The 230,686-nt window shown below is 35.9% G+C and carries 190 protein-coding genes, 10 tRNA genes, 1 other RNA gene, 1 pseudogene and 1 riboswitch (2 of these 203 cut by a window edge); of the genes and pseudogenes, 90 read left to right on the top strand and 112 right to left on the bottom strand.

Going from position 1 to position 230,686, the window contains the following annotated elements:
• Positions 1-2,641, top strand: the 3' portion of a protein-coding gene (locus tag FW780_RS10395) for a gluzincin family metallopeptidase (RefSeq protein WP_241676882.1). 182 nt of this gene lie to the left of the window's left edge; 2,641 of the gene's 2,823 nt are visible here — the last part of the coding sequence; its start codon lies off the left edge, out of view; the stop codon is at positions 2,639-2,641.
• A 177-nt stretch (positions 2,642-2,818) separates the two neighbouring features.
• Here FW780_RS10395 and FW780_RS10400 read toward each other — a convergent pair whose 3' ends face one another.
• Positions 2,819-3,628 (bottom strand): T9SS type A sorting domain-containing protein, encoded by an 810-nt coding sequence (locus FW780_RS10400; RefSeq protein ID WP_149833516.1) that lies wholly within the window; start codon positions 3,626-3,628, stop codon positions 2,819-2,821.
• Between the two features lie 160 nt (positions 3,629-3,788).
• Entirely contained in the window at positions 3,789-4,658 is an 870-nt protein-coding gene (locus FW780_RS10405; RefSeq protein WP_149833517.1) for a T9SS type A sorting domain-containing protein, read from the bottom strand.
• Positions 4,659-4,813: 155 nt separating this feature from the next.
• Here FW780_RS10405 and FW780_RS10410 point away from each other — a divergent pair, with 155 nt between their 5' ends.
• The gene (locus tag FW780_RS10410; protein WP_149833518.1) at positions 4,814-8,041 is read left to right on the top strand and encodes a hypothetical protein; all 3,228 of its coding nucleotides are present in this window, start codon (positions 4,814-4,816) and stop codon (positions 8,039-8,041) included.
• A gap of 77 nt (positions 8,042-8,118) precedes the next feature.
• Here the strand turns inward: FW780_RS10410 and FW780_RS10415 are convergent, their stop codons facing one another.
• On the bottom strand, positions 8,119-10,089 hold the full coding sequence (locus FW780_RS10415) for a T9SS type A sorting domain-containing protein (protein WP_149833519.1): 1,971 nt from the start codon (positions 10,087-10,089) through the stop codon (positions 8,119-8,121).
• A 200-nt stretch (positions 10,090-10,289) separates the two neighbouring features.
• Between FW780_RS10415 and dusB the strand changes: the two genes are divergently transcribed.
• On the top strand, positions 10,290-11,285 hold the full coding sequence (dusB, locus tag FW780_RS10420) for a tRNA dihydrouridine synthase DusB (protein WP_047386370.1): 996 nt from the start codon (positions 10,290-10,292) through the stop codon (positions 11,283-11,285).
• 50 nt (positions 11,286-11,335) lie between these two features.
• Here the strand turns inward: dusB and deoC are convergent, their stop codons facing one another.
• The 5 genes from deoC to FW780_RS10445 form a co-directional block, all read right to left on the bottom strand.
• Positions 11,336-12,079 (bottom strand): deoxyribose-phosphate aldolase, encoded by a 744-nt coding sequence (deoC, locus tag FW780_RS10425; protein ID WP_149833520.1) that lies wholly within the window; start codon positions 12,077-12,079, stop codon positions 11,336-11,338.
• 4 nt (positions 12,080-12,083) lie between these two features.
• The gene (locus FW780_RS10430) at positions 12,084-12,554 is read right to left on the bottom strand and encodes an Lrp/AsnC ligand binding domain-containing protein (protein WP_047379047.1); all 471 of its coding nucleotides are present in this window, start codon (positions 12,552-12,554) and stop codon (positions 12,084-12,086) included.
• 27 nt (positions 12,555-12,581) lie between these two features.
• Positions 12,582-13,517, bottom strand: a complete 936-nt coding sequence (locus tag FW780_RS10435) for an endonuclease/exonuclease/phosphatase family protein (RefSeq protein WP_149833521.1) — start codon at positions 13,515-13,517, stop codon at positions 12,582-12,584.
• Between the two features lie 379 nt (positions 13,518-13,896).
• Positions 13,897-14,568 (bottom strand): tRNA (guanosine(37)-N1)-methyltransferase TrmD, encoded by a 672-nt coding sequence (gene trmD, locus FW780_RS10440; protein WP_047379050.1) that lies wholly within the window; start codon positions 14,566-14,568, stop codon positions 13,897-13,899.
• Positions 14,565-15,827: an NAD(P)/FAD-dependent oxidoreductase gene (locus tag FW780_RS10445; RefSeq protein ID WP_149833522.1), complete on the bottom strand. Its 1,263-nt coding sequence runs from the start codon at positions 15,825-15,827 to the stop codon at positions 14,565-14,567. Before FW780_RS10445 ends, trmD begins: the two co-directional genes overlap by 4 nt.
• Before the next feature lie 66 nt (positions 15,828-15,893).
• Between FW780_RS10445 and FW780_RS10450 the strand changes: the two genes are divergently transcribed.
• On the top strand, positions 15,894-16,757 hold the full coding sequence (locus tag FW780_RS10450) for a glycoside hydrolase family 25 protein (RefSeq protein ID WP_149833523.1): 864 nt from the start codon (positions 15,894-15,896) through the stop codon (positions 16,755-16,757).
• 83 nt (positions 16,758-16,840) lie between these two features.
• On the opposite strand, the gene FW780_RS10455 is transcribed toward FW780_RS10450, so the two are convergent.
• Both FW780_RS10455 and FW780_RS10460 read right to left on the bottom strand, forming a co-directional pair.
• Positions 16,841-18,496: an alpha/beta fold hydrolase gene (locus FW780_RS10455; RefSeq protein WP_149833524.1), complete on the bottom strand. Its 1,656-nt coding sequence runs from the start codon at positions 18,494-18,496 to the stop codon at positions 16,841-16,843.
• A gap of 143 nt (positions 18,497-18,639) precedes the next feature.
• Positions 18,640-19,152, bottom strand: coding sequence for a 5' nucleotidase, NT5C type (locus FW780_RS10460; protein ID WP_149833525.1), 513 nt, complete (start codon positions 19,150-19,152; stop codon positions 18,640-18,642).
• Positions 19,153-19,364: 212 nt separating this feature from the next.
• Here FW780_RS10460 and FW780_RS10465 point away from each other — a divergent pair, with 212 nt between their 5' ends.
• On the top strand, positions 19,365-21,260 hold the full coding sequence (locus FW780_RS10465; protein ID WP_149833526.1) for an ABC-F family ATP-binding cassette domain-containing protein: 1,896 nt from the start codon (positions 19,365-19,367) through the stop codon (positions 21,258-21,260).
• Positions 21,261-21,423: 163 nt separating this feature from the next.
• Here the strand turns inward: FW780_RS10465 and FW780_RS10470 are convergent, their stop codons facing one another.
• Complete coding sequence (locus FW780_RS10470) at positions 21,424-22,479, bottom strand: Gfo/Idh/MocA family oxidoreductase (protein ID WP_149833527.1); 1,056 nt, start codon at positions 22,477-22,479, stop codon at positions 21,424-21,426.
• Between the two features lie 182 nt (positions 22,480-22,661).
• Here FW780_RS10470 and FW780_RS10475 point away from each other — a divergent pair, with 182 nt between their 5' ends.
• From FW780_RS10475 to FW780_RS10485, 3 genes are all read left to right on the top strand, one after another.
• Positions 22,662-24,947: a TonB-dependent siderophore receptor gene (locus FW780_RS10475; RefSeq protein WP_149833528.1), complete on the top strand. Its 2,286-nt coding sequence runs from the start codon at positions 22,662-22,664 to the stop codon at positions 24,945-24,947.
• Between the two features lie 95 nt (positions 24,948-25,042).
• Positions 25,043-25,558 (top strand): hypothetical protein, encoded by a 516-nt coding sequence (locus FW780_RS10480; RefSeq protein WP_149833529.1) that lies wholly within the window; start codon positions 25,043-25,045, stop codon positions 25,556-25,558.
• A gap of 255 nt (positions 25,559-25,813) precedes the next feature.
• Entirely contained in the window at positions 25,814-26,404 is a 591-nt protein-coding gene (locus FW780_RS10485) for an outer membrane beta-barrel protein (RefSeq protein WP_047379061.1), read from the top strand.
• Between the two features lie 98 nt (positions 26,405-26,502).
• On the opposite strand, the gene FW780_RS10490 is transcribed toward FW780_RS10485, so the two are convergent.
• Positions 26,503-27,138, bottom strand: a complete 636-nt coding sequence (locus FW780_RS10490) for a peroxiredoxin (RefSeq protein WP_149833530.1) — start codon at positions 27,136-27,138, stop codon at positions 26,503-26,505.
• Positions 27,139-27,233: 95 nt separating this feature from the next.
• On the opposite strand from FW780_RS10490, the gene FW780_RS10495 reads away from it, so the two are divergent.
• Positions 27,234-28,121, top strand: a complete 888-nt coding sequence (locus FW780_RS10495) for a mechanosensitive ion channel family protein (RefSeq protein ID WP_149833531.1) — start codon at positions 27,234-27,236, stop codon at positions 28,119-28,121.
• Between the two features lie 278 nt (positions 28,122-28,399).
• On the opposite strand, the gene sucC is transcribed toward FW780_RS10495, so the two are convergent.
• The 6 genes from sucC to FW780_RS10520 form a co-directional block, all read right to left on the bottom strand.
• A complete protein-coding gene (gene sucC / locus FW780_RS10500; protein WP_045500844.1) occupies positions 28,400-29,590 on the bottom strand; it encodes an ADP-forming succinate--CoA ligase subunit beta in 1,191 nt (396 codons plus the stop codon).
• 131 nt (positions 29,591-29,721) lie between these two features.
• On the bottom strand, positions 29,722-30,999 hold the full coding sequence (locus FW780_RS10505; RefSeq protein ID WP_149833532.1) for a chloride channel protein: 1,278 nt from the start codon (positions 30,997-30,999) through the stop codon (positions 29,722-29,724).
• A 2-nt stretch (positions 31,000-31,001) separates the two neighbouring features.
• The gene (locus FW780_RS10510) at positions 31,002-31,388 is read right to left on the bottom strand and encodes a DUF423 domain-containing protein (protein ID WP_047096689.1); all 387 of its coding nucleotides are present in this window, start codon (positions 31,386-31,388) and stop codon (positions 31,002-31,004) included.
• 1 nt (position 31,389) lies between these two features.
• Positions 31,390-32,460, bottom strand: a complete 1,071-nt coding sequence (locus FW780_RS10515; protein WP_149833533.1) for a hypothetical protein — start codon at positions 32,458-32,460, stop codon at positions 31,390-31,392.
• Positions 32,460-32,627 (bottom strand): hypothetical protein, encoded by a 168-nt coding sequence (locus FW780_RS22390; protein ID WP_165828264.1) that lies wholly within the window; start codon positions 32,625-32,627, stop codon positions 32,460-32,462. The genes FW780_RS10515 and FW780_RS22390 overlap by 1 nt, the downstream gene beginning before the upstream one ends.
• Positions 32,627-33,955, bottom strand: a complete 1,329-nt coding sequence (locus FW780_RS10520; protein WP_149833534.1) for a hydroxymethylglutaryl-CoA reductase, degradative — start codon at positions 33,953-33,955, stop codon at positions 32,627-32,629. Before FW780_RS10520 ends, FW780_RS22390 begins: the two co-directional genes overlap by 1 nt.
• A 156-nt stretch (positions 33,956-34,111) precedes the next feature.
• On the opposite strand from FW780_RS10520, the gene FW780_RS10525 reads away from it, so the two are divergent.
• Positions 34,112-35,371 (top strand): putative DNA modification/repair radical SAM protein, encoded by a 1,260-nt coding sequence (locus FW780_RS10525; protein ID WP_149833535.1) that lies wholly within the window; start codon positions 34,112-34,114, stop codon positions 35,369-35,371.
• 158 nt (positions 35,372-35,529) lie between these two features.
• Complete coding sequence (locus tag FW780_RS10530) at positions 35,530-36,288, top strand: TIGR03915 family putative DNA repair protein (RefSeq protein ID WP_149833536.1); 759 nt, start codon at positions 35,530-35,532, stop codon at positions 36,286-36,288.
• 322 nt (positions 36,289-36,610) lie between these two features.
• Here the strand turns inward: FW780_RS10530 and FW780_RS10535 are convergent, their stop codons facing one another.
• Entirely contained in the window at positions 36,611-37,411 is an 801-nt protein-coding gene (locus FW780_RS10535) for a DNA alkylation repair protein (RefSeq protein WP_149833537.1), read from the bottom strand.
• A 94-nt stretch (positions 37,412-37,505) separates the two neighbouring features.
• Here FW780_RS10535 and FW780_RS10540 point away from each other — a divergent pair, with 94 nt between their 5' ends.
• From FW780_RS10540 to gap, 4 genes are all read left to right on the top strand, one after another.
• A complete protein-coding gene (locus tag FW780_RS10540; RefSeq protein WP_149833538.1) occupies positions 37,506-37,847 on the top strand; it encodes a winged helix-turn-helix transcriptional regulator in 342 nt (113 codons plus the stop codon).
• Positions 37,848-37,930: 83 nt separating this feature from the next.
• Entirely contained in the window at positions 37,931-38,809 is an 879-nt protein-coding gene (locus FW780_RS10545) for a DUF4846 domain-containing protein (protein ID WP_149833539.1), read from the top strand.
• Positions 38,810-38,892: 83 nt separating this feature from the next.
• A complete protein-coding gene (pfkA, locus tag FW780_RS10550; RefSeq protein ID WP_149833540.1) occupies positions 38,893-39,879 on the top strand; it encodes a 6-phosphofructokinase in 987 nt (328 codons plus the stop codon).
• A 33-nt stretch (positions 39,880-39,912) separates the two neighbouring features.
• Positions 39,913-40,917: a type I glyceraldehyde-3-phosphate dehydrogenase gene (gap, locus tag FW780_RS10555; protein WP_047386314.1), complete on the top strand. Its 1,005-nt coding sequence runs from the start codon at positions 39,913-39,915 to the stop codon at positions 40,915-40,917.
• A 65-nt stretch (positions 40,918-40,982) separates the two neighbouring features.
• On the opposite strand, the gene FW780_RS10560 is transcribed toward gap, so the two are convergent.
• The gene (locus FW780_RS10560) at positions 40,983-41,942 is read right to left on the bottom strand and encodes a hypothetical protein (RefSeq protein WP_149833541.1); all 960 of its coding nucleotides are present in this window, start codon (positions 41,940-41,942) and stop codon (positions 40,983-40,985) included.
• A 142-nt stretch (positions 41,943-42,084) separates the two neighbouring features.
• Between FW780_RS10560 and FW780_RS10565 the strand changes: the two genes are divergently transcribed.
• The 3 genes from FW780_RS10565 (at position 42,085) to recA (ending at position 45,397) form a co-directional block, all read left to right on the top strand.
• Entirely contained in the window at positions 42,085-42,882 is a 798-nt protein-coding gene (locus FW780_RS10565; protein ID WP_149833542.1) for a response regulator transcription factor, read from the top strand.
• A 78-nt stretch (positions 42,883-42,960) separates the two neighbouring features.
• Entirely contained in the window at positions 42,961-44,145 is a 1,185-nt protein-coding gene (locus FW780_RS10570; RefSeq protein ID WP_167510674.1) for an oxygenase MpaB family protein, read from the top strand.
• Positions 44,146-44,395: 250 nt separating this feature from the next.
• Complete coding sequence (recA, locus tag FW780_RS10575) at positions 44,396-45,397, top strand: recombinase RecA (RefSeq protein WP_105681476.1); 1,002 nt, start codon at positions 44,396-44,398, stop codon at positions 45,395-45,397.
• 378 nt (positions 45,398-45,775) lie between these two features.
• Here recA and FW780_RS10580 read toward each other — a convergent pair whose 3' ends face one another.
• Together FW780_RS10580 and FW780_RS10585 are read right to left on the bottom strand one after the other, a co-directional pair.
• Positions 45,776-47,209 carry a hypothetical protein gene (locus FW780_RS10580; protein ID WP_149833544.1) on the bottom strand — a complete coding sequence of 478 codons (1,434 nt, stop codon included), beginning with the start codon at positions 47,207-47,209 and terminating at the stop codon, positions 45,776-45,778.
• Between the two features lie 151 nt (positions 47,210-47,360).
• Complete coding sequence (locus FW780_RS10585; protein ID WP_149833545.1) at positions 47,361-50,261, bottom strand: alpha/beta hydrolase family protein; 2,901 nt, start codon at positions 50,259-50,261, stop codon at positions 47,361-47,363.
• A gap of 153 nt (positions 50,262-50,414) precedes the next feature.
• On the opposite strand from FW780_RS10585, the gene htpG reads away from it, so the two are divergent.
• Both htpG and FW780_RS10595 read left to right on the top strand, forming a co-directional pair.
• On the top strand, positions 50,415-52,307 hold the full coding sequence (htpG, locus tag FW780_RS10590) for a molecular chaperone HtpG (protein ID WP_149833847.1): 1,893 nt from the start codon (positions 50,415-50,417) through the stop codon (positions 52,305-52,307).
• Positions 52,308-52,716: 409 nt separating this feature from the next.
• Positions 52,717-53,109: a helix-turn-helix transcriptional regulator gene (locus FW780_RS10595; RefSeq protein WP_149833546.1), complete on the top strand. Its 393-nt coding sequence runs from the start codon at positions 52,717-52,719 to the stop codon at positions 53,107-53,109.
• 195 nt (positions 53,110-53,304) lie between these two features.
• Here FW780_RS10595 and FW780_RS10600 read toward each other — a convergent pair whose 3' ends face one another.
• Positions 53,305-53,601: an MGMT family protein gene (locus FW780_RS10600; protein ID WP_149833547.1), complete on the bottom strand. Its 297-nt coding sequence runs from the start codon at positions 53,599-53,601 to the stop codon at positions 53,305-53,307.
• Positions 53,602-53,688: 87 nt separating this feature from the next.
• Between FW780_RS10600 and FW780_RS22395 the strand changes: the two genes are divergently transcribed.
• Complete coding sequence (locus FW780_RS22395) at positions 53,689-53,835, top strand: hypothetical protein (protein WP_167510675.1); 147 nt, start codon at positions 53,689-53,691, stop codon at positions 53,833-53,835.
• 442 nt (positions 53,836-54,277) lie between these two features.
• Here FW780_RS22395 and FW780_RS10605 read toward each other — a convergent pair whose 3' ends face one another.
• The 5 genes from FW780_RS10605 to FW780_RS10625 all read right to left on the bottom strand — a co-directional run bounded on the left by FW780_RS10605 (position 54,278) and on the right by FW780_RS10625 (position 58,528).
• Positions 54,278-55,252: a deoxyhypusine synthase family protein gene (locus FW780_RS10605; RefSeq protein ID WP_047097747.1), complete on the bottom strand. Its 975-nt coding sequence runs from the start codon at positions 55,250-55,252 to the stop codon at positions 54,278-54,280.
• A gap of 442 nt (positions 55,253-55,694) precedes the next feature.
• Positions 55,695-56,075 (bottom strand): GreA/GreB family elongation factor, encoded by a 381-nt coding sequence (locus FW780_RS10610; RefSeq protein WP_149833548.1) that lies wholly within the window; start codon positions 56,073-56,075, stop codon positions 55,695-55,697.
• A gap of 300 nt (positions 56,076-56,375) precedes the next feature.
• Entirely contained in the window at positions 56,376-57,020 is a 645-nt protein-coding gene (locus FW780_RS10615) for a hypothetical protein (protein ID WP_149833549.1), read from the bottom strand.
• Positions 57,021-57,067: 47 nt separating this feature from the next.
• On the bottom strand, positions 57,068-57,460 hold the full coding sequence (gene arfB, locus FW780_RS10620) for an alternative ribosome rescue aminoacyl-tRNA hydrolase ArfB (RefSeq protein ID WP_149833550.1): 393 nt from the start codon (positions 57,458-57,460) through the stop codon (positions 57,068-57,070).
• Positions 57,461-57,499: 39 nt separating this feature from the next.
• Positions 57,500-58,528, bottom strand: a complete 1,029-nt coding sequence (locus FW780_RS10625) for an AMP-binding protein (RefSeq protein ID WP_149833551.1) — start codon at positions 58,526-58,528, stop codon at positions 57,500-57,502.
• Between the two features lie 99 nt (positions 58,529-58,627).
• Here FW780_RS10625 and FW780_RS10630 point away from each other — a divergent pair.
• Positions 58,628-58,698, top strand: a tRNA-Gln gene (locus FW780_RS10630).
• A 156-nt stretch (positions 58,699-58,854) separates the two neighbouring features.
• Positions 58,855-58,925, top strand: a tRNA-Gln gene (locus tag FW780_RS10635).
• A 336-nt stretch (positions 58,926-59,261) separates the two neighbouring features.
• Here FW780_RS10635 and FW780_RS10640 read toward each other — a convergent pair.
• The 7 genes from FW780_RS10640 to FW780_RS10670 all read right to left on the bottom strand — a co-directional run bounded on the left by FW780_RS10640 (position 59,262) and on the right by FW780_RS10670 (position 67,731).
• Positions 59,262-59,489, bottom strand: a complete 228-nt coding sequence (locus FW780_RS10640; RefSeq protein ID WP_149833552.1) for a hypothetical protein — start codon at positions 59,487-59,489, stop codon at positions 59,262-59,264.
• 391 nt (positions 59,490-59,880) lie between these two features.
• Positions 59,881-60,513 carry an HdeD family acid-resistance protein gene (locus FW780_RS10645; protein ID WP_149833553.1) on the bottom strand — a complete coding sequence of 211 codons (633 nt, stop codon included), beginning with the start codon at positions 60,511-60,513 and terminating at the stop codon, positions 59,881-59,883.
• Between the two features lie 320 nt (positions 60,514-60,833).
• Positions 60,834-62,252 carry an amino acid permease gene (locus FW780_RS10650; RefSeq protein WP_149833554.1) on the bottom strand — a complete coding sequence of 473 codons (1,419 nt, stop codon included), beginning with the start codon at positions 62,250-62,252 and terminating at the stop codon, positions 60,834-60,836.
• Positions 62,253-62,453: 201 nt separating this feature from the next.
• A complete protein-coding gene (locus FW780_RS10655; RefSeq protein ID WP_149833555.1) occupies positions 62,454-63,398 on the bottom strand; it encodes a hypothetical protein in 945 nt (314 codons plus the stop codon).
• Between the two features lie 174 nt (positions 63,399-63,572).
• Positions 63,573-64,187: a response regulator transcription factor gene (locus FW780_RS10660; RefSeq protein WP_149833556.1), complete on the bottom strand. Its 615-nt coding sequence runs from the start codon at positions 64,185-64,187 to the stop codon at positions 63,573-63,575.
• On the bottom strand, positions 64,184-67,153 hold the full coding sequence (locus tag FW780_RS10665; protein WP_149833557.1) for a sensor histidine kinase: 2,970 nt from the start codon (positions 67,151-67,153) through the stop codon (positions 64,184-64,186). The genes FW780_RS10660 and FW780_RS10665 overlap by 4 nt, the downstream gene beginning before the upstream one ends.
• Positions 67,154-67,437: 284 nt before the next feature.
• Entirely contained in the window at positions 67,438-67,731 is a 294-nt protein-coding gene (locus FW780_RS10670; RefSeq protein WP_149833558.1) for a helix-turn-helix domain-containing protein, read from the bottom strand.
• A gap of 184 nt (positions 67,732-67,915) precedes the next feature.
• On the opposite strand from FW780_RS10670, the gene ccoN reads away from it, so the two are divergent.
• From ccoN to FW780_RS10695, 5 genes are all read left to right on the top strand, one after another.
• A complete protein-coding gene (gene ccoN, locus FW780_RS10675) occupies positions 67,916-70,195 on the top strand; it encodes a cytochrome-c oxidase, cbb3-type subunit I (protein WP_149833559.1) in 2,280 nt (759 codons plus the stop codon).
• A gap of 19 nt (positions 70,196-70,214) precedes the next feature.
• Complete coding sequence (locus tag FW780_RS10680; protein WP_149833560.1) at positions 70,215-71,102, top strand: cbb3-type cytochrome c oxidase N-terminal domain-containing protein; 888 nt, start codon at positions 70,215-70,217, stop codon at positions 71,100-71,102.
• A gap of 292 nt (positions 71,103-71,394) precedes the next feature.
• Complete coding sequence (locus FW780_RS10685; protein ID WP_149833561.1) at positions 71,395-76,422, top strand: translocation/assembly module TamB domain-containing protein; 5,028 nt, start codon at positions 71,395-71,397, stop codon at positions 76,420-76,422.
• Positions 76,422-78,749 (top strand): translocation and assembly module lipoprotein TamL, encoded by a 2,328-nt coding sequence (tamL, locus tag FW780_RS10690; protein WP_149833562.1) that lies wholly within the window; start codon positions 76,422-76,424, stop codon positions 78,747-78,749. The genes FW780_RS10685 and tamL overlap by 1 nt, the downstream gene beginning before the upstream one ends.
• A 1-nt stretch (position 78,750) precedes the next feature.
• Complete coding sequence (locus FW780_RS10695) at positions 78,751-79,701, top strand: YihY/virulence factor BrkB family protein (RefSeq protein WP_149833563.1); 951 nt, start codon at positions 78,751-78,753, stop codon at positions 79,699-79,701.
• Positions 79,702-79,757: 56 nt separating this feature from the next.
• Here FW780_RS10695 and argS read toward each other — a convergent pair whose 3' ends face one another.
• From argS to FW780_RS10735, 8 genes are all read right to left on the bottom strand, one after another.
• Positions 79,758-81,518 (bottom strand): arginine--tRNA ligase, encoded by a 1,761-nt coding sequence (argS, locus tag FW780_RS10700; RefSeq protein WP_149833564.1) that lies wholly within the window; start codon positions 81,516-81,518, stop codon positions 79,758-79,760.
• Between the two features lie 135 nt (positions 81,519-81,653).
• Positions 81,654-83,081 (bottom strand): SusD/RagB family nutrient-binding outer membrane lipoprotein, encoded by a 1,428-nt coding sequence (locus FW780_RS10705; protein WP_149833565.1) that lies wholly within the window; start codon positions 83,079-83,081, stop codon positions 81,654-81,656.
• A gap of 25 nt (positions 83,082-83,106) precedes the next feature.
• Positions 83,107-86,091 (bottom strand): SusC/RagA family TonB-linked outer membrane protein, encoded by a 2,985-nt coding sequence (locus tag FW780_RS10710; protein ID WP_149833566.1) that lies wholly within the window; start codon positions 86,089-86,091, stop codon positions 83,107-83,109.
• A 353-nt stretch (positions 86,092-86,444) separates the two neighbouring features.
• Positions 86,445-86,891, bottom strand: a complete 447-nt coding sequence (locus FW780_RS10715; protein WP_149833567.1) for a lipocalin-like domain-containing protein — start codon at positions 86,889-86,891, stop codon at positions 86,445-86,447.
• A 56-nt stretch (positions 86,892-86,947) separates the two neighbouring features.
• Positions 86,948-88,408 (bottom strand): SusD/RagB family nutrient-binding outer membrane lipoprotein, encoded by a 1,461-nt coding sequence (locus FW780_RS10720; RefSeq protein ID WP_149833568.1) that lies wholly within the window; start codon positions 88,406-88,408, stop codon positions 86,948-86,950.
• A gap of 3 nt (positions 88,409-88,411) precedes the next feature.
• Entirely contained in the window at positions 88,412-91,369 is a 2,958-nt protein-coding gene (locus FW780_RS10725; RefSeq protein WP_149833569.1) for a SusC/RagA family TonB-linked outer membrane protein, read from the bottom strand.
• Positions 91,370-91,776: 407 nt separating this feature from the next.
• Complete coding sequence (locus FW780_RS10730; protein WP_149833570.1) at positions 91,777-93,390, bottom strand: SusD/RagB family nutrient-binding outer membrane lipoprotein; 1,614 nt, start codon at positions 93,388-93,390, stop codon at positions 91,777-91,779.
• Between the two features lie 24 nt (positions 93,391-93,414).
• Positions 93,415-96,420 carry a SusC/RagA family TonB-linked outer membrane protein gene (locus tag FW780_RS10735; protein WP_149833571.1) on the bottom strand — a complete coding sequence of 1,002 codons (3,006 nt, stop codon included), beginning with the start codon at positions 96,418-96,420 and terminating at the stop codon, positions 93,415-93,417.
• A 295-nt stretch (positions 96,421-96,715) separates the two neighbouring features.
• On the opposite strand from FW780_RS10735, the gene FW780_RS10740 reads away from it, so the two are divergent.
• The gene (locus FW780_RS10740; RefSeq protein ID WP_149833572.1) at positions 96,716-97,300 is read left to right on the top strand and encodes a ribonuclease HII; all 585 of its coding nucleotides are present in this window, start codon (positions 96,716-96,718) and stop codon (positions 97,298-97,300) included.
• Positions 97,301-97,432: 132 nt separating this feature from the next.
• Here FW780_RS10740 and yidC read toward each other — a convergent pair whose 3' ends face one another.
• From yidC to FW780_RS10755, 3 genes are all read right to left on the bottom strand, one after another.
• Positions 97,433-99,232, bottom strand: coding sequence for a membrane protein insertase YidC (gene yidC, locus FW780_RS10745; protein WP_149833573.1), 1,800 nt, complete (start codon positions 99,230-99,232; stop codon positions 97,433-97,435).
• A 178-nt stretch (positions 99,233-99,410) separates the two neighbouring features.
• Positions 99,411-101,018, bottom strand: coding sequence for a CTP synthase (locus FW780_RS10750; RefSeq protein ID WP_149833574.1), 1,608 nt, complete (start codon positions 101,016-101,018; stop codon positions 99,411-99,413).
• 302 nt (positions 101,019-101,320) lie between these two features.
• Positions 101,321-101,890, bottom strand: coding sequence for a YceI family protein (locus FW780_RS10755; RefSeq protein WP_149833575.1), 570 nt, complete (start codon positions 101,888-101,890; stop codon positions 101,321-101,323).
• 137 nt (positions 101,891-102,027) lie between these two features.
• On the opposite strand from FW780_RS10755, the gene radA reads away from it, so the two are divergent.
• Both radA and FW780_RS10765 read left to right on the top strand, forming a co-directional pair.
• A complete protein-coding gene (gene radA / locus FW780_RS10760; RefSeq protein ID WP_047379126.1) occupies positions 102,028-103,377 on the top strand; it encodes a DNA repair protein RadA in 1,350 nt (449 codons plus the stop codon).
• 146 nt (positions 103,378-103,523) lie between these two features.
• Positions 103,524-104,117, top strand: coding sequence for an acyl carrier protein phosphodiesterase (locus FW780_RS10765; RefSeq protein ID WP_149833576.1), 594 nt, complete (start codon positions 103,524-103,526; stop codon positions 104,115-104,117).
• Between the two features lie 5 nt (positions 104,118-104,122).
• On the opposite strand, the gene FW780_RS10770 is transcribed toward FW780_RS10765, so the two are convergent.
• Both FW780_RS10770 and FW780_RS10775 read right to left on the bottom strand, forming a co-directional pair.
• The gene (locus tag FW780_RS10770) at positions 104,123-104,638 is read right to left on the bottom strand and encodes a DUF6702 family protein (protein ID WP_149833577.1); all 516 of its coding nucleotides are present in this window, start codon (positions 104,636-104,638) and stop codon (positions 104,123-104,125) included.
• A gap of 81 nt (positions 104,639-104,719) precedes the next feature.
• Positions 104,720-107,938 (bottom strand): S8/S53 family peptidase, encoded by a 3,219-nt coding sequence (locus tag FW780_RS10775; RefSeq protein ID WP_149833578.1) that lies wholly within the window; start codon positions 107,936-107,938, stop codon positions 104,720-104,722.
• Between the two features lie 150 nt (positions 107,939-108,088).
• Here FW780_RS10775 and FW780_RS10780 point away from each other — a divergent pair, with 150 nt between their 5' ends.
• The 4 genes from FW780_RS10780 (at position 108,089) to FW780_RS22720 (ending at position 111,942) form a co-directional block, all read left to right on the top strand.
• Positions 108,089-108,667 carry a HupE/UreJ family protein gene (locus FW780_RS10780; RefSeq protein WP_047435205.1) on the top strand — a complete coding sequence of 193 codons (579 nt, stop codon included), beginning with the start codon at positions 108,089-108,091 and terminating at the stop codon, positions 108,665-108,667.
• Between the two features lie 67 nt (positions 108,668-108,734).
• Entirely contained in the window at positions 108,735-111,122 is a 2,388-nt protein-coding gene (locus FW780_RS10785; protein WP_149833579.1) for a M1 family metallopeptidase, read from the top strand.
• 286 nt (positions 111,123-111,408) lie between these two features.
• A complete protein-coding gene (locus FW780_RS22400) occupies positions 111,409-111,546 on the top strand; it encodes a hypothetical protein (RefSeq protein WP_167510676.1) in 138 nt (45 codons plus the stop codon).
• A 261-nt stretch (positions 111,547-111,807) separates the two neighbouring features.
• Positions 111,808-111,942, top strand: a complete 135-nt coding sequence (locus tag FW780_RS22720; protein WP_262714032.1) for a hypothetical protein — start codon at positions 111,808-111,810, stop codon at positions 111,940-111,942.
• 51 nt (positions 111,943-111,993) lie between these two features.
• Here FW780_RS22720 and FW780_RS10790 read toward each other — a convergent pair whose 3' ends face one another.
• Together FW780_RS10790 and FW780_RS10795 are read right to left on the bottom strand one after the other, a co-directional pair.
• Entirely contained in the window at positions 111,994-112,692 is a 699-nt protein-coding gene (locus FW780_RS10790; RefSeq protein WP_149833580.1) for a LytR/AlgR family response regulator transcription factor, read from the bottom strand.
• A complete protein-coding gene (locus tag FW780_RS10795) occupies positions 112,685-113,653 on the bottom strand; it encodes a sensor histidine kinase (protein WP_241676884.1) in 969 nt (322 codons plus the stop codon). The genes FW780_RS10790 and FW780_RS10795 overlap by 8 nt, the downstream gene beginning before the upstream one ends.
• A gap of 382 nt (positions 113,654-114,035) precedes the next feature.
• Between FW780_RS10795 and FW780_RS10800 the strand changes: the two genes are divergently transcribed.
• From FW780_RS10800 to FW780_RS10935, 28 genes and pseudogenes are all read left to right on the top strand, one after another.
• Positions 114,036-114,641 carry a DUF2490 domain-containing protein gene (locus FW780_RS10800; RefSeq protein ID WP_241676885.1) on the top strand — a complete coding sequence of 202 codons (606 nt, stop codon included), beginning with the start codon at positions 114,036-114,038 and terminating at the stop codon, positions 114,639-114,641.
• A gap of 26 nt (positions 114,642-114,667) precedes the next feature.
• On the top strand, positions 114,668-115,954 hold the full coding sequence (locus tag FW780_RS10805; RefSeq protein WP_149833582.1) for a CitMHS family transporter: 1,287 nt from the start codon (positions 114,668-114,670) through the stop codon (positions 115,952-115,954).
• A 34-nt stretch (positions 115,955-115,988) separates the two neighbouring features.
• A complete protein-coding gene (locus tag FW780_RS10810) occupies positions 115,989-117,200 on the top strand; it encodes a cation:dicarboxylate symporter family transporter (RefSeq protein WP_241676886.1) in 1,212 nt (403 codons plus the stop codon).
• On the top strand, positions 117,187-117,987 hold the full coding sequence (locus FW780_RS10815) for a TerC family protein (protein ID WP_149833583.1): 801 nt from the start codon (positions 117,187-117,189) through the stop codon (positions 117,985-117,987). Before FW780_RS10810 ends, FW780_RS10815 begins: the two co-directional genes overlap by 14 nt.
• A gap of 115 nt (positions 117,988-118,102) precedes the next feature.
• Positions 118,103-118,381 carry a co-chaperone GroES gene (locus FW780_RS10820; RefSeq protein WP_034696138.1) on the top strand — a complete coding sequence of 93 codons (279 nt, stop codon included), beginning with the start codon at positions 118,103-118,105 and terminating at the stop codon, positions 118,379-118,381.
• 95 nt (positions 118,382-118,476) lie between these two features.
• On the top strand, positions 118,477-120,102 hold the full coding sequence (gene groL / locus FW780_RS10825) for a chaperonin GroEL (protein ID WP_149833584.1): 1,626 nt from the start codon (positions 118,477-118,479) through the stop codon (positions 120,100-120,102).
• 275 nt (positions 120,103-120,377) lie between these two features.
• The gene (locus tag FW780_RS10830; protein WP_149833585.1) at positions 120,378-122,447 is read left to right on the top strand and encodes a YCF48-related protein; all 2,070 of its coding nucleotides are present in this window, start codon (positions 120,378-120,380) and stop codon (positions 122,445-122,447) included.
• A 42-nt stretch (positions 122,448-122,489) separates the two neighbouring features.
• Positions 122,490-122,690: pseudogene (gene groEL / locus FW780_RS10835) on the top strand (chaperonin GroEL); the annotation flags it as partial.
• A 169-nt stretch (positions 122,691-122,859) separates the two neighbouring features.
• Positions 122,860-123,090, top strand: coding sequence for a hypothetical protein (locus tag FW780_RS10840; protein ID WP_149833586.1), 231 nt, complete (start codon positions 122,860-122,862; stop codon positions 123,088-123,090).
• Positions 123,091-123,316: 226 nt separating this feature from the next.
• Complete coding sequence (locus FW780_RS10845; protein ID WP_149833587.1) at positions 123,317-124,081, top strand: hypothetical protein; 765 nt, start codon at positions 123,317-123,319, stop codon at positions 124,079-124,081.
• Between the two features lie 215 nt (positions 124,082-124,296).
• Complete coding sequence (locus FW780_RS10850; protein ID WP_149833588.1) at positions 124,297-124,842, top strand: hypothetical protein; 546 nt, start codon at positions 124,297-124,299, stop codon at positions 124,840-124,842.
• Positions 124,843-124,910: 68 nt separating this feature from the next.
• Complete coding sequence (locus FW780_RS10855; RefSeq protein WP_149833589.1) at positions 124,911-126,086, top strand: Kelch repeat-containing protein; 1,176 nt, start codon at positions 124,911-124,913, stop codon at positions 126,084-126,086.
• A 108-nt stretch (positions 126,087-126,194) separates the two neighbouring features.
• Positions 126,195-126,674 (top strand): ecotin family protein, encoded by a 480-nt coding sequence (locus FW780_RS10860; protein ID WP_149833590.1) that lies wholly within the window; start codon positions 126,195-126,197, stop codon positions 126,672-126,674.
• A 19-nt stretch (positions 126,675-126,693) separates the two neighbouring features.
• Entirely contained in the window at positions 126,694-127,788 is a 1,095-nt protein-coding gene (locus tag FW780_RS10865) for a hypothetical protein (protein WP_149833591.1), read from the top strand.
• Positions 127,789-127,858: 70 nt separating this feature from the next.
• The gene (locus FW780_RS10870) at positions 127,859-128,518 is read left to right on the top strand and encodes a DUF2461 domain-containing protein (protein WP_149833592.1); all 660 of its coding nucleotides are present in this window, start codon (positions 127,859-127,861) and stop codon (positions 128,516-128,518) included.
• 151 nt (positions 128,519-128,669) lie between these two features.
• Entirely contained in the window at positions 128,670-129,458 is a 789-nt protein-coding gene (locus FW780_RS10875) for a hypothetical protein (protein ID WP_149833593.1), read from the top strand.
• A 190-nt stretch (positions 129,459-129,648) separates the two neighbouring features.
• The gene (locus tag FW780_RS10880; protein ID WP_149833594.1) at positions 129,649-130,617 is read left to right on the top strand and encodes a hypothetical protein; all 969 of its coding nucleotides are present in this window, start codon (positions 129,649-129,651) and stop codon (positions 130,615-130,617) included.
• Positions 130,618-130,700: 83 nt separating this feature from the next.
• A complete protein-coding gene (locus tag FW780_RS10885; protein ID WP_167510677.1) occupies positions 130,701-131,309 on the top strand; it encodes a hypothetical protein in 609 nt (202 codons plus the stop codon).
• A gap of 78 nt (positions 131,310-131,387) precedes the next feature.
• Complete coding sequence (locus FW780_RS10890) at positions 131,388-131,927, top strand: dihydrofolate reductase family protein (protein ID WP_149833596.1); 540 nt, start codon at positions 131,388-131,390, stop codon at positions 131,925-131,927.
• A 48-nt stretch (positions 131,928-131,975) separates the two neighbouring features.
• The gene (locus tag FW780_RS10895) at positions 131,976-132,497 is read left to right on the top strand and encodes a hypothetical protein (protein WP_149833597.1); all 522 of its coding nucleotides are present in this window, start codon (positions 131,976-131,978) and stop codon (positions 132,495-132,497) included.
• On the top strand, positions 132,475-132,990 hold the full coding sequence (locus FW780_RS10900; protein ID WP_149833598.1) for a hypothetical protein: 516 nt from the start codon (positions 132,475-132,477) through the stop codon (positions 132,988-132,990). The genes FW780_RS10895 and FW780_RS10900 overlap by 23 nt, the downstream gene beginning before the upstream one ends.
• An 83-nt stretch (positions 132,991-133,073) precedes the next feature.
• Positions 133,074-133,310 carry a hypothetical protein gene (locus tag FW780_RS10905; protein ID WP_149833599.1) on the top strand — a complete coding sequence of 79 codons (237 nt, stop codon included), beginning with the start codon at positions 133,074-133,076 and terminating at the stop codon, positions 133,308-133,310.
• A gap of 141 nt (positions 133,311-133,451) precedes the next feature.
• Positions 133,452-133,835, top strand: coding sequence for a 5-carboxymethyl-2-hydroxymuconate Delta-isomerase (locus tag FW780_RS10910; protein ID WP_149833600.1), 384 nt, complete (start codon positions 133,452-133,454; stop codon positions 133,833-133,835).
• Between the two features lie 32 nt (positions 133,836-133,867).
• The gene (locus FW780_RS10915; protein ID WP_149833601.1) at positions 133,868-134,371 is read left to right on the top strand and encodes a DinB family protein; all 504 of its coding nucleotides are present in this window, start codon (positions 133,868-133,870) and stop codon (positions 134,369-134,371) included.
• Positions 134,372-134,772: 401 nt separating this feature from the next.
• Positions 134,773-135,549 carry an alpha/beta fold hydrolase gene (locus FW780_RS10920; RefSeq protein ID WP_149833602.1) on the top strand — a complete coding sequence of 259 codons (777 nt, stop codon included), beginning with the start codon at positions 134,773-134,775 and terminating at the stop codon, positions 135,547-135,549.
• Between the two features lie 10 nt (positions 135,550-135,559).
• The gene (locus tag FW780_RS10925) at positions 135,560-135,913 is read left to right on the top strand and encodes a DUF2200 domain-containing protein (RefSeq protein WP_149833850.1); all 354 of its coding nucleotides are present in this window, start codon (positions 135,560-135,562) and stop codon (positions 135,911-135,913) included.
• 145 nt (positions 135,914-136,058) lie between these two features.
• A riboswitch (FMN riboswitch) is annotated at positions 136,059-136,184 on the top strand.
• Between the two features lie 92 nt (positions 136,185-136,276).
• Complete coding sequence (gene ribB / locus FW780_RS10930) at positions 136,277-136,924, top strand: 3,4-dihydroxy-2-butanone-4-phosphate synthase (protein WP_149833603.1); 648 nt, start codon at positions 136,277-136,279, stop codon at positions 136,922-136,924.
• Between the two features lie 136 nt (positions 136,925-137,060).
• Entirely contained in the window at positions 137,061-138,059 is a 999-nt protein-coding gene (locus FW780_RS10935; RefSeq protein ID WP_149833604.1) for a T9SS type A sorting domain-containing protein, read from the top strand.
• Positions 138,060-138,124: 65 nt separating this feature from the next.
• Here the strand turns inward: FW780_RS10935 and FW780_RS10940 are convergent, their stop codons facing one another.
• Positions 138,125-140,209 carry a TonB-dependent receptor domain-containing protein gene (locus tag FW780_RS10940; protein ID WP_149833605.1) on the bottom strand — a complete coding sequence of 695 codons (2,085 nt, stop codon included), beginning with the start codon at positions 140,207-140,209 and terminating at the stop codon, positions 138,125-138,127.
• 166 nt (positions 140,210-140,375) lie between these two features.
• Here FW780_RS10940 and FW780_RS10945 point away from each other — a divergent pair, with 166 nt between their 5' ends.
• Positions 140,376-141,128 (top strand): DUF3575 domain-containing protein, encoded by a 753-nt coding sequence (locus tag FW780_RS10945; protein WP_241676887.1) that lies wholly within the window; start codon positions 140,376-140,378, stop codon positions 141,126-141,128.
• Positions 141,129-141,232: 104 nt separating this feature from the next.
• Entirely contained in the window at positions 141,233-142,525 is a 1,293-nt protein-coding gene (locus FW780_RS10950) for an MFS transporter (protein ID WP_149833607.1), read from the top strand.
• 60 nt (positions 142,526-142,585) lie between these two features.
• On the opposite strand, the gene FW780_RS10955 is transcribed toward FW780_RS10950, so the two are convergent.
• Positions 142,586-142,801: a hypothetical protein gene (locus FW780_RS10955; RefSeq protein ID WP_034696179.1), complete on the bottom strand. Its 216-nt coding sequence runs from the start codon at positions 142,799-142,801 to the stop codon at positions 142,586-142,588.
• 285 nt (positions 142,802-143,086) lie between these two features.
• Between FW780_RS10955 and FW780_RS10960 the strand changes: the two genes are divergently transcribed.
• The 5 genes from FW780_RS10960 to FW780_RS10980 all read left to right on the top strand — a co-directional run bounded on the left by FW780_RS10960 (position 143,087) and on the right by FW780_RS10980 (position 146,408).
• Entirely contained in the window at positions 143,087-143,695 is a 609-nt protein-coding gene (locus FW780_RS10960; protein ID WP_228460126.1) for a DUF4919 domain-containing protein, read from the top strand.
• A gap of 194 nt (positions 143,696-143,889) precedes the next feature.
• Entirely contained in the window at positions 143,890-144,741 is an 852-nt protein-coding gene (locus FW780_RS10965; RefSeq protein ID WP_149833609.1) for an alpha/beta fold hydrolase, read from the top strand.
• Positions 144,741-145,211 (top strand): RNA polymerase sigma factor, encoded by a 471-nt coding sequence (locus tag FW780_RS10970; RefSeq protein ID WP_149833610.1) that lies wholly within the window; start codon positions 144,741-144,743, stop codon positions 145,209-145,211. The genes FW780_RS10965 and FW780_RS10970 overlap by 1 nt, the downstream gene beginning before the upstream one ends.
• A complete protein-coding gene (locus FW780_RS10975) occupies positions 145,201-145,794 on the top strand; it encodes a hypothetical protein (protein ID WP_149833611.1) in 594 nt (197 codons plus the stop codon). The genes FW780_RS10970 and FW780_RS10975 overlap by 11 nt, the downstream gene beginning before the upstream one ends.
• Positions 145,791-146,408, top strand: coding sequence for a class I SAM-dependent methyltransferase (locus FW780_RS10980; protein ID WP_149833612.1), 618 nt, complete (start codon positions 145,791-145,793; stop codon positions 146,406-146,408). Before FW780_RS10975 ends, FW780_RS10980 begins: the two co-directional genes overlap by 4 nt.
• A 94-nt stretch (positions 146,409-146,502) precedes the next feature.
• On the opposite strand, the gene FW780_RS10985 is transcribed toward FW780_RS10980, so the two are convergent.
• From FW780_RS10985 to truA, 4 genes are all read right to left on the bottom strand, one after another.
• Entirely contained in the window at positions 146,503-148,260 is a 1,758-nt protein-coding gene (locus FW780_RS10985; RefSeq protein WP_149833613.1) for an ABC transporter ATP-binding protein, read from the bottom strand.
• 131 nt (positions 148,261-148,391) lie between these two features.
• On the bottom strand, positions 148,392-149,162 hold the full coding sequence (locus tag FW780_RS10990; RefSeq protein WP_149833614.1) for an alpha/beta hydrolase: 771 nt from the start codon (positions 149,160-149,162) through the stop codon (positions 148,392-148,394).
• A gap of 86 nt (positions 149,163-149,248) precedes the next feature.
• Complete coding sequence (locus tag FW780_RS10995) at positions 149,249-149,836, bottom strand: Crp/Fnr family transcriptional regulator (protein WP_149833615.1); 588 nt, start codon at positions 149,834-149,836, stop codon at positions 149,249-149,251.
• A gap of 55 nt (positions 149,837-149,891) precedes the next feature.
• Complete coding sequence (gene truA / locus FW780_RS11000) at positions 149,892-150,644, bottom strand: tRNA pseudouridine(38-40) synthase TruA (protein ID WP_241676888.1); 753 nt, start codon at positions 150,642-150,644, stop codon at positions 149,892-149,894.
• An 88-nt stretch (positions 150,645-150,732) separates the two neighbouring features.
• On the opposite strand from truA, the gene lpxK reads away from it, so the two are divergent.
• The 6 genes from lpxK (at position 150,733) to FW780_RS11030 (ending at position 156,536) form a co-directional block, all read left to right on the top strand.
• Complete coding sequence (gene lpxK / locus FW780_RS11005) at positions 150,733-151,758, top strand: tetraacyldisaccharide 4'-kinase (protein WP_149833617.1); 1,026 nt, start codon at positions 150,733-150,735, stop codon at positions 151,756-151,758.
• Positions 151,742-152,557 carry a purine-nucleoside phosphorylase gene (locus FW780_RS11010; RefSeq protein WP_149833618.1) on the top strand — a complete coding sequence of 272 codons (816 nt, stop codon included), beginning with the start codon at positions 151,742-151,744 and terminating at the stop codon, positions 152,555-152,557. Before lpxK ends, FW780_RS11010 begins: the two co-directional genes overlap by 17 nt.
• A 117-nt stretch (positions 152,558-152,674) precedes the next feature.
• The gene (locus FW780_RS11015) at positions 152,675-153,190 is read left to right on the top strand and encodes a TlpA family protein disulfide reductase (protein WP_149833619.1); all 516 of its coding nucleotides are present in this window, start codon (positions 152,675-152,677) and stop codon (positions 153,188-153,190) included.
• Between the two features lie 89 nt (positions 153,191-153,279).
• Positions 153,280-153,732, top strand: a complete 453-nt coding sequence (locus tag FW780_RS11020; RefSeq protein ID WP_149833620.1) for a GNAT family N-acetyltransferase — start codon at positions 153,280-153,282, stop codon at positions 153,730-153,732.
• A gap of 189 nt (positions 153,733-153,921) precedes the next feature.
• Positions 153,922-155,019: a DNA polymerase IV gene (dinB, locus tag FW780_RS11025; RefSeq protein ID WP_149833621.1), complete on the top strand. Its 1,098-nt coding sequence runs from the start codon at positions 153,922-153,924 to the stop codon at positions 155,017-155,019.
• A gap of 44 nt (positions 155,020-155,063) precedes the next feature.
• On the top strand, positions 155,064-156,536 hold the full coding sequence (locus tag FW780_RS11030; RefSeq protein ID WP_149833622.1) for an alpha-amylase: 1,473 nt from the start codon (positions 155,064-155,066) through the stop codon (positions 156,534-156,536).
• A 76-nt stretch (positions 156,537-156,612) separates the two neighbouring features.
• On the opposite strand, the gene FW780_RS22405 is transcribed toward FW780_RS11030, so the two are convergent.
• The 3 genes from FW780_RS22405 to FW780_RS11040 form a co-directional block, all read right to left on the bottom strand.
• A complete protein-coding gene (locus FW780_RS22405; RefSeq protein ID WP_167510678.1) occupies positions 156,613-156,780 on the bottom strand; it encodes a hypothetical protein in 168 nt (55 codons plus the stop codon).
• 251 nt (positions 156,781-157,031) lie between these two features.
• A complete protein-coding gene (locus FW780_RS11035) occupies positions 157,032-158,375 on the bottom strand; it encodes a carboxylesterase family protein (RefSeq protein WP_241676889.1) in 1,344 nt (447 codons plus the stop codon).
• Between the two features lie 127 nt (positions 158,376-158,502).
• Positions 158,503-159,405, bottom strand: coding sequence for a helix-turn-helix domain-containing protein (locus tag FW780_RS11040; RefSeq protein WP_149833623.1), 903 nt, complete (start codon positions 159,403-159,405; stop codon positions 158,503-158,505).
• A gap of 131 nt (positions 159,406-159,536) precedes the next feature.
• Here FW780_RS11040 and FW780_RS11045 point away from each other — a divergent pair, with 131 nt between their 5' ends.
• Positions 159,537-159,941: a cupin domain-containing protein gene (locus FW780_RS11045; RefSeq protein WP_149833624.1), complete on the top strand. Its 405-nt coding sequence runs from the start codon at positions 159,537-159,539 to the stop codon at positions 159,939-159,941.
• Between the two features lie 23 nt (positions 159,942-159,964).
• Complete coding sequence (locus FW780_RS11050) at positions 159,965-161,017, top strand: NAD(P)-dependent alcohol dehydrogenase (protein ID WP_149833625.1); 1,053 nt, start codon at positions 159,965-159,967, stop codon at positions 161,015-161,017.
• A 53-nt stretch (positions 161,018-161,070) separates the two neighbouring features.
• Here FW780_RS11050 and FW780_RS11055 read toward each other — a convergent pair whose 3' ends face one another.
• The gene (locus FW780_RS11055) at positions 161,071-161,499 is read right to left on the bottom strand and encodes a winged helix-turn-helix transcriptional regulator (protein ID WP_149833626.1); all 429 of its coding nucleotides are present in this window, start codon (positions 161,497-161,499) and stop codon (positions 161,071-161,073) included.
• An 83-nt stretch (positions 161,500-161,582) separates the two neighbouring features.
• Between FW780_RS11055 and FW780_RS11060 the strand changes: the two genes are divergently transcribed.
• A complete protein-coding gene (locus tag FW780_RS11060; protein WP_149833627.1) occupies positions 161,583-162,461 on the top strand; it encodes an NAD(P)H-binding protein in 879 nt (292 codons plus the stop codon).
• A gap of 84 nt (positions 162,462-162,545) precedes the next feature.
• Here FW780_RS11060 and FW780_RS11065 read toward each other — a convergent pair whose 3' ends face one another.
• The 43 genes from FW780_RS11065 to rpsU form a co-directional block, all read right to left on the bottom strand.
• Entirely contained in the window at positions 162,546-163,829 is a 1,284-nt protein-coding gene (locus FW780_RS11065; protein ID WP_149833628.1) for an alkaline phosphatase family protein, read from the bottom strand.
• A gap of 109 nt (positions 163,830-163,938) precedes the next feature.
• The gene (locus tag FW780_RS11070) at positions 163,939-164,784 is read right to left on the bottom strand and encodes a GNAT family N-acetyltransferase (RefSeq protein ID WP_149833629.1); all 846 of its coding nucleotides are present in this window, start codon (positions 164,782-164,784) and stop codon (positions 163,939-163,941) included.
• Between the two features lie 31 nt (positions 164,785-164,815).
• On the bottom strand, positions 164,816-165,415 hold the full coding sequence (locus FW780_RS11075) for a GrpB family protein (RefSeq protein ID WP_149833630.1): 600 nt from the start codon (positions 165,413-165,415) through the stop codon (positions 164,816-164,818).
• Positions 165,416-165,565: 150 nt separating this feature from the next.
• On the bottom strand, positions 165,566-166,348 hold the full coding sequence (locus FW780_RS11080) for a T9SS type A sorting domain-containing protein (RefSeq protein ID WP_149833631.1): 783 nt from the start codon (positions 166,346-166,348) through the stop codon (positions 165,566-165,568).
• Positions 166,349-166,352: 4 nt separating this feature from the next.
• A complete protein-coding gene (locus FW780_RS11085; protein ID WP_149833632.1) occupies positions 166,353-166,877 on the bottom strand; it encodes an ankyrin repeat domain-containing protein in 525 nt (174 codons plus the stop codon).
• Positions 166,874-167,419: a YceI family protein gene (locus tag FW780_RS11090; protein ID WP_149833633.1), complete on the bottom strand. Its 546-nt coding sequence runs from the start codon at positions 167,417-167,419 to the stop codon at positions 166,874-166,876. The genes FW780_RS11085 and FW780_RS11090 overlap by 4 nt, the downstream gene beginning before the upstream one ends.
• 11 nt (positions 167,420-167,430) lie before the next feature.
• Positions 167,431-167,778, bottom strand: coding sequence for a hypothetical protein (locus FW780_RS11095; RefSeq protein WP_241676890.1), 348 nt, complete (start codon positions 167,776-167,778; stop codon positions 167,431-167,433).
• 1 nt (position 167,779) lies between these two features.
• On the bottom strand, positions 167,780-168,622 hold the full coding sequence (locus FW780_RS11100; RefSeq protein WP_149833635.1) for a DUF5777 family beta-barrel protein: 843 nt from the start codon (positions 168,620-168,622) through the stop codon (positions 167,780-167,782).
• 125 nt (positions 168,623-168,747) lie between these two features.
• Positions 168,748-169,398 carry a Crp/Fnr family transcriptional regulator gene (locus tag FW780_RS11105; protein WP_149833636.1) on the bottom strand — a complete coding sequence of 217 codons (651 nt, stop codon included), beginning with the start codon at positions 169,396-169,398 and terminating at the stop codon, positions 168,748-168,750.
• 186 nt (positions 169,399-169,584) lie between these two features.
• A complete protein-coding gene (locus FW780_RS11110) occupies positions 169,585-169,890 on the bottom strand; it encodes a DUF3467 domain-containing protein (protein ID WP_002976436.1) in 306 nt (101 codons plus the stop codon).
• Positions 169,891-169,977: 87 nt separating this feature from the next.
• Entirely contained in the window at positions 169,978-174,243 is a 4,266-nt protein-coding gene (rpoC, locus tag FW780_RS11115; RefSeq protein ID WP_149833637.1) for a DNA-directed RNA polymerase subunit beta', read from the bottom strand.
• Positions 174,244-174,323: 80 nt separating this feature from the next.
• The gene (gene rpoB / locus FW780_RS11120; RefSeq protein ID WP_149833638.1) at positions 174,324-178,145 is read right to left on the bottom strand and encodes a DNA-directed RNA polymerase subunit beta; all 3,822 of its coding nucleotides are present in this window, start codon (positions 178,143-178,145) and stop codon (positions 174,324-174,326) included.
• A gap of 442 nt (positions 178,146-178,587) precedes the next feature.
• Positions 178,588-181,185 carry a T9SS type A sorting domain-containing protein gene (locus FW780_RS11125; protein ID WP_149833639.1) on the bottom strand — a complete coding sequence of 866 codons (2,598 nt, stop codon included), beginning with the start codon at positions 181,183-181,185 and terminating at the stop codon, positions 178,588-178,590.
• Positions 181,186-181,214: 29 nt separating this feature from the next.
• A complete protein-coding gene (locus FW780_RS11130) occupies positions 181,215-182,351 on the bottom strand; it encodes a hypothetical protein (protein ID WP_149833640.1) in 1,137 nt (378 codons plus the stop codon).
• A 131-nt stretch (positions 182,352-182,482) separates the two neighbouring features.
• On the bottom strand, positions 182,483-182,974 hold the full coding sequence (locus tag FW780_RS11135) for a hypothetical protein (protein WP_149833641.1): 492 nt from the start codon (positions 182,972-182,974) through the stop codon (positions 182,483-182,485).
• Between the two features lie 274 nt (positions 182,975-183,248).
• Entirely contained in the window at positions 183,249-183,614 is a 366-nt protein-coding gene (rplL, locus tag FW780_RS11140) for a 50S ribosomal protein L7/L12 (RefSeq protein WP_007845452.1), read from the bottom strand.
• Positions 183,615-183,660: 46 nt separating this feature from the next.
• The gene (gene rplJ / locus FW780_RS11145) at positions 183,661-184,248 is read right to left on the bottom strand and encodes a 50S ribosomal protein L10 (RefSeq protein ID WP_149833642.1); all 588 of its coding nucleotides are present in this window, start codon (positions 184,246-184,248) and stop codon (positions 183,661-183,663) included.
• Positions 184,249-184,265: 17 nt separating this feature from the next.
• Positions 184,266-184,958, bottom strand: coding sequence for a 50S ribosomal protein L1 (gene rplA / locus FW780_RS11150; protein ID WP_047099699.1), 693 nt, complete (start codon positions 184,956-184,958; stop codon positions 184,266-184,268).
• An 11-nt stretch (positions 184,959-184,969) separates the two neighbouring features.
• Positions 184,970-185,413, bottom strand: coding sequence for a 50S ribosomal protein L11 (gene rplK, locus FW780_RS11155; protein WP_149833643.1), 444 nt, complete (start codon positions 185,411-185,413; stop codon positions 184,970-184,972).
• A 360-nt stretch (positions 185,414-185,773) separates the two neighbouring features.
• Positions 185,774-187,402, bottom strand: coding sequence for a T9SS type A sorting domain-containing protein (locus FW780_RS11160; RefSeq protein ID WP_149833644.1), 1,629 nt, complete (start codon positions 187,400-187,402; stop codon positions 185,774-185,776).
• A 143-nt stretch (positions 187,403-187,545) separates the two neighbouring features.
• Positions 187,546-189,105 (bottom strand): tetratricopeptide repeat protein, encoded by a 1,560-nt coding sequence (locus FW780_RS11165; protein ID WP_149833645.1) that lies wholly within the window; start codon positions 189,103-189,105, stop codon positions 187,546-187,548.
• 168 nt (positions 189,106-189,273) lie between these two features.
• The gene (locus tag FW780_RS11170; protein WP_149833646.1) at positions 189,274-189,942 is read right to left on the bottom strand and encodes a hypothetical protein; all 669 of its coding nucleotides are present in this window, start codon (positions 189,940-189,942) and stop codon (positions 189,274-189,276) included.
• Between the two features lie 7 nt (positions 189,943-189,949).
• Entirely contained in the window at positions 189,950-190,597 is a 648-nt protein-coding gene (locus FW780_RS11175; protein ID WP_149833647.1) for a hypothetical protein, read from the bottom strand.
• Positions 190,598-190,609: 12 nt separating this feature from the next.
• Positions 190,610-191,230 (bottom strand): hypothetical protein, encoded by a 621-nt coding sequence (locus FW780_RS11180; RefSeq protein WP_149833648.1) that lies wholly within the window; start codon positions 191,228-191,230, stop codon positions 190,610-190,612.
• 434 nt (positions 191,231-191,664) lie between these two features.
• Positions 191,665-192,207, bottom strand: coding sequence for a transcription termination/antitermination protein NusG (nusG, locus tag FW780_RS11185; RefSeq protein ID WP_047379257.1), 543 nt, complete (start codon positions 192,205-192,207; stop codon positions 191,665-191,667).
• Positions 192,208-192,226: 19 nt separating this feature from the next.
• On the bottom strand, positions 192,227-192,433 hold the full coding sequence (gene secE, locus FW780_RS11190; protein ID WP_045501119.1) for a preprotein translocase subunit SecE: 207 nt from the start codon (positions 192,431-192,433) through the stop codon (positions 192,227-192,229).
• Positions 192,434-192,445: 12 nt separating this feature from the next.
• Positions 192,446-192,516 (bottom strand) — tRNA-Trp (locus FW780_RS11195).
• A gap of 54 nt (positions 192,517-192,570) precedes the next feature.
• Positions 192,571-193,782 carry an elongation factor Tu gene (tuf, locus tag FW780_RS11200; protein WP_034687396.1) on the bottom strand — a complete coding sequence of 404 codons (1,212 nt, stop codon included), beginning with the start codon at positions 193,780-193,782 and terminating at the stop codon, positions 192,571-192,573.
• 253 nt (positions 193,783-194,035) lie between these two features.
• The gene (locus FW780_RS11205; protein ID WP_149833649.1) at positions 194,036-197,134 is read right to left on the bottom strand and encodes an efflux RND transporter permease subunit; all 3,099 of its coding nucleotides are present in this window, start codon (positions 197,132-197,134) and stop codon (positions 194,036-194,038) included.
• Positions 197,135-197,203: 69 nt separating this feature from the next.
• Complete coding sequence (locus FW780_RS11210) at positions 197,204-198,289, bottom strand: efflux RND transporter periplasmic adaptor subunit (protein ID WP_149833650.1); 1,086 nt, start codon at positions 198,287-198,289, stop codon at positions 197,204-197,206.
• Between the two features lie 4 nt (positions 198,290-198,293).
• On the bottom strand, positions 198,294-199,535 hold the full coding sequence (locus FW780_RS11215) for a TolC family protein (protein ID WP_149833651.1): 1,242 nt from the start codon (positions 199,533-199,535) through the stop codon (positions 198,294-198,296).
• Positions 199,536-199,755: 220 nt separating this feature from the next.
• Positions 199,756-201,120, bottom strand: coding sequence for a sensor histidine kinase (locus FW780_RS11220; RefSeq protein ID WP_149833652.1), 1,365 nt, complete (start codon positions 201,118-201,120; stop codon positions 199,756-199,758).
• Entirely contained in the window at positions 201,121-201,801 is a 681-nt protein-coding gene (locus tag FW780_RS11225) for a response regulator transcription factor (RefSeq protein ID WP_047379264.1), read from the bottom strand.
• 251 nt (positions 201,802-202,052) lie between these two features.
• Positions 202,053-202,124 (bottom strand) — tRNA-Thr (locus FW780_RS11230).
• Between the two features lie 40 nt (positions 202,125-202,164).
• Positions 202,165-202,237: transfer RNA gene (locus FW780_RS11235), tRNA-Gly, on the bottom strand.
• Positions 202,238-202,323: 86 nt separating this feature from the next.
• Positions 202,324-202,404, bottom strand: a tRNA-Tyr gene (locus tag FW780_RS11240).
• A gap of 20 nt (positions 202,405-202,424) precedes the next feature.
• Positions 202,425-202,498: transfer RNA gene (locus FW780_RS11245), tRNA-Thr, on the bottom strand.
• A gap of 91 nt (positions 202,499-202,589) precedes the next feature.
• A tRNA-Gly gene (locus FW780_RS11250) sits at positions 202,590-202,662 on the bottom strand.
• A gap of 88 nt (positions 202,663-202,750) precedes the next feature.
• A tRNA-Tyr gene (locus FW780_RS11255) sits at positions 202,751-202,831 on the bottom strand.
• A gap of 18 nt (positions 202,832-202,849) precedes the next feature.
• Positions 202,850-202,923 (bottom strand) — tRNA-Thr (locus FW780_RS11260).
• 109 nt (positions 202,924-203,032) lie between these two features.
• Positions 203,033-203,323, bottom strand: a complete 291-nt coding sequence (locus FW780_RS11265) for an HPF/RaiA family ribosome-associated protein (RefSeq protein WP_047379265.1) — start codon at positions 203,321-203,323, stop codon at positions 203,033-203,035.
• Positions 203,320-204,207, bottom strand: coding sequence for a tyrosine-type recombinase/integrase (locus FW780_RS11270; protein ID WP_149833852.1), 888 nt, complete (start codon positions 204,205-204,207; stop codon positions 203,320-203,322). The genes FW780_RS11265 and FW780_RS11270 overlap by 4 nt, the downstream gene beginning before the upstream one ends.
• A gap of 78 nt (positions 204,208-204,285) precedes the next feature.
• Entirely contained in the window at positions 204,286-204,483 is a 198-nt protein-coding gene (rpsU, locus tag FW780_RS11275; RefSeq protein ID WP_047379266.1) for a 30S ribosomal protein S21, read from the bottom strand.
• A 267-nt stretch (positions 204,484-204,750) separates the two neighbouring features.
• Between rpsU and ssrA the strand changes: the two genes are divergently transcribed.
• The 7 genes from ssrA (at position 204,751) to pyk (ending at position 210,319) form a co-directional block, all read left to right on the top strand.
• Positions 204,751-205,149, top strand: a transfer-messenger RNA (tmRNA) gene (ssrA, locus tag FW780_RS11280).
• Positions 205,150-205,313: 164 nt separating this feature from the next.
• Positions 205,314-205,745 carry a hypothetical protein gene (locus tag FW780_RS11285; protein ID WP_149833653.1) on the top strand — a complete coding sequence of 144 codons (432 nt, stop codon included), beginning with the start codon at positions 205,314-205,316 and terminating at the stop codon, positions 205,743-205,745.
• 392 nt (positions 205,746-206,137) lie between these two features.
• The gene (locus FW780_RS11290; protein ID WP_002976354.1) at positions 206,138-206,377 is read left to right on the top strand and encodes an acyl carrier protein; all 240 of its coding nucleotides are present in this window, start codon (positions 206,138-206,140) and stop codon (positions 206,375-206,377) included.
• Between the two features lie 34 nt (positions 206,378-206,411).
• Positions 206,412-207,656, top strand: coding sequence for a beta-ketoacyl-ACP synthase II (fabF, locus tag FW780_RS11295; protein WP_047425151.1), 1,245 nt, complete (start codon positions 206,412-206,414; stop codon positions 207,654-207,656).
• Positions 207,657-207,665: 9 nt separating this feature from the next.
• Complete coding sequence (gene rnc / locus FW780_RS11300; RefSeq protein WP_149833654.1) at positions 207,666-208,430, top strand: ribonuclease III; 765 nt, start codon at positions 207,666-207,668, stop codon at positions 208,428-208,430.
• A complete protein-coding gene (locus FW780_RS11305; RefSeq protein ID WP_149833655.1) occupies positions 208,408-208,881 on the top strand; it encodes an IPExxxVDY family protein in 474 nt (157 codons plus the stop codon). The genes rnc and FW780_RS11305 overlap by 23 nt, the downstream gene beginning before the upstream one ends.
• Positions 208,874-210,319, top strand: a complete 1,446-nt coding sequence (gene pyk / locus FW780_RS11310) for a pyruvate kinase (protein WP_149833656.1) — start codon at positions 208,874-208,876, stop codon at positions 210,317-210,319. The genes FW780_RS11305 and pyk overlap by 8 nt, the downstream gene beginning before the upstream one ends.
• A 158-nt stretch (positions 210,320-210,477) precedes the next feature.
• Here the strand turns inward: pyk and FW780_RS11315 are convergent, their stop codons facing one another.
• From FW780_RS11315 to hutI, 3 genes are all read right to left on the bottom strand, one after another.
• Positions 210,478-211,770: an aldehyde dehydrogenase family protein gene (locus tag FW780_RS11315; protein WP_149833657.1), complete on the bottom strand. Its 1,293-nt coding sequence runs from the start codon at positions 211,768-211,770 to the stop codon at positions 210,478-210,480.
• A 137-nt stretch (positions 211,771-211,907) separates the two neighbouring features.
• Positions 211,908-212,828 (bottom strand): formimidoylglutamase, encoded by a 921-nt coding sequence (gene hutG / locus FW780_RS11320; RefSeq protein ID WP_149833658.1) that lies wholly within the window; start codon positions 212,826-212,828, stop codon positions 211,908-211,910.
• Positions 212,829-212,911: 83 nt separating this feature from the next.
• The gene (gene hutI, locus FW780_RS11325) at positions 212,912-214,135 is read right to left on the bottom strand and encodes an imidazolonepropionase (protein ID WP_149833659.1); all 1,224 of its coding nucleotides are present in this window, start codon (positions 214,133-214,135) and stop codon (positions 212,912-212,914) included.
• Positions 214,136-214,394: 259 nt separating this feature from the next.
• Here hutI and ruvB point away from each other — a divergent pair, with 259 nt between their 5' ends.
• Genes ruvB through coaE form a run of 4 tightly spaced genes read left to right on the top strand, consistent with a single transcriptional unit; the run spans position 214,395 to position 217,590 of the window.
• Positions 214,395-215,417 (top strand): Holliday junction branch migration DNA helicase RuvB, encoded by a 1,023-nt coding sequence (ruvB, locus tag FW780_RS11330; RefSeq protein WP_149833660.1) that lies wholly within the window; start codon positions 214,395-214,397, stop codon positions 215,415-215,417.
• 42 nt (positions 215,418-215,459) lie between these two features.
• On the top strand, positions 215,460-216,071 hold the full coding sequence (locus FW780_RS11335; RefSeq protein WP_149833661.1) for an FMN-binding negative transcriptional regulator: 612 nt from the start codon (positions 215,460-215,462) through the stop codon (positions 216,069-216,071).
• A 13-nt stretch (positions 216,072-216,084) separates the two neighbouring features.
• Positions 216,085-216,951 carry an MBL fold metallo-hydrolase gene (locus tag FW780_RS11340; RefSeq protein ID WP_149833662.1) on the top strand — a complete coding sequence of 289 codons (867 nt, stop codon included), beginning with the start codon at positions 216,085-216,087 and terminating at the stop codon, positions 216,949-216,951.
• A 9-nt stretch (positions 216,952-216,960) separates the two neighbouring features.
• Positions 216,961-217,590, top strand: a complete 630-nt coding sequence (coaE, locus tag FW780_RS11345; protein ID WP_149833663.1) for a dephospho-CoA kinase — start codon at positions 216,961-216,963, stop codon at positions 217,588-217,590.
• A gap of 61 nt (positions 217,591-217,651) precedes the next feature.
• Here the strand turns inward: coaE and FW780_RS11350 are convergent, their stop codons facing one another.
• The 6 genes from FW780_RS11350 to rlmD form a co-directional block, all read right to left on the bottom strand.
• Positions 217,652-220,084 carry a fibronectin type III domain-containing protein gene (locus FW780_RS11350; RefSeq protein WP_149833664.1) on the bottom strand — a complete coding sequence of 811 codons (2,433 nt, stop codon included), beginning with the start codon at positions 220,082-220,084 and terminating at the stop codon, positions 217,652-217,654.
• A gap of 476 nt (positions 220,085-220,560) precedes the next feature.
• Positions 220,561-224,991 (bottom strand): GEVED domain-containing protein, encoded by a 4,431-nt coding sequence (locus FW780_RS11355; protein WP_149833665.1) that lies wholly within the window; start codon positions 224,989-224,991, stop codon positions 220,561-220,563.
• Positions 224,992-225,158: 167 nt separating this feature from the next.
• A complete protein-coding gene (locus tag FW780_RS11360; protein WP_149833666.1) occupies positions 225,159-228,191 on the bottom strand; it encodes a reprolysin-like metallopeptidase in 3,033 nt (1,010 codons plus the stop codon).
• 180 nt (positions 228,192-228,371) lie between these two features.
• Complete coding sequence (locus tag FW780_RS11365) at positions 228,372-229,037, bottom strand: DUF6048 family protein (RefSeq protein WP_149833667.1); 666 nt, start codon at positions 229,035-229,037, stop codon at positions 228,372-228,374.
• On the bottom strand, positions 229,003-229,479 hold the full coding sequence (locus tag FW780_RS11370; RefSeq protein ID WP_149833668.1) for a DUF6452 family protein: 477 nt from the start codon (positions 229,477-229,479) through the stop codon (positions 229,003-229,005). Before FW780_RS11370 ends, FW780_RS11365 begins: the two co-directional genes overlap by 35 nt.
• A gap of 31 nt (positions 229,480-229,510) precedes the next feature.
• Positions 229,511-230,686, bottom strand: the 3' portion of a protein-coding gene (rlmD, locus tag FW780_RS11375; protein WP_149833669.1) for a 23S rRNA (uracil(1939)-C(5))-methyltransferase RlmD. The gene runs 237 nt beyond the window's last position; only the last 1,176 of its 1,413 coding nucleotides appear in the window; its start codon lies off the right edge, out of view; the stop codon is at positions 229,511-229,513.

The raw sequence follows: 230,686 nt of genomic DNA on the forward strand, positions 1-230,686 counted from the left end.
GGTTTCCGCCTACAACAGACGCGGAACATCTTTAGTCTACAGAAAACTGGAAGACAGAAATACTGATTTGCATTTTGCAAAGGGAGATCAACTGGGAAAACTTCTTGAACTGAATGTTAAGAATTCTGAAAATGAAGTCATTCCTGTCAATACACTTTCAGATGAAAATCTTTTTATTCCTCTGAAAAATGTATTAAAGCCTGGCGAAAGTGTCACTTTACAATTGCAATACCGGATGCAGCTTCCCGATAAAACCTTTACGGGATATGGGACATCCGCTCAGAATACAGTATTAAAATATTTCTTTATTGTTCCGGATCATTTTGATCCGGACAATATTTCCAAAAGAAACTACCACGATATTGAAGAACCTGTAAGTTTCAATACTTTCTGGACTGTAAACTTTGATATTCCTGTAAATAATTTTGTGGAAGGTAATCTCCCGCAAGTTCAGATGAACTCATTCAAAGGATATCTAGATTCGGATCCTGAGTTTTTAATTTCGCCAACAGGCTATCCATCAATAAAAACCAATGTTGACGAAGCCGAAACCGAAATTAAGTTTGGGTATAACCTGAAACCGGAAGAAAAACAAAATCTCGAGTTTTATCTTCCTTTACAGTTAAAGTTCCTGAAAGAAAGAATAGGTATTCTTCCAAAAAGTATTTTTATCTCAGATAAATTCAGAGCTAAGGAAGACTTTTTCGGAAATAATGATATTACTTTCTGGAAATTCAGATTTCAGTTATTTACCAATGCTGAAAAGACGGATCTGGATTATTTTGGAATTATTGCCAAGAAAATTCTTGATGAAAACGTTATTGCTGATAAAGAAAAAGACCACTGGTTCAAAAATGGTTTAAAATCTTACCTGGAAATTCAGTATCTGAAAAAATTCTATGCTGACACAAAACTTTTAGGAACCCTTCCTGAAACCAGAATATTTGGCATTAAACCTTTAAAATTTTTCCATGCATCCAAAGTAAAACTTCTGGATCGTTACGGACTTTCCTATCAGTATATCATGCTGCAAAATCTTGATCAGAAGATTGATGAGCATTTCCCTGTTTTGAGCAACTTCAACGACATGGCTGTCAGCAGCTTTGAAACCGGAAGTCTTTTTAATTATTCAGCGGATAAAATGGGGTATGACAACTTCAATGATATTCTAAAAGATTATATTTCTCAGAATACCGGAAAAAAAATTAATCCTGAAAATTTTCTGACTTCTCTTTCTGAAAAAAATAAATCAACAGCCTATCTTTCAAACTTTCTGAAACAGAAAAACAGAGTTGATTTTAAGCTAAAAAACATAAAAAAAGGCAACGATTCCTTAGAAATAAAGATCACAAAAAATACAGACATTTCTATTCCTGTAAAACTGGAAACAGAAACCAAAGAAGGAGAAAAAAAGGCATATTGGATAGACACTGAAGAAAATGAGCGCATTACCAATCTGTCACTTCCCGCTTCGGACAACATCTATAAAGTTACATTAAATAGCGGTTATACCTTCCCGGAATCTAATTACAGAGATAACTTCCTGTATGCAAAGGGAATATTTTCCAATGCAAAAAAAATAAAACTTAAATTAATAAAAGACATTCCGAATCCGGAATACAACGAAATTTATATCACCCCAAGAGTACGTTTCAACAATACATATGATAAATTTCTTTTGGGAGTTAACTTAAAAAATCAATCTTTATTTGATCAGAAATTCCTGTATTCAGTTACACCAACCTACAGTACCGGGACAGGAAAACTGACAGGTTCGGGTGCTGTTTCCTACTCTATTCTTCCTGCAGAAAGTATTATCAGAAGCTTAACCTTTGGAGTTTCCGGTTCTTATTTCCATTACGATTATGGATTAGCCTACAGAAAGAGTTCAATAGCTTCCTCTATTAATTTCAGAAAAAATCCCAGAAGTACGGTAAGCAGAAGCATCGGGGTTTCCTATAATTATTTTGAAAGAGATCTGAGCCCTAAAATGATTGCCAATAACGACTACAGCAAATACAACGTCTGGAGTGTTGGGTATGGTTATAGCGACAGCCAGATGATCCACGAAAAAAGTTTTAGTCTGAGTACACAGGGGATGGAGGATTTTAATAAAATAACAGCTGAAGGTTTTTACAGATGGGAATTTGCCCCTAAACAAAAGCTAAGTTTACGTTTATTTGCCGGATATTTCTTAAGAAACAATACCCGAAATAACCTTTTCGACTATGGAATTTCAAGGGTTTCTAACTATTCCTTCTCTTATAATCTTTTGGGAGAAAGTGCCAGCAGCGGTCTCCTTTCACAACAGTTTATATTAGCGGATGGTGGTTTTAAATCATTCCTGCCGGGAACGGTAAACCAATGGATCACTTCAGCCAATGTAGATTCAAGTGTATGGAAGATTTTCCACGTGTATGCTGATGCCGGGGTTTATAAAAACAAAGATCTTCCTGCAAAATTCATATGGGACACTGGAGTTAAGGTGAGAATTATCCCTGATTTCCTGGAAGTCTATTTTCCTATACAGTCTTCTTTAGGATTTGAGCCTTCATTTAAAGATTATGGAAAGCGTATCAGATATACATTAATCCTTAATCTTGGTTCCATTATTAATGCCGCAAGAAGAGGCTGGTATTAAAATACCTGAAAAAGATAGTTTCAAAGTCAAATAATTTGGCTTTGTCATTCTGACGAAGGAAGAATCTTATTAATAGCCGGGCTTATGAGATTCTTCACTACATTTGTGAACTGCGTTCACAGACTTTCAGTCTGTGTTCAGAATGACATTTAACAAAGAAGCTGTTTTTTATTAAAACTAATCTTTTATGATTTTCTGTGAGATCGGGATATTGTTGATTGTTCCGGTAACGATATAAGTCCCTTTCGGAAGCTCAGCAATATCAAGAGTTGAAGCTAGTTTCGTAGGTGATTTTTTGACAACCTGCCTGAAAGTATCATAGATTTTTACATCTTTCACTTCTGTTCCGAAGACAATTTTACTGTCCTTTATAAAAGGATTTTGTACAAAACCTGATTTCACGCTGCCTTCCAGGGAAAAATCAGCGCTGTTATCATTGCTGCCTACTAATGTTCTTTTTATCGCTGTGGTTGTAGTGGGAGAAGGAGCTGGCCCATCTCCTTTAAACTGATCTGCATTTGATCCATATCCAACAAAATCCAGAACATTAGAAGCAGATGGTCCGGTAACCTGTACTATATTTCCGGCTAAAGCAACTTTTCCTGACACACTGGAAATTCTCAGTCCGGAAGATTTGTTGGGAGTTCCATCAAAACTGGTAATAGTAGTGGCAATAAAATCCGGTGTTGGTAAATTCTCAACTCCTCCTTCAATTGCTGACTCCTGAATTAAATAGGTTTCTTCAGGACCTAAAGTAAGATCCGGTAACGTATGATATTCGGTAAAAGCACCTATGGCCGGAGCATATTGTATACTGGCCCCTGTAAGAGAAACCAAAGTAGTTCCTATATTTTTAAGGACTATATAGTTATTCTTCAATACAGCGCCTGAATTTGCATTTCCACCGTAGATCTCATTGATTACAATCTGGGCGTTTGAAAAAGCAGTTAATGAGATAAGTCCGACAAGAGTAAAGATTTTTTTCATCGTAATAATTTTTAGAAATGGATTTGTAATAAAAACATCAAAAACAATACCACCAAATTAAGAAATAAACAATATACAAAAATCTAAAAATCAGTAAATAATCGTATAAAAAAAACAGCCGCTTCAATGAAACGGCTGTTTGTATTTTTATCTTAAGAGATTAGTCTTTAAGAACCTTTTGAGAAAGTGGCTGGTTGTTTACTGTACCTGTTACAATATAATTACCTTTTGCCAGTTCAGCAACATTGACAGTTCCGTTTTGTTGTACTGAAGCTTCTTTTACAAGCTGCCCAAACATGTTGAAAACTTTTACATCTTTTACATCAGAACCGAAAACAATCTCATTGTTTTTAACAAAAGAATTCTTTACGAAGTTCCCTGATTTTACATTTTTAGTATCAATAACAGCTAAAGAAGCCGTAGACGAAGTAACAATTAAAGAAATGTCATCTATTCTCCAGTTGGCAGTACCAAGAGATGGAGTTCCTGTACCCGGGCTGTCACTTCCATAGATTCTTAAAGTAACAGGAGCTGATTCTGCACCTACTAAATTAACACCTGCAAAAGTGATGTTATTTAAAGTCCAGGTACTATTATTGTTAACATTTACAGTACCTATTGCAGTAGCATAATTATCAATGCTGGAATATACGGTAATCTTTCCAGGTCCGGTAGAAGTACCTCTGGATCCAAAACTTAAAGAATTCAAAGTTACTTTATTACCAGCAACAGGAGTTACTGTTACACTAAAATAAGTACTTGTAGCTGTAGAAAGGACTTCTTTGTAAGCTGCAGCTCCAAAATTACTAGACCCGCTTGCTCCTGTATAACCAGAAGACACAGATGAAGTGGTAATTAAAGTAGTTGTACCATTATTATTTCCCTGAGCTGCCCCGAATGCTACACTTGAAATGTTCGCATTTGTACCAGAAATAGGATTTACAGAAGTACAATCCCATACGTAAGTTGTTTGTGCTAAAGCAAATGCGCTCGCTACAACTGTAGCGAAAAGAGAATAAAGTTTTTTCATGATTTAATTCTTTTGTTGTTAATAATTTTCTTTCCGTAACAAAACTACATGCTAATTTCTTTTTTGGGACAATAAAGAGGTTAAGTTTTTGTTAATTATAGTTGACCTCTTAATGTTAACATTTTTTAATTATTTTTACGAATTATTTTTAAAAGTTGCGGAATTTTATTATCCTATTCGTTTTATTCTTCTTAGGCATATTTTCAGGAAATGCTCAGGTATTTTCGTGGAAAAATCCCAACGTCCCTGAAGACAGCATTAAAAGGGATAGTATTCTCGCTGCAAGACTGGAGCAGGATATCTTTGCAAAAGACACTCTGGATTTCATAAGAACCCATAATAAGATCATTATTGACGAAGCTGTACTGGCAAAAAACGATAAAAAAAGATTTTTAGGAGAGCTTAATTCAAAGGGGTCCATTATCCGTGGGATTACTTTTGGTAATAACCAGGGACAATCTGTACAAAGTTCTATGGATCTCCAGATTTCTGGGCGATTATCAAAAGATGTTACGATTTTAGCCAGTATTTCTGATCATAATCTACCTATTCAGGCTGATGGTTATACCCAGACTTTAGAGGAGTTTGACAAAATCTACATGCAGCTTAATATTAAGGAAAAGTCTATTCTCAGAGCCGGACACCTTGATCTTGTAGAGTCTAAAAATTATTTTGCGAAATACCAGAGAAGAAGTATGGGGCTTCAGTTCCAAACAGAATTCGGGAAGGAAAACAAAACATTCGTAGATATCTCTGCCGGTGTTGCACGAAGTGAATTCCACAGAATCCGTTTTCAGGGGGTTGAAGGCAACCAGGGACCTTACCGTCTTACCGGTAAGAACGGTGAACAGTTTATCACGCTGATCTCAGGTTCTGAACAGGTTTTCATTGATGGTATCTTAATGAAACGAGGAGAAAACCAGGATTATATTATCAATTACAATACGGGTGAGGTTACTTTTACCAGTTTCCGTCCTATTTTCCAGCAGAATTTCATTACGATTTCTTATAACTACGCCAACAGAAATTATTCAAGATATTTATTTACAGGAAAGCTTGAGCATCAGAGAGAAAAATTCAAAGTGGGCCTAAACTGGTTCATGGAAAATGATAACAAAAACGCACCTCTTTCTTTAAATCTTTCCAAGGAAGATGAACAAATCCTTGCTGAAGCAGGAAATGATCCTAATCTGATGTACGCACCATCAGGAGTTGTTACCGAATATGATGTCAATAAAATTTTATACAAATTAAGTCCTGCCGGAAATTTTTATGAATATTCTAACGATTCAAGCCTAACACTTTATCAGGTTTCTTTTACGTATTTCGGGGTTAATCTGGGAGATTATAAAATAGCACAGACCACCAATAACGGGCGTGTTTTTGAATATGTAGGCCCTAACGCCGGAGACTACAGAGCGGTAAGAAAACTTCCTTCTCCACAGAAATCACAGGTATACTCCCTGAACTCTGAATATTTATTGAATGAAGGAAAAATAGGAGCTGATATTTCCCTGAGTAATTATGATGTCAATTTGTTTTCATCAAAGGATTCTGATCAGAATATGGGCTATGCGTGGCGTATTTTCGGGAATAAAAGCTTTACTAAGAATACATGGAAAGGAACTCCTAGTTTTGAGTACCAGTATATAGACAGGCAGTTTCATATTCTTGACCGTATCAATGATGTAGAATTCTCCAGAGATTTCAACCTTACCCAGGAATTTAACAAGAAGACCCAAAACAGATTTATTTTCAGTTTCCTGAACAAATGGAACAATAAGTCTACCTTAAATTACCGTATCAATTATTTGAATGAACAGGATTCTTACAAAGGTCTTAAAAACGATCTGGATTTCGGATGGATCACTGGAAAACTCTTTACCAAAGGGAATTTATCTTATTTGAGTACCAACGCTACTCTTCAGGATACTAAATTTATCCGTGGAGGAATTTCAACAGAATTTACCGGTAAAAAAGGAAGCTGGGCCATTGGTGGAAGCATGGAACACAATGAGAAAAAGTACAACGACACTCAGCTTATGGATGTCACTAGCTTCAGCTGGAAAGAAATCTTTTTGCAAAAGAAGATCGGTGACAGTACAAGAACCAAGCTATTGGCCAAAGTATACATGAGGGATAATGACTCTGTACGTGACAACAGGCTTCAGAATATGAATAATATTTTAGGGTTCATGGCCGAAAGTCAGATCATCAAAACGGAAAGAACTACGTTAAATGCTTTAATCCACTACAGAAAATTTTTCTACTCAGGTGCGGAAGGTGACGTTACCCGAAATAATGATTTTGTAGTTGGAAATATTCTGTACAATCAACAGCTTTTCAGAAACGGGATGCGCCTTCAGGCATTCTATGAACTTGGAAACGGACAGGAAGCACAGAGAGAATTCCAGTACATTAAAGTAACAGATGGACAAGGTGTTTATAAATGGACAGATTATAACGGAGACGGCATACAGCAGCTTGATGAATTTGAAATTGCAGAGTATTCTGATCTTGCCCAGTACATTCGTGTGTATACCAATTCTGTAAGATATATTCCTTCCAATAAAAATAAATTGCAGTTGGCCTTATTTGTGAATCCGGCCATTGTTTTCAACTCAGAAAACGGATTTTTAAAGCGTTGGAATTTCAATATTTCATTGAATTCCCAAAACTCATTCTATAAAAAGGATAAAGTTCTTGTGCTGAATCCTTTTGAAAAAAACAGCGATCAGATCCTTAAAAATCAAAATATACTTGCTTCCGTACAATTCAATCCTACTGACAAATCAGGATGGAACGGTAATTACAGATTCATCACAAATGATAATCTTATCAATGCCAATTTCAGTAATGAAGAGCGTGAGCAAACCTCTCATTTCCTGAATATCGGATACTGGTTCAATAAAGAATTCAGAGTCGATTGGGAAAATTCCGTTCATGACATTCAAAACTCCTCACAATTGTTTGCAACAAGGGATTACCGTCTTAATAATTTTGAAACAAAGCCTAAGGCCACTTATAAATTTACAGATGCCATACAGGCTGAACTGTCCTCCGCTTTCCGTCAAAAACAAAGACTGGATGGTGAAGAACTTCTCAAAGCTTTTGATGTTACAGGAACTATCCAATGGGAACGCAGAAAAACGTCGATCCGCGGAAACTTCTCATTCATCAGCAACAATTTTACCGGAAACAATTTCAGTATTGTAGGAAACCAGATGCTTGACGGTCTGAAACCGGGAAAAAATCAGGTATGGAGTGTATTTATTCAGCAGGCGATCAACTCTTTTATCCAGCTGAATCTTAATTACGAAGGAAGAAACTCTGGTGACCGTACCATTCATATCGGAAGTATGCAGGTAAAGGCAAGTTTCTAAGTTGAACAGTTTCTTTTTTACCATAAAAAAAATCCCCAATAGTGATATCGGGGATTTGTATTGGTTATTAGTTAATTTTATTTTTTAATAATTTTAAGTGATTGTGAACCTCTTTCGGTATTCACTTTTAAGATATAAATTCCTGCTGGCGCACGTCTCATATCTACAGAACCTTTTTCTGCGTTGATTGTTTCACTAAGGATTCTTTGTCCAGAAACATTATAAACTTCAACATCTTTGATTCTGCTGTCATTATTGATGTAAAGGTAATCTACAACCGGGTTAGGATAGAAATTGACGGTATTCTTTTTCACTGCTTCATTTACGGCTAATACCGTTGCTGTAAATTCAAAACTTCCGAGATCCGGTGTTACAGCATTTCTTGTAGTACCATCAGCATCCAATGTCACTTCAACAACCGGAGTTCCTTTGTTATCAAGAGCTGCATTTCCGGTACCGGATACATGGAAATCCGTTGCTGATACAAATACCGGCAGAACATTCAAAGAATTTACATTGCCTCCAAATCCTGTCTGGATATCAGCAAGGGTAGCTTTTGCAACTCCTCCGATATACCCAAGATTAGTTCCGGAAGAATAAAAATTATTATAATTAATGGTAGAAAAAACCGTACTTGCTGCACCGGCATAAATAGCATATCTATCTCCTGCCTGCGTCTGGGTATTCACAAAAAGATTATTTCTCACATCAATACCTCCTGCACCTGTTACTCCACTTGTAATATTTAAAGCAGACGGCCTTCCGGCAACAGTCTGGCTTACATCCATCACCACTGTATTATAATAAAGCTTATATCCTCCTCCTGCAGTAATGATCACTCCGTTTCCGTTGTCATTTACACCTCCGGTTGTTGCATATCCATAACCAGCTACACCGCTTACAATATTGTTTGCTACTAAGGTATTGGAAGTAAGATTTGTTGTCGCCAGGTAAATCCCCTGCGCACCATATCCGGATACATTGGTATTTTTGATTCCGGTGATTTTATTATTTGTGATGGTCATTCCGTTTGTTAATGTTCCTCCTGCATAAATTCCCGCAAACAGAGACCCCGTTCCACTGGAATTGAAATTGGAAATAGTATTTCCTCTTACAATAATATTAGCTGCTGCAGAAGCACCCGTATTACCGGAAGTAACAGTGATTCCGGAAGCACCACCGGCACCGGTCCCTGTATAACCAAGATTGGTAATGGTATTTGAAATAATTGAAGAATTTACCGTTGCTGTTGCAAACCAGATTCCTCTTTTTATTTCTGCATTGGTAGTTTCAAAATTTCCAAGAGTATTGTTACTCACAGTGACCCCATCTGCCCCTTGTACATAAACTCCTCCAAGACGATTGGCATCTGCTCCTGAAGCACTTATATCATTACCGGTAACCAATGTATTATTTCCATTACCAGCTGCAGTAGCTGCAAATAAATAAATGCCCATATAAGCTTTCTTCACAGCATTATTCTGAATGGTAACATTATTAAAGAAACCTCCTGTAGGAGTTGTAGCTCCGTCATACATTACCAAAGCTGAGGAATTATTCATTCCGTTGATAATATTAAGGTTCTTAACCATAATATTAGTATTGGCTGCTGCTGCAGAAGCCGCAATAAATGTAAGGACCTGCGGTGCTGTGACAGAAGTATTGGTAAGGGTAAGATCTCTTGTAGTTCCTGAAGCAGCATTACTTCCATCTAAAGTAATATTACTGCCCTGTATTCTCACTAAAGGCGCACTGGCAACATCTCCCGAAATAGTAGCCGTAACTCCCACTGCCGGTTTAATTGCAACGGATGTGTAGCTCGTTGCTCCACCACTGGCATTCAGGCTGGCGGTTGCCGTTTCGGTTGTACTAGCTGTGATACTTATTGCAATTGCTCCCTGATGTGTTCCCGCATTAATAGCGTCAAATGCTCCCTTTAACGTAGTATAGGTTCCTGTAGCTGTACCTGCCGTAGCAGACACATTCACTTGTGAATAAAAATTTGATGCAGCAAAGCCTGCCATCAAGCAAAATAGAATTTTTCTCATATTATTAATTTTTTTGTTAGTATTAAATATAAAAAATATTTCTCAATATAATATCAAAAACATTGAAAATCAAATATGTAAATACAATAAAAATTAAACAAAATATCATAAAATCCCATAAATAGGCGATAATATATAAAACACAAAATATATCACAACCAGTAAAATATTGTTTTTTCAGAATTTCGTAAATTTGCACCATGATAAAAATAGGCAACATAGAACTGCCGGAATTTCCACTTTTGCTGGCTCCGATGGAAGACGTAAGTGATCCTCCGTTCAGACGTTTGTGTAAAATGCATGGTGCAGACTTAATGTATTCAGAATTTATTTCTTCTGAAGGGTTGATTCGTGACGCTATCAAAAGCCGTAAAAAGCTTGATATCTTCGATTATGAAAGACCAGTGGGTATACAGATCTTTGGTGGAGACGAAGAAGCAATGGCTATGTCTGCAAGAATTGTGGAAACAGTAAATCCGGATCTGGTAGATATCAATTTTGGATGTCCTGTAAAAAAAGTTGTCTGTAAGGGAGCCGGAGCAGGTGTTTTGAAAGATATTGACCTGATGGTTCGCCTTACAAAAGCTGTTGTAAGTTCAACTCATCTGCCTGTAACAGTAAAAACCCGTTTAGGGTGGGACAGCCACACTATCAATATTGATGAAGTAGCAGAACGCCTACAGGAAACAGGAATTAAAGCGCTTACGATACATGCCAGAACGCGCGCCCAAATGTACAAGGGTGAAGCAGACTGGGAACATATTTCCAGAATCAAACAAAATCCTAATATTGAAATTCCAATCTTTGGAAACGGAGATATTGATTCCGCTGAAAAAGCATTGGCCTATAAACAAAAGTATGCATGTGACGGTATTATGATCGGGCGTGCTGCTATTGGTTATCCATGGATATTTAACGAAATTAAGCATTTCTTTAAAACAGGAGAGCATTTGCCTGCCCCTACAATATCAGACCGGTTATTGGCAGTTCGCCAGCATGCGGAATGGAGCGTTGAATGGAAAGGAGAAAGATTAGGTTTAGTGGAAATGAGACAGCATTACAGTAATTATTTCAGAGGAATTCCTCACTTCAAGGACTTCAGAAAAAAATTCCTGGAAGTTTTCACATTGGAAGAAATGAACAGCTTAATTCAGGAAACCCAACAATTCTACGAAGAATATCAGGCACAGGTATAAATAAAAAACCATCAGTTTTGCTGATGGTTTTTTTTATTTTGAACCTTAGATTAATATCCTTCTGATGGGGATTCATTTTTTATAAGCGCTAAAGCTGAAGAGGTACCTATTCTTTTCACACCCATATTGATCATTTTCTCAGCATCTTCAGGGGTTCTTACACCACCTGCTGCTTTTACAGGAAGTTTTCCTGCATTGTTGAGCATAATTGTTATTCCTTCAAAGGTTGCCCCGTTAGGTTTTCCCTCAGGGGTTTTATAGAATCCTGTTGAAGACTTAACAAAAATTTTGGGCCAATCATTTTCAGAGAAGTTCTCTTCTGCCCAGGTAGAAATGCTTTTGGTAAGATCTGCAATTTGTTCATCTGTCAAAGCAGCAATTTCAATAATCCATTTTGCTATTTTATGATGCTCAAGAGACAATCTTGTACATTGTACAAATTCATTTTTTACCAGTTCTGTATTTCCTTGTAGATACGCTGTATAATTAATAACGAAATCCAATTCATCAGCACCATCTTCTATTGCTTTTGAGGCTTCGGCAAGCTTCTCATCAACAGAATATGTTCCTTCATGAAAACCTATCACAGTTCCTACTGCAACATTTGAATTTCTTTCCTGAATATATTTCCTAATCTCAGCTACATAATCCGGGCGAATCATTACTGCAAAAATGCCATTCTCAATAGCTTCCTGTGCAAGTTCTTTATCTTTTTGAAGGGTTTCTTCATGGGAAATACCTGATTGTTCTGGTGTTTTCAGGTAGGTTGAATCCAAATATTGGGCTATGTTCATATCGTTATACTTTCAATTGTCTGTAAATACCTTGTTCCAGAGATATAAAAGTCTCTGTTCTTGTTACTCCTTTCAGCTTCTGAAGCTTGTTAAGAATCTGCATTAAGTGATCATTATCTTTACAAAGAACTTTCAGGAATATGGTATAATTCCCTGTTGTATAATGGGCTTCCACTACTTCGTTAATATCATGCAAAGATTTTACCACTTCTGGATAATGGCTTGGTTGATCCAGAAACACACCAATGTAGGAAATCACTTTATATCCTATTTTTTTAGGATTAAGAAATGATATTGAATTTTCAATAACTCCTGCATGTTCGAGTTTTTTGATTCTTTGATGCACTGCAGTTGTGGAAATTCCAACATTTTTTGAAATGTGGGCCAAAGAAGTTTTAGCATTATCCATCAACATGTAGATGATTTCTTTGTCAATAGAATCTAAATGATAGCTTGTGTTGCTCGAATTTTTCATTTTCTACTTTTTTATTATTTATGTTTTTTACTGTAAACTTTTAAATTTTACAAAAACCGGAAAGTGATCACTATATCCTCCTAAATACCTTGTACCAGCATAAGTTCGGAAAGGCCGTCCTTCAAAATTCCTGGTTCTGCTGCGGATTTTTTCAGAATTGAATATATGGGCATCCTGAAAAGCCAGCGTCTTATTATCAAGCAAAGATCTTGACATAATGATCTGATCATACAGCAATCCAGATTTATAATGAAAAGTAGAATAATTTCTTGTAGAAAACAATTGCTGAAAAGGGTTCACTAAAACCTTCTCATGGTCATTGTTATAGAGAATCTGTACTAAATTTTCATCATCCGGGTTTTCGTTAAAATCACCACACAGTATGACATGCTCTTTTTCAGCATCTACGATTTTCATAATCCGTTCCCGGACTTCATTCAATATAAAGGCTCTTTTAGGTTTATTAATATCTTTTTCTCGCTTAGAGGGAAGATGGGCGATAAAGACATTAATAATTTCCCCTTTATATCTAATTTTTGAAAAAAGTACGTCCCTGGTTGTGTCGTAATTTCCTGTGTTTTTATTTACTATTTCAAAAAAGAAAGTAATGGTTTCTGAATCTATCACCTCTACTTTATTTTTGTCATACAACATGGCTACATCCACTTTTCTTTCGTCCATAGAATTGTAATGTACAATTCCATATTGCGAATCAAAGGGTTCCATCTCCACAAGATCTTCCAGTACTTTCCTTCCGGAAACTTCAGACAATCCTATCACAAATGGCATTACACCATTATCCTCCTTCATTAACTGAAATACATGGGAGATTTTGAAAAGCTTATTATTATATCTTTTTTCATCCCAATTCCTTAATCCTGACCGCGTAGGATCTAATTTGTGGACAGGTTTCGGATCGGGTAAAAATAAATTTTCAACATTATAAAAAGAGAACAATTCCATCTACACTAATTTCTATACTTTTAATTTATTATGTTCTTTTTTCTTAAGATGTAAATTTATTATTATTTTTCAAATTCCTTTGATTCAACTCAAGAAAACCGAATCAATATCCTATAAAAAACGATTCAAATATAATAAAAAATATCAACGAAATCAGCTATAGTAAATTAATTTTTCAATTATCCGAGGATTTTAACACATTAATCAAAATTGAGACAATACATAAAAATCAGAATAATAGAAATAAATTTTTAATTTAAAATTAGAAATATTAATATTTTTCGCACTTATTCAATTTACAACAAATATTATTCCATTTGCCTTCATAACAAATGGAATTCAAAGAAGTAAAAATTAAACAAGTTTCAATAATATTTGGCTACAATAAATCGGGGCGTTTTTCTCTGGTGATTCTTACTGCTTCATCATGGCGCCATTCTTCAATTTTTCCTGAGTTTCCACTTAGTAAAATTTTAGGTACATCTAATCCTTTATAACTTTCAGGTCTTGTATAAATTGGCGGCGAAAGAAGATCATCCTGAAAACTATCCGTTAAGGCACTCTGTTCATCATTCAAAACTCCCGGAAGCAATCTTATGACTGAGTCTGCAAGAACGCAGGCTGCCAGTTCTCCTCCTGTAAGCACATAATCTCCTATTGAAATTTCTTTTGTGATATGAAGATCCCTTACTCTTTGGTCTATTCCTTTATAGTGACCGCAAAGAAAGATCAGATTTTCTTTTATGGAAAGTGAATTGGCAATTTTCTGATTTAAAGTAACGCCATCCGGTGTCAGATAGATTACTTCATCATAGTTTCTCTGCGACTTAAGTTCTGATATACATTTATCCAGCGGCTCAATCATCATCACCATTCCTGCTCCGCCTCCGTAAGGCTCGTCATCAATCTGTCTGTGCTTATTAATCGCCCAGTCTCTCAGTTGATGAAAATGTACTTCTGCCAGCCCTTTATCCATCGCTCTTTTCAAAATAGAAGTTTTGAACGGACTTTCCATCAATTCCGGAAGTACGCTTATTATGTCAATTCTCATTGTAATGTTCCGTTTTTCTTAGTAGGTATAATAATTAATCTTAAAGAAGAATCTTTGTTGATATAGCTCCACATCCAGTTGAAGAATATGGCCAGCTTATTTCTAACGCTCAAAATTAGCATTAAATGGAGAAACATCCAGAAATACCACGCCAGAAATCCCTGGAATTTTATAAATGGTAGATCAACAACAGCTCTGTGCTTCCCTATGGTTGCCAATGAACCTTTATCATCATACTCATATTCCACCCAATCGTTCTGACTTTTCTTTAAAAGATTTTTACCTAAATTTTTTGCCTGATTAATGGCTACGTTGGCTACCTGCGGGTGCCCCTGTGGATATTTTGGAGTTTCCATATAAGCAATATCCCCGATGGCATAAATATTATCGTAACCCTGTATTTTATTATATCGATCTACGATATATCTGTTTCTTACTAATTTGTCTTCCGGAAAGCCTCCTACCACATTTCCGGTAACTCCGGCTGCCCAGATTACATTATTGGAAGGTATTTCTTTTCCGCTTTTAAGGTGTACTTTATCTCCGTCATAGTCTGTTACTACTTCTCCACTCATAAAAGTTACTCCAAGATCTTTGAGGTATTTTTCAGATTTTTCCTGTGCTTCACTGCTCATTACTGCAAGTGGCTTTTCTGTAGAACTTACCAGAATAATCTTCAGATGGTCAAAGTTCATGTAGGGATAGTCTCTTGGAAGAATGTCTTTTTTCATTTCGGCAAAAGCACCTGCCAGTTCTACTCCGGTAGGTCCGCTCCCTACGATAACGATATTCCAGTTTCCGTCATCGCTTCGGCTTTTTTCAATAATCAGTTTTTCAAAGGTCATCAGCACATGATTTCTTATGCTGATGGCTTCCTGAGTATTTTTCATTCCGAAAGCTTTTCCTTCTAAATCTTTATTCCCGAAAAAATTAGTTTTACAGCCCGTTGCAATGATAAGTTTATCATAAGTAAATTCTGCTTCATCGGTAATTACTTTATTGCTGGCATAGTCTATTTCTTTTACCTCTGTCATACGGAACTGTGTGTTTCTGGACTGCTGGAAAATCTTTCTGAAAGGGAAAGAGATATTGGATGGTTCTATCCTGCCTGAGGCTACCTGATAAAAAAGCGGCTGAAACATATGATGATTCACCCGATCCAGAACAATAACCTTTTTGTTCTTGTTATTCAATGTTTTTGCAAGCTGCAGCCCCGCAAATCCTCCTCCTATAATGATGATTTTTTCGCGTGTTTCCATAATACACAAATTTACTGATTTTATTTTAGCATTTAGCAGTGAAAAAAGTTAGTTTTGCAAAACTTTATGACACCAAAAAAGTACACCAAAAAAACTGCCAAACAGATCCATAAAACAAGACGGAAGAACTATTTTTTCCGCAGAAAGGTAATATTGGCTATTTTAATTGTAGCTCTTATCGGAACCGGCTTTTATTTAAAGCAATCCATCAGCTATTATTATGCACTGTACTTTAACAAATTTACTCACAAGAAACTCCACAACAGCGAAAGGGAAGCCGCAAGAATTCAGAGAATTTTAACAAACAACCTTGATAAGACCTATGGTTTTGATGTTTCCCATTATCAGAACAGGGAAGATATCAAATGGGACAGCCTCAGCATTGGTAATAAAACTATTCCGCTGGAGTTCGTCGTTATGCGCGCTACAATGGGAAACCGAAGTGCCGACAAGCATTTTGAGGATTTCTGGGAAATGGCTAAAAAACATAATCTTATCCGTGGGGCATACCATTTTTACAGAGCTGATGAAGACCCTGTCATTCAGGCCAATAATTTTTTAGCAAATGTAAAGCTTGAGAGTGGAGATCTTCCTCCGATTCTCGATATTGAAAAAATACCAAAGCGTAAAACGAATAAAAAACTGATTGAAGATCTGAAAGTCTGGTGCAGAATTGTAGAGGAAGCATATGGCGAAAAACCTATCATTTACACTTATTATCATTATTATAAAGATTTTCTGAAAGGTGAATTTGAAGGTTATCCTTTATGGCTGGCCAATTACAATGATGTACCTTCTCCTTCCCCTGATGATCAGTGGGATTTCTGGCAGTTTACGGAAAACGGAATTGTTCACGGCATCAATGCCAAAGTTGATCTTGATGTTTACAACGGTAATTCCTGGTCGTTAAAAAGACTGACTCTGGATTAATAAGAATGGAAGATAGAAGCAAAAAGATGGAAGTATACATTCCGGCTGATATAACTTCTTGCCTCCATCTTTCCGCCTTTAACTTAATTGTTTTTTCCTAAAAAACTCAGAATATCTGTGTTGAGTTGATCTGCATTTTCAAAAGGAATCATATGGGTGGCATTGCTATAAATTTTGAGTTCTGCATTGGGAATTTCTTTGGCAATAAGCTCGGTATGTTCTGGTTTAATAACATCTTTATCTCCGGCAATCACCAATACCCTGCTTCCAATTTTATTTAAATCTTTTCTGGTGATATGAGGCTGTGTCAGCATGATTTTCAGAAGTCTTTGTTCATTAAACTTTTTAGGATCCTTCAGTTCTTTCATGACCAGCATTTGATTTTCAAAATGATCGGTAAGCCTGTTGTCTACTCCATCAGGAAAGGCATTTGCTCCAATGGTTATCAATTTATTAAGTCTTTCCGGATATTTCAGGGCAAATTCAAAACCTGTATTCCCGCCGTCACTCCAGCCTGCAATGCTTACTTTATTTAATTTTAACTGATCCATAAGTGCTTTTACATCCTCAGCAAACATTTTATAAGTAAAATCTTTTTTTGAAGAATCTATACTTTTTCCTTGCCCTCTGGTATCTATTGCAATTACTTTGTATTGTTTTGATAAAACGGGAATCTGCTGATAGAAATCTTTTATACTTCCGGAATTTCCATGAAGCAGAATCAATGGTTCTCCTTCACCATAGATCTCATAATAAAGATTTGTATCCTGAAGTTTGAGATATTTCCCGACAGCTGCATTCTGCCCATACAGTGTCTGCTCCGATTCCTGAATATATTTTGATACATCAGGCATCAGTGCTTCAGTGCTGTCATCTGCCAGCCCGCTTTCGTTTTCGGGGTTATTATCGCCGTTTTTATCCATTTTCACATCAATATTAATCGCTGGTGCAGCAAGGGTCATTTTCTGCCAGTCTCCATAAAATTCTCTTATAAATCCTGTTCTGAACAAAGCAGCACTTATTCTAATTCTGCCATCAAAATCTTTTAAAAACTGTATTCCGATAAAAAATTTTCCCTGAACCCAAATATTACGATCGTTGACATCCAGCGTATAGGTTCCGTCTTTGATCATATTTTCAGTAAGTTCTACAGTAATTTCTTCTTCAAGAATATTTTTATCCGGGAAACCATTTTTTTCACTGTAAATACTGTATCTCATTAAAACCGGCTGAGTAGAAACATAACTGGCTATATTCAGATTGATATTTTTAATTTTAGATCTTTTCTTAGCATTGAACTCTAAAGCGGTTTCTCCCAGAAAACTTTTTTTATCAAATTCCGGATTCACAGAATACGTAACGCTTTTTGTTTTTGTATTTACCCCCCAGTTTTTATCAACAAGCTTTTTAGGTTTAATGGTAATCTCCTGAATATTTTTAGTTTTCTCTGTTAAAATTATTTTTTGCTGATCATGTTTTTTAAAATTCTGTATCGTCTCCTGATAAAAATTGTATCCCGGTACTTCTATTTTAATCTTTTGCTGTGGCTCAGCATTGGAAAGGTCAATTGAAAATTTTCCTTTTTCATCAGATATAGTCCCGGTTGAATTTTTCTCAATCCCGATTTTCACATAAGGAATCGGCTGATTTTCATTTTTAGAAATAACAGTTCCGGAAATAACCTGCGCATGGAAGGCTGAAGCTGCCAAAAGGAAGAATAAAGTATGATGTATTTTCATGTTAAAAGTTTGGCACAAACTTATTTATTTTCAACAATCTGCTGTCACAATTCTTTATTAAAATTATCCTTCTTATAGTTAAAGTTCTTTTAAAAATTTTATTGTTTTTAAAAGAACTCTACAAAACATTTAAATTCCCTGCTTTAAAGGATATTCATAACTTCTTCCCATGAATGAACTCTTTCGTAAGTCTCGTTTTCTATCAGTTCATTATGGGGCTGGGTAAATATCAGTCTTTGCCCGGAAAAATGATCTAAATTTTTAGGATAATCATCAATCATCACATCTCCGGAAACTACTTTCTTACTTCCACAAAGAACAATCTGCTCCCAGGTGATGAATGGGAAATGCTCTGCCAGCCAATCGTATTTTTCTCTTAAGCTGTTGGGAAATTCCATGCCTGCCGATACAATATACAGATCGTATTTATTATTCAGGTATTCCATTGCTTCACGGCTTCCTTTCATTACAGGCAGCGTTCTGAAAAACCCTATTTCATTAACGTGTTTTTTTCCATTCGGAAAGGATTCTATTTCTGGCTTACCTGCTAAATCACTGATTTCAATTTCTCTTCCTGTATCTCTTTTTTCAAATTGTACCAGCTGATGATATACATCCGCCATTACCCCATCCATATCGACAATTACTTTTTTCATTACTTCAATCAGATTTTTGTATTATTTATTATTAAAAAAATGTATTCACTATGTTCTATCAAATTTACTGAATAGTTTTTTCAGCCCGCCTGCAAACTCTATTAAAAAATTATAAATATTCATTTTTATAAAAGAGGTTCGGGAAAATTTTAGGTTACATTTTCGTATTTTTGCGGTTCAGTTCAAAATTAAAATCAAACCATTAATTTCCAATGAATTACGTTTCTGCAGAAAATCTTACCAAATCTTACGGCATCAAAGTTTTATTTGAAAACATTACTTTTCACATCAATGAAGGGGATAAAATTGCTATTGTTGCCAAAAACGGAAGTGGAAAATCTACCCTTCTGAAAATATTAATGGGTAAAGAAATTGCAGACAGCGGAACTGCGATCATCAATAAAGATATTCAGGTTGTATTATTTGACCAGGAAATTGATTATGATCCTAAACTCAGCATTGAAGAATTTATGATGGCGCTGGATTCAGAACCTATTCTTGCGCTTAAAAATTATCATAAATCTCTTCATTCTACAGATAATGATTTTATTGAAAAAGCATTGGCCGATATGGAGGCTCATAAGGCATGGGATCTTGAAAATGAAATGAAACAGATTCTTTCCCAGCTTAAGATCACTGATCTGGAAGCCAAGATGGGAACACTTTCCGGAGGACAGATCAAGCGTGTAGCACTGGCTAAACTTTTAACGGAAACAAGAGCTGAACACAGACATACACTGCTTATCATGGATGAGCCTACCAACCATTTGGATGTGGATATGGTAGAATGGCTTGAAAATTATCTGAATAAGGCAAAAATCACATTATTACTTGTAACCCACGACCGATATTTCCTTGACAGTGTTTGTGACATTATCTGGGAAATGGAAGATAGAAACCTGTATGTTCATAACGGTTCATATGCTACTTATCTTGAGAATAAAATGATTCGTGAGGAGAATCTAAATGCTACTATTGATAAGGCTAATAACCTTTACAGAAAGGAGCTGGAATGGATGCGCAGACAGCCGAAAGCCAGAACCACAAAATCAAAAAGCAGAATTGATGCTTTCTACGAAACTGAAAAGGTTGCCAAAACCGATACAAGAAAGGATGGACTGGAACTGGATTTTGAAATGAAACGTCTGGGAAATAAAATTCTTGAACTTAAACATATTGATAAAAGTTTTGGAGCAAAAGTTCTTTTAAAAGACTTCAGCTACCAGTTTCAACGTGGTGAGAAAGTAGGAATCATCGGGAAAAACGGGGCAGGAAAATCTACCCTTCTTAATATTATCCAGGGTTTGGAAAAAGCAGACAAGGGTGAAATTGAAACCGGAGAAACGATATCTTTCGGTTATTTCGCTCAGAAAGGGCTTACTTATAAAGAGGATGAACGTGTGATTGACTTTATTAAGGAGATTGCAGAATTTTATCCTTTAGCGAATGGAAGAAGTCTGTCAGCATCGCAATTCTTAAGACTGTTCTTATTTGATGATCAGACTCAGTACTCTCCTATCTCCAAACTTTCAGGCGGGGAAAAGAGAAGGCTTCACCTAATGTATATTTTGTATCAGAATCCTAATTTCCTGATTTTTGATGAGCCTACGAATGACCTGGATCTTCCTACATTAACGGTTCTTGAAAACTTTCTTCAGCAATTTCAGGGATCTTTGATTATTGTTTCCCACGACAGGTATTTCATGGACAGAATTGTAGATCATGTGCTGGCTTTTGAGGGAGACGGAAAAATCAGAAATTTTGTAGGAAATTTCTCAGAATACAGAGAAGCAAGAAGTCGTGAAGAAGCACTGGAAAAAAATACCACTGTAAAACCTGAACCTGCTAAAGAAGTAGCTGTTGTAACAGAAACCGCTCCAGCTTCTGCCTCTAAAAAAAGAAAATTAACTTTTAAGGAACAAAAAGAGCTGGAAACAATAGAAAAAGAAATGCCTGAACTGGAAGATCAGCGTTCCAAAATTCTAGACCAACTCAACAATGAAGCAGATTACGAAAAGATAGCCAAACTCTCTTCCGAACTGGAAACGGTTTCAGAAAAACTGGAAAACCATGAGATGAGATGGCTGGAGCTTCAGGAAATCCTTTAATAGTTATGAATTAAAAATTATGAATTATAAATGAATCAGAGGGTTTGAGGGTTTGAGTGTAAACGAGTTGGAAATTTCTAATCACGACTGTTATCAACCTTGAACTTTAGACCTTGACCCTTAAATTCATTCATAATTCATAATTTATAATTGAATAATCCTTTTATAATTGAATAATTCTTTCTTCTTTTGCACTTTCCAGAGAAGCATCAATGATTTTCATATTCTGAATGACTTCTCTACCCGGAGATGGTAAAGCATATCCAAACACAATGTGTTCATAGATCTGCTGGTAATAATCCATATAATTTCCGGCTTCACTTGATGTCAGAGTTCTTTCTGTTTCTGATTGATCATTCAGGAAGTTCAAAATTCCGTCTGCTTCTTTCAATGGCTGGGTCCATTCTTTACCATATACAGGAATAGCCCCTGCTACCAATTCATTTTCCTGATTATCTGTTCTTTCCTGTAAAAAAGTACCTCTGTCACCGTGAATCGTATAGGCATAATGACCTTCTTTACTGAAAACCGATGTTTTTAGTCTTACTCTCAGATCATTTTTATAGAATAGCAGGATCTCAAAATAATCATTCGCAAATTCTTTTCCCTTCATAGAAAATACATCTGCAAAAAGTTTTTCAGGATATCCAAAATACTGTACCGCCTGATCTACAAGATGCGCTCCCAGATCATGAAGTGTTCCTGAACCCGCCTGATCCGGACTTTCTTTATGCTGTTTTCCACTGGGAGTGGTACGGAATCTGTCAAAACGAATTTCGGCCTCTTTAATATTTCCTATTTTTTTATCATTTAAAATCTTTTGAACCTGCAAGAAGTCACGGTCGAATCTTCTGTTTTGATATACACTTAAAAACAATCCTTTTTCTTCAGCCAACTGTACCAGCTCTTCTGCTTCGGAAACATTTACAGTAAAGGGTTTTTCTACAATAATATTTTTTCCGGCTTCCAGTGCTTTTTTTGCATATTCATAATGCGTCTGGACAGGAGTATTGATGATCACCAGCTCTACATCTGCATGCTGAAGCATTTCTTCTACAGAACGGTAAATGGTTGCTTCCGGATACTTTTCTTTTGACTCTTCTTTACTTCTTTCTACCACCGCAGAAATAAAAAATCCCGGATGTTCCTTTAAAAAGGGAGCATGGAATACTTTTCCGCTCATTCCAAAGGCGCAAAGCCCTGCTTTTACCAATTGCATATTATAATTTTTAACAAATATATTCATAAAAAATTCTCTATTCCCCAGTCTAAAGGAGCTATAGAAATAATCCATCTCATCAACCGTAACAAATATGATTTAAATCATAAATTTATTTTTATCTATTCTAAACAAATACTTACATTTGCGCCTTATTTAAAACTGTTCTACATAAAAATAAAATGAAAAGACAACTACTTTCTTTAGGTCTTCTATTTATTGCTGTTTCAGCGAGTTCACAGATGAAAAATGCTGAAGCAGACACCATCAGAACTCAGACCATTGAGGATATTAATCTTCACAAAACAGGAAATCCTAACCAAGCGAGACCATTATCGACAAAATCAAACCTGACGGTAATGGAAAATCCACAGCCTATTGCTATTGTTACCCATGAAATCATTGAGCAGCAGCAGGCAAAACAGCTAAGTGATGTTCTTCAGAATGTAAATGGATTGTATCTTACTTCATCCAGAGGAAATTCTCAGGATAGCTTTGGTGGACGTGGTTTCATTTTAGGAAATGATAACATTTTTAAGAATGGTTCAAGAATAAACAGTGGTGTTTTCCCTGAAGTAAGTGGTCTTGAAAGAGTAGAAGTTTTAAAGGGAGCGAATGCTATGCTTTTTGGTAATACAGCAGCAGGTGGTGTTATCAATATGATTACAAAAAAACCTAAATTCAATTTTGGTGGAAGCGTAGGACTAAACGGCGGAAGCTGGAATTCTTATAAACCAACAGTTGATATTTATGGACCTTTATCCAAAAATGTTGCATTCAGAATCAATGGAGCCTATGAGCATGCTGAAAGTTTCAGAGATGTTGTAGAATCAGAAAAATATTACTTCAATCCTTCATTCTTATTTAATTTAAGTGATAAGTCTCAATTAATTGTTGAGGCAGATTATCTTAAAAATAATTTCACTCCGGATTTCGGAATCGGATCTATTACTGAAAAAGACCAAAGCTACAGATTGAATGACGCGGTTTCCAGAAACACGTTCTTCGGAACTGACTGGCAATATCAAAATGTACAGCAAGCTTCTACGAACGTAACCTTTAATCATCAGTTTAACGAAAGATGGTCTTTGAACGCTACTGCTTCTTACCAAAACTATACTAAGGATTATTTTTCTTCTGAAAGAGTACAATGGATATATGAAACTAAAGATGCCACTGTAGATCCTAACAGATTATCATGGAAAAGACCTTTCGGTAGAACTTATAACGAACAAAATTACACTTCTGCACAAGTAAATATCAATGGTGAATTCAATACAGGAAAAATCAACCATAAAGTTTTAATTGGTTCAGATGCTGATTATAGCCAGGCGGATGCTTATGCTTATAATATTACAGCTCCTAAAAATCTTCTATACTTAGATGATCCTTCAACATGGGGAAGTATTGATATGCCGAATTCTACTCTTAGTACAAAAAACAGAATCAATACAAGAAGAATCGGGATCTATGCACAGGATTTTATCAGCTTAACAAAGCAGCTAAAAGTAATTGCAGGATTAAGATGGTCTTATATAGAAAATATGCCTACGCTGACAACTCGTTTTACATTAAATGATAAAATTGAAGTAGCCAATTCTTCAACGTCTGACAATGCATTTTCTCCAAAAGTAGGTTTGGTTTATGCTCCGAATGAAAACCTTTCGGTGTTTGCAACTTATACAAATTCGTTTGCTTCAAATGCAGGATATACTTCAGATCAATTTGGTACGGTAAATACCAATCAGCCTGTTACAGATGTTCAGAATCAGTTAACTACTTTATCCAGACAAAGCATAAAGCCTTCAACCGTTGATCAATACGAAATTGGTATTAAAAAGAATTTCTGGAACAATGCTTTAGCTGTTAACTTAACGGCTTACCAGATCATGTACAACAATTATTATCAAACCTATTGGTTCGCTTCTTCTCAGAACGGAGCGCCGGTAAATTCAACAGATACCAATCTTAAAGAATTTGCAGGAAATATGAGAAGCCGTGGTGTGGAATTGGACATTACAGGAAATCCAACAGAAAACTTATCCATCATCGGAGGTTTTTCTTACAACAATTCCGTTTACATTGATACTCCTGAAAAGGGATATGTTGAGAACCAAAGACTGGTAAGAACACCTGCTACAACAGCCAATGCTTCTGTTTTCTATAAATTTACAAACTATGTAAAAGGTTTAAAAATCGGAGCCGGAGTTTACTACATCGGAGACAGAATCGCTGGTTGGAATGATTCAAAATCTACCAATACAAGCAGAAATAACGTGAGCAGAATGTTTGATCTGAAAGATTATACCACTGTTTCTGTATCTGTAGGCTACGAATGGAATAAATTCTCAATCCAAGGAAAAGTGGGGAACCTGTTTGATGTCGTAAACTACAATGTTCATGAAAATTATTCAGTGAATCCTATCACCCCGAGAAACTACTATTTCACATTGACATACAGACTCTAGAATTCTTTTTATAATAATTCTTTCATTAAAAGTGGAAATTGCATTTTTGCAGTTTCCACTTTTGAAATTTTAAAACAAAAACAAAACAATAAGATATGGATAAGATTAAAGACACTAGAAGTTTCATGAGAATTACACACCGTTATCTGGGGTATTTCCTTGCCGGAATTATGGCCGTGTATTCTTTAAGTGGAATCCTTCTGGTGTACAGAGACACCGATTTTCTGAAGAATGAAAAGAAATATGAAAAAAACATCGCTGCCAATCTTTCAGAGAAAGAACTGAAAAAAGAGCTGAAGATGAAAGGCCTTGAAGTGGAAAAAACAGAAGGAAGTGTTCTTTATTTTAAACAGGGAACTTACGACAGCGCAACCGGAAAAGCAAAGTACACTAAGAAAGAATTACCTTTCGTATTAGATAAAATGGTTTCTCTTCACAAATCGCAGTCTAAAGATGCTATATCGCCTCTAAGTGTATTCTTTGGAGTTTCTCTTTTCTTTTTTGTGATTTCCAGCTTCTGGATGTTTAATCCTAAAACAAAGGCTTTCAAACGCGGAATCAAGTTTACGATTGCAGGATTGATTATCTCTTTGATTCTTTTATTTATTTAATAATCAGGGAGCTGAACAAAAGAAAAAAAGACCTTGGGGTTATTACTCTTTTTTATCATTTCCTTTTTAAAACCCTACTTTTATTTTCTTTATGATTATGAAATCCGCAGTGAATATGTTAAAAAACTGATTTATATCTTCCTGACAATGTTAACGTTTATTTAGAAAAATTACCTAAAATTAAGAGTATGGCACATTTATTGTTTTTTCTATAACTCGTGAATAATAAACATTTAATTATTAAAATAATAAATTATGAAAAAACTTATTTTAACAGGGATATTAGCCGTAGCAGGTTTAACAGCAACCGCAAACGCTCAGATTCAGAAAGGTAATTGGATGGTAGGGGGTAACCTTGCAGGGGCAAATTTTGGTTTAAATGAAGGAGCAGGATACGACTTTGCAATTCAGCCAAAAGGAGCATATTTCATTGAAGATAATATTGCAGTTGGGGGATATGTGGATTTAGGCTTCAAAGGAGCTAAAGATGCACCCACTACTTTTACATATAATGTAGGAGCATTAGGGCGTTATTACCTTAACCCGGGAGAACAGGGAGTAAACAACCTGCTTCACCACGGAAGATGGTTCTTTGAAGGTAACGTAGGTGTTGGAGGGATGTCAATCTCTAAAGGAGGTTCTTCTTCTAACGGTCTTAACTTCGGATTCGGACCTGGTTATTCTTACTTCATCACTCCAAACATCGGATTGGAAGGTTTAGTGAAATATGATGCAAATGCAGGATTCGGAAGCGGTGGATATACTAACAAAATTACTTTTGGTTTAGGATTCCAGATTTATCTTCCAACGTCTAAAGCAAAACAAATCATCAACGACGTTAAGTAATCACTGAAATACTTATAAAAAAATGAAAGCGCCCCGGAATTTTATTCCGGGGCGCTTTTCGTACAAATTAAAACTAAACTATAAAAAATCAAATAAAATCATGTATTGGGTTGTGGCGTGTATCGTAAATAAGGTTTTATTTCCGTCACTCCTTTTGGAAATATCTTCCGTGCTTCTTCTGTGGAAATCGTTGGCGGAACAATGACATCTTCTCCGTTTTCCCAATTAACCGGAGTTGCTACGCGATAATTATCCACCAGCTGTAAAGAATCCAGCACTCTAAGGATCTCGTCAAAATTCCTTCCTGTAGAGGCCGGATAGGTAATAATCAGTCTTACTTTTTTGGAAGGATCAATAATCAAAAGAGAACGTACGGTAGCCGTCACCGAAGCATTAGGATGAATAAAATCATATAGTTCGGAAACCTTTCTGTCTTTATCAGCAATAATAGGAAACCGTACATTCGTATTCTGAGTTTCATTAATGTCTTTCACCCAGTTTTGATGATCCTCTACTCCATCTACACTTAAAGCAATTACTTTTGTCCCTCTGGCATCAAATTCAGATTGCAATTTTGCAGTGTATCCCAACTCTGTAGTGCATACCGGGGTATAATCTGCAGGATGCGAAAACAGAATCCCCCAGGAATCTCCCAGATAGTTATAGAAATTGATATCACCTACCGATGACTCTGCCTGAAAATTGGGTGCTGTATCTCCTAGTTTAATTGACATAATACGTTGCTTTTGTAGTCTACAAATTTAGTAGACTTTTTGGAACTGGCAAATTTTTTGATGAAAATTTATATCTTTAATTAAAATTTTTATTCATGGAGAAGACCGGACTCAGGTATGTAGATCTTGTTTATAAAGTATTGGAAAACTGGTATGTGACATTTGCTGAGCTTACCCCCAAACTTATTGTCGGAATTTTAGTATTTACATTTTTCCTGATTACCAGTAAATATTTAAGTCAGGCCGCCGTAAAACTGTTCCACAAATTCTTTCCGAAGAGCCAAAAAGAGAGTTCATTAGTTACTTTAATCAGTGTATTCAGATTCCTGATTATGCTGATGGGAACTTTTATTGCCCTTGAAATAATGGGCTTCAGCGGTTTTCTCTGGAAGTTCATAGGAAGTTTAGGAGTTGCTGGGGTTATTGCCGGGGTTGCTCTGAAAGATCTCGTATCCAGTATTTTCTCCGGAATGCTGATTGGAATTGACAAAGCTTATAAAGTGGGCGATTATATTACCATTGGAGCTCATTCGGGAACGGTACAGGAAATCGGGTTTTTAACGACTAAAATCCTTACGGATGACGGGAAGAAGGCTTATATTCCTAATCAGGTTGTTTTTAATGCCCCGTTTTATAATATTACCGCTTCTCCACAGCGCAGGATTATTTTAAATTTTGAAATTCCTGCAGATGAAGATATCAGTATAGCACAGAAAGGAATTCTGGATGTGATTAAAAACCTTGACAATGTGGATAAACTAGACACTATAGAGGTCATCTTTACAGACCTGAAACAAGGTGCATTTAATCTTCAGGTGAAGTTCTGGATAAAAGTAGGCGCTAACCTGGCTCAGGTAAGAAGTAAGGCTTATTTAGGGATTAAAGAGCGTTTTGATGTGGATAAAGTTCAGTTGGTAACACCTACGAGCATCAGCATTACAAGTGGAGAGAATATTTTACCTGAAAGCCATCAGGATAAGTAAGGAATATTCAAATAAAAAAAAGACCATTTCAACTTTTGAACTGGTCTTTTTTAATATTATTAAAGTTGAACGTCGCAAAGGCGCAATTCTACCACACTAGATTTTAGAATTTTAAGGAGCACCTTATATTTCACCCTGATTTTGCAGGCTGTACAGCTCTATAAAAATCTGTTATCTGTAGAAAAATTATAATGATAAAAAAATTTTCATCTTTAGACTTAGAAACAAAAAACCGCTCCAAAAAGGAACGGTTTTTTTATTTATCTGAAAATTTTAGATTATGCTAAAACTTCTTTTACTTTGTTTGCAGCTTCTTCTAAAGTAATTGCAGAGTGTACCGGAAGACCAGACTCGTCAATTAATTTTTTAGCTTCTACAGCGTTAGTTCCCTGTAATCTTACGATCAATGGAACCGGAAGGCTACCCATCGCTTTGTAAGCATCTACAACTCCCTGAGCAACTCTGTCACATCTTACGATACCTCCGAAGATGTTGATCAAAATAGCTTTTACGTTTGGATCTCTTAAGATGATTCCGAAAGCAGTCTGTACTCTCTGAGCATCAGCAGTACCTCCTACGTCAAGGAAGTTAGCAGGGTTACCACCTGATAATTTGATGATATCCATAGTTGCCATTGCAAGACCAGCTCCGTTTACCATACAAGCAACGTTACCATCTAATTTTACGAAGTTAAGACCAGCTTCACCAGCTTCTACATCCATTGGATCTTCTTCTCTTGTATCTCTAAGTTCAGCTAAGTCTTTGTGACGGAACAATGAGTTGTCATCTAAAGTTACTTTAGCATCTACAGCGATAATCTTGTTATCAGAAGTTTTTAATACCGGGTTGATTTCAAAAAGAGAAGCATCAATTCCTGTATACGCGTTGTAAAGAGATGAAATAAATTTCACAAATTCTTTGAATGCATTTCCTTCAAGACCTAGGTTGAAAGCAATTTTTCTAGCCTGGAATCCTTGAAGACCAATAGCAGGGTCAATAAGTTCGTTGTGGATCAAATGAGGAGTTACTTCTGCAACATGCTCAATATCCATACCACCTTCAGTAGAATATACGATTGTATTTTTTCCTTCAGCTCTATCTAAAAGAATAGAAACATAAAATTCTTTAGTTTCAGATTCTCCCGGATAATAAACATCTTCTGCAATCAAAACAGAGTGTACTTTTTTACCTTCAGCAGAAGTTTGAGGAGTTACCAACTGCATTCCGATGATATTCTGAGCGTTTTCTTTAAGTTTATCCATGTTCGGAGAAAACTTAACACCCCCACCTTTACCACGACCACCTGCGTGAATCTGTGCTTTTACAACCCAAGCCTGCGCTCCGGTTTCAGCAGTCAATTTTTCAGCAGCTGCTACAGCTTCATCTACGTTGTTTGCAACGAAACCACGTTGGATAGCTACTCCATACTTTGATAAAATCTCTTTTGATTGATACTCGTGAAGATTCATATTATTTTTATTATTTTATTTTACTATTTAAAGGTTGACAAATTTACTAAAAAGACACGGAAGTTCAAGTTTATTGACTTAAAAATTAAAGTCTGATTGACTTGATTTTTAACATGTCATTCAAATTTCCTTTATTCTTCCACTAATTTCTCAGATTGTGATCCGATGAACGGAATTCTCGGAGCCAGAAAATATCCTGTAAGACTCGCGAATAATATGGGAACAAAATAGGTAAAGCCAGTAAGTGTTCCTAAGATAATGGTAGTACTCATCGGCGTTCTTGTCACACAGGCATTAATCGCTGCCATACAGCTTACAATGGCTAACGTAGTATCTACAACTGGAAATAAATTATGGATAATAAGTCCTAATGTTGTTCCTACAAAGAACAGGGGAATAATAAATCCTCCTCGCCATCCTGAAGTTACCGTAATGGCAATCGCAAGGATTTTAAAAACCAGAATCAGGATTAAAAAATTCAGTCCGAAATTACCCCCAATTAGCTGATTGATCTCATTATGTCCAAAGTATCTTGTAATTGGGAAATTATAGGCAATGATTCCTAAAATAATCCCTCCAACCAATGTTTTAATATATATCGGAAACGCTCTGTATTCAAAAACTTTTTTGAAAAATTTGACTACAAAAATGAAAATCCACCCAAAAAGTGTCCCTACAATTCCGAACAGCGTAGCATATAGAAAATCATATACTCCTGTATAATGATACGCTTTCAAATCCCAGGTTGCTCCAATTCCCAAATGGATAATCAAAGCAAACATCAGATAACTGAAACAGCTTGCTACCAATGCAGGAATAATGGCTTTATAATATTCTACAGCGTGTTTATGATGCAAAATTTCCAAAGAAAAAAGACTACCTCCAAGTGGCGCACCAAATAATGCGGTAAAACCTGAAGCCATCCCGGCAATGCTCAAAGAACGCAGTTCTTCACCTTTCAGTCTGAAAATTTTCCCAAGCCAGGTTCCCGTAGAACCAGTTACCTGTACCAAAGGAGCCTCCGGTCCCAAACTTCCTCCTGAAGCTACACAAAACAACGATGAAAGAATCATCGAAGGGTTATTCTTCGGTTCCAGTTTTCCCTTGTTGAATCTGATATTATTAACGATCAAATGAATTTCTCCCGGATCACCAATAAAATGAATCACTAACCCAGCCAGCAATCCACAGATTGCCATCGTAGGAATCACCTGCCAGCCTTGAAATTCGGCCAGAAACTCTGTAAAATGTTCCAGAACGATCCAATATCCTCCGGCAATAATACCGCCTACAAGACCTGTAACAGCCCACATAAAAAAAGTACGGCTGAACACAAACGGATTGAATCTGATAGGTTGATCCAAAAGATTGAATGTTCTGATTAACCGTCTTCTTCTGTTAATCTTCATTCCTAAATTCTGTTTTTAGCAAAATAAAAGATAAGCATTCCCCAGCTTAAGATCATCATCAAACCTCCAAGCGGAGTGATAGGTCCTAAGAATTTCAGATTCATGCCTAAATAATCCTGCATACTCAGGAAATAGATGCTCACTGAGAATAACAATGTTCCGGCAATCATTAAAATGGAAGTCCATTTTTCAGCAGATGTTTCAAATTTTAAGATATACCCAATAATCAGCAGGAAAAAAGCTGCATACATCTGATATCTTACTCCTGTTTCAAAACTTTCCAGTCTTTCCACAGCTAATATTTTCTTTAAAGCGTGCGCTCCGAATGCACCCAGGATTACAGATACCATTCCGTAAACCGCTCCAAAAACTAAAGTAATTGTTTTCATTTTATAACTCTTCTAATTCTAGGGTTAAATATTTCTTTGTTTTATAATCCTGCCATGTTCCAATGATTTTCCTGCCCTGCAGATCTGCTTCCACCAAGGCTTTGAAAATCCACTGGTTGGTTTCTTCGCTATAATAATCGTTTTCTATGATGGAGATATGATTACCTTTTATCTTTCCGTTCCACTCAATCAGCTTTTTATTTTTATCATACCAGTATTTTGCAGAGAAAGAACCATCATCATATACCTGACTGATCAAAACAGTAATGGAATACTTTCCATCAATCTTTCCCTTATACAATTTATTATTAAGACTGGTTATATCTGCTTTTTCAGAACCGGAAATTAGATTTTTTGCATATGGACTCCAATATTTTTCCAGCTCTTTATAAGAAAACTCTATCTCATGACTTCCCAGATCATCCAGCGCTCTCATAGCATGATTAGAACATCTACCTGCTACAAAAGTAAGTTTGTCTTTTCCGAAAAAATATTTGATACCGTTCAAAGTATACTCCGTGAAACAATCTTCATACAGAGCAATCTGATCCTGAGTTTCTTCTGAAGGATTTTTTTCGGATTTCAGTTTGACAAGAAAATCAGAAATTCTTTTTTTTACTCTTTTCCGAATGATACCTTCCATTGTTTTTATCGAACCTGATTGGAATAAATCTTCAGCATTGATAAAATTTCCTGTTCTCAGATCGAAATTTTCCCAGATTGAAAAACCTTCCGGATAAGCACCTGAAGCTTCGCCATCCATTGCAATACTCAGAATATCCTTAGGAGTTTCAATCTTATCCCAACTATAAAAATAAAGATAGTTTGAGTAGGAATTTGTTGCTGTAGAAGCTAATTTAAAAGGATTCCCAACAGATCCGGGAATATATTCCAGCTGATCTACCTGCAAAAATGTATTGATTTTATTTTCTACCTGAGGATTTTCAGAATAAGAAACAACCGGAAAAACAGTATCTTCAGTTTTTGGCTGAAGATTACTTATTTTCACTTTTTGCTGTTGTGAAAAACTTAAACCGGAAATCAGTAAGAAAAATACAATACTTTTTTTCACTATTTCGATTTTAGATACATTAAAATAAACTTGGCAACCAATGTAGAGATTCCCAGTATGATAAACATATTGGCAAATCTCTTGGAACTTCTGAAACCTTCATTATTGGTTTTCTTTAAAAAGAATCCAAAAAGAAGGAATACAATGGGCAAAATGATCTGTAACATTAGTTTCCTCTCATTCTGTTAAATTCATTGATCACCTCATGGTGACTCACCGTTTTATCTTTGAAATACGTTACAAAGTGCTGCTTTTCTTCTTCGGTAGCTCCCAACTGGTTCAGAATATTCAATAAGTGCATTTTCATATGTCCTTTCTGAATTCCCGTAGTTACCAGAGAACGCAATGCACCGAAGTTCTGTGCAAGACCTGAAACTGCCAGAATGCTCATCAGTTCCTGTGCAGAAGGTTTTCCCAAAAGTGCTAACGAGAATTTTACCAAAGGATGAAGATTCGTAAGCCCACCTACAACTCCTACAGAAATTGGAAGATCAATCCAGAATCTGAAGACACCATTGTCTGTTGTGCAATGTGTTAAAGATCTGTATTGTCCGTCTCTTGCAGCATAAGCATGCGCGCAGGCTTCTGTGGCTCTGAAGTCATTTCCGGTAGCAATTACAACTGCATCTACTCCGTTCATCACTCCTTTATTATGAGTGGTTGCGCGGTAAGGTTCAATTTCAGCAATATTAACTGCCTGTTTGAATTTATAGGCAAACTCTTCAGGAGAAATCCCACTGTCATCTTTTAAATCTTCCATTTTACAGGAAACCTCAGCTCTTACGATACAATCAGGTGTAAAATTGGAAAGAATATTCATAACGATCTGTAATGAATTTTTCTCTTCCTGAGTAAAATCTTCGCTGGTAGCTACCTCCTGTCTCAAAGTTTTCCCAAACTGCTCAAGACATGAGTTGATAAAGTTTGCCCCCATCGAATCTACCGTATCAAAGCTTGCTTTCAACTGGTAATAATTGGGCATTTCTGCGGTCTTATCCACCAGACTGATATTTAAAATACCGCCACCACGTTTTCTCATGTTGGACGTAATATCTTCTGTCGATTCAAATAATTTTTTCTTTAAACTGAAATTAAAGAAATGTAATAATTTGTGAGGTTCTACATTAAAAATAAAATGAGTGTGCCCCAGTTTTTCAGTGTTGATAATGGTTGTTTTAAAACCTCCTTTATCGATCCAGAATTTGGCTGCTTTGGAAGCGGCAGCAACTACTGAACTTTCTTCAACAGCCATTGGAAGTGCCAACAGTTTTCCATCGATCAAAAAGTTCGGAGCAATTCCGTAAGGCATATAGAAATTGGAGATGGTATTTTCAGAAAACTCTTCATGAAGCTTCTGAAGATCTGCATCATCGTTCCAGTATTGTTTTAATATATTTTGATATTCCTGATTTCCTTCAAGATATTCGTTTACGAGCCATTCGATTTTCCCCTGCTTTGGAAGCTTGGAAAAACCTTCGATTGGTTTATGATTCATGATATAAACTTTAATGAGCCGTAAATATAATGATTTTGAGACTCTTTTTTGTTGATAACTTCTATGAAAAAAGATTGACTTTTATCAATTTTGGAACTAAATTTGAACAAAATTAAAATATAATTTAGATACAAAAAGTATCAAAAATTTAAAAATATGAATTTTGACCGTCTTAAAGAAAAGCTTGAAATCCTTGCTGATGCAGCGAAATATGATGTTTCCTGTTCTTCCAGCGGTGGCTCCAGAAAAAATAAAAAAGGAGCTTTAGGAGACAGTTCCGCTAGTGGAATCTGTCATACTTATACCGAAGACGGAAGATGTGTTTCTTTACTTAAAATTCTACTGACCAATCATTGTATTTACGATTGTGCTTACTGTGTTTCCAGAAGTTCAAATGATATTAAAAGAGCCGCTTTTACAGTGGAGGAAGTAGTAGATCTTACCATTAATTTTTATCGCAGAAACTATATTGAAGGGTTATTTCTGAGTTCAGGAATTTTCAAAAATGCAGACATAACGATGGAAAGATTGGTAAGAGTTGCTAAAAAACTGCGTCTGGAAGAGAATTTTAACGGTTATATTCATCTGAAGTCTATTCCTGGAGCAAGTGATGATCTGATGCAGGAAGCTGCTTTATATGCCGACCGTTTATCCGTAAACATCGAAATCCCCACAGAAAGCGGACTGAAATTACTGGCTCCTGAAAAAAACAGACAGGATATGATCAGCCCGATGCGGTATATTCAGAAAGGGATCAGCCAATATCAGGATGAAAAGAAAGTTTTAAAGAAAGTTCCCAAATTTGCTCCCGCAGGACAGTCTACACAAATGATTGTAGGTGCAACCAATGAAAACGACCTTCAGATCATCAAAGTTGCTGATCATTTCTATAAAAACTTTAACCTGAAAAGGGTTTATTATTCAGGATATGTTCCGGTTCTGGAAGATCAGCGGTTGCCTTCTTTAACAACTGAAGTTCCTATGCTTCGGGAAAACCGATTATATCAGTCGGATTGGCTGATGAGATTTTATGGTTTTAAAGCCGAAGAAATTTTAGACCCGAATGTCCCTTTCCTCGATCTGGAAGTAGATCCGAAATTAAGCTGGGCATTACGAAATCTTGATCAATTTCCGATTAATCTTCAGACTGCCGATTATCAAATCATCTTAAGAATTCCCGGAATTGGGGTAAAAACAGCTCAAAAAATTATTAGTGCAAGGCGTTTTCAGGTTTTAACAATGGATCATTTAAAAAAATTGGGAGCAGCAGTAAACCGGGCAAAATATTTTATTGATTTTAATGCAGGAAACGCTTATTTGAAATATTTAACTGATAAAAACTTCAGAAAGTTGTTGGTAGGTGGTAGCTCATCCAAGTTTCACAATCAATTCTCACAACAACTAACATTGTTTTAAACACAAACTACACAAATATTTTCACGAATGGCCACAAATTTATAATACAACATTGTTGTCATTCTGACGAACGAAAAATCTCTTCAGTAACCAGATTCTTTACTTCATTTTATCGTTCAGAATGAAAAGCCAACTAAATTTAATTTTAAGCTCAACACATGACAACCCTACTCTACGACGACAGTTTCGACGGACTTTTCACCGCAGTATTTGAAGTTTTTGAATATCGTTATAAAGACGTGGAAATTGTCAGCAGGGAAAGGTTTCATCAGGAAAATATTTTTGCAGAGATTCATGAAGTCATCACTCAAATAGAAAAATCTGAGCGAGTTCTCAACAAATTGGAACAGAATATCGGAAAACAGGGCGTTTATAAGCTTTTAAAAGTTTTCTTATCCGAAGATCCTAATCTTGAAAACCTCATTTTATCTGCGGTAAGGCAGTCTGTAAAACATCCGAAAGAAAATATCCTTGAAAATTTTGCAGATCCTGATATTCTTCAAATTTCAAAAATTGGGAAATCAGTAGATAGGGAAAGACACAGAATGACTGCTTTTGTCCGCTTTGAAAAAATACAGGATGGCGTTTTTTTTGCCAAAATAGATCCCGACTTCAATGTTCTTCCGTTGATCAGAAAACATTTTAATGACCGATATCAGGATCAAAAATGGATGATCTATGATCTGAGAAGGAACTATGGACTTCTCTATGACCTGGAAAGCTGTGACTTTTTCTACCCTGATGAAAAACTGAATTTCAGCCAGTATCAACAGAAATTCCATGATGAAGAGAAAAATTACCAAACTCTTTGGCAGCGTTATTTTACTAAAACGAATATAGTTGAACGGAAAAACCTGAAACTTCATGTTCAGCACGTTCCGAAAAGATATTGGAAGTATCTGACTGAAAAATGGTAGCCTGAAATTCATATTGTGGATAACTTTTTATTTTGGCAAAAAAAGATATAATTTCAAACTCTTTTTTGAAACAGATTACACAACCTATTCATTTCATGATAGATACAATTCACATTATTTAAAAACTCATATTGTGGATAACTTTTATAAGTTAACATTCCGTTAACATAAGAAGTCTTTCAAAATAATTTTCCTTTTAAAAGCTGAGCAAAATAAGGCATTACTAAAAAGACAAGAAACATAAAAGGGTATATAAATACATGGAAATCCGTTATTTATATGATAATAATGGATTTCCACTTTTAAAATTTGTGGATAACTTTTACTTTTTAATGGTTCTCAATGCTTTTTTGACGATATACTGAGTTTCTTTTGTTGGACTTTCCCGAAGCCATTCGTCACAGATTTCCACCACAAATTCGGGTTGTGATTTGCTCGCATCATTGAGCCAGTTGCCTACACTATCCTGTACATACCGGGATGAATCTGACCGTAAAGGTTCTAAGATTTCCAATCCTAGTCCCGGATTTTGTTTTAAAGCATCAATATGTTCACACCAAACCCCTCTTGGTCTCGTAGATTCACTGGCAAAACGCCTCACATTTTCATTGTCATGATGAGTCCATTCTGATAAAATGGATACACTTTCGACAAGATTTTTTGAAATATCCGGACGTACAGTCATCCAGCAGATTTCCCTTACTCCAAAATGAGTATCAGAAGCAAACGACTGGATTTTGTTTAGCTTTTCTTTGAATATCAAATTATTGTTTCTTCCAATCGTATAAGCAGCCCAGCAACGCACCAAATCTGCCGGATGGGTCGATAACTTCAGAAGAAATTCTTCATCTTTGTTGTTTGTTGCCAGATTAAGTAAACCAATTCCAATGGTTTCATTGACAGTATTAACAGTTTCTTTTTTCAGCTTACCTATATTTTCTAGTATGGGCTTCAGGTATTCTGAACGATTATTCTGCTGAAGAAGGTTTTCCAACAACAGCTTTTGATCTACCGCCAGCCATTCTGTAAGATTCGCAGTTTCAATTTCACCTTTGTTCAGCTGTTCTAAGATATCCAATGGAATATCTTTTATAGAACGGGCTCCTTTTCGTTTTTCTACCATACTATTTAATGATTATCTTTACAAAAGTCTGAAAGTAAGCAGACAAAAACAATACCGCGTATTTTTCTCCCCTGGGGATAAAAAAGTCAATTTTATGGAAATAAAGGAAAGAGCTGAAGAAAATAAAATCTGTCCGTTGGAAGTTGCAGTCAATACCATCAGTGGGAAATGGAAAATTCCTATTGTGTGGCAGATTAATGAAGGAAAAAAACGTCCTAGTGAGTTTTTGCGTGGCATTGCAAAAGTTGACCGAAGAGTTCTGAATCAACAACTGACTGAAATGGTGGAAGACGGTATTTTAACAAAGCAATCTTTTAATGAACTTCCTCCAAGGGTTGAATACACTTTGACAGAACTTGGTGAAAAGCTGGTGAAGATTCTTTGGCAGCTGAATGATTGGGGTAAATTACTGATTCCTGAAAAAGAAAAAGTGTAAAGCAGAAGTTAAATATTGCAGATTTTCAGAACTTTATTTGCTGGTACGTGAAAAAAAATGATATTTGTGTTCACTAAAAACGCATGAAAAAAATTATAGCGGGAGTCACGGCACTTTTAATTATCGCAAGTTGTACAAAAGAAAAATTATCAGACCGTCTATTGGCTGAGCCTGATCATAACGAGCATTTAATTTCAGAAAATTCTTTAAAAATTCAAAAGGATAAAAACACTATCCGGGAAAGATTTTCTCCTCCTGAAGGTTATGAATGGATTGAAGAAAAGCCTGATTCTTTTGGATATTTTATTGAACATTTTAAGCTGAAGCCTTATGGCAGTCAGATTCTGAAATATGATGGTATTCCTATTTCTACCCAACATCTTCATGAGGCCGTTTTTGATATTGATACCGGAAATAAAGATTTGCAGCAATGTGCTGATGCGGCAATCCGTATGAGGGCTGAATATCTTTATCAAGCGAAAAAATTTGACGAGATCAAATTTCATTTTACCAGTGGTGATCTTCTCAGCTGGAATGATTATAAAAACGGAACGAGAGCTTTTGTTAGTGGAAATTCGGTAAGTTTTAGAAAAACAGCTGCTTTTGATGATTCTTATCAGAGTTTCAGGGATTATCTGGATCTTATTTTTAATTATGCCGGAACTATCTCATTACATAAAGAAACAAAACCGGTAACAAAAAATTCTGCCCTGAAAACCGGAGATATCCTGATCACACCGGGCAGCCCGGGACATATCGTTTTTATTTCAGGTGTCTGCCAGAATAAGGAAGGGAAAAGATTGTTTTTATTGAGTGAAGGGTTTACGCCGGCACAGTCCATACATGTACTCTCCAATCCTTTTAACCCCTATTTTACACCATGGTACGATCTGGATATCAATGCAGCGGAAACGAAAACTGCACGATATTTTTTTAAACCTACAAACTTCAGAAGCTTTTAATAATTTATATTCAAAACTATTGGAAAGTTACTACGATAATCTGAACTTGTTTTTGTAAATTTGTGTTCGAAATTTTTTACTTGATGAAAGAGAGTGCTGTAAAAAAGATTGCAGTTCTTACTTCAGGAGGTGACTCTCCGGGTATGAATGCGGCATTAAGAGCGGTAGTAAGAACCGCCAATTATTATAATATCGAATGCTACGGAGTGAGAGAAGGCTACAATGGTCTTATCAACAATGATTTCCTGAAAATGGGAGCCCGTTCCGTAAAAAATATAATCAACCAGGGTGGAACAATTCTAAAGTCTGCCAGATCCGCTGAATTCAGAACAAAAGAAGGCCGTCAGAAAGCGTATGACAATTGTATAAAGCTTGGAATAGACGGATTGGTTTGTATTGGTGGGGACGGAACTTTCACCGGTGCAAAAATCTTTAATGAAGAATTCGGAATCAGAGTAATCGGTATCCCGGGAACGATCGACAATGATATTTTCGGAACAGATAACACCATTGGATACGACACTGCTTTGAATACTGCAATGGATGCCATTGATAAAATCCGTGATACTGCAACTTCTCACAACAGAGTTTTCTTTGTGGAGGTGATGGGTCGTGATGCTGGTTTTATCGCATTAAACAGTGGATTGGCAACTGGAGCTTTAGATATTCTAATTCCTGAGAAAAAAGATAGTATTGATGAGCTTTTCGCGAAATTCAGAGATGCTGAAAAAACAGGAAAGGCATCAAGCATTGTGGTGGTTGCAGAAGGTGAAAAACTTGCCAATGTGTATGAACTTGCCGAAAAAACAAAACAGACATTCCCTGATTACGACATTCGTGTAGCCATTTTGGGACACATGCAGAGAGGAGGTTCTCCAAGCTGTGCAGACAGAGTTTTGGCAAGCAGATTAGGCTATGGTGCTGTAACAGGATTAATGGAAGGGCAAACCAATGTAATGGCCGGAATGCGTTCTAATGATCTTACGTATACGCCTATTGAAGAAGCCATTAAAAAACATAACGAAATCAATGAAGATCTTTTATTGATTTCAAAAATTTTAGCAATCTAATTATTTTTATAAATCTAATAAAAACAAACTATTATGTCAACAATTAAAGTAGGTATCAACGGTTTTGGTAGAATTGGACGTCTTGTTTTCAGAGCAATGACTGAAAGAGACAACATTGAAGTTGTAGGAATCAATGACCTTATTAATGCAGAATACATGGCTTACATGTTAAAATATGACTCTGTACACGGTATTTTCCCAGGTGAGGTTTCTGTAGAAGGAAATGATCTTGTAGTAAACGGGAAAAGAATCAGAGTAACTGCTGAAAGAGATCCTAACAACTTGAAGTGGAATGAAATTGGTGCTGACTATATCGTAGAATCTACAGGTCTTTTCTTATCTAAAGATACTGCTCAGGCTCACATCAATGCTGGTGCAAAAAAAGTAATCCTTTCTGCTCCTTCTAAAGATGATACTCCAATGTTCGTAATGGGTGTAAACCACAAGGAACTTACTGATGATATCAAAATCTTATCAAACGCTTCTTGTACTACAAACTGTTTAGCTCCTTTAGCTAAAGTAATCCACGATAACTTTGGAATCGTTGAAGGTTTAATGACAACTGTACACGCTACAACAGCTACTCAGAAAACTGTTGACGGTCCTTCAGTGAAAGACTGGAGAGGTGGTAGAGCTGCTCTAAACAACATCATCCCTTCTTCTACAGGTGCTGCTAAAGCAGTAGGAAAAGTAATCCCTTCTTTGAACGGAAAATTAACAGGTATGTCTTTCAGAGTACCAACTGTTGACGTTTCTGTAGTAGATTTAACAGTGAGAATTGAAAAAGCTGCTTCTTATGAAGACATCTGTTCAGTAATCAAAGCTGCTTCTGAAGGTGAATTGAAAGGTATCCTAGGATATACTGAAGATGCAGTAGTATCTCAGGACTTTGTAGGAGATAAGAGAACTTCTATCTTCGACAAAGATGCTGGTATCATGCTTTCTCCAAACTTCGTGAAACTTGTTTCTTGGTATGACAACGAAATGGGTTACTCTAACAAGTTAGTTGATATGCTTGTACACGCTGCTTCTTTATAATAAGCGATAAGCAATGAGTAATATAAAACCTTCCCGATGGGAAGGTTTTTTTATAAAAGCTAAAATTATTTTTTCAATAAACTTGTTAATGTATTATAGCTTTCAATAAAGTTAAGCCCAATAGAGAAATATGGTTTCCCATGATTCACGCCATTAATTGTCCATCCTCCTCCGAAACTTACCGTATTGTAAAATGTAGATAAAGATAGCCCGGCACCAATTGTTGTATTTTCATTGTTCTGGAAAACATGTAACATAGGTCCAAAACTTGGAGATAGAAAATGTCCCCAGAAGTAGCTTGATCTACGTGGCTGAAATCTAAAAACATAGCCAATACTTGCAGCTGGCGAAAACTCTGTAAATCCTTTTTCTGCAATTTTAACAAAACTAAACCCACCAGTTGGATTTTGCTTCCAACCAAAATCATCGTAAACTAAAACCATCGTAAATCCAATATTATTCTTGGCTTTATTAGTTATATGTAAAATTATTTTGTCTTCGTCTGATATTTCTTCCCAAGCCAAATTAATCTCTCCAGAATATGATTCTCCATTAGTTTTATTAACATTTACAGTATAAAGATATTTCACATCTTTTGAATTTTGAACATTCCCATTTTTCATAAAATCAGCATTCTCAACTTTTTCTTCAACAACAGTAAAACCAAAAACATTTAATGGCTTAATTGTTTTATCTTTCCTTTGAATATATGCAAGAACTTGTAGATTACATCCACTACTTCCTAATACGTCAATAAATTTTCTATCAAAGTCAATGTGTATCTGTGACCCCTTCTTAATATAATCAAGCCCTGCAGCTAGCATAAATTTATAAGTGGTATTAGATCCATTAGTTTTTGGTAATCGCTCAGTTATTGTTGTAAAATTTATAGGATCATAAATATTATCAGAAAATTTGTTTTTAGAAAGTTTAGCCTCTTGAATTTTTTGCAATTCATCTATTGTTGTCTGTGCACTTAACATAATAGTAAAGAGCAGAAAAAGTAATAAAATTTTTGTTTTCATGGTTATTTATTTTTCAGATTAAAGTTTTTTTGAAATGGTCATTAGTTTTTATTTAAAGCTACAATACTTACCTACCACACGAAATACCACAAAAGGGTGATTTTTTAACATAATTTTATTATTTTTAAGAAAACATTAACCAATGGAGAAAAAACATCTGACGCATGCAAAAAAACCGCATCCCCTCACCAAAGTATGGAATGACTATCCTGAAATTTTACAAAATGACAACAGAATATTGCCCGTTCCCGCCATTGAACACCTTATCGGAGAAATCTTCGCGCCTGGAAAGTTCTATTATTATGTTATTAATTTCACAGACAGTACCATCTGCAATCACCATGAAGACATTCTGAAAATACATGGACTCCATAAATATCCTGAACATCTGAAAGAAATTATAGACCTCATCCACCCCGATGATATTGATTTTGTCATGGAGGCAGAAAGAATGTCCATAGAAAAAATAAAGGAAATTAACGGCTTTGATTATCAACAGGAGCTGAAAACCAGCTATTGTTTCAGAATGAGAACGTCAAAAGGTAATTATGAATTATTCCATCATCAGGCCCTACACACTTATAAGGATGAAAACGGCAGGCTTTTGCAGGCCGTTAATATCCACACCAATATTGAACATATCACCCATCAAAACTCTTATATTGTATTAGTCAGTGGAACTAACGGACGGGAAGATTTTCATCAGATGCAGTGGATGGAACATGGCAAGCCTCACGAATCTAACCCAGTCATTTTCACCAAAAGAGAAGTCGAGATTATCAACTGTATTGCAAAAGGTTATTCCACAGGAGAAATATCCGACTTGCTGAATATTTCAGAAGAAACTGTACGTACTCACAGAAAAAATATTTTAAGAAAATCAGATTGCAGAAACAGTTCCGAACTCATAAAAAAAACTTTTGAATGGGGTTATCTATAGATCTTTATCCTAAGCCTGACAAATCTCACCAAAATACTTCAGCATAAAACTTGTACTTTTATAGGTAAAGGAATGAACATGATACAACCACGATTTAAAAACGCCCCTCATTTCAGAGATTTTTGGGAAAGTGGAAACGGAAAACTGCTTATTGAATTTTCCGGTGCAGAAGTGAATTTTGAAAAATTTGAAACATTCGCTCCTTTTTTTCATCATGTGGATGAGGTCGGTGACGAGGTGGTAAAAGATGTTTATTTTACTAAAAAATTTCATGAAGCATCCAGAGAAATTGAGCAGTATATCAGAAATGGAGTTTCGGAAACAGATTCGGTTCCTGAAAGTGTAAAAAAACTTTTCACTCAAACTCAAAGAGTTCCAGAATGGCTTGATTGCAATTTACTGAAAAGCGGTGCTGAACTCTGCATGAGAAGTAACCTGGATTCCCTGATCTCGTTAAGGGACTATTGCCTGATTGGCGGTTACGACTACGCTTACCTCAACAAGCCCCTTATTGTCACAGAAGCATTAAAAAAGGGTGCGGTAAAACGTCTTTCGGAAACATTAGATTTTTGGGTTAATGCAACCCGATACAATGCGCTGGAAGTTCATGCAAAGGGTTATGAATTTGCTATCAAAACCCGTCTGATCCATTCTTATGCCAGACTTTCCATAAAAAAACATTATCAAGACTGGGATACTAAAAACTGGGGTGAGCCCATCAATTCATGGGATATGATGGCAACATACATCGGTTTTAGCCTTGTCTTTCTTCACAGCCTTCAAAAATTGGGAAATAGTTTTTCTATTGAGGAAGAACAGGGAATTTTTCACTTGTGGAAATATGTAGGCTATCTTTTAGGCATTCCGGAACAGCTTCTCCCCGACAATAAAAAACAGGCTACCGAATATTTTTATTTATGGACTTCTGTTCAGCCTCCTTCCGATAAAGATTCTGTTCTTCTTGCCCATTCTCTGCTGAATGAATCTTTAGAAAATCCTATTTTAAAATTTGAGTTTCAAAGGAAAAATTTAAAGTACCTCCATGTCTGCTGTACCTGGTTTCTGCTGGATGATGAAGTTTGCAAAAGACTGCAGATTCCGGAAGTTCCCAACAAAAATTTGTTTCCAAAATCAAAGATACTTTTCAATAAGATTTATGACAGAATCGTAAGTCGCGATGCCAGAATAAAAAGAGGAAATAAGGATCAGATGAAAGTGCTGGAAGATTATCTGAATATTACTAAAATTTCAAATTTTCATTAGAAAGATTGGTTGGAAGGTGCAAAGGCACAATCTATATAAAAAGCTTGAGTCTTAGCGATTTTAAACAAAAATGAAACATTTTATATAGCAAAAAAATATTTTAAAAAATTTCATACCCATCTGTCTCGTTATGAATGAAATCAAGAGCAAAATTTTATCATTTTTTAACTCTAAAAACAGCTTTCAGGGATAAATAATATTAGTTTTTGATATTTAAATTATGTATTTTTGAGAAATTATTTTAATAGCGATGAGTAACATTGATGATAAGAAAAAAGCACTCGCATTAGTGCTTGACAAATTAGATAAAACATACGGAAAGGGAACAGTAATGACTTTAGGTGATGAATCTATAGACAATACAATAGAGGTAATTCCTTCCGGTTCTTTAGGATTAGATATCGCATTAGGTATAGGCGGATATCCAAAAGGAAGAATCATTGAAATATACGGTCCTGAATCTTCAGGTAAAACAACATTGACCCTTCACGCTATTGCTGAAGCTCAAAAAGCTGGTGGTATTGCTGCATTTATTGATGCAGAGCATGCTTTCGACAGAACTTATGCTGCGAAACTGGGAATTGATTTGGAGAACCTTATCATTTCTCAGCCGGATAACGGAGAACAGGCTTTAGAAATTGCAGATAACCTTATCCGTTCAGGAGCTATTGATATCGTTGTGATTGACTCTGTTGCTGCTCTTACACCAAAAGCTGAGATCGAAGGCGAAATGGGAGATTCTAAAATGGGTCTTCATGCAAGATTGATGTCTCAGGCATTAAGAAAGCTTACCGCTACTATTTCAAGAACGAAATGTACTGTAATCTTTATCAACCAGTTAAGAGAAAAAATCGGGGTAATGTTCGGGAATCCTGAAACGACTACCGGAGGTAACGCTCTTAAGTTTTATGCTTCTGTAAGAATTGATATCAGAAAAGCCAGCGCACCTATCAAACAAGGTGACGAAGCTATCGGTAGCCGTGTGAAAGTGAAGATTGTGAAAAACAAAGTAGCACCTCCTTTCAAACAGGCAGAATTCGATATCATGTATGGAGAAGGAGTTTCTAAAGTAGGTGAAATTCTTGATACAGCAGTTGATATGGGAATTGTGAAGAAAAGCGGTTCTTGGTTCAGTTATGAAGAGTCTAAATTAGGCCAGGGGCGTGATGCTGTAAAAGATGTTTTAAAAGATAACCCTGAACTTTCCGAGGAATTGGAAAACAAGATCAAGGAAGAAATGAAAAACAAATAATTTTTCAGAAAAATATAAAAAAGGCAGTCTTAGGGATTGCCTTTTTTGTTTTTTAAGTTTACATTCTTTTTTAAATGCACTATTTTATTTATAAGTTGTATGATTTTAGAGGAATTTAAAGCTTTTTTAACGCAAAGTTTTTATCTATAAACTGTACTATTTTTAAGAGAGCAAAGCAGTGAATCAACTTCATTGATTCTTTCTAAGCAAACGTATTACTATCACAAAGCTTTATCAGGAACAAAGTCGCAATCTTTGCCTCCTTAAAATCAACTTTCAAATCACATAATTCTCTGCGTTTAAATAATACTTCTATTAAACAAAAAGAGATTGACCTATTGGCCAACCTCTTTTTTAAGCTTTTATATTTTTTTAAAACTATTCGGTAATTTTACCTTGAAGCTGCAACGCTCCCGTCACTTTCATTCCTTTTACCGGAGTTTCAAATCTCATGTTTTCCTTATTAACAAAAGCATCGATCGTGAAGAAATCTTCATTTTCTTCATTCGTAATTAGTTTTAACTTCATGATATATCCTTTAACACTTCCGTCATCAAGTAATTCTGTTTCTTTAAAGTCTACAACCTGAGCGATAAAATCGAAACATGCATAGTTTGGAAGATCCTGGCTTGGTGCATAGGTTGTGAAATCTTCACTCATTTTGGTACCATCTGGCAAATCGGTGTTCGTATGAACATCAAGGATGAAAACAATTCCGCTGATATTTACCTTCAGATGAGGCTGAGTCATGTAAGTATTTCTATTTTCTGCATAATCTGTAGCAAAGAACCAAACCCCAAAAGTTTCTCTTGCCGGACCCGCTACGATTGCCTGCAGATTCAATGCATTTTCCCACTCTCTGATTGACCTTGTTTCAAAATCTAAGGTATAATTTGTTTTTACCTCCGGAATTATTGTGCTAAGTTCGTCTGTAACAATGGTTTTAAATCTTACATCTTCAAATTCTGTTTTGCTTTTACCTTCACCAGCCGAATCAGCAACCGTAGACTGCATTAAAACAGTGGTAAGATATTGACCGTAATCTTTAGTCTGGAAATTTTCATGACCAAAAACCCCGCTCCAGGTATTCACAAGATTATGAATATTTGATTTTCTTATGATAATTCCTGCTTCATTAGTAGTTTCAGGAGCTGCAATTCCTTCTGCATTCGGAAAATAATCTTTGCCATCCACCAGCTGATGATTCATGATCTCATTATTTTCTTCGTGAGAAAACTCTGCAAAACCTTTATATGTGACATTTTGGTTTTCAAAAATATAAGGAAGTCCTGTTTTTGCCTTATCAGCTCCTTCAAAATGATAAGAAAGTGAAATTGCTTTAAACTCTTCTTCTTTTGTCGCCGGATTATGATTATCATTATTATCAAACTGAGAGTGATATAAAATCATATAAGACTTAATCTTACCTTCCTGCAGCTCTTTTTCAAACTTTTCTTCCATTTGCGCAATCGCCTGTTGTGGAGCAAGCGCATAAGCATCTTCTGTTACCATATATGCAAAGCCTTCTACCTCACCATTTTCCTTTTCAAAAGCAGAAATAGGTGTATACTCACCTCTTAGCTGAAGGGCTATAGAATACACTATATAATCGTTATAAACCCTGATTTTTTCGTACTCACCATTTACTTTCGGCTCTTCTATTTGTGGCGACGGAATTTCCGGTATTGTTTCTACAACTTCTTCCACCACTTCGTCTACTACTTTTTCCTCCGGCATTTCCATTTCCTGAACCAAAGTACTTACATTTTCCTGATTGTTATTTTTCTTCTTGAAAAAATCAAAGATTCCCATACTGTTATTTATAATTGGCGGTAAATATAATAAAAGTGCTGAACAGGCCCATCATAAAAAAAATGCCATTGTGTCAGTTTATATTTTGTGATATATTTTCCTGAGGAAAATAAAAAAACTCGGCGGAGCCTTTGGCTCCGCCGAGTTTTTATCAATTAGGTTTATCATCTGTTAATTCAAAGCCCCAATCTTTTCCTTTTTGGGTGGCTGGAATACCTTTCGTCATCCAGACCGGAGCTTTAGCTCCTTTCAGATAATAATCAAAAAACTGCTGTTCGCGGATTTGAATATCTTTTCTGTTCTGACGTTTTACAAGATTATGATCATCGCCATTGTAGTTCAGAAGCCATACCGGTTTTCCAAGACGGCGTAATGCGGTAAACATTTCAATTCCCTGATACCATGGCACTGCCCCATCTTTATCATTACTCATGATAACTACCGGAGTTTGTACTTTATCAATGGTAAAAAGCGGTGAATTTTTAATATAAAGATCCGGTGCTTCCCATAGATTTTTACCTAATCTGCTTTGAGATTTCTCATACTGGAACTGTCTGTTCATTCCTGAAGTCCATCGGATTCCTCCATATGCGGACGTCATGTTTACAACAGGAGCGCCACTCCACGCAGCGGCATACATATTGGTATGAGCAATAAGATACGCTACCTGATAACCACCCCAGCTTTGTCCCTGGATTCCAATTTTAGCACCATCTACCCAGGAATTTTGTTTTAATTTTTCAACTCCGGAATTAATGTATTCCATTGCAGATTCTCCGGGAAAACCGTCTGTGTAAGAAATATCAGGTGTAAAAACCAGATATCCGTTGCTCACAAAATAAGAAATATTCAATCTTGAAGGTGTTGGGGCCGGTGCTACATAACGGTTTAGATTATCTGAAAGTTTTTCATAGAAATAGACAATCATAGGATATTTTTTATTCGGATCAAAATCTTCCGGTTTGTACAAAACTCCTGTAGAGGCATGTCCTTTTGGTGTTGTCCAGTTTACCAATTCGTCAGTACCCCAATTATAATGGTTTTGCTGTGGATTGGTATCGCTCAGCTTTTGCAGTTCTGAGAAATTGGATGTTGCAAAAATATTCGGAGAATCAGTGTACGATTCTTTTACTACAATATATTCTTCTGCATTTTTTGCTTTTTGAATACTTCTGTATCCCCATACATTTTCCATTTGAATTTTTACCGGATCAGAATTTGACTGAATAGAAGTTTTAAAAATTCCATTCGCTTTCGATGTATTATCAAATGCTGATAAATAAATGACAGATTTTCGGTTTAAGCTTTTAATATCTTTATCTAAGTCATAGGTGTCAAATGTTATTTTATTCTTACGCCCAAATCCGTTAGTAATATTTCTTGGCTTTTTTGAACCGTTCAGGAAAAACTCCCAAAGGTCGAAACGGTCTTTGATAATCACAGATTCATCATTATTCGTCCAGGATGCGATACCATAAGAACTCGGAAAATCAGGCATATCAAACTCTTCATCCACAAAGGAAACAGGTAATCCGCTGCTCAATGGAAGTGTTTGCTTGGTTTTCACATTATAACTCAGCCATTTCCCTTCTTCTCTGTCAAAGATCACAACAAATTTCCCAAGAGGAGATACAGCAACCGAGCCGTTCAGATTCTGAATAATTTCTGTTCTCTCACCTGTTTTATTATCAATCAGGAAATATGTTTTCTTTGTTGCGCCCTCCCATTGCGAAGAAATACGATTGTTTAAACTTGTAATACCAAGCGCAAATTCAGCGTCTCCTTCGTTTACCAAGCGTAATGTATCCAGGTCTTCACCATCAATATTTCTAAAGAAATCCGGTTTTTCTGTCTGCATTACTGCAGCATAAGACTTTTTCAGATCATTCTTTAATTCTTTTAGCTGTACCGTTTGCAGATAATCGTCTTTATAATTCCAGATGTCTACAACGGCATGGTCATTCGCAATCATCGCGGTATCTTTCGCGATAGGTTTTGGTGCTACACCGAAATACAACTGCTTTCCATTTTTGCTGAATAAAGGTAAACGGTTTTCAGAAACCACCCAATTCTTTCTCATCTGTGCATTTTCATTGGTAACCGTCTCTTTTTTATTTCCTTTAAAATTAAAGTAATACAACTGATACAATTTCACCAGATCATTTTGTGCAGAAGAAGTTCCTACATATGCCAGCTGATTCCCCTCTTCATCAAAAGACAATTGTGAAAAATCGCCTTCCATTTCTGAAATTTTATTTACAGTTCCCTTTTGCAGATCTACAACCTGTACGGTTTGAAGGGCATATTTTTTAGGCTTTGATTTATCGTTATCTTTTTTATCCTCAGATTTTTCATCTCCAGAATCCTTTTCCTCTTTTTTATCTTTTTTTGACTTTTCTTCAGGCTTCTTCGTCACAAAAGCAAGTTGCTTTCCATTTTTACTGAACTCATAGCGGATTACATTATCATACGTTGTAGTTTTGCCATCCAAAAGATTTCGCACAATCAGCTGCAAAGGTTTTACATTTTTATCTTCCTCTTTGTTTTCATCTCCATCTTCTTTATCAGAAGCATCATCCGAAGATTTATCTTTTGTATTTTCCAGAAGATATGCTACGTAAGAACCAGCTTTTTCAGGAACTTTAAAAGATTTCACATTCGGAATTTTTTCTGTCTTATTATTTAAAAAATCAACAATTGCAAGACTGTCTTTCGTTAATTTATTTTTTTTAAGCTTTTTATCTTTTACCGCTTTTATGTCTTTATACTGCGGACGGATTTGAAAAACTGCAAATCTGGAATCATTTGTAAAATCCAGTTTTGTCCCTCTTGCAAACTTTTGTGATGTCTTATTTTTTACGGAATATAAAGAAAGGTTAGAATTTCCTTCCTGAGCATCCACAGAATAGGCAATCCACTTTCCGTCATTAGATATTTTTCTCGTGCCGATATTTTGCCAACTGTCATAAACAGAATGGTCTAAAGGCTTTTTCTGCCCATATACCCAGCAGGTCATTATGAGCAGAATAAAAACTGTACATTTCAACTTCATTTTAAAAAAAATTTTAATAATTAAAAGTAAGATATTTCTTCGATAAATCCATAGGATAAGATTGTTTCGCGTTGAAAAAATGCCATTCTGTCACTTTCTGCCGCATGGTATTTTTTTTGAGAAGTATGTTGAACAATTAAAATATAAAATATGATGACTAAAGGAAATATTAATGTATCTGTGGAAAATATTTTCCCGCTAATTAAAAAATTTCTTTACAGTGACCACGAAATATTCTTAAGAGAATTAATTTCCAATGCAACTGATGCTACTTTAAAATTAAAACATTTAACAGGCATAGGAGAAGCAAAAGTGGAATACGGAAATCCGAAACTTGAAGTTAAAATTGATAAAGACCAGAAAACTTTACGCATTATCGACCAGGGTATCGGGATGACGGGAGAAGAAGTTGAGAAATACATCAATCAGGTTGCTTTTTCAGGGGCTGAAGAGTTCCTTGAAAAATATAAAGATTCTGCGAAAGATTCAGGGATTATCGGACATTTTGGTCTTGGGTTTTACTCTGCATTTATGGTAGCTGAAAAAGTGGAAATTCTTACAAAATCTTATAAAGATGAGCCGGCTGTACGTTGGATCTGTGATGGAAGCCCGGAATTCACTCTTGAAGAAACTAATGATAAAACTGATAGAGGAACTGAGATCATCCTTCATATTGCAGAAGATTCTGTAGAATTTTTAGAAGAAGGGAAAATCCGCGAACTGTTATTAAAATACAACAAATTCATGCCTGTTCCGATCAAGTTCGGGACTAAAACACATACACTTCCATTGCCGGAAGATGCCCCTGAAGATGCTGTAGCTGAAACAGAAGAGGTAGATAATATCATCAACAATCCAGTTCCTGCATGGACGATTGCGCCAAGCGAACTGACCAACGAAGATTATATGAAGTTCTATCACGAGCTGTATCCTATGCAGTTTGAGGAGCCTTTATTTAATATTCATCTTAATGTTGACTATCCGTTCAATCTTACCGGAGTTCTATTCTTCCCGAAACTGAGCAACAATTTAAACATTGACAAGGATAAAATCCAATTATATCAAAATCAGGTATTTGTAACTGATGAAGTAAAGGGAATCGTTCCGGATTTCCTGATGCTTCTGAGAGGAGTAATTGACTCCCCGGATATCCCGTTAAACGTTTCCCGTTCTTACCTTCAGGCAGACGGTGCAGTAAAGAAAATTTCTTCTTACATCACAAAAAAAGTAGCCGATAAAATGGCTTCATTAATTAATGAAAATCGTGAAGACTACGAGAAAAAATGGAACGACATTAAGATCGTAATCGAGTACGGAATCATCACAGAAGAAAAATTTGCTGAAAAAGCGGATAAATTCACACTGTATCCTACAACAGACGGGAAATATTTCCTTTGGGATGAATTGATTGAGAAAATCAAGCCTATACAAACGGATAAAGACAACAAACTGGTTGTATTATATGCTACCAATGCGGATGAGCAGCACAGCTATATCCAGTCTGCAAAGGATAAAGGATATGAAGTCCTGTTATTAGACTCTCCTATTACTCCACATGTTATCCAGAAGCTGGAAACTTCAAAGGAAAATATTTCTTTTGCTAGAGTAGATGCAGATCACGTGAACAACCTGATCAAAAAAGATGAGCCGGTAATTTCAAAATTGAACGAAACTGAAAAAGAATCTTTGAAAAAGAATGTAGAAGAAGCTATTCAGGATACTAAGTTTACTGTTCAGCTTGAAGATCTTGACAGCAATGATGCTCCATTCACTATTACCCAGCCAGAATTTATGAGAAGAATGAAGGAAATGCAGGCTACAGGCGGTGGCGGGATGTTCGGAATGGGAGGTTTCCCGGAAATGTACAATCTTGTGGTGAACTCGAACAGTGAGCTTTCTAATCAGATTTTAAAAACTGAAAATGCTGAAGAGAAAGAAAGCTTAATTAAATATGCTTTAGATCTTGCAAAACTTTCACAAAATTTACTGAAAGGAAAAGACCTTACTGATTTTATACAGAGGAGCTATAAGCAACTTGAAAAATAATTTACTTGAGACTGTTTCATTTTGAAGCAGTCTTTTTTTGTTTGAAAATGTTGGGAAACGCAAAGACGCTATTTTTTTAAATACAATATATTTTAAGACGCAAGGATTTTATCTGCGATAAAATTTTGTACTGTTAAATCTATACAGAATCCTTGCTGAAAATCTTACATTGAGCGAGTCGAAATGTTCTTGTGTCTTAAAATTTCACAAAGCATATAAAAAACTTGCGTCTTTGCGTTTTTCCAACAAATCAAAACATCCTAAAATCATTAACAATTAATCTAAATAAGATTCATATTATAAAGCTTTTATTCATTTTCTATTCGCTTTCATTGCTTTGCCCTACATTTTTTCTGTTTTCTATTGTATAGATTATGCTTTTTTGCCATTTTTGTATAAAATGTAGGTCATGCAAAAAGAAAAATTACGCGTCATCAGGAAGCAAAAAGGCTACACTCAACAGCAGGTGGCCGACTTTATCGCAACAGATGTATCTAATTACAGCAGAAAAGAAAGCGGTGATGTAAGAATTGTGAGAGATGAGTGGGATAAAATTGCCCGTTTTTTGGATGTACCATTTGAGGACATTTATGAGGAAGAGGAACCTCTGGTAGTTATTAATAATGATCATCCTGTTTTTAATGACAGATCTTCTTCTGCAGGGGTAATCACTAACCAGAATAATTATGATAATATTCCTGGGGCCATTATTGAAAACCTACAAAACTATATCACTTTATTAAAAGAAGAAAACCAAAGACTCAAAGAAGAACTGAAAGGTCTCCCAAGAGGAAGAAAATAAAACGGTTTGAAGCTGGAAAAAATATTGATGTCACTCATATTAAATTATGGAGTGACATTTTTTTATACTATTATTTTTTCAACGCAAAGAATTAATGATTCGAGGGTTTCATTTAAGGAAACAAAGAGTTTCGACTTTGTCGCTGATAAAGCTTTGCGGTAATGTCTTCGCTTCAAAAAATCAATAACTTAAAATTTACAATTCAGCCAAAGGATCCCAAAACAGTTTTTTGAAGTTTTTTATTCTAAGGTTTTCAATTGTAATTCCTTCTGCTTCTAGTTTAGGTTGAAATTCCGGAACAGATAAGACTCCTGAGCTTGAAATGACGCGGTGAGCAGGAACATTTTTCGGACATCCTCCCATTGCTTTTCCTACATGTCTTGAATGATTAGGATAGCCAACTGCTTTTGCGATGGCACCATATGTAGAAACTCTCCCTTTGGGAATAAGCCTTGCTACTTCGTATACCTGTTGTTTAAAAATTTCGTCCATATCAATGATTGTTTTTAGCTGGCTTCCTTTTTTGCATCATTTTTGAACTCTTTTAAGCTCAATGATGTTTCATTAAAAGATAAAGATATGAAAAAATCATTTTTCAGGCTGCTGAATGCAGTTAATAAAAAGATTCTCCCGAAGCTTAGTAAGAAGGATCCTAATCAATTGACGAAAGTTGAAAAAGGTATTCTGGCGTATCGTTATTTTGTGCTGGTGAATTCATTAGATTGATTTTATTTTCCCACGGATTGCACAGATTTTCACAAATGTTTATGTATATCTTTTGGAAAAAGCAAATGCGCTAGTTCTTTTGACATGGCTCTTGCTTTAAGGCGCAAGGATTTTATCTCTCGCTAATTTTGCTGATTACGCAGATAATAAAAATCTGTGCAATTCGTGTGATCTGTGGGAATACTATATTCCTCTTTTTTCAACCATTAAGAAAAATGAAGATTGTAAGAATAATTAAGTTTTATGTTTAATGAAAAGCAAAGCGTGCCACTAAACAAAATAACTTTAACTATTTCCCTTAATGCCCTTTAAAACTTAAATAATCTTAATGGTTCAAATTCTTTTTAGTTTTCAAAACAAATTTATTTTTCAATCCTAAAATAAAAAAGCGCTTCAAATAAATTGAAGCGCTCTATTGTAATCTCTGATGAGAGTTTTATTCTTATGCGTTTTCTAAGATATAAGAGAACATCAATGGCGCACAGATAGTTGCATCACTTTCAACGATAAATTTCGGTGTAGTGATATCAAGCTTACCCCAAGTGATTTTCTCATTTGGAACTGCTCCTGAATATGAACCGTAAGATGTTGTAGAGTCAGAAATCTGGCAGAAATAAGACCAGAAAGGAATGTCATGCATTTCCATATCCTGATATAGCATTGGTACTACACAGATAGGGAAATCTCCTGCGATACCTCCACCAATCTGGAAGAATCCAACTCCTTTTCCTCCTGAATTTTTAGTATACCAGTCAGCAAGGTAAGTCATATATTCAATCCCTGATTTCATTGTAGTCGCTTTAAGCTCTCCTTTGATACAGTAAGAAGCGAAGATGTTACCCATTGTAGAGTCTTCCCATCCTGGTACTACGATTGGTAAGTTTGCCTCTGCTGCTGCAATCATCCAAGAGTTTTCTCTAGGAATTTCATAATACTGCTCCAAAACTCCTGAAAGGATCATTTTGTACATAAATTCGTGAGGGAAATATCTTTCTCCTTTAGCTTCAGCATCTTTCCAGATCTCAACGATATGTTTTTGTAATCTTCTGAAAGCTTCTTCTTCAGGGATACAAGTATCTGTAACTCTGTTTAGACCTCTTTCTAAAAGATCCCACTCATCCTGAGCAGTCAGATCTCTGTAATGAGGAACTCTTTCATAGTGAGAGTGTGCTACAAGGTTCATTAAATCTTCTTCAAGGTTGGCACCTGTACAAGAGATAAAATCTACTTTTCCCTGACGGATCATTTCAGCAAGAATCTTCCCTAATTCAGCAGTAGACATTGCTCCTGCCAAAGTAATCATCATTTTCCCGCCATCTTTAAGATGTGCAACATATCCTTTAGAAGCATCCACCAATGCAGCTGCGTTGAAGTGCAGGTAATACTTTTCTATGAATTCAGTTATCGGTTTGCTCATTTTTTTAATTTTTGCAAAGATAAAACTTAAAAACGGAATGCAGTCAAGGCACTTGAAGAAAGTGTAACAGGGGAGTCTTTTTTTATCATTTGTTAAATGTAAAGGTATAAGTTGTGGGAAAACGCAAGGGCGCAAAGGATTTTAAAACTTTGTGAATATTGTAAGGCGCAAGAACATTTCGACTTGCTCAATGTAAGATTTTCAGCAAGGGAAAGCATCATTTTTGCACAAATTGTATAGATTTTTATTTTATATTATCCGAAAAATCAACATACTATAAAAAACAAATTATACACGATAAAATCCTTGCGCCTTAAAGCATTTAGTATATGAAAATCTTGTGTCTTTGCGTTTCCAAAACAGTTGATGCTAATAAAATAGAAAGCGCAGCTAAATAAGCCACGCTTTCAATTATAATTTAACTTAATAATTCAATATCTATTTATCCTTCCCAGGCTTCCACTTTCAGGATCTCAATTTTTCTTTCACCATCTTTGAAGGGCCAATTGATAATATCCCCTACTTTATATCCTACTACTGCAAGGGCAACATCTGATAGAATGGAATGCTTATTCTTTTTAAGTTTTGCTTTAGTAGATGGCACAAAAATATATTCATGCTCAAAATCTAAAGTATGGTCCTTCAATGTCACTTTCCTTTCAACGGTTACAATATCCGCAGGCAGATCTCTTCTCAATACCTGTTTTGCATTTCTAAGTTCTTCTGTAAGTCTTTTTTCTTCTCCGATGCTCACTTTTTTCCTTCTGAGTGTATCTTTTATAGCATCATAAATTCCGGTGGTTACAATAATATGATTGGACATTTTGTTCTTTTTTTAAAAAATTAAATGCAGTTATTCCCTATCGATCCAATGTAGAATCCAGGCATATAACAGCCTTCTTCTATAGAAAACCGCAAAAAAGCAATAAATAAAATCCGGAATGATTCCCTGTCTTGGATCCTGACAGGGCTTAATTGATAAAGTCCTTAGAACTTTTCAGAAAAGAATCTGTGTGTAGATAAAGTAATGACAGCAACAATCCTGATTGCCTGCGTTCTGCTGATAAAGAGATTGTTGCTGCCATTATTATGAGATTATTCGTAATCCTTACAAATATAGCATTTAAAAACGGAATGTAGCTGCTGCACTCAAAGAAACTCGTGTTAAACCTTCTTTCTGATCCTCACCAAGATCAACTGTCTGCCCATTAACTTTTATTTTGCTCAAAGTTCCTGCGGTAATTCCCAATTTAGGACCTATCATAAAGTTTTTTGAAACTGCATATTGATAGGCTGCCCCCAGTTCCAGACCAAGATTAGAGCCTGTACCTTTTACTGCTTCTGTTTTTGTAGTGTAGGTAATCACTCCAAGAGATACATCAGCAACAATTTTGTGGTTTGTAGGTTTGGTGTAGTTGGAGAACATAACGGAAGGTCCAATGAATGTAATATTATCTTTAGTACTTATAGAAGCGGTAACTGTCTGTCCATTCATATTGTATCCGCTCAGTACACCGCTGCTGGAAGCATTATAATTGGAAAACTTAGCCCCGATTCCAATATTTTTCACATTATAATACGCGGCAATTTCAAAATGGACTCCGTTTTTCAATCCTTCAACATAATTTTTTTCTGCTATAGAAAGCCCAGGTGCTGTTTTAGCTACTCTCCATGCATATCCTACAGCCGGTATAATGGTAATTTTTTCCTGTGCAAAAGAAAGTAAAGAACTCGAAATAGTTCCCAATAGAATTAGTTTTTTTATCATGGTTTTAAAGTTTCCGGCAAAAATAAAATTTTCTTCGCAGAAACAAGCTAAAATTTAAAACGTCTGTTTTCTTTTTTGTCAGAAAGTTTTTTCTTACCATCAAGCCTTTTTTGTTTCTGAGCCCTTGAAGGTTTGGTTGCAGTTCTTTTCTTTGGAACAATAAGGGCTTTGTTTGCAATATCAATTATTTTTTCGATAGCCTTATTTTTATTCATCAGCTGAGTTCTGCTTTCAGAAACTGTAAGGAATAAAAAGCCCTCTGCATTGATCCTGTTTTTCAGTTTATCCTGAATCAATATTTTTTCATCATCATTAAATAATTCTGAGGAATCTACTTTCCAAAGTACGGTAACAGCAGTCTCCACTTTGTTGACATTCTGCCCTCCTGCTCCACTGCTGCGGGAAGTTTTGAAACTGAGTTCTTTTGAAAAGTCTTTCATAATTTTAAGTTTTTGAGATAATGGCATCAAGAGCCAAGACTATAAATTTACATTTATACTTTTATAGAGTTCTAATCTGCTTACTTTACCGTTGGGTGTTCTCGGAATTTCATTGATAAAAATAATTTCTTTGGGTTTATGAAAGCTTTTTTCAAATGGGATTTCTGAAATTTTCTTTATTATCTCATCGGATTTATTTCCTTCTATTATCAGTATCAGTTTCTGACCCAAACTTTCATCCGGAAGTCCGATAAATACAGCTTCATTCGGGATTTCTTTTTTTACTAAAGCTTCAAGAGCCTCAGGAAAAATTTTTGCTCCTCCTGAATTGATGATATTGTCAATTCTTCCGAGAAATTTAAATTGTTTTTCATTCCTAATATCAACTAAGTCATTAGTTTGCAATTCTTCATCATTCACATTAGGCGCAAAGATCTTCAGGCATCCCCGATTATCCAGAGAGATAAATACATTTTCAAAAACGGTGAAATAATCTTGCTGTTCCGGCATCAATTGTTTTAAGCCAATATGGGAAAGCGTTTCTGACATTCCATAGGTTTCAAAAATACGGTTTGAAACACTAAGATTCATCTCTAGAATTTTATTTTTCAGACTTTCTGAAACGGCCGCTCCACCAATGATCAGATTTTTAATCAGATGAAGTTTTTCCAGTGAATTTTCTACCTGAAGAGGAGTCATAGCACAAAAATCTATTTCTTCTTCTAAGTTTTCAACAGGTTTTAGAGAGGGTTCGGTAATTCTTAACTTCATTCCTCTTTCTATGGAACGGACAATCATCATTTTTCCTGAAATGTATTCTACAGGCAGGCAGAGCAATGCAATATTTCCTTTTTTTAATCCCAAAAAATTACAGGTCATAACCGCAGAATTGATCATTTTCTTTTTTTCAATTTCAAAGATTTTTGGTACCCCTGTAGAGCCTGAAGTCTGAACATTCACTCCTGTTTTTTCTGAAAACCATTCTTCCAGAAAAATTTTCACTTTTTTTTCAAACTCCGTTTGGAACGATAATTTATTAATATTGAGATTATTGAAGTCTATCAGCATATTTTCCGTAAATAAAATCCACAGTAAATTTAAAAAAAAATTCAAAAAGTTCTTGTATGTAAAGAAAAAAGCTGTAAATTTGCACCACCAAAATAAAACAGACCTATAGTGTAACGGTAACACTCCGGTTTTTGGTACCGTCATTCGGGGTTCGAATCCCTGTGGGTCTACAAGCCATCCTTTTTAAGGATGGTTTTTGTTTTTATACATACATCAATTGTTATGGGATTAAAAATCTGTTTTTTTTAAGGTAAACAGCAGAAAATTGAAAGAAGATATTTGTAAATAAGAAAAAAATATATAAATTTGCAACACCAAAATAAAGCAGACCTATAGTGTAACGGTAGCACTCCGGTTTTTGGTACCGTCAGTCGGGGTTCGAATCCCTGTGGGTCTACAAACCATCCTTTTTTAAGGATGGTTTTTGTTTTTTAGACCCTCTTTTGAAAAAAGCAAAAAGTTGAGTTCATCTGAAAAGAAAAAATGTTCTGTCCTTCACTCTCTAAACTCGATAGTACCGGAAAGCATTTTCTAGTTTAATGATCAATCTTTTAAATTAATCTTACAAAGTTGAAGTTTCTATTTTTCAATGCTCATTTTTAAGCAAAAAGAATAATGTGAGATGAAAAAATAAAGTAAAAAAACTATATAAGTTTTGAGTTACAAAAAAATAAGAGTGAAATTTCTTCCACTCTTATATAATTTGATGATAATTATTAGGGTAAATATTAACTTATTTATAAGGCTTTCCTTTACAATACCAATCATGTCTGACAATGGTATCTTTTTTATGAATAGCAAGCATTAAATCTCCCCTTTTCTTAACTATAGTATCCCCTTCTTCAACTTCATCGAAGTCTACCATCCAATTATTATGTACCATAATACTAGATTTTTTTCCAGTTATTGGAACAGAACCTCTAATTTTTATCCATACTTCATTTATATTTGATTCTTCCACAATCAAATTGTATTCATTAAGATAGAAGCCTTGTTTCACATCATTGCAATCAGGTTATCCACATGAAGACACCAAGATTAAAAAGCTAAAAAAAACAAATATTTTCATAATTTAATCTAATTGAAGCCTGTATCCAAAGTTTCTTTTAAACCAATTTCTACTTAGCCCTATTATCTGATTTCGCTTTTACCTTGAACACAAGAAAATATAATAAAATCAGCCATTAAAATTATCAAAATATTTTTCACCAATAAAAATCTATAGATTATTCATTATTTTAAAATGAAGTGGAAGCCTTATAGTAGTTATTTTTCCAGCAACGTATTTCATTTTCCATAAAAATACAAAAAGACCTTTTGCAAGGCCTTTTATATTTAGAATTATTCGTTTATTATCTTTTAAGATCATCAATCTCTTCCTGTATCGATTTGATTTTGTCTCTTAATTCCTGACTTACTTTTCCGGGAATCTTTTTAATCTTTCTTAAATCCAGAGCCAGCATAATGGAAGCTATTCCCATAAAAATAAAGGAAACACCTGTAAGCGTAACTAATGAAATCCCTGTAAATACCGGATTAAAGATCAGTAAAAGAGAAAAGATAATTCCTCCGACACTGGCAAGGGCTACATTTCCCCAACTCATGATTCTCATACTTTTCAGATCGAAGGCAAAACCCAGCAGCTGAAAGGAACGAAACAGTAACGTGAATCCTATGACAAACGGAAGCACAGTCATTGAAATCTGAGGATTTGCGATGAGATAAACTCCTATTGCCGTAGTTAATAATCCACTTACAAGAAACCAACCCCAGCCCTGCAGGGATTTACTATTCTGTAAGGAAAAGAATATTTCCGTAATTCCCGAAAATAAAAAGGAAACACTGAAAAAAATAGAAAGTGTAACATACGTTGCAAGTGGCACGCTGAATACATAAAAACCACAGATCAGAAATATAATTCCGAAGATTAATGGAATGTACCAATGTTTTACAGTGTTCGTAAGAGTTTGAAATAAATTAGCCATAGGTGTCTTTTTTAGTCCTGCCTACTTTTTGTAACGGTTTTCGGCTTATCCGCAGGTATTTCAAACAGATTAAAATTTCACCTGAATTTGAAATATAACCTCTTACTAATGTACGAAAAATAACCGCAGAACACAGCATATTCTGCGAATTGTTTCCATAAAAAAGAATCAAATAAAGCCAATTTATTCAATTGAGTTCATCTGATACAAAAAACACCCTTCATTTTTCAAAACCTATCAGGGAAAAATACAGAAACAAAAAAGGTGAAAATTATTTAATTCTCACCTTTCCAAAACATATTTAAATCTGTTTTATATTCTTACTTTGGTTTGTACAATTTATACATCACAAACAAAAAGCCAATCCATACGGGAATCAGAATCACCTGAATTTCCATTCCTGTAATACTCATTAATCCTAATATCAGAACCAAAAAGGCAATACAGATGTAATTGGATACAGGATAAAATATAGATGGGAATTTTGAATGAATTCCTGCTGTACTTATTGATTTTTTAAACTTCAAATGGGTGTAGCATATCATCAGCCAGTTGATAATCAGAGTAGATACTACCAAAGCCATTAAGTATTCAAAAGCTTTTTCCGGCACTAATTTGTTAATAATAATACATATCCCGGCAAAACATGATGAAATAAGAATAGCATTGATAGGAACAGAATTTTTATTCAGCTTTTTAAGGAATTTTGGGGCATTCCCCTGTTGAGCCAATCCGAAAAGCATTCTGCTGTTACTGTAAACACTACTGTTATATACTGATAAAGCAGCTGTCAACACAATCAGGTTAAGAACATTTGCAATCAATGTATTGAACTGAATTACCTTACCAAAAAGGGTAAATTCAAGACCATTCAGATTTTGAAATACCATTACAAACGGGCTGGATCCTTCTGTAATATCTCTCCATGGACTTAATGAAAATAAGATCACCAAAGCTCCTACGTAAAAAATAAGGATTCTGTAAATCACCTGATTGGTAGCCTGTGGAATGGTTTTTTCAGGATTTTTAGCTTCAGCAGCTGTAATTCCGATAAGTTCCAATCCTCCGAAAGAAAACATGATCATAGCCATTGCAGCAAATAAACCTGAATATCCGTTTTCAGTTTTATTAAATAATCCTTTCGGGAAGAATCCGCCATCGTTCCATAAATTGGTAATGGTTGCTTTTTCTCCGCCTGTACCGCTTATCAAAAGGTATACTCCGAAGACAATCATAGCAATAATAGCCACCACTTTGATAATGGAAAACCAGAATTCTGTTTCTCCGTATACTTTTACAGAAGCAAGATTAAGTGCATTGATCACAATAAAAAAGAACAAGCTGGAAACCCAGAGTGGTATTTCCGGCCACCAAAAGTGAATATAATGTCCAATTGCTGTGAGTTCGGCCATACTTACAAGAATATAGAGAATCCAATAGTTCCATCCGGAAGCAAATCCCGGAAAATTTCCCCAATATTTGTAGGCAAAGTGGCTAAAACTTCCTGATACAGGTTCCTGAACAACCATTTCACCAAGCTGACGCATAATAAAAAAGGCAATAATTCCTGCTAAAGCATAGCCTAAAATTACTGAAGGTCCTGCCAGTACTGCAGCTGGTCCAATTCCCAGAAATAAGCCGGTTCCTATGGCACCTCCAAGGGCAATTAATTGTATATGTCGATTTGTTAATCCTCTAACTAAAGTCTCCTTTTCTCCTGTTTTATTTTCGTTGCTCATTGAATGAATTATTCGGTCGCTAAATATATAAAAACTTTTCAGAGAAATTCACATTCCATGGGGTAAATTGACAATTCAGGATTCTTCAAACCGGAAAGCCCCTTTCTGATTAGCCCCTTGCCGATAAAATTTAAAATATAATGACAAAAACGGCCTTAACCCCGATAGATTAAGACCGCTTTCCACAATATCAATATGATATTAATTCGCTATTTTGTACCCAAACATGGTACTTGTTACCACTTCATATTTGTTACCGGCAGATACACCGGCTACAGAAGCCATACTTACGGTTTCCCCTGCACTAAGATAAGTCATGCATGAAATGCTTGAACCAAAAACTCTCGTTACAGTAGGTTGATAGGATTGGACTAATATACTTCCACCATTACCGGGAGCATAATTTTTTATAAAATACAACACAGTCCATGTAAAGTTTGGATTTCCGGCTACGTTTCCATTGTCAAACTGAGTAGATCCCTGAATTACGTAATACCCATCACTAGGTGCCTTAAATGCTCCTGTAGAAGTATTAAGGACATTCCCTTTATTAATAACCGTCCCTTGGGGATAAACAATTGCTGTTCTTATCCATGGATCAGAGGGAGTGGCAGTTGCATCACAGCTTTGTCTTTGGGTAGTAGACACCGCTGAAAAAGGATAGGTAGATTCTGCTGAAGGAACACTGTTTGAACTTGAAACCAGTACGAGTTCCCATGTTGCACCAGTAATTGTTCCTTTACTCACCAGAAATGCATAATATCCGGGTGGAACTGTAATGGAAGGAACTCCAAGACCAGTCCCGTTCTGATCATCAATCAGTTCAGAGCCATTGGCTGAAACAGTAAGTATTTTTCCGCCTGTGTTTTTAAAGTGATAAGTACGTCCTGCAAAATTACCTGCTCCACTGATGGCTGCCGGTAAAGTTAACGTTCCATCAGCAGTTCCGTTATAGGCGATATAGTAATCATTGGCTCCTACAGCACCACTTACAGCAACTGTTTTGTATGTTGCAGCAAATGAACCATTCACCGTAAGGGTACTGCCGGGATTTGCAGTATTAATCCCTACACTTCCTACCTGAGCATTTACAGAAATACAATTTAAACCTGCCAACAAGGCAATGAAAAGCATCTTTTTTTTCATAAACAAATACATTTTTAGAATCTAAAAGGTTCGGAATAACATCCAATACCTTTAATTATTTAATGGAAGTTTCGCAATACGAACCTACTGCGAAAAACGAATAAATAAAGAACAGATCCTGTACGTATTTTTCCACAAAGCCGTAAGGGTTTTATGACAAAAGCAGATGGGGTATTAATGTATTTCTTTATAAATATGAAACAGTTCAATCAGATTGGTAATCTTCAGTTTCTGATAGATTCTTCTTTTGTAGGTCCCTACAGTAGATTCTTCAACATTCAGGGCATTCGCAATTTCAAGATTTCCGTTTCCTTTAGCCAAAAGATTAAAAACCTGCAGCTCTCTCTCTGATAAATGCTCTACTGCTTTTTTCTTCTTACTTCCTTTCAGCATTTCATTCATAATCTCCGGCGTGTAGTAATATCCATCTTTAAAGAGAGCCTCAATAGCTTTTACAAATATTTCCGGGTCACTCTGCTTATTCAGGAAGCCATTTGCTCCTTCTTCAATGTATTGCAAGGCAATATTTTCTTTGTAAGACGTAAATATTAAGATAAGAGTTTCTTCAGAAATATTTTTTATCTCTTTAACCATAGATTTGAGAATACTCCCGGGAAGTTCAATATCAAGAATAATGAGGTCATATTTTTCAGATTCAAATTTCTGTTTTGCTTCTCCATAGGTTTCGGCAAAATCAACCTCAAAATAATTAAAATTTTTCTCCAGGATCATAGCGGTCCCGATTCTTACCACATGATGGTCATCTGCAATGAGTATTTTTTTTGTCATATTTTAATAAGGATTTTAATAAGAGTTCCCTTTGGGGTATTTTGATGGAAAGTCATTTCAGAATTAATCTTCATCATGAGCTGAACAACCATATGAAGCCCCAAACCATAGTTTTTAAAAGTCATATGTTCATTCTCTTTTTTCTTAAAAAGTCCAGTATAGTAAATCATCTGTTCATCGGACATTCCACTACCGGTGTCCTTGATTATAATTTCTATGTGTGATTCTGCAGAGGTTGATGTAATGGTAATTTCACCATCTGAAGTGTTTTTTACCGCATTATCTATGATATTGTGAAAAACTGCAAGGAGAATGTTTTTATTAAGCCTGGTCTTTAGCTGATGGTCACAAAAATTGTATATAAATGTATTTTTCCGAGCAGCAATTTCTTCAAACAATAATCTTTTAGTCTCTATCAGATCATAGAAGGAATATTCATCATCGTCAGTACTTTCCTGTTTGTACAGTTCTGTATATTCTTTTAGGCTTAAAGTAAATTTATACAGCTGTTCAGAGGTTTTATAAATGCTGTCAAAATATTTTTTCTGAGTTTTCAGATCTTCAGACTGGTTAAGTTCCTGTGAAAGAAGTGCAATAAATTTAACAGGTGTCGTAATATCGTGGCTTATGCTTTCTATCAGTTTTTTTTGATAATCAGATTCGCTTTTAAGCTTATTGTGGGTTTCCAACAGCTGTTTATCTTTATGATCTATAGTATTTTTCAGCACTTTATTTTTCAGTCTTAAAAAATTAGTCCTGATTTGTATAATCATCAAAATGATAAAAATGACAATAACCGCTATCAGAATTTTAAAGAAAAGAGTCTGATAAAAATAGGCTTCAACTTCTACGGGAATAGTTTTATAAATAAATTTTCCTGTTCCGGAAGACAGAAACCGGACGATAAGATTGTAAGTTCCGGGTTCTATATTGGTCAGCCGGAATGTTTTATCACTTTTGACATTTACCCACTGGCTATCTTTATTGTCTGAAAGTTTAGCCTGCAGATAAATATTCTCCAAATCAGAATAGTAGGGAATATCTATATAAACTTCTGCATTTTTGTATCCACATTCCAAAAAGAGCTTATCTTTCAGCTGAATCATTTTTCCTTTTATTCTTGCTCTTTCAAGATAGAGGTCGTGAGCTACGGGGTAATAAGCTTTAATTCTGTCAGGGTTAAAAAACACAAATCCTTCCATAGACGGAAACACAAACTGCCCATCGTTCAGTTTATGCGCGCAGGGATTTGCACTTCCATTGAATTCATTATTTAAAAGACCCTGTTTTTTAGTATAGCGATAATAAGTAATAGCTCCTTTAGGAGCTTTCATGTATTGCAGAAGAGTGTTTTTACTGACTTGAAAAAGTCCGTTATCAGACGAAATCCATAAGTTGGAGTTCCGGTCTTCCAACAGATAATGGGCATTAGCAAGAAAAGCATTTTTATCGGATGGAAGCCTGACTGCCTTATGGTCTTTTATTAAATAAATCCCCCGATTATAAGTTGTAAACCAAACATTCCCGTCTTTTGTTCTGATGATTTGTTTTACCGGCAGGCCTTTTCCAATAAGTTTTATCACTTTATTACGGGCAAAAGAGTACACAAAGATCCCACCACTGCTCCCTATATAAAGAAGATCTTTGTTATATCTGACAACGGCCTCTATTTTATCTTTACAAGGAATAATTCTTTCTATTTTACTGAATTGATCCTGCTTATATATATAAAGATAAGACTGCATTCTGCTTATAAATGATGCCATATATAAGCCTGCGCTTTTATATAAACCATTAATTTCTTTCCCTTTAAAAGAAACAGAGTCATATTTTGTAAATCCTGTATTCTTATATCTTATATGAATAGAATTATTTTCCCGATAAACCAAATTCCCGGTATCATCCTCTAAAATATATCGCTTGTCATAAGATTGAGGGGCCGTATATATTCTTTCTGAAGAACCAGAAGAATATACAATTCCTTCCTGAGTAAGAACAGAGTGATCTCCATAGGGAACTGCAGCATAACACACCTCATCCTGATAAGGCAGATTCTTTCTGGAAACTGAGAAATCTGATAAGCTCAGAATTTTCAGTCCGTTAATAGAACTTCCGATGTATAATTTTCTGGTTACTTCATCGTAGAACATAGCTCCGGAAATATCTTTATCAATATCCTTATATTCTAACAAATAAGTAAGCTCCAGCTTTCCGCCTGAAAACTCACTTCTGTATATTTTGCCGTGGCTGATCATGAAAACCTGTCCGGTAATCTGCTGCCAGTAGATTTTAGTTTCCGGATCAGTATAAACCGATGGTGCATTGATGTAAGAATATTTCCCATGATACAGCTGAAGCACCTTTTTATGCTCAACATCAGCAATAAAGGCATAGTCTCCATGGGCAAATAACCGTCTTAATCTGCTGTGTGGAAGTTTCAGATCAATTGTTATTCTGTTTTTATTTTTTTGATCAACATAAATAACTGTATTGTTTTCAAAATAATAGGAACCTGCATTTAAACAAATAAAAAATGAATATATACTCGGAACATATCGTACTGTGAAATTATTTTTGAAAAGCTGTTTGTATATTTTATTATCTGTCGAACTTTTGGAATTAAACATTGGTCCGGAAGATATAATATTAGGTTTTCTCCGGGAAATCAACACAATATCTTTTTCAGAAGTATTAAAAACGTGAATACTATCTTTTTGTATGTTTCCGAAGAAATCACCGAAGCTTAGATTTTTAAGTTTAAAATTTTTATATTCTACAAAGTTACTTCCGTCATATCGCAAAACCCGGCCTTCCATAGACAGCCAAATAAAGCCATATTTATCTTTTACAATGTCCTTGATACTGTTTTGAGGCAGACCATTGTCCATGTTATACCATTGGGTAGTATAGCTTTGCCCGTGGATACATAGAAAAAACAAGAGTGAAATAAAGTAAAGAAGCTTCATTCAGTGGGCAGGCATTATATTTATAACAAATATATTATAGAAAATTAAATATATTGTAAACATTTATCCACAATTATGTGAATTTTTTTCTACATAATTGTTTATAAACAATATATTGATTATTATAAATTTGAAAAACCAATACTTGTTCACCATCAATGCCATGATCTTCAGGCGTACTAAAAACACAGTCTTTTTTTGACTAAAAATATGATCTCCATCAATAACCGAAGGAGATCATTATTTTATGATTATATTGTAATGTAAAAGCAAAAAAGCCAAGTCTACAAAAACTCTTTCGGAATTGAAATATTATTCTTTTTCATATATTCTAAAAGGTCCTGATATTTATCTTCATATGCATCTATTCCACATTTATGCGAAATACTACAGATATCGGATGGTTTGATGTCTAAAATAGTTGATATTTTAGTCAGTATCTCCAGATTGATCTTTACCTTGGAATTTTCAATATCGGAATAAGCTTTCTGGGAGATCCCCATTTCAAAAGCCATGTATTCCTGGGTAAGGTCTTTACTCCTACGGATTTTTCTGATATTTTGTCCACATACTTTCATCGTTTTTGTTTTAGTAGTTTTCGGTATATTTTAGAAGATTATCTAATAGCCTCTAACAAAGTTAATAAATACCTTTGGCAAAACATTATACACGTTACATGATATTTATTTTCAACAGAGAAAAGAATCAAAAATAAGCCTTTTTTCAGAGAAAATATCACTTCGGTAAACACTATTGGAATTTATGGAGACGCAAAAATTTAATTATGACAATAATATTGTCAGAGCATTCCTCTATGCGACTATCGCATTCGGACTTGTAGGATTTCTGCTGGGGCTTACAGCTGCATTGATGCTTTTTTATCCTGAATTACCTGAATTTTTATTCGGTACGGATGACACAACTATTAAAAGCTTAGCTTCAGGCAATATTCAGGGACTGATCAATACTCAGGGAGCAATGGGCTTCGGAAGAATCAGAATGCTTCATACCAGTGCTGTAATTTTTGCTTTCGTATGTAATTCCTTTTTCTGTGGTGCTTACTACAGTATGCAAAGACTTCTTAAAACCAGAATGTATAGTGATACACTTTCATGGATCCATTTCTGGTCATGGCAGTTGATGATCGTTAGTGTAGTGATTACTTTCCTTATGGGAATCAACACTTCTAAAGAATATGCTGAACATGAATGGCCTATTGATATTTTAATTGCATTTTCATGGATCATTTTCGGGATCAATATGTTCGGAACTATTGCCAAGAGAAGGGTGAGACATTTATATGTAGCCATCTGGTTCTATCTTGCAACCTGGATTGCTGTAGCAATGCTTCACATCTTCAATAACCTGGAAGTTCCGTTATCTTTCACAAGCTGGAAATCTTATTCTGTATATGCAGGTGTAAAAGATGCATTAGTACAATGGTGGTATGGGCACAATGCGGTTGCATTTGTATTAACTACCCCTGTATTAGGTCTTATGTATTACTTTATGCCAAAAGCAGCACAACGACCGGTATTCTCATACAAGCTATCCATAATTCACTTCTGGTCGCTGATCTTTGTATACCTTTGGGCCGGGCCTCACCACCTGCAATATACAGCTTTACCTGCATGGGCTCAGGCTGTTGGAACTGGATTCTCTATCATGCTTATTGCACCGTCATGGGGAGGAATGCTGAATGGTCTTCTAACCTTAAGAGGAGCATGGGATAAAGTAAGAGAAAATCCAATTCTGAAATTCTTTGTAGTGGCTATTACCTGTTATGGTATGGCTACCTTTGAAGGACCTTTATTGGCTACAAAATCATTAAATAAAATTGGTCACTATACCGACTGGGTTATTGGTCACGTACATTTAGGAGCCCTTGGCTGGAATGGTTTTATGGCATTCGGAGTGGTATATTATCTGGTTCCGATCATGTGGAGAACGCCTCTTTGGTCTAAAAAACTGGCCAACTGGCACTTCTGGCTGGGAACATTAGGAATTATCTTCTATGCCGTTCCTATGTATATTTCAGGATTTACACAGGGATTGATGTGGAAACAGTTCAATCCGGACGGAACATTATTGTGGAAAAACTGGCTGGATACCGTTACTGCAATTATTCCTTACTTTAAAATGAGATTCTTAGGAGGGATTCTTTATCTGTCCGGAGCAATTTTAATGGTCATTAATGTTATCAAAACTGTTAAAGCCGGTTCATTCCAGAAAGAAGTTCCTGCAGAAGCTCCTGCATTAGCCAACATCGGTACATCAAGAAAAGAAGGTGAAGGCGTACACCTATGGTTGGAAAGAACACCTACTCTCCTTTCTATATTAGCTTTTATCACCATAGCAATCGGTGGATTGGTGGAAATTGTTCCCACACTTTCACTTAAACAAAGTGTTCCGACAATTACCGCAGTAAAACCCTATACACCACTGGAACTGGAAGGTAGAGATCTTTATATCCGTGAAGGATGTAACGCTTGCCACTCTCAGATGATCAGACCTTTCCGTGATGAAGTGGTAAGATTTGAAGGAAAGAACGGACAGTATTCCAAAGCAGGAGAGTTTATTTATGACAGACCTTTCTTATGGGGATCTAAAAGAACAGGACCGGATCTTCACAGAGAAGGAGGAAGAAACCCAGACTCATGGCACTTTAAACATATGTACAACCCAAGAATTACGTCTGCAGGTTCTATCATGCCACGTTTCCCATGGTTAATTACCAATAAACTGGACCGCGATCAGATGGTGGATAAGATGAAACTGATGAAAAATGCCTTCGATGTTCCTTATACAAAAGCTCAGATAGATTCTGCCAACCAATGGGCAGACAACCAGTCAAAAGCCATTGTAAATAGAATTTATGCCGAAGCAACGGATGTAAAAGATCAGATGGTAAAAGAAAAAACAGCCAAAGGATCTGCATATGTCCCTCTTGAACAGAGAGAAATTGTAGCAATGATCGCTTACCTGCAGAGATTAGGTACGGATATTAAAACAACACAGGTACAAACAGCCAGCGTAGAGTAACATTTAAAATTGAATTGCAATGAAAACGAGAACCCCAATTTCAATATATATCGCAGCAACGATAGGTTTAACGATCATGGCCTTTGAAATGTTCGCCAGTGATTCAGGATATTTTTCTTCTCCTTTTTTCTGGGCGCTGATATTAATTGCCATTATCCTTCTGCTCATCATGAATTCGATTGGAGATCTGGTGGAAAATGAAAATTTCAACAGATTATCAGAGGAAGAGAAAAAACAATATCTGGCAGAAAAAAATACTCCTTATTATCAGAAATTATGGAACTCTGCCTTCAAAAAACAATCCGTTACGGAAGAAAAGGATATCCTTATCGACCACGGTTTCGATGGAATTACAGAGCTGGACAACTCACTTCCGAAATGGTGGATTGGTCTGTTCTGGTTCGGATGTATCTTTTGTGTAGTTTATCTGACAGCTTTTTCTTTCACAGATTATGCCCATCCGGAGGTAGAATACACTAAAGAAGCAAAAACCATGTTGGCCTCTATTGAAGAGTATGAGAAAACGGCTCCCCAGATCAATCTGGAATCCGCAAAATACAGTGCTGATAACATCGCAGATGGTCAGGAACTCTTCAAAACGAATTGTGTTACCTGCCATGGAGACGGAGGAAAAGGAGGTATAGGCCCAAACCTTACCGATACACACTGGATCAACATGAAAGAAAAAAGTTTATTTAAAAATGTATTCTGGATGCTTGAAAACGGTTCTCCAAACAATCCTACCATGAGACCTTTCATCAAGGAAGGAACCATCACAGGACGGGATGCCGAAAAGATTGCCGCTTACATTTACCATATCAATCAGGAAACTGCTCCTATTACAACAGCACAAGGTGGTGCCGCTCCGCAGGGAGAAGAAGTAAAATGGGAAAACGGAAACAATTAAAAATTTATTATCTATCATATAAACCATGCCAAGCCCCCTTTTCTACTACACTAACATTTGAATTTCATTTTTGCTAACTAACCTTTTCAACACTAAAAATGATATAAAGGGGGCTTTTTTAAAAAATACAAATCCATACCTTGGCTTGTCTTACTCAACTATTCACTTGACAACTACAAACTAAAAATTCCATAATAAGACGGCCAAGGCAGGATTTTTGCATTTGCAATGGATACCACAACAAAGACTAAGTAAAATAGTATTATTATCTTTGTTAGAAACCACATCGCATTTGAAACTGAAAATCAACACCACAAAAATTTTAAGGCGTATTGTAATAACCTTTATTTCAATATTGGTTTTTCTTACCCTGTTGATATTAAGCTTAAGGCTTCCTGCCGTTCAAAACTTCATTAAAGACAAGCTTATTGTTTACCTTGAGAAAAAAATCAAAACCAAGGTAAGCCTTGAAAAAGTGTATATCGGATTTCCTAACAGCCTTGTTATGGAAAATCTTTACCTCAAAGGACAGGATGTAGATACACTACTGGCAGTCAGAAAACTGGATGTAGGTTTACATATGCTGAAGCTCCTCAATTCTACAGCAGATATTACGTCAGTCAACATGGAAGGAGCCCGTGCTAACGTAGTACGAAAACCGGATGGCAAATTCAACTTCGATTATATCATTGATGCTTTCGCAACCAGCGACAAAGAAGAAAGTTCTTCCAAGCCATTCATTATTTCTCTTGATAAAATCAATTTAAAAGATATTGGAGTAACCTTCAATGACCAGCAGTCCAGGAATGACATTAAACTATATTTTAAATCGTTTGATACCAGGGTAAAAACTTTTGATCTTAATAAAAACAATTACGCTGTTAATGATATTAATCTTGACGGATTAAAATTAAAGTTAAAACAGGGACTTGTAGAAGAAGTGGCCCAAAAGGTTGAGAAAAAAGTAGACTCTCTCAATGAAAAAAAACCGATGAATATTGGGTTGAGAGGTATTAAGCTTACTCATTTCGATATTGACTACGGTGACGAAAATACCAAAACATTCGCAAAAGTTATATTCAAAGAGCTGAGTACAAAGGTCAATAAACTTGATCTTGAAAACAATGCTTACAACGTTTCAAATGTATTTCTTTCCGGTGCAGATATTAATGCCAATCTTTATCTTCCTGCTCAGAATGCCAATCCGAAAAAAGCAAAAGAACCTGAAGTTTCCAAAGTCTCCGATCAGGATAAAGCGATGAAACTTCTCTTAGGAAAGCTTGTTCTGAATGATGTAAAGGTAAATTATAATAATACCGCTATTGCCCCAACCAAACAGGGAATGGACTTCAACCACCTGAATTTTTCCAAAATGAATGTGGAGGTAAGAAGTTTCAAAATGGAGAACAATACTTTTGCAGGAACAGTAAATTCTGCGGAAATTAAAGAAAACAGAGGCCTGGATATTCAGAAATTCAATACGGATTTTGTATATGCTGAAAAAGAAGCCTATCTAAAAGATCTTTACCTTCAGACTCCGAAAACAATCTTACGTGATGAAGTTATTTTAAATTATAACTCCATTGATCAGTTAAGCTCAAATCTTGGTACAGTAAAGATTTCAGCCAACATTAAAGATTCAAAAATAGGATTCTCTGACATTCTGAATTTAGTTCCGACTTTAAGAAATACAGTTCCGTTCAACAAATATCCAAATGCAATTCTCAATGTAAATGCTAATGTAAAAGGAACCGTAAATGATCTTTTAATCCAGGATCTCAAGGTTTCAGGGCTGGACCAGCTGAGAGTGATGGCTTCCGGAAAAATTAAAAATGCAATGAATCCGGATCAGTTATATTACGATCTGAGAATCGGAGAATTTTCTTCCAGTGCCAAAACGATATTCAATCTTGTCCCGAAAAATACAATTCCTTCCAATATTTCGCTTCCTTCCCATTTCAGTATTAAAGGAAATGCAAAAGGAACGACTAAAGTAGTAAATACAGACCTCAACCTCTACTCCACGCTCGGAAATGCCGCCGTCATCGCACAAGTAGATATGCGTAGAAAAAATCATGAATTATATGATGTAAAAGCCAATCTTCAGGGGATACAGGTAGGAAAAATTATTCAGAATAAAGATATTGGCCCTATCACAGCACAGATTGCAGCGAAAGGTGAAAGTTTTGATTTTAAAAATGCCAATGCAGATTTAAAGGGACATGTTGCCTCTGCAGTCTACAAAGGATACCGCTATCAAAACATGAATCTTACCGGTAAGATCAACAAAGGTGCTTATCATGTTATTCTGGATTCAAAAGATCCGAATGCCAGTTTACAGCTGACCGCGTCCGGAGTATATGATGAAAAAAATCCTACGGTAAAAGTGAACGGAGAAGTCATCAAACTGGATGTCAACAAACTTGGTTTCTATGAAAAACCAATGATCATTGCCGGAAAAATTGATGGTGATTTCACAAGTCTTGATCCTAATAATCTGAACGGGTATTTAAACCTTAAAGATTTTGCCTTTTCAGATACCAAAGAAGTCTATCCGGTACAGGAAGTGAATCTTAAAGCTTCTTCTACTCAGGATTCTACCCAGATTATTTTCAATTCTCAGGTAGCAGATGTGGAACTCAAGGGTAAATATAAACTTACTCAGATTTTTGGTGCTTTAACCCAGACAATCAATCAATATTATCAGTTCCAGAAGCCGGATAAAAACCAGAAAATAGATCCGGGACAGCATTTTACTTTTACAGCCAAAGTAAAAAACGATGACCTGATCAGAAAATTTGTTCCAGACCTGAAAGATTTTGAAACCATCAATCTGACAGGAAACTACGATGCAGATTCTCAAAAAATTGAAATTGACGGACAGATTCCGCGATTACTGTATGGGGAGAATACCATTGAAAAAGGAGCTTTAAAGGTAACCAACGAAAATCAGGCGCTACAATACAACCTGAATGTTGCCGCTTTAAAAAGTTCAAGTTTTTCTTTAAATAAAATCAATATTGACGGAGATGTTGCCGACAATACCATCCGATACAATGTAACGACAAAAGATGAGAAAGATGCCACCCAATTCCTGATTGCAGGAAATGCAAAATCCCTGAATGACATTACAGAAATTTCTCTGAACCCGAACGGCTTAAAACTTAACTACACGGACTGGAACGTTGCGGATAACAATAAAATCCAGATCAGCAGCAAAGGAATTCTGGCTGACAACTTTATCTTATCCAATGGAAACAGTGAAATTGCTGTTCAGTCTGAAAGCAATAGCCCAAGCAGCCCTTTAAATATTTCGTTGAAAGATTTTAAAATCGAAACCATTACAGAACTTATTAAAAAAGATACCGTTCTGGCCAGAGGAACGATCAACGGAACAGCACAACTTCGGGATGTTACTAAAAATATGACATTCACTTCTGACTTAAATATTTCTGATTTAATCGTTTATGGAAGTCCTGTCGGAAACCTTGCTGTAAAAGTGAATAACGCTTCACCGAATCTTTTAAATGCTGATATTGCTCTTTCCGGAAATAATAATGATGTAAAAATCCTTGGCGATTATAATACGTCTTCCAGTACTTTTGATCTGAATATGGCGATCAACCAGCTTCAGATGAAGAGTATTCAAGGGTTTTCTATGAATGCCATTACCAATACGGAAGGGTATCTTTCAGGAAACTTAAAGATCACCGGAACTACCGATAAACCTAATATTTTAGGAAAAGTAAAATTCAACGATGCAGGGCTGGAAATTGCCAAAACAGGAAGTGATTTCAGACACCTGAGTGATGAAATAGACTTTACAAACCAAGGGATTGAGTTTGATAAATTTAAAATCAAAGATAAAGACGGCAATGCTCTTGTTGTAGACGGACAGGTTCTTACACAAACCTACAGAGATTTTGCCTTTAACTTAAATGTAAATGCTAAAGATTTTAAAGTGGTCAATTCAGAAAAGTCTAATGATGCGATCATGTATGGTATTCTTGCTATTGATGCTGGACTTCATATCCGCGGAAATCTGGATCTTCCAAAGGTAGACGGAAGATTGAGCGTAGCAGACAACACAGATTTCACTTTTGTTCTTCCTCAATCAAGTCCTTCTCTGCAGGAAAGAGATGGTATTGTGGAGTTTGTAGATCAGGATCAGGTGGTTTTAAATAAAACCATCAAAGCAGATTCTCTGAATGCACAAAGCCGTATTAAAGGGATGGACGTAAGCGTTAATATTGAAGTCAGCAAAGAAGCAAAACTGTCGCTGATCATTGATAAAGCTAATGGTGATTTTGTACAGCTTCAGGGTGAGGCAGAATTAACCGGAGGAATAGATCCATCAGGAAAAACTACATTGGTAGGAGTATATGAAGTAGAAAAAGGTAGTTATGATCTTTCTGTAAGCTTCCTGAAACGTAAGTTTGATATCCAAAAAGGAAGTACCATCACATGGACCGGTGAACCTACCATGGCTCAAATGGATATTACCGCCGTTTATAAGACAGAAGCTCCGCCTATAGACCTTGTAGAACAGCAGATCAGTGGAGAAAGTGCTTCAACATTGAATCAGTTTAAGCAGAGAGTTCCTTTCAATGCTTTATTAAAAATGAAAGGAGAATTACTGAAACCTCAGCTTACTTTCGATATTACCACGGACGAAAAAAATAACTCTGTATCTACCAATGTAAAGGATATTATTGATCAGAAACTTGCCCAGATCAGAACTCAGGAATCTGAACTTAACAAACAGGTTTTTGCGTTATTGCTTCTCAATCGTTTCATTGGGGAAAATCCATTTGAAAGCGGGGCCGGAATGTCTGCAGAAACAATGGCAAGACAGAGTGTGAGTAAAATTCTTTCCCAGCAGCTGAATAATCTTGCCTCTGGTCTGATCAAAGGGGTAGATCTTAATTTTGGTCTTGATTCTTCGGAAGACTATTCCAGCGGGGAGAAAAATACCAGAACCGATCTGAATGTAGATATCAGTAAAAAACTATTGAATGACCGACTGAAAGTAACAGTGGGAAGTAATTTCGGACTGGAAGGCCAGGCACGTCAGAATGAAAATATGACCAATATTGCAGGTAACGTTTCTGTAGATTACAGTCTTTCCAAAGATGGAAGATATATGTTACGTGCTTATCGTAAAGATGAGTATCAGGTAGCTCTTCAGGGGCAGATTATAGAAACCGGAGTTGGATTTATCATTACATTGGATTATGACAAATTCCGTGAGATTTTCCAAAAATCCAGAGAGAAGAAGCCGAAAAAAAATCAAAATAACCAAGTGGTAGAATTTAAATAATGAGTAATAAGTTCCATATATATTGTAAATATCTGTTGGTTTCCGGATTGGCATCAACGGTAATTTCGTGCAGTAATACCCGGTTTTTGAAGGAAGGCCAGATGCTTTACACCGGAGCCAAAGTAAAGATTGAAAACGATACGATTTCTAAAAAGGAAAAGAAAGATCTTCAGTCTGCACTGGAAGCCAACCTCACCCCAAAGCCCAATTCTACATTTTTGGGAATGCGTCCAAAGCTTTACTTTTATAATATTGCCAAAGAGCCGAAAAAAGATAAAGGTTTTAATTACTGGCTTAAATATAAAGTAGGTGAAAAACCTGTATTATTAGGTGATGTAGATCGCGAGTTCAATAAAGATATCATTGAAAATTATTCTGAAAACAAAGGATATTTCAATGCCAGGGCTTCTTATGATACTGTTTCAAAAAATAAAAAAGCTCAGGTCATTTATACGGTAAGGCCGGGCTCCAGATATTTGATTGACGGAGTAAAATTCCAGAAAGATTCTACACTGGTTAATCAGGAAATTCAGAGTTTTTCCAATAGAACACTTCTTAAAAATGGGAATCCATTTGATCTCGATGTCATTAAAGCGGAAAGAGAAAGAATTGATACCAGATTAAAAGAAAGAGGTTTTTATTATTTCCATCCTGATAATATTATTGTACAGGCAGACAGTACGGTAAGTAAAAATCATAAGGTTGAACTTAACGTAAAACTGAAAGACAATACACCTAATCTGGCAACTCAGCAATTCAGTATAGACAAAGTGGTTGTATTTCCTAATTACAACATTCAGGATGTAAAAGATGGGAAATACAGTATTCCGATGAATAAAGATTCTCTTTCCAAATATGCTTTTGATGATATTTATGTTATTGATCCACAGCATAAATTTAAACCGAAGATTTTTGACAGGGCTTTATATTTCAAACAGGGAGATCTTTATAACCGTTCCAATCACAATCTTACCCTGAACCGATTGATAAGTCTCGGTGTTTTTAAATTTGTGAAGAATGAATTTGTTGTTTCGGATTCACTGAGTCATAAATTTGATGCTTATTATTTATTAACTCCAAGACAAATTCAGTCCCTTCGTCTGGAAGCCTTAGGAAGAACAAACTCTGCCAATTACGCAGGTAGTGAACTGAATCTGAACTGGACTCACCGAAATTTTTTCCGTGGTGCGGAACAATTTAAAGCAGCTATCTACGGAGCTTTTGATTTTCAGATGGGGGGCGCACAGAATGCCAATAATATTTTCCGTGCAGGAACGAATGTACAGCTTTCTATTCCGAGAATTGTTGCTCCTTTCCGTTTTCATTCTTCCAGTGAATTTGTGCCACGAACTAATATCACATTGGGATACGAATTTCAAAACAGAACGAAATATTATACTCTTAATAATTTTACAGGATCATTTGGGTATCTATGGAAAGAAAATGCAAGGAAGGAACATGAGCTGAAAGTCATTGATATTACACTCGTGTCTCCTGCAAATGTTACTGAAGAATATCTGGCTAAATCTGATGGAAATCCTGCCATGAAAAGAGTTGTAGACAAACAGCTTATTTTTGGCCCTACCTATTCTTTTACTTACACCAATACCATGCTTCCAAAAACCAATACCGTTTATTATAAAGGTACCCTTGATCTGGCAGGAAACATTACAGGTCTGGTTACGGGAGCTGATGTAAAAAAGGACAAAGAGAAAAAAATATTTGGAATTCCTTTCAGCCAATATGTAAAAATTGAAAATGATTTCAGGTTCTATCATAAGTTTACTGAAAAGTCTTCACTGGCCACAAGATTTATTGGAGGAATTGCTTATCCATACGGAAACTCAGAATTCATTCCTTTTTCCAAACAATTTTTCTCAGGAGGAAGTAACAGTATCAGGGCATTCCGTGCAAGAACATTAGGGCCGGGAAGTTTTGATCCGAGAACTATACCGGAGGGCTCTTATTTTGATCAGTCCGGAGATGTTAAACTGGAATTAAATGCTGAATACCGTGCCAATCTTTATAAGTTTTTAAATGCAGCAGTGTTTGTAGATGCCGGAAATATCTGGCTGCTTCATGATGATTCTACAAGACCTGGAGCGAAGTTTTCAAAAGATTTTTTAAATGAAATTGCGGTGGGAGCCGGAGTAGGTCTGAGACTGGATTTTTCTATCCTGATTTTAAGACTGGATCTTGCTATGCCACTGAGAGTTCCTTACTATCAGAAAGGAGATAGATGGGCCTTCGATAAAATCAATTTCGGAGATCCAAGCTGGAGAAAAGATAACCTTGTTTTTAATATTGCCATCGGATATCCTTTTTAATATGATCAAAAATGCTAAATTTTTCTGGGAGGTTCTGAAAGACACATTTACAGAATGGAACAATTCTACTGCATCAAAAGATTCAGCAAGTCTTGCTTATTATGCCATTTTTTCTATCCCGGGATTATTGATCATTATTATATGGGTACTTGGAAATTTCTTTGGTGAAGAAGCTATCCGTGGACAAATCAGCACACAGATCAGCGGTATTATGGGACCTGATGTTGCTAAAAGTATTGAAGGGATGCTGGCAGGCGCTCTGATTGATAAAAAAAATATTTTCATGAAAGCGGTTGGAGTGGGATCATTGGTTTTTGGTTCTACAACACTCTTTTTTCAACTTCAGCACTCATTAAATTCACTTTGGGAAGTAGAAGCAGCTCCCAAAAAGGCATTGATTAAATTTCTGCTGGACAGAGCCAATTCTTTGGGAATGATTCTTATTATGGGATTTCTTTTGATGATCACCATGGTTTTATCTTCTCTGATCAGTCTTTTCAATCAGATTATTACCCGATATTTTGGTTTTGAAACCTATATGCTGGTAGAGTTCGTGAATTTTGCTGTCGGATTTGGTCTGGTCATGCTTTTATTTGCTTTAATGTTTAAAGTACTGCCTGATGTTTTGATCAGCTGGAAACCAGTATGGAAAGGAGCATTTCTGACAACTGTTTTATTTACTCTCGGAAAGTTTTTATTGAGTCTTTATTTTAATCAGGTAAAGCCTACTTCAGCCTTTGGAGCTGCCGGAACAGTCATCCTTATTATGATGTGGATCAACTATTCCTGTATGCTGATATTTTTTGGCGCCGTATTTACCAAAGTTTATACTTATAAAAAAGGATATAAAGCCATTCTTTCCAAGCATGCAAGATGGACTCCCGCTAAGTTATATGCAGATAGTCTGAAACAGATGAGTAACCAGCAAACTTCAGATTCAAAACAATCCTAAAATATTAAATGTACATATAATAAAAAAGCCTCCTGAAATTCAGGAGGCTTCTATTTTTACATTCTGTTTACTGTTCCGATTCCCAGTAGTTCCAACGATTTTTTGATCGTCTTCGCTGTGATATCTGAAATATTCAAACGGAATTGTTTTACATTTTCATCTTCCTGATTCAGAATTGGGTTATTCTGATAGAAAGAGTTATAGGCTTTAACAAGATCATAAACATAGTTCGCCACCAAAGCCGGACTTAAAGTCTCCGCTGATTTTGCTACTACAGTTTTAAAGTTTGTCAGCTGCATAATCAATTCCTTTTCAGATTGATTCAATTCAATATCAGCTGTTTCCGTTTGCAAAGTACCTGCTTTAGACAGCAATGATTGAATACGAGCATAGGTATATTGGATAAACGGTCCTGTATTTCCATTAAAATCAATACTTTCTGCCGGATTGAAAAGCATTTTTTTCTTAGGATCTACTTTAAGCATAAAATATTTCAATGCACCCAATCCTACTGTTTCATAAGATAGTTCTTTATCTTCTTCGGAAAGTGTCTCTAATTTCCCTAATTCCTGAGCCTTAGATTTTGCAGTTTCATACATTTCCTGCATCAAATCATCAGCATCTACAACAGTTCCTTCACGGGATTTCATTTTACCTTCCGGAAGTTCTACCATTCCATAAGAAAGGTGATATAACTGATCTGCCCATTCATACCCCAGTTTTTTCAGGATTTTAAATAAAACCTGGAAGTGGTAATCCTGTTCGTTTCCTACTGTATAGATCAGCTTTTGAATACTATTTTGCTTAAAACGTTCAACTGCCGTTCCAAGATCCTGTGTCATATAAACCGATGTACCATCTGAACGTAGCAACAGCTTCTGATCAAGTCCTTCATCGGTAAGATCACACCAGACAGAACCGTCTTCTTTCTGATACAGAACACCTTTATCCAAGCCTTCCTGAATAAGATCTTTTCCTAAAATATAGGTATTGCTCTCATATTGAACCTGATCAAAATCAACACCCAGTCTCTTATAAGTTTCATTGAATCCTTTGTAAACCCATGAATTCATCTCTTCCCAAAGGGCTCTTACCGTTGCATCTCCATTTTCCCAATCCAAAAGCATTTTCTGAGCTTCTTTCATCACTGGAGCATCCTTCTTAGCCTGTTCCTCTCCTACTCCCTGTTCTACAAGCTCTGCAATTTCTTTTTTATAGTTTTTGTCAAATTCTACGTAATAGTTTCCAACAAATTTATCTCCTTTGGTATGAGTTGTTTCAGGAGTTTCTCCGTTCCCGAACTTCTCCCATGCCAGCATTGATTTACAAATATGAATTCCTCGGTCATTGATGATCTGAGTTTTGATCACATCATATCCTGCTTCTTTTAAAATCTGAGCTACAGAGAATCCTAATAAATTATTTCTGATGTGCCCTAAGTGTAATGGTTTATTCGTATTCGGTGAAGAATATTCCACCATTACCGTAGCATTTTTCTTTTCAATAGTAGAGAAATTTTTGCTTACAGATCTGAAATTATCTACAAACAATTGGTTTTTAACCTTAACATTTAGGAAACCTTTTACAACATTAAAGCTTTCAAAAATTTCCGTCTGCTCTGTCAAAGCTTCCCCTAATTCAACTCCGATGCTCTCGGGATTTTTTTTCAACTGTTTTACCAACGGAAAAGTAACAATGGTAAAATCACCCTCGAATTCCGTTTTATTCTCCTGAACTTCCAGCTTGATGTCTTTTAACTGATATACATTTAAAATAACTTCTGAAAGTTTTTCTTCTATAATATCTTTAATATTCATTTTTCTAAATTCTCTTTTAAAGCTTATAGCTGAAATATCCTTACCCTATATTTCCGCCTAAAATCTGAGCTACAAATATACGGAAATAAAAAAACCGCCCGAAGGCGGTTTATATATAGTATAAAAACTTTTTTGTTAGAATTTATCCCAGAAAAGTTTTGTAGTAACTTTATCACCACCTATTTTATTTGCGGCAGCTTTAACATTAGCTCCATTTAATACATATTCCTGGTCGGAATAAGGCATTCTAACCGGAACTCCGTCAGTTTTTGAGTTTGGCGGATTAACTAAAGCCGGAGAATCTAATCTTCTTGTAAAATTCCAAGCTGCAAACGGGCTGTTAAATAAAGCTATCCATGCCTGATTTCCTATGGATACTTTCCAGTTAGCAGCATTGTAAGGATTAGCTGCAAGATAAGACGCAGTGTCAGCAGCAGCAATACCATTCTCATTCATTGAAGCCGTAACTGCTGAAGCATATAGAGTTGCAGCAGTACCTCCTGCATTATATCCTCTTGCTGCAGCTTCCGCTTCTAAAAATAGTATTTCACTATAACTTAGTAAATTAGCAGGGGCAGTACTAGATAATAAAGTTGAGCTTAAATGGGAATAATTACCAAAAGGATTAAGTGAGCCAAAAATCCCTCCTTTGTATACACCTCCAACCGTAGTAAACCAAGCTGCTCTCCTAGGGTCATTATTCGTATTCATAAAATCAACTAACCCTTTAGCAGGAACAAAATCATTTCTTCCAGATGCTACAAGATCATCAAATACAGGGTTTGTAAATGTTCCTCCAGAAAAGATCATAGAATATGAATCTGAATTACTGCCTAAAACTCCAGAAGCTATTGCACTTTCTGCAGCTGCTTTAGATGTCGCAGGGTCTACATCTGCTAAATTCATTGCCAATCTTAATTTTATTGAATTAGCTAATTTTTTCCATTTAGACATATTCCCTGCGTATATTAAATCTTCAGAATAACCAGCTGAAGAAGTATTTATTTTGGCAATAGCAGCATCTATTCTTGATAATAAGCTGGTATAAATTCCTTTTGCGTCATCATATTTTGGTGCAAATTGGCCCTGACCAGACTGTAATGCCTCAGAGTATGGTACATCACCAAAGGTATCCACAATATTTTCCCATACAAAAATGGAGGAAATTTCAAGTGTTGCCCATTTATTATTATAAACTGAGGTGTCGGTAATCCCCTCATTTGGAAGATTCAACATAGCCTGATAAAAATTATTCAATGAATATACATACATTCTGTTGAAATGATTTCTTGGCTGGTTTCTGGTCACCAGATCATAATTAGTTTCATCGGTATAAGTTGTTTCTGTCCAATATTGATTAAAGAATCTGTAATTATTAAAATTTACATTTCCTGTATACATATAATAAAACGACTGATATTGCCCTGTTGCCAATAAATTTCCTGAAGGAAGCACCGAAGCATGTTTCGGATCGTTGTTAAGGTCGGTTATATTATTTTCACATGATATGATGCTTAAAGAAGCCATAATACAACCTATTATTAAAAAAAATGTTTTCTTCATTTCTATGTTTTAAATATTAATAAAATTAAAATTTCAATGTTACATCAATTCCTATATTTCTTGTTGTAGGTAAAGTACCTGTAGAGAAACCATAGGACCTGATGGAACTTCCACCTACCATTGCTTCCGGATCTGCATAAGGAAGATTTTTATGAATAATCCAAAGATTACGTCCTACAATAGAAATTTTTGCCATGTTCACAAACGTACCAGCCAACAAAGATTTAGGCAGGGTATATCCTATGCTTGCTTCTCTAAGCTTAACATAAGATCCATCATACACAAATCTTTTTGCAGGCATACGGGAATATCCGTCCAGATTTCCAAATGCAGAAGGGTTTGCTGTTACTGTAGTGTTCGTTTGTCCATTTGGATTTACCCCTTCCCAAACAATACCAGATTCTCTGTAATCTGCTGTCTCTGCATATAAACCTGTTGCCAAACCATAGTATTGATCTAATGAAAATACATCTCCACCATGTTTAACATCTATCAGGAAGCTCAGACTAATCCCTTTATAGCTGAATGAGTTTCTTACACCACCTGTCCAATCAGGAGTAGCATTACCTATTACCTGATTATTTTGTCTAAGATATCTGCCGGTTGTAGGATTAATTACAGGCTGTCCATTTAAGTATACATAATCAGAACCAATAAGAGTCCCCCATGACTCTCCTTCTCTGGCGTTTAACGAAACTCCTCCCTGGAAGCTGTTTAAAAGGATGTTGGATACATCAGTAGTTGAATTATGTAATAAGCTAACTACTAAGTTTTTATTCTTAGCCCAGTTTACATCAATATTCCATGCAAAATCTTTAGACTTGATAGGAACAAATCCTAATTGAACTTCTATTCCCTCATTATTGATTTGCCCGGCATTTATAGGGGCTCTTAGCAATCCGGATCCTGAAGAGATAGGAAGACTTATAATCTGATCAAATGTTCTGGTCTTATAATAGGCGACATCAAAAGATATTCTGTTTTTAAATAACTGGCCTTCCATACCAAATTCAACTTCTTTTGACCTTTGAGGTTTCAAGTTTTGATTAGGCATGTCTGTCTGGCTGTTATACACTTTTGTATTCCCAAAAAGCCCGGCACTTCTGTATTGTGGGTATAGCAAATACGGATCAGCAGTACCTCCTACTTCAGCATAATTTGCTCTAACTTTCCAGAAATTAAGAAACGGAGTTTTTATCAGCTCAGATAAAATTAAAGATCCTGTTATAGATGGGTAGTTATAGACATTACTCCCTTTCGGCAGAGTAGAAGATTCATCAATTCTGAAAGTACCGTCCAGATAGAATATCTTCTTATAATCAATAGAGGCTGTTACATACGCACTATTAGTCTGTGTAGTATATTCATCTTCTGCCGGATCAAGCACAGCTCCTCTGGAATTTCCTAATGCATAAAGTTTAGGTGCAATTAATCCTCCTTCTGTAGATGCAGATATAGAATTATAATAATTTCTTCTAACATTTCCTCCTACTACACCACTAACGTTAATATCTGGTGTAATATCGTACTTGTAGTTGAAAATTAAATCATAATTAATTTCGCTTCTGTTGATATCTAGTCTTGCATAACCAGACCCAACATCTTTACCGGATGCTCCAAATGACTGGGACAAAGAACCTACAGCTAATCTATTTTCAACAAGCACATCTGATTTGTCAAAGGAAATTTTACCTGTTACCCCGACATGTTTTGAAATATCATATTTTAACTGTGCATAGCTAAATGTTCTTGTTCGGTTATCAGACTGATAATTTTGATATCTTTGGAAATAGGGATTATTCCAAAATATAGGCTGGCCTTCGTCAGCAGATACTCTGTTCCATGCAAAATTGCTATGGTTATTATTAATATAAGCATTTTCAAGAGCCTTGACATCTACATTTGTTTGCCACCATTGTCTGAAACCAGTGACTATGTTATCAGAATACCCTGTTTCATTTCTCCCTTTAGTATTTTGCAAAGTCAATGTAGAATAAACTGTTGCATGAAGTTTAGGGGTAAAATCATAATTGATTTTTGTAGACAATGTATTTTTTTTCAGGTCTGAATTTGGAAGTAACCCGTTAGATAACATGTTATCATAAGTCAGCGTGAAGTTGGCCGCTTTTGTTCCCTTTTCTAAACTTATTGTATTTGCATACGTTACAGGAGTATCAAAAAATTTTATGGGGCCATTTTTTGCAGCAACCCACGGAGTCGCTTTGCCATAGTTTTGTGAATGCGGATCAAAAGAATCCCATTGATATACTAAGAGATTAGGGTCAAATTTAGGTCCCCATGAGGCATCTTCTGAAAAATTAGCATAATCATGACCGTCCGGAGCTGTTCCTGAATAAAAACTAGGGTCATAACCTCCTCCATATTTACTCTGATAGACAGGGAAAGTGGATTTATCAATAAAACCAGCCTGAATACCTGAATTAAGAGTTACTCCCCAAGAGCCGTCATCTTTACCTCTTCCGCTTTTGGTAGTAATTACAATTACTCCATTTAATCCTCTTTCTCCATATAATGCAGATGCGGCAGCACCTTTCAGAATATTCATGGATTCAATATCTTCCTGATTAATATCGGATAAAGCATTCCCTAAGTCAAAATTAGCCCCATTGGTAGATGAGTTGTTCACTGGAGATCCATCAATAACTACTAATGGATTACTTCCTTGTAAAGTTTTAATCCCTCTAATTACAATATTGGTAGAGCCTCCAAAATTTCCATTACTATTTACAAGGACACCAGCTGCTTTTCCTGATAGTAAATCAGCTACATTCCCGGTTTTTGTAGTACCTTCAGTTAATTTGTCTGCCTTAATTTCCTGCGAAGCATACCCTAAAGATTTTTTCTCTCTTTTAATACCTAGTGCAGTTACTACCACACCTTCAATTTCCTTTGTCTGTGTAGTGGAATCGCTTTTCTTCTGTTGAGCATTTACAATCGCAACAGAAGAAGATAATACCACAACCAGTACACCCATTGTTAGTTTCTTCATATCAATTAATTTTTCATCCAGCAAATCTGTATGTTTTTTAAAAACTTAACAAACAAAAGCGCACAAAACAAAAAAATCAACCTTAAAAAACATAAAACAGTAAAAAAATACTTAATAAAATATGTTAAAAACAAAATATTTGATAAAAAAAATAACACCAATTTTTCAATTGATGCCATCTACAGTTAAACCAGCGTAACGTGTTAAAAATATGATATTTATAAATTAAAAATTCAAAATACATTTTTTATTTTTTCAAAAAAATTAATTGCAAATAATATTATATTCTGAAAACATCATTTACATAAATAAAAAAAACCACCCAAGGGTGGTTTTTGAATGGATAAAAATATTTATTCTTTTCTAAAAACTAAGACCGCCTCATCATTTCCAGGTGTATTGTCTAAGTTTTTACTGTTGTCATTAATTCTGAGTTCAGTACCGGAATAGGAATCTATCTCTTTTTTCAATGTTTTAGAAACTCCTGCTTCTGTATAGGTAAGAGTTAATGTCTGATACATTTTATCAAAGGTCCATTTCCCTCCAAAAGAATCAAACAAGTTACAATTTCCGGAAGAAGACACATCATATCTTTCATAAGATCCAGAGAAATCTGAATTTATAAATATGATGCCTTTCTTTTCGCAATCTGTCAACACAACATCTTTACCTTTGAATTCATATTTATATGGTTTCCAGCTTCCATTAATACTTACATCTTCATTTACAACTGGATGATCATCATCATTAGAACATGATGCAATACTCATTAAAAGAAGAATTCCTATAAAAAATCTCATATAAAAGTTTTTATATTCTTCAAGCCCTAAACAGGCTTGAAGAATTATTATTTAAATTAAAACTTATCCCAAAATAGTTTTGTTGATACTTTATCACCTCCAATTTTTGAAGCTGCCGCGTTCACATTTTTAGCATTTAGAAGATATTCCTGATCAGAATAACGCATTCTTACAGGTACTGATTCTACTACAGAACCTCCCGGATTTTGAAAAACAGGAAAGTCTAATCTTCTTGCAAAGTTCCATGCCTGGAATCCTTTATTGAACATAGCTACCCAAGCCTGTTCTCCAATAGATTTTTTCCAATTAACTGCATTATAAGGATTGGCTGCAATAAATGCAGTTGCAGTAGCATCATTGATATTATATTCAGCCATTGAAGCCTTAATTGCTGCAGAATATAAGTTAGCAGCAGTATCTCCAACACTAAAACCTCTTGCAGCAGCTTCGGTTCTCAAGAATTGAATTTCAGAAAAGTCTAATAAAAAGCCTTGTGCGTTTTCACCTGAGATCACATTTGTAAAGTGGGAATAGCTACTGAAAACATTCTGATCTCCATACACTCCACCTACGTAGGCACCCGCAACCTGTGTAAACCATGTTGCTCTCCTTGGATCTGAAGTTGTATTCATAAAATCAACAAGAATATCAGACGGAACAAAATCATTTCTACCAGATTGAATTACATCCTGATATACCGGATTGGATAATAATCCCGATGGAAAAGTCTGAAGTCCGAAATTATCTAATTTGTCAGTAAATAATCCTGCCGTGTATGCTGCTTCTGCATAAGTTTTAGCCAATGCCGGATCGCTATCTGCTAAGGTTACCGCCATTCTGAATTTCAAGGAATTACCCATCTTTTTCCATTTCGACATATCTCCTTTGTAGATCAAATCATTGCTATATCCGCTACCTGTAGTATTGATCATAGCAACTGCAGCATCAATTCTCTTAATAAGATCTAAATATATTGCTTTCGCATCGTCATAAGGAATTTCTGCACTTCCAGGGTTTTCTGCTGTAGCTTTTAATGCTCCAAAATAAGGAATATCACCATAGGTATCTACTAAATTAGCCCATGCATACACATTCACCAATTCAATCATGGCAATATTATTGTTTTTAGTAACAGCGTCTACGCCTTCACTATCAAGGAATCTTCTTGCATCTCTTAGTGCAGATAATACTCCCGGAGAGTTAATTGTTGCTGATGCTGATGCCATCATACGATTATAATGATTCCTTGGAATTGGTCTTGTCACCATATCGTAATTGGTTTCGTCAGTATAAGTAGTTTCTGACCATTGCTGTGTGAAAAACCTGGTAATATTACGGTTTACATTAGCGGACAGTACCTGATCAAGAAGTGCATGCTCAGCGCTGGCAAAAAGTACTCCTGAAGGAACTTCGGTTGGGTGTTTAGGATCTTCATTCAGTGAAGTGATGTCTCTTTCACACGATGTAAATGTTAACGTTAATGAAGCTAAACCTATAATTAAAAATAATTTTTTCATTTTTTAGAATTTTAAAGTTAAATCTATTCCAATATCACGAGTAGTAGGCAGCACTCCGATAGAATTACCTTTAGCCCCTAAACCATTTCCTGTACCCGCTTCCGGATCTGCATACGGTAAATTTTTGTGGATAATCCAAAGGTTTCTACCAACAATTGAAATTTTTGCGTCACGAATAGAGGTATTGGCAAGGATTGATTTAGGAAGACTATATCCTATACTTGCTTCTCTCAATTTTACGTAAGATGCATCATAAACAAATCTTTTATTCGGCATTCTTCTATATCCATCAACGTTACCAAAAGATCCAGGACTGATCGTAGGAGTTGTATTTACATTTCCATTTGGATTAACCCCCGGATGCACAAGTCCACTTTCTCTGTAGTCAGCAGTTTCTGCATAAAGACCGGTTGCCAATCCATAATACATATCGGTTGAGAATACATCTCCTCCTTTTTTCACATCAATAAGGAAACTTACTGTGAAATCTTTGTAACGGAAACTGTTTCTGATACCTCCTACCCAATCTGGTGTGATATTTCCAATAACCTGATTATTATTTCTTAAATAGCGGCCCGTAGCCGGATCTATTACTCTATCTCCATTAGCATTGTACACATAATCTGATCCTACTAAAGCACCAAAAGATTCTCCAACACGTGCGTTAAGAGATACTCCCCCTTGATAACTTGCCATCAGGTAATTCTGAGAATCACCATTTAATGCAATAACTTTATTTTCATTTTTAGACCAGTTCACGTTAACATCCCAAGTAAAATTATCTGTCTTAAATGGTGTACCGTTTAACTGTACTTCAACCCCTTTATTATCAATCTGTCCTGCATTTACAAGGAATGTTCTATAACCTGTTGAAGAAGAAACCGGCAAGTTGATAATCTGGTCAAATGTTCTTGTTTTATAGATTGCAACATCAAAACCTAACCTGTTTTTGAAAAACTGCGCTTCCATACCGAATTCAGTTTCCTTAGATCTTTGAGGTTTTAAGTTTGGATTTGCAAGGAAGTAAGGCTGATCAAATAAACCTTCACCTCTTGCTTTAAAAGTATTTACCAATCTGTAATTATTGGTGGAAGAACCTACTTCAGCATAGTTTGCTCTCAGTTTCCAGAAACTTAGCCAAGGTTGTTTTACAAATTCTGATAGAATAACCGCACCGGTAACAGAAGGATATCCATAGCTGTTATTTCCTTTTGGTAAATTAGAAGACTGGTCTACACGATAAGTACCATCTACAAATAAGAAATTTTTATATCCGAAAGATGCTGTAGCATATAAACTCGAAGTAACCCATTTTGCATAATTTTCATCAGGCGGCAAAATTGTTCTTATTGAGTTTGATATTGCAAAGAGTCCAGGTTTCGATAAACCTCCTTCTGTACTCATATAAATATTGTCAACAAGATTTCTTCTAACGTTCCCCCCCGCGATACCACTAACACTTAAGTCTGAGGTAATATCAAACTTGTAATTAGCAAATAAATCAAAGTTGATCTCAGTATTTTTCACATTGGTTCTAGCATATCCTGAACTTACATTAAGCTGTGAAGCACCAAACGCCTGAGGAAGAGAGCCATTCATTAATCTTTCTTCTACAACCATTTGCAAATCATCGTAAGATAGTTTCCCTGTAATTCCAAAATTCTTAGAAACATCATATTTCAACTGAGCATAACTAAATATTCTGGTTCTGTCATCAGACTGATAATTCTGATATCTTTGAAAATATGGGTTGTTCCAATACTGAGGAGTTCCATCTGCAGCTGTAGACCTGTTCCATGAAAAGTTACTATTTCCGTTGTTAGCATAAGCATCTCTTAATGCCAACACATCTACGTTTGTCTGCCACCACTGTCTGAAACCTGTAATAACGTTGTCAGAATATCCTGTTTCGTTACGTCCTTTTGTATCTTGTAAAGTTAAAGTTGTGAAAACAGATGCATGTAATTTATCTGTAAAATCATGATTAAATTTCGCTGAAATTGTATTTTTTCTCAGCTCTGAATTAGGCATCAGACCATTGGAAAGCATATTGGAATATGATAAGGAAAGGTTTGAAGTCTTATTTCCTTTTTCAATGGTGATTGTATTGATATATGTGACTGGTGTTTCAAAAAATTTAATAGGTCCGTTTTTAGCAGCAACCCAAGGTGTGGCTTTTCCATAGTTTGGAGAAGAAGGATCAAATGAATCCCATTGGTACACCAATTGATTAGGATTAAATGCCGGTCCATAAGATGCATCATCCACAAAGTTAGCATAATTGTAACCTCCAGGGCCAGGAGCCTCATTCCAGGATTGTCCTCCATACCCTGCACCATATTTTGTTTGGTATGTAGGGAAAGTAGATTTATCAATAAATCCGGCTGTAATTCCTGAGTTTAGAGTAACTCCCCAGCTTCCGTCATTATTTCCTCTTCCACTTTTAGTTACAATTAGGATTACCCCATCACTACCTCTCTCACCATACAATGCAGATGCCGCAGCACCTTTTAATACGTTTACAGATTCTATATCTTCCTGATTGATATCTGAAAGAAAGTTACCATAATCGAAAATAGATCCAGTTACAGTGTTATTATTAACTGGTGAACCATCGATTACAATAAGTGGAGAGCCTCCTGATAAGGATTTGTATCCTCTGATCAAAAGGTTAGCAGATCCGCCAAAGTTGTTGTTTGTATTTACCTGTAGTCCGGCTACCTTACCTGAAAGAAGGGAGGCTACGTTACCGGTATTGGTAGTCCCACCTGTTAATTCTGCAGCTTTTACTTCTTCAGAAGCATAACCCAGAGATTTTTTCTCTCTTTTAATCCCGAGTGCGGTTACAACCACCCCCTCAATTTCTTTTGTTTTAATAGTATCATTCTTTTGCTGGGCATTGGCAACAGCTATAGAAGAAGACATTACTAAAACAAGAAGACTTGCTGTTAGTTTCTTCATATCAAATTAATTTTTGTGACTTTACAAATTTGTAAAACTTTCTTAATACCACAAAGCAAAATTTGAAAAAATTGCAATTTATTCAGTATTTTAGAATAAAAACAATCAATAAATCATTAAAATAAGTTAAAAATTTGATATTTAACAAAAACAACTCATTCAAAAGTTAATTTTTTTTAAGATATAATAACAATCAATTAAATTGATATAATCTATATTTTAAATTCAATTATAATTATAAATAAATTGAATATCAATAAATTAAAAATACAAAAGATAAGAATCATTAAAAATTCGAGATTAATCCTATGCTAAGCATATTTCTATAACTAAAGAAATATTCTCCCTTTTAAACAAAAAAAAACCGCCCGAAGGCGGTAAAATATATTAAAATTGTATTGTAAGAATTAATTCTGATTCCAGAATGGAGTCGTTTGGTTCTTAGTAAAACATTGAGCATTTGAAATCTGAGGAACGTTAGCAGAGTTAGCTACGTATTCAGATGACGGATACATCAATCTGTATGGCTTATTAGGCTTCGCTGAAGTTGTTGCCATAGGAGTAACTGGGAAACCAGTTCTATTATAATCAATGAAAGATTCTGTAGGGTTAATTCCCGCAGTAGCTAACCACTTTTGAGTCATGATCGCTTCAATCTTATTATCATTAGTACCAGTCCATCCTAAACCTGCTTTAGTTTGGATTGCAGTAATGTATGTAGCAGAAGTACCAGCTGTTGCATATAGGTAATCAAAAGAAGCTTTGATACCATTTTCAAACTTAGTCTGACCATTAGAGAAGATAGATGGATATCTAACAGCAGCTTCAGCCTGAAGGAAGTTACTTTCTGAACGAGTCATTAAAACACCAGATTTCGCAGAACCAACAGATGTAAGCTGAGCTGTAGTACTAGGGCTACCTTGACCAAATATCCAACCATTTCCAAATCTTGAAACTGTAGTAAGATCCGTTGGAGCTCCTGGCTGACCTGGAGTAGCACCCTGTCTAACCCCTTTAACAACTGAAAGACCATTATAAGTAACTAATGAGAACATTCTTCCTCTTCTTGCATCAATGATACCATTAAATTTCTGATAAACATTATCAGTCATATTATAAGGATTACCATTAAGACAAGTAGCAATATGTTCAGATGCTGTAAATAATGTATTGTTCTGCAACTGAGAATTGGAACTATTTCTCACATAGTATCCATAAAACGGGTTCTGTTGGTCATCATTAGCAGCACTGTATCCAGGATTTACTAAAACATCGCTATCTATGAAGTTTGCTCCTGCTAAAGTTTGAAGTTGCTGATCTCTAAAAGTAGCCATAGATCCTGTTACTTTAGACATTCTAACTAGCATTCTTAGTTTCACAGTATTCGCAAGACGCTTCCAGCTATCCATTGTTCCCTGGAAAACAATATCAGTAGCACCTAGCTCAAGTGCAGCTGCATTTCCATTATCAATAAGAGTGATTGCATCATTTAAACCAAGAATTAATGATCTATAGATTTCCTCATCATTATCATATTTTGGAGTTGCATTAGCCTGCCCCATAAATGCCTGACTATAAGGAGCATCACCATATAAATCTACAATTGTCTGCATATAGAAAGCTTTCATCACTTTTGCAGCTGCTACATAATTATCATATTTATGAGTAGAGTTATCATATTTCTCAATAGCAGCAAAATTACTTACGTTTCTGTATAATCCATCCCAAATCTGCGGATAAAAAGAACTATCTACATTTAATGTATATTCATTACCAAATGGAGCCCCAAAAGAATAAGAGTTACCTGCATAAGAATTCATCATAAGCCCACCAAATCTATTCATCCATGTAGCCTGAGTTCTATAAGTCTGAGCAACAGCACCAGGAAATAATAAAGTTGGTGTAATAGCTTCCGCATGGATATTATTTGGATTTTCATTAATATCCAGATAATGATCACATGAAGTCAACGTCATAGAGGCAACGATTAAACCTAGTATTGTATATTTAAATTTTTTCATTTTCAAGTAATAATTAATTAAAGTTTAGAAAGATGCTTTAAGATTCACCCCAAAGCTTCTAGTTGATGGATATTGCGTTGTATAAGCAAAACCTGCAGCATTCCCTGTTGTACTTGCAGTTTCCGGATCCGCATAGTTTCTGTTGTTATCCGCATACTTAAAGAACGGGTTTCTTGAGTAAACACCAACTGTCAATGAATTCAAGAAAGTAGAGCTTAAGACTGATTTTGGTATATCATAACTTAATGCAATTTCTCTGATCTTTAATGCAGTTGCATCCACTACTAAGTTTTCCCCAACAGCTCTATAAGCACTACTTGAGAAGTAATTAGTAACGTTAGTATAAGTTCCTGCTCCACCTACTGGAGTATTGTTAGGAGTATATACCGGATTTGCTGCTGTACCTGTATTTTGTACTGAATTAGGAACAACATATCCTTGAGTTCTGTCAAATTCCGCAGACTCTTCTAAACCTCCTGTAAAGGCAAGCAAGTTTTTCGTGAATGAAACAAATTGACCTCCTTTTCTGAAGTCTCCCATCGCTGATAAAGTAAATCCTTTATACTTAATATTTGTAGAGAATCCAAGAATATAATCAGGGGTAGCTCTACCTAAAACCTGAAGATTACTTGTTGTCAAAGGATTTCCTTTAGAGTCAACAATAATTCTTCCTTGATCATCTCTTTGGAATGCACTTCCTTTGATAACAGGGAAATCAGATCCTTTCACAGCGAAAATACCTACTGCTGCTGCAGTACTACTCAATAAAGATACTTCATCAGCTCCGTCAGCCAATTCCAATACTTTAGATCTGTAAGTAGAATATGATACTTTCATATCCCAAGTAAAATCACTTGTTTTAATTGGCGTGATTCCTAAATCAAGTTCAAGTCCTCTTAATCTCATTTTACCCACATTATCAAGAATACTTGTTAATCCGGATGCACTTGATGCTGTTCTTGCTGTAATTAAGTCATCAGTAGTAGATTGATAAACTGACGCATCTAATCTAATTCTATCTTTTAAGAATCCTAATGACAATCCGAAATCTAAAGTATTAACAAATTCAGGTTTAATGTCTACTGATGTAGGCGTTTGATTATTAATATATGAACTTAGCCCGTTAAATGGAAAACCTGTTGGGAATACTCCAATTTCATCAGTTCTGTAAGGATCTACTGCTGTTGTATTACCTACTCTTGTAAATGATCCGGTAATTTTTGCGTAGTTAAGAATATCTCCTTTTAAGCTTTCAAATGCTTTAGTAGGGACAAAAGATAAACCTACAGAGTAATATGGATAAACCGGGTTTGTTCTTTTTCCTGTACTAAATGGCCTTGTTGATAACACAGAAGACTGCTCAATTCTAAATGTAGAGTTTAAGAATAAATAATCATTATAACTTAAATCTAAGTTAGCAAATCCTGCAATAATTCTGCTGTTTGTCTGGTAGTTATCTAAATTAGCACTTGAATAAGGGTCTGGATTAAGTACATTTTTGATATGATACCAACCTGGTATATCTAAATTATTACCTCCTACAGATGTTACATTAAATGTTCTGTCCTGAATGTTATTACCAATGTTAAACTTTAATCCAATTTTATCCGTTAACTCATAATTAAAGTTAATCATTAAGTCACCATAGTAATTTCTTTCCTTAGATGTACTTTCATAGAACCAAGAAGTGATATCACCATTTCCTAAATCACCAAAAGTAATTCCATCGATAGATGTTCCAGGAAGATTATATGTTTTAGTGAAAACCGCACCATCATTATGTCTTGTATAAGTCATCCCTCTTGTTGTAACGTTTCCGTTATATGTAATGTTGATGTTCTTATTCAATTCATAGTCTAAACCAAGGATAGCACTAAAGTAATCACTACGTCTGTCATATCTTTCGTGATCAATTGTCCAATATGGGTTTACAGCATACCCTGTGTAATATCCTTCAATTCCACTATTTCTATAAAGTTTAATGTTATTGTTAGTAGGAGTCTGAAGAATATCATCATATAAAGATGAGTTTGTATTGGATATTATTCTGTTAATATAGTTGATGTTACCATCAATTTTCAATTTTCCTATTTTCTTTCCAGCTTTAAAAATAAAACTGTTTTGTCTTAGTTTATCACCCTCAACTACGAAATTATTTTCTGTTCTGTTAGCAGAGAAAGACACATATGAATCAGATCCACCTGCTGTTGCCGTAATTCCGTTTTGAGTTAATACTCCTGTTGAAAAGAATTTACTCATGAAATTCTTCACTGGAGCATATTTTTCATAAATAAATGACCCATCAGCCTGTGGAAGACCTGAAGGCATCATACTTCCTCCAATAGCAGGATTATCATAAGCAGCTCCCCAAGACATGTTTTCCCATGGCACATAGTTTGTACCTCCATAGCTTACATCACTCCATCCTTCATCCTGAACTCCTTTACCGTATTTCTGCTGAACTTTTGGAAGCATAAATGCGTTAGAAATATCAATAGATGAATTGAATGTCATCTGAAGTTTCTCAGATTTCGTACCTCTTTTTGTTGTAACAATAATTACCCCGTTTACCCCTTGCTGACCATAAAGTGCAGCTCCTTGTAAACCTTTAATTACGTTAATGTTTTCTATTGCTTCTGGTGGTATCTGCTGTAAGATATCAGCAGATGAAATAACGTTGTCAATTACAATTAATGCTTGGTTATTACCCGTAATAGATTTAGCTCCTCTTAAGACAATTCTATAGCTGGGGTCTACACCGTTATTTGTCAAATTGATTTGCAAACCTGAAACCTTTCCCGTCAACGCCTGTACAGCGGTTGGTGCAGACGCCTGATTCAGTTCTTTTGTCGTTACAACTTGCTGTGTATTTGTTATCGCATCAGCCTTTCTTTTGATACCTAAGGCTCCGGTAACAACTATCTCCTCTATATTTTTGGTTTTTAGAGTATCCTTCGTGTTTTGCGCTGATACCATCATAAATGATGACGATAGTACAACCGCAAATACACTCGCAGTTAATTTCTTCATATCAAATTCAATTATTTTTACAGATTACAAATATGTGAAACTTTCCCAAAACGACCAAAAAAAATGTTAAAGTTTTATAATTAATAAAAACAAACAGTTTCAAAGCATGCCAAAACTAACAACTCGCCAAAGAAACATACATAATTTCATCAATATGAAAAACAACTATAATTGACAACTTTAACACAAAGACCTAAAAACAATAAATTATACTCTTCCTAATACAGAAAACAGTAAAAAACACATAAAATAACTTCCTGTAAAATTTTATACTTTTGTATCAGAGAAACAATTCATGGAGCTAATAAAAAACTGGTCAAACCTTTACATCGAGGCTGGATGTGATGAAGTAGGAAGAGGATGTTTAAGCGGTCCGGTAGTGGCGGCGGCGGTAATTTTGGATGATAATTTCAAACAAAATCTGGTTAATGATTCAAAAAAATTAACGTTCAAAACCCGGATGGAACTGGATAATTACATTAAAGATAATGTGAAAGACTACGCCATATCAGAGCTTCCTCCTTCCTTTATTGATGAGCATAATATTCTTAATGCGAGCATTCACGCCATGCATCGGGCACTGGATAAATTAACGATAATTCCAGAGCTGATTTTGGTAGATGGAAACAAATTTCATCCTTATAATTACATACCCCATCAATGTATTATTAAAGGAGATTCTAAGATTTTGTCTATTGCTGCAGCATCCATTCTTGCCAAAAACTACAGGGATAAATTAATGATTCAACTTCATGAGGAACATCCTGAATATGGTTGGGATACCAATTTTGGTTACGCTACAAAAAAACATCAGGAAGCCCTTATAAAGTATGGCCCAACATCACATCACAGACAATCTTTCAGACTGAAATATGACTGAAAATACCTGATTTTCAATTGTTAAATTCTCATGCCAAGATCGAAAATTTAAAATCATTCTAAATAAAAAAATCAGATAAAAAAAGAGAAGCAATAGAATAATTGCTTCTCTTTTTATGTTATAATTAAGAAATTATTTCTTCTTATTTCTTTGCTGCTCCTGAGCTTTTTGCTGTTCCTGAGCTTTCTCCATCATTTCTCTCATTCTTTTCTGGAACTTACCTTCTGCTTTCGGTTTTTCCTTATTAGACTGGATCTGAGCATGGATTTTCTTTTCATCCAGAATCACATATTTAATAACGAGGATAATTAAGATGTTAATCGCATTCGATACAAAATAATACCAAGAAAGACCTGAAGCTGAAGTATTAAGGAAGAATAAGAATGTAATCGGGAAGATATACATTAAAACTTTCATATTTGGCATTCCCTCCTGTTGAGGCTGCTGCATATTTCCTGAGGTCATCACAGTATATATAAGGATTACTATTGTACAAGCTAATGCAAAAATACTTAAGTGGTCCCCAAGGAAAGGAACTTTAAACGGAAGCTTGATCAAATCATCATAAGCCGTCAAATCCTTTGCAAACCAAAATCCCTGCCCTCTAAGGTCAATAAAGTTCGGGAAGAAACGGAACAATGCATAGAAAATAGGAATCTGAACCAAAGCCGGTAAACACCCTGCCATCTGATTCACTCCTGCTTTTCTGTAGATCTCCATCGTAGCCTGCTGTTTCTTCATTGGATCTGCATCCTTAAATTTAGCATTCGCTTCATCAATTTCCGGACGGATCACCTTCATCATCGCACTCAATTTATGCTGCTTATACATAATTGGTGACAGGATTAATTTAACAATGATTGTCATTACAAAGATCACCCAACCTGCTGACAGTCCCCAAGCGGCAATAATACTATACAGCCACATGAAGAAGTAACGGTTCATTGCTCCGATGAATGACCAACCTAACGGAAGAATTTCATCAAAGTTCTTATCATAAGATTTAAGTAATGGTAAATCCAATGGCATGAAATACCATGTAAAATCCTGATTCAGCTCACTTCCGGTCATCTGAACAAAACCTTCATAGTTGAGTTTCTTCAAATATTCTCCTTCTTCAACATTTTCCTGATTTCCTTTGCTCTGAGTAAATCCGTTTTTAGCTTCAATTACTGAAGTAAAAAACTGCTGCTTTACACCAATCCAGTTAAGTGTTTCTTTTTCTTCATCCATTGTCGTTCTTCCATCATAATCATAGTCTTTATAATTATTGAAAGCGTAAGAAAATTCTGAGTGAGACTGTTCCTGGGCTCTACCTTTTTCTAAGTTTCTCACATTATAGTCCCAAATGAAATCAGCTTTATTGTCTGAAGTAATTTTGGAAAGCCCCTGAGTTCTTACTTTAAAATCAAGAGTGTATTTTGGAAGTAGTGTATAAATAAACTGAATTACAGCTCCATTATAATCTGCAGTTAAGGTTACAGCATTTCCATTAACAGAAGGTGAAAAAACTAAATCTTTAGTATTAACAACTTTCCCTGTTTTGTCTTTAAACTGAAAACCATAGTTTGAATTATTTTTAGTAATCAGATAAAGCGGCTGATCTGCATTGTCTGTTTTGTGGTTATAAGCTTTATATTTCAAAAGCTCCACTTTGGAAACCTGTCCTCCTAAGCTTGAAAATTCAAGTTTTAATTCATTATTTCCAAGACTTGCTGTCTGGATTGAGTTAGGAGTTACATTTGGATTGATATTGTTTGCCTGAGTTTGTTTTACGGCATTTTTTACCTGTTCCGTTTTCTGCTGCTGAGCTTTTAACTCCTCTTCTTTCGCTTGTTTGTTCTGGAAATAGAACATAAAACCGAAGAGAACCAGGCATAAAACCGCGAAACTAATCATTTGTTTCTTATCGATTCCGTTGTTTTGTTGCATTTTATTTTATATTAAAATTTTAAACTTAGGATGTACCTGTAACGTACATAATTTTGAGCTGACAAAAATACTGTTTTTTTATCAAAACTCTATGCTTTACGATGTTACTATATAATAAACTCAAGCTGAGAATAATCAGCTTGAGTTTATGTATAGACGTTTATGATAAAATATTACCTTATTTCTTTTCGCAAGCCTTGATGAAAGCTCTGAATAAAGGATGCGGTGTTGCTACCGTACTCTTATATTCCGGGTGATACTGAACCCCTACATAGAACGGGTGATCAGGAAGCTCAAGCGCTTCTACCAAGCCTGTTTCAGGGTTTGTTCCTGTAGCAAGGAAACCATTTTTCTCAAATTCCTGTAGATAATCACTGTTGAATTCATAACGGTGACGGTGTCTTTCAGAAATATTTTTGCTTCCGTAGATATCAAATAGTTTAGAACCGTTTTTCAAAGAACATTTCCAAGCTCCAAGACGCATTGTTCCTCCTTTATCGATAACATTTTTCTGCTCCTCCATTAATGAGATTACAGGATCCGGAGTTGCCGTATCAAATTCTACTGAATTTGCTTTTGTGTGTCCTAAAACATTTCTTGCAAACTCAACCGTCATGATCTGCATTCCTAAACAGATTCCCAACATTGGAATTTTATTTTCTCTTGCATATTTTGCGGTAAGAACTTTCCCTTCAATTCCTCTGTCTCCGAAACCTGGAGCCACAAGAATACCATTTACTCCTTTCAGAGTATCTTTAATATTTTCTTCTGTGATATCTCCACTGTATACCCATCTTACTTTTACCTCAGTTTCAAGGTCAGCCCCTGCATGTTTGAAAGCTTCAGCAATAGAAATATAGGAATCCTGAAGAGAAACATATTTTCCAACTAAGGCAATTTCAACTGTTTTCTTAGGATTTTGGAATTTCTTAAGGAAACTCTTCCAGTCTTTAAGATCAGCTGTTTTATCACTTTTCAGATCCAGTTCTTTCAATACTACATCATCAAAGTTTTGTTTCTGAAGATACATTGGAACTTCATAGATTGTTTCCAAATCTTTACATTCAATAACGTTTTCTAAAGCAACGTTACAGAATTGAGCCAGTTTTGCTCTTTGATCTTTAGGAATTTTATGCTCTGTTCTGCACACTAAAACATCTGCCATAATCCCGCTTTCCATCAACTGACGAACGGAGTGCTGGGATGGTTTTGTTTTTAATTCTCCACTTGAAGCCAGATAAGGCAGTAAAGTAAGGTGAATCACCATAGAATTACTTTCTCCCAATTCCCATTTCAGCTGACGAACAGTTTCAATGTATGGTAAAGATTCAATATCCCCTACAGTTCCTCCGATCTCCGTAATGATGATATCGTAGTTCTGTTTTGAAAGGATTTTAATTCTACGTTTGATTTCGTTAGTAATATGAGGAATTACCTGAACTGTTTTTCCAAGGAAATCTCCTTTTCTTTCTTTTTCAATTACAGTCTGGTAGATTTTTCCTGTAGTAACGTTGTTGTTTTGGGATGTAGGAGCATCAAGATAACGCTCGTAGTGGCCTAAATCCAGATCCGTCTCCGCACCATCTTCAGTTACATAACACTCTCCGTGTTCATAAGGATTCAATGTTCCTGGGTCGATATTGATATAAGGATCTAATTTTTGGATCGTTACATTAAAGCCGCGTGATTTTAGTAGAAGTCCCAGAGAAGCAGAAACGATTCCCTTTCCCAAAGATGAAGTTACACCTCCTGTCACAAAGATGTACTTTGTATTCTTTTTACTCATTAGATTAGGTTTGTGCAAAGTTAGGGGAAAAAGAAATACAAAGCAATTATTTAGATTTTGAAAATTGAAAAACACCGCTCAAACAATTATAAAACCTGATAAAAATTTTTATCTATTCTTGATATAAGCAAATGAAACAAAGCTATAATCAGAAAATTACAGCCAACCTGATTACCATCAGTTTTGTTCTGCTGAGAAATATTTTAAAAATGAAAAACTTTCGTAGTTTTATAAAAAACAACTTTCATAAAAAAGGTTTTCCACTCCAATGGAAAACCTTTTTTATTTTATGCTTTAAAATGTTATTGCTTAACCAGTTCAAAATAAGCTGTTACTTCAACATCTTTTGCAATCCCAGCTCCTGTAGGATCATATTTGATTCCGTAATCCAGACGGTTGACTGTAAATTTTGTCTGAATTCCCATGATTTGTTTACCGTCTTTATTCTTGGTAATTCCACCAAAGGTAACCGGAGCGCTGATTTCTTTCTCCACTCCTTTCATAGTCAGTTTCCCTTTTACGATATAATTGTTGTTTTTATCTTTTGTAACGGAAGAACTTTTAAATTCGATGGTAGGATATTTGGCAACATCAAAAAACTCTTCGCTTATAAGATGTCTGTCTCTCATATCCACTCCGGTATTAATGGTAGAAGTACTTATGGAAAAGTTTAAATCTGCATTATCCAGATTTGCACCACTACTAGCCATTTTACCGTCAAATTTATCAAACCTTCCCTGTACAAAGCTAATTCCCATGTGCTTAACATTAAAGTTGACAGAAGAATGCATGTGGTCTACTTCCCAGGTACCTTGTGCAAATGCCACAACACTTAAAAGTGCAAATACGAAAGATAAAAATACTTTTTTCATTGTAATAATATTTTACATTAACATTTTAATTGAATGAAGCTAAGATATGAAAGATATTTCTACTGCGGATGCATTAGTTTTTAATATTAAATCCATTTAGATTCTGAAAGAAAAATGCTTTTTTATAACTTCGCAGTATGGCAAAACTGAAAACAGCATATTTCTGTCAAAACTGCGGAACACAATACCCACAATGGCTTGGACAATGTAAAAACTGTGGAGAATGGAACACTTTGGTGGAAGAAGTGGTTGAAAAGCCGTCTCATAAAACTCCTCCTTTCTCAAAAACCAAACAACATGTAATCAATATTGTTGAAGTAGTAACAAGCGAAGAGCCGAGAATAAAAACTCCTTCTGATGAATTGAACCGTGTTTTAGGAGGCGGAATTGTTTTAGGTTCTGTTACTTTGATTGGTGGTGAACCGGGAATCGGGAAGTCTACTCTTCTGCTTCAGCTTGCTTTGAAAATGAAGAAAAAAATATTCTATGTTTCTGGGGAAGAAAGTGCTTCTCAGATTAAAATGAGAGCGGACAGGCTTACGGATATTCAAAATCCCAACTGTTTTCTTTTCACAGAAACATCATTAGAAAAAATTCTTCACGAAGCCAAAAAACTAGAGCCGGATTTCATGATCATAGACTCTATTCAGACTTTACAGTCTCAGCTGATAGAAAGTTCTCCGGGAACTGTATCTCAAATCCGGGAATGTTCTAATGAAATCATCAAATACGCCAAAGAAAATAATACTCCGGTATTCCTTGTAGGACACATTACCAAAGATGGTCAGATTGCCGGACCAAAAGTGCTGGAACACATGGTGGATGTTGTTCTGAACTTTGATGGAGACCGAAATCACCTTTTCAGATTGCTAAGAGCCAATAAAAACCGTTTCGGGTCTACTTCCGAGATCGGTATCTATGAAATGGTTTCTCAGGGGCTTAAAGAAATTAAAAATCCTTCTGAAATTCTGATTACCAAGAAATTTGAGGAACTTTCCGGAAATTCCGTTGCGGTTACTCTGGAAGGAAATAGGCCTATGCTTCTGGAGATTCAGGCATTGGTAAGTACTGCTGTTTACGGTACTCCTCAGAGAAGTTCTACCGGTTTTGATTCTAAAAGACTGAATATGCTTTTGGCTGTTCTGGAAAAAAGAGCAGGTTTCCAATTGGGAGCTAAAGACGTCTTCCTGAATATAACCGGAGGAATAAAGACTGATGATCCAGCATTGGATCTGGCTGTGGTAGCTTCTGTTCTTTCATCCAATGAAGATATTGCTATTTCAGAACATTACTGCTTTGCCGGAGAAATTGGATTAAGTGGAGAAATACGTCCTGTAGCACAGGTGGAACAAAGAATTACCGAGGCTGAAAAGCTAGGCTATGAAAAAATATTTGTTTCCAATCTTAATAAGATTCCGAAAAGAAAATTTGGTATAAAGATCGAAGAAGTGAGTAAGATTGAAGATTTTCATGAGAGGCTTTTTTAATGTGAATGATCAATTTTTGCTTCGCAAGTCAATGGTCAATAGGGATGCAATAAAAAAATTCACGAGCGAAGCGGATTCACTATTCACTATTCACTATTCACTATTCCCTTTGTCAAACATTCACTTTTAATTCATACCTTTAAATTATGAATTATCTGGCTCATTCCTTTCTTTCTTTTACCGACGGACAGATCGTGGGTCAATTTCTCGAAGATTTCATCCGCAACAGGGATCGTTTTTCTTTCCCTAAGGATATTCAAGACGGAATTACCCTGCACAGAGCTATTGATACCTATACAGACTCCCATCCTGCTATTCATGAGGCTAAAAAAGTATTTGCACCTTTGGTAAGACTATATGCGGGTGCATTTGTAGATGTTTCTATGGATCATTTTGTAGCCAGAGATCTTTCCCTGAATTCTCTGACGGAATGGAAAACTCATTCTCTTAAGGTTTATAAAGTATTAAATGCCAATGAGCAATGGCTTCCGGAAAACTTCAAAAAAATGCTGGTCAAAATGGAACAGGATGACTGGCTTTATAATTACCGTGAAGACTGGGGAATTAAATTCAGTATTCAAAATGTACTCAATAAAGCAAAATACCTGGATAAAGACATTCCAGTTTTTGAAGCTTTTTTAAAGAATAAAGATCATCTTCAGCAATGTTACGATGACTTTTTCCCTGACCTTCTTGCTCATGCAAAAGGAATTAATACGTTACTTCAGCTGGAAAATTAATATTCTTAAAACTGCTTATAAAGATAGCGGTTAGGATAGGTAAGTTTTTCACTGTTTCTTTGTCCGTTCACAATGATGTGGACAATATTGATCTGATCATCGAAAAGGTTGTACAGAAAGCTTACGGCAGTTTCTACTTTTTTAGGGGTGGCTACAGGTTCTGACTCTAGAAATATATCTACAGATTCCTGGTCTTCTTCATAACCGATATAGTTTACTTTCAAAAATTTACCGTCTGCTTTTAATTTAAAATATTCTGAACAGTATTTCTGTAATGCATCATTCAATTTTGCTTTGTATTTTTCATCATTAAAATGAAAAGATCCTCCATATTTTTTTCCCAAACCATTTTCCATATCATCAAGGAAGAATCGTCCGGTCACTTCAAAAGTTCTGGATTTTGCATTATAATTAATTTCTACTGAGCCTACATGATAAGGATGAAAATCTTCATCACTCACAAAACTCTGAAATACCATGGTTACGAATAAAAAAAAAACCAAAAAAAGCTTACCCGACATGAATTCTATTTTTACAGCAAATATAAAAAAAGCAGCAGTTATAAAAACCGCTGCCTCTGATTATAATTGATTGGTCAAAATTTATTGCTTAATTACCTTTTTCGTAATTTTTGTACTATCTTCCAGTACAATGGTGAATAGATAAGTTCCTCTTACCAGCTCTGAAACATCAATTTTACCTGAATTAGTATCCACATTTACAGTTTTAATCAGTTTTCCTGAGGCATCATAAATGGTTACCGCTGCTTTGGAATGTCTGCCTAATGCAACATTTACAAAATCTTTTGCAGGATTCGGAGTGATGTTTACATCTGAGTTCAGCTTAACATCCGATGTTCCTAATGTTGTTCCTGTTTTAACAAAATATCCGCCAAAACCTGTTGTCTGAAAGCTCACTTCCCAATATTGATAGGTATCGTTCCAGATAATATCTGCAATATCAGGCGTAATAATTGTAGCAGCCCCTCCAAAAGAAGCCACTGTACCTGTAGTACTGGTTCCTGTATATTTTTCAATAAGAAGATTAGCTTTATTGGCAACATCGGTAGGTGAAGTAGGTAATTTAACTCCGTTTGTCAGATTATAAGCATCAAAATCGCTCTGTTTAAAATATAACGTTACTTTTCCGGTTGCTGTGGCTGCATTCGTGTCTGGGTTTATTTCATATCTTCTCGCAACATAGTTTGGCTGTGCATTATCTATCCATACCTTTGATGTTGTATTTCCTGTTACAGTACTCGCAGTTTCTTTTTCAACTCTGGAGATAAGCTGGCAGGCATTGGTAAAATAGTTATATCCATTGGCTACCGCACTAGCTTTCGTTTGGTTGGTAGTTGCTAAATTTTTCACCTCAGCAACATTTTCATATACAGTAGCTCTCATTTTAAGATCGAAGGTTCTGGAAGTCCATGTTGTACCATCTGTGGACGTCTTGGATCTGTTGTTGACCACTGCACTCTCAGCTTTCATGGCAATTCTTCCGCCTAAGCCATTTACAACAATATAAAATTCTTTTCCGGTTACCATTTGTACATTCAAATCGGAAAGATTCACGTAATTCCAGGTAAATCTCTGCACATTATTAAGCCATGAAGTAATGGTTTTGGTGGCTATAATATCTCCGGGATTCCCATTTACATCCACTTTTCTGATTTGAATATCTACCGGAATGTCAGAAGGGAGTGAAGTTCCCGTTAAGAATGAAAATCCTCCAAGTTTTCCTGTTAATGTTGGTGTATATCTGACAGCAAGAGCTATATTATCAAAGTAATAATTAGATTCTGTATTGGCAATAATATAAGGTTCATCATATCCTACAGTCTCAAAATTAGATTTCACACATCCCAGCTCATCGGTTACCGCTTTGTAAATATCTAGTTTACCATACCCCCATCTCATGTTGGGCACAGTTCCCGTTGCTCCATCCATTCTTGCATTAGAAGTAAGACGTGATTTTACCTGAGCTGCCGTTAATGCAGGATTTGCCTGAAGTAATAATCCTACAGCTCCTGCTACACCAGGAGAAGACATACTTGTTCCCTGATTTTTCACATAATAATTAGTCCCGGCAATAATATCTGTAGCACCTGGAGCAGAATCACCTGATCTGGATGAAATAACATTCTGTCCTGAGGCCGCAATATCCGGTTTTTGAAAACCATCTGTTCTTGGTCCCTGTCCACTGAATGAAGATATAGACTCCTGTGGAGTAAGTGTATAATAACCGCTTGTACCACTATACCAACTTGCTCTTCCCATGTAAGAAGCAACGGTAATAGCATTAGAAGCATTCCCCGGTGATCCTACAATATATTCATTATCTCCATTTTGTAAGGTAGTTGCCACTCCCTGACTATACAGCCAGCCGTGGGTTGTTATCTGCTGCGCTCCATTATTAGTGATTTCTAATGTATAATTCCCCTGAACATTGGTAGTTCCGGAGGTTCTGGTTACTATTAGTTGTACATATCTTTTGTTGTTATCATTCCCCCAATAGTTATACATAGTTGCTGTAAGGCCTCCTCCCAATATAGTATGAGCCGTAGTCGTACTAATATTCTGTGTATATTGTTGCCCATCCGGAGTAGTTAGCTTTGCCGTAACAGCAGTATTGTCATTGGCATACATAATGAATGAAAATACTGAAGTAGCAGAAGTATTGCTTGCTACTGTAAAATTATATGTCTGTGCCGCACCAGCTTCAATATCCACTTTTCTGTGAAGATTAGCTCCATAATCATTTCCCGCAGAGATAACCACAACTCTACCAGGTCCTGATGCGGTAAAATTGTTAACTGCCACTTCATGACTGGATGTTCCGTCATGGGCTGTTCCCTGGCCGCCAATACTCATATTGACAACGATAGGTTTATTAAGTGCCGTAGCTACATTCTTGAAATAGGTTAAGGCATTAATGGTGTTTGTTGTAGGAAAAGAGCCATTCCCTCCTTTTACAAAGACAATATCTGCATCGGATGAAAATCCTTTATGTCTTTTATCTGTAAAAGCGGAGCCATTTCCTGCAGCTGTACCTGAAACGTGAGTTCCATGTCCGTTTGTATCATTTTCACGAACAAATCCTACAGGTGTTCCATCCAGCTCATCTTCAATCTGAGTTCTTGTATATTCTACCCCTGTCGAAAATCCTGTAGGCGTAGTTTCTCCGGCTTGTGCCGTTAATGTCTGATCCCAGATGGAAACAATTCTGCTTTTGGTCTGGTCATTAGCTTTTCTGAAATCCGGATGCTTCCAGTCTATTCCACTGTCATAAATTCCCACCAAAACACCGGTACCATTATAAGCCGTATTATTGAAAACTCCATCCTGCAAAAGACTTGCTCCGGACTGGGCTCTGCTTACATCATTATGAAGCTCATCAAATGCCGGTCCCATTACAGACGTTACATAAGGAAGCTGCGTAAGTCTTTCAATATCTTCAATGGTAACCAATGCTGTAGAAAAAGTTGGCAGCTGGCTCTGAATAATGAATCCGTCTGCTTTCAGTTTTTCCGGTTCTTTGGTATAAATAATACATGAATACATTGTTTGTGCCCCTTTTGAAGTCACCACCAAATGTTGATCAAGTTTCATATCCGGACGTTCCAGTTCTTTGACCGCCCTTCCATTCGCAATACTCTCTTTGTTTTTCAATAAAACATCAAATCGAGAGTCCAGTTTCTGTACCTGCCCGTAAAAAGCATAGGAATATAATCCTAAAAAGGCTGCTGTTGCATTTCTTAGAAGCTTCGCTCCTCCATGTGAAATGCTTACTTTTGTAAAAAATAATTTTTTAATTTCCATATTTCATTTTTATGCAATACAATTATACAATTTTTATTTAAAACATAAATAAATTTAACAATTAACAAATAACAAGCATAAAATTAAATCAAATAATAAAATTAATAACATTTTAACAAAATATTTAAAATATAAAATTTTTTAACCAAAATGCAGGATTTTCTTTTTTATTTAAACCTTGGATGGGAGCATATTATTTCTTTGGATGCCTTAGATCATCAATTATTTGTTCTGGCATTGATTGCTGTTTATTCTTATAGTGACTGGAAAAAAATTCTGATTCTTGTTACCGCTTTTACCATCGGGCATTCCATTACGTTAGCTTTAAGTATCCTCGACGTCTTCAGAGTTCCGTCTGACTGGGTTGAGTTTTTAATTCCCCTGACGATTGTACTGACTTCATTGGATAATATTATCATGAAAAATCAAAAACAAACTTTGATGCGGGCCAATTACTATCTTGCGCTGATCTTTGGTCTGGTACATGGAATGGGATTTGCCAACACTGCACGAGTAATGATTGCAAAAAGTCAAAGCATTGCTTTACCTCTTCTGGGATTCAATATTGGTTTAGAACTTGGCCAAATTGTAATTGTTGCTGCGATCTTAATCATCCTGTTTATTTCACTCAACCTTTTTAAAGTAAATAAAAAAGACTGGATTCTCTTTGTTTCTTCCGGAGTATTTGCTTTATCCTTAAAAATGACTTTGGAAAGGATTCCTTTTTAAAAGTTAAATATTTCTATTATTTTAAGAGCTTATTCCTATCTTTGATCATTAATAAATCATTTCGGTTATGAAACTAAAAGTTATTATACTTTCATTTTCTGTATTTGCATATACAGGTTTCACCGCACAAAATATTCAGAATAACCCAGGCAGCAACCATGGCAACAAGTTTGAGCAGCTTGGAACAATTCTTCCAACACCCAATATTTACAGAACAGCTTCAGGAGCCCCAGGACACGGATACTGGCAAAACAGAGCTGATTATAACATTTCCGCGTATCTGGATGAGGATAAAAGAAATCTGAAAGGCTCAGAAACGGTGACTTATTACAATAATTCTCCGGATGATCTGGATTATATCTGGCTGCAGCTTGATGAAAACGAACATTCAAGCATCAGAAATGCAGGATACGATGCTTCCTCTGTTCTTCGTCCTTCAACGACTGATCAGCAGCTTAAGGCAACAGAACTTCCTGTAAAAGACAATGGTTATGGAGTTATCCTTGAAAAAGTAACGGATGCTTCAGGAAATACACTGAAGTATACCGTCAACAAAACCATGATGCGTATTGATCTTCCTAAAGTTTTGAAAAAGGGTGAAAAATTCGTTTTCAAGGTAGACTGGAATTACAATATTTCCAACAGAATGAAGATGGGAGGCCGTGGCGGTTATGAAAATTTCCCTGAAGACGGTAATGATCTTTATACAATGACACAATGGTATCCAAGAATGTGTGTATACAGTGACTTCCAGGGATGGCAGAACCATCAGTTTACCGGAAGAGGTGAATTTGCACTGGTTTTTGGAGATTTTAAAGTATCCGTGAATGTTCCTTCCGATCATATTGTAGGTGGAACAGGAGAATGTAAAAATTACGATCAGGTATTAACTTCTGATCAGCTATCAAGATACAGAAAGGCTGAAAATGCCTCTGAACCTATCGAAATCGTAACGTTGGATGAAGCTAAAAAAGCAGAAAAAAATCATTCCAAGCAAAGAAAAACATGGGTTTTTGAAGCTAAGGATGTTCGTGATTTTGCATGGACCTCTTCCAGAAAATTTGTCTGGGACGGAATGCGTGTAACGATTCCTGAAAATAACAATAAAGTAATGGCAATGAGTTTCTATCCAAAAGAATCTTATGGTCTTTACAGAAAGTTTTCCACAAAAGCAGTTGCTCACACCATTAAAACCTATTCAGAATTTACTATTCCTTATCCATATCCTGTCGCACAGTCTGTAGAAGCTGCCAACGGAATGGAATATCCGATGATCTGCTTCAATTTCGGAAGAACTGAAAAAGACGGAACATATTCTGAAGGAACTAAGAACGGAATGCTGGGAGTAATTATTCACGAAGTGGGTCATAACTTCTTCCCAATGATCATCAATTCTGATGAAAGACAGTGGGCATGGATGGATGAAGGTCTGAACACGTTTACAGAATATCTTACTGAAGAAAAGTGGGATAATAAATTCCCTTCCAAAAGAGGACCAGCGTGGACGATCGTAGATTATATGAAACTACCGAAAGATCAGCTGGAACCTATTATGAGCAACTCTGAAAATATAGTTCAGTATGGTCCGAACGCGTATTCAAAACCTGCAACAGGATTGAATATTCTTCGTGAAACGATCATGGGAAGAGAGCTTTTTGACAAAGCTTTTAAAACTTATGCTAAAAGATGGGCTTTCAAGCATCCTGAACCTGCAGATTTATTCCGTACCATGGAAGATGCCAGCGGTGAGGATCTTGACTGGTTCTGGAGAGGCTGGTTCTACGGTACAGATCCTGTAGATATTGCTATTGATAAAGTAACAGTAGCCGTTCCAAATCTTGAAACCGACCCTAAAGCCGCAGCTGAAGTAAAGTATCAGGTTGAAAAACCATTAGTAAACAGTTTTGAAGATCTTTCAAAAATCAGAAACAGAGAAGATAAGAATATTAAATTCTATGTAGATACTGATAAAGCTGCCCAGGATTTCTATTATAAATATGACAGAGGTCAGGAAAAAGTTGATAATAATAAGGAATACACCATCAAAACAGAGGCTGGTCTTCCTTTAGATGCCAAGGATAAAGAGAAGTTCAAAAATATTACAGGATATCAGATTGATTTTGTAAACAAAGGTGGACTGGTAATGCCGATCATTCTTGAGTTCACTTTTGAAGACGGCTCAAAATTGTATGATAAATCTGCAGCACAGATCTGGAGACTGAATGAGCAAAAGGTTTCAAAGACGTATTATTTTGACAAGAAAGTAAAATCTATTCAGCTTGATCCAATGAGAGAAACTGCTGATATTGATACCAATAATAACTTCTGGAGCAGCACAGGATCCGGTACTGAAACTTCAAAATTCCAACTCTTTAAACAAAAACAGGAAGGAGGATCTGTAAGAGGAGGCTCAACCGGAAAGGTAAATCCAATGCAGGCCGCAGGAAAGAGTTAAAAATCAAAAAGTTGTAACTTTTAACAAATACAGCACTACTTAGCAGTAAAGATGATTTAAACATTCTTTTTACTACTAAGTAGTGTTTTTTTTGTTTAAAATCTGGTCATCCAAAAATTTATGAAACCATTCAGAAATTCTTAAGATACCAACTCCTCTTTCTTGTCTACCAAAAACATAACAGCCTGTCTTAAAAAGCTTTATATTTGATTTACGATAAACACCAAGTGTCAAAAACCTGATTGACAATAAATGTTCAGGATTAAAAAAAACAAAAATATTACTTATGAAAAATGCCAAATTACTAAGCAGAGATGCTCAGAAAACCATCAATGGCGGAATTGCTGCCAGACTTGTATGCTGCGAACGCGACGACAACGGAAAATGTATTTTATGGATTGGGCCGGGATACAACTGCCCTTAGTTCTATCATCTGATAACAATTTTGAAAAAAGCCGGAAATTTCCGGCTTTCTCTTTTTATATTCTCAACTCTGTATTTTTATTTCACTATTGAATAAAAATCCATTAATAATTGATAGTCAAAATTTTATTTAAAAAAACATTAATAAATATATCACACAATTAGGAAAAATAGTATCTTTGATCCACTTCTTTTACACCAAATGTCAAAATCCTGATTGACTTTAAATGCTCAGGATGTACAAATCAAAATATTACTAACTATGAAAAACGCTAAATTATTAAGCAGAGATGCTCAGAAATCAATCAGTGGCGGAGCAGCAGGACGCTTTTGCTGTGAGTACAATTACAAAGGGCAATGTATCCTTTGGATCGGACCGGGACAGTATTGCCCTTAGTTCTGTCATCAGATAACAATTTTGAATAAAGCCGGAAATTTCCGGCTTTTTTTAGTTTAAGTGTGCTATTAAATTCTTTTTATAGGTTCTCCCCAACGGAAGTTCCTCTCCATTTTTCAGGAAAACATGGCCGGAATTATAAGAATTGATGTGATCTGATAATACGATATAAGATTTATGGATTCTGATAAACCCGAAATGCTGAAACTTCTCTTCAAAATTTGACATTCTTTCCAGAATCATATACTTTTTCAATGGTGTCATCAGGACAATATATTCCCCAAATCCCTGTATCCAGAGAATATCTTTTAGAAAAACTTTATTCATCACATAATTGGATTTGAACATAATAAAGTCTTCTTGCTGCTTATTACTTGCTGAACTTTTAAACTGAACAAAATCCCGTGCTTTGTTTACTGCTTTTTTAAACGTATCAAAATCTACAGGTTTGATAAGATAATGAACCACATCCAGTTCAAAAGCTTTCACCGCATATTTTGTTTCCAACGTAAGGAAAATACACAGCGGCGGGTCAGGAAGCTGCTGCAAAAGCTCTACTCCATTGATCCCAGGCATGTTGATATCGAAAACAACCAGATCTACTTTATTGGTCTTTAGAAAAGCCAGTGCTTCTTCCGGTTTCTGAAATGAAGCCAGCAGTTCAACATCTTCAAGCTGATCACAATATTGTTTTACAAGCTGTAATGCAGGATACTCATCATCTACATTAACGATAGTCAGGTTAGCCATTTATAATAATTGTTAAAGCAATTTTATATTGATCATTTTCTTTCGGCCCGGAATAAAATTCATACTGATCAGGATAAAATTTTTCCAATATATGAATAATTGCTTCATTACCCAATCCGTGATAATCAGATTCAGTTGCATAAGTTCTATCTTTCTCTACAGAATTTATAATTTCAAAATACAGTTCAGAGCGCTCAATATTACAGAATAATTTTATAAAACCATGAGCATCTTCTCCTATTGCGGAATGTTTTAATGCATTTTCAAATAAAGTAAGAAGTATCGCAGAGGGGATTTCAGCAATATCAAATTCTTCCTGCTCTTCAATATCCATGACAATATCAAGCTGGTTATTATATTTCAGCTGATACAACGCAGCAAGCGCTTTTAATGAAGAAAATTCCTGGGAAACGGTTACTTTTTCTTTTCCACTGTCATAAATAATATACTTCAGAAGCCTGCTCAACTGCAAAATAGAATCTGATGTCTTCTCAGAATGGGTAAAACTGTTCGCGTATATATTATTAAGCGTGTTCAATAAAAAATGAGGGTTTAGCTTAGACTTCAGTAAATCAAGATAAAGCTGATCTTTCTCTTCTCCAAGGCTGATCACATCCTGTTCTATTAAAAATTTGTCTTTGGTAATCCCCAGAAAAGATCCCACCAGAATGACGACCCCCTGCGAAATGTACACATTATACAGAAAACCTACATGATACCCTTTTCCGCTGAAATCCATCTGAAAGACTGCAGGCTCCCACAAAATTCTGAAAAGACTGGACACCAAAAAGCAGATTAAAGCATAGAGGATAAACTCCGGATACTTATTGGATAAATAGAACCGGGGAACAAGATAATAGTACACCAGATAATAAATTCCAACATTGAAAATTGTATTCAAAATAATGCTTATTACCAGCTGAGTTGAATCCAGGAAGTAGTTTTCGGTGAAATAAGTCATCAAAATGAAGACAAAAAGGAAAAAAATGTGCTGAAACCTCAACAAAAATTTCCAACGATACTTCATAAGGCTTTCCAGAACTTTACCACTAAATAAAATCCTGATAATCAATAATATAATAATAAAATTAATGATTAAAAACATAGTCCATACCGAATTTTGAAACGCATCAAATATAATATCTTTTTGTCTCAAAATGCAGTTCGTTGAGAAAAACTGTCATTGATTGAAAAAATCTAACCCCGCTCTCCTGAATAAATATATTTGAGAAACCGCAATATTAATCCAATATTACATGAAACTTAATATACAATTAACGCTTATTTTATCATTTTGCTTGATAAATGGCCTTTTATACAGTCAGAGCAAAGACAATTACAATATGTGGTTTCAGTACCTGATGTCGGCAAAGATTACCGATAAAAGTACTTTAACCGCGCTTACCCAGTACCGTTCCTTCGATCTGGCTTATGACACAAGGCTTTTTCTGGTGAATGCCTATGTAGATTATGAAGTGGTGGAAAATATAAAACCTGCCGCAGGAGCTATGTTTTTAATTCTTGAATCTTATAATGCTGATGATTCTAAAAAAATAAGATATGAGAAAAGACCTTTTCAACAGGTAACCGCTGATTATTACATCGGAAGAACATCAATTTCCAACAGGCTTAGAGTGGAAGAACGTTTTATCAGCAATCCTGATGAATTTGAAGTAAGAATCCGTTATCTGATCTCTGTCCGGATACCTTTCAATAAAAAAGGAGAAAAGGAAAAACTCTATGGCATTCTTAAAAATGAAATAAGAATGAATGTTGATAAGCTGGAACCTTTTGACAGCAATCGTATTACAGCAGGCCTTGGAATAAAATTAGGAAAAAATTCTGCGTTAGAGCTTGCCTTTATCAATCAGCTGGAAACCAAAAAAACAAGTAATTACGGGTTTATAGGTTTCAGAAACAATTTTGACTGGAGAAAAAAGAAACAATAATACCTCATTAATATTTACATACAACTATGCTTACATTTCTTGGTTTTTTAATGATTTTCATCTTCATGATTCTCATCATGAACAAAAAGATGACTCCGCTTACCGCTTTGGTACTTGTACCTGTACTAATTGCTGTAGTGGCAGGATTCGGGCCTGACCTGGGAAAAATGATGAAAGAAGGGGTAAAAGAAATAGCACTTACGGGGGTTATGCTGATTTTTGCCATTCTGTATTTCAGTCTGATGATTGATACAGGACTTTTTGAGCCTCTTGTGAATGCCATACTAAAAGCTGTGGGAGATAATCCTGTAAAAACAACCATCGGAACCGCCCTTCTCACCACTTTAGTTTCTTTAGACGGCGATGGTTCTTCCACTTATATTATTGTAGTGGCAGCATTACTCCCACTTTATAAAAAACAGGGGATGAACCCTCTGGTCCTAACCTGTATCATTATGCTCGCTGGTGGTATTATGAATATTTTACCATGGGGTGGTCCTACCGCAAGGGTAATGAGTTCCCTTAAACTGGGACATACGGAAATATTTGTTCCTATGATTCCGGTCATGCTGGTTGGTCTGGTATGGGTATTCTTTGTTGCCTATATTTTAGGGGTACGGGAGAAAAAAAGAATAAGCAAGCACGGAAAATACACCAAATACAGCGGACAGGATATTGCCGGCGAGAATGATCCTGCATTAAGACGTCCAAAACTTATTATTATCAACCTGATTCTGACTATCATTCTGCTTTGCGTGATGATTCTGGACATTATTCCTTTGGGAATTGCCTTTATGATTGCCTTTTGTATAGCTTCTCTGATTAATTATCCGAAGCTGAAAGACCAACAGAAAATCATTTCAAAACATGCAGGAAATGCTTTATCTGTAGCTGGTATGATCTTCGGAGCTGGAATTTTCACAGGAATCCTGAATGGTACCGGAATTATGAATGCCATGGGAAACAGCATTATCAGTATCGTTCCTAAAACCTGGGGCGGGTATCTAAATGTAATTACAGCTATATTCAGCGTACCGCTTACTTTTTTCCTTACTAATGATGCTTATTATTTCGGAATACTGCCTGTGATTACCGCAACCGGCAGCCAGCTGAATATTCCTCCGGACATTTTAGGACGTGCAAGTCTTGTGGGACAGGCTTCTCATTTATTAAGTCCTTTGGTTCCTTCCACTTATCTGTTGGTTTCACTGGCGGGTGTTGAATTCTCCGATCACCTGAAATTCACCTTAAAATGGGCCATAGGATCATCAATCGTAATGTTGCTGAGTGCATTGGTTCTTGGTATTATATAAGGTTATATCTTTGAATTATCATATAAAAAAGTAGATGATGAAACCTTTTAAGCAAAAAACATTTACAGACTCCTATTTAAGAAACCTTACCCTTTATGTGTTCACGGCTATTATCTGTGGAGCATTAACCGGTTATTATTTTCCGGAAGTCAGTAAACATCTGGAAACGGTAAGCAGTTACTTTTTCACGCTTCTTGAGGTTTTGATTATCCCCGTAATTTTCATTGCCGTAACGTATGGGGTAAGCTATATTTTCAGTACTAAAAATGCATTTAAAATTGTAAGCCAGATGGTGATCTATTTCTTAATCATTACTTCCATCAGTATTTTATTGGGAATCGGATCTGGTCTTCTTTTAAAACCGGGAGCCAATACAGGAATTGTAATTTCTTCTCATAAAGCACTTCCGGAAAGATTTTTAGCAAAAACTACAAATCCTTTACACATCAGCAATTATGTACTGTTTCTTTTAATATCCATATCGGCAGGAGTCCTGATTGGCCTTTCAAAGAAAAAGAATAACATTCTTAAAGTTATAGACACAGGAAGAAACTTGTTTTTTAAACTTATCAAGTATGTCTATATATTTCTTCCGATAGTCATTTTCTGTAATATTGCTTATGGAATTTCAGTATATGGAATTAATACTTTATTACCATTAAGTAAGATTGTTGCCACAGTATATCTTACGAGTGTATTTTTTATTTTCGGGATATTGGGGGTTATAACAGCTTATTTTAAAATTAACCTCTGGGATTTTTTAATCAGCATCAAAGAAGAAATTATTCTGGTGGTAGCAACTTCTTCTTCCAAAATGGCATTCCCTATGATCTTTGATAAAATGGAATCACAGGGTTATGACCGGAAAATTCTCCGTCTTATCATTCCTCTCGGGTACAATTTCAATCTGGCGGGGGCCTGCATCTACCTTTCCATCTCATGTATTTTCCTTATCCAGTTCTATAATATACCTCTTACGGTAAAAGATTATTTCTGGCTTTTTATAACGATTTCAATTGCTTCTAAAACTGCTTCGGGAGTACCCGGATCAGGCTTTCTTGCCCTGATGTTTACCTTAAGTCGGTTTGGAAAAATCCCTACCACAGACCTTGCTCTGTTATACAGCGTAGACCGCTTTATGAATGAAGCCAGATCTGTTACCAATTTCATAGGCATTTCAGTTTCTGCTGCCATTATTTCAAAACTTAATCAAAACACTATTTCTTTAAAAAATGATATTTCCTGATTTTACCCAACTTTTCAATGACATCTTACAAAACCCTGCACAATCTTTAGCTATTATCGGTAATCTTATCCTGATTGAAAGTCTCCTTTCTGTGGACAACGCCGCAGTATTGGCAACCATTGTAATGGATCTGCCGGAACATCAAAGAAAGAGAGCTTTAAAATATGGTATCCTTGGAGCCTATGTGTTTCGCGGGCTGGCTCTTATTTTTGCATCCGTACTGATTTCTGTATGGTGGCTGAAACCACTGGGAGGATTGTACCTGCTCTATATTTCTTTTGACTGGCTGATCAAAAAGATTAAAAATAATGAAGAAGAAGAAGAAGAAGAAAATCAGGAGGAAAATCCTGACAAAGAATCCAGTTGGTTATACAAAAACTCAATTGGTCTGTTGGGCCATTTCTGGGCTACAGTTGCCATTGTGGAAGTGATGGATCTTGCATTTTCTATTGATAATGTTTTTGCTGCAGTGGCTTTTTCAGACAATCTACTTTTGATTACACTTGGTGTTTTTATAGGAATTTTAGCCATGAGATTCATCGCACAGTGGTTTGTCCGTCTGATGCAGATATTTCCTTTTCTGGAAACGGCAGCTTTTATTGTGATCGCTATTTTAGGAGTTAAATTAAGTTTGTCGCTATATGAACACTTCTACCCCGCTACAGCGTTTGCTAAGTTTTTAGCCAGTCATACGATGGAAATTCTCGTTTCCGCCATTACCGTTCTTTTGTTTGTAGTACCTGTAGTTACCAGTTATCTCTTCGGATTTCCTGCACGCAAAAAATAATTTTTCTGCCAAATTTTCACATTCGGAAATAAAAGTCTGCCATTTCATCCATCAGGGTCTCATGGCATACATTTAGAGAAATACAATGCAGAAATAATTAAAAAATAAATATATTATGTCAGTAAACTTTAAACCATTGGCAGACAGAGTTCTGGTAGAGCCAATCGCAGCAGAAACTAAAACAGCTTCAGGTATTATCATCCCGGATACTGCAAAGGAAAAGCCGCAAGAAGGTACTGTAGTGGCAGTAGGTCCTGGTAAAAAAGATGAGCCTACAACTGTTCAGGTAGGTGACAAAGTTCTTTATGGAAAATATTCAGGTGCTGAATTGAAGCTTGAAGGAAAAGATTATTTAATCGTAAGAGAAGCTGATTTATTAGGAATCATCGGGTAATTTGTAAAAAGTAAAATGTATTCATGTAAAATGATATTTTCAGAATACAAAATCATTAATACATTGTACAAAGTACATTAATACAATAAAAAATTATGGCAAAAGAAATAAAATTCGATATTGAATCAAGAGACGCTCTAAAGAGAGGGGTAGATGCATTGGCTAATGCGGTAAAGGTAACTTTAGGTCCTAAAGGAAGAAACGTAGTAATCGAAAAATCTTTCGGGGCTCCTCACGTAACTAAGGATGGTGTGTCTGTTGCAAAAGAAATCGAGCTTGAAGACAGAGTAGAAAATATGGGAGCGCAAATGGTAAAAGAAGTGGCTTCCAAAACTAATGATATCGCAGGAGACGGTACTACTACCGCTACTGTATTGGCACAGGCTATCGTAAGAGAAGGTCTTAAGAATGTAGCTGCTGGTGCTAACCCAATGGATCTTAAAAGAGGGATCGACAAAGCAGTATCTGCTGTTGTTGAAAACCTTAAAGCACAGTCTCAGGCTGTTGGAGATTCTACAGATAAAGTAAAGCAAGTTGCTTCTGTATCTGCTAACAATGACGAAACTATTGGTGCTTTGATCGCTGAAGCTTTCGGAAAAGTTGGAAAAGAAGGAGTAATCACTGTAGAAGAGGCTAAAGGTATCGATACAACTGTTGACGTTGTAGAAGGTATGCAGTTCGACAGAGGATACCAGTCACCATACTTCGTGACGAACCCTGAGAAAATGTTAGCTGAACTTGAAAACCCATATATCCTTTTAGTAGAGAAGAAAATCTCTTCAATGAAAGAATTACTACCGGTTCTTGAGCCAATTGCACAAGGTGGTAAGTCTCTATTGATCATCTCTGAAGAAGTTGAAGGAGAAGCTTTAGCTACTTTGGTGGTAAACAAACTAAGAGGTTCTCTTAAAATTGCTGCTGTAAAAGCTCCAGGATTCGGAGACAGAAGAAAAGCAATGTTAGAAGATATCGCAATCCTTACAGGTGGACAGGTGATCTCTGAAGAGCAAGGTTTCACTATGGAAAACATCTCTTTGGATATGCTTGGAACTGCTGAAAAAGTAACGATCGACAAAGACAACACTACAGTTGTAAACGGTGGTGGTGACGAAGCGAAAATCAAAGGAAGAGTAGCTCAGATCAAAGCTCAGATGGAAACTTCTACTTCTGATTATGATAAAGAAAAACTTCAGGAAAGACTGGCTAAATTAGCTGGTGGTGTTGCTGTACTTTATGTAGGTGCTGCTTCTGAAGTAGAAATGAAAGAGAAAAAAGACAGAGTAGATGATGCTTTACACGCTACAAGAGCTGCTGTAGAAGAAGGTATCGTTGCAGGAGGTGGTGTTGCTTTAGTAAGAGCAATCTCTTCACTGAACGAACTTTCCGGAGCTAACGCTGACGAAAACACAGGTATTAAAATCGTGAAAAGAGCGATCGAAGAGCCATTAAGACAAATCGTTGCTAATGCAGGTGGAGAAGGTTCTGTAATCGTTGCTAAAGTAGCAGAAGGAACAGGAGACTTCGGATACAACGCGAAAACTGACGAGTATGTTCACATGCTTGAAGCAGGAATCATTGACCCAACTAAAGTAACAAGAGTTGCCCTTGAAAATGCAGCTTCTGTATCTGGAATGCTTCTTACTACTGAATGTGTAATCACTGAAGTAAAGAGCGCTGAACCAGCTATGCCAATGGGTGGGGGAATGCCAGGAATGATGTAATAGCGTAAGCTAAGACAAATTAATATACTAACCGTTCTACTTTGTAGAGCGGTTTTTTTATCTGTATTAGTTTTTTAACTATATTTGGCCCTCTAAATAAAACCATGAAAGCATACAATAAAGTTCTTAATTATACAAACTTTAAACTTGAATCAAAGCTCTAAAAAGATTTAGCAATTAACTAAAATTGCATTCACTCTATTTTTGCTTATAAATATTATATTTCCATGATCATACTTGATCACAATAAAAACGTTATAAAAAGAAAATCATAAATGAAAAAAATACTTTTATTATTTTTAATTACTATCACTTTTAATCAAACATTTTCTCAGACTACTTGGGAGCTATTAAACCCCAAACCAACAACAAATACTGGAAAGCATATTGAATTCGTTTCTAACAATAACGGTTTTATAATTACATCAAATGAACTCCTAGAAACTATAGATTCTGGTACAACTTGGACAAAAAAACAAAATATTACAAGTGGTAATGATATTAGTTTTAAGAATGGGATTGGTTATATTGTAGGGGATTACGGTTATATTTTAAAGTCCATAGATAATGGTGTAAATTGGCAACAAATATCTACTGGGTTTAATACTTCTTTTAATACAGTAAATATTATAGACAATAACACAATTATTCTATCAAGCTCAAATAGTATTATTAAAACACTTGACGGTGGAATTACATGGTTAAATTATACTATTCCAAACGTAGCTGTTGTCAAAACTGCTTTTACAAGTTCTTTGGTTGGACATGCTGTTTGTAATAACGGCAAGATACAAAAGACTATAGATGGTGGAAACACTTGGTACAATACTTATAATACTAATGTAATCCCATCTAACTTTTTCACGGTTTATTTCATAAACCAGAATATCGGTTTTGCTTCAAGAGAACACGATTACTTATTTAAAACCACAGATGGTGGCGAAACTTGGACAGAAATTACAGGATCATTTGAAGCAATGTATGATTTTTACTTTTTAGATGAAAATAATGGTTTTGCTACAGGAGATCATGGAGCAACTTATAAAACCACTAATGGTGGAATTACATGGAGCCAGATTTTTTTCCAAAACGGATACATTGACAATACTTCAATGTATGGCATTTTCTTTCAGGACAGTAACAAAGGCTTTGCCACAGGGGCAAGAGGACGAATAATTAAAACCATAGATGGAGGAAACACATGGACACAACATTCGCCCACCTACAATGATTTCAGGCAACTACAAATAGTGAATAATAATGTTGGTTTTGCATTAACTAATAATCAATTTTACAAAACCAATAATTTTGGTGACACGTGGACATTGGTTGGCACGCTAAATCTTGGCACTTCTGTTAATAGTAGTGATTTCACATTTATTAATGAAAACTTAGGGTATGCAACTACTGGAGGACCATATGGAGGACATGTTTATAAAACAATTGATGGAGGATCAACATGGTCTATATTAAATAATGGAAATGATATTATAGACGAAGGGATAAGTTCAATTTGCTTTTTGGATGGTAATATTGGTTTTATTTCTGGTGGTTTTAACCAAAGAAAAGTCATGAAAACAACAAACGGAGGAAGCAGTTGGACGCAGGTATCAAACCAAGCCTTTGGAAATATTCAGTTTGTAAACTCGCTTGTGGGTTATGCTAATAGAATCGGGAATTATTATGGAGCGATGTATAAAACTACAGATGGAGGTAACACATGGAATCAACTCATTGAATTAGCAGGAAATGGAATCAACTCTTTTCATTTTGTTGATGAAAATAATGGTTACTTTGTGGGAGATAATTCTATATTTTACAAAACAACTAATGGTGGTGCAAGTTGGACACAAATATCAGTTCCTTACGGCTATTATACGTTAACAAAATTTTACACCCCTAATATAGGATATATTGTGAATGAAAATGGTGGAATATACAAAACCATAAATGGCGGAATAAATTGGTCATCATTAACAACTCAGTATAGCTTAAACTCTCTTGAATTAGTTAATAATTATATTTTCACAGCAGGAACAAATGGAAAAATATACAGAAGCTTTACCGGGTATACAGTTTTAGGTACATCAGAAAAAGAAACTGAAAAACAATTTGTTGTATATCCAAATCCTACTTCCGATTATGTCAATGTAAGTTTAAATGGTAAAGCCGAAAAAGTAGAATTATATAGTGCTGATGGAAGGTTTTTAACCCCTAAATTCATTACAAATACAAAAGATTTCATTAAATTAGATATGACTGATTTTTCTCTTGGAATATATTACCTAAAATTAACTTTCAAAAACAACAAATCCTTCACCAAGCAAGTTATTGTAAAAAAATAAAATACAATTACTATTGACACAAATCCTTGCAAAACAATATATTTTGGACACAATGCAAAAATCGACGAATAGTTCAATATACTTGAAGCAGGAATCATTGACCCAACTAAAGTAACAAGAGTTGCCCTTGAAAATGCAGCTTCTGTATCTGGAATGCTTCTTACTACTGAATGTGTAATCACTGAAGTAAAGAGCGCTGAACCAGCTATGCCAATGGGTGGTGGAATGCCAGGAATGATGTAACGGTCAGCGACCGAGGCAAATTAATATACTAACCGTTCTACTTTGTAGGGCGGTTTTTTTGTGGAATATGGTTTCCTGTAATAGAACTTTATAATAATATTTTAAATTAGCTAAATCTATTATGATATTGTTCTCATTATACAATATCAAAAAACTCAACAAATTAAATATGGATATAGCATCAACAATTCCTTATGGAGACTCAACACGACATAATTGTGACAATTGCGGCGCAGAATTAGAAGTTCATGTTGTTAAGCAAAAATCACACAACGAAAAAGAAGAGTATAATTGTCCAGAATGTAACAAACTATTTTATGCAAGAGTTTCTCAGCCTATTCAAAAGATTATAGTCATAAAAAAAAGAACAGATGGTAAAACAGATTTATCGGTAGATTAATTAGTTTTTTATTTTAGTTTTTAGTAATCAAAGTCCGCTCTATTAAGCCTCTCAGCTTTGCACAAGCAAAACAAAATCCGAAGTCTCTCACTTCGGATTCTTTATAATTCCACCATCTAAAATATCCCACTACCATACGATTTTATCGTGTGGCTCGGTTAAAAAATACTGTAACCACACGAAAGGCTTTGTGCGGTAGCAGGGTATTGCTGTAATTCAGGGCTGAATGTTAGCAGTAGAACTATTTGTTTCAGAAATCTTTTTAATTTTGCACGGATTGTGTTTCGGTTGTCCCGAAACTACAGCAATACCCGAAACGTTAGCAGAAATTTTATCATACATCGCTTATCAAGCAAAACTTATGAAATTAAAACCAATTATTATTTTATCATCTGTGCTTTTACTTACAAGTTGCGTAAAAGTTTGGAATCAGATGAGTGAATTGAAGCCACTTGAAGATTACTCTACTCAAAACGCAAATATCCAAGAAAAAAATGCAATGGATGCGAAAATCACTTTCATTAACGATAAAACGATTGATGGAAAAATTAGAGGTCAAAAAAATATAATTTATGGATTTCTAAATGAAACTTCAATAAACAAATTTTTTCAAATTTATGATAAGACAGGAAAAAAAGAATACATCTATTTCCAACTCCTAAAAGAAATGACTATTAAAGATTATAACGGAAACGAAAGAAGATTTGTGAATAGAGGTTCTGAATATAAATCTTTACAGGAGAACTTTTATGATGGAAAAATTAAATGGTTTAGAGAATATTACAATCACGCATACGATGGAAGTGTTCAGATAACAGACCATTTCATCAATGAAAAAAATCAAGAAGTAAACGTTGGCACATTCAATAGTATGAAAAATAAACTGAAAGAAATTACCTCTTCAAAACCCGAATTATCTTCAAAAATTGAAAATACATCAACGTTTGACAAAGAAACTGTTATTAGAATTTTAAAAGAATATGAACAATAAGAAAAATTTCTGATAACATCGGTTTTGCAATATTGGGACGAACCCACGATCCGCAAAGTCTGGAGACTTTGCACCATCATAAAAAACAAAATCCGAAGTCACGCACTTCGGATTCTTTATATCCCACCACCTAAGATACCCCACTTCCCCATTTCCTATCCCCCAGCTTTTACTTATATTTGAGCAATGCTGACGACGTAACACCAAAACAAAATATGGCAACAAAAGAAGAATTCTGGGATAGGAAAAAGAAATTAAATGATGATTTCTTCGTGATGGGCTCCGTGGCCAATCCTGCAACTGAAGAACAAATTAAAAAATATGAAGAAAGCACAGGATTTACCTTCAGTGAAGATGTTAAGGATTTTCTGACCTCATTCGGTTCCTTACTTTTTGAAGTTAAAGAAGAGATCTGGAAACGTCCCCAGGAATTTGATATTCTTCCAAGCTGGAAATTCGGGTATGGATTTTTTGTGTATGGACTTTCGCAGGATGAAGAAATGCCTTCATGGATGGGATTTGAAGAAAAACATCAGGAAGCTCTTGAGTATAAAGAAAGGTCATTGGGACAACTTTTTTTCAAGCGCAGTGGAAATCTCTACAGGGCATATACCGACAACGGAATCATAAAAATTGAGTATGACAAATATGATGAGGAAGATCATGAAGTATTTGAAGGCAATATTTATGATTTTTTAATTGAAGAAATTAATAATTTAGAACAGGATTATCTGGAATACATTAATGAAGGAAAATCCTGATGTATTTGTACACAACCTTATAACTCCTGACTTTACACCTATAAAACAAAAAAACTAAACCTTATACCATGAAAACAAAATTATTATTCCTTACATTTTTGGTCTCAATACTCCCCCAGGCACAAACGCTAAATTTTAAAAATCTCGCCAATATGTCTGTAGGCAGAGGTGCTGCAGCCAGTGTAATTGTGAATGATAATATCTATGTGAGTAATGGATATCAGGACAAGGGTGGTAATGCCAATTATATTGAAAAATATAATATTACGGATAACAAATGGAGCATTCTCAATACTACTCTATTCACCAAAAAATTTGCTAATTCGGAGACTTACAATAATAAAATTTATATTTTTAACGGGTGGGGAAACAGCCATCTCGAAATTGTAGATCTTGCAACCAATACCGTAACGAAAGGAGCTGTTAATCGTTCCTATACAGGAAATGCAGGTTCTGCCCTCCATAACGGCAAAATATATGTATTTGGCGGTAGCGGACTGAATGGAGTGGCAACCACTGTATTTTCTAATAGATTCCAGTATTATGATATTGCTTCAGATACATGGCATCCCTTGCCCAATATGCCCACAGCCAGAGAAACAAAGGGCAAAATTGTGAATGACAAACTTTATGTTATTGGTGGTTTTAACGGTACCTCATCCCGCCTGATCAATGTTTTCGACCTCAACACTAATCTTTGGACCGATCAATATACGATGCCTGCTGCTATATCCGGACATTCTTTAGCAGTATCCGGTAATAAAATTTTCATTGCAGGGGGATATAATAATCAAACTTTTCTGGCCTATTTTGATACTACAACCAATAAATTACATCAGCTGTCATCCAATATGATTCCCAGAAGACATGCTGCATTGGAAGTATATAACAATAAACTATACATCATTGGTGGAAGTACAACGTCTGTCACCAGCTCAGCTATTAAAAGCTTACAAGTGGCGGATATCAGCGAAAATGTACTCGCTGCAAATACGGACAATGATAATGGGACATTGGAGAAAAAGGTTCATACCAATGCAGACAGAGATGGTTTTGTAATCAGTAATAAAAATAACAGCAATCAATTTGAATACACTGTTTACTCCACGGACGGAACCCGGATCACCAAAGGTTTTGCCTACTATAATAAAACGATAGATTTATCAAGAGTAAGACGCGGAAATTATATCTTCAGTTATAAAGATGAGAAAGGGGTTTTGCAACAGATTAAGGTTTTCAGATAATAATAACCTTAAACCTTATGATCAACTTCATCATGTGTTTCAAAAAATAATCCGGCGACAAATCAATGCAGAAGGCATAATTCAATCATTAAAAAACAAAACTTAAACATGAAAAGTGTAATCTTATTCTTTGCTATTTTATATTCATTAAATGTTTATTCACAAGAAAAACCCAATTATCCGGAGCCTGAAAAAGGAATGAAAAGAGTTGATCTTAAACTTCCAAAAATTGAAAATGACAAAGAATATAAAGTTGAAATAAGATTTGGAATTGAAATGGATGTTTCTGAATGCTCAGATATTAATAATTTTAGTTTTAATCGTAAGAATTTAGAAGAATGGTATGGCATATCCCCTTCCAGATTCCCCTATTATGTATTACCAAAAGAAATACCCGTAGAGGTTCTTACCTTTAACAAGCCTAATTGTGATGAAACCAAGAAAGTAAAAAAGAAAGTTTTAAGCTCTCAAAATTTTTTCAGAGAATATAATGGATATTATGCAATTCCATTTTATATTCCTGAAAAATGGACTGTTGAATACAGATTATGGAAAGTAAATAGTGAGTTTAAAAATGTAGAAAAATAACAATACTTGTAAACTACAAATGGAAAGCACCTTTAAAAGCTACGAAGAAACAATAACCAGAAAGCACAGCATTGGTTTTACTCCCAAATACAAAGAAGAATTCAGAACATTTGTCAACGAAACACTTTTCGTTGCCATCGCAGAAAAAACAGTTGAAAAACTGGGCTGGGATCTGGTTTATAAAGGTGATAACAGCATTGAAGCAAAACGTAAAGATGTAGGCTGGATGAATGAACGCTGGACAGAAATTATCACTGCAAGCTATAAAAATGGTGAGGTTACGGTAAAAAGTGAATCATTAGGTAACGAAATTTGGGATAACGGCAAAAACTCTAAAAGAGTTAAATTATTTATTTATGCTTATCAGGAAACCTTAAAAACATTCAATCTACAAGCACTTAAGGATCTCGAAAAGGAAATAGAAAGAAAAAATAACTGGGATGATTATATAATTCCGGAAACCTTACCACAACCCAGACCCGTAAGAACTCCGAATATAGCAATACCGATTATTGGAGGCATATTCATTGCTTTAATCATGGGCTTTTTGGTAGCATTGCTTTCGCTAAAAGGACTATACTTTATTGGTCTTTTTGAATTCCTTGTAGCAACGGCTCTTGTTTTTGTAATGAAATATTTAATTAAATTTTCAAATTATACTGACATTAACAAACTGCTATACCTGTTGGGGGGAATGGTTGTATTAACCTACATTTCAAATGAATATTTTCAATATGAAATAATTTTGAATTCAAACAATCTGGAAAGAATTGGATTTTGGAATTTTTTAAAAATAAGATTTTTACATGGCTTTACAATTAACAAAATAGATTTAGGCTGGATTGGATGGATCATTCTATGGATTGCACAACTCGGGCTCACAGGTATTTTTGTTTACTTTAAGCTGGTCTCTGCACTTACAAAATATGTCATTGAAAGAGTACCGGTTGAAGTTGTTGATTTTGCATTTTATTATGCCGTTAAAGATAAATCCGAGGAAGAGATCAGAGCTGAACTTGCCAAAAAAGGATGGTCAGATGTACAATCTCAGAATGAAGTATTTGAAGCAATTGGAGGGCATCAAAACGTAGTAACACTGAGTAGAATTAAATAAATTCTTTTGTAATAAAAAAAGAAAATATCATCTTTGACTTAGCAGATCAACTACATTTAATAAAAGATATATGAAAAAAGCATTTGAATTTCTCACTCATTTAAAAGAAAATAACAATAGGGAGTGGTTTGCAAAGCACAAATCTGAATACGACTCAATCGTAAAACAAAACAAAGTTTTTTTTACTCAGATCTACAATGAACTCCAGGAGCATGATCAGCTCAAGGGAATTCATATTTTCAGAATTTACAATGACGTTCGTTTTTCAAAAGACAAAACACCTTATAAACCCTATTTCGGAGTTGGATATTCCCGTTCAAAACCTATGCTGAGGGGTGGATATTATATTCAGCTGGAACCCGGCAACAGTTTTGTAGGCGGTGGCTTTTGGGGTCCGGAAGCTAAGGATCTGCTTCGTATTCGTAAAGAATTTGAAATCAGCAGCACAGAAATTGAAAAAATTATCTCTGACCAGACTTTTATAAAATATTTTGGAGAACTCAAAGGCGATTCTGTAAAAACAGCGCCACGGGGTTTTGATAAAAATCATCCGGCTATAGATTTAATCAGGAAAAAGCAATTTCTGGTGATGCGAAAATTTACGGATAAGGAAGTTTTATCTAACAATTTTCAAAAAGAAATCCTTCTCACTTTATTGGCAATGCGTCCCTTTTTTGATTATATGAGTGAGGTACTTACGACGGATCTTAACGGAGAACTTTTGTTTTAAGCAAACTCTACCGTTCTGAAAACCAAAGCGGTTTTTTATACAATCTACCACAAAAGGGTTATTGACAGGTAAACTTATGCTGAGTAATTTTGGTCATTGAATGTGTAAATAAGGCATTCTCAGAAAATTACTAACCATAAAAACTCACGCCATGTTATCAAATACCGGAACCGTTTCATTGTATCTATACCTATTCTTTATAGTGATAGGTTTGCTGTCCATTTTTATCGCGTATTATCTGATAAAGAAAGGAAGCCTAGATCCTGATAAACTTGAGAAATTTTTAAGCTACTTCAAATGGGTTATCATCACTCTTGCCGTAAGCACTGTCACCTTAATTGTGAGCGACCTCTTCAAGGAAAGAGATCAGGATATTAAAGAACTTGAATATTTTGATAAGTACGTAAATGATGTTAAAAGCGAAGACCGCCCGCTGGTAAGGCTCCAGCTTGCCAAATACCTTTCTATAGTTGCTCCAAGCGGTGAAATGAAAAAATCCTGGACCAATTATTATGACACCATTAAAAAAGAATATGACGACTATATAGAAGCACAGAATAACCTGAAAAAGGATTCAGCGATTGTGAATCCAACTCCCCAACAAATAAAACAAACTGATGAAAACAAAAGAAAAGTAGAATTATTTGAGACTCCTTTATCAAGCAATAATGCTGAATGGTTTATTATAGCAGCAGGTGACAATGATATAAACGGTGCCAATATCAATCTTGACAAAGCAATTAAGATCAATCATAATTCAACTATTATAAAAAAAGGTGGTTCATTCAGAACAGTTCTGATGGGGTATTTTTCAAAAACTGAAGCAGAATCACAGTTAGAAAAGGTCCGAAATGAAGTTAATCCTATGTCATATATTGTCAGAAAAGCTACCTGGTGCAATACAATTGAAAGAGGCAGCGATTGTCTGATCTGTAAATAAAAACATTTAGAAATTTTCATATGCCGTTCTGTTTTTACAGAGCGGTTTTTATTTTGGATTCTTATTAAGAAAGAAAGTCAGATTGAACTTTTAAATACTATTCAGACTTTACAGTGTACAGAATAGTATTTGGAGTACAGAAAAAAAGAGTTCTAAATTTTTGTATTTTGCATCCCACTAAAAACAATACATGAAAATAAAAATCTTCCTGCTTCTTCTACTCATTATCAACACAGTCAAAGCACAAGGCACAGAGAAAATAGCCATTCCGAATAGAGTTGTTTATAATTATGCTGATGATAAAATAAATGAAAAAGCAAAAAAACTACTTACTGAAGGCCTTACAAATACAACCAATTATAATCTGCTGGGTGATAATTTAATTATAGGTCCAACGCTTTGGAAAAGGTTTAAAAATCTTGAAAGTCTAAAAAGCATTCCGGACAGTGTAATTTTTCATATTGACGATATGGAAATAGAAGGAAAAATGTCCAAGACCCTGAAAGACTCCAAAAAGATTTGGGAAGAAGTTAAAAAGGAAGTTTCAGGAAAATATCAGATCCGAAAAGCCAATGAAGATGAATTAAAATATTATTGGTCTACCATTTCATTTGATATTGAAGAACCTTTATTTATACTGCAAACCGAAAACCATCTGTATATTTTAAATTTTCTCAAAAAAAGTATGAAATTATTCTGGCTGGATGAGTTTCCCAATAAAAATGCTTACAACAATCCTATTGACAATGGAACCTATACAACAGATGGAACTTTCAAAACATATAAAAATGGAAATGAAGTTTATATTACCGATAAAGGAAACAAAGAAACCAGCCTCGAGAAAGTAATATTGCTAAGCAGTGATCCTGATTTACAGAACAATTCTTCTGTCGAGGACATGAAATCTGTTATCGAAAAAACGAATAGAATTTTTGAAAGTTTATTTAAAAACTCTAAAAAAGAAGGAAAAATAATGGTTCAGTTTGAGTTGGGAGAAAAGAAAAACGAAATTCAATTTGCCGTTAAGGATGACCTTGACTTAGAACTTATGAAAGAATTTGAAAAACAGGTTAATAAAGAAGAATATCCGCATACAAAGAAAAATACCATAAAATTTCAGTTGATTTATAAGGTTAATTCTTACAATGATACGGAGTAAATTATCTTCAATTTCTGTAATTTAGCCCCAGAAAAACTAATACAAAATTCATGAAACACTCTATTTTATTTTACCTACTTTTTATGTTCAGCATCGCGGCCGGACAGGAAAAAGAATATCAATCTATAAAAAAGGGAGATTTTCCTGAAGGCGTTTATATGACCCTGGAAGATGTTTTGAATAAAAAACCGTCTTCCACCGAAGAAATATATTTCAAAGCCTGTGAAAAATGTGATTCTCTTAATCTACCGGAAAAAGCTTTTTTTTATTTTAAGCAAAAGGATAAAAGGGTTAAGTTCCCGCTGGCTGTTTCGCATAAAGGAGAAATGTATTTTCAGACCTATAGAAAGTATACCAATAGAGACGACAAGGGATATGATCCAGACCAATATTCAAGATTTTGTAAAGTTATCAACTATGGAAGATTCATTTATTTTGAGGAAAATATGAAAGGGCTATGGTCGAAGGCATTCTTAGGCGCATTAAGTCCTCTTACCTACTCCATCAATGGAAAAACTAAAGGAATTGTTTTAGATTTAGAAAATAAAGAATTTAATATTCTCCAAAACTGTGATGATTTGAATGATTTCCTATCAGCCCATAATATTCCTGAAATTCAATGTAACTCAGAAACTTATACTATTGCAGATTTGAGAGCAAAAATTGAAGAAATCAATCTGCCATATCGCTAGCCTACAGCTAGGTTTATATTGACAATATTTTCAAAGCACTTTAGAATAACCAATCCTCCAATCACTTATAAATAAAAAATGAAAAAAATAATATTAGACCTTGCCACAACTTTAGACGGATTTATTGAAGGACCCAATGGAGAAACAGATTGGTGTATCATGGATGATGATATGGATTTTGATGGATTTCTGGAAGGAATAGACACCATTTTTTACGGAAGAGTAAGCTATGATGCATGGGGAAATTATCAGCCGGAAGAAAATGCAGGTCCGGAAGAGCAAAAACTTTGGGAAGCTGTTCATTCAAAAAATAAATTTGTGTTTTCCAGTCAAAACAGAGAAGATGAAAATGCCGTTTTTATCAGTTCTGATATTATAGAAAAAGTTTCCGAAATAAAAAACCAGGGAGGAAAAGACATCTGGCTGTATGGAGGAGCGAGTCTTATCAAAACATTTATCCAACTTAATCTTATTGATACCTACAGAATATCTGTTCATCCCATTGCTTTAGGAAAAGGGAAACCTCTTTTTGAAGATTTAAAGGAAAAATTAAATTTAAAACTAACAGCGACCAACGTTTTTAAATCGGGTGTGGTACAACTTATTTACGAAGCTTAATCTTAAAAATATCTATCAGTTCAAAGTAAATACTTTGAAAAATATAAAATGAAAAAAATCATTGCCATCACCTCCGTTGTCTTAATCCTGACCCTTTATAACTATCCTATTTTTGACGATAAAAAGATCACATTTGCTGTTATTTTTCTGTGCTTTGTTGTTATTGTATTTTCAGTAGCAAAACTCTATTCTGGCGAAAAAGAGGATTACGAAGCTTTTGAAAAAGAAATGGACAGGCTGCATGAAGATAATGGGATATTTGAATATACAAACGATGGGTTTTATTTTAAACAAAAAAATATAACAGAGTTTATAAAATGGGATGAAATTATTTTAATATATTCTTTCCATATTCCATCTCCATTCAGTGAGAGAAAACAATCCGGGCTGGAAATTATTACCGATAGAAAAAGTTATGAATTTGATGATACTGTAACACCCGGAATAGTGAAACTGTCCGATCAGCTTTATGGCAATCTTCCAAACTACACAATGAATTCACCAACAATCAGAGTTAATAACTTTGGCCTTGTGAAAACAAAATTGTATGAAAGAAAACCTCCACAATAATCTATCATTCGTGCCAACCATCATAAGAATAAAAAACAAAACCAATTGGCTGGTCGCATTTATCACGAGTGTTGGCTTACTCATTTTGTTTTGTATAATTCTTATTATCATTTTTACCGGACTTCAGTCTGCAAGTTTTATCACTTTGACGCTTCCTTTTGGCGCTTTCTTTATTCTTATTTTATATATATGGTTGTGGAATAATTTCGGAAAAACAGTTCTTACCATTGACCACGGAAGTCTGACTGTACAATATAAAAATAAATTATTCACAAGTCCTAAAACCTATCTGAAAGAAGAAACAGATCGTATTGAAACGAAAAATTTTGAAGTAGAAAAACATCAATTGGGTGTCCGTTATCATTTTTCTCTAAGTGGTTCAACATATTCTGTTATTCTTATACAAAAAGACACAGAAATACGAATTGTAGACTGGGTCACAAAAGATAAGGCAGATGAAATCGCAGGTGAATTAAAAAGAATGTGGTATTAAAATCCTCCAATCATTCATCATCAAAAATATTTCTACTCCATGTAATATTACCACACTTAAAAGTGTCTTATTTGAAAAAATACATGAAGTCTATTGTAACCTGCCTTATTTTACTGCTTGCAGCCAGCCCTCTTTTTTCTCAAAAATCCGAAACGTTGGAACAATTATTCTCAACGTATGAAAAAGCCGGCCTGTTCAGCGGTTCTATTCTGATTGCTGAAAAAGTTATGGCTATAGAAATGCGCCTAAAAAACGGAGTCTATGACATTGTTCTCAATATGACCAATGCAGTAAAACCACAATTCAGCATTAAAAAATAAGTCCAATGAAACCGTTATTTACGCAGTAAAAAATTCATATTTTTCAACCGCATTGATCCGAGTGCGGTTTTTATTTTGAATATCCGTTGATATTTTTTATTACTTTTATGTCGCACAAAATCAAACCACAAAATATAATCTATGCCTCATTTTATTATAGATTGTTCACAGGATATTCTTCAGCAGAGAACGCCTGAAGAATTAATGGATGCCGTTTATGAAACAGCTGACGCAACAGGTCTGTTTGCTCCTAATGATATCAAAGTGAGGCTTCAGCCCTATCAGTATTACAGATTAGGAACAGACAAGAAAAACTTCCTTCATGTCTTCGGATATATTATGGAAGGCCGTACTACAGAACAAAAAGCCCATCTTTCCAGACAGATCAGCACAAGGCTTTCCGAATTACTTGCTGATATTTCCTTTCTTTCTGTAAATATCAGTGATTTTGAAGCCGCAACCTACAGCAACAAAGCACTTATTAATCCCGAAAATACAGATAAAGACAGACATTTCGGATTATAATCTTCCTATTACACCAACTAAATACTAATATTATGAGCTTAAAAGCATTAGTCAACAAAAGCGTACAGTACAACAATTGGGTAGTCAATAAATATATTGACTGGTTATCCACAAAATCTGACGAACAGCTTAACCAGGAAACAATTTCAAGTTTTCCGACTATCTTAAAAACTTTACACCATATCTGGCAGACCCAGGAATACTGGTGGAGCCACATTTCTGAAAAAAATGATTTTGATTTTACTAAAACTACAGAAACCACAGACAAAGAAGATGTTTTCAATGCTATTAAAAACAATTCACAAAAGCTGGTAGAGTATGTGGAAAGTCTCTCTGAAGAAGATCTTTCAAAGAATGTAAAAATAGAATCTCAATGGTTTCAATGTGATTTTTCAAAATATGAATACATTCAGCACGCCATTCTTCACGGGACTTATCACAGAGGGCAAATCGTAACTATGGGACGAAATATCGGAATAACAGACGCTCCTATGACCGATTTTAACTTCTGGAATATTTATAAGGATAAACAATAATATCATCCATTTTGTGGATAAGTCTGATAAAGAATTTCAGGACTTCAGCACAAACCTAATTAAATTACTGATTTTAAATAATTTAAATTAAAAATAACCAGTTATCCACATCTTAAAAAATTTGTGGATAACTTTTTATGTTTGATTATGTCACTGTGGATAAACTATGGATAAGTTTTCCATTCATTAAAAAAAACACCATAATAACATAAAATTCAACAACTTATATAACAAATTGCTTTTCTGCATATTTCCACAATATAAAATCATGTGGATAAGTTTTGTGGATAACTTATCCACATTTTTAACATGAGTCTTCATTTATACGTCTTTATAATTCTTACATGATTGCTGTGATTTTGTAAATTTGATTTATCATACACCAATACTCACAATTTTAAATGGAAAAATACACAGTATCATCAGACGGTCAGAAAATTCACTACGAAGAATCCGGTAACGGAAATACCACCTTAATCTTTGTCCATGGGTGGCTGGGTAATGCCGAATGGTGGGCAGACCAACAGGAAAGTTTCAAAAATAAATTTCATATTATTCAGATAGATCTTGCGGGACACGGAAAATCAGACACATCCAGAAAGGAATGGAGCAGTACCAGGTATGCCGACGATATCAAAGCTGTAGCTGATGCAACCAGCTCTCAGAACATTATTCTGGTGGGGCATTCTATGTCCGGAGCTTATGTGCTTGAGGCTTCATTGAAAATTCCACAGGTAAAAGCTTTAATTCTCATCGATACACTGAAAAACTTAGATGAATTTTATACTGCAGAGCAGACTGAAGAAGTCTTATCATTGTATAAATCTGATTTTAAACATACTGTGGAAAACCTCCTGCCACAATATCTGTTTGCAGAGCAAACTCCTTATGAGGTAAAAGTGAGATTACAACACGAATTTCTTCAGAATGAACCTGAACTGGCGATCAATGCTCTCAGACCATTGTATAAAACTGATTTCAGAACAATTGCAAAACAAGTTCAGGTACCAGTGATAGCTATCAATTCTGATGCCTCTCCTACCGATCTGGAAACTAACCGTCAATATTTAAAAAATTATGATTATGTTACCATTGAGGAAGTCGGGCATTATCCTATGTTGGAAAAGCCGGATGAATTCAATACGATTCTTGATGGGGTTATCAAAAAATTAATCTAACTACTTAATGATGCAGAATACCAGAATTTTCACAACGGCTTTTGCCAGCATTTACCCGCATTACATTCAAAAAGCAGAAAAAAAGGGGCGTACTAAAGAGGAAGTACATGAAATTATATTCTGGCTCACAGGATATAATGAAAAAAGCCTGCAGGAAATACTAGATCATAAAACTGATTTTAAAACTTTTTTTAATCATGCTCCACAGATAAACCCAAATGTTTCATTAATCAAAGGTGTCATTTGTGGATATCGCGTAGAAGAAATTGAGGATGAACTCATGCGAAATATCCGCTATATGGATAAACTGATTGATGAGCTGGCAAAGGGGAAAAAGATGGAGAAAATTTTGAGAACAGTCTAAAAAACAGAAATCCCTTTTATGATATTATAAATCTTATAAATTTCTTCCCTATTTCAAAAAACTTCCCGAAATTAGCGGTCTGTGCGTTAAATACTATTCAATGAAATAAAAATTTAAATTACAACATACAGCAAAACTTAGAATAAGTTTTCTTCGGGGCAGGGTGAAATTCCCTACCGGCGGTTACAGTCCGCGACTCCTTTCTTATGAAGGGACTGATCTGGTGAAATTCCGGAACCGACAGTTAAAGTCTGGATGGGAGAAGAAAATGAGATGACCAATAAGATTCCTTATGGACTCTTGTTGCGTTGTATTTCATTTCCATGTACCGAAGAGTATTTTAACTTTTAAAAGTAAAATAACATGGAAAAATTATTAGAACAATTCGGAGCTACCTCCAAAGAACGTGTAGAAAAAGCACTTCAAACATTACAAAAGGGAAAAGGTATTCTTTTGGTAGATGATGAAAACCGCGAAAACGAAGGCGATATCATCTTTCCCGCTTCCACTATTACAGAACAGGATATGGCACTTCTGATCCGCGAATGCAGCGGTATCGTCTGCTTATGTATTTCTGAGGAAAAAAGCCGCCACCTCAACCTTCGTCCGATGGTGGAAAACAACAATTCAAAAAATCAAACTGCGTTTACCATTTCCATTGAAGCCAGAGAAGGTGTGGAATCAGGTGTTTCAGCAAGAGATCGTGTAACAACGATCAGAACTGCTGTGGCAGCAGATGCTAAGGCAGAGCATATTGCAAGCCCGGGCCACGTTTTCCCTCTGATTGCTAAAAAAGATGGGGTATTTGAAAGACGCGGTCATACCGAAGGCAGTGTAGATCTTGTAAAAATGGCCAATCTGGGTGACGATGCCGTACTTTGTGAACTGACCAATGAAGACGGTTCTATGGCAAGACTTCCGGAAATTGTAGACTTTGCCATCAAAAAAGGGATGAGCGTCGTGACCATTGAAGATATTTATGCATACCGTAAAATGGTAATAAGCAATTAAACTAAACTTTTTTAACGCACAGAGTCGCCTGCTGATAGGATCAGCAGGCGTTTTTGTTAAAAATTTAATATAAAACGAATAAAATTAACACTTCAATACTATTTTTTAATTATTTTTAACAAAAAAAATTTTGACTATGAAAAAATCTGTACTCTTTTTATTGGGAACATCTGCCATGCTTTCTGCGCAGATCACGCTTACAAAAGCAGCCAATGATCCTATTTCCGGAAACACTGTTAATTATAATATTCCAAATGGAGGTGTAAACAACTCTGCAACCGGGGCTAATGCTACATTTTCAAATGGAGGTCTTACAATGGGAGCAGCATCAGTAACGACTTATTCTACTCCTACTTCTACCGAAATAGCAACTTTTCCAGGTTCCACCATTAAAATGATAGACGGAACAACAACCATTTATTATAAAGCTTCTACCACTAAATTAGAAATTACAGGAATTGTAAATCCACAGCTTACTTTAAACTTCAGTGTGGATAATGGTACTTATAATAATTATCCTACCACTTACGGACCGGCACAAAACGATACAGCCAAAGGAACTTTCTCTTCATCTGTTGCCAACGGACTGTTCAGCGGTACAATGACAGCCCAGGCTGATGCCTACGGAACTCTGATCATAGGTAACCAAACGTACAGTAATGTTCTTAGAGTAAAATATACACAGAACCTTAATTTATATGCATCTTTTGATGTTATTTATGCGAATCCTATTGGGACAGCTACCAATACAGCATATGCTTATTACGATGCCTCTCACAGATATGCACTACTAAATTCCACAATAGGAAATGTGAGTGTACCTTTGTTGAGCATCAACCAGACAGTAGCAACTTCACTGGCTTTAAGTGAAACATTCCTGGCTACAAGCAATGTTGTAAAGAAAGAGAATCTGATTGTTTATCCTAACCCTGCGCAGGATTTTATTGGTTTCAAAGGAAATACTGATAATTATTCCAAAGCCAACATCTATAGCCTGGATGGGAAACTGGTTAAAACTTCCGATGTAAAATCAGGAAACATACAGATCTCAGATCTTCCGCCAGCGTCTTATTTCATTGAGATCAGTGGAAAAAATGCTGCAGACAAAAAGAACACAAAATTCATCAAGAAATAATAAAAAAACAAAATCCCCGCTCCTACAAATGAGCGGGGATTTCTTATTAACATTCAAATTTGCTTTTAAAAGGTAGCTGCAGGAGCTGTTTCGTTATTAAGCTTTCGCTGAATTTCGGTCTTTTTCCCTTTGGAGAAATCACAGCTTAATCCTAATACAAACATGGATTTATTATTCATAATCTGTGTATGAACTTTATAATCTACTAAGCTTTCAGGCAAACTTTTCGTTTTATATTCCGAAGGCATTCCTATCCAGTACATACCTGTGGAAAACGTCCAGTTTTTGTGTTTATAACTTACAAAAATATTATTTTGATTTTCGTTTGTATTGAGGAATGCTCCATTAAGATTATACACCGGAATATTGAACTGATACTGAAGTGAGAAAGATTTATATTCTGAGGAAAGCGAAAAATAATTGCCTAAATAGTCATTCTTAATCAAAGCTCCCGTACTGGTTCTTACGGTTTCAGAAGTAGGTGTTATCACAGCTTTTATCACAAGCAGGCTATTCCCGAAGGGCTTATAAGATCCTGTAAGCTGTACTCCGTACCGTTGTCCGTTTTTCCCGTTTTCATAAGTCAGTGCATAGCCTCCCAATATATCATCCTGAACATAATACTGATTGATCACCCTATTCGTATACCTGTAAAATAAACCTGCATTGAAATCAAAATATTTATTATTAAAAGAATAAGTCAGATTATTAGAAAAGACTTGTTGAGATTCCAAAAAGGGATTTCCTCTTTGGACAATATTTGGAGCCAATTGCACTACATTACTACTCAAAGCATTACTCCATGGGCTTACCGGATTATAACTTGCTGTAAAACGCAGATTCTGATTGTTTTTAAGCTGGTAGGCTAAAATAACCTTCGGAGTAAAAGTCCATTCATCAAAAGTATTCTCTGCACTTTTGTTGTGGATATTCGTAAGACCAGCTCCGATGCGGTAACTGAATTGATTCACCTTTCCTGCAAACTCAGTATAAAAATACTGCTCAAGATAATTAACACTGTATTGAGAATATCCGGCAAGGTTATTCAGATCATTGGAAATAGAAGACCTCGAAATACGATATCCGGATGAAAGTTTTCCTGCTTTAAAATCATGAGTATGGGCAAGCTCTCCTACCAGACTCGTTTGCTTTGCTTTTAAAACCATATCATTATCATATACAGAAAGTCCTGAACCTACAATCCATTCACTGGCAGTTTCTGAGGTATTGGTTGTATAGTGAGAACCTACTACATTAATGCTCAGCTCATCTTTTTCACCAATCTTTTTGGAGTAATAAAGATCCAGCTTAGGAATCACATAATCTGAACCGTTATTTTTAAACATTGCATGTTCTTCCTTCAAATTATCTTCACTAAAGACACTCTGCCCTACTCCTTTTGAAAATCTGCTGAAAATATCCATATTCAATTTGGCCTGAAAAGCATAATCATCAGGAACAAGTCTGGTATAACGCAAAGCAACATTCTGGAAAGTATACCCGAAATGATCTTTCCTGTTTTCATCAGAACGATAATGCTTCCCGTTCAGTTGATAATCATAGAGGCTGTTTACTCTTCGGTCATCATAATCCCTAACGTTCAGAGAATATTCAAGTCCAAAATTATTTTTCCCTTTGGTAAAATCGGCGTAGGCAGAACCATTCACAAATCCTGTATTCAAAGCTGTAGAAACATCAGCCCCGAAAACATATCCTGTTTCTGTGGATCTCGTCAGAATATTAACTACAGTATCTGCTCTTGTTGCCCATCTTGCCGGCGGAATATCATAATACTCAACCTTCACCACCTCACTGGGAGCTACACTTCTGATCTGCATATCTGTAGCTTCAATCCCATTGATCAAAAACAGTGTAGTTCCTCCCTTAGTGCTGGTAATGGTGTTCGCTACCGGATCCAGCTGTAATTCAGGAAGCGTACGAAGCAGATCTTTTGCATAACGGGCTCTTTCCAGCGCTTCTTTATCAAAAGTATAAACCGCTTTATCTGCAAACTGTTTTTTACGCTGTGACTTTAAAATAACTTCCTGAATCTCTTTTGTTACTGCAACATCGGCTGTATCATTTTTCTTCTCCTGGGCAAAAGCAAAAGCTCCGCAAAGAAAGAATATGGTATAAATAGTTTTTTTCATTTCAAAAGATGAATTATACTATTAGGACAATCAATCTCCGATGTGTATTACATTGATCATCGCCAACATTTAAGATTTATCAATAATTTTTCTTTAAATTCTAATTATTATGTTAAATACAGCCCGTTTTTTGCTGATACTTTTTTACATCACAAAATATAAAGTCATGAAAAAAGTATTCATATTAATTCCGTGCTTTCTTTTTTCAGTATTGGAAGCTCAGGAAATTCAAAACAGCTCGGCAGAAAAGCTGAATATCGTCAAGACCAATGTGACAGCCTATGCTTTCAGAAACATTAACCTGTCTTATGAACGGGCTATCAACCAATGGTTTTCAGTAAACATCGGTTTCGGAACAATGCCGGAAGGGAAAGTACCATTCATCAATGCTTTTCTGAAAGATGAAGATGAGAAGAGATTCCAGAATCTTAGGGTAAAAGCCACCAATTTTACCATCGAACCCAGATTTTACATCGGGAAAGGCTATGGAAAAGGATTTTATTTTGCGCCTTACTATCGCTATTCAAGTGTTACTTCCAATACTTTTGATTTTTATTATGATTATAATGGCCCGAATGGAGTTACCTATCAGATTCCCCTTAAAGGCCAGGGAGATACCAATGGAAACAGCGGAGGTCTGATGGTCGGAGTACAATTTTTTCTTACCAGAAGCCAAAACCTTGTCCTGGATTTCTGGATTGCAGGCGCTCATTACGGAAGCGGAAAAGGAGATTTTACCATGACCTCAGATTATGTATTGACTCCTGATATGCAGGCCCAATTAAAAAAAGAAATAGAAAACCTTGACATTCCATTCGTTAATTATACTGTGGAAACCAATGCCAATGGAGCCAAAATAAAAGTTGACGGTCCATGGGCAGGCTTCAGAAGCGGGCTTTCTATCGGGTATCGATTTTAAAAATATACAACTTATGTTAGTAAACCGTTCTTTTTCAGATCGGTTTATTTTTTTTCTGAAATTTGTATCTTGGATGTCAAAAATTTGCTCTGAAATAATAATTTATGAATTCATCCTCTATCACTACCGGTCAAAGAATCAAAGCCATCATAGGCGGATCTATAGGAAATCTTGTAGAATGGTATGACTGGTATGCTTATGCAGCCTTTGCTATTTATTTTTCACATTCCTTTTTCCCGGATTCTGACCTGAATGCACAGTTGATGAATACAGCAGGAATATTTGCGGTAGGTTTTCTGATGCGTCCCATTGGAGGCTGGATATTCGGAAGTATTGCTGACAAGATCGGAAGAAAAAAGGCAATGACACTTTCTGTATTACTGATGTCATTCGGATCTCTGCTCATAGCCCTTACTCCTACCTATAAAACCATTGGAATTCTTGCTCCCGTCTTATTGCTGACTGCCAGATTATTGCAGGGATTGAGTGTAGGAGGAGAATACGGGGTTTCTGCCACTTACCTCAGCGAAATGGCATCGGAAGATAAAAGAGGATTTTATTCGAGCTTTCAGTATGTCACCCTGATCGGAGGTCAGCTGATTGCTTTGGGAATACAATTGATCTTACAGAAACTGCTTTTAACAGAGGCTCAGCTTGAAGAATGGGGTTGGAGAATTCCTTTTGTCATTGGAGCATTACTTTCTGTTATCGCTCTGTATTTAAGAGCCAATCTTCATGAAACCGAAGCATTTGAGAATAAAAAAGAGCTTAGCGAAAAGAAAAAAGGAACGGTAACAGAACTTCTCAAGCATCCAAAAGCTCTGCTTACAGTAATTGGGCTGACATTAGGAGGAACCCTTGCTTTCTACACTTACACCACTTATATGCAAAAATTTTTGGTGAACACCGTTCATTTGACTAAAGAGCAATCTACTCTTATTTCATTTATTTCATTATTTATATTTGCCTGCCTGCAACCTGTTTTCGGAGCATTATCGGATAAAATTGGAAGAAGGCCGCTTCTTTTAGGCTTTGGAATTTTAGGAACGCTTTTTACAGTACCTCTTCTCACTGCTTTAAGTACAACAACTTCAATGTGGACTGCCTTTTTCCTGATTATGGCTTCCCTGATCATTGTCAGCGGATACACTTCCATCAATGCTGTTGTAAAAGCAGAACTTTTTCCTTCTGAGATCAGGGCGCTGGGTGTAGGTCTTCCCTATGCACTGACAGTCGCTATTTTCGGAGGAACTGCAGAATATATTGCTCTATGGTTTAAGCAGGCAGGAGCAGAAAGTTATTTCTACTGGTACATTACCGGATGTATCTTATTTTCCTTGATTGTCTATGCCGGAATGAAGGATACGAAAGACACTTCTACACTTGATAAAGACTAATATTACATAGCTTTATAAAAACCGTGCGCCGCAGATTCTCTGTGGCGCACGGTCTATTTTTTAATGATAGGCTTGTTTAAATTTTTCAATCATACTGTCCAGATTATGACGCTGAACATATATACTTTTTACCTCTTCATACCTCGGCGATTTATAGAAAACTTCGTGGAAATCCATACTTCCGTTTCCTACTTTTACAACTTTCTGTACTTCGATATTCAACTTTCTTAATTCGTCTTTGAAGACTTTAAATTCATCTTGGATACTACTGCTCATTAATATTTTTAGTTTTTTAGTTAAAAATTCCATTTACCCCTTTGAATGTCAGGGGTAATCTCTTAAATTCCGAATAAAGTTAGTAAATTTATCAACACAAAATAACACTTTGATAACATTTTATTGATTTTTTTGAAAACAGTATGTATTTTTTTATCTTATTGATACATATTCCGTATTTTTAAGTCATCAAAAAACCACAACAACGTCATGCAAACCATGAATATTAAAGCATTTTTCTCTTTATTTTTTTTAACACTGCTTACTTTCCTTCACGCCCAAAAAATGGAATTTAAGGCACCTGACTATTCTTTAATTCAAAAAAATATTGAAGATAAAAACTCGGAATTCTATTATCCGAAGCTTTTAAAAAGATTAAAACAAAATGATACGCTTCTTACAAGCAATCAATATCGCCATCTTTACTTCGGATATACCTTTCAAAAAGACTATCAACCGTATAAAACAGGAAAGAAAGCTGAAGAAGTAGCCAAATATTATCGTGGAGAAGGGATTTCACAAAAAGATCTTTCCAAAGGAATTCAACTATTTATAGATGCTTTAGATGAAAATCCGCTGGATCTGCGTGCCATGAATTATCTTGCTTATTTATACCATTTAAATAAAGATGATGACACTGCTGAAAAAATTGCCGGAAATTTCCATGGATTACTCAATGCTATTCTTACTTCAGGTGATGGATTGAAGTGTGAAACAGGATTTCACGTTATTTCCGTTACAGATGAATATGTACTTTTGAACAGATTCCAAATGGAAACCAAGGCACAAAGCCATAATGGAAAATGCGATTATCAGGAATTTGAAAAAGACAAATATAAAATTCCGGGATTTTATTTTGATATCAGCCGGTTTTATGGAAGAATATTAGATTAATCTTTTTGTACTCTATTCACAAGTTCACTAAAACTTACTAGTAAGTCCGTAAAATATTTTCATATCATTTTTCCCTAATGATGAGGGTTTCGGGGCAAGGAGGAATATTTTTTTCAAAAAAAATCAAAATCTGGTGTAACATTTTTTTAAGGTTCGTCTCTAAAAGGCAAATAAACTTTAAAACTTTAGAAATCATGAAAAAATTTACATTCCTTCTTATCATCATGTTATTTTTCTTAGCGGTATGCAATATATTCGGTCAGGAAACAGCCTATCCGTTTGAAGTAAAGAAAACCGGAAAAGGAAATCAGTCATTAATTTTCATTCCGGGGTTTGCCTCTTCCGGAGATGTATGGAGCGAAACGACTGCAAAATTTGAAAAAAACTTCACTTGCTACACTTTAACGATGGCTGGATTTGCCGGAACACAACCACAGGCAGACGCCAGCTTTAAAGACTGGGAAAAAGGAATTGCTGCTTATATAAAGAATAATAAAATTGACAAACCTATTATCATCGGACATAGTATGGGAGGCGGTCTTGCCTTGGCTATTGCCGCAGATTATCCTGAGCTGGTAGGGAAAATTGTCATTGTAGACACATTACCTTGTCTGGCTGCAATATCTGATCCCAATTTTACTTCTAAAGAAAATAATGACTGCTCCTCTACTATTACTCAATTAACGGCTATGAGTGATGATCAGTTCCGCAAAATGCAGACACAGACTATGCCGCGTCTTCTGGCTGACACTTCCATGCAGGAAACGGTGATCAACTGGAGCATGAAATCTGACCGAAAAACATTTGCTAAAATGTACTGTGACTTTTCTAATACCGATCTGAGAGATAAGATTAAAAATATACAATGCCCTTCTCTTATTCTTCTGGAGTCATTTTTTGCCAATCTGAAACCTACCATTGAAGGCCAATACAAAAATTTGAAAAATGCCAATATGCAGTATGCTTCAAAAGGATTACATTTCATCATGTATGATGATAAGGATTGGTATTTTAATCAGCTTACTCACTTTTTATCTGCGAAATAATGGTTTTTGAGGAGATATACGAACTCTACTGGCAAAGGATATTCCGTCTATGCATGGGATATGTGAATGATCCTGATCTCGCTCAGGATCTTGCCCAGGAAACCTTTATCATTGTATGGCAGCAGCTTCCGAAATTCAGAAATGAATCCAGCATAGGAACATGGATCTTCAGAATTGCTTCTAATAATTGCTTCCGACAGATTGAAAAGGAAAAGAAATTTGCAAAAACTGACCTGCCCATTAATCTGGAAGAAAAAAAGCAGGAATCTATGGAACCTCAGATTCAAATGCTGTATCAGTTTATTTCGGAGCTGCCGGAAACGGACAGAATTATTATTTCATTGGAGCTGGAAGAGGTAAAGCAGGCTGAGATTGCCCATATCGTAGGACTTTCGGAATCCAATATACGGGTAAAAATTCACAGGATAAAAGAAAAATTAACACAAAAGTTTAAAGAAAATGGATACTAATATCGATTTCAAAAATATATGGAAAAAGCAGACTTCCAACAAGCCCAATCTGGAAGAGCTTCTTGGAAAGCTGAAGAAATTCAGAAGTCAAAATCTGCGTAAACTGATCCTGGCCAATATTGCATTAATCATCACCTCATTATTAATTATTTATATCTGGTATCGTTTCCAGCCTCAGATGATTACTACAAAAATTGGGATTGTGCTTGTCATTCTGGCTATGGTAATGTTTCTTTTTGCTTATAATAAAATGTTTATGGTTTTTTATAAAATTGATCAAACTCAGTCGAACAATGAGTATCTCCAGAGTTTATATGTGGTAAAGAGTAAGCAGAAATTTATGCAGACCACCATACTCAACTTATATTTTATTATGCTTTCTCTGGGAATATGTTTTTATATGTATGAATACACTTCAAGAATGACATTAGGCTCAGCGATTCTGACTTATGCAGTAACATTCGCATGGATTGCTTTCAACTGGTTTTATCTGAGACCGAAAACAATAAAGAAACAACAGGGGAAACTTGATGAATTAATTAATAAATTTGAAGAGATAAACAATCAATTAAAAGAATCATGAGTTCTTCAGACAACAAAAGCCATTGGGAAAATGTATATGAATCCAAAAATCCTGACCAGGTAAGCTGGACTCAGAAAAAACCTCAGACATCACTTGATTTTATAAGGTCTTCCGGATTGGGAAAGAACGCCAGAATCATTGATATCGGTGGCGGAGACAGCAATCTTGTTGATTTTCTTCTTGAGGATGGCTATGAAAATATTACAGTCCTTGATATTTCAGCCAAAGCTCTGGAAAAAGCACAGAAAAGACTTGGAGATAAAGCTGGTAAAGTAAAATGGATGGTGACCGATATTACCGCTTTTGAACCCATGGAAACTTATGATATCTGGCATGACAGAGCGGCTTTTCACTTCCTGACAACTCCGGAACAGGTTTCAAAATATATTGATATTGCAGAAAAGAATGTGAATAACTTTATGATCATTGGAACTTTTTCTAAAAATGGTCCCACCAAATGCAGCGGATTGGATATTCAACAGTATGATGAAGAATCATTGTATGAAAAATTTGAAAAAAGTTTTACAAAAATTAAGTGTATTACTGAAGATCATACCACTCCTTTTGAGACCGTTCAGAATTTTGTTTTCTGCAGTTTTAAAAAGCATTCATAAAAATAATCAATGTAAAAGGTTAGATTACTTCATAAAAAAGAGAGTCATAGTGACTCTCTTTTTGTTTATATAAACTATGAAATAGTTCTTTACATTATGATTCTTTTTCTTCCTCCATTTCCACTTCATGACGAAGCTGGGCTTTATAAAGAGTAGAATAATATCCGTTCTTATCCAGAAGCTCAAGATGCTTACCCTCTTCTACTATTTTACCGTGTTCCATCACAATAATCTTATCAGCTTTCTCAATCGTAGAAAGTCTGTGAGCTATAATAATGGACGTTCTGTTTTTAGTAATTTTTTCTGTTGCTCTCTGAATCAGCTTTTCACTTTCATGGTCAATGGAAGACGTTGCTTCATCCAGGATTAAAATTTTCGGATCTGATAAATAGGCTCTCAGGAAAGACAGCAATTGTCTCTGGCCTAAAGATATTGACGATCCTCGTTCACTCACTACATAATCATATCCTCCGGGAAGCTGCTGGATAAACTGGTCTACCTCAATTTCTCTGGCACCGGCTTTTATTTTATCTAAAGTTATGCTGTCATCTCCGAAAGAAAGGTTTTCAAAAATACTTCCATGGAAAAGGAAAACATCCTGTAAAACTACTCCGATGTGGCTTCTCAGATTATAAAGTTCATAATCTTTTAAATTCACATCGTCAATCAGAATATTTCCGGAATTGATATCATACAGTCTTGTGATCAAACTGATAATGGTAGACTTTCCGGCACCCGTTGCTCCTACAATAGCTACTGTTTCTCCCGGATTTACTTTAAAATCAATACCTTTCAGAACCTCCTGTTTTTCATCATAGGCAAAATGGACTTTCTGGAATTCAATTTTTCCGGCAAAATGATCTTTTTTCACTGTTCCGTTATTTGGCATTCCATTTTCTTCATCCATTAATCCCAATACTCTTTCTGCACCTACAATCCCTCGCTGGATATTGTTGAAACGGTCAGCGATCTGTCTCAAAGGACGAATCAGCATTGAAATATACTGGATAAAGGCAATTACCACCCCGGCACTGATCGTAATATAACCGCCATAGAAAAGGATAAATCCTATGAATAATGAAGAGATAAGTTCCACTACAGGAAAGAACAGTGAGAAAATAAATACGGTTCTCAGCAATGCTCCCTTTAGCGTAATATTAATATCATCAAATTTCTTGAATTCAGATTCCTGTCTGTTGAATACCTGAATAATAGACATCCCCGCCAGTCTTTCCTGAACAAAAGAGTTCTGATTGGCCGTCCAGTTTCTCTCATCTCCAAAAGCTTTCTTCAGTCTTTTCTGGAAAAACCTTGTAATGACTACCATTAAAGGTAAAATCGCCAGTGTAATGTAACTCAGATGAACATTGGTACTGAACATCATGATCAATACAAATACAATTCTCAGAATATCCCCGAAAACCATCAGGAAGCCATCCGTATAAACAGTGGCAATTGTTTCCACATCTCCTACCGCACGCGTTACCAACTGCCCGATAGGCGTTTTATCAAAAAATGAAGTCTTAAAATAAATCAGCTTAGCATATAACCGCTCTCTGATATCCCTGATCACATTCTGCGAGATAAAATTTGAAAAATAAACCAGGAAAAAGTTTAAAATCGTTTCCGCAAACACTAATCCTACAAGGATATAGATATGTTTCATCATCAAAGCTTTATCATGCAGCTTTGTAATGTCATTATCTACCACCTGCATAGTAAGATACGGCCTGTAAGTAGAAACAATCGAAAGGAATATGGAAATTATAAGGGTAAGGATGAACCATGAACGAAATTTCATTCCGATAAAGAACAGCCTTTTTATAATCCCCCAGGTATCTTGTTTTTTCATTGTACGAATCGAAAGAAAGAATTAAAATAAAATTCTATGCAAAAATAAGACTTTATAACCGGACTGCCTTTACAACTTTTGCAAATCGTCATAGAAAATTTCAGATACCTACCATTTACAATATGAATATATTAAGCATTCTTTTGTATCCAGCCCAAAACATATTCTGCTACTTCCTCCCAATTTTTTTCACCACAAATGAAATGGCTTCTGCCTGCAAACTCTTTAAAATCTACAATACTGCCGGAATCTTTATAAGCTCCTGCTATTTTTTTTGAAAATGATGCAGGAAAAATTTTATCATTAGAACCTGCAATGAACAGTAATGGCTGGTGCGGTTTCTTTAGATTCAATTTTGCAGAGGCTTTAAACAAAGGATCTCTAGCCAGTTTTCTACTTTCAGGAGCGGCTACTCTTTCATAAAGTTTATCACTTTCTTCCTTAGAATAATTATTAAAAAAAGCTTTATGATACCATTCTTTCGTTCCTAAAAAGGGACTGTTTCCTTTAAAGAAGTTAACCACCGGCCAAACGATTTTTACCGTAGAAAAAGGAGCCATTATATTTTTTGGGGGAGCCCCGTCTATGCTTACACCTGCTGCTGCCTTTCCCATATCAATCAGTTTCTGAACCATAAGTCCTCCGAATGAATGCCCGATAACTATAGGTTTTTCGGGAAGACTGTCAATCAGCTTTACAAGATTATCCACAGTATCATCAAAGCTTACATGTCGTAATTCTTGGGGAATATTATTTTTTAAATTCACAGGGTCTCCTTCATGTCCCGGATTGGACGGTGTATGTACGGTATACCCCTGAGTTTCAAAATAATTTTTCCATTCTTTCCAGCTTGTATTATTCACAAATAATCCATGAATTAATACGATAGTTTTTGTTTTCATATTTTTTACTTTTTTGTATTGTTAAAATGATGAAACAAATTTCCGCAGATAAAATGACGAAAACTTTAACTCAGGTTAAAATCGTACTATTTACCTGAAATTCTTTTTCTTATCCTGCTCAGAGAAGGCCCCTGAACACCCAGATAAGAAGAGATATGATAAAGCGGAACATTACTGAAAATATCCGGATGCTCTTTCATCAGATCCAGATATCGTTCTTCAGGAGATTTTAATAAAAACCCTTCCACTCTTGTCATCGTAACATTAAAAGCTTCCTGCGCAAGAAGGCGTCCGAACTTTTCCCACTGGTGAGATTGTTTATAAAGCGAAAGCAAATCTGAATGCCGGATATAAATAATAGAAGCATCCGTAAGAGACTGAGTAAAATAGTCACACGGAATCTGATTAAGAAAACTTTTAAAGGGAACGACAAAACCATTAGCAGAATACAGAAATACATTCTTTTCTTCCCCTGTCTCTCCATTGATGACATAAGAACGAAAAACACCTTCAACAATGAATCCCAAATATGAACAAACATTGCCCTGAAGATTATAAAATTCTCCTTTTTTATATTCTTTGGGAAGCCAAAACTCTTCGGACAATCTGAAATCTTCTTCTGAAAGTCCTGCAAAATGATGCAATGCAAAAGCAAGTTTCTCAATTTCAGTCATAGTTATTTATTTTATTGAAAATTAAACTATTTCTATGATGAATTGATGAAAAATTTTAAAATTCGTATCCTACATCCACCAGATACAATCCATGTCCTGGAGCTGAAGTTCCGGCAGCGTTTCGGTTTTTATCTTCAATCACAGTACGAAGATCTTCCGGTTTCAGTTTTCCTGTACCTATTTCTACCATTGTTCCAACAATAGCACGAACCATATTTCTCAAAAAACGATTAGCTGAAACGGTAAATTTCAGTTCTGATCCGTTTTGCTCCCATACTGCTTTATACATTTTGCAGATATTGGTTTTGTTGTCGGTTTTTAATTTGGCAAAACTGGTGAAATCCTCATATTCAAAAAGAATCTTACAGGCTTCATTCATGGCATCAATATCCAAAGATCTTTTCCAGTGCTGCCAAGCAGATTCCTGAGTGAACGGATTTTTTTCCAGTGAGATATAATATTCGTAGGTTCTGTACGTAGCATCAAAACGGGCATGAAAATCATCTTTTACCGGAAAAATCCTTTTAATGGAAATATCAGGCGGAAGAAAACTGTTCAATCTGCGTGGAAGCTGGTCATTCACTTCCTGTTCGGTATCAAAATGAGCAAATATTTTTTTGGCATGAACCCCTGTATCAGTTCTTCCTGCACCTGTAGTTTTAATCTCTTCGCGCAAAATTGTAGACAGCGCTTTTTCCAGTTCTTCCTGTACAGAAATGGCATCCGGCTGTATCTGGTAACCGAAATAATTCTTTCCGTTGTAAGAAAATTCTATAAAGTATCTCAATGTATTGTAATAACTCCACAAAAATACTTTAATTTAACGAAATATTTGTTGAAAAGTCTTTGAGAATATTGCACCAAATGCTTATGAAAATTCCTATTTTTGCAATCGTATGAAAAGATGGTACCTTTATCCTTTTTCCCTCGGTTATCATTTGGTAACGGGTATCCGGAACACAATGTATGATCTGGGAATTTTTAAGTCGACAAAATTCAAAACTCCGATAATCAACGTCGGAAACCTTTCTGTGGGCGGAAGCGGAAAATCCCCCATGGTGATGTATCTTGCCCAATTTCTATCCAAACATTATAGAACTGGTGTGCTTTCGCGAGGATACGGAAGATTGACCAAAGGTTATGAAGTAACCAATTACGATAGCAATTACAAAATGGTAGGTGATGAAGCGATGCAGCTTTTTGAACGTTTTAAAAACCGTTTCGTTATTGCCGTTTCAGAAGAACGTGTTCCCGGAGCCAAAAAAGTAATTGATGATATGGATCTTCAGGTTCTTGTATTGGATGATGCCATGCAGCATAGAGCTATTAAGGCTGGATTCAATATTTTGATGACTGATTTTAACGATCCTTTTTTCAAAGATTATGTGCTTCCTGCCGGTGATCTCAGAGAATCGAGAGCCGGATATAAAAGAGCTAACATTATCATGGTCAGCAAATGCCCTGATGAACTTACTGAAGAAACAAAAAGGTATTATATCTCAAGAATAAGACCTTCTTACGGACAGAAAGTTTTCTTTTCATCTATCGGTTATGACGAAAATGTATACGGAAAAGATAAAATGCTTCCCGATAACAACCTGAATTATTATGATATTTTACTGATCACCGGAATTGCCAATCCTAAACCACTTCTGGAACATCTGGCAAAATTCTCAAAAAGGGTAAAACATTTAAAGTTCAGAGATCATCATAATTTCACGGACGATGATATTAAAAAAATCCTTGCCGAGTATAAAAAATTAGGGGAATATAAACTGATATTAACCACAGAGAAAGACTATGTACGTCTGAAAACTTTTGACTATCTTAGAGAAATTGTTTACTACTGGCCTATCAATGTACTTATTGATAAGAAAGAAGAATTCAATCAAATCATCTTAGATTATGTTAGAAAAAATTAAAGAGACCGCAGATTTTATTAAAAATATTATTCAGGAAAAACCTGATTTTGCGGTTGTTTTAGGATCCGGACTTGGAAAATTACAAGATGAAGTAGAACCGATCCATGTTTTAGAGTACAAAGACATTCCCCACTTTCCACAGACTACAGTAGCCGGACATACCGGCAAGCTTATTTATGGAAATCTGGAAGGAAAAAAAGTTCTGATGATGAGCGGCCGTTTCCATTATTATGAAGGGCATTCTATGGAAACCGTAACTTTCCCGATAAGAGTTTTTCATTTATTAGGTATTCAAAATCTTATTCTTTCCAATGCGTGTGGCGGGGTAAATCCGGCTTATAACGTTGCAGATATTGTCATTTTGAAAGACCATATCAATATGATGCCTGAACATCCACTTCGTGGAAAAAATATAGATGAGCTTGGACCGCGTTTTGTGGATATGAGCGAGCCTTACAACAAAAAAATGATTGCTGTGGCAGAACAGACAGCAGCAGATCATCATATCAAGATCCATCAGGGAGTTTACGTTGCACTACAGGGACCAACTTTTGAAACTCCGGCTGAATATGGTATGATCAAAGCCATTGGCGGAGATATGGTAGGAATGAGTACCGTTCCGGAGGTCATTGTTGCCAGACATATGGGAATGGATGTATTCTGTATGTCGGTCATTACAGATCTTGGCGGACCAGACATTGCGTTAGCCGTTTCTCACGAAGAAGTTTTAAATGCAGCCAATAAAGCAATGCCCAATGTAATTGCCGTTGTAAAAGGTTTGATTAAAAACTACCAATAAAAATCATCCCAATATTCTCATAGAAGCCATCAATATTATAAATTTTTCCTAATTCAGCAGAAATCAATCTCAGATTGCAATTCATTGTTTAGATTTGTACAAATGAAATTGTACGAAATGAGAAAGTTGATATTAATTTTAATGATGGGTATTTTTGGAATAAGTTATTCACAAAAAGTTCCTGCCGTTCTTAAAACAGGGTTTTCAAAAGAAGCTTTACAACAGAAACTGGAAGATGAAGAAGGAAAATCCATTACAATCCAGCAAATTCTTGATCAGCATAAAGAAAAAGTTTTGGTCATTGATTTTTGGGCAGGCTGGTGTAGAGATTGCCTAAAAGCACTTCCAAAAGCCAAAGAATTAGAAGAAAATAATAAGAATATTGATTTTGTATTTTTATCATTAGACCGTTCAAAAGAAGGGTTTGAAAAAAGTCTTGAAAGATTTGATATGAAACACAAAGAAAATTATTGGTTTTCTACAGGCTGGAAAAATGATTTTAATAATTATGTAGATCTTAACTGGATTCCAAGATATATGGTGATCGATCAGAAGTCTTCTATCGCAAAATATTACGCGATATCTCCTGAAGATCCTGAACTTCAACAAACCATAGATAAACTATTAAAATAGCTTTCATTTATTTTAATCCAAAAAAACGTAAAAAACTCATTGAAAACCTTTGCTTTCAATGAGTTTTAAAATTTTAGATATATAACACTATGATCACAAGAGAAGCTACAGAACAGGATTTAGAAATTCTTTTAGAATTTGAACAGGGAATTGTTACTGCTGAAAGACCTTTCAACAGCACACTTATTGAAGGAGAGATTCATTATTATGATTTAAAACATCTGATACAATCTCCGGACGCTACTGTAATTGTCGTTGAAGAGAATAATGAAATCATTGCATCCGGGTATGCTCTGATCAAAAAGGCAGAAAAGGATTATTATCAGTTTAAAGAATACGCTTATCTCGGTTTTATGTATGTAAAGCCGGAACACAGAGGGAAAGGAATCAATAAAGTAATTACAGATGAACTTATTTCCTGGTCGAAATCAAGAGGAATCAGTGAAGTAAGGCTTGATGTATACGCTCAAAATGAATCTGCTATAAAAGCTTATGAAAAAGCAGGTTTTGAACCTCATCTTCTCACCATGAGACTGAAATAGTAAAAGATTGGAAGCAGGAAAATTGAAGATGGAAGTTATTTCAGTGCAATGAATAATCAATTATTCTTTACTTAACTTTCAATAAATGGACATTCAATTTTATATCGCCCTCATGAACTTCCCTCTTCCAGCCTCAAACTTCCTCTCTATAAAAATTTACCGTAAATAAAGGAATCCATATCTTTGTATATGGATTTTTCTTTGCCGCTTCGTAAAATTATTCACGTTGATATGGACGCATTCTATGCTTCTGTGGAGCAGCATGACAATCCTACATTGAAAGGCAAACCTATTGCTGTTGGAGGGCAGCATCGCGGCGTAGTTGCTGCAGCCAGCTATGAGGCCAGACAATATGGTGTACGCTCCGCAATGCCCAGCAAGACCGCAAAAGAAAAATGTCCCCATCTTATTTTTGTTCCTCCCCGATTTGCTAGATATAAAGAGATCTCCAAAAAGATTCGGGAAATTTTCTATGAATATACTGATCTGGTAGAACCTCTTTCTCTGGATGAAGCTTATCTGGATGTCACCGAAAATAAAAAAGGTATAGAATCTGCCAACCAGATCGCCAAAGAAATCCGTCAGAAAATTTTTGAACAGACGGGTCTTACAGCTTCTGCAGGAATTTCAGTCAATAAGTTTTTGGCTAAAGTAGCTTCCGACATCAATAAACCAAATGGCCAAAAAACAATTCATCCGGACAAAATGGAGCATTTTCTGGAAGAATTACCTGTAGAAAAATTTTATGGTGTTGGAAAAGTTACTGCTAACAAAATGTTTAGTTTAGGTATTTATAAAGGAAAAGATTTAAAGAAAAGATCGCTTGAAGATCTGGTAAGACTTTTCGGGAAGTCCGGGAAACATTATTACAATGTAGTACGCGGTATTCATACTTCTGAAGTAAAACCTCATCGGATTCAGAAAAGTGTAGCGGTAGAGAGAACTTTTTTTGAGGATCTTCTGGATGAACAGCAAATCAATGAAAAACTGGAAAGCCTTGCTCAGGAAATCCATCAGAGATTACAGAAAAATAATATTCTTGGAAGGACTTTAACTTTAAAAATAAAATATAAAGACTTCTCTCTTTTTACAAGGAGTATAACAAGGGAAGATTATTTCTCATCACCCGAACAGTACTTCAGTACGGGAAGGAAACTCTGGGAACTTCGCCCTTTTGATAAAGCTGTACGTCTTTTGGGGCTGTCTCTTTCCCATCTGAATACGGAAGAAAAAAAGCAGATTTCCGTTCAACTAAAAATCCCGTTTGAAGAATTTGAAAATGAGTAGGTCATATTTTTTTGCTAACTTGTATCAACCAAATCAGCAAATTTATGAACCCAACCATGATACAGTTTTTCCACTGGTATTCTGAAGGAGACGGAAAGTTGTGGAAAGAAGCCGAAAAACAGGCCAGATACTTAGCAAAACTTGGGATTACTTCTGTATGGTTTCCCCCAGCTTATAAAGGGACAAATGGCGGTTACTCTACCGGATATGATGCCTATGACCTTTATGATCTTGGAGAGTTTGACCAAAAGGGAACCAAGCCTACAAAATATGGTACTAAAAACGATTATATAAAAGCCATTAAAGCCTTAAAGAAACAAAATATACAAGTGATTGTAGATATTGTGCTGGGACATAAAGCCGGAGGTGATGAGCTTGAAAAATTCAAAGTGGTAAAAGTAGATGAGGAAAACAGAGAAAAAGTGATTTCTGATATCATCGAAATTGAGTCTTATACTAAATTCACCTTTCCCGGAAGAGGAAAAAAATATTCTGATTTTGAATGGAACTTCACCTGTTTCAGCGGTGTAGATTATGCGGAAGGCATGGAATCCCACATTTATAAAATACAGTCTGAATATGGAAATGACTGGGAAGAAATGATTCACGATGAAAAAGGAAATTACGATTATCTGATGTATAATGACATTGAACACCGGAATCCTTTTGTACGGGAAGAACTCAACCATTGGGCCAAGTGGTATTTTGACCTCACTGATTTCGATGGAGTGAGGCTGGATGCTTTGAAGCATATTTCATTCGATTTTTATAAAGAATGGCTCACTATGCTTCGTTCCAATTCTGGAAAAAATATTTTTGCAGTAGGGGAATACTGGGCTCCCGGATATCTTCATCTGCTTCAAAAGTATATTGAGGTGACGGAAGGCTGTATGAGTCTTTTTGACAGTTCTCTTCAAAATAATTTTCATAATGCTTCAAAAGAAGGAAGCTCTTATGATCTGCGCAGAATTTTTGATGAAACTCTTACTCAGGCAGATCCTATGCATGCTGTAAGTTTGGTGGCCAATCATGATACCCAGCCGCTTCAGGATCTTGAGGCACCCGTAGAGTCCTGGTTCAAGCCTATGGCTTATGCTCTGATTTTATTGAGGAAAGATGGATATCCATGTATTTTTTATCCTGATTTATACGGCGCTCATTATGTGGATAAAGATTGGGGAGGTCATGATCAGGAAATATTTATGCCGAAAGTAGACGGAATAGAAGCATTATTAAAAGCAAGAAAGGAACATGCTTATGGTGACCAGCATGATTATTTTGAGGATGCCAATTGCCTTGGATGGGTTCGTACAGGTGATGATGAACATTCAGGATGTGCTGTAGTATTAAGCAATAAAGATGCTTACAACAAACCGATGGAAGTGGGACAGCTTTACGCTGGAAAAAAATTTAAAGATCTTTTGAAGCGATTCAAAGAAAAAGTAATTATTGATGAAAACGGATGGGGAAATTTCCCTGTTCCGGCAGGAAACGTGAGCGTTTGGATTCCTGAATAAGAGTAAATTAAAGAGCCTTGTCAAGGTTTAAAACCTTGACAAGGCTTTCTTTCATTAGTTTGTAAGGATTTGCAGATTAGCAATAAATGTATCGGCAATTCCAAATATCTGTGGCCCATTCACAACATTGCCCGTCTTCGTTGGAAGTACAGCATACTTTACCCCAATTTAGATCACCAGCCTTTACAGTCTTCAGTTCCTCGCGTCTAAGTTTTTTTACTTTGAAATTTTTGTTCGTTTTCATAATTATTATTTTATGGTTTAGTACTTAAATATACATTAAAAATTACAATTACGAATAAACATTTAACAATAACTACTTGATTTAGCGTATATAATTCATAGTAAAATATGAAGATAAATAATAAACGTAGGGATAAACCACCCCGTCAAAAAATTCTTTGAATTTTCGACACCCCTCCAAAGAAAGGGAATATTTGAGTCTCCAGTTGAGATATTTGTTAAAATTAGAAATTTTATAAGCCTGTTATGTGGTTACATCTTTCGGAGTTCCAGAATTTCAGGTCTTTCTGAGGTATCAGATATTTTTCCGGTTCTGGCAAATTTTGTCCAGAGTCCCCGTAGTTTTTTACCATTCTCATGAATACGGCTCCAGGGTATATTTTTCAGCAGTTCGGAAGATTTCCATGCAGATTCATTTCCAAAGATCAAAGGAAGGTCAATACAGTGAGGCGCTCCAATATGATTGTCTTTTAGTTTTGAATGAATTCTGAACAGATAGACATTTCCACCGGCTTCAGCTAAGTTTTCAGCAAACCGTCTTGCCGGAGTTCCATAAATGAATTCTGTAGTCTTTTCAACTGTTTTATCCATAATTTTTAATCCCAGTCCCGTCCCGAAATATTTATTTAAAGCTTCAGAAGTTTTGAGATAAAATGCGGTTTCATCATTATTAAGACCAATGAGTACATCATATTTCTGAGCATTCTTTTTCCACATTCCTACGGATTCTTCTTCTTTGCATAAAGGAAAATATCCGTATTGAGTACCAAAAGGCATTGCAGCTTTCAGACCATATTTCATGATGGATGGTAAAAATTTCCCGTATTCATTCATCATTTTTAACACATCAGTCTCGTCTTTCAATGCTTCTGTTTTTTTCAGAAATTCTGCGGACATTTTCTGTCTCTGATGACGTAAACCTAAAGGCGCACTCTGGATGATAACACGCTGAAACAAATCTTCCACTCCTTCAGAAATCATTAAATGAGCAATTGCATCACCTCCCGAAGACTGTCCGAGAAGGGTAATATTGTTTTCATTCCCGCCGAAATCTGCAATATAATTTTTGATCCACTTTAATGCTTCAATCATATCCAGCAGCCCAAGATTAGCAGGTCTGGCTTCATCTCCGCCTAAAAAACCAAACAATCCCAAACGATACGAAACAGTAACCACGATGACATGTTGTTCTTTCACCCATTCGGAGGGATCCGCAGTCGCAAGATCACCACAGCCTATTTCATGAGATCCTCCGTGAATCCAGACAATAACAGGAAGTTTTTCATTTTCTGAAACTTTTTCAGGACGGGTGATTGAAAGATATTGGGTAGATTCATCAGCTTCAAAGCTTTCTACAGGAGTCGCTCCAATCATTTTTTCCACAAGCGGACTTAAAGCCTGAGGACACACTGGAGTTTTTTCCGGAGAGATAATTATTGAAGATAAGGAAGCTTCTATCGCAATTGGTTTTTGAAATCTTTCAGAATGGGCATACCGGATACTTCGGAACCTGATAATTCCTTCTTTTTTTAACGCTAAAATTCTTCCGAAACGAGTCTCGAAAACAGTGGTGTTCTGCTGATTTGGTGTCATCATTAGAATGGTGAAAACTTTTCTCTCTAAATTTAATTATTTAAAAACAAATTTCACAAATGAAAGCACTAATATCCACTATCTTGAATTATGTTATTTGTGAAAAGATTAGTGATAGTAGTTTAAAAAACTAGTTCAGGATTTTATACTCACTTGGAGAAATACCTACTTTTGTTTTGAATAGTCTTGTAAAATGCTGTGGATATTTGAATCCTAAATCATAGGAAATCTCACTGATTGTCTTAGCCTGATCCATAATCTGCTCTTTGGCGATATCAATAAGTTTGTTGTGGATAAATTCCTGAGCGGAAATTCCAAGCTCTTTTTTAATCAGATCTCCAAAATAATTAGCAGATAAATTCAGTTTTTCTGCAAAGTAATTCACCATTGGGAAACCTATATTTTTAGGATTTTCAGATTTTAAATAATCATCCACTAGATTTTCAAATTTACCGATCACTCCCTGATTGATATGGTCTCTTGTAATAAACTGACGGTCATAAAAGCGCATACAGTAATTCAGAAACAGCTCGATATTGTTTACAATTAAAGATTTGCTGTGTTTATCAATAGGCTGCTCAAGTTCCAGCTGAATATTTTTAAAACATTCCAGAATAATTTCCCGTTCTTTTTCAGAGAGGTGCAAGGCTTCGTGTACATCATATGAGAAAAAGGAATAATCTTTAATATGCTTTCCTAAGTTAGTCCCTTTTATTAAATCCGGATGAAAGATCAGAGCAGAACCTGCGGGCTGAACATATTTATCTTTGTTATAAATTCCATAGGTCTGTCCAGGGGCAATGAAAACCAATGTTCCTTCCTGATAATCGTAGCTGTGTTTTCCATACTGCATGTCTCCGCACATTATATCTTTTAGAAAAATGGTATAAAACCCAAATTTTCTTTTATGCTGACAGATAGGATCAGATTTGGAAAAATCAATGACACTTACCAGCGGATGCAGGGTTTCATGATTGGCCATTTTATTGTATTCCGAAACACTATTATAGATTTCAACCTCCTGATTTTCCATGAAGTATATTTTTATTACTATTCAAAATTACCACTTTCCTGTGTAACTGAAATAGGGTCTGTAAAATTGGTAAGTAATTCGGTAATCTGTATAAGTGTGATTTACTGAAAAGTTTCGACTTTTGTATCGTTATGGAAACTTTTAATACCAACATTTTTCCAAAAGGAGAAAAAGCTCCTGCAGATTATTTCTCCGGAGGCACAGCATGGGTTCATATCGTGAAACCCAATGAAGACAATCTGAACTGCCAGATAGGAAATGTAATTTTTGAGCCAAAATGTAGAAATAACTGGCATTCTCATGGCGGCGGGCAAATTTTAATTGTCACTTCAGGAACAGGATATTATCAGGAAAAAGGTAAACCTGTGCAGATTTTGAACCCGGGGGACATCGTCAATATTCTTCCCGGTATTATCCACTGGCATGGTGCCGGTCCGGACAGCGAATTTACCCATATTGCTATCAATCCCAACACTCAAAATGGAATTGTAGAGTGGCTGCAGCCTGTAACAGATGAAGAATATAGCAATCTATAAACCTAAATAAACTAAATATAAAAATGAGTACAATCACAGTAAAAGCTTATGGTGCAGAGTCTACCACAGCAGATCTGAAAGAAATGAATATTGAAAGAAGAGAAGTAACCTCAAAGGATGTAGAGATTGAAATCTTATATTGTGGGGTATGTCACTCTGATCTTCATACAACGAGAAATGACTGGGGTGGATCTTTGTATCCTGTAGTTCCCGGACATGAAATTGTCGGAAGAATTACCAAGGTAGGCAGCGAAGTTTCCAAATTTAAAGTAGGTGACCTTGCGGGAGTTGGATGTATTGTAGATTCCTGCGGACATTGTGACAGCTGCCAGCATGATCTTGAACAATATTGCTTAAATGGCTTCACAGGAACTTACAATGGTAAGGACAAACATTTGGGAGGTCATACTTTTGGAGGATATTCTCAAAAAGTAGTTGTGGATTCTCACCATGTTTTAAAAGTGCCTGAAAATCTTGATCTTGCAGCAGTAGCTCCACTTCTTTGCGCAGGTATTACCACGTGGTCACCTTTAAAACACTGGAATGTAGGTCCTGGCTCTAAAGTAGCTGTTGTAGGACTTGGTGGTCTGGGGCACATGGCAATTAAATTAGCAAAAGGCTTGGGAGCTGAAGTTACTTTATTCTCAAGAACTCCCGGAAAAACGGATGATGCGAAACAACTTGGCGCTGATCATGTTGTGATATCTACTGATGACGCACAAATGGATTCTGTAAAAGGAAAATTTGATGTAATCATTGATACAGTTCCTTATGTACATGATGTAAATCCGTACGTGGCCACTTTAAATATCAACGGAACTCATGTTCTTGTAGGATATCTGGGAGGTCTGGAACCTATCCTTAATACTGTTCCTATGATTATGGGAAGAAAATCTGTAGCAGGTTCAGTCATTGGAGGTATCGCAGAAACTCAGGAATTATTGAATTTCTGTGGAGAACATAATATTGTTTCAGAAATTGAAATGATCAAAATGCAGGATATCAACGAAGCTTATGAAAGAATGTTGAAAAGTGATGTAAGATACCGTTTCGTAATCGATATGCAGTCTTTGTAATTCTTTTGAAGAATATTAACGAAAACAGGCGCTTCAGATTGAAGCGCCTGTTTTTATTTTTTCAGATTTTGACTAAAAGCATTCTGATCCTGATTCAAGATATATTTGTTTCCTTCAGCACATTTGATATCATTTCTTTCCATATCCTGAAAAGCCCATGCTGCCATAGCATCAATAACAGGCGCAAGTTCGTTGCCAGCTTCACTTAATTTATAGGTTACATGAGGCGGCACTACAGGTTTTGCTGTTCTGATAATTAATCCGTCTGTTTCCAGCTGCTTCAGATGCTGAATGAGCATCTTTTCTGTTACGGCAGGAATTGCTTTTTTCAATTCGCTGTATCTCTTTTCTCCTGTGGAAAGATTAAACAGGATAATGGGTTTCCAGAATCCTCCAATTCTTTCCATAACGTACATTACGGGACAATCCTGTACTGTCTTTCTGTTTTCCTGAATGGTTGAACTTTCTTTGATTGCTGTCATATCTACATACTTTAGGGTAAGTACTTGTATAAAAGTAAGTACAAATATAACTTTGTTCTCAGAAATAAAAAAAATATTTACATATGAAAATCGTAATCACAGGATCATTAGGAAATGTAGCTAAACCATTAGCACAACAATTAATTGCAGAAGGGCATACAATTACTGTAGTAAGCAGCAGTGATGCAAGAAAGCAGGATATTGAATCTCTGGGAGCAACCCCAGCCATAGGTTCAATCACAGACGTTAATTTTTTAACCCAGACATTTGAAGGCGCAGATGCAGTTTTTGTAATGACACCACCAGCGATCAGTCCGGATAAGATTGTGGAAAACACTACCAATGCAGGAAAAAATTATGCTGAAGCTTTAAAAAACGCCAACGTAAAAAGAGCCGTAATGTTAAGTAGTGTAGGCGCTGAATCTCCAGTAGAAAACGGTCCTATCGCAGGTCTTCATAATATCGAAAAAATATATAATAATGTTGAAAATACTTCTTTCACTTTTTTAAGAGCCGGATATTTTTATAATAATTTTTTCAATGATATTCCTTTGATTCAAAATGCAGGAATCATTGGTGGTAATTATCCTGCAAGTATTGAAGTACCTGTAGTACATCCCAATGATATTGCCAAAGCAGCAGCTGAAGAACTGGTAAAAGACAGCAATACAAACAACATCAGATATATTGTAAGTGATGTACGAACAGCTTCTGATTTTGCGAAAGTTTTAGGAGCTTCTGTTAACAAGCCTGAGCTTCCATGGGTAGAATTCTCTGATGAAGATTCTTTAAACGGAATGCTTCAAGCCGGATTACCAACAGATATGGCAAATCTGTATGTTGAAATGGGCAGAGGAATAAGAACAGGAGTTGTACAAAAAGATTTTATCGATCATGGTTCTCCGGTTTCAGGAAATGTTAAGTTAGAAGATTTTGCTAAAGAGTTTTCTTCTAAATTTTAATTCTTAAGTCAATTTCTAAAAATAGTTTCGGCGCACCTTTGGTGCGCCGAAACTATTTTAAATCTTTATTTTTTAATCTTCAGATTATTTTTTTTCTTTCAGAGTTTCTTTTAAAACTTTCAGTTTTCCATCAATTGGCTGATCAATTTTTAATCCTAAAACTTCTGCAACCAAAGGATAAACATTAATGTTCGCAAATTCATCAATCACCAGATTGTTTTTAAATTCAGGTCCCCAAGCAAAGAAAGTAGCTTTCATTTCCGGAACTACCTTAGGGTTGTAGCCATGTTTTCCCACTGATGTTTTCTTTCCTTTTTCAAGGAAAATTTTTGGAGCTTTAGGAATCAGAAGAATCTGCCCTATTCTGTTGTATTGATCGTCTCTTGTTGCAAAGTGCAGATATTTAGGAAGTTTTCTATCCAAATATACTTCATAATCGTCTGTTTTATTAGCTTTCAGTTCTTTATAAACTGCTTTTACCTCATCCGGATTTTTAACGTAAACTCTTAAAAGGGTTTGGGAATTATAAAAATCGAATCTGTTTTTATCAAAAAGGACAGCCGGAATTTCCAATGGTGTACCTCCGTCTACTTTGATCATTCCATGGTCAGACACAAAAATAAAGTTAACATTTTTTAATCCTAATTCATTTACTTTCTGAACAAGGTCGCCAATCGCCTGATCTATCAAATGAACGGCTATTTCTGTTTCTTTGGCATCCGGTCCAAAATGATGCCCACTACCGTCTACCTCCGGGAAATATAATGAAATAAAGTGAGGTCTTTTATCTTCCGGTAACTTCAGCCAGTTTACTACTTTTACAACTTTTTCGGAAGGTGTAAATTTTTCGTGATATGGGTAATAATAAGTAGGTCTCATTCCTCCTGCATCACTGGCTGATCCTACCCACATTAAAGAGGCCGATACCATACCCTGTTTTTCGGCAAGTCCCCAAAGTGGAGTTCCTCCATACCAGCTTCCGTCTTCCGCATTTTTCTTATTGCTCATGGCATAGCCTTCTTTTCTCTTGTAATCATAGAAGAAATTATCAATCAAACCATGATGAGAGGGGTAAAGTCCGGTAATTAAACTCCAGTGATTAGGAAATGTAATACTGGGATAGCTTGGAATCATTGCTTCAGCTTTTACGCCGCCATTAGCCAGTTTCAAAAGGTTTTCAGCATTGTATTTTTGAGCATAATCATAACGGAAACCGTCTGTAGATATCATAATTACATAAGGTTTAGATTGTGCTTCCGTACTGTTTTGTCTACCCGGGATCACCACCTGGGCTGTATCAATATTTGCCTGTTGTGCAAAAGCCGTAAAGGAAATTAACAGCAGTAAAAAATGGATTCCTCGCTTCATTATTTTAAAATTTACCGCAAAGTTACACCCAATACTTCTGCCTGAAAAGTTTAAGAGATTAAAAGTATATTAAAACCGATTATTTTTTTTGAATCAAAATTAAAACTCATTAAATAGGTCTTTTCATTTCAAACTGTGACAGCCAATTATTAAGTCCTGCTCTTTCACTAAGAAATTTGCTGGTACTTTCCGAAGAATCATCTACATTGTTCAATGCGATAGCCTGCCCTCCATTTTTCCCCGAAATGGCATTAAAAAGCATTGTCCCAATTCCCAGGTTTCTGAAGCTCTTATCCACAGCAAACTGGTATATTTTTTTTGACGTAGGGCCATAAACAATATACCCCACAAGCTTCTCCTCAAGATAAGCACCCAAAGTCACATAGTTTTCAGGCATAGGCTCCAATACAAAAACAGATCCCTGCCATGAAGGTTCAATATCCCAGAAAGAGCATAATTTTTCCCATTCAAAGTCTTTCAGTTCCTGTACAGAAATCCCGTCGTTTTCTTTTCCCGGCTTAATATTACCTTTAAAACAAAGCAGTCTTCGGACGATGTTAAAGCCTAAATTCTCATATGCCCTGATTGCAGGCTGATTTCCTTCAATGACTTCAAGCAGCAATGTATTGGCATTTCTTTCTTTTAAAACAGGAATAATAAAATCATACATTTTTCTAACCAACCCCTTACCTCTGCTCTCCGGAATAACTCCTGTCCCACCATTGTAAATAATTTTCTCACCGTTTTCAACTTTTTCAGACTGAAGGATAAAACTTACCAATCGACCTTCCTCAAATGCTCCGACAGAGATATTCATATCTAGTTTTTCAGCTGCAATTTTTGAAATAAGGACTTCTTTTGTTAAGTGAAAAGGAACAACATAATCAGAAAATGAATGATTAAATACTGATAAAAGTTCATCTATACTTGTATTTGCTAGGGTATTGAACTCCATTGATGTTTTAAATTTATGTGGTAATTAGACTTTATTTCCGTTGAGTTAGGTACCATTGAATGGCGTTACGCTCTTCTCTTTTTATAAACGGGTCTTTTCCCTGATTATAATCATTACCGTCAAACCATTCTTTTTTACTCAATTCCTCTTTCAGTTTTTGATATTCCTCCTTTACCTCCGGATGAGTACGAAGATAGTCCCTGAAAGCCAAATGGCGAAACCAATGCTCTGAAGAAGTTGGAATAACGTGAATATGAGCAATACGGAGATGATGATTGTGAAGTCTCTCAGGAATTTCATCATTTGAATAAATAACATCAGGAAATCCTAATGTATGGCTAAGATCGATAAGCTTAATAAAGAAACGGCGATATGGCATATCTTCATTGTACTTTTCATAATAGACATAATCTTTGCCTTCCAGTAAAGACGGAATTTTATCAAGTTCTTTTTCATCCTTTACCCCAATCATAATATCAATAACAGGTTTTGCAGATAAACCTTCCACAGATGTGCTACCAATATGTTCAATTTCCGGATTCAAAAAACCAATATAGTTCTCAAGCTCATTTTTAATGGTTTCAAACTGCTTTTTCCAGAAAGGATTATATTTTTCAAAGGTAACTTTCATGAGAATCCAAATGTCACACAAATATAAAAATTTTCTCAGCAATTCCTCTGGAATTAATCATTCCAACAACTTCTTACATTATAAAAAATGATACCCCTGAAAATCCAGAGGTATTCATTACTAATTATTTAGGTGTTTTTTTCTGAAAAATTACTCTTTAATCAGTTTTTCGTAAGACATTGTTCCGTCTTTTAAAGTGATTTCAAAATAATAAGCACCAGATTTTAAATCTCTGACACTGATATTTTCTCCTTCAAGTTTTACAGATCTTACTTTTCTTCCGGCAGATTCATAAATATCAACAGATTTTATTTTATCAACATTTTTAAAGCTTACCGTTTCTTTAGCCGGATTTGGATAAAGAACTATTTTCTTATTTTCTACAGCTGTTTCCTTAGTTCCTAAAGTAGAACCAAAAGTAAGTGCTGTAGTACCACAGCTGTTAGAGCCATGATAGCCAATTGTAAAGTTTGATAACCTGCGTCCATAGGTAACGTTTAAAGGGCTTGCTGGAGGATAAGTAAAAACGTAATCATTAGCGTCTCCTGTATTTAAAGCTCTTGTAGCCACTACTGTACGAACACTTCCTGCCACCGTGTTAGACGTTACAGTCCAGTTTTGAGTTCCATCCAAAGGCGGAACCACTCCCTGTCCATTAAATGTTCTGTCACTTAAATTGGTACCATCAAAAATGACAACATCTTTCCCTATATCATCCATATTCGTTGTATCGAAAGCCATTCCCAGCCATCCCGTAGAAGGACCAATAAGAGTAAGGGTAACTAATGAAGGGGTAAGGTCTATCTTAGCTGAATAAGCCAAATCTGCTCCTCCCGGTGTGGAAAAAAGAGGCACATTTCCTGTCGAATATTGACTTTTTACATGAAAAAAAGCAAAAAATCCGATCAATAATAGTGTAGTTTTTAATTTCATATGATCAATTTTTTAATAGGTTAATAATATCTTGATTTTTAGTAAATAAGGCATATTCAAAAACAGTTTTCCCTTGTTTATCTGATAATGTCTTATTTGCTTTATTCTTCAGTAGCAGCTCTACCATTTCTTTGTTTTGTGACTGGACAGCATATATCAATGGAGTTACTCCACTGCTGTTTGCCACATTGGGATCAGCTTTATTCGCTAATAATTTTTGAGTAAGATTTTTATCTCCTTTAAAAACAGAAGCCGTTAAAGCCGTTCCTTCTCCACTTGCATAATTCATATTTTTAACGTGAGTAATTAAAAATTCCGCAACTGGAATATTTCCTCTGTAACAGGCTAAAATAAGAGGAGAGAATCCGTTTTCGTTAAGCTGATTAATAACATCCGGATTTTGTTTCATCAGCTCCTGTACTTCAGGAACTGTTCCGCTTCTGGCAATATCAAATATTGATTTTGCTTTTTCCTGGGCAGATATCAATGAGCCCAGAAATAGTCCTAAAATTAAGATTACATTTCTCATTGTTTTACCATTACGTAGTTGTATTCGATGTTCACATTTTCTGCCACTTTCTTTGTAACCATTTTAGGGATAGTCACCTTATAATCTGCCGGCTTAGCCATAAAACCGCCCTGCATATAGATTTTACCATCTTTTGCATATAATGTGGCAGAAGAAGCAACCGCTTTGTCTACACCATGAAAGTTGAGGGTTCCCTGAACGGTATATTTCTGGGGGCTTGCAGTGAGTTTTGTTTTATCAAAGTTTACAATTTTCCCTTTGAACGTTGTTTTAGGATATTTTGCAGATTCCGCATAACTTTCGTTGAAATGCTCTTCCATTAATTTTGTTTTAAAATGAAAGTTTTTAACTGTTGAAACAGATGCCATTTCACCGTTATCTGCATTCAGAATCACAACATTATTGTCGTCCTGTGCAAAAATATCATCAAACAGAGGTACTGAAGCTTCAAAAGTTACTTTTCCTGTTTTAGAACTGTATTTTTGTGCTGAAGCGTAACCGGCAGAAAGCAGTAATACGCTTAATAATGCTAATTTTTTCATATCAATTTTTTTTAATTTTCATTTAATCCGTCAGCTTTCCACTTTATGAAAATATTGATCTGGGTTGCAGACAATGATCCTCCCTGAGGCATTTTTTCCGGATCACCATTAGGTCTTTGGATACGGTCAAGGATTCCGTCTATATTATTTTTTACCTGATCGTAAGTAACGAAAGGTTTAAAACTTCCTGCAGAATGGCAGCCTATGCAATTGTTATCTACGATGGGTTTTACGTCTGCTGTATATTTTACAGGTACGGTGATAGGTGTATTATCAGAAATCTCTTCATAAGTTCTGCTGTCACACGCCGTCAGTATGATTGCTGACGACAATATCAATAAGGATGTTAGCTTTTTCATATTAAAAAACTCTATAAAGATTAAACCCAAAGAAAATATGTCCTTTCCCCCATGCTCCTGTGGCATTGGTAAGATATCCGATATCTGAATTTATCTGGGAGTTCGTCAGTAAAAGCTGGAACACGTGTCCTCCAGTTTCTATATCTACCCCCAAAGACAGTGGGTTTTTATAAAAACTGTGATCGTCGAAATTCACAAAATATTCTGCATTCACAGAAACTCTTTTGGAAATTTTATAGCGCCCTCCCAAACCTGCCAGAAATTGATTTTTATTTTCAATGGTAGGTTCGTAAAGGTTCTTATGAATATAAGAAGGAGTAAGCTGTAATGAAAGCTTATCATTAAACCTTCTTGAAATCAATGCTTGTGTAAGATAAGAAAGCCTGTCACTGAATTTAAGATGCGGATAATTATCTTTATCCAGTTCAGTATTGGCAGCCATTACATTGTATCCTACAATATCCACCGGAAAGTTTTCATTTTGTCTTATCAATCTGTATTTCACTGCTCCTTCAAACGTTTTCATATTCGTTTCTCTGGAAAGGCTTACGGATACTGCATCTGAAATACCATAGATAACCCCTAATTTGGTTGAGGCATGATCCAGACCAAAAAAGTCTTTAAATCCTGCGCTTACATCTCCAAATCTGTGGGCAACAATAATGTACCATTCTTTTTTGGCAGCGAGTTTTGTAGATTGTCCCGTAACAATCTGAAGGGCTTTGAAGGCGGGTTGTGAGGTTTCTGAATTGGTTTTCACCGTGTCAATATCCTTCAGCAGATCTTCCTGTGCAAAGACAAGACCTGAAGAAAATACTGACAAAAATAAGAGAGTTTTTGTCATATGCAATTTAAATTAAATTATGATATAACAAACTTATCGAGTTCTCAATTCAAAAACAGGTGATAAAAGTCACCATTCAAATTGTTTTTATCAATGATAGAAATAAACTTTTCAAACAATTAAAATTAGACAATTCTAACATTTTCATTTACAGGAACTTTCAGTCCTTCTTTGGTTTGAACAATTTCACCTTCACTTTCAATTTTTTTCAAAACTCTGCTTACAACTTCTCTGGAGGTCCCCAAACTGTTTGCAATTTCGCGATGAGTTAACTTAATAGGGTTGTTTCCTGTGGATAAAATCTGCTGTTTGATGTAATTCAGGACTCTTTTATCCAGTCTGTGAAACACCGCATCATTCACCATATTCATCACCTCTGAAAATCTACGGTCATATTCATGGTAAAACAGTTTGTTGATTTCCGGAAATTTTATCAACCAATCATGCATTACGGAAACGGGAATAAGAATAGCTTCCGAATCTTCTTCAGCAATAGCATACACCCTGCTGACATAGTCTGTAAAAATGGATGAGAAGGTCATAAGGCAGCTATCTTTGGGCTTAATATAGTAGTAGATAAGTTCTCTACCATCATTAAGGGTAAAAACTTTGATAGAGCCTTTTATAAGGAAAGGGACAAACTTATTTTTCTGCCCTTCTCTTATGATTTCAGTTTTTGCTTTTATATCAATTGCTACAGCATACTTTTCCAGTTCAGATAAAAAATCAGCCCCTAAAAAGCCAAATTTGCTTACAGCGAACGCATTATCAATCATATCCTATATTTTCTACTTTTTCTCAAACAAAGATATAAAATTGATGTATGGTTATTATATATTTTTATTTTATTAAACAAAATTAACAATTATACGAGTTTAATATTCCTTTCTAAGTCAGAATTTAGCTCAAAAAAATGCCCCGGTAAAAACCAGGGCATTCTTATTTTATTGTAAAAAGAAATCTTACGCTTGAACGTTGTTTCCTCCTAATACGAAAGGCTCAACTTCTTTGATTTCTCCGAACTGCTGCTCGTAGTTAGCGATGTTCTGTTGAAGAGCGTTTAAAACTCTTTTAGCGTGAAGTGGAGCAAGAATAACTCTTGATCTTACTTTAGCTTGCTGAACACCTGGCATCAACTGAATAAAGTCTACTACAAATTCAGATGGAGAGTGGTTTACTAAAGCTAGGTTAGCATAGATACCAGCAGCTACCATTTCGTTTAATTCGATGTTGATGTTTCCGTCTTGTGGATTTTGATTGTTGTCCATTGTTATAAATTATGTTTTTAAAATTCGAAATTTGAGATTGTGAAAATATAAAAATAATTTCAAATCCCAAATTTCAAATCATTAATTTTAGTTAAGGTCTTCGAATTCTTTCTTAGAACCTACAATAACGTTCTGATACTCTTTAAGACCTGTACCTGCAGGGATTCTGTGACCTACAATTACATTTTCTTTAAGACCGTTAAGATCGTCTACTTTACCAGCAACAGCTGCTTCGTTAAGAACTTTAGTTGTTTCCTGGAACGATGCTGCAGACATGAATGACTTAGTCTGAAGTGCTGCTCTTGTAATACCTTGTAGTACAGGAGTTGCCGTAGCAGGAAGAGCTTCTCTTACTTCTACAAGACCTAAATCTTCACGTTTCAACTTAGAGTTTTCATCTCTTAATTCTCTTGCAGTAATCATCTGACCTGGTTTAAATTCTTTAGAATCACCAGCATCTACTACTACTTTAAGACCGAATACTCTGTTGTTTTCTTCCAAGAAATCATACTTATGCTCAAGGGCTCCTTCAAGGAATTGAGTATCACCTCCATCTACGATAGATACTTTCGTCATCATCTGTCTTACGATAATTTCAAAGTGCTTGTCGTCGATTTTTACCCCCTGTAGACGGTAAACTTCCTGAATCTCATTTACCAAGTATTCCTGAACTGCTGTTGGACCTTTAATTCTTAGGATATCTTCCGGTGTAATAGAACCGTCAGAAAGCGGAGAACCTGCTCTTACGAAGTCATTCTCCTGTACTAAGATCTGGTTTGATAATTTAACTAAATAAATTTTTCTTTCTCCAGTTTTAGCTTCAACAATAAGTTCACGGTTACCTCTCTTGATTTTTCCGTAAGAAACTACCCCGTCGATTTCAGTAACAACCGCTGGGTTTGAAGGGTTTCTAGCTTCAAATAATTCGGTAACTCTCGGAAGACCTCCGGTGATATCCCCTGCTTTTGCAGATTTTCTTGGGATTTTGATTAAGACTTTACCAGCCTTAATTTTTTCACCATCGTTAACCATTAAGTGGGCTCCTACCGGTAAGTTGTAAGCTTTCTGCTCAACACCTTTAGAGTCTACCACCTTCAAGGTAGGTACGGCTTTCTTATTTCTAGATTCAGAGATTACTTTCTCTTCAAATCCTGTTTGTTCGTCAATTTCAAGTTGGAATGAAATACCCTGGATGATATCCTCGTACTCTACCTTACCTGAAGTTTCAGCAATAATTACCGCGTTATATGGATCCCATCTACAGATTGTATCACCTTTCTTCACTTTATCACCTGGTTTTACAGCTAATATAGATCCGTAAGGTACGTTAGCTACCATTAATGGAGTTCTGAACTCATTATCAGCAACTAATCTGAATTCTGTTGAACGGGAAACTACAACCTCAGCTGTATTACCGTTTTCATCTTCAGAAGTAATAGTTCTTACTTCATCCATTTCTACGATACCATCTCTTCTTGCAACGATAGATGGGTTTTCTGATACGTTTCCTGCAGTACCCCCTTGGTGGAAGGTTCTCAACGTAAGCTGAGTACCTGGTTCCCCAATTGACTGTGCTGCAATTACACCTACCGCTTCACCCATGTGGATCACTTTACCTGTTGCTAAGTTTCTTCCGTAACATTTAGCACAGATACCTTTCTTAGCTTCACAAGTTAATGGAGAACGAACCTCAACAGCTTCTAATCCAGCTTCTTCGATTCTTTTCGCCAAAGATTCAATGATTACCTGATCTGCACTTGCAATAAGCTCGTCAGTTTCAGGATCGTAAATATTATGTAGAGATACTCTACCTAAGATTCTTTCAGAGATTCTTTCAACGATCTCGTCATTTTTCTTAAGTGCAGTAACTTCTGTACCTCTCAGTGTTCCACAGTCGTCTTCTGTAACGATAACGTCCTGTGCAACGTCTACCAATCTTCTCGTTAAGTAACCAGCATCGGCTGTCTTAAGAGCGGTATCCGCAAGACCCTTACGCGCACCGTGGGTAGAGATAAAGTACTCTAGAATCGAAAGACCTTCCTTAAAGTTTGCAAGGATCGGGTTTTCGATGATCTCCGCTCCGGTAGAACCGGCTTTCTGCGGTTTTGCCATCAAACCTCTCATCCCTGATAACTGACGGATCTGTTCTTTAGAACCCCTCGCTCCAGAGTCAAGCATCATATATACAGAGTTGAAACCACCTTGGTCAGTTTTCATTCTGCTCATGATCATCTCAGTTAATCCGGCGTTGGTATTTGTCCAAACGTCAATTACCTGGTTATAACGTTCTGTATCGGTAATTAGACCCATGTTATAGTTAGCTCTAATTTCGTCTACAGTTTCAATTGAAGAAGCAATCATCTGTTTTTTCTCAACAGGAACTACAATATCCCCAAGTGAGAATGAAAGACCTCCTTTGAATGCATTTGAATACCCTAAGTCTTTCATTGCATCAAGGAACTTCACAGTTGTAGGGAAATCTGTATCAGCAAGGATCTTACCGATAACGTTTCTCAATGATTTCTTAGTAAGAAGTTCATTGATATATCCTACTTGCTTAGGTACAATCTGGTTGAATAAAATTCTACCTACAGAAGTTTCGATCAGTCTTGTTACTATTACTCCGTCTTCTTTAACAGGTAGTCTACATCTTACCTTAGCATTTAAAGAAACTCTACCTTCAGCATAAGCGATTTCCGCTTCCTCAGGAGAATAGAATGCAAGACCTTCACCTTTTACTTTCATATCTTCTGTAGAGCTTAATTCTTTGGTCATGAAATAAAGACCAAGAACCATGTCCTGAGAAGGTACGGTAATAGGAGAACCGTTTGCAGGGTTCAAAATGTTCTGAGAACCTAACATCAATAACTGAGCTTCAAGGATTGCCTCTGGTCCTAACGGTAAGTGTACCGCCATCTGGTCACCATCGAAATCGGCGTTGAATGCTGTTGTTACCAACGGGTGTAGCTGGATTGCCTTACCTTCGATCATCTTAGGTTGGAAAGCCTGAATACCAAGTCTGTGAAGAGTAGGTGCCCTGTTCAATAGTACCGGGTGACCTTTCATCACGTTTTCAAGGATATCATAAACTACTGGTTCTTTTCTATCAATAATTCTCTTTGCAGATTTTACAGTTTTTACAATCCCTCTTTCAATTAGTTTTCTAATGATGAATGGTTTGTAAAGTTCAGCTGCCATATCTTTAGGAATACCACATTCGTGAAGCTGCAAGTTTGGACCTACAACAATTACCGAACGCGCAGAGTAATCTACCCTTTTCCCTAGTAAGTTCTGACGGAAACGACCCTGCTTACCTTTCAATGAATCAGAAAGTGATTTCAATGGTCTGTTTGATTCAGATTTTACTGCAGAAGATTTTCTTGTGTTATCGAATAATGAATCTACTGATTCCTGAAGCATACGCTTCTCGTTTCTCAAGATTACTTCAGGAGCTTTGATCTCCAATAATCTCTTCAAACGGTTATTTCTGATAATTACTCTTCTATAAAGGTCATTCAAGTCAGAAGTTGCAAAACGTCCTCCATCCAATGGAACTAATGGTCTTAGTTCTGGTGGGATAACAGGAAGTACACGCATAATCATCCACTCTGGTCTGTTGATCATTCTTGTATTAGCACCTCTCAATGCTTCTACAACGTTCAATCTTTTAAGAGCTTCTGTTCTTCTTTGTTTAGAACCTTCGTTATGAGCTTTGTGTCTCAAGTCGAAAGACAATGCATCAAGATCGATTCTTTTTAATAGATCTTCTACAGCTTCAGCCCCCATTCTGGCGATGAATTTGTTTGGATCAGAATCATCAAGATACTGGTTTTCTACAGGAAGAGTTTCCATGATATCAAGGTACTCTTCTTCTGTAAGGAATTCCATATTTTCGAAATCAGAACCATCTAATTTTTTAGCAATACCCTGCTGAATCACTACATATCTTTCGTAGTAGATGATCATATCTAATTTCTTAGAAGGGATTCCTAAAAGGTATCCGATTTTGTTTGGCAATGAACGGAAGTACCAGATGTGAGCAATAGGAACAACCAATCCGATATGACCGATTCTTTCTCTTCTTACTTTTTTCTCAGTAACTTCTACACCACAACGGTCACAAACGATCCCTTTGTAACGAATTCTCTTGTATTTACCACAAGCACATTCGTAATCTTTTACAGGACCAAAGATTTTCTCACAGAATAATCCGTCTCTTTCAGGTTTGTGAGTTCTGTAGTTAATAGTTTCCGGTTTTAAAACCTCCCCTCTTGAGTCTTGTAAAATAGACTCCGGTGAAGCTAAACCGATGGTTATTTTATTAAATCTACTTGTTTTATTTTTATTTGACATTTTTTAGATTTTAGATTTTGGATTATAAATTTTGGATAGAATTCTGAACGGGTTCAAAATTCAATAGGCAAAATTTAAAATTATTCCTCAAGTCTTACATCAAGTCCAAGTCCTTGTAACTCGTGAAGTAATACATTGAATGATTCCGGAATACCTGGTTCAGGCATAGATTCACCTTTTGCAATTGCTTCATAAGTTTTTGCTCTACCAATCACGTCATCCGACTTCACAGTCAAGATTTCTCTCAAGATATTAGATGCACCGAATGCTTCAAGTGCCCAAACCTCCATCTCTCCGAATCTCTGACCTCCGAACTGAGCTTTACCTCCTAACGGCTGCTGAGTAATCAATGAGTAAGGTCCAATAGAACGTGCGTGCATCTTATCATCAACCATGTGTCCTAGTTTCAACATGTAAATGATACCTACTGTCGCAGCCTGAGTAAATCTTTCTCCGGTACCACCATCATAAAGGTGAGTGTGACCGAATTTAGGAAGACCTGCTTTCTCAGTGTACTCAGTAATCTGATCAAGACTTGCTCCATCGAAGATTGGTGTAGCGAACTTCAATCCTAGTTTTCTACCAGCCCATCCAAGAACTGTTTCATAGATCTGACCGATGTTCATACGAGAAGGTACCCCTAGTGGATTCAATACGATATCTACCGGTGTTCCATCTTCTAAGAACGGCATGTCTTCTTCACGAACGATTCTTGAAACGATACCTTTGTTACCGTGACGTCCCGCCATCTTATCTCCTACATTCAGTTTACGTTTCTTAGCGATGTAAACTTTAGCCAACTTCATGATACCTGCCGGAAGCTCATCCCCGATTGAAATTGCAAATTTCTCACGGTTTTTAACTCCTTGGATGTCGTTATATTTGATTTTGTAATTGTGAATTAATTGTTTGATCAATTCATTTTTGTCAGCGTCTACTGTCCAGTCTGCACCACTAACGTTTACATAATCTTCAACTGAAGTTAATAGTTTGTGAGTAAATTTAACACCTTTACCGATGATTTCTTCGTCAAGGTCATTTTGTACCCCTTGAGAAGTTTTACCGCTTACCAGTGTATTTAATTTTTCAATTAAAGTATTTCTTAACTCATCAAATTTAGCCTTGTAAGTGTTTTCAATTTCTTCAAGTCTAAGTTTTTCTTCAGTTCTTTTCTTTTTGTCTTTAATGTTTCTAGAGAACAATTTCTTGTTGATAACAACTCCTCTTAATGAAGAGTCAGCTTTTAATGATGCATCTTTTACATCACCAGCTTTATCACCGAAGATTGCTCTAAGAAGTTTTTCTTCAGGAGTCGGGTCAGATTCACCTTTTGGAGTAATTTTACCAATCATGATATCTCCAGGCTTCACTTCAGCACCGATTCTGATCATACCGTTCTCGTCAAGATCTTTAGTAGCTTCTTCAGATACGTTTGGAATATCTGCTGTAAGTTCTTCCATACCTAATTTGGTATCACGAACTTCAAGAGAATACTCATCTACGTGGATTGAAGTAAACCAGTCTTCACGTACAACTTTTTCGTTGATTACAATTGCATCCTCGAAGTTGTATCCTTTCCAAGGCATGAACGCTACCACTAAGTTTCTACCAAGAGCTAATTCTCCTTTTTCAGTAGCATAACCGTCGCAAAGTACCTGTCCTTTTTCCACTACATCACCTACTCTTACGTTTGGTCTTAGGGTAATTGTTGTACTCTGGTTAGTCTTTCTGAACTTAGTAAGTTTGTATGTTTTAGTAGCAGACTCGAATTGTACTAAATCCTCGTCTTCGCTTCTTTCATATTTAATAACGATTCTGTCAGCATCTACGTACTCTACTGTACCTGTACCTTCAGCGTTAATTAGGATTCTTGAATCTCTTGCAACCTGCTGCTCAAGCCCTGTACCAACGATTGGAGCCTGTGGCTTCAATAGAGGAACGGCCTGACGCATCATGTTAGATCCCATCAATGCACGGTTCGCATCATCATGCTCCAAGAATGGAATCAATGAAGCGGAAATACCTGAGATCTGGTTTGGAGCTACATCGATAAGGTTTACCTGAGCAGGCTCTACTACCGGATAGTCACCATCCAATCTTGCAATAATTCTGTCTGTTAAGAAGTCTCCGTTATCACTCAATTCAACGTTTGCCTGAGCAATTACTTTATCTTCTTCATCTTCTGCATTTAAGTAAATAGGATCAGCGTTAAGATCAATCTTACCACTTTCTACTTTTCTATATGGCGTTTCGATGAAACCAAGGTTGTTGATTTTCGCATAGATCCCTAGAGATGAAATCAAACCGATGTTTGGTCCTTCCGGAGTTTCAATCGGACAAATTCTTCCGTAGTGAGTATGGTGAACGTCACGAACCTCGAAACCTGCTCTTTCTCTTGATAAACCACCAGGCCCTAGTGCAGATAATCTTCTCTTGTGAGTGATCTCTGATAGAGGGTTGGTTTGGTCCATGAACTGAGAAAGCTGGTTGGTACCGAAGAATGAGTTGATTACCGATGTTAATGTCTTAGCATTTACAAGGTCAAGCGGAGTAAAGATTTCGTTATCTCTAACGTTCATTCTTTCTTTGATTGTTCTTGCAATTCTTGAAAGACCTACCCCGAACTGTCCTGCTAATTGCTCACCAACAGTTTTAATTCTTCTGTTTGATAAGTGGTCAATATCATCAACCTCAGCTTTAGAGTTTACCAATTCGATCAAGTGTCTTACAATAGCAATGATATCTTCTTTTGTAAGAACCTCAGTTGTTGTAGGAATGTTAAGACCTAACTTTTTGTTCAATCTGTAACGTCCAACTTCACCTAAAGAGTATCTCTGCTCAGAGAAGAATAATTTTTCAATGATTCCTCTTGCAGTTTCCTCATCTGGTGGATCTGCGTTTCTTAACTGACGATAAATATACTCTACCGCTTCTTTTTCAGAGTTAGTAGGGTCTTTTTGTAATGTATTCTGGATGATAGAGAATTCGTTGCTGTTTTCTTTGTGAATCAAAATTGATTTCACACCAGCATCCAGGATAAGATCTAAATGTTCTTTTTCAAGGATTGTTTCTCTATCCAGGATGATTTCGTTTCTTTCGATAGAAACTACTTCACCTGTATCTTCGTCTACGAAATCCTCGAACCAAGTGTTCAATACTCTCGCAGCCAATGTTCTCCCTTCCACTTTTTTAAGGGCAGCTTTAGAAACTTTCACTTCTTCCGCAAGGTCGAAGATCTGAAGGATATCTTTATCAGATTCGTATCCGATAGCTCTTAATAAAGTTGTTAATGGTAATTTTTTCTTACGATCGATATACGCGTACATTACGCTGTTGATATCTGTTGTAAATTCCATCCAAGATCCTTTGAAAGGGATAATTCTTGAATAGTAAAGTTTGGTCCCATTCGCGTGGTAAGTCTGTCCGAAGAATACACCAGGTGAACGGTGAAGCTGCGTAACAATAACTCTCTCAGCACCGTTGATGATGAAAGAACCACTTGGCGTCATATAAGGAACCGGACCTAAATATACGTCCTGAACCACTGTTTGGAAATCTTCGTGTTCCGGGTCAGTACAATACAATTTAAGTCTAGCTTTTAGAGGAACTGAATAAGTAAGTCCTCTTTCCACACACTCATCAATTGAATAACGTGGAGAATCTACCAGATAGTCTAGGAATTCTAATACGAATTGGTTTCTTGAATCCGTAATTGGGAAATTCTCTTGGAAAGTCTTGTAAAGAGCTTCTGTCTTTCTGGCTTCAGGAAGTGTATCAAGCTGGAAAAATTCTCTGAAAGACTCAATTTGGATATCCAAAAAGTCTGGAGTGATGATTTTTCCTTTCGCTGATGAGAAATTAATTCTCGGATTTCCTTGAGTTGTTGATTTTGTTTTACTCATAAAACTTTTAAGAAAGGGTTAAAAAATATTTTGATTCATTAAAAAATATCAGAAAAGAACAAGAAACAAGGGTAAAAGTAAAAGGTAAAAGTGTTTTTGGCGCTCACAGAAGACCTTAGGACTCTTTTAACTATGCACTTGGCTCTTTCTAACTGCAACACTGGTATATCTTTTCACAGTGTAATGCAAAATATTTTTATTACTTTTGAGGCAGCATTACCGCAATATCTACATATACGAAATCCCTCTCACGTTTTCACAATGAAAGAGTTGATTTTCAGTATTTTATAAATTTACAAACAATTTTTCGCGCCAAAAGAGGGGCAAAGATACAAAAACTTATCCACAATAACAAATAAATCATCTCATTTTGAGACTCTTAAAAACAAGAGAGGCTGCTCAAATATGAGCAACCCCTCCACAACACAAGCTAATCTTATGACTATTTCACAATAACCTTATAAGATTTTATTTTTGATTTGGTTTCTATTTTAATAATATAAACTCCTGTAGGAAGTGAAGATGTATCAATACCGGTATTGGCATTAAATTTATCTGTCTTAATTACCTGTCCTTGTGCTGAGAACAGTGTATACACCCCTTCTTCCGCAGAGGTAATTCTAAGATTCTCTCCTGCTTTTACAGGGTTTGGATATACTTTTACATCATTCGCAGCATCCGTGATTTCCGAAGCCGTGATTTTTGCAGCAGTTTTAGATGCGCTTTTCAGCAATGAAGCATAAGGTGAAAGCGGAGAATCAGGAGAACCTCTTTTCACAAGATCAGTATCTACAACAGCCTGAATACCATCTTTATCTTTATCATTAATTGTAGAAATGAATCCACCTCCCAAAGTATCAAGATTACCTTTTCCGATCTGATAAAGGTCAAGATCTGAACCATTGGAAGTGATATCCAGGAAGTCTGGTTTATCATCTCCGTCTGTATTTTTGACTGCATATTTCAATACTCCTGAGTCAGGTGAAGTTTCCAGAATATCTGCGATACCGTTTTTACCTACCGGAATATTAGCATCAACAACTCCGTTATGATCTGCATCAATCTGGTTGATTACTGATGTTGGAATTCCCGATTCAAACAGATCTAAGATACCATCGTTATCAGAGTCAAGGTCCAGATAATTCGGAACAGAATCTCCTAATACTGGTGTTATTAAGATATCTCCTTCATTATCATCATCCTGGAATTTTCCATTTTTATCAAAGTCTTCAACAGCATCAAGAATACCGTCGTTATCTGAATCCAGATCACAAGCATCCACAATACCATCTCCATCTGTATCCAATGTAGGAGATTTGTCATTTACAGCTGTACATCCTTCTGCACAATCAGGAATTCCGTTTCCGTTGTTATCTATACTGTCATCACCTCCCTGGCATTGATCGAAACAGTTTGGAACACCATCGTTATCATCATCTCTGCTCGCAAAAGCATTATAGATATAATAATTCTGAGGAATACGAACCGCTGTTCCGCTGTTGAATGTAATTTTAATACGGTTAAAAGGCTTTGTAGCTTTTCCTCCGACATAGAATTTATTTGAATTCGTCGTGAAGAAGTTTCCGCTGATAAGGCTTCCTGAGCTTGTAAAGGTATCTGTCAAAGTATTTCCGTTGTATAATGTTACGGTGATATTTTCCAGAACACTTACTCCAAGAAGATTCCCTGCTTTTTCTACTGTGAATCCGGCCATTGTATTGACAGGAAGCACTGTATTACTGCTTACCGTTGCAAATGCCGAAAAAATACTAAGAAAGGATGCCGCCGGAACAGTAGCTGTTGCATAATTAGATGGATTATTATCTACAATAGCTTCCGGATTGGTCATCTTCGCTAAAATAAGACCAAGGAATCCCGGACCTGATGTCCATGTAGTTCCTGTCACCAAATTTCCGGGAACAGCAGAACCGCTTGTCTGAATTTTATCATCACAATCACAAGAAACGGGCTCTTCAAAGGCATAGTATACTTTTAAAGCTCCTAAATTAAATCCTACCGTCTGGGTAATTTTTAATCGTACTTCATTGAAAGGCTTAGTGGTTGTCAACGTAACTTTTTGTTTCCCTGAACCAAATCCTAATACTTTGATATTAATAAGACCTCCTCCGTCAGACAGCTGTTTTGAATCCTGAAGCTGACCGTAAAGATAAGTTTCTATTGTAATATTTTTTAAAAATTCGGCACTTAACAATTTCCCCTGATCATCCGGCTCTATAACAAACCCTGTTCTGTTACCTGCAGGATACACCTGATTTTTGTCAAGAACTCCAACTGAATAAGATCCAAGTAATCCGATCGGGAGAACTATTGATCCGTAAGAGTTTTTATTTCCATCTCCAATTCTTTCTTTATTCTGAACATAGGAAAGCGGAGCCAGAAAACTGCTGCTTCCGGATACATTTCCGTCAACACCACTTCCTGCAATGATATCATCACAAATACCATTATTATCTGTAGGTACTTTTGCAGGATCAAATGCAAATGCGTAGTACACATTCATAGCACTGAATATGGAAAGAACATTGGTTTGGTAAAGTCTTACTTCATCAAATTCTTTTGAAGTTTTAAAATGCAGGAATATCCTGTTCTTACTTCCTCCGAATGCAGGAACCGATAAAAGAGTACTGCTGGTAGTGCTTTCCTGAAGAACACCATTTTTATAAGTACTGATTCGCAAAGAACTCAAAAGATCTACGGTAATAAAACTCGTCCCTAAATCTACATTGAATCCGGTAATATATCCCGCAGGATAAGTGGTATTTTTATTCTTTACAGAAATTCCGTTTCCACTTAACAGGGAAGCAAAATTCCCCATGCTTACACTGTTATCGAGACTGGCATCCACCACCGGATTCATACTCCCGTTATAACATGCTAGGCAGATCCCTGAATTGTTGACAGGTTTTGCCTCCACACCCATCCCACGGATCGGTTCATAGCCCTGCTGCGCAAATACTACTGCCGACATTATCAATGTCATAAGCATCGCAGCTAACTTTTCGAATAATTTTCTGGTCATTTTTTATTTTTTTAAGGTTTGTGTGTTTTTTAATTGTAAAGAGCTTTCCAGTTACTTCCATTACAACCTTCATGTGCTTTAATGGTTGTATTATATCGGATTGCACCTTCTTCAGCTGCTGTACATGAGGCACCTGCACCGGAAGCAATTCCCTTCATCTGAACTGCGGCTCCTGTAGATGTAGCTGCAGTAGGGATCATATTGATTCCCAATATTGTGTCTGTTCCGTTGCTTTTATTAAAGAAAATATGCTGTTTGTTGGCATACACCATCTGTCCTGCAGCAGCCTGCCCTGAAAACCCTATTGCAAAAGCTTCTATACCAGTTGCTATGTTTGCGGAACCAACTGCTACATTATTCGTTGATGTTGTATTTCCGCTTCCGATAGCAATACCGCCACTATTGATATGATTGTTTCCAACGGTAAGTCCTGTGAGTCCCGTTACGGCATTCTGATTTCCAAAGACTAAATTATTGGCTCCCGTAGCACTATTATTATTTCCTATTACTTTAGCCCCATTATTGGCTGTATTTCCCAATCCGATTGCTACAGCTGGAAAATTCCCCTGCGCAGAGACTGTATTATCTTTTCCCAAAGCAACATTTGAAGAGGTACTGTTTGTAAGGGTATTATTTGATCCCCACGTAAATGAAGCAAAAGAACCTGTTGCAGAATTAGAGTTTCCTCCCTGCAGAGTTCCATTAGTATCTAATATTCCTTTTACATTTTTCTGAGTAGCCAAAACCAAATTCTGGCCGTCGTTGGTTCCTAAGTAATTTCCATTACCAATATCTGTTCCCAAAGTTGCCGTAGTTGCAGTTGTACCAGCATTTCCTACTGTACGCCAACTTCCACTCAGGCTTCCCCATTTAGTACCATCAAAATAATAATATCCTGGTGAAACAACATCAACAGTTTGTCCGGTAGGTGCAGTTTCAACTGAGGTAACGTATACTATTGCTCCTGTTTGGGCTACTGTATAGTTTTTAGCTTTTAACTGTACACCTGTAAGTCTTGGAGCAATCACGCCATCAAGTTTACTGGCATTGGAAGGTGATCCTACTATATCAAAGGTCGCCTGAGCCTGTCCGGTATTAATCCCAACCTGTGCTAATGCTGGTAAACCAAATGATAAAAGAGCGATTGTAAATAATCTGTTTTTCATGTCTAATGATATTTGCTGTTTTTTTATGTGTATGTGTTTTTTTGAAAGGGCAATTCTCAGGCATTCTCATTCAGATAATAAATGAAATAACAGATAGTACTGTAAGAAAGCGCATAAAATTGTTAGAAATATTAGGAGATAAGAGTATGGATTAATTTATCAGGAATTTTAATAATAAATTTAAAGCCATCAACAAGTTTAAAAGGATTTACAAAGAACTTTCGGACTTTATTAAATGTAAGGAAAATATATTCTTTACATATAGAGTATGAATAAGTCCACTTACCCCATACAGCGACAAATTTCACATCTCTAAGGAGAAATAATTGATTATTATTAAAAAAAGAAAATTTGTATGATTGACTATCGCAAAAGAATGCAAAAAATTTATTTTGAACAGGGAATAATTTATTTGCTGCCGCCACATCATTTACGGCTTCAGAAAGATCAACTGAAACATCGTCTAAGTATCGTTGCGGGTGATTATTTATAACTGTACAATATGGTAAATCGGCTTTACTCATTATGTCAGGTATAAACTTAGCGTTTAATTTTCCTATAGCCGCCAAAAGCAACAGAAGTGTAATCTTGTGGCCGTAAGAAAGAAAATAATTTCTATCCAATTATGTTGTGTTTTTTTTCGGTACAAATATAATATTTTTTCAACCAAAATAATACTTTATTAATAAAAAACTAAACAAAATGAACAAATTATAAAATACAAATAAAATATTATGTTAATTTTTAGTAAATAAATAATCATATTAAAATATAACAAAGAAAGAATTAACAATATTCAAATACTATTATTAAATAAAACACATATTTACAAAGACTTACATACAAAAAAGAGCCCGGGCAAATGCCCGGGCTCCTATATTTATAATAAAATTGAAATTATTTCAATTCTACTTCAGCACCAGCTTCTTCTAATTGCTTCTTAAGAGCTTCAGCTTCGTCTTTAGAGATACCAGTTTTGATTGGAGCAGGAGCACCATCTACGATATCTTTAGCTTCTTTAAGACCAGCACCAGTTAAATCTTTTACTAATTTAACGATAGCTAATTTAGAAGCACCTGCAGACTTAAGAATTACGTCGAATTCAGTTTTTTCTTCAGCAGCTTCTCCACCACCTGCAGCAACTACTACAGCAGCAGCAGCTGGCTCAATTCCGTACTCATCCTTAAGGATAGTTGCTAATTCGTTTACGTCTTTTACTGTTAAGTTTACTAGCGTTTCAGCTAAATTTTTTAAATCTGACATTGTTGTAATGTTTTTGTTGATTATTTATTTAATTTCTTGAGTGTAATTATTCAGCACTTGTTTCTTCAGTGCTTTCTGCAGCAGCTTCAGGAGCTTCAGCAGGAGTTTCTTCTACAGCAGGAGCAGCAGCTTCTTCAGCTTTAGCTTCTACAGTTTCAGATTTGTTTTGAAGAGCAGAAACAACTCTTTGAATTGGAGATTGAAGTAATCCGATGATTTCTCCGATCATTTCTTCTCTAGACTTGATGTTAGCAAGTGCAGATAAGTTTTCGTCTCCAACGTAGAAAGTTTCCTGAACAAAAGCAGACTTTAAAGCTGGCTTTTCTTCTTTCTTTCTGAACCCTTGGATTAATTTTGCTGGACCGTTTGCAGTCTCAGAAATCATTAATGCAGAGTTTCCTTTAAAAGTCTGGAACATTTCAGAGTAATCTACTCCTTCAATCTGCTCCATTGCTTTTTGTAAAAGTGTATTTTTTACAACTTTTACTTTGATATTTTGCTTGAAAGCCTGTCTTCTGAATTCTGAAGACTTCGCAGCGTTCAAACCGTCTAGATCTGCTACGTATACTACTTTTGCATCCTGAAGCAAGTCTTTGATCTCTTGTATTGCTACAACTTTTTGGTCTTTTGTCATTGTCTTAAGGATTTATATTAGTTAACAGATTTAGTATCGATTGCAATACCAGGGCTCATTGTAGAAGACAAATAAATGCTCTTTACATAAGTTCCTTTAGCAGCAGTTGGCTTCATTTTGATCAATGTAGAGATCAATTCCTGCGCGTTTTCTTTGATCTTAGCAGCATCGAAAGATACTTTACCAATACCAGCGTGGATGATACCATACTTGTCTACTTTGAAATCAATTTTACCTGCTTTCACTTCAGTTACTGCTTTACCAATTTCCATTGTTACAGTTCCTGATTTAGGGTTCGGCATTAAACCTCTTGGACCTAATACTCTACCTAATGGACCTAATTTACCCATTACAGCTGGCATAGTAACAATAACGTCAACATCTGTCCAACCTTCTTTGATTTTTTGTAAATATTCGTCAAGACCTACATAATCAGCACCAGCAGCTTTAGCTTCTGCTTCTTTATCTGGAGTTACAAGAGCTAATACTTTAACATCTTTACCAGTACCGTGAGGAAGAGATACAACACCTCTTACCATTTGGTTTGCTTTTCTTGGGTCTACACCTAATCTTACAGCGATATCTACAGAAGCATCAAACTTTGTAGTGTTCACCTCCTTTACAAGAGCAGAACCTTCTTCAAGGTTATAGATTCTTCCTTTTTCTACTTTGCTTAAAGCTTCCTTTTGCTTTTTAGTTAATTTTGCCATTTCTTTAAGTTTTAAGCGTTAGTTGGTTTAGTTCCTGTTACTCTTAATCCCATAGATCTAGCAGTACCTGCAACCATAGAAAGTGCAGACTCTGTTGTAAAACAGTTAAGATCCGCCATTTTATCTTCAGCGATTTTCTTTACTTGTTCCCAAGTTACAGAACCTACTTTGTTTCTGTTTGGTTCACCAGAACCTCCCTTGATCTTAGCTGCATCCATTAACTGGATTGCTGCAGGTGGAGTTTTAATAATGAATTCAAAAGATTTGTCTTCATATACTGTAATTACTACAGGTAAAACTTGCCCTGGCTTATCTTGGGTTCTTCCGTTAAATTGCTTACAAAACTCCATGATGTTCACACCTGCAGAACCCAATGCTGGACCTACTGGTGGAGAAGGGTTAGCTGCGCCACCTTTCACCTGAAGCTTTACCATTTTAAAGACTTTCTTAGCCATTGTTTGTTTTTTAAATTTGAATAATTAATGAGTTTGGAAGCATTTATTATTCAGTAGGTTATGCACTCACATAACAATAAACCTACTTTTTGGACTGCAAAAGTATAAAATATTTTTGAAATAGCAAACGGAAATTGCTGATTTTTAAAAAGTTTTAAAAAAATAATTGAGATACAGATTTTTTTCAAATCAGCTTTTGCAACATTACCTTTCAAGGGTATTTTGAATTCCGACTTAATAATAATGGAGTTTTATTCTAACCCATCTTTAAAAGAAAAACTATTACCTAAAAAAAGAAGAACAGATGTCTGTTCTTCTCCCCTTTCATTCTATTTACTATTATTACTATATATGAATGTTTTATTTTTTGATAAATTTCAACCCTTCTTCTTTGCCCTTGATCTTTACAATATAAACTCCTTTTACAAGATCTTTAACTTCAATTTCTCCCTGTTTCATAAAACCGGATTTTACCAATTGACCAGCTGCATTATAAATACTGAAGTTCTGATCTTTTATACCATATATATAAATACTTTCTGCAGCCGGATTTGGAAATATCCTGATCCCTTCAGCTTTAACTGAAACATCCTGAGTTCCCATTGTTCCGTTAGGCAGCAATAAATTTTGCGCATACACAGCAGATGTATTATCTGTATTTTTCTTTTCCTGAAATACCACTACACTTTGCCCGTTCACAGGTCTCAATATACTGGGATAACTTTTAGACGCAGAATAGGTAGCAACCGGAAGATATTGCTGTGGCCAGGAAAAATCACCATTACTCTCCAGCTGTACTGCATTTAAAGAAACATTCAGAGAGGTGGGAGTTTCTTTTTTCTGTACAACAAAAAATGGTTTATTATTAACTAATTGCAACTCTCCGTAATGGAACATAGAAATATTATCAATAGGGAATATCTGTTTTCCATGGTCTGTCAAAAGTCTTGCTCCTGTACTTTTATCAAATTTCTGGATAAATTCTCCATTTTCTCCTTGTGAAGATGAGCTGTAATTGGCCATTGACCATATATAAGATGATCCCTGTGCAAATGCAATTTTCATATCTTTTTCAAAATACGTCTGGTTTGTATCAAAGTCTACCCCAACATTTCCCCAAGGAAGGCTGCTGTTTGAATTAATTCTCTGAAGATAGCCGTCAAATCTCATATTTTCACCACTGCTAAATCCATAGTATACCACATCTCCATCTACGGCTCCGGAATATTTTGTATTATAAGCAACAGATTTAGTCGTAATCTGCTTAGGACCATCCCATATCAAAGCTCCGTTTTTTAAATTGATTTTCTGAGCGAACAGATTGCTCGTTGTTCCGAAGGATAATTGTTTGTGAAAAATAATTTCACATTCATTATTAGGAAGTTCAAAGAGGTCAGCTGGTATAGTATTTTTAGTTGTATCATTGGAAAGAATTTGTGTAGGACTTGCCCATACCGACTGTCCAGCAGCGTTAAATCTTTGTATTTTAGTATATTTCTGACTGGGAGGAAAATACCCTACCAGAATATCCCCATTAGACAAAGGCAGAATCGTGGGCAGATATCCTTCTCCCAAACTAATCCCATTAGGCCATTCGGATACTCCTTGTGGGGTAATTTTAAAAACATATCCCGGTGTACCTGCACCTGTTCCTGTAACTCCGATGTAAAGATTATCTGAAGCATCTACTGCAGTTTTCTCTACAACGGTATAAGTACTCATCGGAATCTGATCTGTAATTTTAATACCGTCAACTCCCAATTGTTTATTTCCCTGCTGATCTAGTATCTGCAATCTAAGTTCAAAGTTTACCGGAGCCGGAACACTTTTCCAATATCCGATATAGGTCTTCCCATCACTGGTAGTTGCTGCGAAGGAAGATCCTCCAGGTTTTGATACCATAAGGTTTTGATCCAGAGCAGGATTCCATTGCCCTTTCCCCCAAAAGCTTAGGGATAGGGTTACAAAAAGGGTAAGTAATTTTTTCATAGTGGCATTGTTTTAAATAGGAGACAAAGGAATGTAATCCCCTTCAACAGTATTTAAAATCATCCACACAATTACCACATCATGAGTAAAAACCACCACACTCTTTCCACACACCTACACCCAAACAAATGATAAACAAATAGTTACAATTCATTCAAATATTGAGCAAGATCTTCTTTAGTATTGGTAAGATCCATTTTTTTTCTAAGTCTTGTTCTTGAATTTTCTATTGTTTTTGGGGTGACATTTAAAAGATTGGAAATTTCTTTTGTTGATAATTTAAGTTTCAGCATAGCTGCAAGTCTTTTATCATAATTGGTAAGTCCCGGATGTCTGCGGTCCAGATTTTCATAAAATGATTCATGAATATTTAAAAAATGGTACTCAAAGTCTCCCCAGGAGTCCTGTTTGGTATTCAGTTTAATTTCATTGATAATTCTTGAAACTTCATCAATCTCACTATCCTTGAGTTTAGATTTCAACACATTCACCTGCTCCAGAAGAGATTTGAAAATTTCTTCTATTTTGGATTGCTCCATTGACTTATAGACCAACATTTTCTCTTTCATCTGGTTATCTATTTCCAATTCTTTTTCTCTGTTTTCAATAAGTTTTTTTTCTAAACGTAGTTTCTCTGTTTTATTTCTGAAATTGATAAGGAGTAAAATACAGATTACCAAAACCAACAAAAGAATAATGACCATCACTACATAGAGCATATTTTTCTTATCCTGCTCAATTTTATCAAGCCTTTTCTGCAGTTCATAATCATGTTTTACTTTTAATCTTTCTACATTCACCGCCTTTTCTTCTATATTCAGTAAGTCCCGGATAGAATCATATTTCTTAAAAGTTTCTGCGGAAAGCTGGTATTCTTTGTTCAACTGGTAAGCTTTGTACAGGGTCTTTAAATAATTGGTGTTATCAAAACTTACAGCATTCGGGATTACATAATTTCCAAGATTCTTTGCATACAATAAAGCATTCTGGGGATTTTGTATTGCAGTATAGAAATTAGCCAGATTGTAATTGACCTGATAATTTGATTTTTTATCATCAATATTATTATTTTTCAGAATATCCCTTGCTTCCAATAAATAACTTTCGGCTTTTACTATATTCCCTTCCTGAAAATTAAATTTCCCAAAATTTGAAAACACAAAAGCTTTCAATACCGGATCATCATAGTTCTCAAATGACATCAAACCCTTTTCAAAATAATATCTTGATGAATCCATTTTTGATAACACCAGATAAGCATTTCCCAGGTTGTTCAAGGCTTTAATAGTTTCTGCTTGTTTTTTTTGTTTCTGATAAAAGCTTAAAAGTTTTTTGTAGTAGACAATTGCTCTTTTGGTATCATTGAGCTGAGAATAAGTATAGGCAAAAATAGCATCTATCTTAGCTGTCTTTCCATCGTCTTTATCCAAAAAGATATGATAAGCTCTGGCGGAGTAATCCAGTGCAATATCAAAATAATTAGCATCACTGTAGATTTTTGCAGCTTCTATATAAAAGTCACCCAAATTACTTTCCGGAACGCTTTTTCTGGCTTTCTGTATATTGAATTCTGCTTTTGGCCAGTCTTTAAACTTCAAATCATTAGCAGTACGTATATATTGTTCATATTCTGCCTTATTCTGACCAAAACAGAACAGTCCAGAACATAGTAACAGCAATAAAAAAGGTAATCGTTTTCCCATAGAATATAATTCCACATAAAATTATAAAATCATTTGAAAAAACAACATACAATCTGCAATGAACGCTATGATTTAGCAATATATTTTAAAATAATCTGTGAAAATGTAAAACAAAAACGGTCATTTACAATAAATGACCGTTTTTGTTTTTATAATGAAAAAGATTTACTAAAAACCTGATGGTTTGGTAATCGTCTGCGTAGAACCATTATTCCCGCCAAGATCAGCATTAACATCACTGATATTTTGTTTATTAATGAGCCTTCTATAAGCCATCAAATAAAGATCAACCGTAAAGTTGTTATAAGTTCTTGATGGAGTGGAAGAACTCACTGCCAGAATTCTGCTGTCAGTAAATCTTGCTCTGATATGCCAGGTTCCGTTACTTTTGAATGCTACAACATCCGGTGATCCCTGTTTGTTATCATTCACTCCATTGTCTCCATAATCAAGCATTACATTGGTAGTACCATCATTCAGTTTAAATGAATAGTTATGAAGTATAACCAGAAAGTTGTTTGCATCAATCTTGGTATCATAATCTGCAATTCCTGTTCCGGATACTCCTGTAAGAGTAAGCTTAAGATAATTAAACAATCCACTGCTTTCTAATGCCGGATCATACAGTTGTAAACCATTTTGAGAAGTTGCTAAAAAGCTACCTCCCGTCATGGTAGGCTCACCTGGATTTCTTAAATATAGAGAATTTGTGTAGGTCTTTCCGTTAACGTCAAGTGTTTCTGTAGGATTATCAGTATTTATTCCTACTTTTCCTTTCTGGGCATTCAGAAATATTCCCAGACACATGATTATAGTGATATAAATTTTTCTTTTCATAGTTTTTTTATTGAAGTCCTAAAGGCGTATTGGTTGAAACTCCTGAATAAGCAGGTGAGGCTGATGCTGAAACAGAACCGTTGAAAGTACCCCAGTCTTTAACTAATGATTTTTCAAAGACATTCAGGGTAAGAGTCCATGTTCCATTTTGAGATGAAACAGTACCGGCTCCTTTAAAGCTCAAATTAATCGCATGATAATTTTTACCTCCACTTGTTACCTGGGTAACTTCAGTAGAATAAGACCCAAATGATTTTGGGTTAGTCGTCGTATTAGCTGCCGACACCGCTCCTGTAAAAACAGCACCTGTAATTGCCACAACATATTTATCAACATCTAATCCTGTATTGAGATTCACAACTTCATCCTGTCTCACATTTTTCAATACAATATTATACATATTTACAGGGGCTACATTACGGAGCGATATGTCCAACAACTTTACTTTACCTACCGGTGATGTATCTTTTGAACGGGTAAGAAGAAGATAGTTTCCGCTTGCCTTCGTATTTTCAGTATCTATTAAATAGGACTCTACCAGTGTTTCTCCTTCTACATCGAGAGTTCCTTTGGGTGTACTTGTGTTTATTCCAACTTGTGCATTAATGCTTAAAGCAGCAAAACCCGTAAAGAGTATCGCAATAATTTTTTTCATAAAGTATTTGTATTATTGAATTAATGGAGCTGCAGCAGCACCCGTTGTTGAAGCATTAAGGCTTTGTGTAGAATTAAAATCTTTGGCATATGATCTGTCAAATACCAGCAAATTCAGTGTCCAGACTCCCGTAGGGAAAGAGTTATCAGGAGCGAATCCTTGATAATCTGCCTTAAGTTTCCATGTTCCACCTGAAGAATAAGCAAAGATCTGAGGCATTGGTGTCACCCAGTCTGCTGTATAAGTTCTTGTAGGCTGTGTAAATCCAAAAGAAGAAATTACCACCAAAAATTTACTGGAATTAATCTTTGTGTCAAATTGATTTACCCAGTCTTTATCTGAGGGATCACAGGTAATTTTAAATTGAATAAGATTAATCGGTGCCGGAGAATTGGGTACAAAGGAATCGTTGTACGCCGTAATTTTGTTTTCCGGAGCTGGAGATTTGATAATGAAAGTGTAGTTCTCATCCGCTTTCAATTTCTCCAAAGGCTGCTTGAAAACAACTCCTGATGTCTTCATGGTACCGTTCACGGTAAGTTCTTTTTCAGGATTCGCAGTGTTTATACCAACCTGCGCACTCGCGAATACGGATGTACCCACAAGAATGACCATCGAAATAATTTTTGTCATTGGGTTATGTGTTTATATAAGGCTTGTGTTTTGAATAGCTAATTCAAATTTTACATTTTTTTGTAAAAACATAAAACAGACATACGCCTGTAAACAGTGTATGAATAAAAAAATATAAAATTTTTGGATTAGTTATCATGTTGTTGCAAGAAACATGCCATCCAAAAGTGAATCAAGCATAAGGGAAAAATATGATCTGCAAAAAACGGCCTTATTCCCAATATAGTGATAATTGAATTAAAGCAAAGATCTTGATAGAGATAAACAATAGCAATTGAGAATATAAAAATTCCAGAAAACAATTTTAAAGAAAATTAAAAAAAATAATTCGCCGATATGGTAAATCATAATTATTATAAACCACAATGTAAAACGAGTATATAAAAACAAAAAGGACCGCTTAGTAGCAGTCCTGTTTTATTTTATAGTAATTATTATACTTTTTCTACTTGCATGTAGCTTAGTTCCATTGGAGTTTTTCTACCGAAGATCAATACAGAAACTTCAATTTTCTTTTTGTCTTCAAGAATCTTCTCAACTGTACCATTGAATCCGTTGAAAGGTCCATCGATTACTTTAACGTTTTCACCTACTACATAAGGAATTTCAACATCGCTTGCAAATTCTGAAAGTTCATCCATTCTTCCAAGCATTCTGTTAACCTCTGATTTTCTCATTGGAACAGGATCACCTCCTTTAGTTAAACTTAAGAAAGAAATAACTCCAGGGATATTCTTGATAACGTGAGGAATCTCTCCCATCAGGTCAGCTTCAATCATCAAGTATCCAGGGTAATAAGGTCTCTCTTTAGGAACTTTTTTTCCGTTTCTAATTTGAATTACCTTTTCCATAGGAATAACCACTTGAGTAACGTACTGATCAAACCCTAGACGTTTGATTTCTGTCTCAATATAGTTTTTCACTTTATTTTCCTGTCCGCTGATTGCTTTCAGCACATACCATTTCAATTCGCTCATTATGGGAAAATACTTTTAATTAATTGAACAAGTTGATTAGCATTCCAATGATGTTGCTGATTGATTTAGAAAACAATTCATCAACTCCAAAAGTAAATAGAGCCAGAATCACTGTCGCAATAGTCACTACAATAGTAGATGACTGAAGGTCAGCCCACTTTGGCCATTCAACTTTATGTCTGAATTCGTTATAAGAACCTTTTAAAAAATCGACAAATGAACTCATAATTTATATTTGCACGGGCACAAGGATTCGAACCCTGATCAACGGTTTTGGAGACCGGTATCCTACCATTGGACGATGCCCGTAGATAAAAAGCTTCCGAGAGTTTCCTTTCGGAAGCTTTATTTATTTTAAGATGATTAGTCTAGAATTTCAGTAACCTGACCTGAACCAACTGTTCTACCTCCTTCTCTGATCGCAAATCTAAGACCTACGTTAAGAGCGATTGGCTGTAACAATTCTACAGTGATCTCTAAGTTATCTCCTGGCATTACCATTTCTACACCTTCTGGTAAGAAGATCTCACCTGTAACGTCAGTAGTTCTTACGTAGAACTGAGGACGGTACTTGTTGTGGAATGGAGTGTGACGTCCACCTTCTTCTTTAGAAAGGATATAAACAGAAGCTTTGAATTTTTTGTGTGGCTTAACTGAATCTTTCTTAGCGATAACCATACCTCTCTTGATGTCAGTTTTTTCAATACCTCTCAACAATAGACCTACGTTATCTCCAGCTTCACCTCTATCTAGGATCTTTCTGAACATCTCAACTCCTGTAATAGTAGAAGTTAATTTCTCGTCACCCATACCTACGATATCAACTGGATCACCAGTGTTGATAACACCAGCCTCGATTCTACCAGTTGCTACAGTACCTCTACCTGTAATAGAGAATACGTCTTCGATTGGCATCAAGAATGGCTTTTCAGTATCTCTTGGTGGTTGCTCGATCCAAGTATCAACAGCATCCATCAATTCTTCAACGCTCTTGAACCACTTATCTTCTGTGTTAGCAGGAGATGCAGTAGCTGCAGTAAGAGCTCCTAGTGCAGAACCTTGAATTACTGGAGAGTTGTCTCCGTCAAATTCGTAAGTAGATAATAAGTCTCTAAGCTCCATTTCAACAAGCTCTAATAACTCTGGATCATCTACCATGTCAACTTTGTTCATGAAAACAACGATTCTTGGTACGTTTACCTGACGGCAAAGTAGGATATGTTCTCTAGTCTGAGGCATTGGACCGTCAGTTGCAGCACATACTACGATAGCTCCATCCATTTGAGCAGCACCAGTTACCATGTTCTTAACATAGTCGGCGTGACCTGGACAGTCAACGTGAGCATAGTGTCTTTTTTCAGTTTCGTATTCAATGTGAGCAGTATTGATAGTAATACCTCTTTCTTTTTCTTCTGGAGCAGAGTCAATTGCAGAGAAGTCTTTTTTCTCAGCAAGACCTTTGCTAGCTAATACAGCAGAAATAGCAGCTGTAAGAGTAGTTTTACCATGGTCAACGTGACCAATAGTACCAATGTTCAAGTGTGGTTTGTTACGATTAAACGTTTCCTTTGCCATGATTTAAAATTATTTATTTATTGTTTTTCAAATTTTCGGTGTGCAAATATAATGAATTTTTAAATACCAAAAACTTTTTATTAAAAAAACTTTCAATATTCTCATCCAGTGAAGGACAAACCTTATATTTAACGTATTGAGACTGCAAATTTACATATTTTTCCTGATTGAAAAAAACTTTCTGAAACCTTTTATGAAAAAGCCTGAAATACAGAATATTCCAGGCTTCACTAATATATAAATGAAAGAAAAATCACATGTGGCTGAGCTTTTTGGTCCGGTTGAAGATCCAGAAGATAATCGGAAAAATAAGCAGAGTAAGCACGGTAGCTGTAATAAGCCCTCCGATAATGACAATCGCCAGAGGTTTTTGAGATTCTGATCCGATTCCTGTTGACAAGGCTGCTGGCATCAACCCAATAGAGGCCATAAGCGCTGTCATAATTACGGGTCTGGTTCTGGATTTCACCCCATTTAATATCGCAGAGTCTATATCAAGACCGTCTTTTACATTCTGATGAAATTCTGTGATAAGAATTACCCCGTTTTGGATACAAATTCCCAAAAGGGCAATCATTCCTACTCCGGCCGAGATTCCAAAATTGATTCCGGTAACATGTAAAGCGATAATTCCTCCTATTAAAGCAAATGGTACATTCGCTAATACTAGAAGAGAGTCTTTCATATTTCCAAACAGGATAAACAACAGGAAGAAAATCATCAGAATACTCACTGGTACCACTTGCGCCAATCTGTGAGAGGCCCGTTGCTGGTTTTCAAACTGCCCTGTCCATCCTACGGAATAACCATCCGGAAGTTCAATAGTCTCAACTTTTTTCTGAGCATCGGCAATAGTGCTTCCCAAATCTCTGTCACGGATGGAGAATTTAACTCCGATATATCGTTTGATATTATCCCTGTAAATAAATGCAGCTCCATTATCTTTAACAATGGTACTTATTTCTTTTAAAGGGATCTTTGCCCCATCCTGGGTAGGAACCATCAAAGCCGCAATATCGTTCTCATTGGTTCTATATTCCTGTGAATAACGCAGACGGATGGGAAATTTTCTTTCACCGTCAAACATTTCCGAAGCGGTTTTTCCACCAAAAGCCATCTCCAATACGGCCTGTGCATCTGCCGGCATTACACCGTAAGCTGCCATTTTATCTCTGTCCAGCACAACACTCACTTCCGGCTGGCCGATATTTTTAATAATTCCGGGATCTTTTACTCCTTCTACATCTTTAATTTTTAATAGAACTTCATTGGCTATTTTATCCAGGGTTTCCAGATTATCACCATAGATTTTGATTCCGTTTTCTGCTTTAAAACCCGCTACTGCTTCCGCTACATTATCTGAAATCGGCTGGGAATAATTGAAAGTGATTCCCTGATAACTTCTGAGTTTTTTATCAATCTCATTAATCAATTCATCATAAGTGATCTTACGTTTCCATTCTTCTCTTGGCTTAAGGTTAACGGCAAACTGTACGAATCCAAATCCATTAGGGTCCGTTCCGTCATTACTTCTCCCCGTCTGCGCCAGAACGTCTGTGACTTCTGAAAAGCTCATAATATCTTTCTTTAAAAGGTCTGCTGTTTTCAGAGATTCTTTTAATGAGGAACTCATCGGCATTTCTGCAGTGATCCACAATGAACCTTCATTCAATTGAGGCAGGAATTCTGTTCCTAAAAATTTACCGGAAAATAAAGTGACCGCCAGAAAAGAGATGGCAACGATCATACTTGTTTTTTTATGCTTAAATGTTAAATTAAAGCCTTTCAGAACGATTCTGTCCCAGAAATTAACAAACGGATTATTTTTTTCTCTTACATTTTTATTTAAAAGAATATGAGAAAGTACAGGAACCAGTGTTAAGGTAAATATTAGCGCTCCAATTAATGCAAATCCCAGAGTAAAAGCCAAAGGAGAGAACATCTTCCCTTCTACTTTCTGAAATGAGAAAATGGGAATCAGGGAGGTAATAATGATTAATTTTGAAAAGAAAATCGCTTTCCCTAATCCGGTTCCGGTCTGCTTGATCCAGCCGCCTTTCGCAAGTTTATTAAACTTTTCCGTTCCGTACCGTTTCGCTTTATGATCCAGCATTACAAAGAGACCTTCTACCATGACGACGGCTCCGTCTATGATGATCCCGAAATCTACCGCTCCTAATGAAAGCAGGTTGGCACTCATTCCGGCCAGCTTTAAACATAAAAATGCAAAGAGTAAGGATAGCGGAATAATGATAGAAACAATTAGTGTTGTTCTCCAGTCGGCCATAAAGATTAAAACGATTACCGTTACCAGTACAATTCCTTCGATAAGGTTATGCATTACGGTATGGGTTGTAAAGTCCATCAGATTATCGCGATCGTAGAAAGTAACCATTTTGACATCTTTCGGAAGTATTTTTTCATTAAGCTCTTTAATTTTAGCCTTCACTCCTACCAAAACCTCTCTTGGATTTTCTCCTTTTCTCATGACAACAATTCCTTCTACCGTATCGTCATGATGATTCAGGGCAGCTTGTCCTACTCTAGGCATGGAACTTTCATGAACTTCAGCAACATTCTTTACCAAAACAGGATTTCCACTATCATTCTGAATGGTAATATTTCCGATATCGGCTACTGATTTCACCAAACCAATCCCTCTTACTACGTAGGCCTGTCCGTTTTTTTCAATAACATCCCCTCCTACATTCAGGTTACTTTTGGTGACAGCATCATATACCTGAAGCGGGGTCAGGTTGTATTTATCTAATGCTCTTGGATCTATACTTAGTTCAAAAACTTTATCCTGCCCACCGAAGACATTAATATCTGCTACTCCGGGAACACCTCTTAAAGCACGGTCAATTACCCAGTTTTGCAGAGTAAGCAACGCTCTTGAGTCTTTTGTTTTACTTTCCAGTGTATATCTGAAAATCTCACCGGTAGGCCCGTAGGGTGGCTGTACTTCCGGATCTACCTCATCAGGAAGGCTAATGGTTCTTAATTGGTTATTGACCTGATTTCTGGCAAAAGTATCGTCCACCCCATCGTCAAACAGAATTTTAACAATGGAAAGTCCAAACATTGTGGTACTTCTCACACTTGTTTTCTTCTGAACCGGGCTCATCGCCAATTCGATGGGTGTAGTTACAAAACGTTCTACTTCTTCTGCACTGCGCCCGTTCCATTGGGTAATGATTACAATCTGGGTGTTGGTAACATCCGGAAAAGCTTCAATAGGCATATTTTTGAAACTTATAAAACCGGAGATGGCTAAAATCGCAACCCAGATAAAGGTAAATGCTTTATTTTTTAATGAAAAAGCAATTATATTTTTTATGAATTTATTCATGATAGATAAATTGATGACCTAAAAAAGCCGTTAAAGAAAAATGTCAATATTCTTAATGGTTTTATAAGACTAACTGTTCAGTGAACGATATATCAGCAGCTGGTTATTGGTAATCACCTCTTCTCCTTCTTTCAAGCCATCTGCAATATAAGTGACATCTCCCACCTGCTTTAATACTTTAATTTCTCTGATCTTTACATCTGTTCTGGATTTAAAAATCACTACAAAGCTTTTATTATCATCAAAAATCACAGCTTTGGACGGAACAGTGAGCATCGTATTGCTTTCCAGGCTGGAAACTTTTATCGTTGCTTTACTGTCCGGAATTAGAAGCCCGTTGGCGTTATCCAGTACCACTCTTGCCTGCATGGCATTGGTCTGCGGATCTATAATTTTAAATATTTTATCAATTTTCCCATCAAAAACTTTATCCGGATAAGAAAGAGTAGATACCTGAGCTTTCATTCCAAGACTGATTTTATCAATATCCGATTCATTGACATTCATAATTGCCCAAACGTTGGTTGTATTGGCAACATCAAAGATATTATCACTTCTGTCACTTCTAAGCTGCATATCTTTATTGATACTTTTCTGAACAATATAACCGTTGATGGGTGCTACTACACTGTATATATTTCCGGTCTTCACATTATAAACCGTGCTTACTGCTGCAGCTCTCTGTAACTGATCTTCGGCTTTTTGCAACTGGCTTTTGGCTTCCAGGACATCTCTTTCTGTATTTAGCTTTCCTTCGTACAGCTCTTTTGCAACACGAAGATTATTTTTCGCTACTACCAGATCTGTTTTTGCATCGCTTACATCTTTTTGAATTTCTGCAAGCTCGGTACTCCTGATGGTTGCCAGTACCTGTCCTTTTTTTACATAGTCTCCCAGTTCTACGTTTACACTCATCACATTTCCTCCTACCAACGGATAAACATCTATATAACTGTTTTTGTCTGCTGAGATCTTTCCGTAAAAGCTGTATTCATCTTCTATGTTCTTTTTTTCAACTTTTGCCAGAGAAATAGAATTCAGCATCGTGTTGCTCAGCTCAAATCCCTTTTTGGCGTGATTGGTTTTCTCTTCTTCTTTTTTGGAACAGGCCAATAATGAAAGGGCCATCAATACGGGAATAATATATGTTTTCATGATTTTAATAGAAGATTTTCGTTTGTACTAGTTGATTAAGCTGTTCTGCGGACTGCATGATCTCATTTTTCATATCATAGATTTGTAGGGCTGTTTCCCTGTAGCTATCCATAAAGTCTGTAAATTCAATCAGGTTGACATTTCCTTTTCTGAAGTTGTTCAGCATTCCGTTGTATACAAGATCCATATTCTGCAGATCTGTAGTTTTAATGTCCAAAAGCTGGTCATACTGAGCTTTCCAGGTTTTATAAGCAGATTGAACTTTTGTCTCAAGGGTTAGTTTCTGGAGATCAGCATTTTTCTGATTCTGTTGAATGGCATAGTTTGCTTTTACCACATTCCCCTGATTTGCTTTCCATAAAGGCAAAGGAATTCCCAAGGTTAGGTTAGCTTCATTATTAAAAGTTCCGCCTGCCTGATCCCATGCAGCACCTACTGTCACATCCGGTACATTCAGAGATTTCTGCCATTGTGCATATAACTTGCTATTATCAATGAGTTTCAGATTGTATTGGTAATCCGCATTATTTTCCAGCGCTTTGCTTTTCAGTTCTTCTTCATTTCCGAAAGGCTGTGCTGCCAGTGATTCTTTAGCTTCAGCTTCAGACATCGTTGGTTCTATTTCTTCCGAAACTCCTGTTAAAACTTTCAGGTTTTGTTCAAAATCCAGAATATTTTTATTGATCTCCAGCTTATCATGATTCAGCTGGATCACAATACTCTGTAACCTGACAGCATCTTTTAGGGAAACATTTCCTTTTGCTGACTGTACACGATAAGCGTTTAAAAGATCATTCATATACCCTAACTGCTTATTGGTATTCTCCAGTTTTAGTTTTTCGTAATACAGGTTGAAATAAGCAGAACGTAGCTGGGACCTTAAATCAGCCAGCAATTGGGAAAACTGAAGTTGGGCAAGTTCTTTGTTAGATTTGGCAAAAGCAATTTCGTTTTTCTTTTTCCCCCCCATATAGATCAATTGGGTAATTCCTGCTCCTTTTGAGTGGCCTACATCAAAAACTTTTTTATCCTGAGGATTGTAAGCATTGAACTGTCCGCTTAATTGTGGTAATTCCCAGATCTTAGCCTGCAGGATATCTGCATCAGCCATATTGATGTTGTATTGTTCGGCGAGCAGCTGGAGGTTGTTCTTCTGAAAGGCTTCTTCGCAATCCAAAAGAGACATCTGCTGTTGTGCTGCCATGAATGAGGAAACGGCGAGACACAGCACTGCAATTCTGTTCATTGTTTTTCTTTTTAAATTACAAAATTGCTCTGATGCTATTAAAAGAAACTTAAATGATGCTTAAAAAAATATTAAAATCTCCTTCTACAGGACGTTTCAAAGAAATAAAACAACAATTGAACAGGCATTTTATTCTCCAATAGTTGAGTTTTTTATCAAAAATTTAATCCGGAGTTTAACAAAAAAAGCAACTGCTTTTGAGGCCAGTTGCTTTTGAATATTATTTCTTAAAAATTAAAGTAAACTTATTGATATATTCCTGAGGGGAAGAGTAGATGATCTCAGCATCATGATATTCGAGAATCCTTTTGACAATTCTAAGCCCTAAACCTGATCCCGCAATATTCTGCGCATTATTTCCTCTCGTGAAAGCTTCAAACAGCTTGGTCTGCTCATCTTCAGAGATCGTATTTCCATGAGAAAGAACTTCTACAGAAAGATTATCATTCGTTTCGGTAATCAAGACATTCACTTCTGTATTGTCAGAATATACCGCTGCATTTTTAAAGAGATTAATAAAAACGATGACCAAAAGCGATTGAATTCCTTTTATCATCAGGAAAGCATTTTCGGAACTATCTTCATTAATCAGAAAATCAAGTTTAAGCTGCGGATAACTTTTCTCTACCGCTTCAAAAGCTTCAAAGATAACTTCATCAATTCTTACTTCTTCATAAATACTCTGAATATTTTCTTTATCAAATTTTGTAAGCAGCAAAAGTGAATTCGTCAAATCCGACAACTGGTATACATCCCGCTGAATCTGTTGCAAAGAAGACAGAGTTTCCGGCGAATGCTCTTCAAATTTTATAAGGTTCTCCAGCTGAAATGCCATTCTTGTAATAGGTGTCCTGATTTCATGGGAAGCACTTGCGGTAAAATCCTTTTGCGATTGAAATACATCATCGAGCCGTCCGATCATTGTATTAAATGATTTTGCCAGCACACTGACTTCATCATTTGACTGCTCCACGGGAATCTGTTTTGTAAGTTTATGAGCCGTCACTTCAGAAATCTCTTTGTTCAGATCTTCCAGCGGGCGTAGGAATTTTTCCACAAAATAATAACTGAAAAAGCCAATAAGAAGGGTACTCATAGCATAAGCCGTGATCAAAAGGTATTTCAGATACCCCAGTTTCGATTTTCCATTGGTGTCAAAGGCACTGGTAAGAATATAATAATCTTCACCGTTAATTGTCCTGAGTGCGGCATAGATCTCCGGAACTGTTTTCTCCGTAAAAATAATCTTCTTTTTATCCAGTTCTTTAAGCATTGCACTGTCCCAGGTAACATTCCGGTCTTTGATGGTACTGTAGATCAACTCTTTTTTCTCGTTGAAAATTAAAATCTTTTCATTCAAGAGAATGTTATCCGAATTTTCATTGAAGAAAACCGGAGCTTCTTCCTCAAAGTCTTTGGATTTTGAAATGAAATGAGAGGTGAATTCAAGTCTCTGCCTGAATCTTTCTTTAAACTCATCCCTCCTGAAATCGTTAAAAGATAAATAAATGACTGCCATCACCATCCCAAAAAGCAATGAAAAGGCGATACTGATCGTTAAGGCTATCTTTCTTTTTAAAGACATTTATAGTGGGCTAAGATAATATCCGAAACCAGAACGGGTATGGATCAGTTTTATTTTAAAATCTTTATCAATCTTTTTCCTCAGGAAATTGATGTAAACTTCTACCGTATTGGTATTCGTATTGAAGTTGTGTTCCCATACATGCTCTGTAATCTGCTGTTTTGAAACGGTTCTCCCCTGCGCTTCCGCAAGATAAACCAGCAGCTGAAATTCTTTTAACGTAAGGGTGATTTCATTTCCTCCACGATAAACCTTCTGCTCGGTTTTATTAATAATAAGGTCATCAATTCTAAGAATATCCTGATCTGAATTATCTGAAGGTGCCTTTCTTCTCAAAAGTGAATTCATTCTTAGAAGAAGTTCTTCAAACTGAAAAGGCTTTACCAGGTAATCATCGGCCAGTCTGGTGAAGGCATCTTTCTTATCAGAAATATCACCATAGGCAGAAATGATAATAATCGGTGTATTCTTATCAAAAGAACGGATTGTCTGGCAGACATCGAGTCCATTTATTTTAGGAACATTAATGTCGAGCAAATACAGTTCGTATGTATTATTTTTTATCTGACGGAGAAAAGTTTCTCCATCGTAAATCTTATCACAGTTAAAATTATTTGATTCTAAAAATCGGCAAAGTTCTGCAGACAAAATGAGATCATCTTCTAATAAAAGAATATTCATCAAAAATTATTTTACACGAATTTAACGAAAATTTTATGATTGTGATTCTAAAGATGAAGTAAAAATTTCCAAGACATCCCAGTACTCTATTCCTAGTAGATAAAAAATGGACTGAACAAAAAATCGGATGGAATTGATTTACCCCTTTGTTTAAGCAAGTGTTTAACTATAAAATTTCTTCAGTGATGCAATCACATCATTTTTTTAAAATAGGGGTAAAAAAAATCCCGAAGAAATTCGGGAAAATCGAGAGCCAACTACGGGACTTGAACCCGTGACCTCTTCCTTACCAAGGAAGCACTCTACCGCTGAGCTAAGTCGGCATCAACTAAAAAAATCACACTAAGTAGCGTGATTTTTTTGAGCGGAAGACGGGGGTCGAACCCGCGACATTCAGCTTGGAAGGCTGACGCTCTACCAACTGAGCTACTTCCGCAATTTTGTTTCCAAAACTATTGGTAAACGCTGTGCAAAACTAAGAAAACTTATTTAATCCTGCAAGTTTTTTTATAATATAAAATGTGGGGAGAGCAGGATTCGAACCTACGAAGCCGAAGCAACTGAGTTACAGTCAGTCCCATTTAGCCACTCTGGAATCTCCCCAGATATTTTATATTAAAATGAGCCTCCAGAGGGATTCGAACCCACGACCCCGAGATTACAAATCACGTGCTCTGGCCAACTGAGCTATGGAGGCATTTTAATAAAAGACTGAAGGTGATTGAGAGAATCTACTCTACACATTTCAGTGTTAAAAAAAAATCACCGTTATTAAGGTGTTTTTTTTGAGCGGAAGACGGGGGTCGAACCCGCGACATTCAGCTTGGAAGGCTGACGCTCTACCAACTGAGCTACTTCCGCAATTTTGTTTCCAAAACTATTGGTAAACGCTGTGCAAAACTAAGAAAACTTATTTAATCTTGCAAGTTTTTTTTATAAAAATATAAAGTGGGGAGAGCAGGATTCGAACCTACGAAGCCGAAGCAACTGAGTTACAGTCAGTCCCATTTAGCCACTCTGGAATCTCCCCAAAAGTTTATATTTTATGAGCCTCCAGAGGGATTCGAACCCACGACCCCGAGATTACAAATCACGTGCTCTGGCCAACTGAGCTATGGAGGCAAATATAAAAAAGAATTCAAAAGATCGCTGTTCCTTTTTTGCGAGTGCAAATATAGAACGGATTTTTTGAATTCTCAAATTTTTTATAAACTTTTTTTAACTTTTTTTTCTATGCCATTTCTTTTTTCTTGATTAATAGCTTTTTAGCAGTATCAACGCAAAGGTCCAGACTTTCTTCAAAACTTGCAGATGTCTTTTTTACTACAATATCATCTCCCGGAACCGCCAAAATAAGCTCAGCTGTTTTGTTTACTTTATCAGCGTTATTTTCTACTTTCAAAAATACCTTACACTCCTGAATCTTGTCATAGAAGGTATCTAATTTACTTACTTTTTTGTCAATGTGTGACTCTAGTGGTTCGTGTGGAGTTAAACCAATTGATTGTACTGAAATCTTCATAATTCTTCTTTTTTTGAAGCTCGAGGATGAGCCTGATTAAACACTTTTTTCAATTGTTCAATATTAGCATTCGTATAGACCTGAGTACTGGCAAGACTGGAATGCCCTAATATTTTTTTCACTTTGGAGATCTCCGCCCCATTATCCAACACGTGAGTAGCAAAGCTATGACGAAGGATGTGAGGACTTTTTTTTTCTTTCGTTGTTATAAGACTAAGGTACTTATTAACTACCACATAAACAAATTTTTCGTTGAGTTTTTTCCCCTTCTTATTTACAAAGAAATATGATTTAAATTCTGTCTGTGGATTTCTTATTTCCAGATAACTTTTAAGGAGTTCAGACAGTTCACTGGAAACAGGAATTACCCTTTCTTTATTTCCTTTTCCAATTACTTTTAATTCATTTTCATATAAGTCAACATTCTCAAATATCAGGCCACAAAGTTCAGCTTTACGTATACCTGTCTGATAAAGAACTTCCATAATGCATCTTTCAAGCACATCATGCATCTGCTCGAAAACTCTATCGTTAAGATCCGCCATTTCTTCTTTAGACATAGGGATCTGTTTTTCAGCATAAAACTTCAGGGAAGAAATCCCTTCTGTGGGAGAAACTTTAATTTCACCTATTTTTAAAAGAAAAAGATAAAAACTACGGAGAGAAGATAATTTTCTGTTGATACTTCTTTTGGAAATATTGTTTTCGCTCAGTTCAACAATGAAATTTCTGATGATTTTTTTATCTGCTTTAGCCAGATTGTCGGAAGACTCGGTTCGGAGAAAGAAATGAGAGAAGTCTTCAAGGTCTTTTTTGTAGCTTGTAACAGTATGAGGAGAGTACCTTTTTTCGAATTGTAAGTATTCTAAAAACTTTTCCAGCATCATAGGTATAAAAATAAAAATTCACTCCTCAAATATAAGAATTTAAGAAGTGAATTAATATATGGTTAAGAAAAAATCTTAAGCCTGCTCTTCTTTGCTAAGCGCTCTTTGTTTGTAAGCAGCTTTTAACCTTGATTGTCTCAAAGTTACAGAAGGCTTGATAAACGCTTGTCTAGATCTTAATTGACGAACTGTACCTGTTTTATCAAATTTTCTCTTGTATTTTTTTAAAGCTCTGTCGATGGATTCACCATCTTTTACTGGAATTATTAACATATTTTACATCTCATTTTGGATTGCAAAACTAGGCAATTTTTCTTACAACACAAAATATATTAACACAAAGAATCATTCTTTTATACATAGAGCCCTCACAAACCTAGTATTAAAGGCGATTAACACATAGTATTATTTTATCCACAATAACCAAACATTCAATTGCTAGCGCTTCAAATTATTAATTTTTCTATCTCCTCTCATAAAAAACACCCATATTAATGAAATGTAAACAAAAAGCATTACCTTTGCATTCACTTTATTTACGGGGTTGACTGGTTTCGACAGCAAGACCAATGGGTAAGTAAGCATGCAGAGAACCGTGGCGCGATCTCTTTAATCCCTTGCTACAAAACTTTAACTGGCAACGAAGAGTTCGCTCTTGCAGCTTAATATCGAAGTATAGTAGATCAAGCGTTTTCCTGAAGATAGTAAGGAAGCAAGATATCTCACAAATGCTCTGTTCTGCGGCGTTTGATCCTGAGATATAGGAATGCAGGAATAAGATTTTAGATGCTTCGGCTAAAATTCGAAAACTTTAGAAGATAAGCTGGAAGTTGGGTGTCTGCCCTCTGCCTTCAGTCGAAAACCAATGGTAGAATAAGCATGTAGAAATCTTATGTATTGCTTGTTTGGACGAGGGTTCGAATCCCTCCAACTCCACTTAAAAACCGCTTAAATTAAACTTAAAGCGGTTTTTTTTGTTTCAGTGTTAAAGTATTAACCGAAATTCTTATATTTACCCCAATACTATTAAATAATAATTAATACCTTATTAATCAGACTAATAACAACTACACTTTCTTTGGGTAGAATAATAACATTAACTCATGAAATTTCTATTATTACCTCTTCTAAGTATATTACTATTAACTTTAAGTTGTTCAGGAAACGATACTGAACAAGAACCTACAACTCTTTCCCAAACTAAACATTTTAATCCTCCAGCATGGATAAAGGGAAAGTGGATATTCAGGGATTCACCAACGGGCCAAGACTTTAAATTCACCAATGATGATTTTATCACTGAAAATAAAAGCTTCAACGATATGATAAATCAATCGAAAGACAAAACGAATGTAATAGCAATAGAAAATGAATATTCATCAAACGAAAACTACAAATTTAAAATAACTACGAGATCAAAAACTAGTAACTACTATGATGAACAAACATATTCATTCTTTAAAAAGAACGACACACTAATGATGCGGGTTCCAGATATGCTTGGTCTTCTTTATTATGTCAAAGTTAAAGAATAACTAATTTCTAAAATTAAGATCATAAACTTTAATTCAAAGAATCCCTCTATTTTAATAATGAGGGATTTTTATTTTTCATAGAGGTATCATAATCAGAATAAGCCCCGATATAAAAAAAAGCATCATTATTTTCTTAATAAATATCATTATCAAATAAACTCTTGCTTAAATCAAGATATTCTTTTCCTCAAAAAAATTGATTAGTATATATAAATATAAAGTACAGTTTCTTCATCCATCATTCCACCGAATATAACCCTCTGAAAACTAAAAGACTAAAGCGGTATAATTTAAAATGAAAGCTTCTAGCCCACAAAAAAGGCTAAAAAAATGTTTTATCGTAAAGAATTTTATATATTTGCACCATCTAACAATTAAAAAAATAATTTACTATGTCAGACATTGCATCAAGAGTAAAAGCTATCATCGCTGATAAGCTTGACGTTGAAGAAACAGAAGTAACTCCTGAAGCTAGCTTCACTAACGATTTAGGAGCTGATTCACTAGATACAGTTGAGTTAATCATGGAATTTGAAAAAGAATTTAACATTCAGATCCCTGATGACCAAGCTGAAAAAATTACTACTGTAGGACACGCTATCGCTTACATCGAAGAAGTAGTAAATAAATAATATTCTTCAACAAAAAAGAAATTAAACAAAGTTTATGGAATTAAAAAGAGTAGTTGTAACAGGATTTGGAGCAATAACGCCAATCGGAAATAATGCAAAAGAATACTGGGAAAATCTTGTGAAAGGTGAGAGCGGTGCCGCTCCGATTACTCTTTTTGATGCCACAAACTTTAAAACGAAGTTCGCTTGCGAAGTTAAAGGTTTCGATCCATTACAGCATTTCGATAAGAAAGAGTCTAAAAAAATGGACCGAAATACCCAACTGGGACTTGTTGCTGCCAAAGAAGCAGTAGCACATTCCAGAATTATTGAAGACAATGTAGACAAAAACAGAGTTGGGGTAATTTGGGGTTCCGGAATCGGAGGTTTAGAGACTTTTGAAACTGAAGTGTTAGGATGGGCCAATACGGAAATCCCGAGATTTAACCCGTTCTTTATCCCTAAAATGATTGCGGATATCACTCCAGGACACATCTCTATTGAATACGGTTTCCATGGACCTAACTACACTACTGTATCTGCATGTGCATCTTCAGCAAACGCTATAATTGATTCCAAAATGCTGATCCAATTAGGAAAAGCAGACGTTATTGTATGTGGAGGCTCTGAAGCAGCCGTAACAGCAAGTGGTGTCGGTGGATTTAATGCAATGATGGCACTTTCTACAAGAAATGATGATCCTAAAACCGCTTCAAGACCTTTCGACAAAGACAGAGATGGATTTGTATTAGGTGAAGGAGCAGGATGTATTATTCTTGAGGAATATGAGCACGCAGTAAAACGTGGTGCTACAATTTATGCAGAATTATTAGGTGGAGGTTTAAGTGCTGATGCACATCACATGACCGCTCCACATCCTGAAGGCCTTGGTGCTTATCTGGTAATGAAGAGTTGCCTGGAAGATGCAGGTTTAACTGCTGATGAAGTAGATCATATCAATATGCATGGTACTTCTACTCCATTAGGAGACATCGCAGAATCCAATGCAATCTCAAGATTATTAGGCGAGCATGCTTACGACATTCAGATTAATTCTACAAAATCAATGACAGGTCACCTTCTTGGTGCTGCAGGTGTTATTGAAGCTATCGCTGCATTGGGAACTATTATTCATGGTACTGTTCCTCCTACCATCAACCATTTTACTGATGATGAAAATATTGACAGCAGACTAAACTTTACGTTTAACACAGCTGTGAAGAAAGATGTAAAAGTAGCCATGAGCAATACTTTTGGATTTGGCGGGCATAACGCTTGCGTTCTATTTAAGAAAATCTAAATTCAATGAATGGAGTTACAGAAATACTTTTCTAAATTCCTTCTCAAAAAAAGAAAAAGACAATTAACGGAGAGAGAATATTTTCTCAGTACCGAACTTAAAAAAGTTTTAGGTACAGAGGTGCAGAATATCGCTCTTTACCGCGAGGCTTTTTCTTTGAAAAATTCTTCTAAAAATCAAGACAGCAATTACGAAAGGCTTGAATTTTTGGGAGATTCTGTTTTGGGTACAATTATTTCTTGTCATTTGTTCCAGACCTATCCTCAAGCCAATGAGGGATATCTGACACAGATGAAATCTAAGATTGTTAATAGGAAAAATCTCAATAAATTAGGAGAAGACCTCAAGCTTATCAACCTTTTGCAAAAGCAAAACAGTTCTTCCGCTTTGGGCGAAAATATCTCCGGAAATTTATTCGAAGCTCTAATCGGTGCCGTTTATTTAGACTTCCATTATGATACCTGTAAAAGGATTATTTTGGAAAAATTGCTGACCCCTTCTGAAATCAATAAGCTTGAAAACAAAATTGTAAGCTATAAAGGTCTCCTGCTTGAATGGAGCCAAAAGAAGAAAGTCAATATAAAGTACGAAACCTGCGAAGAAATACAGGCAAATAAATCTGTGGTATTCCGATGTCACGTTTGGCTGGGTGAAGGAAAAATTGCCAATGCAACGGAAACTTCCAAGAAAAAAGCAGAGGAAAAAGCAGCACAAAGGGCATTTTATATTTTAAATAAAAAAGAAAATATACTTGGAAATTCAAAAACTTTATGATCTTGATGATATAGAATTTGAAGATATTGCCATAGGATTGGTAAGATTAGCAAAAGATATACCTGCTCATGAGTTTTTTTACAAAATAAATCAAGCGAACAACCTCAGTTTTTCAAGAAAAAAAGATCTTGTCTTTCATGGAGGATATTATGATTACTTTTTTCCAAGATTTGAGGCCTACCACAAGTTTTCCAAGACTTGTTTCACCTTTATTTCCAATAAATCCTCTGAAAGTAAGCAAAAAAAAGTTCAGACCGAACTCTTTACAGAAGAAGAAAACATTAAATTTTTATTAAATAATCAGGTAGATGTGGAATATATTCTGCATAGTTCGGAACAGTTTCCTGATTTTTCCGTAATTTTGCTCCCTGAAAATCTTGTGTTTCCAATTCAAGATTATACACTGAGTTCTGATGAAGAACTTTATCAAATTATCCAGTATTATGAATAAGTATTTAAAGAAGACAAAAATTATCGCAACACTAGGGCCTGCTTCATCGTCGAAGGAGGTAATGTTAGATTTAATGAAGGCAGGTGTTGATATTTTCAGAATAAATTTTTCCCATGCAGATTACGACTTAGTTCGAAAAAATATTGAAATAATTAGAGAGCTAAACAGCGAGTATGGTTATTCAGTGGGAATCCTGGGAGATCTTCAGGGGCCTAAACTGAGAGTGGGAGTTGTAAAGGAAGGATCTTACCTGAATCCAGGTGATATTCTTACTTTCACCAATGAAAAGATGGAAGGAGATTCCACTAAGGTGTATATGACTTACCAACAGTTTCCACAAGACGTAAAAGTAGGAGAAAGAATCCTTATTGATGATGGAAAACTAATGTTAGAAGTTATCGAAACCAATGAAATAGATACTGTAAAAGCAAAAACCATTCAAGGAGGTCCGTTAAGTTCTAAAAAAGGAGTTAATCTACCTAATACGAATGTTTCTCTTCCTGCTTTGACAGAAAAGGATATTCAGGATGCTAATTTCATGCTTGACATGGAGGTTGACTGGATTGCTCTTTCTTTTGTACGTCACGCACAGGATATCATTGACCTGAAAGAATTAATTGCAAACCATCCAAATGGTAAATTCAAGACTCCGATTATTGCGAAGATTGAAAAGCCTGAAGGGGTTAAAAATATTGATGAAATCCTTCTTGAGTGTGATGGACTAATGGTAGCTCGTGGAGACCTTGGAGTAGAAGTTCCAATGGAAGAAGTTCCTGCAATTCAGAAAAATCTGGTAGAAAAAGCAAGATTCTATTCTAAGCCTGTAATCATCGCTACCCAGATGATGGAAACTATGATTAATAGTTTAACACCTACAAGAGCGGAAGTGAATGACGTTGCCAACTCTGTATTGGATGGGGCTGATGCCGTAATGCTTTCAGGAGAAACTTCTGTAGGTAGATATCCGGTACAGGTGGTAGAAAATATGGCTAAAATTGTAAAAAATATCGAGACCACTCATTTTTACCAACACAAAAATGAGCCTATCGAAAAAGATTATAACTGTATTGATGAGAGATTCATTACAAACAGGGTTTGTCTTGCAGCAGTAAGAATTGCTAAAACAACAAACGTTTCTGCTATTGTGACGCTTACTCACTCCGGATACACTGCTTTCCAGCTTGCAGCACACAGACCAAATTCTCATATCATTGTATATAGTGGTAACAAAAGAGTTATTACCATGCTGAACCTTCTTTGGGGTGTTCATGCATATTATTATGATATGAAAAAATCTACTGATGAAACAATCATTCAGGTAAATATGCTGACACATAACTACGGTTATATTGAAACCGGAGACTTTGTAATCAATATCAATGCTACTCCATCATATGAAGGTGGAAAAACGAATACGCTGAGATTGACAACAGTATAAGCAATAAGCAAAATTACTTTTTGTAAAAGCATATAAAAAAACTCCCGGAAATCATTTCCGGGAGTTTTTTATTTTTATATATAATAATTTTGTCATTCTGAACAAAACGGAGTGAAGTGAAGAATCTCTGAGGTTCCTCGGAATGACATTTTGTACTTTTAATTACCTACAATCGTCTTAGCTGTTACAAATTCTTTTAAAGCCAATAGAGACAATTCAGTTCCATATCCTGAAGCTTTTGATCCTCCGAACGGAAAACGCGGATCAGAGCTTGTCATTCTGTTAATATTGACAGTTCCTGATTCAAGGTTTTCAATGAAGAATAACTGGCGGTCTTTATTTGCAGTCCATACGGAATTGGAAAGCCCAAAAGGAATATCATTAGCCATTTGTAAAGCTTCTTCATCATTTTTTGCAATCATAACCATACCGAGAGGTCCAAAAAGTTCTTCCTTTAAAATCGGATTTCCTTCCTGAACTCTGATTAAACCTGGCTGAAATTCATTTTCTGAAATTCTTTCCAGAGGAATAATAATTTCTGCTCCATTTTCCAATGCTCTGTTGAATTGAGCTTCCAACTCGTCAGCAAGGTCCGGTCTTGCCATTCCTGCCAATTTTGTTTCTTTATCTAAAGGATCTCCAATTTCATATTTTTTATATTCTTCAATGAATATAGGAAGAAATTCATTTTCGATCTTTTCTTCAATGATAAATCTTTTTGCTGCAGTACAAGTTTGTCCACAGTTTTGGAGGCGGGATTTTACCCCAGCTTTTGCAGCTTCCTCCAGATTAGCATCATCAAAAATGATAAATGCATCACTTCCGCCTAATTCAAGCAAAGATTTTTTGATATTTAAACCAGCTATTGAAGCTACTTCTCCTCCAGCTTTTCCACTCCCTGTGAGACTTACACCTCTTACAGCATCATGTTCAAGGATTTCCTTCACTGCTTTATGTCCCACTTCAAGATTCTGAAAAATTCCTTCCGGAAAACCTGCTTCCAAAAGAACTTCTTCAATGGCATTTCCGCTTCCGAAACAAATTGAAGCATGCTTCAAAACTATTGTATTTCCAGCCAAAATTGCTGGAGTAGCAAATCTCAATACCTGCCAGAAAGGAAAATTCCATGGCATTACTCCTAAAATAACCCCTTTCGGAGCATAATGAACTTCGGAATAAGCAAATTCAGATTCTACTTTTTCAGGTTTTAAAATATTATCAGCAGCGGCATAATAATTCATCATTAAAGCACACTTTTCCACTTCAGCTATTGATTCTGAAATGGGCTTATTCATTTCCGTTGTAATTATTCTACCAAATTTCTCTGAATTATTCTTTAAAATTTCTGCTGCTTTTGCAATTAACTTCTGCCTTTCCTCAAACGGCACTTTTCTCCACACTGAAAACGCTTTATCTGCTTTAATAAGCTTGCTTTCAATTAATTGTTCCATAATATAAATTCTGTTTTAAATTCAGCTAATGAATTTATGAGCGCTTTTATTTTAAAAGCACGGTGAAATTAGCAAATTCCATTCCTTAAGGGTCAATAAAATAATGATTTTCTCTATCGGAAGAATATAACTTTATCTTACATCATTAGCCATTCATTCACAAGACATGCTGCCAGTCTTGCTGTTCGGTCCTGGATATCAAAAGAAGGATTAACTTCTGCCACATCCATTGCAACCAGTTTTTTATTTTTTAAGATATGTCTGTAAAAATGCATGAAGGTAGGATCCGCAAAGATTCCATTGTACGCCGCAGCCGAAACTCCGGGAGCGATTGATGCATTAAAGACGTCCATACAAATTGTAAGATAGGCATAATCTACAGTATCCAATAGTTCATCAATACGCTGATAGATGGATGGAAGATTTTCAAAAAACAGTTCATCGGCCAGGATATATTTCATTCTGTATTGATGCGCAGTATCAAAAAGCTTTAGCGTATTGGAGTTTCTCTGAATCCCAATATGCAGGGAATTAATAGGACCTTCCTGAGCAATCTGCCAGAATCCGGTACCTGAACTCGCCCCTACTCCTTTTTCCGGCTGCCTGTTATCAAAATGAGCATCAAGATTAATAATCCCTATTTTTTGCTCCGGAAAAGCTGTTTTGACTCCTAAATAATGCGCATAAGTGACTTCATGGCCTCCGCCTAGGACAAGAGATTTTCCACCTTTTAAAAGGACTTTTGAAACATTTTTGGCAAGATTGTTCTGTGTATTTTCCAGATTACCGTCGTCACAGGTAATATTTCCAAAATCCAGCATTGAAAAATCAGGAAGAATGACCGGAAAATTAGACATATTTTTCCTGATCACATCAGGTGCATCCTTAGCTCCCTGACGACCTTTGTTTCGCCTTACACCTTCATCTACAGCAAAACCATGCAGTACAAAGTCATCCGCTGCGATATTATCGTAATTACGTTCTTCTTTTACTCTTTGAAATATTCTGTGATGGAGAAGTTCTTCTCCGTCCAATCTGCCTTGCCAAATATTATTCATTTATTCAGTCATTTGCCTATTGTATGTATTCAATTAGCTGACATTGAAAATCTGCTCATTGAATAACAAAGTATGGTTAATTTTTAATTTTTATTCCCATCAATATAAACAAGTTCGGCTTTTAAGCTTCCCTGATTATACAGTACATTTTGGAAATTATTGGTTTTGAAAGTGACAAAATCTGCCTTTTTCCCCGCTTCAAGCTGTCCTCTATCCTCCAGATTAAGTGCGTATGCTGCACGGAAAGTCATTCCTGCCAACACTTCAGCAGTAGTTAGTTTCTGAAAAGTTGCTAAGATAGATGCCTGGGTAATTAAATTTCCCATTGGGGCTGATCCCGGATTCCAGTCACTTGCAATGGCAACAATAGCTCCTGCATCTAATAATTTCCTTACGGGAGTAAATTTTTCCCCTAGTCCTAAACTTGCTCCGGGAAGCGCTGTTGCTACGGTATCAGACTTTGCCAAAAATTCGATATCCTCATCAATCGTTGCTTCTAAATGGTCTGCAGACTTCGCTCCCACTTCTACTGCAATTCTTGAACTCCCTGGCGTAAACTGATCTGCATGAACGGTAATTTCAAAACCTAATGTTTTTGCTTTAAGTAAGAATTCTTTACTCTCTTCAGGCTGAAATGCAGACTTTTCGATAAAAATGTCTACTCTGTTCGCCAATTCTTCTTCTTTTACTTTTGGTAAAATTTCGGTAATGATATAGTCAAGATATTCAGGATTGCTTCCTTCAAAGTCTCTAGGTTTTAAATGAGCCGAAAGACAGGTAGGAACTAAAGTAGCCTTAGTTTCATTCTGTGCTTTTTTAATAATTCTAAGCATTTTCAGCTCGTTTTCCACATCCAGACCGTAGCCGCTCTTGACTTCAATGGTTGTAATTCCTAAATCAATCAAAAAATTGATTCTTTCCACTAAAGTTTTAAGTAATTCTTCTTCTGATGCGTTTCTTGTATGCTGTACAGAACTCCAGATTCCACCACCGCTTTCAGCAATTTCCAGATAGGTTTTCCCTGCATTACGCATCGCAAAATCATTAGCGCGGTTGCCTCCGAAACAAATATGGGTATGTGAGTCTACAAAAGCAGGAAGAACAATCTGCTCTCCTTCGATGTTTTCGATTTCTATGGTAGGGTTTTCTGTTTTTAATGTTTCAAAATTTCCAACTTTCTGAATAGTATTCTGATCTATTACAATTCCTCCGTCTACAATAATTTCAATTTGTTCATCGGAAAGTTTTCCTCTTAATGGTAAGTTAGCAAGCGTTACCACCTGCTTAAATGGTCCTATTAATTTCATTAGTTTAAAGTTAATGCTAATGTTCAGATTGAGGCTGATTCATTTATCATCAGAGCCTTCCTTCTAAACAATCAAAATTTCAATAATTTTTATGAATAATTTCTCCTCTCAAAATTACTTAAAATATCCCAATTATTTAAATCTTAGCGGTTCTCATTTTTTACCTTGTCTTAAACTCATCATCAATCTTAACCTTTTCTCAATCTGCCCTTCAACCTTAGTCTAAATTTGCTATCTTTGAGGTAAATGAAATGAATTAATGCCAGATTTTTTACATCCAGATAAGGAAAACTACTCACGCGAGGAGCTGATGCAGGAAGAGCAGATCCGTCCCCAGAGCTTTAAAGATTTTGCGGGACAGAGAAAAACGCTGGAGAACCTTGAAGTTTTTGTTACCGCTGCAAAAAGACGTGGCGGAGCTTTAGATCATGTTTTATTGCACGGTCCGCCGGGACTTGGTAAAACCACTTTGGCCAACATTATTGCCAATGAGCTTGGAGTAAACTGTAAGATTACTTCCGGTCCTGTGTTGGATAAACCCGGCAGTTTAGCTGGTTTATTGACCAATCTGGAAGAGAATGATGTTCTTTTCATTGATGAAATTCACCGTCTTTCTCCTGTTGTAGAGGAATATCTGTATTCTGCAATGGAAGATTATAAGATTGATATTATGCTGGAAACAGGTCCTAATGCCAGAAGTGTGCAGATCGGGCTGAATCCTTTTACCTTAGTAGGAGCCACTACAAGAAGTGGAATGCTTACCAAACCTATGCTTGCCCGATTCGGGATTCAAAGCAGACTGGAATATTATTCTATTGAACTTTTGTCAATGATTATCCAACGAAGTGCAAGAGTTTTGGGAGTTGTTATTTATGAAGATGCAGCGATAGAAATTGCAAGAAGAAGCCGTGGAACCCCAAGAATTGCCAATGCATTACTGAGAAGGGTACGTGATTTTGCGGAGATCAAAGGGAATGGTGAAATTGAGATCAATATTACAAAATATGCACTGGACTCTCTCAATGTGGATGAATTTGGATTGGATGAAATGGATAATAAGATCATGCGTGTCATGATTGAAAACTTCAAAGGAAAGCCGGTTGGTATTTCTGCTTTGGCCACATCTATTGCTGAAAATCCTGAAACACTGGAGGAAGTTTATGAGCCGTTTTTGATTCAGGAAGGATTTATTATCAGAACTCCGAGAGGAAGAGAAGTTACAGACAAGGCTTACAAGCATTTAAATATTACCAGACCTAAAAATCCAGGAGAACTTTTTTAGTTCAAGGTCTAAAGGTTAAGGTTAATGAGAGTTTATTAGTTTATGTTTATACCCAAATTATACAGAAGCGAAGATTACAATTTGATGAGAGAGATCATCAAAGAAAATTCTTTTGCGTTACTGATTTCTTCTGTTGACAAAATCCGGGCGACTCATGCTATGATGATGTTAAATGAAGATGATCCGGAAAATGCTTATATTGAAACTCATATTTCGAGAGCCAATCCACAAGCGAAAACCTTAAAAAACGGAGATGAAGTTCTTTGTGATTTTTTAGGGGCTCATACTTATATTTCCAGCAGCTGGTACGATCATATTAATGTTTCTACCTGGAATTATGAAGCAGTACAGATCTACGGTAAGATTAAACTGATGAATCATGATGAACTTTATGCTCATTTGGACAAATTAACATCCAAATATGAAAAATTTCAGCAATGTCCAATGATGGTGAAGGATATGGGAAAAGAATTTGTGGAAAAGGAAATGAAAGGTGCTTTCGGCATTAAAATAATTCCTAACGAAATATTTATCAAACAAAAACTTTCTCAGAACAGAAAAGAAGTTGATTATGACAGCATTATCAACCATCTTGAGGGCTCTGATGATAACGCAAGAAAGATTGCGGAGAAAATGAAAGTAATAAAGAAATAATCAAAATATACATATGAAGTTATATCCAATACAATGTGGAAAATTTAAACTGGACGGCGGTGCTATGTTTGGAGTCGTCCCGAAGAGTCTGTGGGAAAAAACAAACCCTGCAGACGAAAAAAACCTAATAGAACTGGGAACACGTTCCCTACTTATTGAAGACGGAAAAAAACTAATCCTGGTAGACTGCGGTCTTGGTAATAAGCAGGATGATAAATTTTTCGGACATTATTCTCTTTTTGGAGATGATACTCTTGATAAAAATCTAAAGAAATACGGCTTTATAAAGGAAGATATTACGGATGTATTCCTTACCCATCTTCACTTCGATCATTGTGGCGGTGCTATAGAATGGAATGATGACAGAACCGGATACAGACCTGCTTTCAAAAATGCCAATTTCTGGACCAATGAAAATCACTGGCAATGGGCTACAGAACCTAATGCGAGAGAAAAAGCAAGTTTTCTGAAAGAAAATATTATGCCGATACAGGAAAGCGGTCAGCTTAACTTTCTGCCTCTTCCTACTACCGGAAATTATGGTTTTGCTCCGGATCTGAAGATGGACGTCATCTTTGTGGATGGACATACAGAAAAACAAATGCTTCCGGTCATTCAATACCAGGAAAAAACAGTCGTTTTTGCGGCAGATCTTATTCCTACAGCAGGACATATCAACCCGGTATATGTGATGGGATATGATACCAGACCTCTTTTAACAATGGAAGAGAAAGGAAAATTCCTGAAGCAGTGTGTAGATAACGAATATTTACTGTTCTTTGAACATGATGCTCATAATGAGCTTGCAAGTCTTAAAATGACCGATAAAGGGGTAAGACTTGATGAGACGTTTACCTTTAATGATGTTTTTGGATATTAATTTTAAATCATGGAAGAATTACATTCAGAAACACAACAAGCTGAACCGGAACCAGCACCCAAGATCATTGGTTTAACAGGCGGAATCGGCTCCGGGAAAACTACAGTAGCCCGCTTTATAGAGGAATTCGGATTTCCTGTATATTACTCCGATGACAGAGCAAAGGCAATCGTCAATGAGAGTGAAGATCTGAAAATAAAGATTAAGGAACTTCTTGGTGAAGATGCTTATGATGAAAACGGGTTGTATGACAGAAAATTTGTTGCCAGTAAGGTCTTCAACAATAATGATCTGCTCCAGCAATTGAATGAAATCATACATCCGGCTGTACGAATCGATTTTGAAAATTGGGTTAAGAAGCAAAGCAAATATTTGGTTTTCAAAGAAACTGCATTATTGTTTGAATTAAAACTTAACAGACAATGTTATAAATCTCTTTTGGTAACAGCTGAGGATAATATCAGAGCTAAGAGAGTAATGGACAGAGATAATAAAACCTATCGTGAGGTAGAGGCTGTTATGGAAAAACAGATGCCCGAAAGGGATAAAATTAAAATGGCAGATTGTATCATCTACAACAATACCAATCTGGAAGAATTAAAAGAACAGACTGAGAAAGTAATCTTTGCTATTGAATAAGATATTCTTTAAGATTTCTTCTCACTAAAAATAAAAGCCCTCATTTTCTGAGGGCTTTAGTTTATTCCTTTATAAATTTCTTTTGGATGGTATTTCCATTATCTTCAATATATATTACGTAAACACTGTTGATCAGTTTACTCATATCAATCTTATTATTTACTATTATTCCACCTGATATAAATTGGCCGGAAACATTATATAGCTTATAATTAGCCTTTCTACTAATATTTTTTACATATAACAAAGTTCTTACCGGATTCGGATAAATCAGAACTTCATTCTGATCAAGTGAATTAGGTACCTGCTTTTTTTGAATGACCACTTTATAGTCCTCTACTTCTCCGTTTTTGATGTTAGTACAGTTTACTGGGATACCGTCTCTTTCCATTGCTACTCTCATCACTACATATTTGTGATCTGTCATACTTATAAAAGCATCAGCAGGAACATTGAATTTACCTGATACAGGGCTGTCTGAATTTGGTAAAGAAGTAAATACTCTTTCATTGATATCAAACTCTCCGTTTCTGTTGAAGTCAATCCATACTGCGATTCCCTCGTTGTAAGTAATTCCTGTCCATTTCTTTTCGATGATGATCTCATTGTCAGTTGATCCCTGAATCATCTCGATGAATGTTTTAGGAACTCCTGTATAATCTGTATACGTTGATGCTCCTGAATCATTCTCTATTGTTTTCTTACCGGCAGGCTTCACAGTAACTTTAGAAATATGCTCACCTGTAGAACTTCCTGAATGCATCTGACAGTAAATTATTGTAGGAGTTGTGAAGTAATATGGAGGAGTATGGTTTCCTGGTGTACCGTTACAGATATTCACCACCTGCATTTCATATTTAGTTAATTCTGTAAGACCTGTTAATACAAGGTTATTAACTAATGATGGTACTTCTGTCCAGCTTGGAATTCCCACTTTTCTATATCTAAGAACGTAAGTCGCTCCTGGGTACGGATCCCATTGAATCGCTGCCGATGTAGGAAGCAATTGAGTAATTGTTAATCCCGAAGGTGGATTTTCACACATCCTTTGTGTAGTAAATACTTTAGGATTAGAATATGGATTTATAACCGTACTTCCAACACATTGATTCGCAATTTGTACTTCATATGTTTTATTGGCACTTAAACCTGTAAGATTAAAAGTACTGGCAGGAGGTACTGGCAACGGTACCTGGTTCCATAATGCTGTTCCTACTTCTCTCCATCTCATTACATAGGTAGAACCTGTCGAAACCGGCGACCATTCAATCAACGCAGACGTTGATGTAATATTACTCACCATTACATTTGGAGGAGCCGGATCACACCTTGTTACAAACTCATTATGAGAATAAACTCCCGCTATTCCATTGCAGATTCCTGCAATCTCAACTTCATATAATGTAGCGGGTAATAAATTAGCCATATTAAAAGTATTCATTACCTGTGGAGGTAAAGCTGCCGCCTGATTGGTCACTATCCAGTTTAAAGTTCCGACAGGTCTGTATCTTATCTGATACTCTCCTACCCCATTATTCATAGGCCATTGTACAGAAGCGGAATTATGAGTCATACCAGCCACAGTAACTATTGGAAGAACAGCATTACAATCTAATGTTTTAAAATTCCCTCCAGAGACCCAGAGACTTTTATTAGCCCCACACACAGAACGTATCCACCAGTAATAAGTAGTATTCGGCAACAGCTGAGATAAGCTTGCTAAAACAACATTGGAAGCACCTGTAGCCGCTGTATTCTGATCAGGAGGAATATTTGTTGTTGTCAGATAATATTCATATCCATTTGGAGGCAGAGCTGGAGCCAACCAATTCAGCTGTGCAGTAGTAGATGTTATTAAAGTTACAGGCATTGGTGTAGGGAGAAAACACCTTCCAAGATAAATATTATCCACAGCAGCTGGCGGTTGAATTCCACTGTTATTATTATTTCTCCATTCAAATACTAACCGAAGATTCGTCCCTGCAAAACTGCTTAAATTCAAATTTGAATTGGTATAAGTCTGCCATGTAGACTGTGCATTGAAACTAGTACCTACTTTTATTCTTCCAGCCCCTGCTGTAATACCTGTTCCTGCTACCGGAGTAAAAGAACTTGGCACAAGCCATACTGTAAGATAATCCTGATCATTTTCTCCTGCTGCTCTCCAATCGAAGGATAAAACAGTAATTGTTGTTCCTGCAGGAATAACAATATCTCTATAAGTATGAACAATACTGGCAGAACCAGTATTATATGCATTTGTACCTCCATTTGTATTGGAAATATAGATAGCGCGGGCAGGATTTCCCGCAGCGTTGCCATACTCCCATTTATTTGTTTGTGCAGTATTTACAAAAGTAAAATTTCCATTATCAGCACTGAAGTCCTGTTTGTAAGGAAACGGAGCAGGAGCAATAGCATTACAAGATGCAAGTATTAGAGCAACAGTAAGAATACTTAATAACTTAAGTACAATATATTGTCTGGTTCTCATCTAAGAAAAATTTACTGTGTTTCGACAAATTATTTTTGCATCCGCAGTATTTCCATTTAACAAAATCAGATGACCTACTTTGCTAGGATCAGAAACTTCAACTTTCCATTTTTGAATGCTTAGCAGATAGAAATATGTGTCTACTAAAGAGGATAGAATTTTACTCATTTTGATATAATTTATTTTGATTAATAATAACATTTGAAAGAAAATTATACTTTACTTCGGTGTTCAAAATTATTATTAATTTCATAAAATAAAACCCAAATCAAAACCATTTCAACACAATAAGCACTCAATACGTATTAAATAAATCAAAAAAAACAACAATTTTATGTTAGAAGAAATGTTTGTTTTAATATTTCAAAATGTCGAGAAAGTTTTTATTGTTCAAAAGAAACTTCTTGGAGAAAATATTATATAAAAAAAATAAGCCTCCATTTCTGGAGGCTTATTCTATTTGAAATTTAGTTTATTTATTCTTTGATAAATTTCTTCTGAACAGTTTTACCGTTATCATCGATATCAATAACATAAACACCGTTAATCAATCTGCTTACGTTGATCTGGCTGTTTAATAAGATACCGTCAGCGATTACCTGTCCTGCAGCATTGTAGATCTTATATTTAGCTCTCTTGCTGATATTTTTCACAAACAGGATTGAGCTTACCGGGTTAGGATAAATCATGATACCTGTCTGATCAATTGGATTAGCAACAACCGGTTTAGAGATTCTTACGGTGTAATCCTCTACTTCTCCGTTCTTGAAGCTCGTACAGTTTACAGGAATACCGTCTCTTTCCATTGCTACTCTCATTACTACATATTTGTAATCTGTCATACTTACAAACGCATCTGCAGGAACATTAAATTTACCTGAGATAGGGCTGTCCGTATTTGGTGGAGAGCTTAATACTCTTTCATTGATATCAAATTCTCCGTTTCTGTTGAAGTCGATCCAAACTGCGATTCCTTCGTTATACGTATTTCCTGTCCACTTCTTCTCAATGATGATCTCATTATCTGTTGATCCCTGGATCATTTCGATGAATGTTTTAGGAACTCCTGTATAATCTGTATATGTTGATGCTCCTGATTCATTCTCCATTGTTTTCTTACCGGTAGGCTTCACAGTAACTTTAGAAATATGCTCACCCGTAGAACTTCCTGAATGCATCTGACAGTAAATTACTGTAGGAGTTGTGAAGTAATATGGAGGAGTATAGTTTCCTGGTGTACCGTTACAGATATTCACCACCTGCATTTCATATTTAGTTAATTCTGTAAGACCTGTTAATACGAGGTTATTAACTAATGATGGTACTTCTGTCCAGCTTGGAATACCTACTTTTCTATATCTAAGAACATAAGTTGCTCCAGGGAAAGGATCCCACTGGATTGCTGCCGATGTAGGAAGCAATTGAGTAATTGTTAATCCTGGAGGCGGAATTTCACATATTCTTTCTGTTGTAAATACTTTAGGGTTAGAGTATGGATTCAGAGTAGTTTCTCCGTTACACTGATTAGCAATCTGTACTTCATAAGTAGTGAACGGCTCTAATGGAGTTACACTACCTAACACATAAGTATTTGCAGGAGCTGCAGGTAAACTAATTAGGTTCCATGTAGTAGTACCTACTTTTCTCCATCTCATTGTATAAGTAGAACTTGCTGCAAGCGGCGCCCAAGTAATCAATGCTGTTGTTGGAGTAATGTTACCTACCGTCACGTTCGGAGGAGTAGGATCACATCTTGTCGTAAACGTCTTGATTGGGGTAGCTGTACCAACAATATCTCCACAAATTGCTGCAACTTCAACTTCATAAGTAGTAGCAGGTGTCAAGTTATTAATTACTAACGGAAGGTTTCCTAATTGTGCAGAAGCATAAACTTGTGTCCATGTCGTTGTTCCCTGAACTCTATATCTTACTACATAACTTACGCCCGCTCCTGTAATTGTAACAGTAGCTGTTGTGTGAGTAGTCGTAAATGTAGGTGCGTTTGGAGTTGCATTGCTACAAGGTCTGATTCTTACTCTGTAATCTTCTACTTCTCCATCTACTGCATTCTGACACATTACAGGAGCACTTGTACGTTTTAGTACAACTCTCATTGTAGTTGTCAACGGACCTGTATAAGATGTTGAAGGAACGGCAAATGTAGCAGTAACAGGGGTAGTTGTGTTAGCCGGAGAAATTAAAATTCTCTCAGCATCTGTAAACTGTCCGTTTCTGTCAAAGTCAATCCATGCTGTTACAGCATCGTTTCCTGTTGCTCCAGTCCATCCTTTCGCTACAGAGATTTTATTATTTTGAGAATCAACATCTAAAGTAATAAGAGTCTCAGGAGTTGTGTAGCTTGTATAATTAGTCTGTACTGAAGTATTGTTCATTGGAGGAACTCCAAGGTTTGAAGAGGTTACCGTTACATTTGAAATATGGTCATTCGTTCCGGTACCTGTCATCTGACAGTAAGACAACGGTGGAGTTGTAAATGTTACTGATGATGAATAAGCTCCTGTAGAACCATTACAAGTTGTAGAAACCTGAACTTCATAATTCGTCTGCTCTGTAAGACCAGTGATTCCATAGAAGTTTTGACCAGCTGGCACAGTAGCCGTCTGCCAAACTCCACCAGGAGTAGTTCTCCATCTAATATTATAAGTAGCTCCTACTGTTGCAACCCATGATACTGTTGCAGTAGTTGCACCAATATTGTTTACTGTAATATTTGTTGGAGGAGCTGTTGAACATGGTTGAGAATCTACAAATTTCACTGCATAATCCTCTACTTCTCCCTGAGTAAATGTTCCACAAGGGTTAGCATTATCAAAGTATCTCATCACTACACGCATACGGGTAGGAAGAGTTCCTGTATATACATTTCCACTCGCCACTGTAGGTACTGCAAAAGTTGCTGTTACCGGAGTAGTTGTATTATAGGTTGTATTGAGAATTCTCTCACTTGTTTCAAACGTTCCGTTTCTGTTAAAATCAACCCAAGCTGAAACTCCATAAGATGTAGGAGAACCTGGCCAGTATTTATTTACAGAAATCTTATTATTCGCAGAACCTCTTTCAAATATAACTACTCTTGTAGGGTCTGGTGTATAATCTTTATAGTTATCCGATCCTGAATTACTCAACATGATAGGAGTATTCGTAGGAGTAACAGTTACATTATTGATATATCCGCTTGTAGCAGTATTACTTGTAGGACCTGCCGTACAATAAGTAAGAGCTGGAGTTGTAAAGGTTACTGTCGGAGAGAATGCACCTGTAGTACCTCCACAAATAGTAGCTACCTGAACATCATATGCAGTCTGCTCTAATAATCCTGTAAGCATTTGGTTACTTACTAAAGGTGTATTTACAGCAATCTGCTGCCATGCACCTGAAGGAGAAACTCTGTATCTTACAATATAAGTAGCTCCTGTAGTTGACGTCCAAGTAACGTTAGCTGAAGAAGGAGTTACGTTATTTACCTGAATGTTAGCCGGTGGTGCTGTAGTACATGCTGATAAATCTATAAGTTTTACAGCATAATCTTCAGTTTCACCATAAGAATACGTTCCACAAGCATTAATAGGACTATATTCATTCATTACAACACGCATTTTGGTAGTCAGGTTTCCGGTATATGCACCACCTGCAGCAGTTGGTATATTGAATGTGGCCGTAACCGGCGTTGTTGTATTACTTGGAGAAGTCAAGACTCTTTCAGTAGCTTCAAAAACACCATTACGGTTAAAGTCAATCCAAACTCCTGTTAAGAAGCTATATTGGTAACCGGGCCATGTTTTTGCTACAGAAACAGTAGCAGTACCACCTCTTACCAAAGTAACTAATCTTGCAGGATCTGTACTATAATCTGTATAACCACTTTGATCAGAGTTACTCGTCATTGAAGGAGCCCCTTGCGCGTTAACTGCAACCTGGCTTATATATCCATCAATAAAAGTACTTGTAGCAGCTGAATTACAGTAAGTAAGTGCCGGAGTTGTAAAGTTTATACTGGAAGAAAATGCTCCCTGAGTACCCCCGCAGACAGTAGCTACCTGAACTTCATATTGGGTTTGCTCTGTTAATCCGGTGATAATCTGATTTCCAACCAAAGGAGTTGTCACATTGATTGTTGTCCATGGTCCACCTGATGCAAGTCTGTATCTTACAACATACGTAGCACCTGCAGAAAGATACCAGCCTACATTAGCGGATACTGTTGTTATGTTTGAAACTGAAATATTGGTAGGTGGAGCTGTAGAACAAGCTGGCAGCGGGTGGCTTTCCAACTGTATTCTAGGAATATCCGCAAGTCTGTCTTTTGCTGCAGGAGGTGCTGCAGGATCTGGGTTTGCAGAATCTTCGTAATAGATCATCCCTCTGTTTGCTCCTGCATTATACGATCCCCAAGCCGTACCTGGCGAAGATGCATAACCTGGAGTTTTTTCATTTACAGCAACCACAAGGTTGTCTGTCCCGTTCCATAAAAATGGAGTAGCCAACTGAAGAGTTACCCAGTTTCCATTTGTTAAGGTTGGTAAATCTCCGGCATACACCTGAGTCAGGGAACTTAAAGGGACCCAGTTTGTATTGGAGGCAAAGTTATTCTGGGTTGTGTTCCCCATGTATACCACCCAATCCTTATATACAGCCTGAGAGGTTGCAACGGTGGTGGAATAAAACTTTATAGCCGTGATATAGTTCGACGTACCAATAGCAGTCGTAAGTTCCGCAGCAGTATAAATCTGCTGGGAATAACTATACCCATAATAGGAACGTATGGGGAGATACACTGAGGTACCCGTTCCTGTCCCGATCTGGCCTGCCTGAGCTGAGACTTTGGATACAAAGCCTGTACAGATCAAACAGAGAAACAGAATTAAAGAGGTAAAGAATTTCTTCATAATGTTTTCATTATAATATTAATCATACAAATCTAATCATTTTTTATTATTAATTTATAGGTGCATTTAGGTTTTTTTTGTAAAAATATAACAATATCTCTACTTATGCTTTTAATAAAGAAATCCCCGGGAAAGCCCGGGGATTTACTAATATTTAAAAGTTAACTTTATTTTTTAATGAATTTGGATTTGAATTGCTCAATTCCTTTATCATCTATTGTAATAACATAACCACCTTTAACTAAAGTTGAAACATTCACTTTTCCATTATTGATATTTCCTCTATCTACTAATTGTCCAGCAGCACTATATATTTTATAAGTAGCTTTATCTGAAACTTTAGTAACATTTAGAATATCACTTACCGGGTTTGGATAAATCTGAATACCGTTATTTTTAACAGCTGTTTCAGAAGTAGCAAGGTTACTAGTAATTACTACGTTATAGTCTTCAACTTCACCATCGAAAAGTTCTCCACATATATAATCTGTAGGTAATGATAAACCAATGTTACCACCACCAGTTCCAGCACCTACATAGAATGCTACAACCCTCATTCTTAATGGCTGTCCTTCTACTGCATTACCTGGAATTGTAACCGTTCCATTCACTACAGTTGATGGCTGCGTTAATGTTACAGGATAATTCAATACTCTTTCTGAATCACTGAAAACACCATCCTTGTTAAAGTCGATAAATGCAGCTACCGTATCATAATCCGCACCACCAGAGTTCCCCACAGTAACAGAAATAGGATAAGAAGTTCCTTTTACCAAGTTGGCCTGAAGTGCTGTATTTGTTGTATAGTTTGTATATGTGCTATTTGCTGAAGTGTTATTTACATTCGCAAGTGTCACATTGGCAATATACTCATAGTCTGCACTAGTTGAAGCAGATGCACAATATTCAAGTGCAGGAGTACTGAAGTTTAGAGAAGCTGAATATGTACCTACCGTAGTACCACAAACTAATGCAACCTGAATTTCATATGTTGTACCATCAATTAAATTACTTAAGTTGATTGAAGGAACTGTAGTATCAGCTTCAGTCCATACTGTTGTACCTACCTTTCTGTAACGTACTTTATAAGTTGCTCCAGTATAAGACATCCAAGATGCGGTAGCCGAAGATACTGTAATATTGCTCACCACTACATTCGTTGGAGCAGCACTGCTACATGAAGATAGAGGTGCAATACTAACAGGCCCTACTGCGTAGAAAATGTTACCAATTGAAGAAATTCTTACTTTAATAGTCTGACCATTCAATGAAGAAGGGAATGTAAAGTTTTCAGAACCATCATTAGGTGTTGAAGCAGATAATACAGTCCAAGTTGTTCCGTTATCTGTAGTATAATCAATTTTTACATTAGCTACATTATAAGGAGCAGCATTTGTATTGGCAACAATCCATTGAACTGGAGTTGGAGTATTCACATCAGCATATTGGTTAGCTACTCTGAAAGGTCCGTTATCTCCTACAACAACCGTCTGAACTTTAAAAGCTGACTGCTGTTGAGATACATTAGGGTTATTATCTCTAACAGTTAATGCAAAGTTTGTTGTTCTTGCTACAGTTGATACCGCTTCCCAAGTATTGTTTGCATTATTCAATACTCCATTCATTACAGATGTAAATTTAGGGAAGTATCTTACTGGATTCGTAGTTGGAACAGCAGATCTGAACGAAGCTCCTGACATTGTATTTCCTAAGTTAAACTTATTAATAGAAACTGATGCATCATCAACTTCTTCCCAAGAATAAGTCATTGGATCATTTTCAGGATCTGTAGCACCACCTGTTAAAACAAAAGCAGTACCCTTAGGTATATTATATGTTGGTAAATCTGTAACTACCGGTGGATTATTGGTAATTGTAGTTTCTACGTCACACGTTTTTGCAATTAAGTTAGCCTGAACCTGACCGATACTTGCTTTATGGAAATAAGGATCAGAATTAGGCTGAACATCCGTATTAGGTCCAGTAATACCTGCATATCCCATAATAGTAGTTCCTGAACCAGGTTCCATATTTACACCACTTCCTTCAATATTATGAGAGAAAGTATGGTTAGCTCCTAACTGGTGCCCCATTTCATGAGCAACATAGTCGATATCAAAGCTATCTCCTGATGGAATACCATTTGCCGGAGAAGTAAATCCTGAACCTTTTCCTTTAGGAACTGCAGTGGTAGGATTGATACATACACATCCGATACATCCTGCATTTCCTCCACCTCCTGATTTACCGAACAAGTGTCCGATATCATAGTTGGCATCTCCTACATTGGCTGTCAAAGCACCCTGTAGCTGTGTATTCCATGCTCCTCCCGCTCCTGTTGAAGCAGCAGAATATGGATCTGTAGCCGGGTCAATATAAATTACACCGGGGAAGTTCTGTAAATTCAAATGCAAAGCAAAATCTTTCTCAAAAACTCCGTTTACTCTTGTTAGAGTGTTGTTGATCGCAACAAGAGCAGGCGCTCTTTTTTGGTCATCTGTAGCTGTAGCAGGTACACCAGCCAGTCCCATAAAGTACTGAGTATACTCACCTGTAACTGACATTGCCAATCTCATTGTTCTGAATTTTTTATCAGAACTCTTGTTGAAGGTTGTTGGCTGATTTGAGAATGACTGCCCATTTTTTAATAAGGCATCTATTTCCTTTTTAGCAGCAGGAGATTCTTCTGTAGAACATAAGAATCCACTTTTATCCTTTTTAGTTTTAGGATGAACGGCATAAACTGTTTTATCTGCAGAAGCCGGATCAATAAACTCATAGTTACCTCCATGAATGATCATCGACTGAAAATCATTAGGAGCAATACTAAATCTTAAATACTTGGTAGGGTCCTCTACACTTGTTCCAACATAAGATCCTAATTCATACTTGTCTGCCAGTTCCTTTACAACTACTGGAAAACTGTATACATTAAATCTTTCAATCTTCCCGCTCATAGTGGGAAGAGAAATCACTACAGGAGTGGCATTTGTACCCATTTCCTGTGCATTCTTTAGCTGAGATCTCAGTAAGTTCAGGTCTAATTTATAGTACCCGTTACCTCTTACATTAGATTGATCTACTCTAAATCCTGTACTTCTTTTGTTATCATCTACTTTTTTAAAAGAAGTTGGTGTCCATTGACCGAACACTGCCCCTCCTATAAAAGTAAACATTAAAGCAGTAAATACTCTTTTCATAAATTAAAACACAATTATAATTTCCGCCAAATATAGCCATTTTATAACTCAAACGAATAAAATAAGTTTATATTTTTTAATATTACATATTTAATAAGCCTATTCATTAAAAAAAACACAAACTTTAGAGTGATCTAAAGTTTGTGTTTTATCTATGTTAAAAGTTAAGTATTAGTGTTTCTAAAACTTATAAGCAATATTCCATGCAAATCCCATATTGAACTTTGACGAACTTCTTCCAAAGCCAGGAACGATCATTGGAGAAATATTTTCCTGCTTGGAAGTATATACCATATATCTTGGCTGAAGATTCACATCGATATAGAAGTTAGAATTAAACAATTGCACTCTACCTCCTAATGTACCTTCCAGCCAAAAAGATGATTGCGATGAGGAAGGAAAGGCTTCAGAAGAGTTACTTCCTCCAAATCCACGAACAGGAATTGCCATATATTCCTGATTATAAAATGATCCGGCAACTTTTCCTCCGGCATAAAATCCGTTGAACTCGTTCTCTGCATCTTTTGCAAGCATATAAAATGCACCCAACTTCACGAAAGGACCGCTTGCTTTTGCATCATAACCATTTTTCTGATACACATTCTTTTCAAAACCTGCCTCTGCAACAGCATGGAGATTCCCTCTGACTTTTGAAGAAATAAATCCCTGATACAGTTTTCTGTCAGAAAAAAAACCTACTCCTGTATTAAGTACATCAAGGCCAACCATAAAATTGGGTTCATACTTTTCGTGAACCTTTTTCTCCGCTTCCTTTTTCTTGTCCTGTGCCCAGCTTATTATCCCCAATAAACTAAAAAAGAAGGTAAAGATTAGTCTTGTCTTCATTCTCTATTTGATTTTGTCCGGCTTCCAGTTTCTGAACAGGATTCGGAGTTACTAATTCTGAACTTAAATTCTCGTAAGACTTTTTGATTCCACATCCCGGAGATACATAGGTAGACTTCGTACCATAGCTGATTCTTACATGAGACTCAGGACCTTTGAATCTGGTTCTGAAATAAACATCTGTATAGGGTGATTGGTCCACGCGTAAAGGAATCAACCGGGAATCAATATTGGCAAGTTTTCCCAGATCTACTTTTCCTGCTCCGTAATCTACTGCAACATACAATGTATCTATGGTGGTATCTTTTCCATTTGCAAGTGTTCTGAAACCTACCTTCATTCTGGGAGTTCCTTCTCCACTTTCACAGATATCATCATCGCCTCCACAGGAAAAAAGCATTCCTAAAAAGCAGATCGCTATGAGAAATTTAAAGTACTTCATATTAAGATTTGAAATTCAAATTTAAATAAAATTATTTTTTAATCAACAACGCGATGTTCTCAACATGGTGTGTTTGCGGGAACATATCTACCGGCAATATTTTCACTAAAGTATAATGTTCTTTCATTAAGGCAAGGTCTCTGGCCTGTGTCGCTGAATTACAACTTACATAAACTACTTTTTCAGGTGAAAGTTTTAAGATCTGTTCTACTACTTTCTGGTGCATTCCGTCTCTTGGCGGGTCTGTAATTAATACATCTGCTTTCGGATGCGTAGCCATAAATTCGTCATTGAAAATATCCTTCATGTCTCCACAATAGAAAGTACAGTTGGTAAGACCATTCAACGCTGCGTGTTCTATAGCTGCGTCTATAGCTTCCTGCACAGATTCTATTCCAATTACCTGCTTTGCATTTCTCGCTACATACTGTGCAATTGTTCCTGTTCCTGTATAAAGGTCATATACCACTTCATCTCCTTTCAGATCTGCGAACTCCAGTGTCTTTCTGTACAATTCCAAGGCCTGTTTGTAGTTGGTCTGGAAGAATGATTTCGGACCTATCTTAAACTGCAGTCCGTCCATTTCTTCCATAAGGTAACCTTCTCCAAAATATACATTGATATTTAAATCATAAATGGAGTCATTCTGCTTAGGATTAATAGCATAAACTAATGTTTTAATCTGCGGGAATTTTTCTAATAAGAATTCAAAAAGCTTTTCTCTGTTTTCTTTTTCTTCTCTGTAAAGCTGGAAAAGAACCATCCATTCTCCTTTGGAGTTTTGTCTCATCATTAGGGTTCTTAAGAAACCTTCCTGATTTCTTACATCAAAGAAGTCCAGACCCGTATTGACACTGTATTCTTTCACAGCGAGTCTGATTGCATTGGAAGGATCTTCCTGAAGGAAACATTCTTTCAAGTCAAGAATTTTGCTCCACATCCCCGGAATATGGAAACCTAAAGCATCTTTACTTCCGAAGTTCTCTTCTGAACTAATTTCGTATTGAGTAAGCCATCTTGCATTGGAGAAAGAAAACTCCATTTTATTTCTATAAAAATACTGTTCTTCAGCTCCCAGAATTGATACCGTCTCAAAGTCATCAATTCCTCCGATTCTTTTAATATTGTTATATACTTCTTCTTGTTTGAAATCAAGCTGTTTTTCGTAACTCATATTCTGCCATTTGCATCCTCCACAAGTTCCGAA

Source organism: Chryseobacterium sediminis (genome assembly GCF_008386505.1).
GTDB lineage: Bacteria > Bacteroidota > Bacteroidia > Flavobacteriales > Weeksellaceae > Chryseobacterium > Chryseobacterium sediminis.

Bases quoted from the DNA above. Each gene is read 5' to 3' on its own strand.
- FW780_RS10400 (WP_149833516.1), bottom strand. From the start codon at position 3,628: ATGAAAAAAATCTTTACTCTTGTCGGACTTATCTCATTAACTGCTTTT.
- FW780_RS10405 (WP_149833517.1), bottom strand. From the start codon at position 4,658: ATGAAAAAACTTTATTCTCTTTTCGCTACAGTTGTAGCGAGCGCATTT.
- FW780_RS10415 (WP_149833519.1), bottom strand. From the start codon at position 10,089: ATGAGAAAAATTCTATTTTGCTTGATGGCAGGCTTTGCTGCATCAAAT.
- dusB (WP_047386370.1), top strand. From the start codon at position 10,290: ATGATAAAAATAGGCAACATAGAACTGCCGGAATTTCCACTTTTGCTG.
- deoC (WP_149833520.1), bottom strand. From the start codon at position 12,079: ATGAACATAGCCCAATATTTGGATTCAACCTACCTGAAAACACCAGAA.
- FW780_RS10430 (WP_047379047.1), bottom strand. From the start codon at position 12,554: ATGAAAAATTCGAGCAACACAAGCTATCATTTAGATTCTATTGACAAA.
- FW780_RS10435 (WP_149833521.1), bottom strand. From the start codon at position 13,517: ATGGAATTGTTCTCTTTTTATAATGTTGAAAATTTATTTTTACCCGAT.
- trmD (WP_047379050.1), bottom strand. From the start codon at position 14,568: ATGAGAATTGACATAATAAGCGTACTTCCGGAATTGATGGAAAGTCCG.
- FW780_RS10445 (WP_149833522.1), bottom strand. From the start codon at position 15,827: ATGGAAACACGCGAAAAAATCATCATTATAGGAGGAGGATTTGCGGGG.
- FW780_RS10450 (WP_149833523.1), top strand. From the start codon at position 15,894: ATGACACCAAAAAAGTACACCAAAAAAACTGCCAAACAGATCCATAAA.
- FW780_RS10455 (WP_149833524.1), bottom strand. From the start codon at position 18,496: ATGAAAATACATCATACTTTATTCTTCCTTTTGGCAGCTTCAGCCTTC.
- FW780_RS10460 (WP_149833525.1), bottom strand. From the start codon at position 19,152: ATGAAAAAAGTAATTGTCGATATGGATGGGGTAATGGCGGATGTATAT.
- FW780_RS10465 (WP_149833526.1), top strand. From the start codon at position 19,365: ATGAATTACGTTTCTGCAGAAAATCTTACCAAATCTTACGGCATCAAA.
- FW780_RS10470 (WP_149833527.1), bottom strand. From the start codon at position 22,479: ATGCAATTGGTAAAAGCAGGGCTTTGCGCCTTTGGAATGAGCGGAAAA.
- FW780_RS10475 (WP_149833528.1), top strand. From the start codon at position 22,662: ATGAAAAGACAACTACTTTCTTTAGGTCTTCTATTTATTGCTGTTTCA.
- FW780_RS10480 (WP_149833529.1), top strand. From the start codon at position 25,043: ATGGATAAGATTAAAGACACTAGAAGTTTCATGAGAATTACACACCGT.
- FW780_RS10485 (WP_047379061.1), top strand. From the start codon at position 25,814: ATGAAAAAACTTATTTTAACAGGGATATTAGCCGTAGCAGGTTTAACA.
- FW780_RS10490 (WP_149833530.1), bottom strand. From the start codon at position 27,138: ATGTCAATTAAACTAGGAGATACAGCACCCAATTTTCAGGCAGAGTCA.
- FW780_RS10495 (WP_149833531.1), top strand. From the start codon at position 27,234: ATGGAGAAGACCGGACTCAGGTATGTAGATCTTGTTTATAAAGTATTG.
- sucC (WP_045500844.1), bottom strand. From the start codon at position 29,590: ATGAATCTTCACGAGTATCAATCAAAAGAGATTTTATCAAAGTATGGA.
- FW780_RS10505 (WP_149833532.1), bottom strand. From the start codon at position 30,999: ATGAAGATTAACAGAAGAAGACGGTTAATCAGAACATTCAATCTTTTG.
- FW780_RS10510 (WP_047096689.1), bottom strand. From the start codon at position 31,388: ATGAAAACAATTACTTTAGTTTTTGGAGCGGTTTACGGAATGGTATCT.
- FW780_RS22390 (WP_165828264.1), bottom strand. From the start codon at position 32,627: ATGTTACAGATCATTTTGCCCATTGTATTCCTTCTTTTTGGATTCTTT.
- FW780_RS10520 (WP_149833534.1), bottom strand. From the start codon at position 33,955: ATGAATCATAAACCAATCGAAGGTTTTTCCAAGCTTCCAAAGCAGGGG.
- FW780_RS10525 (WP_149833535.1), top strand. From the start codon at position 34,112: ATGAATTTTGACCGTCTTAAAGAAAAGCTTGAAATCCTTGCTGATGCA.
- FW780_RS10530 (WP_149833536.1), top strand. From the start codon at position 35,530: ATGACAACCCTACTCTACGACGACAGTTTCGACGGACTTTTCACCGCA.
- FW780_RS10535 (WP_149833537.1), bottom strand. From the start codon at position 37,411: ATGGTAGAAAAACGAAAAGGAGCCCGTTCTATAAAAGATATTCCATTG.
- FW780_RS10540 (WP_149833538.1), top strand. From the start codon at position 37,506: ATGGAAATAAAGGAAAGAGCTGAAGAAAATAAAATCTGTCCGTTGGAA.
- FW780_RS10545 (WP_149833539.1), top strand. From the start codon at position 37,931: ATGAAAAAAATTATAGCGGGAGTCACGGCACTTTTAATTATCGCAAGT.
- pfkA (WP_149833540.1), top strand. From the start codon at position 38,893: ATGAAAGAGAGTGCTGTAAAAAAGATTGCAGTTCTTACTTCAGGAGGT.
- gap (WP_047386314.1), top strand. From the start codon at position 39,913: ATGTCAACAATTAAAGTAGGTATCAACGGTTTTGGTAGAATTGGACGT.
- FW780_RS10560 (WP_149833541.1), bottom strand. From the start codon at position 41,942: ATGAAAACAAAAATTTTATTACTTTTTCTGCTCTTTACTATTATGTTA.
- FW780_RS10565 (WP_149833542.1), top strand. From the start codon at position 42,085: ATGGAGAAAAAACATCTGACGCATGCAAAAAAACCGCATCCCCTCACC.
- FW780_RS10570 (WP_167510674.1), top strand. From the start codon at position 42,961: ATGATACAACCACGATTTAAAAACGCCCCTCATTTCAGAGATTTTTGG.
- recA (WP_105681476.1), top strand. From the start codon at position 44,396: ATGAGTAACATTGATGATAAGAAAAAAGCACTCGCATTAGTGCTTGAC.
- FW780_RS10580 (WP_149833544.1), bottom strand. From the start codon at position 47,209: ATGGGAATCTTTGATTTTTTCAAGAAGAAAAATAACAATCAGGAAAAT.
- FW780_RS10585 (WP_149833545.1), bottom strand. From the start codon at position 50,261: ATGAAGTTGAAATGTACAGTTTTTATTCTGCTCATAATGACCTGCTGG.
- htpG (WP_149833847.1), top strand. From the start codon at position 50,415: ATGACTAAAGGAAATATTAATGTATCTGTGGAAAATATTTTCCCGCTA.
- FW780_RS10595 (WP_149833546.1), top strand. From the start codon at position 52,717: ATGCAAAAAGAAAAATTACGCGTCATCAGGAAGCAAAAAGGCTACACT.
- FW780_RS10600 (WP_149833547.1), bottom strand. From the start codon at position 53,601: ATGGACGAAATTTTTAAACAACAGGTATACGAAGTAGCAAGGCTTATT.
- FW780_RS22395 (WP_167510675.1), top strand. From the start codon at position 53,689: ATGAAAAAATCATTTTTCAGGCTGCTGAATGCAGTTAATAAAAAGATT.
- FW780_RS10605 (WP_047097747.1), bottom strand. From the start codon at position 55,252: ATGAGCAAACCGATAACTGAATTCATAGAAAAGTATTACCTGCACTTC.
- FW780_RS10610 (WP_149833548.1), bottom strand. From the start codon at position 56,075: ATGTCCAATCATATTATTGTAACCACCGGAATTTATGATGCTATAAAA.
- FW780_RS10615 (WP_149833549.1), bottom strand. From the start codon at position 57,020: ATGATAAAAAAACTAATTCTATTGGGAACTATTTCGAGTTCTTTACTT.
- arfB (WP_149833550.1), bottom strand. From the start codon at position 57,460: ATGAAAGACTTTTCAAAAGAACTCAGTTTCAAAACTTCCCGCAGCAGT.
- FW780_RS10625 (WP_149833551.1), bottom strand. From the start codon at position 58,528: ATGCTGATAGACTTCAATAATCTCAATATTAATAAATTATCGTTCCAA.
- FW780_RS10645 (WP_149833553.1), bottom strand. From the start codon at position 60,513: ATGGCTAATTTATTTCAAACTCTTACGAACACTGTAAAACATTGGTAC.
- FW780_RS10650 (WP_149833554.1), bottom strand. From the start codon at position 62,252: ATGAGCAACGAAAATAAAACAGGAGAAAAGGAGACTTTAGTTAGAGGA.
- FW780_RS10655 (WP_149833555.1), bottom strand. From the start codon at position 63,398: ATGAAAAAAAAGATGCTTTTCATTGCCTTGTTGGCAGGTTTAAATTGT.
- FW780_RS10660 (WP_149833556.1), bottom strand. From the start codon at position 64,187: ATGACAAAAAAAATACTCATTGCAGATGACCATCATGTGGTAAGAATC.
- FW780_RS10665 (WP_149833557.1), bottom strand. From the start codon at position 67,153: ATGAAGCTTCTTTACTTTATTTCACTCTTGTTTTTTCTATGTATCCAC.
- FW780_RS10670 (WP_149833558.1), bottom strand. From the start codon at position 67,731: ATGAAAGTATGTGGACAAAATATCAGAAAAATCCGTAGGAGTAAAGAC.
- ccoN (WP_149833559.1), top strand. From the start codon at position 67,916: ATGGAGACGCAAAAATTTAATTATGACAATAATATTGTCAGAGCATTC.
- FW780_RS10680 (WP_149833560.1), top strand. From the start codon at position 70,215: ATGAAAACGAGAACCCCAATTTCAATATATATCGCAGCAACGATAGGT.
- tamL (WP_149833562.1), top strand. From the start codon at position 76,422: ATGAGTAATAAGTTCCATATATATTGTAAATATCTGTTGGTTTCCGGA.
- FW780_RS10695 (WP_149833563.1), top strand. From the start codon at position 78,751: ATGATCAAAAATGCTAAATTTTTCTGGGAGGTTCTGAAAGACACATTT.
- argS (WP_149833564.1), bottom strand. From the start codon at position 81,518: ATGAATATTAAAGATATTATAGAAGAAAAACTTTCAGAAGTTATTTTA.
- FW780_RS10705 (WP_149833565.1), bottom strand. From the start codon at position 83,081: ATGAAGAAAACATTTTTTTTAATAATAGGTTGTATTATGGCTTCTTTA.
- FW780_RS10710 (WP_149833566.1), bottom strand. From the start codon at position 86,091: ATGAAGAAACTAACAATGGGTGTACTGGTTGTGGTATTATCTTCTTCT.
- FW780_RS10715 (WP_149833567.1), bottom strand. From the start codon at position 86,891: ATGAGATTTTTTATAGGAATTCTTCTTTTAATGAGTATTGCATCATGT.
- FW780_RS10720 (WP_149833568.1), bottom strand. From the start codon at position 88,408: ATGAAAAAATTATTTTTAATTATAGGTTTAGCTTCATTAACGTTAACA.
- FW780_RS10725 (WP_149833569.1), bottom strand. From the start codon at position 91,369: ATGAAGAAACTAACAGCAAGTCTTCTTGTTTTAGTAATGTCTTCTTCT.
- FW780_RS10730 (WP_149833570.1), bottom strand. From the start codon at position 93,390: ATGAAAAAATTTAAATATACAATACTAGGTTTAATCGTTGCCTCTATG.
- FW780_RS10735 (WP_149833571.1), bottom strand. From the start codon at position 96,420: ATGAAGAAATTAACTGCGAGTGTATTTGCGGTTGTACTATCGTCATCA.
- FW780_RS10740 (WP_149833572.1), top strand. From the start codon at position 96,716: ATGGAGCTAATAAAAAACTGGTCAAACCTTTACATCGAGGCTGGATGT.
- yidC (WP_149833573.1), bottom strand. From the start codon at position 99,232: ATGCAACAAAACAACGGAATCGATAAGAAACAAATGATTAGTTTCGCG.
- FW780_RS10750 (WP_149833574.1), bottom strand. From the start codon at position 101,018: ATGAGTAAAAAGAATACAAAGTACATCTTTGTGACAGGAGGTGTAACT.
- FW780_RS10755 (WP_149833575.1), bottom strand. From the start codon at position 101,890: ATGAAAAAAGTATTTTTATCTTTCGTATTTGCACTTTTAAGTGTTGTG.
- radA (WP_047379126.1), top strand. From the start codon at position 102,028: ATGGCAAAACTGAAAACAGCATATTTCTGTCAAAACTGCGGAACACAA.
- FW780_RS10765 (WP_149833576.1), top strand. From the start codon at position 103,524: ATGAATTATCTGGCTCATTCCTTTCTTTCTTTTACCGACGGACAGATC.
- FW780_RS10770 (WP_149833577.1), bottom strand. From the start codon at position 104,638: ATGTCGGGTAAGCTTTTTTTGGTTTTTTTTTTATTCGTAACCATGGTA.
- FW780_RS10775 (WP_149833578.1), bottom strand. From the start codon at position 107,938: ATGGAAATTAAAAAATTATTTTTTACAAAAGTAAGCATTTCACATGGA.
- FW780_RS10780 (WP_047435205.1), top strand. From the start codon at position 108,089: ATGCAGGATTTTCTTTTTTATTTAAACCTTGGATGGGAGCATATTATT.
- FW780_RS10785 (WP_149833579.1), top strand. From the start codon at position 108,735: ATGAAACTAAAAGTTATTATACTTTCATTTTCTGTATTTGCATATACA.
- FW780_RS22400 (WP_167510676.1), top strand. From the start codon at position 111,409: ATGAAAAATGCCAAATTACTAAGCAGAGATGCTCAGAAAACCATCAAT.
- FW780_RS22720 (WP_262714032.1), top strand. From the start codon at position 111,808: ATGAAAAACGCTAAATTATTAAGCAGAGATGCTCAGAAATCAATCAGT.
- FW780_RS10790 (WP_149833580.1), bottom strand. From the start codon at position 112,692: ATGGCTAACCTGACTATCGTTAATGTAGATGATGAGTATCCTGCATTA.
- FW780_RS10795 (WP_241676884.1), bottom strand. From the start codon at position 113,653: ATGACTTATTTCACCGAAAACTACTTCCTGGATTCAACTCAGCTGGTA.
- FW780_RS10800 (WP_241676885.1), top strand. From the start codon at position 114,036: ATGTGGTTTCAGTACCTGATGTCGGCAAAGATTACCGATAAAAGTACT.
- FW780_RS10805 (WP_149833582.1), top strand. From the start codon at position 114,668: ATGCTTACATTTCTTGGTTTTTTAATGATTTTCATCTTCATGATTCTC.
- FW780_RS10810 (WP_241676886.1), top strand. From the start codon at position 115,989: ATGATGAAACCTTTTAAGCAAAAAACATTTACAGACTCCTATTTAAGA.
- FW780_RS10815 (WP_149833583.1), top strand. From the start codon at position 117,187: ATGATATTTCCTGATTTTACCCAACTTTTCAATGACATCTTACAAAAC.
- FW780_RS10820 (WP_034696138.1), top strand. From the start codon at position 118,103: ATGTCAGTAAACTTTAAACCATTGGCAGACAGAGTTCTGGTAGAGCCA.
- groL (WP_149833584.1), top strand. From the start codon at position 118,477: ATGGCAAAAGAAATAAAATTCGATATTGAATCAAGAGACGCTCTAAAG.
- FW780_RS10830 (WP_149833585.1), top strand. From the start codon at position 120,378: ATGAAAAAAATACTTTTATTATTTTTAATTACTATCACTTTTAATCAA.
- FW780_RS10840 (WP_149833586.1), top strand. From the start codon at position 122,860: ATGGATATAGCATCAACAATTCCTTATGGAGACTCAACACGACATAAT.
- FW780_RS10845 (WP_149833587.1), top strand. From the start codon at position 123,317: ATGTTAGCAGTAGAACTATTTGTTTCAGAAATCTTTTTAATTTTGCAC.
- FW780_RS10850 (WP_149833588.1), top strand. From the start codon at position 124,297: ATGGCAACAAAAGAAGAATTCTGGGATAGGAAAAAGAAATTAAATGAT.
- FW780_RS10855 (WP_149833589.1), top strand. From the start codon at position 124,911: ATGAAAACAAAATTATTATTCCTTACATTTTTGGTCTCAATACTCCCC.
- FW780_RS10860 (WP_149833590.1), top strand. From the start codon at position 126,195: ATGAAAAGTGTAATCTTATTCTTTGCTATTTTATATTCATTAAATGTT.
- FW780_RS10865 (WP_149833591.1), top strand. From the start codon at position 126,694: ATGGAAAGCACCTTTAAAAGCTACGAAGAAACAATAACCAGAAAGCAC.
- FW780_RS10870 (WP_149833592.1), top strand. From the start codon at position 127,859: ATGAAAAAAGCATTTGAATTTCTCACTCATTTAAAAGAAAATAACAAT.
- FW780_RS10875 (WP_149833593.1), top strand. From the start codon at position 128,670: ATGTTATCAAATACCGGAACCGTTTCATTGTATCTATACCTATTCTTT.
- FW780_RS10880 (WP_149833594.1), top strand. From the start codon at position 129,649: ATGAAAATAAAAATCTTCCTGCTTCTTCTACTCATTATCAACACAGTC.
- FW780_RS10885 (WP_167510677.1), top strand. From the start codon at position 130,701: ATGTTCAGCATCGCGGCCGGACAGGAAAAAGAATATCAATCTATAAAA.
- FW780_RS10890 (WP_149833596.1), top strand. From the start codon at position 131,388: ATGAAAAAAATAATATTAGACCTTGCCACAACTTTAGACGGATTTATT.
- FW780_RS10895 (WP_149833597.1), top strand. From the start codon at position 131,976: ATGAAAAAAATCATTGCCATCACCTCCGTTGTCTTAATCCTGACCCTT.
- FW780_RS10900 (WP_149833598.1), top strand. From the start codon at position 132,475: ATGAAAGAAAACCTCCACAATAATCTATCATTCGTGCCAACCATCATA.
- FW780_RS10905 (WP_149833599.1), top strand. From the start codon at position 133,074: ATGAAGTCTATTGTAACCTGCCTTATTTTACTGCTTGCAGCCAGCCCT.
- FW780_RS10910 (WP_149833600.1), top strand. From the start codon at position 133,452: ATGCCTCATTTTATTATAGATTGTTCACAGGATATTCTTCAGCAGAGA.
- FW780_RS10915 (WP_149833601.1), top strand. From the start codon at position 133,868: ATGAGCTTAAAAGCATTAGTCAACAAAAGCGTACAGTACAACAATTGG.
- FW780_RS10920 (WP_149833602.1), top strand. From the start codon at position 134,773: ATGGAAAAATACACAGTATCATCAGACGGTCAGAAAATTCACTACGAA.
- FW780_RS10925 (WP_149833850.1), top strand. From the start codon at position 135,560: ATGCAGAATACCAGAATTTTCACAACGGCTTTTGCCAGCATTTACCCG.
- ribB (WP_149833603.1), top strand. From the start codon at position 136,277: ATGGAAAAATTATTAGAACAATTCGGAGCTACCTCCAAAGAACGTGTA.
- FW780_RS10935 (WP_149833604.1), top strand. From the start codon at position 137,061: ATGAAAAAATCTGTACTCTTTTTATTGGGAACATCTGCCATGCTTTCT.
- FW780_RS10940 (WP_149833605.1), bottom strand. From the start codon at position 140,209: ATGAAAAAAACTATTTATACCATATTCTTTCTTTGCGGAGCTTTTGCT.
- FW780_RS10945 (WP_241676887.1), top strand. From the start codon at position 140,376: ATGAAAAAAGTATTCATATTAATTCCGTGCTTTCTTTTTTCAGTATTG.
- FW780_RS10950 (WP_149833607.1), top strand. From the start codon at position 141,233: ATGAATTCATCCTCTATCACTACCGGTCAAAGAATCAAAGCCATCATA.
- FW780_RS10955 (WP_034696179.1), bottom strand. From the start codon at position 142,801: ATGAGCAGTAGTATCCAAGATGAATTTAAAGTCTTCAAAGACGAATTA.
- FW780_RS10960 (WP_228460126.1), top strand. From the start codon at position 143,087: ATGGAATTTAAGGCACCTGACTATTCTTTAATTCAAAAAAATATTGAA.
- FW780_RS10965 (WP_149833609.1), top strand. From the start codon at position 143,890: ATGAAAAAATTTACATTCCTTCTTATCATCATGTTATTTTTCTTAGCG.
- FW780_RS10970 (WP_149833610.1), top strand. From the start codon at position 144,741: ATGGTTTTTGAGGAGATATACGAACTCTACTGGCAAAGGATATTCCGT.
- FW780_RS10975 (WP_149833611.1), top strand. From the start codon at position 145,201: ATGGATACTAATATCGATTTCAAAAATATATGGAAAAAGCAGACTTCC.
- FW780_RS10980 (WP_149833612.1), top strand. From the start codon at position 145,791: ATGAGTTCTTCAGACAACAAAAGCCATTGGGAAAATGTATATGAATCC.
- FW780_RS10985 (WP_149833613.1), bottom strand. From the start codon at position 148,260: ATGAAAAAACAAGATACCTGGGGGATTATAAAAAGGCTGTTCTTTATC.
- FW780_RS10990 (WP_149833614.1), bottom strand. From the start codon at position 149,162: ATGAAAACAAAAACTATCGTATTAATTCATGGATTATTTGTGAATAAT.
- FW780_RS10995 (WP_149833615.1), bottom strand. From the start codon at position 149,836: ATGACTGAAATTGAGAAACTTGCTTTTGCATTGCATCATTTTGCAGGA.
- lpxK (WP_149833617.1), top strand. From the start codon at position 150,733: ATGAAAAGATGGTACCTTTATCCTTTTTCCCTCGGTTATCATTTGGTA.
- FW780_RS11010 (WP_149833618.1), top strand. From the start codon at position 151,742: ATGTTAGAAAAAATTAAAGAGACCGCAGATTTTATTAAAAATATTATT.
- FW780_RS11015 (WP_149833619.1), top strand. From the start codon at position 152,675: ATGAGAAAGTTGATATTAATTTTAATGATGGGTATTTTTGGAATAAGT.
- FW780_RS11020 (WP_149833620.1), top strand. From the start codon at position 153,280: ATGATCACAAGAGAAGCTACAGAACAGGATTTAGAAATTCTTTTAGAA.
- dinB (WP_149833621.1), top strand. From the start codon at position 153,922: ATGGATTTTTCTTTGCCGCTTCGTAAAATTATTCACGTTGATATGGAC.
- FW780_RS11030 (WP_149833622.1), top strand. From the start codon at position 155,064: ATGAACCCAACCATGATACAGTTTTTCCACTGGTATTCTGAAGGAGAC.
- FW780_RS22405 (WP_167510678.1), bottom strand. From the start codon at position 156,780: ATGAAAACGAACAAAAATTTCAAAGTAAAAAAACTTAGACGCGAGGAA.
- FW780_RS11035 (WP_241676889.1), bottom strand. From the start codon at position 158,375: ATGATGACACCAAATCAGCAGAACACCACTGTTTTCGAGACTCGTTTC.
- FW780_RS11040 (WP_149833623.1), bottom strand. From the start codon at position 159,405: ATGGAAAATCAGGAGGTTGAAATCTATAATAGTGTTTCGGAATACAAT.
- FW780_RS11045 (WP_149833624.1), top strand. From the start codon at position 159,537: ATGGAAACTTTTAATACCAACATTTTTCCAAAAGGAGAAAAAGCTCCT.
- FW780_RS11050 (WP_149833625.1), top strand. From the start codon at position 159,965: ATGAGTACAATCACAGTAAAAGCTTATGGTGCAGAGTCTACCACAGCA.
- FW780_RS11055 (WP_149833626.1), bottom strand. From the start codon at position 161,499: ATGACAGCAATCAAAGAAAGTTCAACCATTCAGGAAAACAGAAAGACA.
- FW780_RS11060 (WP_149833627.1), top strand. From the start codon at position 161,583: ATGAAAATCGTAATCACAGGATCATTAGGAAATGTAGCTAAACCATTA.
- FW780_RS11065 (WP_149833628.1), bottom strand. From the start codon at position 163,829: ATGAAGCGAGGAATCCATTTTTTACTGCTGTTAATTTCCTTTACGGCT.
- FW780_RS11070 (WP_149833629.1), bottom strand. From the start codon at position 164,784: ATGGAGTTCAATACCCTAGCAAATACAAGTATAGATGAACTTTTATCA.
- FW780_RS11075 (WP_149833630.1), bottom strand. From the start codon at position 165,415: ATGAAAGTTACCTTTGAAAAATATAATCCTTTCTGGAAAAAGCAGTTT.
- FW780_RS11080 (WP_149833631.1), bottom strand. From the start codon at position 166,348: ATGAAATTAAAAACTACACTATTATTGATCGGATTTTTTGCTTTTTTT.
- FW780_RS11085 (WP_149833632.1), bottom strand. From the start codon at position 166,877: ATGAGAAATGTAATCTTAATTTTAGGACTATTTCTGGGCTCATTGATA.
- FW780_RS11090 (WP_149833633.1), bottom strand. From the start codon at position 167,419: ATGAAAAAATTAGCATTATTAAGCGTATTACTGCTTTCTGCCGGTTAC.
- FW780_RS11095 (WP_241676890.1), bottom strand. From the start codon at position 167,778: ATGAAAAAGCTAACATCCTTATTGATATTGTCGTCAGCAATCATACTG.
- FW780_RS11100 (WP_149833635.1), bottom strand. From the start codon at position 168,622: ATGACAAAAACTCTCTTATTTTTGTCAGTATTTTCTTCAGGTCTTGTC.
- FW780_RS11105 (WP_149833636.1), bottom strand. From the start codon at position 169,398: ATGATTGATAATGCGTTCGCTGTAAGCAAATTTGGCTTTTTAGGGGCT.
- FW780_RS11110 (WP_002976436.1), bottom strand. From the start codon at position 169,890: ATGGACAACAATCAAAATCCACAAGACGGAAACATCAACATCGAATTA.
- rpoC (WP_149833637.1), bottom strand. From the start codon at position 174,243: ATGTCAAATAAAAATAAAACAAGTAGATTTAATAAAATAACCATCGGT.
- rpoB (WP_149833638.1), bottom strand. From the start codon at position 178,145: ATGAGTAAAACAAAATCAACAACTCAAGGAAATCCGAGAATTAATTTC.
- FW780_RS11125 (WP_149833639.1), bottom strand. From the start codon at position 181,185: ATGACCAGAAAATTATTCGAAAAGTTAGCTGCGATGCTTATGACATTG.
- FW780_RS11130 (WP_149833640.1), bottom strand. From the start codon at position 182,351: ATGAAAAACAGATTATTTACAATCGCTCTTTTATCATTTGGTTTACCA.
- rplL (WP_007845452.1), bottom strand. From the start codon at position 183,614: ATGTCAGATTTAAAAAATTTAGCTGAAACGCTAGTAAACTTAACAGTA.
- rplJ (WP_149833642.1), bottom strand. From the start codon at position 184,248: ATGACAAAAGACCAAAAAGTTGTAGCAATACAAGAGATCAAAGACTTG.
- rplA (WP_047099699.1), bottom strand. From the start codon at position 184,958: ATGGCAAAATTAACTAAAAAGCAAAAGGAAGCTTTAAGCAAAGTAGAA.
- rplK (WP_149833643.1), bottom strand. From the start codon at position 185,413: ATGGCTAAGAAAGTCTTTAAAATGGTAAAGCTTCAGGTGAAAGGTGGC.
- FW780_RS11160 (WP_149833644.1), bottom strand. From the start codon at position 187,402: ATGAAAAAATTACTTACCCTTTTTGTAACCCTATCCCTAAGCTTTTGG.
- FW780_RS11165 (WP_149833645.1), bottom strand. From the start codon at position 189,105: ATGGGAAAACGATTACCTTTTTTATTGCTGTTACTATGTTCTGGACTG.
- FW780_RS11170 (WP_149833646.1), bottom strand. From the start codon at position 189,942: ATGAAAAGAAAAATTTATATCACTATAATCATGTGTCTGGGAATATTT.
- FW780_RS11175 (WP_149833647.1), bottom strand. From the start codon at position 190,597: ATGAAAAAAATTATTGCGATACTCTTTACGGGTTTTGCTGCTTTAAGC.
- FW780_RS11180 (WP_149833648.1), bottom strand. From the start codon at position 191,230: ATGACAAAAATTATTTCGATGGTCATTCTTGTGGGTACATCCGTATTC.
- nusG (WP_047379257.1), bottom strand. From the start codon at position 192,207: ATGAGCGAATTGAAATGGTATGTGCTGAAAGCAATCAGCGGACAGGAA.
- secE (WP_045501119.1), bottom strand. From the start codon at position 192,433: ATGAGTTCATTTGTCGATTTTTTAAAAGGTTCTTATAACGAATTCAGA.
- tuf (WP_034687396.1), bottom strand. From the start codon at position 193,782: ATGGCAAAGGAAACGTTTAATCGTAACAAACCACACTTGAACATTGGT.
- FW780_RS11205 (WP_149833649.1), bottom strand. From the start codon at position 197,134: ATGAATAAATTCATAAAAAATATAATTGCTTTTTCATTAAAAAATAAA.
- FW780_RS11210 (WP_149833650.1), bottom strand. From the start codon at position 198,289: ATGAAAACATATATTATTCCCGTATTGATGGCCCTTTCATTATTGGCC.
- FW780_RS11215 (WP_149833651.1), bottom strand. From the start codon at position 199,535: ATGAACAGAATTGCAGTGCTGTGTCTCGCCGTTTCCTCATTCATGGCA.
- FW780_RS11220 (WP_149833652.1), bottom strand. From the start codon at position 201,120: ATGTCTTTAAAAAGAAAGATAGCCTTAACGATCAGTATCGCCTTTTCA.
- FW780_RS11225 (WP_047379264.1), bottom strand. From the start codon at position 201,801: ATGAATATTCTTTTATTAGAAGATGATCTCATTTTGTCTGCAGAACTT.
- FW780_RS11265 (WP_047379265.1), bottom strand. From the start codon at position 203,323: ATGAAGATTTCAGTACAATCAATTGGTTTAACTCCACACGAACCACTA.
- FW780_RS11270 (WP_149833852.1), bottom strand. From the start codon at position 204,207: ATGCTGGAAAAGTTTTTAGAATACTTACAATTCGAAAAAAGGTACTCT.
- rpsU (WP_047379266.1), bottom strand. From the start codon at position 204,483: ATGTTAATAATTCCAGTAAAAGATGGTGAATCCATCGACAGAGCTTTA.
- FW780_RS11285 (WP_149833653.1), top strand. From the start codon at position 205,314: ATGAAATTTCTATTATTACCTCTTCTAAGTATATTACTATTAACTTTA.
- FW780_RS11290 (WP_002976354.1), top strand. From the start codon at position 206,138: ATGTCAGACATTGCATCAAGAGTAAAAGCTATCATCGCTGATAAGCTT.
- fabF (WP_047425151.1), top strand. From the start codon at position 206,412: ATGGAATTAAAAAGAGTAGTTGTAACAGGATTTGGAGCAATAACGCCA.
- rnc (WP_149833654.1), top strand. From the start codon at position 207,666: ATGGAGTTACAGAAATACTTTTCTAAATTCCTTCTCAAAAAAAGAAAA.
- pyk (WP_149833656.1), top strand. From the start codon at position 208,874: ATGAATAAGTATTTAAAGAAGACAAAAATTATCGCAACACTAGGGCCT.
- FW780_RS11315 (WP_149833657.1), bottom strand. From the start codon at position 211,770: ATGGAACAATTAATTGAAAGCAAGCTTATTAAAGCAGATAAAGCGTTT.
- hutG (WP_149833658.1), bottom strand. From the start codon at position 212,828: ATGAATAATATTTGGCAAGGCAGATTGGACGGAGAAGAACTTCTCCAT.
- hutI (WP_149833659.1), bottom strand. From the start codon at position 214,135: ATGAAATTAATAGGACCATTTAAGCAGGTGGTAACGCTTGCTAACTTA.
- ruvB (WP_149833660.1), top strand. From the start codon at position 214,395: ATGCCAGATTTTTTACATCCAGATAAGGAAAACTACTCACGCGAGGAG.
- FW780_RS11335 (WP_149833661.1), top strand. From the start codon at position 215,460: ATGTTTATACCCAAATTATACAGAAGCGAAGATTACAATTTGATGAGA.
- FW780_RS11340 (WP_149833662.1), top strand. From the start codon at position 216,085: ATGAAGTTATATCCAATACAATGTGGAAAATTTAAACTGGACGGCGGT.
- coaE (WP_149833663.1), top strand. From the start codon at position 216,961: ATGGAAGAATTACATTCAGAAACACAACAAGCTGAACCGGAACCAGCA.
- FW780_RS11350 (WP_149833664.1), bottom strand. From the start codon at position 220,084: ATGAGAACCAGACAATATATTGTACTTAAGTTATTAAGTATTCTTACT.
- FW780_RS11355 (WP_149833665.1), bottom strand. From the start codon at position 224,991: ATGAAGAAATTCTTTACCTCTTTAATTCTGTTTCTCTGTTTGATCTGT.
- FW780_RS11360 (WP_149833666.1), bottom strand. From the start codon at position 228,191: ATGAAAAGAGTATTTACTGCTTTAATGTTTACTTTTATAGGAGGGGCA.
- FW780_RS11365 (WP_149833667.1), bottom strand. From the start codon at position 229,037: ATGAAGACAAGACTAATCTTTACCTTCTTTTTTAGTTTATTGGGGATA.
- FW780_RS11370 (WP_149833668.1), bottom strand. From the start codon at position 229,479: ATGAAGTACTTTAAATTTCTCATAGCGATCTGCTTTTTAGGAATGCTT.